The 230,686-nt window shown below is 39.4% G+C and carries 194 protein-coding genes and 8 tRNA genes (1 of these 202 cut by a window edge); 60 read left to right on the top strand and 142 right to left on the bottom strand.

The features are described from left to right. The 3 genes from A7967_RS04285 to A7967_RS04275 form a co-directional block, all read right to left on the bottom strand. A protein-coding gene (locus A7967_RS04285) for a S41 family peptidase (RefSeq protein WP_054204612.1) crosses the window boundary here: on the bottom strand, positions 1-154 show its start. 1,211 nt of this gene lie to the left of the window's left edge; only the first 154 of its 1,365 coding nucleotides appear in the window; the start codon lies at positions 152-154; its stop codon lies beyond the left edge, outside the window. A gap of 556 nt (positions 155-710) precedes the next feature. Further along, a complete protein-coding gene (locus A7967_RS23695) occupies positions 711-944 on the bottom strand; it encodes an IS1/IS1595 family N-terminal zinc-binding domain-containing protein (RefSeq protein ID WP_054204613.1) in 234 nt (77 codons plus the stop codon). 445 nt (positions 945-1,389) lie between these two features. Then, a complete protein-coding gene (locus A7967_RS04275) occupies positions 1,390-1,890 on the bottom strand; it encodes a GNAT family N-acetyltransferase (protein ID WP_054204614.1) in 501 nt (166 codons plus the stop codon). Between the two features lie 84 nt (positions 1,891-1,974). On the opposite strand from A7967_RS04275, the gene A7967_RS04270 reads away from it, so the two are divergent. Next, positions 1,975-2,169, top strand: coding sequence for a CBS domain-containing protein (locus tag A7967_RS04270; RefSeq protein ID WP_054204615.1), 195 nt, complete (start codon positions 1,975-1,977; stop codon positions 2,167-2,169). Between the two features lie 296 nt (positions 2,170-2,465). Next, positions 2,466-3,983 carry a hemolysin gene (locus A7967_RS04265; protein WP_054204616.1) on the top strand — a complete coding sequence of 506 codons (1,518 nt, stop codon included), beginning with the start codon at positions 2,466-2,468 and terminating at the stop codon, positions 3,981-3,983. An 84-nt stretch (positions 3,984-4,067) separates the two neighbouring features. On the opposite strand, the gene htpX is transcribed toward A7967_RS04265, so the two are convergent. The 5 genes from htpX to bioB form a co-directional block, all read right to left on the bottom strand. Then, positions 4,068-4,931: a protease HtpX gene (gene htpX, locus A7967_RS04260; RefSeq protein ID WP_054204617.1), complete on the bottom strand. Its 864-nt coding sequence runs from the start codon at positions 4,929-4,931 to the stop codon at positions 4,068-4,070. 445 nt (positions 4,932-5,376) lie between these two features. Beyond that, positions 5,377-6,060, bottom strand: a complete 684-nt coding sequence (bioD, locus tag A7967_RS04255; protein ID WP_054204618.1) for a dethiobiotin synthase — start codon at positions 6,058-6,060, stop codon at positions 5,377-5,379. Beyond that, positions 6,057-6,860, bottom strand: coding sequence for a methyltransferase domain-containing protein (locus tag A7967_RS04250; RefSeq protein WP_064435402.1), 804 nt, complete (start codon positions 6,858-6,860; stop codon positions 6,057-6,059). The genes bioD and A7967_RS04250 overlap by 4 nt, the downstream gene beginning before the upstream one ends. Continuing rightward, positions 6,857-7,999, bottom strand: coding sequence for an 8-amino-7-oxononanoate synthase (locus tag A7967_RS04245; RefSeq protein ID WP_054204619.1), 1,143 nt, complete (start codon positions 7,997-7,999; stop codon positions 6,857-6,859). Before A7967_RS04245 ends, A7967_RS04250 begins: the two co-directional genes overlap by 4 nt. Beyond that, the gene (gene bioB / locus A7967_RS04240; protein ID WP_054204620.1) at positions 7,999-9,039 is read right to left on the bottom strand and encodes a biotin synthase BioB; all 1,041 of its coding nucleotides are present in this window, start codon (positions 9,037-9,039) and stop codon (positions 7,999-8,001) included. The genes A7967_RS04245 and bioB overlap by 1 nt, the downstream gene beginning before the upstream one ends. 95 nt (positions 9,040-9,134) lie before the next feature. Between bioB and bioA the strand changes: the two genes are divergently transcribed. After that, positions 9,135-10,424, top strand: coding sequence for an adenosylmethionine--8-amino-7-oxononanoate transaminase (gene bioA / locus A7967_RS04235; RefSeq protein ID WP_054204621.1), 1,290 nt, complete (start codon positions 9,135-9,137; stop codon positions 10,422-10,424). Positions 10,425-10,500: 76 nt separating this feature from the next. On the opposite strand, the gene A7967_RS04230 is transcribed toward bioA, so the two are convergent. Then, positions 10,501-10,935, bottom strand: a complete 435-nt coding sequence (locus A7967_RS04230; RefSeq protein WP_054204622.1) for an AAA family ATPase — start codon at positions 10,933-10,935, stop codon at positions 10,501-10,503. 288 nt (positions 10,936-11,223) lie between these two features. Between A7967_RS04230 and asnS the strand changes: the two genes are divergently transcribed. Then, positions 11,224-12,621 (top strand): asparagine--tRNA ligase, encoded by a 1,398-nt coding sequence (asnS, locus tag A7967_RS04225; RefSeq protein ID WP_054204623.1) that lies wholly within the window; start codon positions 11,224-11,226, stop codon positions 12,619-12,621. 131 nt (positions 12,622-12,752) lie between these two features. Next, the gene (locus tag A7967_RS04220) at positions 12,753-13,682 is read left to right on the top strand and encodes a substrate-binding domain-containing protein (protein WP_054204624.1); all 930 of its coding nucleotides are present in this window, start codon (positions 12,753-12,755) and stop codon (positions 13,680-13,682) included. Positions 13,683-13,754: 72 nt separating this feature from the next. Here the strand turns inward: A7967_RS04220 and A7967_RS04215 are convergent, their stop codons facing one another. The 5 genes from A7967_RS04215 to A7967_RS04195 form a co-directional block, all read right to left on the bottom strand. Next, positions 13,755-15,311, bottom strand: a complete 1,557-nt coding sequence (locus A7967_RS04215; protein WP_054204625.1) for a SulP family inorganic anion transporter — start codon at positions 15,309-15,311, stop codon at positions 13,755-13,757. Between the two features lie 305 nt (positions 15,312-15,616). Then, positions 15,617-16,075 (bottom strand): Lrp/AsnC family transcriptional regulator, encoded by a 459-nt coding sequence (locus tag A7967_RS04210; protein ID WP_016707271.1) that lies wholly within the window; start codon positions 16,073-16,075, stop codon positions 15,617-15,619. 88 nt (positions 16,076-16,163) lie between these two features. Next, complete coding sequence (locus A7967_RS04205; protein ID WP_054204626.1) at positions 16,164-16,805, bottom strand: MBL fold metallo-hydrolase; 642 nt, start codon at positions 16,803-16,805, stop codon at positions 16,164-16,166. Between the two features lie 3 nt (positions 16,806-16,808). Further along, positions 16,809-18,614 (bottom strand): M14 family metallopeptidase, encoded by a 1,806-nt coding sequence (locus tag A7967_RS04200; RefSeq protein ID WP_054204627.1) that lies wholly within the window; start codon positions 18,612-18,614, stop codon positions 16,809-16,811. 184 nt (positions 18,615-18,798) lie between these two features. Then, positions 18,799-20,697 (bottom strand): beta-ketoacyl synthase, encoded by a 1,899-nt coding sequence (locus A7967_RS04195; protein ID WP_054204628.1) that lies wholly within the window; start codon positions 20,695-20,697, stop codon positions 18,799-18,801. Between the two features lie 126 nt (positions 20,698-20,823). On the opposite strand from A7967_RS04195, the gene A7967_RS04190 reads away from it, so the two are divergent. Beyond that, entirely contained in the window at positions 20,824-21,834 is a 1,011-nt protein-coding gene (locus tag A7967_RS04190) for a GlxA family transcriptional regulator (RefSeq protein ID WP_054204629.1), read from the top strand. A gap of 55 nt (positions 21,835-21,889) precedes the next feature. After that, positions 21,890-22,681 carry an alpha/beta fold hydrolase gene (locus tag A7967_RS04185; protein ID WP_054204630.1) on the top strand — a complete coding sequence of 264 codons (792 nt, stop codon included), beginning with the start codon at positions 21,890-21,892 and terminating at the stop codon, positions 22,679-22,681. A 24-nt stretch (positions 22,682-22,705) separates the two neighbouring features. Here the strand turns inward: A7967_RS04185 and A7967_RS04180 are convergent, their stop codons facing one another. From A7967_RS04180 to A7967_RS04160, 5 genes are all read right to left on the bottom strand, one after another. After that, positions 22,706-23,221, bottom strand: coding sequence for an MgtC/SapB family protein (locus A7967_RS04180; RefSeq protein ID WP_054204631.1), 516 nt, complete (start codon positions 23,219-23,221; stop codon positions 22,706-22,708). 16 nt (positions 23,222-23,237) lie between these two features. Continuing rightward, positions 23,238-24,365, bottom strand: a complete 1,128-nt coding sequence (locus A7967_RS04175; protein ID WP_054204632.1) for a GNAT family N-acetyltransferase/peptidase C39 family protein — start codon at positions 24,363-24,365, stop codon at positions 23,238-23,240. After that, positions 24,365-25,759, bottom strand: coding sequence for a RimK family ATP-grasp domain-containing protein (locus A7967_RS04170; RefSeq protein WP_054204633.1), 1,395 nt, complete (start codon positions 25,757-25,759; stop codon positions 24,365-24,367). The genes A7967_RS04175 and A7967_RS04170 overlap by 1 nt, the downstream gene beginning before the upstream one ends. A gap of 408 nt (positions 25,760-26,167) precedes the next feature. After that, positions 26,168-27,094 carry an electron transfer flavoprotein subunit alpha/FixB family protein gene (locus A7967_RS04165; protein WP_054204634.1) on the bottom strand — a complete coding sequence of 309 codons (927 nt, stop codon included), beginning with the start codon at positions 27,092-27,094 and terminating at the stop codon, positions 26,168-26,170. After that, a complete protein-coding gene (locus A7967_RS04160) occupies positions 27,095-27,844 on the bottom strand; it encodes an electron transfer flavoprotein subunit beta/FixA family protein (RefSeq protein WP_054204635.1) in 750 nt (249 codons plus the stop codon). A gap of 195 nt (positions 27,845-28,039) precedes the next feature. On the opposite strand from A7967_RS04160, the gene A7967_RS04155 reads away from it, so the two are divergent. The 6 genes from A7967_RS04155 to A7967_RS04130 all read left to right on the top strand — a co-directional run bounded on the left by A7967_RS04155 (position 28,040) and on the right by A7967_RS04130 (position 34,699). After that, entirely contained in the window at positions 28,040-29,686 is a 1,647-nt protein-coding gene (locus A7967_RS04155; protein WP_064435401.1) for an electron transfer flavoprotein-ubiquinone oxidoreductase, read from the top strand. Between the two features lie 100 nt (positions 29,687-29,786). Beyond that, a complete protein-coding gene (locus A7967_RS04150) occupies positions 29,787-30,260 on the top strand; it encodes an acyl-CoA thioesterase (protein ID WP_054204637.1) in 474 nt (157 codons plus the stop codon). A 211-nt stretch (positions 30,261-30,471) separates the two neighbouring features. Further along, positions 30,472-31,044 (top strand): outer membrane beta-barrel protein, encoded by a 573-nt coding sequence (locus A7967_RS04145; RefSeq protein WP_054204638.1) that lies wholly within the window; start codon positions 30,472-30,474, stop codon positions 31,042-31,044. Positions 31,045-31,141: 97 nt separating this feature from the next. Then, a complete protein-coding gene (tsaA, locus tag A7967_RS04140) occupies positions 31,142-31,846 on the top strand; it encodes a tRNA (N6-threonylcarbamoyladenosine(37)-N6)-methyltransferase TrmO (protein ID WP_054204639.1) in 705 nt (234 codons plus the stop codon). A gap of 90 nt (positions 31,847-31,936) precedes the next feature. Continuing rightward, entirely contained in the window at positions 31,937-33,661 is a 1,725-nt protein-coding gene (locus A7967_RS04135; RefSeq protein ID WP_054204640.1) for a proline--tRNA ligase, read from the top strand. 207 nt (positions 33,662-33,868) lie between these two features. Further along, positions 33,869-34,699 (top strand): UDP-2,3-diacylglucosamine diphosphatase, encoded by an 831-nt coding sequence (locus A7967_RS04130; protein ID WP_054204641.1) that lies wholly within the window; start codon positions 33,869-33,871, stop codon positions 34,697-34,699. On the opposite strand, the gene A7967_RS04125 is transcribed toward A7967_RS04130, so the two are convergent. The 9 genes from A7967_RS04125 to A7967_RS04085 form a co-directional block, all read right to left on the bottom strand. Beyond that, positions 34,696-37,755, bottom strand: coding sequence for an ATP-binding protein (locus A7967_RS04125; protein ID WP_054204642.1), 3,060 nt, complete (start codon positions 37,753-37,755; stop codon positions 34,696-34,698). The genes A7967_RS04130 and A7967_RS04125 overlap by 4 nt on opposite strands. A gap of 282 nt (positions 37,756-38,037) precedes the next feature. Then, positions 38,038-38,814, bottom strand: a complete 777-nt coding sequence (locus tag A7967_RS04120) for a hypothetical protein (protein WP_054204643.1) — start codon at positions 38,812-38,814, stop codon at positions 38,038-38,040. 550 nt (positions 38,815-39,364) lie between these two features. Continuing rightward, positions 39,365-40,543 carry a hypothetical protein gene (locus A7967_RS04115; RefSeq protein WP_157756401.1) on the bottom strand — a complete coding sequence of 393 codons (1,179 nt, stop codon included), beginning with the start codon at positions 40,541-40,543 and terminating at the stop codon, positions 39,365-39,367. A gap of 81 nt (positions 40,544-40,624) precedes the next feature. Beyond that, a complete protein-coding gene (locus tag A7967_RS04110; RefSeq protein ID WP_064435399.1) occupies positions 40,625-41,062 on the bottom strand; it encodes a hypothetical protein in 438 nt (145 codons plus the stop codon). Continuing rightward, on the bottom strand, positions 41,059-41,478 hold the full coding sequence (locus A7967_RS04105; RefSeq protein WP_064435398.1) for a hypothetical protein: 420 nt from the start codon (positions 41,476-41,478) through the stop codon (positions 41,059-41,061). The genes A7967_RS04110 and A7967_RS04105 overlap by 4 nt, the downstream gene beginning before the upstream one ends. A 15-nt stretch (positions 41,479-41,493) precedes the next feature. After that, entirely contained in the window at positions 41,494-43,494 is a 2,001-nt protein-coding gene (locus tag A7967_RS04100; protein WP_054204647.1) for a hypothetical protein, read from the bottom strand. A 192-nt stretch (positions 43,495-43,686) separates the two neighbouring features. After that, positions 43,687-44,895 carry an ABC transporter permease gene (locus A7967_RS04095; RefSeq protein ID WP_054204648.1) on the bottom strand — a complete coding sequence of 403 codons (1,209 nt, stop codon included), beginning with the start codon at positions 44,893-44,895 and terminating at the stop codon, positions 43,687-43,689. After that, the gene (locus A7967_RS04090) at positions 44,888-45,676 is read right to left on the bottom strand and encodes an ABC transporter ATP-binding protein (RefSeq protein WP_054204649.1); all 789 of its coding nucleotides are present in this window, start codon (positions 45,674-45,676) and stop codon (positions 44,888-44,890) included. Before A7967_RS04090 ends, A7967_RS04095 begins: the two co-directional genes overlap by 8 nt. Beyond that, positions 45,673-46,482: a DUF3025 domain-containing protein gene (locus tag A7967_RS04085; RefSeq protein ID WP_054204650.1), complete on the bottom strand. Its 810-nt coding sequence runs from the start codon at positions 46,480-46,482 to the stop codon at positions 45,673-45,675. The genes A7967_RS04090 and A7967_RS04085 overlap by 4 nt, the downstream gene beginning before the upstream one ends. Positions 46,483-46,590: 108 nt before the next feature. On the opposite strand from A7967_RS04085, the gene A7967_RS04080 reads away from it, so the two are divergent. Together A7967_RS04080 and A7967_RS04075 are read left to right on the top strand one after the other, a co-directional pair. Next, positions 46,591-48,216, top strand: coding sequence for a M28 family metallopeptidase (locus A7967_RS04080; RefSeq protein ID WP_054204651.1), 1,626 nt, complete (start codon positions 46,591-46,593; stop codon positions 48,214-48,216). A gap of 69 nt (positions 48,217-48,285) precedes the next feature. Continuing rightward, positions 48,286-49,452 (top strand): putative manganese transporter, encoded by a 1,167-nt coding sequence (locus tag A7967_RS04075; protein WP_054204652.1) that lies wholly within the window; start codon positions 48,286-48,288, stop codon positions 49,450-49,452. Positions 49,453-49,609: 157 nt separating this feature from the next. Here the strand turns inward: A7967_RS04075 and A7967_RS04070 are convergent, their stop codons facing one another. The 6 genes from A7967_RS04070 to seqA form a co-directional block, all read right to left on the bottom strand. Continuing rightward, positions 49,610-51,193, bottom strand: coding sequence for a dihydrolipoyllysine-residue acetyltransferase (locus A7967_RS04070; RefSeq protein ID WP_054204653.1), 1,584 nt, complete (start codon positions 51,191-51,193; stop codon positions 49,610-49,612). Between the two features lie 8 nt (positions 51,194-51,201). Next, positions 51,202-52,179, bottom strand: a complete 978-nt coding sequence (locus A7967_RS04065) for an alpha-ketoacid dehydrogenase subunit beta (RefSeq protein WP_054204654.1) — start codon at positions 52,177-52,179, stop codon at positions 51,202-51,204. Then, positions 52,179-53,393 carry a thiamine pyrophosphate-dependent dehydrogenase E1 component subunit alpha gene (locus tag A7967_RS04060; protein ID WP_054204655.1) on the bottom strand — a complete coding sequence of 405 codons (1,215 nt, stop codon included), beginning with the start codon at positions 53,391-53,393 and terminating at the stop codon, positions 52,179-52,181. The genes A7967_RS04065 and A7967_RS04060 overlap by 1 nt, the downstream gene beginning before the upstream one ends. A gap of 262 nt (positions 53,394-53,655) precedes the next feature. After that, the gene (gene astE, locus A7967_RS04055; RefSeq protein WP_054453049.1) at positions 53,656-54,708 is read right to left on the bottom strand and encodes a succinylglutamate desuccinylase; all 1,053 of its coding nucleotides are present in this window, start codon (positions 54,706-54,708) and stop codon (positions 53,656-53,658) included. Positions 54,709-54,965: 257 nt separating this feature from the next. Next, on the bottom strand, positions 54,966-56,603 hold the full coding sequence (pgm, locus tag A7967_RS04050; protein ID WP_054204657.1) for a phosphoglucomutase (alpha-D-glucose-1,6-bisphosphate-dependent): 1,638 nt from the start codon (positions 56,601-56,603) through the stop codon (positions 54,966-54,968). A gap of 11 nt (positions 56,604-56,614) precedes the next feature. Continuing rightward, on the bottom strand, positions 56,615-57,214 hold the full coding sequence (gene seqA, locus A7967_RS04045; RefSeq protein WP_054204658.1) for a replication initiation negative regulator SeqA: 600 nt from the start codon (positions 57,212-57,214) through the stop codon (positions 56,615-56,617). A 129-nt stretch (positions 57,215-57,343) separates the two neighbouring features. Between seqA and A7967_RS04040 the strand changes: the two genes are divergently transcribed. The 5 genes from A7967_RS04040 to fur all read left to right on the top strand — a co-directional run bounded on the left by A7967_RS04040 (position 57,344) and on the right by fur (position 59,878). Next, positions 57,344-58,111, top strand: coding sequence for an alpha/beta fold hydrolase (locus A7967_RS04040; protein ID WP_054204659.1), 768 nt, complete (start codon positions 57,344-57,346; stop codon positions 58,109-58,111). Between the two features lie 96 nt (positions 58,112-58,207). Then, positions 58,208-58,429, top strand: a complete 222-nt coding sequence (locus A7967_RS04035; RefSeq protein ID WP_054204660.1) for a DUF2788 domain-containing protein — start codon at positions 58,208-58,210, stop codon at positions 58,427-58,429. Positions 58,430-58,431: 2 nt separating this feature from the next. Next, a complete protein-coding gene (gene ybfE / locus A7967_RS04030) occupies positions 58,432-58,710 on the top strand; it encodes a LexA regulated protein (RefSeq protein ID WP_054204661.1) in 279 nt (92 codons plus the stop codon). 14 nt (positions 58,711-58,724) lie between these two features. Then, positions 58,725-59,252, top strand: a complete 528-nt coding sequence (gene fldA, locus A7967_RS04025; protein ID WP_054204662.1) for a flavodoxin FldA — start codon at positions 58,725-58,727, stop codon at positions 59,250-59,252. Between the two features lie 185 nt (positions 59,253-59,437). Continuing rightward, positions 59,438-59,878, top strand: a complete 441-nt coding sequence (fur, locus tag A7967_RS04020) for a ferric iron uptake transcriptional regulator (protein ID WP_054204663.1) — start codon at positions 59,438-59,440, stop codon at positions 59,876-59,878. Positions 59,879-59,950: 72 nt separating this feature from the next. Here the strand turns inward: fur and glnS are convergent, their stop codons facing one another. Continuing rightward, entirely contained in the window at positions 59,951-61,615 is a 1,665-nt protein-coding gene (gene glnS, locus A7967_RS04015; protein ID WP_064435397.1) for a glutamine--tRNA ligase, read from the bottom strand. Between the two features lie 250 nt (positions 61,616-61,865). On the opposite strand from glnS, the gene A7967_RS04010 reads away from it, so the two are divergent. Next, positions 61,866-62,936, top strand: a complete 1,071-nt coding sequence (locus tag A7967_RS04010; protein WP_054204665.1) for a DUF3083 family protein — start codon at positions 61,866-61,868, stop codon at positions 62,934-62,936. A 412-nt stretch (positions 62,937-63,348) separates the two neighbouring features. On the opposite strand, the gene A7967_RS04005 is transcribed toward A7967_RS04010, so the two are convergent. The 6 genes from A7967_RS04005 to glk form a co-directional block, all read right to left on the bottom strand. Continuing rightward, positions 63,349-64,473 carry a sterol desaturase family protein gene (locus A7967_RS04005; protein WP_054204666.1) on the bottom strand — a complete coding sequence of 375 codons (1,125 nt, stop codon included), beginning with the start codon at positions 64,471-64,473 and terminating at the stop codon, positions 63,349-63,351. 117 nt (positions 64,474-64,590) lie between these two features. Then, positions 64,591-65,595, bottom strand: a complete 1,005-nt coding sequence (gene gap, locus A7967_RS04000; protein ID WP_054204667.1) for a type I glyceraldehyde-3-phosphate dehydrogenase — start codon at positions 65,593-65,595, stop codon at positions 64,591-64,593. A gap of 17 nt (positions 65,596-65,612) precedes the next feature. Continuing rightward, positions 65,613-66,233 (bottom strand): bifunctional 4-hydroxy-2-oxoglutarate aldolase/2-dehydro-3-deoxy-phosphogluconate aldolase, encoded by a 621-nt coding sequence (locus tag A7967_RS03995; protein ID WP_054204668.1) that lies wholly within the window; start codon positions 66,231-66,233, stop codon positions 65,613-65,615. 32 nt (positions 66,234-66,265) lie between these two features. Continuing rightward, positions 66,266-68,116, bottom strand: a complete 1,851-nt coding sequence (gene edd, locus A7967_RS03990; RefSeq protein ID WP_054204669.1) for a phosphogluconate dehydratase — start codon at positions 68,114-68,116, stop codon at positions 66,266-66,268. A gap of 548 nt (positions 68,117-68,664) precedes the next feature. Then, a complete protein-coding gene (locus tag A7967_RS03985) occupies positions 68,665-69,678 on the bottom strand; it encodes a LacI family DNA-binding transcriptional regulator (RefSeq protein WP_054204670.1) in 1,014 nt (337 codons plus the stop codon). Between the two features lie 35 nt (positions 69,679-69,713). Continuing rightward, a complete protein-coding gene (gene glk / locus A7967_RS03980) occupies positions 69,714-70,712 on the bottom strand; it encodes a glucokinase (RefSeq protein ID WP_054204671.1) in 999 nt (332 codons plus the stop codon). Between the two features lie 329 nt (positions 70,713-71,041). Here glk and A7967_RS03975 point away from each other — a divergent pair, with 329 nt between their 5' ends. Further along, positions 71,042-72,061 carry a LacI family DNA-binding transcriptional regulator gene (locus tag A7967_RS03975; RefSeq protein WP_054204672.1) on the top strand — a complete coding sequence of 340 codons (1,020 nt, stop codon included), beginning with the start codon at positions 71,042-71,044 and terminating at the stop codon, positions 72,059-72,061. 556 nt (positions 72,062-72,617) lie between these two features. Here the strand turns inward: A7967_RS03975 and serS are convergent. From serS to lrp, 6 genes are all read right to left on the bottom strand, one after another. Beyond that, positions 72,618-73,916 (bottom strand): serine--tRNA ligase, encoded by a 1,299-nt coding sequence (serS, locus tag A7967_RS03970; protein WP_054204673.1) that lies wholly within the window; start codon positions 73,914-73,916, stop codon positions 72,618-72,620. 9 nt (positions 73,917-73,925) lie between these two features. After that, complete coding sequence (crcB, locus tag A7967_RS03965) at positions 73,926-74,312, bottom strand: fluoride efflux transporter CrcB (RefSeq protein WP_082355595.1); 387 nt, start codon at positions 74,310-74,312, stop codon at positions 73,926-73,928. After that, entirely contained in the window at positions 74,299-75,642 is a 1,344-nt protein-coding gene (locus A7967_RS03960) for a replication-associated recombination protein A (RefSeq protein WP_054204674.1), read from the bottom strand. The genes crcB and A7967_RS03960 overlap by 14 nt, the downstream gene beginning before the upstream one ends. Before the next feature lie 6 nt (positions 75,643-75,648). Beyond that, positions 75,649-76,305 (bottom strand): outer membrane lipoprotein periplasmic chaperone LolA, encoded by a 657-nt coding sequence (gene lolA, locus A7967_RS03955; RefSeq protein ID WP_054204675.1) that lies wholly within the window; start codon positions 76,303-76,305, stop codon positions 75,649-75,651. After that, positions 76,306-78,792: a DNA translocase FtsK gene (locus tag A7967_RS03950; RefSeq protein WP_054204676.1), complete on the bottom strand. Its 2,487-nt coding sequence runs from the start codon at positions 78,790-78,792 to the stop codon at positions 76,306-76,308. A 187-nt stretch (positions 78,793-78,979) separates the two neighbouring features. Continuing rightward, on the bottom strand, positions 78,980-79,459 hold the full coding sequence (gene lrp / locus A7967_RS03945; RefSeq protein ID WP_054204677.1) for a leucine-responsive transcriptional regulator Lrp: 480 nt from the start codon (positions 79,457-79,459) through the stop codon (positions 78,980-78,982). 140 nt (positions 79,460-79,599) lie between these two features. On the opposite strand from lrp, the gene ald reads away from it, so the two are divergent. Beyond that, positions 79,600-80,721, top strand: coding sequence for an alanine dehydrogenase (gene ald, locus A7967_RS03940; protein WP_054204678.1), 1,122 nt, complete (start codon positions 79,600-79,602; stop codon positions 80,719-80,721). 74 nt (positions 80,722-80,795) lie between these two features. On the opposite strand, the gene pssA is transcribed toward ald, so the two are convergent. Next, entirely contained in the window at positions 80,796-82,121 is a 1,326-nt protein-coding gene (gene pssA, locus A7967_RS03935) for a CDP-diacylglycerol--serine O-phosphatidyltransferase (RefSeq protein ID WP_054204679.1), read from the bottom strand. 287 nt (positions 82,122-82,408) lie between these two features. Between pssA and trxB the strand changes: the two genes are divergently transcribed. From trxB to infA, 4 genes are all read left to right on the top strand, one after another. Then, the gene (gene trxB, locus A7967_RS03930) at positions 82,409-83,359 is read left to right on the top strand and encodes a thioredoxin-disulfide reductase (protein ID WP_054204680.1); all 951 of its coding nucleotides are present in this window, start codon (positions 82,409-82,411) and stop codon (positions 83,357-83,359) included. A gap of 130 nt (positions 83,360-83,489) precedes the next feature. Continuing rightward, the gene (gene aat / locus A7967_RS03925) at positions 83,490-84,206 is read left to right on the top strand and encodes a leucyl/phenylalanyl-tRNA--protein transferase (RefSeq protein ID WP_054204681.1); all 717 of its coding nucleotides are present in this window, start codon (positions 83,490-83,492) and stop codon (positions 84,204-84,206) included. Continuing rightward, the gene (locus A7967_RS03920) at positions 84,199-84,903 is read left to right on the top strand and encodes an arginyltransferase (protein WP_054204682.1); all 705 of its coding nucleotides are present in this window, start codon (positions 84,199-84,201) and stop codon (positions 84,901-84,903) included. Before aat ends, A7967_RS03920 begins: the two co-directional genes overlap by 8 nt. Before the next feature lie 90 nt (positions 84,904-84,993). Beyond that, positions 84,994-85,212: a translation initiation factor IF-1 gene (infA, locus tag A7967_RS03915; RefSeq protein ID WP_002962494.1), complete on the top strand. Its 219-nt coding sequence runs from the start codon at positions 84,994-84,996 to the stop codon at positions 85,210-85,212. A gap of 182 nt (positions 85,213-85,394) precedes the next feature. On the opposite strand, the gene clpA is transcribed toward infA, so the two are convergent. Beyond that, positions 85,395-87,659: an ATP-dependent Clp protease ATP-binding subunit ClpA gene (clpA, locus tag A7967_RS03910; protein WP_064435396.1), complete on the bottom strand. Its 2,265-nt coding sequence runs from the start codon at positions 87,657-87,659 to the stop codon at positions 85,395-85,397. A gap of 68 nt (positions 87,660-87,727) precedes the next feature. Further along, positions 87,728-88,036 (bottom strand): ATP-dependent Clp protease adapter ClpS, encoded by a 309-nt coding sequence (gene clpS / locus A7967_RS03905; RefSeq protein ID WP_170173927.1) that lies wholly within the window; start codon positions 88,034-88,036, stop codon positions 87,728-87,730. A gap of 208 nt (positions 88,037-88,244) precedes the next feature. On the opposite strand from clpS, the gene cspD reads away from it, so the two are divergent. Then, positions 88,245-88,460, top strand: coding sequence for a cold shock domain-containing protein CspD (gene cspD / locus A7967_RS03900; protein WP_054204685.1), 216 nt, complete (start codon positions 88,245-88,247; stop codon positions 88,458-88,460). A gap of 479 nt (positions 88,461-88,939) precedes the next feature. Continuing rightward, a complete protein-coding gene (locus A7967_RS03895) occupies positions 88,940-91,162 on the top strand; it encodes an NADP-dependent isocitrate dehydrogenase (protein ID WP_054204686.1) in 2,223 nt (740 codons plus the stop codon). A gap of 399 nt (positions 91,163-91,561) precedes the next feature. On the opposite strand, the gene A7967_RS03890 is transcribed toward A7967_RS03895, so the two are convergent. The 4 genes from A7967_RS03890 to A7967_RS03875 all read right to left on the bottom strand — a co-directional run bounded on the left by A7967_RS03890 (position 91,562) and on the right by A7967_RS03875 (position 95,156). Beyond that, the gene (locus A7967_RS03890) at positions 91,562-93,175 is read right to left on the bottom strand and encodes an ABC-F family ATPase (protein ID WP_054204687.1); all 1,614 of its coding nucleotides are present in this window, start codon (positions 93,173-93,175) and stop codon (positions 91,562-91,564) included. Between the two features lie 229 nt (positions 93,176-93,404). Then, the gene (locus A7967_RS03885; protein ID WP_054204688.1) at positions 93,405-93,968 is read right to left on the bottom strand and encodes a DUF922 domain-containing Zn-dependent protease; all 564 of its coding nucleotides are present in this window, start codon (positions 93,966-93,968) and stop codon (positions 93,405-93,407) included. 99 nt (positions 93,969-94,067) lie between these two features. Next, complete coding sequence (locus A7967_RS03880; RefSeq protein WP_054204689.1) at positions 94,068-94,421, bottom strand: 2OG-Fe(II) oxygenase family protein; 354 nt, start codon at positions 94,419-94,421, stop codon at positions 94,068-94,070. A 312-nt stretch (positions 94,422-94,733) separates the two neighbouring features. Continuing rightward, positions 94,734-95,156 carry an MAPEG family protein gene (locus A7967_RS03875; RefSeq protein WP_054204690.1) on the bottom strand — a complete coding sequence of 141 codons (423 nt, stop codon included), beginning with the start codon at positions 95,154-95,156 and terminating at the stop codon, positions 94,734-94,736. A gap of 1,080 nt (positions 95,157-96,236) precedes the next feature. Here A7967_RS03875 and A7967_RS03865 point away from each other — a divergent pair. Beyond that, positions 96,237-97,286, top strand: coding sequence for a DUF21 domain-containing protein (locus A7967_RS03865; RefSeq protein ID WP_064435395.1), 1,050 nt, complete (start codon positions 96,237-96,239; stop codon positions 97,284-97,286). 71 nt (positions 97,287-97,357) lie between these two features. On the opposite strand, the gene nhaD is transcribed toward A7967_RS03865, so the two are convergent. The 3 genes from nhaD to A7967_RS03850 all read right to left on the bottom strand — a co-directional run bounded on the left by nhaD (position 97,358) and on the right by A7967_RS03850 (position 102,380). Beyond that, positions 97,358-98,764 (bottom strand): sodium:proton antiporter NhaD, encoded by a 1,407-nt coding sequence (gene nhaD, locus A7967_RS03860; RefSeq protein ID WP_231659005.1) that lies wholly within the window; start codon positions 98,762-98,764, stop codon positions 97,358-97,360. A gap of 683 nt (positions 98,765-99,447) precedes the next feature. Beyond that, positions 99,448-100,128, bottom strand: a complete 681-nt coding sequence (locus A7967_RS03855; RefSeq protein WP_054204694.1) for an HvfX family Cu-binding RiPP maturation protein — start codon at positions 100,126-100,128, stop codon at positions 99,448-99,450. A gap of 290 nt (positions 100,129-100,418) precedes the next feature. Beyond that, a complete protein-coding gene (locus A7967_RS03850; RefSeq protein WP_054204695.1) occupies positions 100,419-102,380 on the bottom strand; it encodes an oxidoreductase in 1,962 nt (653 codons plus the stop codon). Between the two features lie 218 nt (positions 102,381-102,598). Between A7967_RS03850 and sppA the strand changes: the two genes are divergently transcribed. Both sppA and ansA read left to right on the top strand, forming a co-directional pair. Beyond that, positions 102,599-104,464, top strand: coding sequence for a signal peptide peptidase SppA (sppA, locus tag A7967_RS03845; RefSeq protein ID WP_054204696.1), 1,866 nt, complete (start codon positions 102,599-102,601; stop codon positions 104,462-104,464). A 305-nt stretch (positions 104,465-104,769) separates the two neighbouring features. Continuing rightward, positions 104,770-105,780 (top strand): asparaginase, encoded by a 1,011-nt coding sequence (gene ansA / locus A7967_RS03840; protein ID WP_054204697.1) that lies wholly within the window; start codon positions 104,770-104,772, stop codon positions 105,778-105,780. Positions 105,781-105,844: 64 nt separating this feature from the next. On the opposite strand, the gene gnd is transcribed toward ansA, so the two are convergent. Continuing rightward, on the bottom strand, positions 105,845-107,218 hold the full coding sequence (gnd, locus tag A7967_RS03835) for an NADP-dependent phosphogluconate dehydrogenase (protein ID WP_054204698.1): 1,374 nt from the start codon (positions 107,216-107,218) through the stop codon (positions 105,845-105,847). 392 nt (positions 107,219-107,610) lie between these two features. Between gnd and pyk the strand changes: the two genes are divergently transcribed. Then, the gene (gene pyk, locus A7967_RS03830; protein WP_054204699.1) at positions 107,611-109,047 is read left to right on the top strand and encodes a pyruvate kinase; all 1,437 of its coding nucleotides are present in this window, start codon (positions 107,611-107,613) and stop codon (positions 109,045-109,047) included. Between the two features lie 116 nt (positions 109,048-109,163). Here the strand turns inward: pyk and A7967_RS03825 are convergent, their stop codons facing one another. From A7967_RS03825 to thrS, 6 genes are all read right to left on the bottom strand, one after another. Further along, complete coding sequence (locus tag A7967_RS03825; RefSeq protein WP_054204700.1) at positions 109,164-109,988, bottom strand: LytR/AlgR family response regulator transcription factor; 825 nt, start codon at positions 109,986-109,988, stop codon at positions 109,164-109,166. Beyond that, positions 109,975-111,057, bottom strand: coding sequence for a sensor histidine kinase (locus tag A7967_RS03820; protein ID WP_054204701.1), 1,083 nt, complete (start codon positions 111,055-111,057; stop codon positions 109,975-109,977). The genes A7967_RS03825 and A7967_RS03820 overlap by 14 nt, the downstream gene beginning before the upstream one ends. A gap of 182 nt (positions 111,058-111,239) precedes the next feature. After that, entirely contained in the window at positions 111,240-111,602 is a 363-nt protein-coding gene (gene rplT, locus A7967_RS03815; protein ID WP_004587841.1) for a 50S ribosomal protein L20, read from the bottom strand. Between the two features lie 15 nt (positions 111,603-111,617). Next, the gene (gene rpmI, locus A7967_RS03810) at positions 111,618-111,818 is read right to left on the bottom strand and encodes a 50S ribosomal protein L35 (RefSeq protein WP_002960713.1); all 201 of its coding nucleotides are present in this window, start codon (positions 111,816-111,818) and stop codon (positions 111,618-111,620) included. Between the two features lie 208 nt (positions 111,819-112,026). Then, on the bottom strand, positions 112,027-112,590 hold the full coding sequence (gene infC / locus A7967_RS03805) for a translation initiation factor IF-3 (RefSeq protein ID WP_082355596.1): 564 nt from the start codon (positions 112,588-112,590) through the stop codon (positions 112,027-112,029). A gap of 59 nt (positions 112,591-112,649) precedes the next feature. Next, on the bottom strand, positions 112,650-114,560 hold the full coding sequence (thrS, locus tag A7967_RS03800) for a threonine--tRNA ligase (protein ID WP_054204702.1): 1,911 nt from the start codon (positions 114,558-114,560) through the stop codon (positions 112,650-112,652). 258 nt (positions 114,561-114,818) lie between these two features. Between thrS and A7967_RS03795 the strand changes: the two genes are divergently transcribed. The 3 genes from A7967_RS03795 to A7967_RS03785 all read left to right on the top strand — a co-directional run bounded on the left by A7967_RS03795 (position 114,819) and on the right by A7967_RS03785 (position 118,329). After that, on the top strand, positions 114,819-115,832 hold the full coding sequence (locus A7967_RS03795; RefSeq protein ID WP_054204703.1) for an endonuclease/exonuclease/phosphatase family protein: 1,014 nt from the start codon (positions 114,819-114,821) through the stop codon (positions 115,830-115,832). Positions 115,833-115,896: 64 nt separating this feature from the next. Beyond that, positions 115,897-116,343, top strand: coding sequence for a DUF3010 family protein (locus tag A7967_RS03790; RefSeq protein ID WP_054204704.1), 447 nt, complete (start codon positions 115,897-115,899; stop codon positions 116,341-116,343). Positions 116,344-116,640: 297 nt separating this feature from the next. Then, positions 116,641-118,329: an AMP-binding protein gene (locus tag A7967_RS03785; protein WP_419761253.1), complete on the top strand. Its 1,689-nt coding sequence runs from the start codon at positions 116,641-116,643 to the stop codon at positions 118,327-118,329. A gap of 63 nt (positions 118,330-118,392) precedes the next feature. Here the strand turns inward: A7967_RS03785 and hflX are convergent, their stop codons facing one another. From hflX to sdhC, 11 genes are all read right to left on the bottom strand, one after another. Continuing rightward, positions 118,393-119,742 carry a GTPase HflX gene (hflX, locus tag A7967_RS03780; protein ID WP_054204803.1) on the bottom strand — a complete coding sequence of 450 codons (1,350 nt, stop codon included), beginning with the start codon at positions 119,740-119,742 and terminating at the stop codon, positions 118,393-118,395. 200 nt (positions 119,743-119,942) lie between these two features. Next, positions 119,943-121,340 (bottom strand): M28 family peptidase, encoded by a 1,398-nt coding sequence (locus A7967_RS03775; RefSeq protein WP_054204706.1) that lies wholly within the window; start codon positions 121,338-121,340, stop codon positions 119,943-119,945. Between the two features lie 196 nt (positions 121,341-121,536). Next, positions 121,537-123,480 (bottom strand): GGDEF domain-containing protein, encoded by a 1,944-nt coding sequence (locus A7967_RS03770; protein ID WP_054204707.1) that lies wholly within the window; start codon positions 123,478-123,480, stop codon positions 121,537-121,539. 145 nt (positions 123,481-123,625) lie between these two features. Next, on the bottom strand, positions 123,626-124,498 hold the full coding sequence (gene sucD, locus A7967_RS03765; protein WP_054204708.1) for a succinate--CoA ligase subunit alpha: 873 nt from the start codon (positions 124,496-124,498) through the stop codon (positions 123,626-123,628). After that, a complete protein-coding gene (gene sucC, locus A7967_RS03760; protein ID WP_007375754.1) occupies positions 124,498-125,664 on the bottom strand; it encodes an ADP-forming succinate--CoA ligase subunit beta in 1,167 nt (388 codons plus the stop codon). Before sucC ends, sucD begins: the two co-directional genes overlap by 1 nt. Positions 125,665-125,841: 177 nt before the next feature. Then, a complete protein-coding gene (gene odhB / locus A7967_RS03755) occupies positions 125,842-127,362 on the bottom strand; it encodes a 2-oxoglutarate dehydrogenase complex dihydrolipoyllysine-residue succinyltransferase (protein WP_054204709.1) in 1,521 nt (506 codons plus the stop codon). A 3-nt stretch (positions 127,363-127,365) separates the two neighbouring features. Then, entirely contained in the window at positions 127,366-130,185 is a 2,820-nt protein-coding gene (locus A7967_RS03750) for a 2-oxoglutarate dehydrogenase E1 component (RefSeq protein WP_054204710.1), read from the bottom strand. A gap of 88 nt (positions 130,186-130,273) precedes the next feature. Continuing rightward, complete coding sequence (locus A7967_RS03745; RefSeq protein WP_054204711.1) at positions 130,274-130,990, bottom strand: succinate dehydrogenase iron-sulfur subunit; 717 nt, start codon at positions 130,988-130,990, stop codon at positions 130,274-130,276. A gap of 10 nt (positions 130,991-131,000) precedes the next feature. Continuing rightward, positions 131,001-132,773, bottom strand: a complete 1,773-nt coding sequence (sdhA, locus tag A7967_RS03740) for a succinate dehydrogenase flavoprotein subunit (protein WP_054204712.1) — start codon at positions 132,771-132,773, stop codon at positions 131,001-131,003. Then, positions 132,774-133,121: a succinate dehydrogenase, hydrophobic membrane anchor protein gene (gene sdhD / locus A7967_RS03735; RefSeq protein WP_054204713.1), complete on the bottom strand. Its 348-nt coding sequence runs from the start codon at positions 133,119-133,121 to the stop codon at positions 132,774-132,776. Further along, positions 133,112-133,489 carry a succinate dehydrogenase, cytochrome b556 subunit gene (gene sdhC, locus A7967_RS03730; RefSeq protein WP_082355599.1) on the bottom strand — a complete coding sequence of 126 codons (378 nt, stop codon included), beginning with the start codon at positions 133,487-133,489 and terminating at the stop codon, positions 133,112-133,114. The genes sdhD and sdhC overlap by 10 nt, the downstream gene beginning before the upstream one ends. Positions 133,490-133,901: 412 nt before the next feature. On the opposite strand from sdhC, the gene A7967_RS03725 reads away from it, so the two are divergent. From A7967_RS03725 to A7967_RS03715, 3 genes are all read left to right on the top strand, one after another. Then, the gene (locus A7967_RS03725) at positions 133,902-135,188 is read left to right on the top strand and encodes a citrate synthase (protein ID WP_054204714.1); all 1,287 of its coding nucleotides are present in this window, start codon (positions 133,902-133,904) and stop codon (positions 135,186-135,188) included. A gap of 123 nt (positions 135,189-135,311) precedes the next feature. Then, positions 135,312-136,526 carry a SufS family cysteine desulfurase gene (locus A7967_RS03720; protein WP_054204715.1) on the top strand — a complete coding sequence of 405 codons (1,215 nt, stop codon included), beginning with the start codon at positions 135,312-135,314 and terminating at the stop codon, positions 136,524-136,526. 13 nt (positions 136,527-136,539) lie between these two features. Further along, on the top strand, positions 136,540-136,950 hold the full coding sequence (locus A7967_RS03715) for a SufE family protein (protein ID WP_054204716.1): 411 nt from the start codon (positions 136,540-136,542) through the stop codon (positions 136,948-136,950). Between the two features lie 2 nt (positions 136,951-136,952). Here the strand turns inward: A7967_RS03715 and tcdA are convergent, their stop codons facing one another. From tcdA to A7967_RS03680, 7 genes are read right to left on the bottom strand one after another with little or no spacing between them, the layout of a single operon-like run. After that, a complete protein-coding gene (gene tcdA, locus A7967_RS03710; RefSeq protein ID WP_054204717.1) occupies positions 136,953-137,753 on the bottom strand; it encodes a tRNA cyclic N6-threonylcarbamoyladenosine(37) synthase TcdA in 801 nt (266 codons plus the stop codon). After that, positions 137,754-138,431 (bottom strand): TIGR01621 family pseudouridine synthase, encoded by a 678-nt coding sequence (locus A7967_RS03705; RefSeq protein ID WP_054204718.1) that lies wholly within the window; start codon positions 138,429-138,431, stop codon positions 137,754-137,756. Continuing rightward, the gene (gene kdsB, locus A7967_RS03700; protein WP_054204719.1) at positions 138,424-139,197 is read right to left on the bottom strand and encodes a 3-deoxy-manno-octulosonate cytidylyltransferase; all 774 of its coding nucleotides are present in this window, start codon (positions 139,195-139,197) and stop codon (positions 138,424-138,426) included. The genes A7967_RS03705 and kdsB overlap by 8 nt, the downstream gene beginning before the upstream one ends. After that, the gene (locus A7967_RS03695) at positions 139,185-139,382 is read right to left on the bottom strand and encodes a Trm112 family protein (RefSeq protein WP_064435394.1); all 198 of its coding nucleotides are present in this window, start codon (positions 139,380-139,382) and stop codon (positions 139,185-139,187) included. Before A7967_RS03695 ends, kdsB begins: the two co-directional genes overlap by 13 nt. Then, on the bottom strand, positions 139,372-140,352 hold the full coding sequence (gene lpxK / locus A7967_RS03690; RefSeq protein WP_054204721.1) for a tetraacyldisaccharide 4'-kinase: 981 nt from the start codon (positions 140,350-140,352) through the stop codon (positions 139,372-139,374). Before lpxK ends, A7967_RS03695 begins: the two co-directional genes overlap by 11 nt. Continuing rightward, positions 140,349-142,094, bottom strand: a complete 1,746-nt coding sequence (gene msbA, locus A7967_RS03685) for a lipid A export permease/ATP-binding protein MsbA (RefSeq protein WP_064435393.1) — start codon at positions 142,092-142,094, stop codon at positions 140,349-140,351. Before msbA ends, lpxK begins: the two co-directional genes overlap by 4 nt. Positions 142,095-142,152: 58 nt before the next feature. Further along, positions 142,153-144,381 (bottom strand): DNA internalization-related competence protein ComEC/Rec2, encoded by a 2,229-nt coding sequence (locus A7967_RS03680; RefSeq protein WP_054453070.1) that lies wholly within the window; start codon positions 144,379-144,381, stop codon positions 142,153-142,155. 21 nt (positions 144,382-144,402) lie between these two features. On the opposite strand from A7967_RS03680, the gene A7967_RS03675 reads away from it, so the two are divergent. Beyond that, a complete protein-coding gene (locus tag A7967_RS03675) occupies positions 144,403-144,909 on the top strand; it encodes a DUF2062 domain-containing protein (RefSeq protein ID WP_054204724.1) in 507 nt (168 codons plus the stop codon). Positions 144,910-145,082: 173 nt separating this feature from the next. On the opposite strand, the gene A7967_RS03670 is transcribed toward A7967_RS03675, so the two are convergent. The 24 genes from A7967_RS03670 to A7967_RS03555 form a co-directional block, all read right to left on the bottom strand. Continuing rightward, positions 145,083-146,828, bottom strand: coding sequence for a DUF3466 family protein (locus tag A7967_RS03670; RefSeq protein ID WP_054453072.1), 1,746 nt, complete (start codon positions 146,826-146,828; stop codon positions 145,083-145,085). A gap of 11 nt (positions 146,829-146,839) precedes the next feature. Then, positions 146,840-148,759, bottom strand: coding sequence for an ATP-binding cassette ATPase Uup (gene uup / locus A7967_RS03665; protein WP_064435391.1), 1,920 nt, complete (start codon positions 148,757-148,759; stop codon positions 146,840-146,842). 15 nt (positions 148,760-148,774) lie between these two features. After that, complete coding sequence (locus tag A7967_RS03660) at positions 148,775-149,011, bottom strand: glutaredoxin family protein (RefSeq protein WP_054204727.1); 237 nt, start codon at positions 149,009-149,011, stop codon at positions 148,775-148,777. After that, a complete protein-coding gene (gene rlmKL, locus A7967_RS03655; RefSeq protein ID WP_054204728.1) occupies positions 149,004-151,121 on the bottom strand; it encodes a bifunctional 23S rRNA (guanine(2069)-N(7))-methyltransferase RlmK/23S rRNA (guanine(2445)-N(2))-methyltransferase RlmL in 2,118 nt (705 codons plus the stop codon). The genes A7967_RS03660 and rlmKL overlap by 8 nt, the downstream gene beginning before the upstream one ends. 90 nt (positions 151,122-151,211) lie before the next feature. Continuing rightward, positions 151,212-151,742 (bottom strand): cell division protein ZapC domain-containing protein, encoded by a 531-nt coding sequence (locus A7967_RS03650; protein ID WP_054204729.1) that lies wholly within the window; start codon positions 151,740-151,742, stop codon positions 151,212-151,214. A gap of 120 nt (positions 151,743-151,862) precedes the next feature. Beyond that, the gene (gene pyrD, locus A7967_RS03645) at positions 151,863-152,873 is read right to left on the bottom strand and encodes a quinone-dependent dihydroorotate dehydrogenase (RefSeq protein WP_054204730.1); all 1,011 of its coding nucleotides are present in this window, start codon (positions 152,871-152,873) and stop codon (positions 151,863-151,865) included. A gap of 113 nt (positions 152,874-152,986) precedes the next feature. Next, positions 152,987-157,828, bottom strand: a complete 4,842-nt coding sequence (locus A7967_RS03640; RefSeq protein ID WP_054204731.1) for an NAD-glutamate dehydrogenase — start codon at positions 157,826-157,828, stop codon at positions 152,987-152,989. Between the two features lie 212 nt (positions 157,829-158,040). Next, positions 158,041-160,362 (bottom strand): efflux RND transporter permease subunit, encoded by a 2,322-nt coding sequence (locus A7967_RS03635; RefSeq protein WP_054204732.1) that lies wholly within the window; start codon positions 160,360-160,362, stop codon positions 158,041-158,043. Next, a complete protein-coding gene (locus tag A7967_RS03630; protein ID WP_054204733.1) occupies positions 160,362-161,363 on the bottom strand; it encodes a WD40/YVTN/BNR-like repeat-containing protein in 1,002 nt (333 codons plus the stop codon). The genes A7967_RS03635 and A7967_RS03630 overlap by 1 nt, the downstream gene beginning before the upstream one ends. Positions 161,364-161,492: 129 nt before the next feature. Next, positions 161,493-162,857, bottom strand: coding sequence for a DUF1329 domain-containing protein (locus A7967_RS03625; protein ID WP_054204734.1), 1,365 nt, complete (start codon positions 162,855-162,857; stop codon positions 161,493-161,495). Positions 162,858-162,867: 10 nt separating this feature from the next. Further along, on the bottom strand, positions 162,868-164,982 hold the full coding sequence (locus A7967_RS03620; protein ID WP_054204735.1) for a DUF1302 domain-containing protein: 2,115 nt from the start codon (positions 164,980-164,982) through the stop codon (positions 162,868-162,870). 246 nt (positions 164,983-165,228) lie between these two features. Then, the gene (locus A7967_RS03615; RefSeq protein WP_054204736.1) at positions 165,229-165,450 is read right to left on the bottom strand and encodes a DUF2835 family protein; all 222 of its coding nucleotides are present in this window, start codon (positions 165,448-165,450) and stop codon (positions 165,229-165,231) included. A gap of 3 nt (positions 165,451-165,453) precedes the next feature. After that, positions 165,454-168,048 carry an aminopeptidase N gene (gene pepN / locus A7967_RS03610; RefSeq protein ID WP_054204737.1) on the bottom strand — a complete coding sequence of 865 codons (2,595 nt, stop codon included), beginning with the start codon at positions 168,046-168,048 and terminating at the stop codon, positions 165,454-165,456. 45 nt (positions 168,049-168,093) lie between these two features. Next, positions 168,094-169,557, bottom strand: a complete 1,464-nt coding sequence (nhaC, locus tag A7967_RS03605) for a Na+/H+ antiporter NhaC (protein WP_170173938.1) — start codon at positions 169,555-169,557, stop codon at positions 168,094-168,096. Positions 169,558-169,739: 182 nt separating this feature from the next. Beyond that, entirely contained in the window at positions 169,740-171,773 is a 2,034-nt protein-coding gene (prc, locus tag A7967_RS03600) for a carboxy terminal-processing peptidase (RefSeq protein ID WP_054204739.1), read from the bottom strand. Positions 171,774-171,799: 26 nt separating this feature from the next. Beyond that, on the bottom strand, positions 171,800-172,450 hold the full coding sequence (gene proQ / locus A7967_RS03595) for an RNA chaperone ProQ (protein ID WP_054204740.1): 651 nt from the start codon (positions 172,448-172,450) through the stop codon (positions 171,800-171,802). Positions 172,451-172,465: 15 nt separating this feature from the next. After that, a complete protein-coding gene (locus A7967_RS03590) occupies positions 172,466-172,744 on the bottom strand; it encodes a hypothetical protein (RefSeq protein ID WP_054204741.1) in 279 nt (92 codons plus the stop codon). Then, on the bottom strand, positions 172,741-173,202 hold the full coding sequence (msrC, locus tag A7967_RS03585; RefSeq protein WP_054204742.1) for a free L-methionine (R)-S-oxide reductase MsrC: 462 nt from the start codon (positions 173,200-173,202) through the stop codon (positions 172,741-172,743). Before msrC ends, A7967_RS03590 begins: the two co-directional genes overlap by 4 nt. A 125-nt stretch (positions 173,203-173,327) precedes the next feature. Further along, on the bottom strand, positions 173,328-173,723 hold the full coding sequence (locus A7967_RS03580; RefSeq protein WP_054204743.1) for a hypothetical protein: 396 nt from the start codon (positions 173,721-173,723) through the stop codon (positions 173,328-173,330). Positions 173,724-173,964: 241 nt separating this feature from the next. Further along, a complete protein-coding gene (locus A7967_RS03575; protein ID WP_231659007.1) occupies positions 173,965-174,216 on the bottom strand; it encodes a hypothetical protein in 252 nt (83 codons plus the stop codon). Then, entirely contained in the window at positions 174,206-175,036 is an 831-nt protein-coding gene (locus tag A7967_RS03570; protein ID WP_054204745.1) for a CPBP family intramembrane glutamic endopeptidase, read from the bottom strand. Before A7967_RS03570 ends, A7967_RS03575 begins: the two co-directional genes overlap by 11 nt. 81 nt (positions 175,037-175,117) lie before the next feature. Beyond that, positions 175,118-176,023, bottom strand: coding sequence for a LytTR family DNA-binding domain-containing protein (locus tag A7967_RS03565; protein WP_054204746.1), 906 nt, complete (start codon positions 176,021-176,023; stop codon positions 175,118-175,120). 167 nt (positions 176,024-176,190) lie between these two features. Further along, positions 176,191-176,281: transfer RNA gene (locus A7967_RS03560), tRNA-Ser, on the bottom strand. 52 nt (positions 176,282-176,333) lie between these two features. After that, positions 176,334-176,424, bottom strand: a tRNA-Ser gene (locus tag A7967_RS03555). Positions 176,425-176,676: 252 nt separating this feature from the next. Here A7967_RS03555 and A7967_RS03550 point away from each other — a divergent pair. From A7967_RS03550 to A7967_RS03525, 6 genes are read left to right on the top strand one after another with little or no spacing between them, the layout of a single operon-like run. Then, positions 176,677-177,342 (top strand): Bax inhibitor-1/YccA family protein, encoded by a 666-nt coding sequence (locus A7967_RS03550; protein ID WP_054204747.1) that lies wholly within the window; start codon positions 176,677-176,679, stop codon positions 177,340-177,342. A gap of 55 nt (positions 177,343-177,397) precedes the next feature. Continuing rightward, positions 177,398-177,751: a sulfurtransferase complex subunit TusD gene (gene tusD / locus A7967_RS03545; protein ID WP_054204748.1), complete on the top strand. Its 354-nt coding sequence runs from the start codon at positions 177,398-177,400 to the stop codon at positions 177,749-177,751. Next, the gene (gene tusC, locus A7967_RS03540) at positions 177,748-178,104 is read left to right on the top strand and encodes a sulfurtransferase complex subunit TusC (protein ID WP_054204749.1); all 357 of its coding nucleotides are present in this window, start codon (positions 177,748-177,750) and stop codon (positions 178,102-178,104) included. Before tusD ends, tusC begins: the two co-directional genes overlap by 4 nt. Continuing rightward, positions 178,101-178,367: a DsrH/TusB family sulfur relay protein gene (locus A7967_RS03535; RefSeq protein ID WP_054204750.1), complete on the top strand. Its 267-nt coding sequence runs from the start codon at positions 178,101-178,103 to the stop codon at positions 178,365-178,367. The genes tusC and A7967_RS03535 overlap by 4 nt, the downstream gene beginning before the upstream one ends. Before the next feature lie 3 nt (positions 178,368-178,370). Beyond that, a complete protein-coding gene (locus A7967_RS03530) occupies positions 178,371-178,700 on the top strand; it encodes a TusE/DsrC/DsvC family sulfur relay protein (RefSeq protein ID WP_054204751.1) in 330 nt (109 codons plus the stop codon). 2 nt (positions 178,701-178,702) lie between these two features. Next, on the top strand, positions 178,703-179,365 hold the full coding sequence (locus A7967_RS03525; RefSeq protein ID WP_054204752.1) for a pseudouridine synthase: 663 nt from the start codon (positions 178,703-178,705) through the stop codon (positions 179,363-179,365). A 42-nt stretch (positions 179,366-179,407) separates the two neighbouring features. Here A7967_RS03525 and A7967_RS03520 read toward each other — a convergent pair whose 3' ends face one another. Next, positions 179,408-180,676, bottom strand: coding sequence for a sensor domain-containing diguanylate cyclase (locus tag A7967_RS03520; protein ID WP_054204753.1), 1,269 nt, complete (start codon positions 180,674-180,676; stop codon positions 179,408-179,410). A 554-nt stretch (positions 180,677-181,230) separates the two neighbouring features. Between A7967_RS03520 and mnmA the strand changes: the two genes are divergently transcribed. The 5 genes from mnmA to A7967_RS03495 all read left to right on the top strand — a co-directional run bounded on the left by mnmA (position 181,231) and on the right by A7967_RS03495 (position 186,084). Continuing rightward, positions 181,231-182,331 carry a tRNA 2-thiouridine(34) synthase MnmA gene (mnmA, locus tag A7967_RS03515; RefSeq protein ID WP_054204754.1) on the top strand — a complete coding sequence of 367 codons (1,101 nt, stop codon included), beginning with the start codon at positions 181,231-181,233 and terminating at the stop codon, positions 182,329-182,331. Beyond that, entirely contained in the window at positions 182,331-182,933 is a 603-nt protein-coding gene (gene hflD / locus A7967_RS03510; protein ID WP_054204755.1) for a high frequency lysogenization protein HflD, read from the top strand. Before mnmA ends, hflD begins: the two co-directional genes overlap by 1 nt. Before the next feature lie 32 nt (positions 182,934-182,965). Further along, a complete protein-coding gene (gene purB, locus A7967_RS03505; RefSeq protein WP_054204756.1) occupies positions 182,966-184,336 on the top strand; it encodes an adenylosuccinate lyase in 1,371 nt (456 codons plus the stop codon). Between the two features lie 131 nt (positions 184,337-184,467). Continuing rightward, a complete protein-coding gene (locus A7967_RS03500) occupies positions 184,468-185,613 on the top strand; it encodes a ribosomal protein uL16 3-hydroxylase (protein WP_054204757.1) in 1,146 nt (381 codons plus the stop codon). A 12-nt stretch (positions 185,614-185,625) separates the two neighbouring features. Further along, positions 185,626-186,084, top strand: coding sequence for a GNAT family N-acetyltransferase (locus A7967_RS03495; RefSeq protein WP_054204758.1), 459 nt, complete (start codon positions 185,626-185,628; stop codon positions 186,082-186,084). Between the two features lie 75 nt (positions 186,085-186,159). Here the strand turns inward: A7967_RS03495 and A7967_RS03490 are convergent, their stop codons facing one another. Next, complete coding sequence (locus A7967_RS03490) at positions 186,160-186,600, bottom strand: DUF4826 family protein (RefSeq protein WP_054204759.1); 441 nt, start codon at positions 186,598-186,600, stop codon at positions 186,160-186,162. Positions 186,601-186,862: 262 nt separating this feature from the next. Between A7967_RS03490 and A7967_RS03485 the strand changes: the two genes are divergently transcribed. Next, complete coding sequence (locus A7967_RS03485) at positions 186,863-187,822, top strand: HEAT repeat domain-containing protein (protein ID WP_054204760.1); 960 nt, start codon at positions 186,863-186,865, stop codon at positions 187,820-187,822. 41 nt (positions 187,823-187,863) lie between these two features. On the opposite strand, the gene A7967_RS03480 is transcribed toward A7967_RS03485, so the two are convergent. The 4 genes from A7967_RS03480 to A7967_RS03465 form a co-directional block, all read right to left on the bottom strand. After that, entirely contained in the window at positions 187,864-188,655 is a 792-nt protein-coding gene (locus tag A7967_RS03480) for an SDR family oxidoreductase (protein WP_054204761.1), read from the bottom strand. Positions 188,656-188,692: 37 nt separating this feature from the next. After that, positions 188,693-189,196: an Mpo1 family 2-hydroxy fatty acid dioxygenase gene (locus tag A7967_RS03475; protein WP_054204762.1), complete on the bottom strand. Its 504-nt coding sequence runs from the start codon at positions 189,194-189,196 to the stop codon at positions 188,693-188,695. Positions 189,197-189,284: 88 nt separating this feature from the next. Beyond that, a complete protein-coding gene (locus A7967_RS03470; protein ID WP_054204763.1) occupies positions 189,285-189,704 on the bottom strand; it encodes a hypothetical protein in 420 nt (139 codons plus the stop codon). A 64-nt stretch (positions 189,705-189,768) separates the two neighbouring features. Then, positions 189,769-190,446, bottom strand: a complete 678-nt coding sequence (locus tag A7967_RS03465) for a Crp/Fnr family transcriptional regulator (RefSeq protein ID WP_054204764.1) — start codon at positions 190,444-190,446, stop codon at positions 189,769-189,771. A 51-nt stretch (positions 190,447-190,497) separates the two neighbouring features. Here A7967_RS03465 and A7967_RS03460 point away from each other — a divergent pair, with 51 nt between their 5' ends. Together A7967_RS03460 and A7967_RS03455 are read left to right on the top strand one after the other, a co-directional pair. Continuing rightward, a complete protein-coding gene (locus A7967_RS03460; RefSeq protein ID WP_054204765.1) occupies positions 190,498-191,832 on the top strand; it encodes an amidohydrolase in 1,335 nt (444 codons plus the stop codon). A gap of 53 nt (positions 191,833-191,885) precedes the next feature. Next, positions 191,886-192,512, top strand: a complete 627-nt coding sequence (locus A7967_RS03455) for a trimeric intracellular cation channel family protein (RefSeq protein ID WP_054204766.1) — start codon at positions 191,886-191,888, stop codon at positions 192,510-192,512. Between the two features lie 571 nt (positions 192,513-193,083). Here the strand turns inward: A7967_RS03455 and A7967_RS22185 are convergent. The 11 genes from A7967_RS22185 to A7967_RS03400 all read right to left on the bottom strand — a co-directional run bounded on the left by A7967_RS22185 (position 193,084) and on the right by A7967_RS03400 (position 211,961). Continuing rightward, positions 193,084-193,359 carry a GNAT family N-acetyltransferase gene (locus A7967_RS22185; protein WP_231659010.1) on the bottom strand — a complete coding sequence of 92 codons (276 nt, stop codon included), beginning with the start codon at positions 193,357-193,359 and terminating at the stop codon, positions 193,084-193,086. Between the two features lie 281 nt (positions 193,360-193,640). Continuing rightward, positions 193,641-194,198 carry a GNAT family N-acetyltransferase gene (locus tag A7967_RS03445; RefSeq protein ID WP_064435390.1) on the bottom strand — a complete coding sequence of 186 codons (558 nt, stop codon included), beginning with the start codon at positions 194,196-194,198 and terminating at the stop codon, positions 193,641-193,643. Between the two features lie 140 nt (positions 194,199-194,338). Further along, positions 194,339-194,677 carry a hypothetical protein gene (locus A7967_RS03440; RefSeq protein WP_054204769.1) on the bottom strand — a complete coding sequence of 113 codons (339 nt, stop codon included), beginning with the start codon at positions 194,675-194,677 and terminating at the stop codon, positions 194,339-194,341. A 149-nt stretch (positions 194,678-194,826) separates the two neighbouring features. After that, positions 194,827-196,779 (bottom strand): exodeoxyribonuclease V subunit alpha, encoded by a 1,953-nt coding sequence (gene recD / locus A7967_RS03435; protein ID WP_054204770.1) that lies wholly within the window; start codon positions 196,777-196,779, stop codon positions 194,827-194,829. Next, the gene (gene recB, locus A7967_RS03430) at positions 196,776-200,405 is read right to left on the bottom strand and encodes an exodeoxyribonuclease V subunit beta (RefSeq protein ID WP_054204771.1); all 3,630 of its coding nucleotides are present in this window, start codon (positions 200,403-200,405) and stop codon (positions 196,776-196,778) included. The genes recD and recB overlap by 4 nt, the downstream gene beginning before the upstream one ends. Beyond that, complete coding sequence (gene recC, locus A7967_RS03425; protein WP_054204772.1) at positions 200,392-203,718, bottom strand: exodeoxyribonuclease V subunit gamma; 3,327 nt, start codon at positions 203,716-203,718, stop codon at positions 200,392-200,394. Before recC ends, recB begins: the two co-directional genes overlap by 14 nt. Before the next feature lie 145 nt (positions 203,719-203,863). After that, positions 203,864-204,898: an alkaline phosphatase D family protein gene (locus A7967_RS03420; protein WP_419761254.1), complete on the bottom strand. Its 1,035-nt coding sequence runs from the start codon at positions 204,896-204,898 to the stop codon at positions 203,864-203,866. A gap of 38 nt (positions 204,899-204,936) precedes the next feature. Beyond that, the gene (locus A7967_RS03415) at positions 204,937-206,064 is read right to left on the bottom strand and encodes an alkaline phosphatase family protein (RefSeq protein WP_099458963.1); all 1,128 of its coding nucleotides are present in this window, start codon (positions 206,062-206,064) and stop codon (positions 204,937-204,939) included. A 59-nt stretch (positions 206,065-206,123) separates the two neighbouring features. After that, on the bottom strand, positions 206,124-208,493 hold the full coding sequence (locus A7967_RS03410) for a TonB-dependent receptor domain-containing protein (RefSeq protein WP_054204774.1): 2,370 nt from the start codon (positions 208,491-208,493) through the stop codon (positions 206,124-206,126). A 265-nt stretch (positions 208,494-208,758) separates the two neighbouring features. Then, positions 208,759-210,786 carry an EAL domain-containing protein gene (locus tag A7967_RS03405; protein ID WP_054204775.1) on the bottom strand — a complete coding sequence of 676 codons (2,028 nt, stop codon included), beginning with the start codon at positions 210,784-210,786 and terminating at the stop codon, positions 208,759-208,761. A 131-nt stretch (positions 210,787-210,917) separates the two neighbouring features. After that, positions 210,918-211,961 carry an alkene reductase gene (locus A7967_RS03400; RefSeq protein WP_054204776.1) on the bottom strand — a complete coding sequence of 348 codons (1,044 nt, stop codon included), beginning with the start codon at positions 211,959-211,961 and terminating at the stop codon, positions 210,918-210,920. 124 nt (positions 211,962-212,085) lie between these two features. Between A7967_RS03400 and A7967_RS03395 the strand changes: the two genes are divergently transcribed. The 3 genes from A7967_RS03395 (at position 212,086) to A7967_RS03385 (ending at position 213,551) form a co-directional block, all read left to right on the top strand. After that, positions 212,086-212,664: a TetR/AcrR family transcriptional regulator gene (locus A7967_RS03395; RefSeq protein ID WP_054204777.1), complete on the top strand. Its 579-nt coding sequence runs from the start codon at positions 212,086-212,088 to the stop codon at positions 212,662-212,664. A 79-nt stretch (positions 212,665-212,743) separates the two neighbouring features. Further along, positions 212,744-213,139: a DUF2750 domain-containing protein gene (locus A7967_RS03390; RefSeq protein ID WP_054204778.1), complete on the top strand. Its 396-nt coding sequence runs from the start codon at positions 212,744-212,746 to the stop codon at positions 213,137-213,139. Positions 213,140-213,278: 139 nt separating this feature from the next. Next, entirely contained in the window at positions 213,279-213,551 is a 273-nt protein-coding gene (locus A7967_RS03385) for a GGDEF domain-containing protein (protein WP_054204779.1), read from the top strand. 200 nt (positions 213,552-213,751) lie between these two features. Here the strand turns inward: A7967_RS03385 and A7967_RS03380 are convergent. From A7967_RS03380 to A7967_RS03300, 17 genes are all read right to left on the bottom strand, one after another. Continuing rightward, positions 213,752-213,841 (bottom strand) — tRNA-Ser (locus tag A7967_RS03380). A gap of 148 nt (positions 213,842-213,989) precedes the next feature. Next, on the bottom strand, positions 213,990-215,030 hold the full coding sequence (nadA, locus tag A7967_RS03375; protein WP_054204780.1) for a quinolinate synthase NadA: 1,041 nt from the start codon (positions 215,028-215,030) through the stop codon (positions 213,990-213,992). Between the two features lie 210 nt (positions 215,031-215,240). Next, positions 215,241-215,316: transfer RNA gene (locus A7967_RS03370), tRNA-Lys, on the bottom strand. 91 nt (positions 215,317-215,407) lie between these two features. After that, positions 215,408-215,483, bottom strand: a tRNA-Lys gene (locus tag A7967_RS03365). A gap of 91 nt (positions 215,484-215,574) precedes the next feature. After that, positions 215,575-215,650, bottom strand: a tRNA-Lys gene (locus A7967_RS03360). An 82-nt stretch (positions 215,651-215,732) separates the two neighbouring features. After that, positions 215,733-215,808: transfer RNA gene (locus A7967_RS03355), tRNA-Lys, on the bottom strand. 168 nt (positions 215,809-215,976) lie between these two features. After that, on the bottom strand, positions 215,977-216,729 hold the full coding sequence (ybgF, locus tag A7967_RS03350) for a tol-pal system protein YbgF (protein ID WP_054204781.1): 753 nt from the start codon (positions 216,727-216,729) through the stop codon (positions 215,977-215,979). Positions 216,730-216,742: 13 nt separating this feature from the next. Next, a complete protein-coding gene (pal, locus tag A7967_RS03345; protein ID WP_054204782.1) occupies positions 216,743-217,285 on the bottom strand; it encodes a peptidoglycan-associated lipoprotein Pal in 543 nt (180 codons plus the stop codon). A 35-nt stretch (positions 217,286-217,320) separates the two neighbouring features. Continuing rightward, complete coding sequence (tolB, locus tag A7967_RS03340) at positions 217,321-218,679, bottom strand: Tol-Pal system beta propeller repeat protein TolB (RefSeq protein WP_054204783.1); 1,359 nt, start codon at positions 218,677-218,679, stop codon at positions 217,321-217,323. A gap of 9 nt (positions 218,680-218,688) precedes the next feature. After that, on the bottom strand, positions 218,689-219,615 hold the full coding sequence (gene tolA / locus A7967_RS03335; RefSeq protein ID WP_054204784.1) for a cell envelope integrity protein TolA: 927 nt from the start codon (positions 219,613-219,615) through the stop codon (positions 218,689-218,691). Position 219,616: 1 nt separating this feature from the next. Next, complete coding sequence (gene tolR / locus A7967_RS03330) at positions 219,617-220,051, bottom strand: protein TolR (RefSeq protein ID WP_054204785.1); 435 nt, start codon at positions 220,049-220,051, stop codon at positions 219,617-219,619. Further along, the gene (tolQ, locus tag A7967_RS03325; RefSeq protein WP_054204786.1) at positions 220,038-220,742 is read right to left on the bottom strand and encodes a protein TolQ; all 705 of its coding nucleotides are present in this window, start codon (positions 220,740-220,742) and stop codon (positions 220,038-220,040) included. The genes tolR and tolQ overlap by 14 nt, the downstream gene beginning before the upstream one ends. A 1,259-nt stretch (positions 220,743-222,001) precedes the next feature. Then, positions 222,002-223,009, bottom strand: a complete 1,008-nt coding sequence (ruvB, locus tag A7967_RS03320) for a Holliday junction branch migration DNA helicase RuvB (RefSeq protein WP_054204787.1) — start codon at positions 223,007-223,009, stop codon at positions 222,002-222,004. Positions 223,010-223,016: 7 nt separating this feature from the next. Beyond that, a complete protein-coding gene (ruvA, locus tag A7967_RS03315; RefSeq protein WP_054204788.1) occupies positions 223,017-223,634 on the bottom strand; it encodes a Holliday junction branch migration protein RuvA in 618 nt (205 codons plus the stop codon). 2 nt (positions 223,635-223,636) lie between these two features. After that, complete coding sequence (ruvC, locus tag A7967_RS03310) at positions 223,637-224,161, bottom strand: crossover junction endodeoxyribonuclease RuvC (RefSeq protein WP_054204806.1); 525 nt, start codon at positions 224,159-224,161, stop codon at positions 223,637-223,639. Positions 224,162-224,294: 133 nt separating this feature from the next. After that, positions 224,295-226,796: an ABC transporter permease gene (locus A7967_RS03305; RefSeq protein ID WP_054204789.1), complete on the bottom strand. Its 2,502-nt coding sequence runs from the start codon at positions 226,794-226,796 to the stop codon at positions 224,295-224,297. Further along, the gene (locus A7967_RS03300; protein WP_054204790.1) at positions 226,786-227,499 is read right to left on the bottom strand and encodes an ABC transporter ATP-binding protein; all 714 of its coding nucleotides are present in this window, start codon (positions 227,497-227,499) and stop codon (positions 226,786-226,788) included. The genes A7967_RS03305 and A7967_RS03300 overlap by 11 nt, the downstream gene beginning before the upstream one ends. Between A7967_RS03300 and A7967_RS03295 the strand changes: the two genes are divergently transcribed. The 3 genes from A7967_RS03295 (at position 227,500) to A7967_RS22960 (ending at position 228,749) form a co-directional block, all read left to right on the top strand. Beyond that, positions 227,500-228,120, top strand: coding sequence for an arylesterase (locus A7967_RS03295; protein ID WP_054204791.1), 621 nt, complete (start codon positions 227,500-227,502; stop codon positions 228,118-228,120). Between the two features lie 100 nt (positions 228,121-228,220). Then, positions 228,221-228,297: transfer RNA gene (locus A7967_RS03290), tRNA-Pro, on the top strand. Between the two features lie 296 nt (positions 228,298-228,593). After that, positions 228,594-228,749, top strand: a complete 156-nt coding sequence (locus tag A7967_RS22960; protein WP_157601482.1) for a hypothetical protein — start codon at positions 228,594-228,596, stop codon at positions 228,747-228,749. Here the strand turns inward: A7967_RS22960 and A7967_RS03285 are convergent. After that, entirely contained in the window at positions 228,742-229,371 is a 630-nt protein-coding gene (locus A7967_RS03285) for a Fic/DOC family protein (RefSeq protein WP_231659008.1), read from the bottom strand. The genes A7967_RS22960 and A7967_RS03285 overlap by 8 nt on opposite strands. A gap of 39 nt (positions 229,372-229,410) precedes the next feature. Then, complete coding sequence (locus A7967_RS03280; RefSeq protein ID WP_054204792.1) at positions 229,411-230,040, bottom strand: ankyrin repeat domain-containing protein; 630 nt, start codon at positions 230,038-230,040, stop codon at positions 229,411-229,413. Between the last annotated feature and the right edge of the window lie 646 nt (positions 230,041-230,686).

Genomic DNA, 230,686 nt, shown 5'->3' with positions numbered 1-230,686 from the left:
CGTAGACAAGTGGTTTCACATGATTCGTTAAATCAAACACATATCCATACCCTTCAGTTTTCCAAATGGCAGTTGCCGAAGAATGAAAACTACTCATAATTGTAGTCATTAAAAATAACAAACCAATGAGCAGTTGTTTAACTAAATAATCCATATCAATCTCTCATATTTACAGTGCTAAAACACAGCGCACCATCCAGTTGTTTAGTGTTTGAATATGGTATATACCATCTATACCGCTATAAGTCGTTAATGGTCAAGCGCGAAAGGCAGGTTGCCATCTGTACTCAATGCACTCTCAAGTGTTAATGCCTGCGCTAGAAATTTCTCTAACTCTTCTCTTGAGTTTCTTTTAATACGCAATGCGTAACTGCACCGTTGCGATCTAATGCAAGAAAAACGGGCACTTTGGTTATGTCATGGCTTATAAACCCCACGTTTGCGAGCTGGTCTATCCAATTGGCGTTTACCCTTGACCGACTCATTTATAAAGGTTTCATCGGCTTCAATAATCCCATGAAACTCTGAAGGCTTGCCTTGGTTTAGATAATAACTGATGCCGCCAACGCCAAGCAGTTTTTACATTAATACCTAGGGCGTGTTGACCTTTGTGGATTGAAATTTGTTCAATCTAGGGGCGATTTAATCGCGGCGCGAGGTTTGTAACCTAGCGGGCTAAGTAAAAACCGAGCAACAAAGAGTCAATCGCCCTAGTTCACTTGCAGCTTCTTTGACTGAATATTGATGCCATTCTTGACCGTAAACCAAATGCCTTTTATCTTGTTCTTCATGCTAAATAGTGGCGTACCTGAAAGTGAATTAAACGTCCGAGTGCAGGCTTTGTATTTGTATCGCTTTAGACCTCGCGCTGTTGTTCCGTATTTTGTGAATTCGTGACTACCACAATGGGCGCATTCAGCTTCATCATGCACAATTGCCAACATTATTCGAAAAATCATCTCCTCTACATGCTGTCGAAGTCGTTTTAATTCAGTGCCTTTACATACAGCTTAAAGTTGGTTATGCATAATCAAATAAATCGTAAAGACAAGCATGTTTAATACTTAACCAAAGTTTTGAAGGCCTATTTACTTTATATATTAGAAAACTTTATACAAAGCGGACCTTATTACTCTTGAGAAGCTCAGTTTTAATTTTTTATATTTATAATTTAATAAGTTAGATAAATGCGTCACAAAATTATAGCCATGTCAGCATGCCCAACTAAAGTGCCCTATTCTGACAGCAAGCATTTTTATTGAGCCACCAGCTGTATGATGTGTTCTCAAGCTAACCAAGCTATCCGCTTACAATAAAAACGAATACTGTATATAAAAACAGTGCCACGTATATTAACTGATTCAACGGTACTGTTAATCAAATGAAGCATTAAATAATGGTGCGCATCCACACGGTATTTTCTTTAAGTTCAAAACCAAGCTTTGAGAGTAGTTTTATACACGCTATATTGTGCGGTGATACATTAGCTTGAAAGGTCTGTATTTGATGTGTAAAAGCTGGGAAGCCCGTCTCCAACATTCTTTTAGTAATCAGTAGTTCAAGTATTTCAAGCATATAGCCACACTGCCAATAGTGCGGGGCTAATTCAAAACCCAGCCACGCAGAGTCACCATTAATATCATAAATACCCACACTGCCTATAAATGCATTTGTTGTACTTTCAATAATGGCAAGCCTTACTACTTTTTGTTCGTAAAAGCCGCTGATGTCATCTTGGATCATTTGTTTTACGTCACTTCGGCTTAATGGCAAATCATAGTCGTTGAATTCTCCAACCCGTCTATCTGATAATATTGACCAAAGCGAATGACCATCTTTGTGATTTAGTAATCTCAATGAAACTCTAGGCAGTTGTAATGTACTAAACATAATTAAAAGTGTTACTTATGGCTTTATAGCTGCCTATTATTACCTTAAGATACTTAGCTAACAAGTTTAAAGGTATAACGTATTATGAGTAAAGATTTTGAAGTGATCCAACCAACTACTACCGTTTACTGCCCAACGAGAGGCGAAGGCTGGACGTTAACGGGGATCACGAGTATTGAAGAATTCACATCTGTGATGTTTAATGGTGTTAGACATACACTTCCCGCCCGTGAAATAATTGAGAGTTTGTTACCTAACCAACAAGCTAGAGAATCTTAACAATTACCAACCAAGGACCATTAATAGAACCAAAAACAATACTTTATTCTAATTTATTTATCCCTACTTACCAGCATTTTGTGTATAAATTATTTCTAAAAGCTCATTTTTGTTGATTTAGTAGTCATTGACTAGGATACTAAAGTTAGTTTTTGAGGTTAATAATGGATGCGCTAGGCTTATAGGAAACAAGCAATACACATTTGGTATTAGGGAAAGACAGCTATAAACCAAATTGTAATTACCTCAAATTTACTGTAGCTGTGTTTATGGAATAAAGTTTAAGGTCTATTATTATGAAATCATCGTTAAAAATTGCTTCTTTATCAATTGCTATTTTATCTTCTTTGCAAGTTGCGCATGCAAATCAATGTTCAGGTCAACTTTATGGGATTAATGCAGGTCGTGGTGACACGGCAATTGTATTTAAACTAGATGAGTTTACACAGCAAGCTCAAGCCCACTCTCGTGCAAAGTATAGCTCTTCAGCTTTAGCACATGTCACAGATTCTAATCGTTTGTACTATATTTCAGCACCTCGCCCTACAGGCTATAAAGTTGAAGTAGACCATCTTGACTTTAACTCAACAGAATTAAAGTCTTTACCTATCAGTGGTAGCAAGTTTAAATATGTAAAACTTGCTTATGTTGATTTAAATACCAATGAACATGTTGAAGTGGGTAAAACTAACAACATGTATCGTTTAACGTATGATCAACAAAATAACCGACTAATTGGTTCATATAAAAATAAACTTTATGCGATCTCTCCTGATACAGCCGAGACCACTGAGCTAGGTGAAATCTCAGGCCTTGAAAATGCGAAAGGCATTTGGCGTGGTGATATGGTTTACAAAAATGGCGAGTTAATTCTAGTTACTAGTAGTAGCCTATATAAAGTTGATGTTGAGTCACTTTCAGCAACTAAATTGTCAGATCACAAGCTAACAACTGTAACCGGTGCTAGTTTAAATCAGCAAGGTGATATCCTTTTAAGCCGTACGTTGTTAACGGACTTAGGCCACTCTAATAAATCACAAATATATAAAGTTAATGAGAATACTGGTAACACTTGCCATGTTGCAGATTTCCCTGTTCGTATTAATGATTTAGCAACGAACCTTAATGAGTCGGTTGCGTGTTATGAAGCGCCTATTTGTACTGTTTCAGATATTCCAACTTTTACATTAGTCGCAATAGCAGACACTGTTGATGAAGGTAACACGTTATCTTATCAATTAGAGCTAAGTAACAGTTATGAAGAAGATATAGAAATTTATATCTCTACCACGCCTGATACAGCCACATCATCAGATTATAATTATCCTGATCAATTAATTACGGTTCCAGCTGGTGAAACGCGTGTCACTATCAGTATTCCTACATCTGAGAACGATGATTTTAGTGAGACAAAAACATTTACCGTTAATGCCGTAGCAGAACAAAATGCGACCGGCTCTAGCTCAGTAACAGCTTCAATATTGAATAATGATGAACAATGTGTTCCTGAAAACTTTACTCGCATCAATTATAGTTTTGTGTCTGAAAGTGCAGGATACGATAATGATTGGGGTGTAAAAGTTAATAATCAGTACATAAAACTACTTGACGAACGTGGTGCAGCTGGTTACTACGATGTTGCAGCAAGCGCCTCAATTACGTATGTACTTGCAGTCAATGGTAATGCAAGTAAACTAAAAACAGCTTATAAAACGCATGGCACTAAGCAGTACTGGGAAGACCAAAACGATAATGACTTTAACGACTTTGTCGTCAACGTTACTACACAGCCAATTCAAAAAGGGTGTAATTAAACACTTAAAGCCTTCGCTTAAAGTAATAAATTACCCCACAAATAAGCCAGCATTGCTGGCTTATTTGTTTTTAATAACATTTAGTTATTTACGTAAAGCATCTATTCGCTCATCCAATGGTGGATGTGATGAGAATAATTCTGCAACACCTTTACCACTGGCAATACCGAACGCCATCATTGATCCTTCTAATTGTGATGGGTGATTCTGTTTTAAACGCTCAAGCGCAGAGCGCATTTTATCGGCACCGACTAACTTAGCAGCTCCCGTGTCTGCAGCAAACTCACGCCTACGACTGTAATAAGCCACAACAATACTCGCCAGCACACCAAATATCATTTGGAAAATTATGTCGAATAAGAAGTAAGTCCAGCTACTGCCGCTCTCTTCTTTATCGCTATTTATAAAGTTATCAACAATACCTGCGAGTACTTTAGCAATAAAAATGACAAAGGTATTTACCACGCCTTGTATCAGCGTCAACGTAACCATATCACCATTTGCTATGTGTGATACCTCATGTGCTAGTACAGCTTCGGCTTGATCTTGGCTCATGTGCTGCAATAAACCAGAACTCACAGCAACCAATGAATTATTTTTACTCGGGCCCGTTGCAAATGCATTCATTTCAGGACTGTCGTAGATCGCTACCTCAGGCATTTTAATACCTGCTTTGTGTGCTTGTTCAGCAACTGTTTGCATTAACCAATGCTCAGTTTCATTACGCGGTTGTTCAATAACATACGCGCCGGTCGATCTTTTCGCCATCCATTTGGACATAAGCAATGAAATAAACGATCCACCAAAACCAAACACAGCAGCAATCATTAGTATACCGCCTAAACTTCGGTTACTAATGCCAAACACACTCATTAAAATAGACAATACAATGCCTAAAACCAGCATGATTGCTAAATTAGTTAGTAAAAACAAAAAAACACGTTTCATAATATCCTCAGTGTAACAACAATTGTATTAAGTAACGGTTGTATCTCTTTTAGAGATAAATTTGAAACCGCTACTTAATAAAATTACATATCACTGAACAGACTATCGTAAGGACACTATAGGATATGGTCGCTATTGTGTGACAAACTATGTCATAAAAGCAAGTGATTTACTCAAGTCATATCAAGGTACAGGATTCAACGTTTCATAGGAGCTTAAGATCAAGGCTATACTTCGCGATAATGGCAGTCCCTTTTAGGAATAATAACGTATAGAGTAAGTGCCTGTGAAACGCCCTGCTGGTTGGTTGGAAAGCGATTTAAACTAAGTTACTTTTATAAAAGACTGATTTTAATAAGGGAATAACTATTGTCTGTAATCAATCCCTTGCCTAAATCGCTGTTAACTCCAGCTGAAAACCACAGTTTGATGTGACTTGGTATACCTATGGTTTAATTGATAAAACTTCAAGGAGAGATTTATAAATTTGTAATTTAGGCGGGTTGTCAGCATAAGGGCTTATAGCAAGTAGTGGAAATGGCAAACGCAGTTTCAACGAATCTATATTAGCTTGGTATTCATTCATAGCAGGATCAATCTGATTAGCTATCCAACCCACACAATTTATACCCAACATTTTAAAATGTGCCGCTGTTAATAATGCATGATTTAAGCAACCTAATTTCATCCCCACAACAAGAATCACCGGCAACTGCTCTTTGCAAACCCAATTATATAAATAATCAGTATCATTTATTGGTAATGCCCAGCCACCAGCGCCTTCGGTTAGAATATAATCACATTCTAACTCACTTAACTTTGCGTAAGCTTGGCTAATACCCTCAACAGTAATAGTTGCATCCACTTTAGCAGCGGCAATATGTGGCGCTATGGGCGGTGCAAAAGTAAAAGGGTTTATTAGATCATACTTGGCACTGACAGTGGCACTTTCCATTAAGGCAAGCGCGTCATCATTAACCAATTCATCAAAGGCTATTTCAGCACCAGCTGCGAGCGGCTTAAAACCCAATGCACGCTTTTTATGTTGAGCTAATAACTTTAATAATAAACAACTAACATGCGTTTTACCGGCATCTGTATCGGTACCTGTGATAAAAAATTGTTTCATATTTTTTTAAGTTCCATAATCGCTACTTGATAACTAACAATTGCGCGCTCATTTACTAATGGGAAAGCGGCACACACTTGCTGTAAGCGGTGCTTAGTCATCAAACCTTTACGTTTTTGTTGGCTAAGTTGGTTAGTTGCCCCAATAGCTTTTAAAGAGCGCAGTGCTGCCATGGGAGATTCATAACTATCTTGGTAGCAGGTTTGGTTTAAACTGCTGATATCAAGCTTAGCAGCGCTAATATACTGCTGTAATTGAACAAGTGTATGAAATTTATTTACATGACTTTGCGAGTCAACTTTATTAAAAGCTGTTTTGATCTCAGCCAGTGATCCATCGACAACACAACTTAGGTATATTACCCCACCTGGCTTTAAAACCCGATACAACTCTTTTAATAAATGGGGTAAATTTTGCGACCATTGCACGGCAAAATTACTAAATATACAGTCAACACTTTTATCTAATAAAGGAAGTGCATCCATATCGGCACAAATAGCCATCCTAGCCTGACTATGTTTTAACATATCAAAACTTAAATCAAACGCGATTGTAGTGCCAAATAGAGCCTGTAAACGCGCAGTATTCACACCGGGTCCTGCACCTAAGTCTAAACATATCCCTGTAGCGTGTGATTTAACCTTAGCAAATAAATCATCTGCGCTGCGTTTTTGCACATTGGCGTGCTCAGCATAACCTGCAACAGCACGGGAGAATTTAGTCGCAGTTATCTGCTTTATATGCCGAGCGCTAACATCATTATCACTCTCTGTGTTACATAGTTGCTCTACAGCCATCATAAAATAGCCTTAAGTTCACTCACTAATCGGTTAATATCATCATGAGTATGTGCAGCACTTAAAGTTATTCGCAAACGCGCAGTGTTAAAAGGAACGGTTGGTGGGCGAATTGCAGTCAACCAAATGCCCTTTTCTTTTAATTTATTGGCAGCTTCTAAGGTTTGCTCTGCACACCCTAGCACTATCGGTTGAATCGCAGACATTGATGGCATAACGGCTATTTTATGTGCCAATGCTTGTTTCTTAAAATGGTCTATATTATCAGCTAGTCGATTGCGTCTTAGAGCACCAACGTCACCTACAATCTGCTTAATACGTTGGCGTGTTAAATTAGTAATTAATGGCGATAGTCCCGTAGAGTAAATGTAATCGCGATTAAACTGCTGCATATAATCAACAAGCTCTTTACTTGCTAAAACACACGCCCCGCTGCTGGCCAGTGCTTTGCCAAATGTAATAACGAGCAAATCAGGTTTTATTGTTTCACAGGTCCCTAATCCTTGATTACCAAATACACCAAAACCATGCGCATCATCAATCATAAGCCATGCATTATGTTGCTTAGCTAATTCCTTTAATTTAGCTAATGGCGCCTGATCGCCATCCATAGAGAACACACCTTCACTAATAATGAGCTTATGCTTAGCTGATGATTTTTCTAATCGCGATTGCAGGTGCTGCATGTCATTATGATTAAAACGGATCATCGCCGCTTGGCTATGTAATCCGCCATCAATTAAACTGGCATGATTGAGTTTATCGTGGAAGGTCGCACTTTCTTGTGCTGTTTTCTTATCGTGAAATAACGCTTTTAACACACTATTGTTTGCGCTAAAGCCACTATTGAATAACATAGCCGCTTCAAAACCCATTAGCTCACACAAATACGTTTCAAGTTGGTGCTGCTCAATACCGTAACCTGTAACAAGCGGAGAACTATTACTCCCTAAGGCAATACCTGTGTCATGCTGGATAACATCAGCGGCAAACCCTAGGTAGTCATTACTGGCAAAGTTTAAGTATTGCTGTGTATTAACAGTGATTTCTCTGCCTGTGGAATGGCTTATTAATTGGCGCTGGCGCGATAGCGCATCGTCAGCGCGTTGCTGAAGATGCGTTTTTATGTATGAAAAAGGCATTAGGCTTCGTAAAACATCTCAGAGGTTGCTTTATCAGCAACAGCCGATGACAACGATGCTTCATACGCTTCATCTGAATAGTCATGGCGCTTTTCAGGATTCATACCTAATTTTCTAATTAAGTTCATATCGGCATCCGCCTCAGGGTTTTCTGTGGTAAGTAATTTATCGCCATAAAAAATTGAATTTGCGCCAGCAAAGAAACACATTGATTGCATTTGCTCATTCATTGCGTTTCGCCCAGCAGATAAACGTACATAACTCAGTGGCATCATGATACGCGCCGTTGCGATAGTACGAATAAATTCGAAATGATCTAAATCGTCCACATTTTCAAGCGGTGTGCCTTTTACTTTAACAAGCATATTGATAGGGACACTTTCTGGTTGTTGCGGTAGATTAGCTAGTTGCATAAGTAAACCAAATCGATCAGCAGCTTGCTCACCCATACCAACGATACCACCAGAACATACTTTCATACCCGCATCTCTTACATTACCTATGGTATCTAGGCGGTCTTGGAATGTACGTGTAGTAATGATTTGCTCATAATATTCAGGAGAGGTGTCTAAGTTATGGTTATAATAATCAAGTCCTGCGTCACGCAACGCATGGGCTTTATCATTATCAAGCATACCTAATGTCATACAGGTCTCAAGACCCAACTCTTTTACTTCTTTTACCATTTGAGAGATATATGGCATGTCTCTGTCTTTTGGATCTGACCATGCAGCCCCCATGCAAAAGCGCGTTGCACCTTTTTCTTTTGCTAAGCGAGCTTGCTCTACTACCTTTTCAACTTCAATAAGGCGTTCTCGTTCTAAGTCAGTTTTATAATGACCTGATTGAGGACAGTACTTACAATCTTCTGGACACGCACCCGTTTTAATAGATAACAAAGTCGAAATTTGCACTTCATTTGGATTAAAGTTTGCACGATGAACTGATGCGGCTTTAAATAATAAATCATTAAACGGCATTTCGAATAAGGCTTTTACTTCTTTATGTGTCCAATCGTGGCGAACTGGTGCAAGCTCCATAACTCTCTCTTTTTATTTTTAATGACGGTGATATTGGCTTAGTCTACTTCTTGACGTAACATTGTCAACGAACCCCAGCAAGCAGAAGTTTACAAATGAGCAATAAACAACCGATCGATCTCGATTTTGATCGCCACCATATATGGCATCCTTATACATCTATGGTTAACCCACTTCCCGTTTACCCTGTTAGTCATACACTCGGGAATAAAATTCACCTACAAACAGGTGAAGCTCTTATTGATGGGATGGCTTCATGGTGGAGTGCTATCCATGGTTATGGGCATCCCAACCTCACCAAGGCAGTCGTAAATCAAGTGAACACTATGAGTCATGTCATGTTTGGCGGTATTACACACCAGCCAGCCGTTGAGTTATGTAAAAAACTCGTTGCGATCACCCCTTCTAATTTACAAAAAGTATTTTTAGCAGACAGCGGATCTGTGTGTGTTGAAGTAGCAATAAAAATGGCGCTGCAGTACTGGTTAAGTCAAGGCATTACAACAAAGCAAAAACTCATGACGCCTTATAAGGGTTACCATGGAGATACTTTTGCAGCAATGAGCGTGTGTGACCCGGTGAACTCAATGCATTCCCTATACAGCGGCTTTTTACCTGAGCATATATTTGTGCCTGCTCCGCAAAGTAAATTTGACCAGCCTTTTGATGAATCTGAAGCCACACTACTTACTGAGTATTTTAAAAATCATCATCACCAAGTAGCCGCTTTTATTATTGAACCTATTGTACAAAATGCCGGCGGCATGAATTTCTATCATCCACACTATTTAAAAACGGTGCGCCAGCTATGTAATCAATACGATGTATTGCTGATTTGCGATGAAATAGCCACTGGATTTGGCCGTACGGGCAAACTCTTTGCTGTAGAACATGCGGATATTGAACCCGATATTATGTGTATTGGCAAAGCGCTAACAGGCGGGATGATGACTCTCTCGGCAACGTTAACTACAGATAAAATTGCCATTGGCATTAGCAATGGTGAAGCTGGCGTACTAATGCACGGCCCTACATTCATGGGTAACCCACTTGCGTGTTCTGTCGCATGTGCCAGCATTGATCTGCTAATGAATCAAGATTGGAAAAAACGCATAACACAATTAAACAACGCGCTGAGCCAACTAAAGTGCTGCCTTACTCTTGAAGGTGTCGTTAATGTTAGAACGTTAGGCGCTATCGGTGTTGTGGAGTTAGACAGAAGTGTTGATGTAGCAAAAATACAAGCGTATTTTATTAAACAAGGTGTTTGGATAAGACCATTTGGTAAGCTTATCTACCTAATGCCGCCATATATAACAAGCGATGATGATATTAGCACATTAATAACTGCCATTTACAACGCGATTAACGACGGCCATTACTAAACTAACATAAACGCGAAATTACATGTAAAGGAAGCTCACATTACGTCAGCTTCCTTTACATTAGGACCGACTGTTCCTACCATTCAAACATATATGCCATTTTACTGATCATTTTTAAAGGTACATTATGGCCATTACGTTTTGCATATAGATGCTGCAATGACTTATCTTTCACTTCACCAACAATCACTTCTTTTACTTGATACCCTAACGCGATTGCAGCTTGATTATATGCAATAAATTCCCACTTCTTAATATTTGTGTTATCCACGATCACAAGCGGAATTGACTGAGCTAATGCATTAATAAATCGCGCTAAATTTAAATTATGAAATTGCGACTGTTTGAATTTATCAAATTGGTACTCTCCTCGCTCATTATAAAAGTAATCATCTGTTGAACAAATTAAGTACTGACTTTGGTCACCAGCAACTAATTCGTCCGCGAGGTTTTGAGCATAATAAGACTTACCACACCCTGGTAATCCACGTAAAATAAAGACTTGTTTCATAATACCTATAATATTTGGCAAGTTAATTTAAACACCTTGAGTGGATATAATGCCATAAAAGACGTATTGATCGCAGTGTAATTCTGTTTTTTATTGCTATTACGTTTGCTTTTTATGACTAAAAATCACACATTTGGCTATAAAGCATAAAAAAACGATAAAAAAATGAAAAGAATAAGCAAAGAGTTGCTCACACATGTTTTTTTATTTTACATTCAAAGGTAAGATACACCGTTCAAGTGCGATGCAGCACATATAATGTAGGCAACTTATATCATTGGAGTGAAGATGAGCCACTTAGCGATTTCAGAGCTATTAAAAGGCAAGGTTGCGGTAGACAGCCAAGTAACAATTAAAGGCTGGATCCGTACACGCCGCGATTCAAAAGCAGGAATTTCATTTTTAGCCGTTCATGACGGTTCATGTTTTGATCCTATTCAGGCGGTAGTACCTAATTCACTTAATAATTATGATGAAGTTACCAACCTAACAGCGGGTTGCTCTGTATCAGTTACAGGTGTTTTAGTACAATCGGCTGGCCAAGGTCAATCATTTGAAATTCAAGCAAATAGCGTACAAGTATTAGGTTGGGTAGAAAACCCAGATTCATACCCAATGTCAGCAAAACGCCACAGTATTGAATACTTACGTGAGCACGCTCACCTTCGCCCACGAACTAACATGATTGGTGCAGTAACACGTGTTCGTAACTGTTTAGCACAAGCTATTCACCGCTTCTACCATGAACAAGGCTTTTATTGGATCAGTACTCCTATTATAACAGCAAGTGACTGTGAAGGCGCTGGCGAAATGTTCCGTGTATCAACGCTTGATATGCAAAACTTACCGCGTACTGATAAAGGCGATATTGATTACAGTGAAGACTTCTTCGGTAAAGAAGCATTTCTTACTGTATCAGGTCAGTTAAATGGTGAGACTTACGCATCGGCTATGTCAAAAATCTATACTTTTGGCCCAACGTTCCGTGCGGAGAACTCAAATACTTCACGCCACCTAGCTGAGTTTTGGATGGTAGAGCCTGAAGTTGCCTTTGCTGATCTTGAAGATATCGCAAAACTTGCTGAAAACATGCTTAAATATGTATTCAAAGCGGTACTTGAAGAACGTCGTGATGACATGGAGTTTTTTGCTCAACGTGTTGAGAAAACAGCTATATCTCGTTTAGAAGAGTTTGTAGAAAAAGATTTTGCCCAAGTTGATTACACCGACGCAGTCGAAATTCTTAAAAACTGTGGCAAGAAATTTGAATACGCTGTTGAATGGGGTGTAGATTTACAATCTGAGCATGAGCGTTACTTAGCTGAAGAGCACTTTAAAGCGCCAGTGGTAATCAAAAACTACCCACGTGATATTAAAGCGTTCTACATGCGTCAAAATGAAGACGGCAAAACAGTAGCAGCTATGGACGTAGTTGCACCAGGTATTGGCGAAATCATTGGTGGCTCACAACGTGAAGAACGCCTTGATGTACTCGATGCGCGCTTAGAAGAAATGGGCTTAAACAAAGAAGACTACAGCTGGTATCGTGACCTACGTAAATATGGTTCAGTGCCACACTCTGGTTTTGGTCTGGGTTTCGAACGTTTAGTGGCTTATGTAACAGGTATGGGCAACGTACGTGATGTAATCGCCTTCCCTCGTACAAAAGGCAGCGCAACTTACTAAACTAAGTAACTAAGTAACTAAGTAACTAAGTAACTAATAAAAACCAACCTTTGTGTTGGTTTTTTTGTAAATTTAAAATACTTTTTTTAAATTTCAACTATAGTTATAAAAAACAATAACCTGATATATATATGATTAAACACCTATTGCTTGTCACTAATTTATTCTTTTGTGTTGCCGCCTCATCAACACAACTTTCAAACCTTGATACCCAACAGCCTCAAACAATTTTAGTTGCAGGTTCAACCTCTGTAGTACAAATGTTAGAGCTTGTTCAAGCTGACTTTAACAATACTGAACAGAGTGTAATGCAGTTACGAGGGATGGGCAGTGATAAAGGTATACAAGCCATTGGTGAGAACTTAGTAGATATAGGCGCATCTTCTCGCTATATGACCAAAGCAGAGCAAGAACGTTGGCCTAATTTAAAACAAACTGTTTTGGCCCAAGACGCTTTAGTTTTTTTTACCAATATTGAAAATCCAATAAAAAACCTATCCACTGAACAACTCAGTGATATTTATCGCGGTAAATATACCCTTTGGAGCCAGGTGAGTGGTAAAAACACTGCAAAGTCAGAGCAAGATAACCAAATACACTTATTCAGCAAAGGTATTCAACACGGTACATTTGATGTGTTTTTGGAATTTTTAAACCTTGATTACATGAAATCAGCACAACCGGACGCCATTAAATTTAAATCAGCAGGAAATAGAGGGCTCTTTTCCAAACAAGACGTGGCTTTATACAATGAATTTAATCAGGCGTTAGGAATTGTACAACGCATACCAAATGCAATCGCGTTTGATTCCTTTGGTGCAGTATCACAACTTAAAAACTCAAAGCTAATCGATAAGATTAGAATACTAAGTATTAATGATGTCAGCCCAACGCAAGAGACCGTTAAAACTAGCCATTATAACTTTGTAAGACCATTAGTTTTAATTGTAAATACGCAGTCTGCTGAGTCAGTTAAAAAAGGTAAATTAATATCTTACTTTCTAAAGACAAAAGATATCAGAGAATTACTAACTAGCCATCATTATATAATGGTTGATTGATATTATTTATGCGGATAGTAAAAAGCGAAAGCATTTATGCTTTCGCTTTTTTAATCCATATGAGAAGCGTGCTTATGCAAGTTTATCCGACACAACTTTGTAAGTTGGATCTTCTATCACATTAACCTCAACTAAATCACGTGCCTTATGAAGCAACTGTGTACAGTCAGGGCTTAAATGACGTAAGTGAAGTTGCTTACCTGCTTTAGTGTATTTATCAGCTAAAGCATCTATTGCTTCTATCGCACTATGATCAGCAACACGACTGTACTTAAACTCTATAATAACGTCTTTAGGATCGTTTTTAATATCGAATAATTCAGAAAACTGTTTCACTGATCCGAAGAATAAAGGTCCGTGTAATTCATATACTTTAGCACCCTCTTCATCTATATAGTTTGTAGTAAAGATATGTTTAGCATGTTGCCATGCAAATACTAAGGCCGATACAATCACACCTACGCATACTGCAATCGCTAAATCTGTAATAACTGTCACACCCGATACTAAAACAATCACAAAGGCATCTGACTTTGGTACGCGTTTCATCATTTTGAAACTCGCCCATTCAAACGTGCCTAATACAACCATAAACATTACACCCACAAGAGCAGCGAGTGGGACCATCTCAATTAAGCCTGCAGCAAAAATAATGAAACCTAGCAACATTAATGCAGCGGTAATACCTGATAAACGCGAACGGCCACCTGAATTAATATTGATCATTGATTGGCCAATCATTGCACACCCGCCCATTGCACCAAAGAAACCACACGTTACATTTGCAGCGCCTTGACCAATACACTCTTTATTACTGTGCCCGCGCGTTTCTGTAATTTCATCAATTAGGCTAAGCGTTAGTAATGATTCAATCAAACCAATTGCAGCTAAAATTAATGCATAAGGTAAAATGATTTTAAGGGTTTCAAACGTAAATGGAACCATTGGAATATGAAACTCAGGTAAGCCACCAGCAATTGTTGCTGCGCTATCACCCGTCATATCTTTGAGGAAATCAAGTACAGTGCGTGCTTCTAAATCTAAGCCCATTACCAATGCTGTTACCGTCACAATTGCCACAAGCGTAGACGGTACTGCCGTCGTTAATTTTGGTAGAAAGTGAATAATAGCCATTGTTAAAGCAACTAACCCTAACATGATCATCATCGGCGAGCCTGTCATCCATTGCATACCACCTTGACCATCTGGCACTTTAAACTGACCAAGTTGAGCGAGGAAAATTACAATTGCAAGTCCGTTCACAAAGCCGAGCATAACAGGGTGCGGTACCATACGAATAAACTTACCAAGCTTAAAGACCCCGGCTAATATTTGCAGTATCCCCATGAGCAGAACAGTGGCAAAGAGATATTCAACACCATGATCCATCACTAAACTTACCATTACTACGGCAAGTGCACCGGTTGCACCTGAGATCATTCCCGGACGTCCACCAAAAATAGCAGTAATCAAACCAACTATAAATGCTGCGTACAAACCAACTAAAGGTTCTACATTTGCAACAAAAGCAAACGCAACAGCTTCAGGGACGAGCGCAAGCGCAACCGTGATACCTGACAGTATGTCGTTTTTAGCAGAGCTTGGCGCCTTGCTGAGTAAGTTAAACATTGAATTCCTCTTGGGTGTGTGGGATCAAAAAAAGCGCTGAATTCTAACAAATTAAGTACAGGTTAACAATGTATACCCAAACAACATCCGGTGCGCGTTTCTGTTATGGGTTTAATAGAGGCTTACACTGCACATTGTTCCTTTTTTAAAAGGGAATAGCATTAATGCAAAGTAATTTAAAGATAATAAACAACGATGATACAGCTAAAGTTTGAATCGTTACGCTGCTTTAGTATAGTAGTATAAATTGTAGAAACAGGTTAAAAAAGAGTAATGATAATCTATTTAACCTGTTAAACATGGTATTAAAGAGGCAGTGACGTGCTGCGTTTAACGCATGTCATAGTCACATTAGAGTGAACTTCTTGAACAAATTCTAGATTTAATAAATTATCACGTACAAACTGCTCATACCCTTCAATTCCTTTTGAAATAATGCGCAACATAAAGTCCATTGTACCTGCCATACTGTAACACTCAGTTACTTCATCATAGCTCAAAATTAATCTTTCAAATTCAGCTAAATTTGTACGGCCATGATTTGATAAGCGTACATGAGCGTAAACTAGCATGTCAAAGCCAAGTTTTTTCTCGTCGAGTAAGGCAACTTTTCCTTTGATATAACCATCTTGCTCAAGTTTAGCAATACGGCGCCAACAAGGCGATTGAGACAAACCTACTTTATCAGCAATGTCAGCTGTAGAAAGACTGGCATCTTGCTGTAATAGTGCCAAAATTTGGCGATCAACATGATTTAAAGACATAATAATTCTTTTTTATATTACTAATTGGTTAAATTATACATTGCTTTATTTAATCCGTCTTGTATTTTTATGCATTTTTTATGCGTTATTAACCAAATTTACCGCTTATAAATGGATTTGATATGCGCTCCGTCACTACTTTAGTGTCCGGTCCATGCCCAGATAAAATACGTGTTTCTTCTGGCAAGGTTAAAATATGTTTTTTAATCGACTCGAGTAGTTGCTGCGCATCCCCTTTAGGAAAGTCAGTGCGCCCTACTGAGCCTTTAAAAATAACATCCCCCACAAATACAACGCCATGCGTCGGTTCGTAAAACACTATATGTCCAGGAGTATGGCCTGGGCAGTGGCGTATTTCAAAACGCAGCTCACCGACAGAAAATATATCACCACCTGATAACCAATGTGTTGGCGTAAATGGCGTTATCGGTTTAAAGCTAAACATCTGAGCTTGCATTGGTAATGCGTCAAACCAAAATAACTCATCCTTGTGCGGCCCTACAATATCAATACTAAAATGATCGGCCAGTATTTTTGCTGCGCCAACATGATCAAGATGACCATGGGTTAACAAAATACAATCTGGAGTTAAATCATATTTAGCAAGCTCAGTAATGATTTTATCTGCATCTCCACCAGGGTCTACAACCGTTGCTTTACGTGTTTTTTTGCAAATAACAATACGGCAATTTTGTGCAAACGCTGTTACTGGTAACGTAATAATTTCCATGACTTAATTCTTTACTTCTGGTTGAGCATTAAATGCCATTAAGATTGGGTATTTCAAATATGCTTGATCATAAAATGGGGTTTTTTCATATAACCAATTCAATCGAGCTTGAGCATTGTTTGCAAAATTTGAATCTTCCCTAATTTTTTTATCGAATTCAAGTGCCAACGCAGGTTTGTCTTTTAACATTTGGCGTGCATAGGGGGCTAATGCGTAATTTTCCATGTATTCAGTACGTTGAAAAATCGTATTAAACTCCCCCCATGCGAAAAATGAGTCTGGTGCTGCTGGGTGAAGCAAATGTGCAACTAATTCACCTAGGGGTTGCGCTGTAACAACTTTAAACCAACCCGTTAAGTTTTGGGGAGCAGCTGTTTGAATGTCAAACTTCGCATTGACTCTAAAGCGTCCTTCAAATGGTGCTTTATCAAATTCATGTTCAGTGACTACTGCAACCTTTAAGTCATCTACACCTTGTGAAGCTGTCGTTATTTTTTCAACTAAAACACCCTGCAATTTCAATTTTTCAATTATATTTGGGTATGCCGCAGGTATATAAAATGCAGCAGGCACTGTAATTGTCTTAGTAACTTCTTTTTGCCAATAGATAGGTAAATCTGTGTATGCTTGCTTTTCACCTAAATATTTAACTTCCATTTGACCACTGAGGGTACTTTTGCTGCGAGCGTATTTTATGCCTTTGAATTCAATCGAATTGGCTTTTTTTGCATACCCGCGTTGCACTATAAGCTGACTAGGAACAAATTCGTGCTCTTTTTGTACAGCAGCTGCTAATTGCTGATGATGCTGTGCTAACGCAGATATTGCACCATCTAAAAACACATATGTACCAAGTACGCGTTGTTTGTAAGGTTTCAGCGAATGATTTTCAACAAGTATCGTCGGTAACGATCTTAAATCTCCCCACCCATTTGAATAGCGTGGTGTTGCTACCCATCCTGCTAACCCTTTTTTAAACTCGCGTTTATCCATTACAAATACAAGTGGGCCAGGTATATGACCCGACTCTTGTAATTTAGTATCAATTACAGGCTTGAAGTATTGGTTAAGTGCATCTGAAACGCTCGGGGACTCACTTGCAAAAACAGGATTGTAACCGTAGGTTACATCGTACTGGTAATCTGCCCCATCAGTGACATGAACGTCAATGTATAAGTCAGGAGAAAATTGATTAATCATATTCATAACCCCTCTTACTTCCGGGGTATCTAGTTTTGTATAATCTCGATTTAAATTAAGGTTGTTTGCATTGGTTCTAAAGCCCATTTTTACAGGCCCACGTTGATTAATACGATTAAACTGGCTACTGCGCTCGTGGCCATCCACATTTAAAATCGGAATAAAGAGTATATTCACTTGGCTTAAAATATCACGACGTTTACCAGTCGCTATATCGCGTAATAACATAAATGTTGCGTCTTTACCGTCAATTTCACCCGCATGAATACCAGCTTGAATAAAGATGGTCGGTTTATTGGTATGCGATAATTGCGAGGCAGAAAACTCGCCGGTTTCACTTGCTATGATCATTTTGATAGCGCGGCCACTTGCACTGTGAGCAATGGTTTGCACTTTAAACTGAGTTGGATTAGCTGCGACAAGACGATCTACAAATTCCATCGTTAACTGATAATTTGGTGATTCTAAACCTTCGCTCAGCTCAAAGTCGGTTGTTAAAGGACCTTTTTGTTGCAGTAGTGCCAAACTTTGCCCTTGCCATGGTAATAACGGTGGCAAATGGCTATCTAATGTAATACTGGCACTTAATAATAATAAACTGGCAATCATAGGTCTCTCTAACTTTAGCCTTTTAAGTGCTTGAAATTATAACAAGGATACAGAGCAGGTCGCGTAAACTGCGGTAGTTCAACAAAAAAATACAGCCAATGACAATTACAGCTTTTAACACGCTCCTATTTTAAACAATAAAAAAGGCGCTATAAAAGCGCCTTGCCATTCAAGAGTTATGTGCTTAAAACATATCTTGATAAGGATTCGTCTTACTAAATTTAATGGCTTTTTCAAAGCCTGGAATATTCATTTGCGTATCAGAAATGACAATGTCATTTTCTTCAATCATGCCATCTCCAAAGCGATAAATAAGCGCATACTGACCTAAATCAGCTTGTTGCTGGTAATCAGCTTGAGCTGCTTTAACTGCTTTATTACTTTGTGCGTATTTATTCATAACTGCACTGCCATGGCGCTTAGCAAGCATATTTATTGTTACTTTAGGTGAAAGTACCGTGGCAGTTGCATTATTTCCGCCAAAACCTTTTGAGTTAATAAAGGCAATATCCATATCATCACATTGATAATGCGCTGTACGGATATCTAAGTGTTGGCTATGGACGTCATCAGCTACTTTATCTATCGTGGTAATACCCGGCATAATATTGTGTGTAAATACACCTAGCGCCATTGCTAACTGATCGCCACTCGCGGGGGCTAATGTATGACCAACAAACGCTTTAGGCGCTGACACTTTCCAATTATCTATTGCAAATGTTTGTGCCACTCGGTGATAAATAAGTGACTCTGTTACGCGGTTTTGAGGTGTACTTGAGCCATGCGCTAAAATAAAGCTTCGCTGTTGAACAGCGTCAATACCTAAAATATTAGCAGCCAATGCAACCGATTTAGCCATCGTAATGTAATTACCTGGACCTGGGGCTGTAATTGATTTTTTAACACCATCCGCATTAACAAATACATCGGCAACAGATCCCATGATCTGAGCGCCAAGCTCTAATGCAAGTGCATCATCCATCAAAATAACAACTTGCGCGCCTTCACCAATTGTAAAACCACAGTTTTCGCCAAAAGGCCGACTTGTACGACGATGATCCACCGTATCAGTTCCATCTAAACGTTTTAAGCCCTCTTCGTTAGCGAGCGCCCCCATATTACCAAAGCCTTCGATCATCTCAGGTGTAATTGCACACTCAACGCTGGCAACGACTGCAACACGAGTACGCCCCGCTTGAATATCATTTACTGCCGCACGTAAATTGTACAAAAATGTAGCGCATGCACCTGATGTAGTAAATGTAGTGCCTACATTTCCAGTTACATAAGCATTAATAAAGTCCGTAGACATAGTATTTAAACCAAGTGCAAGCTGCTTAGTGCTTACTCTCTCGCCCTGCTGGCGAGAACGAATTAAACCACCAAAACCTTCATCATTAACTTGCCCAGCAATTGACGCTGAATATGTGCCGATTTTATCGGGTTCAACACTGTTCATAATAGATTGCCAATCTAAACCCGTTGACTTAATTGCATCGGTTGCAGCAAAAATTGTCGCTTGCAGCCCGCGCGGTTGGTAACGACTATTGTACATAGTAGATGGATCAAAACCGGTAGGTAACTGACCCGCTGCTTTTATTGGATTATCACGGGTGCTGTCATGTTTAATCGCAACTTCTGCACTGATCGTTATTTTTACTTTTTTATCTTCTAAATCTTCAATAAGCCAGCTAGCAGGTATAGGCTGCGGTAAATCGCGACGGCGCGTTTCAAATACAATGTTTTGTTCATCACTGGCTGTGAAGGTCATTTTTTGCTGCCACGGTGTGGCATCAACATCAAAGTGATTCTTTTCAATCTTTCGGATCAAAGTGCCTGCAATCACTCGCTCGCCAAATAACGACTCAATATCATTTTGGCTAACAACCTTACCAGACTCATCTTTTAATTCACCTTCTTGCATTGAAACAAGATTCATTAAAGTTGCTAAGCCTAAAAATGTTTCTTGGCGAGCATTTGCACTCAAGCTGTCTAACACGATACGACGATAGCCTTGATGAAATGAAGTACGGCCTGCGGCGTTAATTCCGCCCATGCCGACAATAACGGATAATGCTGTCATAATTTGCCTTGAGAAAACGTGTTATCGGGTATGTATACAGTTTAGATGGATTTAACATTCCAGATTGTGCTTAAATAGCCAAATAACCAGTCTAACAGGCCAGCGATCACTGGTCGGAGCAATTAAATGGACACAAACAAAACACAATCGTCATTACAGATCAGTATTTTGGTTTACCAGCATTTATTGATCACTAGTTTAACCTTACCAATAGAGATGCTAAGAGCAGGCGAAGCCTTTGCAAAAAGCCATCTTCAATCAATCCCTTTTCGACCATTAACCATTAATTTAATTGCTGAGAATACACAGCCAATCAAAAATCGTAGCGGGTTAGCTATTTTACCAGATGATACGCACCTTACTGCGCCTCACAGTGACTTAATAATTGTGCCAGGAATTTGGCGAAACCCCCGCCCTGTAGTCCGCGCAAATAACCAGCTAGTTAAATGGCTTGGGGCGAGTTGGCAAAATGGCAGTTCGATTATTGGAGTGGGCACGGGCAATTGTCTTATCGCCGAAGCTGAACTATTAAATGGTCACCCTGCAACAACACATTGGCATTATGCTGAACAATTTAAGCGAGATTATCCATTAGTGTTGCTTAAACCTGATTTTTTTATCACTCAGTCGGAGCGTTTATATTGTGTTGCGAGCTTAAATGCACTCGCGGATGTAATCGTACATGTTATAAGCCAGTATTATGGGCAAGCAGCCGCACAACATGTTGAGCGCAATTTTTCTCATGAAATACGTAAGCCATATGAAGAGCAAAGATATTTAGAGGGTGCCGTTGATAGACATCCAGATGAATTAATTGCACAAATTCAATTTTGGTTAAAAAACAACGTGTCCACTGAGCAAAGTTTAAACGATGTTGCACAACTATTTGGTTTAAGTTACCGTACTTTTACACGTCGTTTTCGAAGTGCGACCAATCAAAGTCCAATAGAGTATTGGCAGCAATTGCGAGTTCAAACGGCTAAAGAGTTGCTTGCTTGCTCTAACTTATCAATTCAAGAAGTGGCTCTTGAGGTGGGATATAATGATCAAGGGCATTTAACCCGCGTATTTAAAAAAGTACTCTCGCAAACACCAAGTGAGTATCGAAAAGTCGTTAGAAGAAAATTATTTGGCTAATCTATTAATTAAATGCATTATAATATTGTATGTATTACCGTCATAAAGGACAGTCATGATCCATCAAGGAACAGGGGAAACTATCGTATTACTGCATGGCGCGACATCATCTTGCAATACATGGAAACACGTTGTGCCTTTATTAAGCCCTTCAAACGAAGTCTTCGCATTCACTGCACTTGGCCATCGAGGCGGTAATAAAGCCACTAGCAGTATAGAAATTAGCGACATAATAGATGACTTTGAGCGATTGTTAGATAAGTACAACATCGATAAACCCCATATCACCGGCAACTCTATGGGTGGGTGGGCCGCTATCGAGCTCGCTAAAAGAGGACGAGCCGCAAGCGTGTGTGCCATATCTCCAGCAGGTTTTTGGAACACGCCACAACATGGACAACATCTTGCGCTTAAAAAATTAAAGCGCCTGGCATTTATTGCTAAAATCACACAACCACTGTTACCTTTACTAGCGAAGTCATCTTTAATAAGAATGTTGGCATTAAAAGACGTTGCAAAATATGGAAACAAGCTCAGTGGATGTGAATTTACTGCCATGGTAGAAGATATGCTGTACTGCGAAGTTAAAAGCTCACTTTTTAATACAAAACAGTCGCTTAATTTTACCAAGCCACTGCCTTGTCCTTGTACTTTGGTATGGCCTGAATGTGATCTCTTATTTCCACCGAATATAAACGCTGTGATAGCTAAAGAGCGCCTCCCCGACGCTCGCTCTCTGATTTTAAAAGACATTGGCCATGTACCAATGATTGATGACCCCCTATTAATTGCTACAACAATTTTAAAAAGCATTGAATATGGTAAGGCTTTTGAACTTAACGAATAGCGCTTTTAATTACTTATAAGCCACTTAATCGTGGCTTTTTTCTTCCTCTTTATTACGCCTGTAATAGCGCTTGGAATAAATTTTAACATGTCGGTGTACGCCTTTACTCAAGCTTTTAAATTGCGCTTCAAGCACATCAACACCATATAAAATGCCCACCACCAGGACTGAGAGCTTAATCGCAGGTGCCAGACTGTGCGTTGCTATCATCACGCCTATTGAGGCCAGAACCCAGATAGTCGCTGCTGATGTTACGCCAACAACAGCCCCGTCTTTTGCTAGCATAACGCCAGCACCTAAAAACCCAATGCCAGTAATTATTTGCCCAACCACCCGTGAATGATCTATTACATCGCCCTGTAAATTAAAGGCAGTCGCTAAAAACAAGTAAGTACCCAAGGTAATTAACGCAGAGGTACGAATACCCACAGGTTTTCCTCTTAGTTGACGCTCGGCACCTATAATTGCGCCGCAAAATGCGGCTGTCCCAATAGCAGACCATGAATAAGGCGCCACATCAACAAGCTCGTATAATGTCACTCGCTTTCCTTATAAATTATTTACCCTTAATTCGGGCTGATAAATTAACTGCAACAGCAGTACGTAATCGACTTGTTCCAAAGGCGGCCATACTCGAAAAATCAGCACGCGATACAGGCACATGCTGGCAATCTAGTGCGCGTTGTTTATCGTTTTCACAAAATGGATCATGAACATATAAGCAGTGATCATCAAGATGAGTGATACACACCCAATGCGGTGATTTTTTACCATCAAAACGATAAGTACTGATCAACACTAAGACACTGAAACCACGTTCTACCCACTGCTCTATATGACTTAAATCTACATCACTGTAGTTAATACTTAACTCATGCTGCGAAATTTGCTCAACAAACTGCTGATGGACAGCACGTAGCACTGTTTTTTTAGTCTCACTGCGTACACCATCAACAAATAAGGCATCCTCAGTGTTAAGCATTATTTCCACATCGTAACCGCGTTTATCGGCAGCTAAAGCTAAGCCTAACGGATGACACCCACCATGTCCTGAGGTCATAAATATAGTGGTTGCTTCTCGCCAAATAGCTAACTCAGCGCCTTGATCAAGCACTTGCTTTTGATTCACACTGCCCATAGCCATTAACAAGGCAGATGGCCCACATGTAAACTCTGTCGTTTGCTGATACCAAGGCGTTAAACGTGCAAACTGTAATTCGTCAGTTTGACGAATGTTTTTTTGCATCCGTAGCGCATCACTATGATCATCGTAATAATCACTGTATTGGCCAAATACTCGATAACCTAGCTTTTCATAAAGGCCAATTGCTTGGGTATTATTTACTGCAACTTCTAAGCGCATATACAGTCGTCCACGCTGTGCTGTTGCCTGCTCAAGTGCCTTTAATAATTGCTTTGCAATGCCTTTACCTTGTGCGTGTGGCGTAACTGCAAGCGAATATAACCGCGCCAGCCGCGTTCCCTTATGACACCACACTAAACCATAACCGAGTAATTGCTGCTGACACTGTGCAACGAGTAAGATGCCGTGTTTAGCCGATATCCAACGCTTTAAACTCCGTGCACTTAACCTATCTTGGTTAAAGCTTTGTTGTTCTATTTCAAGTAACGCGTTTAAATCTAAGTCAGTGGCAGCACGAACTGCCACATCATATTGAGTCATTAACCGCGGCCTCTTGCTTCAAGTCTCTGTTTAAATTCATCCATGATGATCATATAAAGTTCATCCCCTAAATAGGCATCTTCTACTTTATGATCAATACTTGGATTGTCGTTTACTTCAAGCACATAAGCACGGCCTTGATGCTCTTTTACATCTACACCATATAAGCCTTTACCAACCGTTTTACACGCTTTTAAAGCGGCGTCTAATACTGCTTTTGGTAACTCAAAAGTTGGCAGTGTTTCAAACCCACCCGAGAAAAACCGTTTTGCATCATGGTTATAAATTTGCCAATGATTACGCGCCATTAAATAGCGACAGGCATAAATAGCGCGTCCATTTAATACGCCCACTCGCCAATCGTATTCTGTGTACATATACTCTTGTGCAAGCACTAATGCGCTAAATTCAAAAAGTTCCGTTAGCTTAACTTTCAGCTCAGTTTGATCAGCAACTTTATAAACACCTTTCGAAAATGACCCTTCTGGCATTTTCAGTACTAACGGGTAAGTAAATGTCGCTTCTAATTGTGTAATTGTTTCGTCTGTTTGATCAGCCACTACCATGGTTTTTAAACTTGGTACTTTTTGATAGTTAAACGCATCATGTAAATATACCTTATTACAACAACGCAAAATCGAATCTGCATCATCAATCACTACGAGCCCTAAACTTTGCGCTTTACTTGCAAGACGGTAAGTTGGGTGATCAATCGCGGTCGTTTGACGAATAAATAGCGCATCAAACTGTGCAATGTTATCAATCTCTTCAAAGCTTAGCGCTTGTGCATGAATACCATGCTTAGCGGCTGCTTTTATAAAGCGCGCAATGGCGTCTTTATCACTTGGCGGCACTTTTTCGTTGTGATCAACCAAAATTGCCATATCCCAACGGTAGCGTTTCTGCGTATCACTAATACGCCACTGCGTTTGTGTAAATTCGTTTAGCTTGGCGACAAACTCTTGGTGCAGCTCACTATTAAGTGACGCTAAAGAACCTTGTTGTAATAACCCTGCGTGATCAACAAATAAGATCGGTGCTGGGTATTGTTTAAATACCGCTTTTGCCGCTTTACTTTGCAGTTCATTTACAGCATTACCAAAATAGAACGTACCGTCAATTTGGCCTAAATTAAGCATTAAAGCTTGGCCACTTCGTAAGGCATTGATGGTTTTCACACTCGGTAATACTTGATGTTTACGGGCCTCTGCAAGTAATGAACAATAATAGCCTTTGCTCAAGTATTGGCTCGAATCACACAAGTTAATAATGCGTGTTTTTGGCTCATTAAGCTTTGGGTAGTCACGTAAATAGGTATTGAAGGTAATTACGTTTTCAAATGAGTGAGCAAGGGTTTGCTCGTTGTTATCAACCACGATTAAGGTTTTAAACACGACTTTTCCTAAAAATAAGTCAAAATAAAGTAAATGCGTATATACCCAAGCCACCTCTAGAGGCAGACAAAGCGTTGCACAGGGTTGGTTTAGGTATACGCTTAAATAGAAACACCCATACTGCTAAGTGAGGGTTATAAATAACACGCTAACTTAACAGGATGGGTGCTTTAGCCTAAGCTACGAGTGATTTATAAAGGTTTTTTAACTTTCTGACCAACGAGTTATTTTTAGCGTTAGGATAAGTAAAATTAATCAATAAAAAAATGAAGTGTGATGTATGGTTTTTGAGCTGAAAAGCAATGAAAAGATATTTTAAAATGTGTTTTGAGGTGAATTCAGGTAAGCAAAATAAAAAAGCTGTGCGAGCATGAAAATAGTCACAACAGCTTTTAACAATCAGAGTTATTATAGCGCGCTTTCTAGCTCTGGTAGCACATCAAATAAATCAGCAACTAGGCCGTAATCTGCCACTTGGAAAATCGGTGCATCTGGATCTTTATTGATTGCAACAATCACTTTTGAATCTTTCATGCCTGCTAAGTGCTGAATTGCGCCGCTGATACCCACTGCAATATATAAGTTAGGCGCAACAATTTTACCCGTTTGACCTACTTGCATATCATTGGGTACAAAGCCCGCGTCAACCGCAGCACGCGATGCGCCAATAGCAGCACCAAGCTTATCAGCAATACCATGTAGTAATGAGAAGTTCTCACCGTTTTGCATGCCACGCCCACCTGATATAACCACTTGCGCAGCCGTTAACTCTGGACGTTCAGATTCGGTTTGTTCAACACTAACAAAAGAGCTCAATTGACTGCTAAATACCGCGTCAATAGCCGTAATATCGGCAGCTGTTTGCTCGCCTTGTAAATCAAAGCTGCTCGCACGAACCGTAATCACTTTTTTACTATCTAATGATTTAACTGTCGCAATTGCATTACCTGCATAAATTGGGCGTTTAAATGTGTCGCCATCAACTACGTCAATGATTTCTGAAATTTGCGCTACATCTAATAAGGCAGCAACACGTGGCATAAAGTTTTTACCCGTTGTTGTTGCACTCGCTACAAGGTGTGAATACTCCGGTGCAAGTGATAGCACTAGATCAGCGATATTTTCTGCTAATTGATGAGCATATTCACTGTTATCAGCAACTAATACGCCGTTTACACCCGCAATGCTGGCAACCTCTTCACTCATCGGTGCTAAATTTTCACCCGCGATGAGTACATCAACAGCAAAACCAAGCTTTAAGGCCGCATTAATCGTTTTTGACGTTTCAGGCTTTAAAACACCATTGTCATGATCCGCAATAACTAATGTTTTCATTTAAATCACCTTCGCTTGTGTTTTTAATAAATCAACTAACTGAGCAACGTCGTCAACAATGATGCCACCACTTCGCTTTGCTGGTTCATGTACTTCAACAACGCTAATACGCGGTGTTAAATCTACACCTAAGCTATCAGCTGCAATGACATCTAGCGGCTTACGTTTTGCTTTCATAATATTCGGTAATGAAGCATAACGAGGTTCATTAAGGCGTAAATCAGTCGTCACTACAGCGGGTAATTTAAGTGCGACAGTTTGCAAACCACCATCGACCTCACGGGTTACATTTACTGTGCCATTGGCTACATCTACATTAGATGCAAAAGTACCCTGCCCGCGCCCTGTTAACGCAGCAAGCATTTGTCCTGTTTGATTGTTATCTGAATCAATAGACTGTTTACCTAAAATAACCAGCTCTGGTGCTTCTTGCTCAACAATTTTAGCTAATAATTTAGCCACATGCAGAGATTCTAATTTTTCATCCGTTTCAATATGAATCGCTTTATCAGCTCCTAAAGCAAGCGCTGTACGTAATTGCTCTTGCGATGCTTTAGCACCAATTGTAACTGCAACAACCTCGGTTGCTATACCCGCTTCTTTTAAACGAATTGCTTCTTCAATTGCTATTTCACAAAATGGGTTCATCGCCATTTTTACATTAGTAAGATCAACGTCGCTATTATCTGCTTTGACACGTGCTTTCACGTTGTAGTCAATCACTCTTTTTATTGGTACGAGAACTTTCATAGGAACTCCATTTTAATTTAAACCTACAAGGTAACGTGTACGTCAACCTATTTATTTTATGAATTCAGACTACTTCCTGTTGACGTAAACGTCAACCTAAAATAACCTTAAACTATTCCTAACCTGTAACGTTTCATTTGCAAGTATGAAATTGCCATCGTAAAGGCACAGGTCCGTCACACAAAAGAGGTTAATATGGTCGAACGCGAAACCATGGAATTTGATGTCGTTATTGTCGGCGCTGGGCCTGCTGGCTTAGCTACCGCAATCCGATTAGCGCAACAAGCACAAGAAAAACAACAAGAGTGTACGATTTGCGTAGTTGAAAAAGGCTCAGAAGTGGGTGCCCATATTTTATCTGGTGCAATATTTGAGACCACTGCATTAGATGAGTTGCTGCCTAATTGGCAAGACCTTGACGCTCCCGTTACAACTAAAGTAACCAATGATGAGATTTATTGGTTTAATAATGACAATAAAGCAACTGCCATCCCTCATTTTGCGACCCCAAAAAGTTTTCATAACACGGGTAACTATATTGTCTCTATGGGCAATGTGTGTCGTTGGCTCGCTGAACAAGCTGAGAACTTAGGAGTGGAGGTTTTTCCAGGGTTTAGCGCTCATTCATTAATAATAGAAGACGATACTGTAAAAGGTATTGTTACTGGCGATATGGGACTTGATAAAGACGGCAACGAAAAAGATGGTTTTATGCCGGGTATGGAGCTTCGTGCAAAGTACACTGTATTTGCCGAGGGCTGCCGTGGCCATTTAGGTAAACAATTAATCAATCAATTTGCCCTTGATGCCGATGCATCACCACAACATTATGGTTTGGGCTTTAAAGAAATTTGGCAAATAGATCCTGCCAAACACAAGCAAGGTAACGTTGTTCACGGAACTGGTTGGCCGCTCGCTGGGGATACGAATGGCGGTGCATTTATGTACCACAGTGAAAACAACCAAGTTGTAGTGGGGCTGATTGTTGATTTAAATTATTCAAATCCACATTTAAGCCCGTTTGATGAATTTCAACGTATGAAACATCATCCTGTTTTTAAAGATATTCTCCAAGGTGGTGAGCGAATTTCTTATGGTGCTCGCGCAATTGCTAAGGGTGGCCTGCATTCTTTACCTAAAATGCATTTCCCTGGTGGTTTACTTGTTGGCTGTGATGCTGGCACCTTAAACTTTGCAAAAATCAAAGGTAATCATACTGCAATGAAATCAGGCATGATTGCAGCTGAGGTTATTTTTAAAGCCTTGTGTAACGCACAGGCGCACTCTGATCTTACTGAGTATGCACAAGCCTTTAAGCAAAGCTGGGCCTATAAAGAGTTGTACCAATCTCGCAACTTTGGTCCTGCAATGCATAAACTCGGTAAGTTTATAGGAGGAGCTTATAACACCCTTGATCAAAATATGTTTGGTGGCGGCTTACCGTTTACTTTTAAAGATAACACACCAGATCACTGCACATTAGTTGATAAAAACCAAGCAGATAAAATTGACTACCCAAAACCTGATGCTGTACTTAGCTTTGATAAGTTGTCATCTGTGTTTTTATCAAACACTAACCATGAAGAATCTCAGCCGTGTCATTTACAACTAAAAAACAGCGCCATCCCTATTGACGTAAACCTTGTAAAATTTGACGAACCAGCACAGCGCTATTGTCCTGCGGGGGTTTATGAAGTACAACAGGTTAACGGTAAAGATGAGTTTGTGATCAATTCACAAAATTGTGTGCATTGTAAAACCTGCGATATTAAAGATCCAAGCCAAAATATTACATGGGTAACCCCTGAAGGTGCTGGTGGGCCAAACTACCCCAATATGTAAATTATTTTAAATTTTGAACTAATCCTAAATTGCAGGGGGCTTCGGCCCCTTTTTTGCGCTATGCTCAATAATAACCGTCTAATAGTAAAGAGTAATATGTATGCCGTCGTCAAATGTAGTGTTTCGTTTTTTAGCTGAGCCCACCGATGTTAACTTTGGAGGAAAAGTCCACGGTGGTGTTGTCATGAAATGGATTGACCAAGCTGGGTATGCATGTGCCGCTGGTTGGAGTGGCCACTACTGCGTTACGGTGTCAGTGGCTGGTGTTAAATTTCGCCGCCCTATTCTTGTTGGTCAAATAGTTGAGGTAGAAGCTAAAATCGCTCATACGGGTAAAACAAGCATGCAAATCTTTATACAAGTGCGATGTGGTGATCCCAAAACACAAAATATGGTTGAAACAAATCACTGTGTTATTAGTTTCGTAGCCATGGATGAAACTGGCTATCCTGTTAATGTGCCAGAATACGTGGCAGTGAGTAGCGAAGAGAAACAACTTGAAAACTACGCAATAAAAATGAAAGAAATCGCCATTGAAACTGAGACCTTACTACACAAATGTGAGCCAGAATAATCACTAAGTAAAGTTTACATATCGCCATGAAAAGCTTTCCATGGCGAAACTGAACACATGAATAAAAACACACCAACCTGCTGATAGATTAGACAAAAACACCATTTTTAGCTTTTAATTTAGCCAACTTCAAGCTGGCATAATCAATGCAGTTATAAAAGAGACAAGTAACCACGGGTTATTTATTTTTATTTTATAAAGGAGCTATTTAATGATTAAAACACTTTCTCTTTCAGCACTTGCTTTAGCAACTCTTGGCTTTAACTCTGCAGCGCAGGCTGATGTTAACGAGATGGACTCACCACGTATTTATACTGGTATCGGCTACGGTCAATATTCTTTTCAATTTGAAGATTCAGAAAACGACATTGATTTTGACGATGACTCACAAATGCTCAAAGGCTACATTGGTACCCAATTTAATAAATATTTAAGTCTCGAACTTGCTTATCAAAATTTTGATGAAGTAAGTGACATAGACAGCTATGCCGAAGTAGATGGTATATCTCTCGCCGGACGCTTAGCAGCGCCAATTACTGAGAGCTTTTCAGTTTATGCTAAAGGCGGTTGGTTAGAGTGGGACGCAGAAGTAACCAGCGATATCCCTGCCCTTGGCGAAATTTCTGCTGAGCAAAGTGGAGGTGATGTATTTTACGGTGCGGGTTTAGAGTACGCATTTACAAGCAACGTGCAAGTTCGCTTAGAGTATGAACGCTATAAATTAGAAGACGATATTGATACTGATATGGATGTCGCGTCTGTTTCAGTGCAATACATGTTCTAACATTTTTTTATAAACTCCCCTTGTTTAAGGCAGCTTCAGGCTGCCTTTTTTAGTATGAACAGGTAGAATGGCGTATCTTCAACAGTCATTGAGTTTCATGAACGATTTTCAACTAACGGCCATTGGCCATATACAATCTCCCTATAAACAGAAGTTTGCTATTCCTCGCCAACCTCGTTTAGTGCCACAAGCCAAAGCAAAGCTTGTGTTTGCTGCTGATTTTAACCGCGAGGAGTTTGTTCGTGGCTTAGATGAGTTTAGCCATATTTGGTTACTCTTTCGTTTTCATGAAACCGCTGATAAAGGTTACTCTGCGATGGTTAGACCGCCACGCTTAGGAGGCAATGAGCGTAAAGGTGTGTTTGCAACACGTGCGACCTTTAGACCCAATGCCATTGGTATGAGCGCAGTAAAGCTCGAAGGCATTGAATATAAAAATGGTCAATTATGCTTATTGTTAGCGGGCATTGATTTACTTGATGGCACACCAATTTTAGATATAAAACCTTATTTACCCTATTCTGATGCTATGGTCGATGCAACCGCAGGCTTTGCTGATACTCGCCCAGAAACGCAAATGACCGTTGAATTTAGCTCATCAGTACTCGAGTTTATCAAACAGCAGACCGACTACCCTGATTTACACGACTTTATCAATAATGTCCTTAAGCAAGACCCTCGCCCTGCTTACAAAAAACAAAAAGAGGGTGAACAAAGTTATGGGATGACCTTGTATGATTTTAATATCCGTTGGCAGGTTAACGGCGAACATAACTACGTCACTAGCATAGAAAAAAACTAGAAAAACACACTTAGCGCTTTAGTGTAAAAGCAACCACTGCTAAACTGAGTGCCTTATTGAAATAATAATTTTATAACTATCGGAATAAACATGCGTACCAGTCAATATATTCTCGCAACACTTAAAGAAACGCCTTCAGATGCTGAAATTGTATCGCATCAATTAATGTTAAGAGCGGGTATGATCCGTCGCGTCGCGTCGGGCCTATATACTTGGTTACCCTCTGGTTTACGCGTGTTACGTAAAGTAGAAAACATCGTGCGCGAAGAAATGGATAAAGCAGGCGCTATCGAAATGCTAATGCCTGTAATTCAGCCTGCTGATTTATGGGAAGAATCGGGTCGTTGGGATCAGTTTGGCCCAGAGTTAGTCCGCTTTACAGATCGCCATAATCGAACGTTTGCATTAGGCCCAACTCACGAAGAAGTGATCACTGATTTTGTTCGTAAAGAGATCAACTCTTACAAGCAACTACCTATCACTTTGTATCAAGTACAAACAAAAGTACGTGATGAACGTCGCCCTCGCTTTGGTGTAATGCGCGCACGTGAATTCACCATGAAAGACGCATACTCGTTCCACTTAAGTGATGAATGTTTAGATGCAACTTACCAAGCGATGCACAAAGCATACTGTAATATTTTTGAACGCTTAAACCTAGATTACCGCCCAGTTATTGCTGACACGGGGTCGATTGGTGGTAGTGTATCGCATGAGTTTCATGTATTGGCTGAGTCTGGTGAAGATGCGATTGCATTTAGTGATGCCAGTGACTACGCTGCGAACATTGAAAAAGCAGAAGCACTCGCACCAAGTGAAGCTCGCCCTGCACCGAGCAAAGAATTAAAAGCATTCCCTACGCCAGATGCAAAAACTATTGATGAGCTTAAAAAGCATTACGGTGTAAAACCACATCGTGGTGTTAAAACGCTGATTGTATATGGCGCACCAAATGAAGAAGGCCAACGAGGCTTGGTTGCTTTAGTTGTGCGAGGTGATCATGATCTTAATGAACTTAAAGCAGAGAAACACCCATTAGTCGATGCGCCTCTCGAGATGGCAAAAGAAGCTGATATTATTGCCGCTGTAGGTGCAAAACCTGGTTCTTTAGGACCTGTAGGTTTATCTATGCCAATTATTATTGACCGCACAGCCAATGTGATGGCTGACTTTGTTGCAGGCGCTAATAAAGACGACGAGCATTACAGTGGCATAAACTGGGATCGCGATGTAACAGATTACCTAGTTGCTGACTTACGTAACATTGTTGAAGGTGACGCCAGCCCTTGTGGTCAAGGTAACTTACAAATCAAGCGCGGCATTGAAGTTGGTCATATCTTCCAACTTGGGACTAAGTACTCAGAAGCAATGAAAGCCGGTGTATTAAGCGAAACAGGTAAAAACCAAATAATGACCATGGGTTGTTACGGTATTGGCGTGTCTCGTATCGTCGCTGCTGCTATTGAGCAAAATAATGACCAATACGGTATTATTTGGCCTCAGCCTATTGCGCCATTTGACATTGCTATTGTGCCAATGAATATGCACAAATCTCATCGTATTCCTGATATTGCTAATAATCTTTATGAAGGGTTAAAAGCAGCAGGGTTAGAAGTGTTATTTGATGATCGTAAAGAACGCCCTGGTGTGATGTTCAACGATATGGAATTATTGGGTGTGCCTTTCACATTGGTTATTGGCGAACGTAACCTTGATGAAAACAAAGTAGAACTTAAAAATCGCCGTACTGGCGAAAAGCTAATGATTGATATTGATACCGCTGTAGAAGCAATTAAAACTGCGATGAACGTTTAATTTAACGTCAATCTAGTTGAATATAAAAGCCGCTTTATGCGGCTTTTTTGTTCCCTGCTTTTTATCATCACACTACTTTTTTCATTGTAAGCATGTGCTCTGTTATGCTGAGCTCGATACTAAGTGTCATAGATGTTTCGTTAAACTGTCGTGTTAACGTCATCAAAGTTACCTAACGTAGTTATTATTACACTATCAATAACGACTATGACTAATAACAACACAAGTGATAAACAATACTTTCCCGCAGTATGGATCTCAGATGTACACCTGGGCTATAAAGATTGCAGAGCTGATTACCTACTCGATTTTTTAAACAGCATTGAATGCGATACCCTCTATTTAGTAGGCGACATAATTGATCTTTGGTCTATGAAGCGCAACTTTTATTGGCACTCAAGCCATTACCAAGTTTTAACATGCATTCAAGAAAAAGCATCTCAAGGCACGCGTGTTATCTATATTCCCGGCAATCATGATGAAACATTCAGGCAATATATAAACAACAGCTTATTCGGTATTGAAGTACACCAGCAATATATTCATACCACAAAAGCTAATAAGCGCTTTTTGCTTGTCCATGGTGATGATTTTGACTCTGCCACTCGCTACAACAAGCTAATAAGTATTGCAGGTGATGCGGGTTATGATTTTTTACTTTTTTTAAATCGCTGGACGAACCGTATTCGCCGGCTGTTTGGTCAGAACTACTGGTCACTTGCAGCGTGGATAAAAGCCCGCGTTCATAAAGCACGAGAAGCAATAGAAGCTTTTGAAAATGCAGCTATTCATGAAGCGAAAAAACAAGGTGTTGATGGAATTATTTGTGGTCATATCCATCACCCTGAAATTAAAGTAGTTGATGGGATTGTGTATTGCAACGATGGCGATTGGATAGAAAGCTGCACAGCACTGGTAGAGCAAGCATGTGGAAGGATTGAACTGCTACATTGGAGTGATACCAAAAAAGTGCTTAACTCAGCAGATGAATCATCACACAGCCGAGTTAAAAATAAGGAGCAAAAATCGGCTGCTTAATTAAGCAGCCACATCGCTAACTTGTTTTTCAAGGTTTTTGGTTTAATAGGCTTAGTAATGTAATCATTCATACCCGCTGAAATACACCGTTCCCTATCCCCTGCCATTGCACTGGCTGTCATAGCAATAATCGGGATATGGCGATAGACAATGCCGGCTTTATTATTTCGGATCTCACTTGTCGTATCATAACCATTAAGATTAGGCATTTGACAATCCATTAAAATAACATCAAATGGCTGTTGTTGGTGCGCTTGTAATGCTTCGAGTGCTTCCACACCATCGCTTGCACACGTAATACTGACCTGGGTTCGTTTTAAAATGGCTTTAGCAACTTCGATATTGATCATATTATCATCCACCAGCAAGACTTTGTATCGAGAGAGATCAACATGAACCTCGCCTTCTGAATCAGCTTTCTGGGAAGGAAGTAAAAAGCTATTACTTGCACCAAATATACTTGCCAGCTTATAGCTAAACTGATCTTGTGTTAGCGGCTTATTAAGCATGTGGCAGTTTTCAGGAAAGCTCGCTTTATCAGCCTTACTTAATAATAAATCACGCAAAATTAACATATACTTTTTATTTTGCTGTTCGCATAAAGCGATTAATTTATCGAGCAGTGGGTGCTCGTTATCAATCACCATGAGGTCGACATTGAACGTATCGTACTCTTCTAGATAATCAAAACGTTGTATGTTATTTAAATCAACTTTACAGTTTTTGACAAGTAAATTGGTAATATTTTGAAACACACTCTCTTTTGCAATTAACACGCCTACTTGAATATCTGCGGCTAATTCAATAGGGGTATTTAATTTTTTCTCGGGTGCAACATGAAGATCTACATAGGCAGTAAAGCAGCTGCCTTTGCCTTTTTTACTGGTTACACTTATATCTCCGCCCATTAGTTGCGCTAGTTTTTTACAAATCGATAAACCAAGCCCTGTACCACCAAAGTGTCGAGTAGTACTTGTATCTTCTTGAGTAAATACATCAAATAATTTATCTATATTTTCTTGCGCAATACCTATGCCAGTATCCTGAATAGAAAAACTCATACGTAGTTTATCTTCAGTTAGGTATTTACAATCAAGTGTTAAACTTACTTCGCCTTGGTGGGTAAATTTAAAAGCATTATTTAATAAATTGATCAAAATTTGTTTTAAACGATGGCTATCCCCAACAAGCATTCGATCCATGACTTTATCGGTATTTAATAACACTTCGAGCCCTTTTCTCTGGCCCTGTATCGCCATTGAAGTGATCATATCACTGCAAACAGTAATCACATCAAAGCTATGATTATCAATATCAAGCTTACCCGCTTCAATCTTAGAAAAATCAAGAATGTCGTTTATAAGTGTCATTAATGAATTAGCACTACTATTTGCAAAGCTTAAATACTGTAGCTGCACGTCACTTAATGGGTCTTCTTTAAGCATTTCTAGCATCCCCAACACACCATTCATTGGCGTGCGGATCTCATGGGAAATATTCGCCACAAAATCACTTTTAGCTTGGCTGGCTGCAAGCGCTTCTTCTATCGCACTTTCAAGCTCCACTGTACGCTGTGATACTTTTAACTCTAGTGTCTCGTTTAATAATTCAAGCTCGCTCTGAGTTTGCTTCAAAGAATTAATATTTCTCAAAATCGCCGCTATTTGATTTCGCTGAGTGAACACATCAAAAACACAGGTTAAAGTAACAGAATAAAAGTGCCGGATGTTATCAGTATCTATATATACAGCTTCAAATGGTGGTTTTGCTCCTTCGTTGATAGTTTCACTTAAACTGTGCTTATCTTTATTTTTTAATTCAAATAACTGCGTAAAATTCGTTTCATTTAATAGTAAATCAAAGCTTTGCAACGCTGTTTTATTTGCATTACTGATCACACCATTTTCTTCTACAGTGACGATTGAATCTAGTGAGTTCTCAATGATTTTATTATTCTGTTCTTTCAATGAGTGAATTTCTAACTTACGGTTAATGTAACGTTGATAAAACAAGACCATAAACAATAATACTGAAAACAGTGAAAAAACCACTAAAATGAAACTCTCACGCCTATTTGCAATTTCTTTTAGTAATACCGAAGTGTCAATTGACACTACAAGCTCTAAAGGCAACATGCTAATATCGTTACTATCAAATGCAATGCGTTGCTTGAGGTAATACTGATTTGGTAAACCACTCATAGCCAAAGTATCTTGCATACTGATATCTTGGCTTTCATTGAAAACAGTTGACCATGTTATATCTTGACCAAATTCAAACCCAAATGTCAGATCTGACTGCGGGTGCGATAAAAACTGATTTTGATTGTTTAAAAGATAGATATCTACCCCATCAGGAAGACTAAAAATCAAACTATCAAAGAGTTCTTCTGCAAAGTAATTTGTAACAAGTACTGCAAAAACAAACCCTTCCTTATTAAACACAGGTTTAGCTACCCTATAAGTACTTACATAGGGAACTTGGATCTCTCCGTTTTCTCGGTTGTAGTCAATGGGTGATATATAAACAGAGTTTTGATCTAACATACTGGCTTTAAGCATATAATCTCGCTGGCCCTTATGCTGTAATTGCTCACCTTCTATACGTCTTATAACACCATCTAAATCTCTGTCTACTCTTACAACCTCTTGGCCATCATTGGCTAAAGTTATGTACCTTGCCTGTAATAAATACTCGTCTGTATTCATAAAACCACTGAAAATCCCAGCCAGACGTGTCTGCCATACTTCAATGGGTGTATTTAGAAGCGGATCTATAAAATTATTATCTGTTGCTCTACTAATACCTGAAATGGGCGGTGTGGCATTTAAAAAACGAATAGACGTAACACTACTTTTTAACTGTCTTTTTAAAGATAAGCTTTTTGTACTCAATTCTTGATTGAGGTTAGTTTGAGCTGTGCGGTAAACATCTTGTCTAACTTTAAGCTCGAATATATATAAAGCAGAGATCGCGATAATGCTAAAGACGAGCAGCGCTAATAAAGATATTTTATTGCTGCGAAAAAGATGACTAATTGAAGATTGGAAGTGCATTAATATTGCCATATAGCTTTTCAAATACAGGTTATAGTATAGAGCAAGTAGAATATGAATTTGTTAAATTTTTTAAAATTTGTACTATTTAAGAGAATAAAGAGTAAATTACTTAATATCATACCAACATCAAAATCCCACGTTCCTAAATAAACGTTTTTATGATCCGACATGTAGCTTGTTTCGATTTGACTCTGAATTTTACAGTCTCTAAAAATTGTGGTTCACAAAAACCGATAAGTGAACCGAGATCACTACAGCCGCACTACCATTGGCAATTTATTATTTGAAGCGCTGTGATAAGCTTTCTAAAAATTGGATTGCAGAATGAGTCATATCTGCCTGAATAATCCCTGCTTTGATTTGCAGTTCACTCTCATCAATAAATTTAGAATCAACAGACTTTAGGTTTATATCATAGTCATATGTTTTTATTTGGACAGGAAGAACAGCATGTTGATAACTCACTCTGCGAATAACTTCAGAAAGTGGCTGCTCTAGAATAGCAACAAAGGCTTGGCCAAATTTGCGATCTTCTTTGGCTCTTGAAAGTAACCAGTCATATTGTTTTTGACTCATATACTTATTAGGCAGCTCAAGGTACTGAATTTCATGATCAACATCACCTTCAAACTTTCCAACTAATTTATTGTTTCCTACTTTTTCATAACGTATAAATTCACTTTCATCATTGATAGGATCAATACTCATTTCAAATATCTGTTCTGCCGATATATTAGTGATTTGTGCAGCCATTTCTTTGCGTGCATCTTCTGCTCTTTGGTTAGTAACATTGTAGTCAAGTAAGTAAGCTCGCTGGGTTTTATGCTCAATAACATATTGACCTTTCCACTTTACAGTCATCTCAGTAAGCTTTTCATCTTTTAGCTGGTAATCGGTGCGTAAGTAGGTGTCGTTAACCTTGATTGTAATATCAGCAAAATGCTCGCCGCCCTTAATCACTTCGTATTTTATTGTTAAGTTATTGCTATTAGCTATCGTTTGACTGCTTATCAACAAGAAGAAAAAAATAGCGACTAGTTTAATATTTTTTTGCACCTTAACGTATATCCTTATTTATTAATTGCTTATTTTATATTCTAATTTTAATTGAAACACACTAAAATTAATTTTTCAGTAAATTATCCATATACCACTTGCCATCTTTTAAGCCAAAACGGCATTTGTTATAAACTTTGCGCTGATCTTTAAACCTTTTATCATTGGCATCAAATTTATAATATATAAATGCTTGCTCTGTATATCCCCACTTTTTATACGTTTCTTTAACAACGCTATACTCAGTATTTTCAGAGTAGTTAACAAGCTTTGATTCAACAAGACGAAAGTTTTTATGCCATCGTACTCTTTTGCGTAGTATTTTTTATGTGCCCTATCAACATGTTTGGTGATCGCTTTATCTGCATTGGGATATGATCAACAGGTGTAAAAAGTTGCTTACTTAAATAACTGTTCATCTTTATTTTTTACTATTTCTACTGCTTTAAGGCAGTTTTCTTTTGGGATTGTTAAATCAATCTCTGCGTGGCATGTAAAGCTTGCTAATAGCGACAGTGGCAATAAGTATTTATTAATTATCCTTAAAATATTACGAATTAAAAGAGCTTATAAGGTTTGGTAAATTACTCGCATTGATAATTACTATCACGATAAATAAGCCGACCATCAAGCCAATGTGCCGCTTAAATGGGTAAACCATTTCGCTTGTTCTATCTAATGAAACTGGGTATTGGTATTTTAGTAACGAATATACGAGGACCTCACTATCAACACTCCAGTGAGAAAGTGCTATGCTCTGCCCTTTTGTGGTATTAAAAACAAGCGATATTAAGTGTGACCTTTTTGTAGTTCTGCCAATAGAGTCATCAATTGTGTCGTAATTGTAATTCCATTTAGCCTCGATGCTGATAATATCCTGTTTAGTTAATGTGCGCGGTTTTTTGTCGGTAAATAGTAACGCCGGCAGATAAAGCTCATCGCTATTTATTTTAATATCAATAAAAGGAGATGTTTTTACTAAATAATAGTTATGGCAAATAAATGCTCGTGCAAGCCAATAACTAAAATACGTTATCACCAAAAAAGCCATTGCAGGCTTCCAGTTTTGTGACGAAAAGGCAATAAATACGGTAAGCAAAGTAAAGCAAGCTACGGTGAGATAGACCGATTTTTTCTTACTATCAGGAAGTGGCAGCGCACACCTTAGAATAGAAATATTATTTTTAGCTTCAGCATTACCTAAAATAGTATTTTGCGGGAATATTTTTGAAAATTTGCTCACCGTTGCTGAGTTTGTTTTTTCAGCCTCAGCCTCTTCACGTTTATCTGTATAAACGCGCTCAACAGTTGACAGTTTACTCACTACTAACTGCGCTTGCTTGGCTTGTTTAAAACACCTAAACGTGTAAGTGCTCAATTTGCCTTCTGCTGAAGTGTAATTAATATCAATCACGCTAATGGCTTTATTATCTTGGCATGAAATTGTTTTAATCTTGCTAGTATCAATGGTGTGATGACTATACGTGAAGATTTTTTTCTTAAAAAAATAAGCCCCCAACTTTACATCTATTTGATTATTGTGCTCATCAAATTTTAATCGATGTTGAAACATCAAAAGTGCAATAATTAATAAAACATCAAGCCCATCACCTGTATCAACAATCAAGCCTTGACTTAAAACACCTAGTACAAGCCCTGCTACAGTTAGCCAAATTAGCAACCATTTAATCGTTTCTAATAGTGATTTTAATATAATTGAATTAGCCAAAATTCCCTCTTTAAATAAAAAGAGCATGCTTAGGTACATACTCTCATAACATATAAATACTTAAGGTATTCGAAAAGCCAATTAGCTAGACGCAATAATAATTATCCAACCGTCTTCTTTGGTATATTTAAAGCCACAACCATCCGACACTAAGTTCTTTTCACCATATTTAGCCTCAATTTTAACTTGAGCAAAAAGAGGTTTTGTCTCTGTTGATAGTTTTTGAGATAAAACCTCGAATTCAGGGCTTGTTACATACTTTTGAAATTTTTCTGCCTTTTTACTCAAGTATGCGATAGCGCGTTTTTTTTCGTCCTCAGTATCTTTGAAATGCTTTGGTACAAAAGACATCAAGGTATCAATGTCTTTATCAGCTTTTGCTTTTCTAAACTCTTCGCATTTTTTAATAAATAATGGATCTTGATTATCCTTAGCAGGAAAATTCACATTTGATTCATCTGCAAAAGCTGATGTGCTTAAAAACATAATGCTAGAAAAGGCTATTAATTGTGATTTCATTTTAAATCCTTTGTGAACGGAACTAATAAGGGGGACGTTGTGTAAACATTAAGCTTTTCCTCATCTACACTGATTGCTGTGGCATCCATAGTAAAATTAAAACCACCATCAGCCTCTTCCCAGGTAAAGCTACTAACGTCAGGTGCTTGAGCAAATAACTTTCGTTCATTATTAAAACAAGAAACTCCCTGTAGCATTTTTTGTTGATCTTCTACATTCCAAAAGTCATTATCTGGTTTAGAAAGGTATAGATAGCAACCACGCTCTAGACCTTCAACACTCACTTTATAATTCAACAGTCCAATATCGGGCTTTAGTTCGACAGAACCTTCAATAACACCATTAACTGAGTGTGAGTCTACACACCCTTGCAAAGCTAATGAGCTGAGCAATACACATATTGTTTTTTTTAACATAGCGTTCCTTATGTACTATGGATTATTTTTGCGTTCATTTTTTAGCTTTTTATAAAGATCATCTGCCACTGCTGTGGCTTTACCAATAATGCTATAGGACTCATCTTTTAAAAATGCATCAATTGACTCTTGCCGTAATTTTTTTTCATACCAGTATTTAAACTCTTTATATGATGCTAAATTACTTATTTTATTTTTTAACTGCTGCACATCCTCAACTTTGTTTTGATATGCAAAAGCACGTAAAACAAAAGATTTAAGTGTACTATCAACACTAAGTTCTATTTGGCTATCATCGGCTATGTAGCTTTGGAATAAACAAATGCCATCTTTGTAATAGAGTGAGATATAATCAGTAGTTGAGCTTATTTTTATCTGTTTGTTATTAAACGCATTGATATCGTTAAACTCTGTGTCTAAATTATCTACATAAAAAGGCCCCTTAATATGTAAGTAATCGGGCATTACAACCTTTAGCGATATAACGTGTTCTTTTTTGATACTTGAATAGTTACTTTCACCATATACATTTTGTAAGCTAAACCAGCCTGTACCAACATCACTAGGCACAATAAAACTAGCATTAGTATCATCTATATAATCCAACTTTATTGTTGGGCCATCCGCAAAAACTAATGCAGTACCACTTTCTAAATTTGTACCAGTTATTAATACTTTATCGCCTTCGACTACATTTTTAGTCGGAATGCCTGTAATAACTGGTGTTTTTGGATGCAGTAATGTGGCATCAATACTGTTGGTTTTATAGCCATCTATAGCAATAAAAAATGTAATGGGTTCTCCGCCCAACGCTACCTTTGGATAATTAGGTATAACAAGTTCAATTTTATTATCTGATGTAATTGTCATTGGTAAATTAACGACTGGCTGTTTGTTATCCCCTTTTAAAATTATCAAATGTGCCGCATTACCTTTTAGGTTTTCTGTGTTTAAATTAGCAGGATAAAAAGGCCTAACTTTGTTAATGAATACTACCTGTTCACTATGAGAGTATGCTGCAGAGCTAATGGCTGGGGTATTTGATGGGTATAAGTTATTTATACCAATTAGTTTTTCTAGTGGCTGAGTGTCATTTTCATCAAACAAAAAGTCGCCATCGTCGTCAGTATCTAAAAAATTTGGGATGCCATCACCATCAAAGTCATAACGGATAAACTCAACTAAGTTTACTTCTTCTGAATCTAAAACTGCATTATTGTCACTATCTAGGTCTATAAAGGCAGGCTTTTTATCGTTATCTAAATCGTAGGTTTGTTCTATAGCATCATTAATGCCATCATCATCACTGTCTAAATCAAGCCAGTTTGGAGTACCATCACTGTCGGCATCATGACTAAAGGTAAAGTTAGCTGTATAAATATGGTACTCATTTCCATCGGGTATTTTATCATCATCGGTATGTTGCCCAAGGTGATTCATTCCCAAAGCAAGCTCTTTGTTTGTGGGAACTGCGTCTTTATCTATATCAATAAACGCATGTACCTTATATGTAAAGCTATCTGCACCTAAGTTGTTTCTATCAGTAATACTTAAATTATATTCACCCGCTTGCTTAGGCGAGAAGGTAATAACCTGACCGACTTTACCAACGTGTTCAATGTTTGTTGGTATAGAAGAAATAACATCGCCATTATTATTAATAATCGTTAAAGACGGTGTAAAACGTGAATCATCTTTAAAAAGTATAAACGTCACTGATAAGTCTTCAAATAGCATTGAGCTGGGGATATTAAATTTAAAATCATCTATATCTACATTTTTAGCAATAACCCCCGCCGCTTTAAAAGGTATATTCCCAACTGGGTTTGCTTGGCCAACGTTATTATTAAACTCTTGTTCTTGAACAACCATAATTGTGGTTTTACCGGCATCAAACGGATAGTCATCCTGCTCATCAGGTACGCCATCACCGTCTTCATCTTTATTTTGCCACGTACCTATATGGGTGGTTGGCTGAATGCTTTTTGCATGTGAAGTTGTTGTATAGGTTAGCATGCAAAAAGCACAGCTAACGCTCAATAGCGAGAGGTAGAATAGGGGTATTTTCAAGAATCCATCCTTGTGGTTAATCCATAGCTCAGCTTATGAACTTAAACGATTTAATGACTTAATACAATAGCTTCAAAGAAATGGCTTAAGAAACAAAAAAGCATCACGTAAGTGATGCTTTTTATAATGAGTAACACACTACCTAAATAGTACATCTTCTCGGTTAAACCATTTAACACAAAATGCCAGTAACGCACCTGCAATAAGTGCGGTTGCTAAAAATATTAGCCCTACAAATGTGTAATCAACTGTGCCTTTAATTATATCTTTAATGGCTAGCGCAACGTTTGTTACTGGGATAAACGCGGTTTTAGCGGTCAATTCCATATTCGGCATTATTGAAATAATGATAGGGAAGAATACACCCATGCTTAATGGAGCCATGTAGTTTTGGGCTTCTTTAAACGTACGCGCATAAATTGAGATAGCTAACGCTAAAGAAGAGAATATGGCAGCCAGGGGAAGTAATAACACAAAAATCATCAGTAAATCGGTTACTGCTAACGTACTAAAAGCCGTTTTAATAAATTCTAAGTCGGCGAACGCCAATGCAACTGCAACCCACCCGCCCATACTGACGACGGTAATTGTGGTTGATGCAATAGATGTAGTCAGTAATGTGATAAATTTACCGAGTACCAGCTCTGTGCGTGTTATGGGTGTAAGCAACAATGTTTCAAGTGTGCCGCGTTCTTTTTCACCGGCACCTAAATCTATTGCTGGATAAGTAGCCCCCATTAATACTAATGGAATAAGTAGGTAAGGTAAAAAGCCACCAATTTTTTCTCCTAAGTTTTCGCGCTTATCGGCTGTATCTACTTTAACAACTTCAATTGGGTTAAGAATAGATTTGTGCGTAGACTCTTCTATCCCAAAACTTTTTAGCTTATCAGCTTGCAGTACGTCGCTGTATTCTTGAGCAAGTTCTTTAACCCGTTTAAATAAAAAATTTATTGATTTTGCATCGTTAAATACAACTTGCCATTTGCTTTGCTCACCGCCATCGAGCGTTTTTACAGCATTACTTGGCAAGTAAATTCCCATATCTATATCGCCGGCTGTAACACCTGCTTTAAGATCTTCTATTGTATTAAAGGCTTTACTGCCTTTATAGAGTTCAAAGCTTTTGTGGTAAAACACTTTGTCGGTAAATTCTTGTGCATATTCGCCATTAATAATTACGTATGTATTAACTTTTTGGTCCGCTTCAAGTGCGGCTTGCGAACTAATAAAAGCCATAACTGCAAAAATTATTGGGAAAATAAGTACTGGCAGTGCCACAACAAACATAAGGGTTTTTTTGTCGCGAAGGAGCTCTTTCAATTCCTTTTTATATACTTCAAACATTATGCTTCTCCGTTAATATGTTCATAAACGCTTGGTTTAGCTCTTCACTATTACCTGCCTGTTTAAATTCTTCAACAGTGCCATCAAAGCAGCTGATCCCTTCGTTGATCACTGCAACTCGATCGCACAGTAACGCAACTTCATCTAAATGATGGGTTGAGAATATAACCGGTGTGCCTTGTGCTTTGAGCCCTTTGATAAATTCGATCACAGTTTGTGTGGTCATAATATCTAACCCCGTTGTCGGCTCATCGAGCACCACAACCGCTGGCTGATGAACGACTGCACGGGCAATATTTGCTTTTTGTTTCATACCTGTTGATAGGTTTTCTGCGCGTTTATCAATAAAGCTATGCATATCAAGTAGGTCGAATAATTCATCGCAGCGCGTTTTAATCGCGGCTTTATTCATACCATGTAGTTTTGCAAAGTATTCTATATTCTCTTTTACCGTTAAGCGTCCATATAAACCTGTACTACCCGATAGGAACCCAATGGATTTACGCCCAAATAAAGGCTTTTTAACAATATCTTCGCCAGCGATGTAAATGGTGCCTTCATCTGGTTTTAATGCTGTCGAAATCATGCGTAATGTAGTTGTTTTTCCCGCACCATTGGGGCCCAGTAAACCAAGCACTTCACCTTTAGCGCACTGAAAACTGACATCACGAACTGAATGAAAATAATCTTTATCTTCACGCGGATCTACTTTTTCTAATTTATTTTTTTTATGATCTTTCGTCAGCTTAAATTTCTTTTTAAGCCCAGTTACTTCTATCATATTCGTGTCCTTCGTTTAGGTCTAAAGTAATCCGTATTACTATAAAATTCTAAGTTATTATTATCATACCAACCAGGCACCCCTAACAGAGGCAATGGCGATAGCAGGCTGTTGTCCCTTAAACAGTTGTCAACACTAATCATCTCATAAAGCATTTGATCTATAAACTGATACTGCTGTGCTAAATCTTTACAAAATATGTCAGCTGGTACTTTTACAAATAACGCTTTACCCGTTAAGCCAATATAGGGTTTTGTGAGCATTTCATAATTAGCGTGCCCAAAAATATAGGGGAAAATTGTTTTTCCCCATAGCTCGCGTTGCTCAAAAAATGCCGTAGTCCATTGATGATTTTTGAGTAATTTAGGCCACGAATCATCACTTACAGCGAGTACAACGCCACACTCATCAAATAGAGTTAACGCGTTGCGATGCTTAGTTCGCTGCTTTGTACCGTGTTGAGTTATTTCTTCAATATGACGCTGGTTGATCAGTGACTTAGTTTTAGGAAATAAGCACCATATTAGACCGCCAAATAAATCATGCCAGTTTTGTTGTCGTGTAGGTACTTGCCCTGTATCGAAGATTATTTGTTCGTAATAACGTTCTTCTTCACTAAAACATGCATCATCAACAAAGGTAATTGCTTGTTGATTGGCATTTTTAGCATCAAGAAACGATGTAAACCACGTACATTGAGGCCAGTCAGGTAAATTACTTACAGCAAATAATGTATTTAGATGATTAAATGCTCCACTTTCAAGACTTGCACTATGCCATTGTTCATAAGGGGTAAATCGTTTCATGAGTACCTTTAGCTTTACAGTTATTATGAGGTGAGTTTACCGCAAAAACTGGTTCTCTTTAACAGAAGTTCTTATACTAGACTCACTTAAAACAAAAAAAGAGCGACTATGAAACGTTATTTTTCTCTTACACTTCTAGCAACTGCTGTACTTGCAGGATGTGCAACAACAAGTCTTACCTCTGATGATGTTACTAAAGGCTATAACTCGATTAATGATGTGCAATTAGCCGAGCATATTAAAGTATTAGCATCTGATGAGTTTGGTGGACGCGCTCCATCGTCAAAAGGTGAAGAGCTAACGCTTGCATACCTCACTGAACAATTTACAAAGTTGGGTTATAAGCCGGGTAACGGTAATAGCTTTTTACAAGAAGTGCCTTTAGTCTCTCTTGAAGCTGACTCAAACATGGTTTTAAGTATTGGCGGTAAAGACTATCAATATAAAAAAGACATGGTAATGGGCAGTAGCCGCATTAGTCAAAGCCAAGCTATTAAAGATTCCGAACTTGTGTTTGTGGGTTATGGTGTAAATGCGCCTGAATACAACTGGAATGATTACGCGGGCATTGATGTTAAAGGTAAGACCGTGGTTATGCTAGTAAACGATCCGGGCTTTGCGACTAAAGATCCTACTCTTTTTACTGGCGATGCAATGACCTACTATGGCCGTTGGACTTACAAATACGAAGAAGCGAGTCGCCAAGGGGCTGCTGGTGCAATCATTATCCATGAAACAGCGCCAGCTTCATACCCGTGGTCTGTTGTTGAAAATTCTTGGAGTGGCGAGCAGTTTGGTTTTCAAAAAGAAAACAACAATATGGACAGAGTTGCTGTAGAAGGCTGGGTGACAACTGATGTTGCTAAAGAGCTATTTAATAAAGCGGGTCTAGACTTTAACACTGTCAAAAGCAATGCAGCTAAAGGTGCTTACAACGTAGATATGGGTGATTTAACCGCTTCGGTTGCGATTAAAAACACGATTAAAAAATCTATTTCGTATAACTTTATTGCGACGTTACCTGGCAGTGAACTGGCGGATGAACATATTATTTATTCAGCGCATTGGGATCACTTAGGCACAGATAAAAACCGTAAAGGCGATCAAATATATAACGGTGCTCACGATAATGCCACGGGTACTGGTGGTATGATTGAAGTAGCTGAAGCATTTGCAACTTTACCTGTTAACCCTAAGCGCTCTATGACCTTTTTAGCCGTTACAGCAGAAGAGCAAGGTTTACTTGGTTCAAAATACTATGCAGCAAACCCAGTTATCCCTGCAGATAAAACAGTTGCAAATATCAACATGGATAGCCTAAATTTACTTGGTAAAGTAAAAGATATCAGCGTGGTTGGTATTGGTAAGTCGCAAATGGACACGTTGCTTGCTACAGCTGCTAAAGCACAAAATAGAACCGTATCTGGTGATCCTAAACCGTCATCAGGTGGTTACTATCGCTCTGATCATTTTGCTTTTGCTAATATGGGTGTACCTGCAATGTATGCCGGTGGCGGAAGCGAAGCATTTGATGAAGAAACGGCTAATTATCGCAAGCGTATGAGCTTAGTACTAAGAGGTTGCTACCATCAACCTTGCGACAGATACCGTGATGAGTGGAATTTATCTGGCGCAGTGCAAGACTTACAGTTATTTTATCAAGTAGGTTTTGATATTTCACAGCAAAGCGAATGGCCAACATGGAATGAAAATTCAGAATTTCAAAGAAAATAATGTAAATGATATTGATTTTCATTTAATTTAAATCTAAAGTGCAACCTATACAGTTTTTAGGTTGCACTTATGTTCTCTCACACACTACCAAAAATCGCTCTGCCCGCGACACTTTTTGTTAATAACAAACGTTTATTATTGCCGTTTTTATTATTATGTTGCTTAGCTTATCCCCCTATTAGAGATATTACATTAGCCTCAATGAGCGATGCTTTTTTTCAGGTTAGTGTATTTGTTGCCGCCACATTATTTATTTACTATTACGCCATTGATCGGCTTCCACAGTTAGAGTTGGGCTATTTGAGCCAAAAATCTCCTTTACTCGAGGTAAGCTTTGCATCATTTTTAGGAGCCTTACCCGGCTGCGGTGGGGCCATTATTGTTGTAACGCAATTCACTAAAGGGCAAGCCAGCTTTGGCTCTGTTGTGGCAGTGCTCACCGCAACCATGGGTGACGCTGCGTTTTTACTCTTAGCAACAAAACCCATCGAAGGTCTACTTATTATGGCTATCGGCCTTAGCGTTGGCGTTATTAGTGGGTCTTTAGTGAATGCTTTTCATGACAAAGATTATCTTCGTCCAGAAAAAAATGACTTTTGCGATGACTGCTTAAACAGTCCTAGTAGAGCAATTATTTTCAGTAAGTCGGTATGGCAAATAATTCTTATACCCAGCGTGATCATTGCTGTATTAATAGCGTTAAATACAGACTTTAACGCTATTAATAACACCCTTGCAGATTCAATCACTGTATTTGGTGCTGTAATGGCGTTACTTGCTGTTACTACTTGGGCATTATCTTCAAAAGGGCAAAGCTATCAAGAGATCACGTCTGAGGAGGAAACAATCAACCCGCCGTCTAAATTATATAAAGTGCTTCAAGATACCCACTTTGTAACAGCTTGGGTTGTCGCATCATTTATGCTATTTGAACTTTTAGTGACCTTTGCAGGGGTTGATCTTAAAGCATGGTTTACCCACTATGCTTACTTAGCTCCTTTAATAGCTGTAGCAATTGGCTTTTTACCAGGCTGTGGGCCACAAATCGTGGTAACGACACTTTATATACAAGGTATTATTCCTTTTAGTGCGTTAGCGGCTAATGCAATCTCTAATGACGGTGATGCCCTATTCCCTGCAATAGCGATGGCACCGCGTGCGGCATTAGTTGCAACAGCTTATTCAGCAATACCAGCGATGTTTGTTGGGTATGGTCTATATTTTTATGGGGTTTAAAATCGTTGATACACAGGCAGATAAACAAGAAAATTTAGCCTAATGTGTTTATTAACAATTGTTCCTGCATCAATAGAGCCGTAGACAAGCGTTTTATTGGCAATAAAAAAGCTCAGCAATTGCTGAGCTTTTATTTGAACGTATCAAAGTAATGTAATTAACTCATTGCCATCATCATTTTAGCTGGGCTTTCTAAATATGATTTCCATAGGTTATTAAATCGTGCGATTGTCCCGCCATCAATTACTCTATGATCGCCAGACCAGCTTACTTGCATGATTGCTGCGGATATCACCTGCCCTTGTCCATCAAAACGTGGTAAGTGCTGTAATTTACCTAATGCAACAATGGCGACTTCTGGTTTATTAATAATCGGTGTTGCAATTGTGCCCCCAAGCGCACCAATATTAGAAATGCTAATCGTGCCACCTTTGAGATCATCCGGACTAACACGCCCTTCTCGGGCTGAATCTGTTAAGCGAGACACCTCATTAGCAACCTCAACAATACTTTTACTTTGGCATTGTTTAATATTTGGTACCAGTAAACCAATTTTTGAGTCCACAGCCATACCAATATTGTGATCGTCAAAATAGGTGAGTTCAGTGCAATCATCATTTACTTTAGAGTTTAAAACCGGAAACTCTTTCATTGCCAATGATAAAGCTTTAATGAAAAACGGCATCATAGTCAGCTTAACGCCTTGCTGCTTATACTGCTCTTTGAGATCGCTGCGCAGTGCGATTAAATTTGTTAAGTCAATTTCATCGCAAAAAGTAAAGTGCGGGATAGTTGTAACAGAGGCAACCATCTGCTTCGCCATTGCCGCTTTAATGCCTTTAATTGGTTCAACGCGAGAACCACCTGTGCCATTTGCTGGGTTTTTACTCGTACTCTTATCAGCTGCGGGTTGTAACGGTGACGTATCAATACTATTTGGTACTTCACTTTTGATAAATTGCGCTATATCTTCTTTATAAATACGGCCATTTTTACCGCTGCCTGGCACTGTTGTTAAGTCAACATCAAGTTCACGAGCTTTACGACGCACTGCTGGAGAAGCCACCGCTTTTTTATTAATTACTGGTGCAGAAACTACTTTATTTTCTGATTCAATCGGCTTTTGTTCAACGGCTTTTGTTTGTGCTTTTACTAAAGCGTCATTTATATCAACAACGTTTGCTTGCGTACCTGCAATCGACATTTGAAATAACGGGCTGTGCACTTGTGCCACATCACCTTTGGCATAAAATAATTTAACAACGGTACCTGTGTATTTAGCCGGAATTTGGACTAATGCTTTATCTGTCATTACATCACACACAGCCTGATCTTCTTCTATCTTATCCCCTTCACTTACCAGCCATTCAACAATTTCACATTCAACAATACCTTCACCAATATCGGGGAGAATAAAGTCTTCAAGTTGTTCATCGCTTGTAACGGCAGGTGTGTCGGCTTCAACATTAACGGCTGATTCAACCACCGGTAAAGGAATATCACCCGCCACATCCATCGCAAAAAGTGGCGCATGCACAAGTGCAATATCGCCTTTGGCGTAATATAGTTTGCTGATCACACCATCATGAACCGCTGGAATTTGAACTAATGCTTTATCAGTCATCACATCACAGATTGGTTGATCTTCAGCCACAGTGTCACCTTCAGCAACAAGCCATTCAACCACTTCACATTCAACTATGCCTTCACCGATATCCGGTAAAATAAAATCTTTTGCCATGATAACTCCTAAAATTCGACCGATTGCTTGATTGCAGCAAGTACTTTCAACGCATCCGGCACATACTCTTTTTCAAGCGCTAATGGATACGGTGTATCTAAGCCGCACACACGTAAGATGGGTGATTCTAAATGTAAGAAACATTCTTGCTGAATTGTTGCCGCTATTTCAGCACCAAAGCCATTCGTGATTGGCGCTTCATGGCTGACCACTAAGCGGCCTGTTTTAGTAACAGACTCAGCAATCGTTTCCATATCCCACGGCAAAATACTACGTAAATCAATCACCTCACAGCTGATCCCTTGTTCACTTGCTCGTTTAGCTGCATCTTCGATGATTTCCATCTGTGCACCCCAAGCAAGCAGTGTTACATCAGTACCTTGCGTGACCACTTCTGCTTTACCCAGTTCAATGCTGTAATCTTCTTCTGGCACCTCACCCGTTGACGCCCGATATAAACGCTTAGGCTCAAAGAAAATAACCGGGTTATCATCTTTAATCGATGCTCGTAGTAACCCTTTGGCTTGATAAGGGTTACGAGGAACCACTATTTTAAGGCCTGGCGTGTGTGCAAAATACGCCTCTGGTGATTGTGAATGATATAACCCTCCCGCAATACCACCGCCGTAAGGAGTACGAATCGTTAAGTTACCAACGTCGAATTCATTACCACTGCGATAACGAAACTTTGCGGATTCATTTACAATTTGGTCAAACGCAGGAAAGATATAATCTGCAAACTGAATTTCGGCCAGTGCTGGTGCACCAAATGCAGCGAGACCATTGGCAAACCCCATGATCCCCTGCTCTGTTAGTGGTGTGTTGAAGACTCGGTGTGAACCATATTTTTCTTGTAATCCCGAGGTCGCACGAAACACACCGCCAAAATACCCTACATCTTCACCAAAAATACATGCTTGAGGATGTTCGGCCATTGTAATATCAAGGGCTGAATTAATTGCATGTAACATATTCATTTTAGGCATTATTTAATTCTCCCTGCAGTGACTGGGTAGGCATCTGGGTGTTGCTTAATATGCGTTTTCAATTGTTCATACTGGCGTTGTAACGAAGGAATTGGCGTATCATATACATCTGAGACAAGCTCTTCTAAAGCGGGTTTAGCAACCACTTCAGCACGCTTTAATGCCGCAAGAATATCTTCTCGTATTTGCTCTTTGGCTTTGGTGTCTTCCTCATCATTAAGCCAATTTTTCTTAATGAGCCATTTACGAAAGCGCTCAATTGGGCAAGATTGAAAGTTTGCTTCTTCATCTTTAGAGCGATAACCACTAGGATCATCTGATGTAGAGTGCGCACCTAAGCGATAAGCAATTGATTCTATCAATACAGGCTCACCTGTTTTAGTGGCAATTTCGCGTGCTTTTTTGGTTGCCGCATAAACAGCTAAAGCATCAGCGCCATCAACACGAATGGTCTTAATACCGTAACCTACACCGCGAGATGCAATACCATCACCTTTAAATTGTTCATCCGCAGGCGTCGAAATCGCATAGCCGTTATTTCGAGCAAAAAATATCACAGGAGATTTATGTACTGCAGCCATATTTAAGCCGGCATGAAAATCACCTTCGGATGCAGCACCTTCACCAAAATAGCAGATAGTGACATTATCAATTGTGCTATTTAACTCACCCGTTTTTGCATCGATATGTTTGATTTTTTGTCCGTATGCATAACCCGTTGCTTGCGGTATTTGGGTACCCAACGGTGATGAGATAGTCATATAATTGAGGGCGTTTGAACCATAATGGATAGGCATTTGACGTCCTTTACCTAAATCCAATTCATTTGAAAACATTTGATTCATAAACTGGTCAAGTGTAAAACCACGATAATGCAATGCCGCTTGTTCACGGTATTGCGCCATGATCATATCGTCTTGGTCCAGTGCCGCCGCCGATGCAGTGACGGCTGCTTCTTCACCCAAGCATTGCATATAAAAACTAACGCGGCCTTGACGTTGAGCTGCTTGCATTCGTTCATCTAATGCACGAATAAAACGCATAGTTTCATATAATCGCAGCGCCGTACTTTCATCAATATCAGGTGCGGTAGCCCCTGTGTGAATATCGCCGTCCTCATTTAAGATGCTTACGGTCGGAATATTCAGCGCATGACCATCAATAAATGCAAGATCATGACTAATATTCACCGATACGTTATTTGGATTACTCATAACCTACCTTCTTTTGTTGTCGAAAACAGTGCAAGTCACTTGTTATTATTGGATGTGACCTACAGGATAAACTTTGCAGAAACTGCACTGTATTTAAATTAAAGCTACCGACACCTTACGTTAACGTAAAGCGTTATTCAACTAATCATAGACGAAACAAAGTTAATTGGCGAGAGTTGGGCTGGAAAGTTAACTATACATTCAAATTAAAAATTTAAAATCATATAGTTAACTCTTTATTTTGGTTGGTTAATACAATTTATTAAATAATATTATCTGTGTTTTTTAATGGTATTACGGTTAACAATGCACGCTGACCAAGGGCTACATCAGCATTTGGAAATATAATTGCCTCACCATCGACTTCAGCGTAATAACAGGTCTGACCATCGGTTGCGAGTAATTCACCTTTAGCAAAACCAGTAAAATTCTCGGCGTCATCGGAAAATGGAAACGAAAATACGTGTTCGGTCCGATTAATTGAACGATGAACTGAAAACAGTTCAAAATCACTTGCATCAAATTCTTTATAAATCACTTCTTTTTGGCTAATTAATGCAGTGAGTGTTTGCTTTGTTTTTTCAAAGCGACTCATATCATTTTCGCCAAAAGGCTTGACCTGCCCAAGTTCAACTGTAAACGAATCAGCGCCATGCACAAAAGATGAATAATAGCTAAAGGTCGTCGCGGCTGATTTCATCATAAGGACTGTATTTACACCGCAGCTAAGCAAAAATTGTAATTGCGCTTTCTTCCATGGTTTGCCATGTAAAAAAGGATAGACTGCAAACTTATCGTTTTTTGAGCCACGTATTGCCGTGTGTAAGTCATAATGGCATCGCTGACTTACTTGCGAGCCACGATAATAAAAATCACTGACGTATTGTTCAAGTTTCGCAGCTCTGACACGCTCATTATTCATTGGTACACCTTCAACTGTATGATGACCATTAAATAAACGGTTAAGGTTTTCACCTATAAAGCGTTTGCCAATATTGATTGATTGCGGGTTACCAAAAATAAACAAAGCGCGTTGTGCTAATTGCAAATCGCCGCTAATGATCCGCTTAATTAATTCATCGCAGATTTCAATTGGCGCGGTTTCGTTGCCATGGATTGCACTCGAAAGTACCACATCTTTCGTAGTGATGCCTTTTGGTTGGAACTCTATAACCCCCGTATCATGCACCGTTACTGCTGTACCGTTATCCAACGTAAAAGTACTGGCATCTAAGTGCCATTCATTGTTACGACTGAGCGTTAAAAAATCACCATTTTGTTTTAATTCATTTAAGTAACTTAAATTGGCTGACATACTTTTAAAGCCTTTATTTTATTGTGTGAATGAGAAACAAAAACGGCTGATTAAATCAGCCGTTTTAATAATGTATTATACCCAAGCCACCTCAATATATGAGGTTCAGTTGGACGTTTCACAGACGTTCCTTTCATTGTTGTTACTTATCAAAAGGACTATCAAAAGGGACAGCCATTATTGCAAAGTAACGTATTGATAATAAACGCCTGTGAAAACGCCAAGCTCTGCATCTTGAGACGGTTTGGGTATATCAGTTAGCTAATCACTGAATCAACCAGCTTTTTAGCTTCCTTTTCAAGTAATGCTAAATGCTCTTCACCCTTGAATGATTCAAGGTAGATTTTATAAATATCTTCCGTGCCTGACGGTCGAGCAGCAAACCAACCATTTTCTGTCACCACTTTTAAACCACCAATTGCAGCATTGTTACCTGGGGCATGGGTTAGTTTTTGTAAAATAGGCTCACCCGCAAGTGTATCTGCGGTGACGTCTTTTGCACTGAGCGCTTTAAGTCGATCTTTTTGCGCTGTACTTGCTGGTGCATCAATACGTTTATATAAAGGAGCCCCAAACTCTTGCTCAAGTTCTTTGTAACGTGTAGAGGGTGTTTTGCCTGTCACAGCTAAAATTTCAGCCGCTAATAAGCCCATAATAAAACCGTCTTTATCGGTATTCCATACTGAACCATCAAAACGTAGGAACGACGCCCCTGCACTTTCTTCACCACCGAATGCTAAAGTACCAGTACTTAGGCCTTCTACAAACCATTTAAAACCAACGGGTACTTCTTGCACCTGACGGTTATTACGAGCAACGACACGGTCAATCATAGCGCTTGATACAAGTGTTTTACCAATTTGAACTTCTTTAGACCACTTACGATGATTTAATAAATAGTCGATCGCTACAGCTAAAAAGTGATTCGGGTTCATTAAACCATCAGGGGTTACAATACCGTGACGGTCATAATCAGGGTCATTACCAATGCTAAGATCAAAGTCATCTTTGAGTGCAATTAGGTTTGCCATTGCGTAAGGCGACGAACAATCCATACGAATTTTGCCATCTTTATCAAGTGGCATAAACGCAAAACGTGGATCAACGTTGTCATTTACAACCGTTAGGTCTAAATTGAATTTCTCAGCAATCACGGGCCAAAAATTAATACCCGAGCCGCCAAGTGGATCAATACCTATTTTAATTTTTGCTTTTGATATCGCTTCTACATCAACCACATTGATTAAATCATCGATATAAGGCGTCATTAAATCTTGATATTTAATAAAACCAGAACGTGCAGCCTTAGCAAACGGAAAAAGCTCTACTTCAACTAAATCTTCTAATAAAAGTTGATTAGCTCTGTCTTCAATCCATTTGGTTACATCGGTATCCGCAGGACCGCCATTGGGTGGGTTGTATTTAAAGCCGCCATCTTCTGGTGGGTTATGCGAAGGCGTAACAACAATCCCATCTGCTAATTCATTAGGGTGTAATTTGTTATGACACACAACTGCATGGCTGATAACTGGCGTTGGTGTAAAATCGTCATTCTCTTGTGTAATAACTTGCACTTCATTAGCAACTAATACTTCAATAGCTGAGTTATAAGCTGCTTCACTTAAAGCGTGTGTATCTTTACCTAAGAAAAGTGGACCAAAAATATTGTTCTGTTTGCGATAATCACAAATCGCTTGTGTAATGGCGAGAATATGAGATTCATTAAACTTCACATCATATGAACAGCCACGGTGTCCAGATGTACCAAAAGCAACACAATGCTCAGGGTTTTGTTCTAAATCAGGCTCATTTAAATAATAAGCTGATACTAATTTTGGTACGTTCACTAAATCAGATTGTGTTGCAGGTTTCCCGGCACCGGAATGAATCGCCATTACATGTCCTTTTATAGGTAGTCTCGAATTTTTTCGGCTTGTTCAGCACTGTAACCTAAGCCAAGTGCCACTTCGTGTAACATCATTTTTTTACGTGTTGTATTTGAATTAGTCATTACCCAATATTCACTGTCAGTGATATTTTTTGGATTCATACTACTTCCACTGTTAACGAGCGCTTCTTTACTGGTTGCAAAATAAACGCGATCACGCCCTTGTACATCCAGAACGGCTGAAAAATTAGCCTTATGCGTTCGATGCAAAGCAGACAAAATAAATAGAAAACGTCCAACAACACCTTTTTGCATCGCTAACTCTTCTTTATTTAGAATATTAAAAACATTAGCGTTTTGCTGAGTCATTTGTGTGACAGTCGCACTGCTTTGTGTTTTTTTAAGCGCTTGTAGATCACTTTTATCTGCTTGTGATTCGTTGTTAGTTGATTGTTTTGTGGGAGCAACTGATAGTTCCGGCTCACTATTCGCCGTTGAGACTGTTTCACCGTTGAGGTTTAATAAACGACGTAAAATAGTGGATGCGCTTTCACCAATGCTCTGCGTATTGCTCGCAATGTATTGATATAACTCGTCGTCTATGTCAATTTTTTTCATGTTCTTCCTGTCGTTACGGGTCACATTTTTTCATTCCAATGCATTATACCCAAACCTGATTTAATTCTCTATGTTTTGCAATTTGTTATTTCACTAGGCAAACTACGCGCTCTTTTATTGGAGAATGTCATGCTATTAAATTATAAACAATCTGGACACGGGCCTGATGTCGTTTTGATTCATGGGCTATTTGGTTCGCTCGAAAACTTAAATGTGATAGCCAATGCATTAAGTGATAACTTCACAGTAACGAATATTGACTTGCGCAATCACGGACGATCACCCCATAGTGAAGTCATGGATTACCCTAGCATGGCAAACGATGTTTTACGATTGATGACCCATTTAAATATTAATACAACTCACCTCGTTGGCCACTCTATGGGCGGTAAAGTAGCAATGCAAATCGCATTAAGTACCCCCTGCGTGGTCAATAAACTCGTTGTGCTTGATATTGCCCCCGTGGCTTACCAAAGCCGCCATGATGATATTTTCACTGCGTTAAACACTGTAGCAACACATCAAATCACCGACAGAAAACACGCCGACCAAATCATGCAAGCGTTTATCCCTGAGCTGGGTGTTAGGCAATTTTTACTGAAAAGTTTAGCTAAAAATGAATCGGGTCAATACCAGTGGCGCTTTAATTTACCAACATTGAGTCAAAAATATAGTAATATTCTAACAGATTTAGAAGATAATGATTCTTGTTTATGCGATACTTTATTTATTAAAGGTAATGACTCTGACTATATATTGCCGCAATACCGAGCTGCCATAACAGCACGATTTAAAAATGCTAAAGCAAAAATCATTCATGGCGCGGGGCATTGGTTGCATGCACAAAAACCACATGCGGTTAATAAATCAATTACTGATTTTTTAATGGTTAATTAAGTTAAAATTTAATCACGTAATTTTGGCTGCAGCTACTAAATTATTGGTTTTTTTTATGCTATAGTACGCGCCGTTTAATTTAAAGGTTATACGTTGATGGTCAGTCAGTTAATTAACGAATTTGATACCCTAGGGTTGTATTTTGGCTTAGCCGGTGTGTTCTTTTTTATCGGTATGGCTATTCAAGATGTACTAAAAAAAGGTAATGTACCTAAGTTTGGTCGTTATGTAGTGTGGCTTGTACTCTTTTTAGGTTGTTCAGGGTTTATTGCAAAAGGACTTATTCAAGTTTTTTGGCAAGGTGCGGGTGTTGGTTAAGCATGGCAAAGTCAGAGACTGATAGAACAACGCTCGATTTATTTGAATACGAGAAACGTCCAGGTAGGCCTAAAACGAATCCCCTTCCAAGGGAAATGCAGTTAAAGGTTAATAAACGTAATCAAATAAAAAGAGACAAAGCACGCGGTTTAAAGCGTGTAGAATTTAAAGTTTCGTCACAGCTGTATCAAGCATTAAGTGATATGGCCGATGCACAAAATATTAGCCGTAGTGCGCTGATTGAAACAATTTTACAAGAAAGATTGGCTATTGATAGATAAAAGGTTTTAAATCCATGGCAAGTGTAGGTATTTTTTTCGGAAGTGATACAGGTAACACAGAACACGTAGCTAAAATGATCCAAAAAGAATTGGGTAAAAAATTAGTTGCTGTGCACGACATTGCTAAAAGCTCAAAAGAAGAGATCGCAGAATTTGACTTAATCTTATTTGGCATCCCGACTTGGTATTACGGTGAAGCGCAATGTGACTGGGATGATTTTTTTCCTGAGCTAGAAGAAGTTGATTTTGATGGCAAGCTAGTTGCTATTTTTGGTTGTGGAGACCAAGAAGATTATGCAGAATACTTCCTCGATGCCATGGGTATGATCAATGATATTGTGTCTGAGCGTGGCGCAATTGTTGTTGGACATTGGCCAACTGAGGGCTACGACTTTGAAGCATCTAAAGGCATGGCTGACGACAAGCACTTTGTTGGCTTAGGTATTGATGAAGATCGTCAACCTGAACTAACAGAACAACGCGTTAAAGCGTGGTCTGCACAAATTTTTGAAGAGATGTGTTTAAGCGAACTTGCTGACTAATAGCAACCACTAGACGCTGACCTATTAAATTTCTATATTTTGGTTAGCGTTTAAGCTTTTAGGAACGTTTCTTTGAATTGTTCTTTGCACTTCATCGCATAGCGCGTTATCCTATTTATTGCTAATGTGTCGTGCACATCTTTATAAGATGTCTAGTATAACCAAATAAAATTGAGACAGATTTAATGACTGATCACAACTTGGAATTAAAAAAAGCCGGTTTAAAAGTTACTTTACCGCGTATTAAAATTTTAGAGATTTTACAATCTCCAGATAACCAACACATCAGCGCTGAAGATGTTTACAAAATTCTTTTGGACTTAGGTGAAGAAATTGGTTTAGCGACTGTATACCGCGTACTTAACCAATTTGATGACGCTGGTATTGTTTCACGCCACCATTTTGAAGGCGGAAAGTCAGTATTTGAACTTTCGGGTAGCACACACCACGACCACCTTGTTTGTTTAAAATGCGGTAAAGTAATTGAGTTTGAAGATGAGATGATTGAACGTCGTCAGCTTGAAATATCAGAAGAAAATGGTATCAAGCTTACTAACCATTCTCTTTACCTTTACGGTGAGTGTACAGACACTGCAGCCTGTAAAGCGTTCTCTGATAACCAATAATTTTATCGGTTAAATAAAAAAACCTGCTCATTGGCAGGTTTTTTTATTTCTGATGCTAAATCGCGAGCAGAATTACTTCTGCTCTGTTTTAGTCCACGAATCACGAAGGCCAACGGTTTGGTTAAAAACGATGCTCTTTGATTTTGTATCTCGACTAAAATAACCTGTTCGCTCAAACTGGAACCCTTGTGCAGGTTCTGCATTTGCAAGCGATGGTTCTAATTTTGCATTAGGCAATACAATAAGTGAATCAGGATTTAATGTTGTAGCAAAATCCTCTGCCGCTGCAGGGTTTGGTACATTAAATAAACGATCATACAAACGTACTTCAGCCGTTAATGCTTCACTTGCTGATACCCAATGAATAACACCTTTAACCTTACGGCCATCACTTGGGTTTTTACCAAGTGTTTCAGGGTCATAACTACAGAAAATCGTTGTAACTTCACCATTTTCATTTTTTTCAACACGTTCTGCTTTAATCACATATGCACCGCGTAAACGGACTTCTTTATCAAGCACTAAGCGCTTAAACTTGTTGTTCGCTTCTTCACGGAAATCTTCACGCTCAATATAAATTTCACGTGTGAACGGCACATCGCGACGTCCCATCTCTTCATTATTAGGATGATTTGCAACAGATAATGTTTCAACCGTATCCGATGCGTAATTTTCAATAACAACTTTAATTGGATCAAGTACAGCCATTGCACGTGGTGCATTTTCATTAAGATCTTCACGGATACAGGCCTCTAACATGCCCATTTCAATCATGTTTTCTTGTTTAGTTACACCTATACGCGTACAAAACTCTCGGATTGAACCCGCCGTATAACCACGTCGACGAAGACCTGCAATTGTTGGCATACGAGGGTCATCCCAACCTTCAACATGGCCATTGACGACTAAGTCATTAAGCTTACGCTTAGACATAATCGTGTATTCAAGGTTTAATCGAGAGAATTCAATCTGTTGTGGATGACATTCAAGGCTAATATTGTCTAAAACCCAGTCATACAAACGACGATTATCTTGGAACTCAAGCGTACATAACGAATGTGTAATACCTTCTAACGCATCAGAAATACAATGCGTAAAGTCGTACATTGGATAAATACACCACTTATCCGCTGTTTGGTGATGATGTGCAAAACGAACACGATAAATAATCGGATCACGCAAAACCATGAACGAGCTGGCCATGTCAATTTTGGCACGCAGTACACACTCACCTTCTTTAAATTCACCTGCACGCATTTTTTCAAATAACGCAAGATTCTCTTGTGGTGATGTATCGCGTGTTGGGCTATTTTTACCTGCCTCCTTTAACGTTCCGCGATATTCGCGTGCTTGCTCTGGTGATAAAAAGCAAACATACGCTAAGCCTTTCTCAATCAACTCAACCGCATACCCGTACAATGCGTCAAAGTAATTTGATGAGTAATTAATTTCACCATCCCAGGTAAACCCTAACCACTTTACGTCTTCTTGAATAGAATGTACGTAGTTAATGTCTTCTTTTTCTGGATTAGTATCATCAAAACGTAAGTTACATTTACCGCTGTAATCTTGCGCTATACCAAAATTTAAACAAATTGACTTAGCATGACCAATGTGTAAAAAACCATTTGGCTCCGGTGGAAAACGTGTATGCGTAGATGCGTGTTTTCCTGATGCTAAATCGTCATTAATTCGGGTTCTAATAAAATTACTTGGGCGATTCTCTATTTCCGCCATAGGAGTATAATCCTCTGAATATTGCGTGGTGACAAAACTACTGCATTATTACAAAAACAAACCTTAACATACAGCAATAAGTAGGCGTGTTTACTACATATTGTGGCGTTAATAAGAAATACAAGGTTCTAAAGGCACCCTGTGCATAATTATATCCCTCAATACGATTTTTTTTGTTCCAGCGCAATAAAATAGTCATTCAATTACGCTACTGTAGCGTAATTAAAGCATACTTTATTAGGGAAAATTAATGGCTTCACTTTCACAAAACCGCGTCTATATTCCAACGACTGCAAGGGCTAACCAATATATTCTTGCTGAATTTAAACCAAGTGATAATTTTTATGCGCGCTTTACACATACCGAACAGTGCTATGAACGTTTAACCCGCCAACTATTTGCCTTGTGTGATGAATATGAATTACACAATGTACACTTGATTGCTAATGATAAACTACCCGTCGTCAGGTTTCATGAAGAGGCTTACTATTTACAAACAAAAAAACAAATTTTGTTTTTTTACAACCCCCGCTATCACGAAGCCCATAAATGCTTTAACAATAGCGAAATACCGAGCAAAAAGATTAGGTTTCTATTTTTAGCAACCGGTGATGAGCTGCGATCAAATGCAGCTATATTCCACACCAAAGTAAAAAAAGTATTAAATACACTGCAAAATACATTGCTTGAAGGGGAAGCCCAAATCAAAGTGCGCGACCACCAGCATTTAACATACGATTTATTTGCCAAAGCAAAAGGTTCTAAAGAAAGTTACGGTTATAAACTACGAGGCTTGCACCAGCGCTATCAAAGCCGTCACTGCTCGCTGCCAAGCAAACATAACGAAATGACCTACGCAACATTTGCGATACCCATTACCCGCACTATAAAAACTCAATTTCAGCACTTATTAAATAAGCCAACGCTAAATGAATTTTATCAGCAGTTTTATGATGCATTTATTAAAGAATGTACGGCTAAAAATTTAAACCTTGTATCAATGATTGCCAATGGGACCACTCCAATCGTTAGAAACAGTAAAATTGATACTAATGACGGTAACTCAGAACTGCAAAAACTCAGCTTTGCAACAGGTGACGATATTGAACAATACAGCCACTACTGGCAATCAGACAAGTTAGTTGAGACCATGCATTTTGTGATTGTTGCAAGCGAAAATGATGAGCAAGGTATTGGCCATGGTCGTTTTATGAATCATGTCGAAAGTGTTATTCGAGCAATGGTAGAACCCTTAGCAATAAATAAAGAACGCCAAGATATTACCGTACGTTTTTTCCAACACATTAGTTACTTTGAATAATTGTAATAGTCACTCTACATAAAACTAAATACAAAAAGTGCGTGATCCCCGCACTTTTTTAATATGGTTTTAGCTATTGAATTATATGAACCACTTCTAATTTTAAGCTTTACTATACCCAAGCCACCTCAAAATGCGAGTTTCAGTTGGAGTTAAAAGCGATTTAGACAAGGCATTGATTGCAAATAATGGTTGCTCCCTTGTTAAAATCAATAACGCAGTATAAATCGTTTTTAAACCAACCCGTTGGGCGTTTCACAGGGGCTTACTTTCTACGTTGTTACTTCTTTAAAGGGACGACCATTATTGCAAAGTAACGCCTTAATATTAAGCCCCTGTGGAACGCTGAATTTTGCATCTTGAGGTGGCTTGGGTATTTATTTGTTGGTTTAAGGACATCAAAGGGGTACGACTATTTTTGTTTTTTAAATGGAAATAGCTGCTGCTTTAACATGCCATTAGGTACATAATCGCCAACTACTCCATAAGCCTTTGGCCATTCATTTTGCCCCTTAACAGCTGTACCAAACACATAATCTAAAAATGAAAAGTGGGCAGCATAATTGCGGTCAATCGCAGCTTTATCTGAAGCATGATGCCAATGATGAAACTGTGGGGTAACAACTAAATATTTCAACCAGCCAAATTTAACCTGTACATTCGCATGATTAAATACAGCCTGAAAGCCAACTATAATCACATAAAGACTGATCACCTGTTGTGAAAAGCCTAATACAAAAATAGGCGTCAGTACTAAACTGCGCGTTACTAATATCTCTAATATATGCTGACGAGAACCGGCTAGCCAATCCATTTCTTTTGCACTGTGATGAATACCATGAAAACGCCATAAAAAAGGCACTTCGTGATAAGCACGATGCACAAAATACTGCATTAGATCAGCAACTAATATAATTAGTACCACTTGCAATATAAACGGTAATTGATCGATATAATTTTGTAATGTAGTCGAAACAGCCCAGCCAAAGCCATAATGGACAAAGTGATTAGTAACCAATAATACAAAACCAATAATAAGGTGATTTACAAAAAAGTGATTTAAGTCGCCCCGCCATTCACTACGTAATATTTTTTGTTCTTTACGATGCGGAAATAATTTTTCAATAAGAATGAAAATCAAAGTAGAACCAAGTAAATCTAAAATAAACCAATCGAGTCCAATATAGGGCGTGTTATCAGAAAAATTAGTGACTTCTACATTAGGGCCACCAAATGCAATTGCCAAAATAACAAATAACCATGCAGTTGCACCTAAGCGTTTATTTTTATTGCGGATAAAGTTGAGTAGCCCCAAACTCCCAGCTAATAAAAGTGCGCCAAACATTAATTGCCGTAAGAATTCTACGCTGTAGTTTTGTCGCAATTCTGGCGTTGTTAAATATTCAGGGAAATGAAAAGCCAGCACACCTAAGCATGAAAGCATCGCTAAAAAACACGCGATGTAACCACTAATATTACCTTCACCAATTTGCAGGTGATTAGTACGAAAAAGATAGGCTTTTAGAGTATTGATCATCAGTAATTCCTTTTATAACTAACGCAAGAATACCATATTATTCCCTAATGCCAGATACAAAAAAGCCGCGATATTCGCGGCTTTGTTGGATAAAGCTAAACTATTAAAGAGTACTTATTACAAGTACTGACCTAGCGCTTTAACTTGGTCTAACATGCGGTTTGAGAAACCCCATTCGTTATCATACCAAGCCATAACTTTAACTAATTTGCCATTAGCTTTAGTTTGCGTTGCATCAAAGATAGACGACGCTGGGTTATGGTTAAAGTCGATAGAAACAAGCGGTAGCTCGTTGTATTGTAAAATATCTTTCATTGAACCAACAGAAGCGGCTTTCATTATTTCGTTGATTTCTTCAGTTGTTGTATCGCGCTTAGTAATAAACGTAAAATCAACGACTGATACATTGATTGTTGGTACACGTACTGACATACCGTCAAGTTTACCAGCAAGTTCTGGTAATACTAAACCAACGGCTGCTGCTGCACCTGTTTTAGTCGGGATCATAGATTGTGTTGCACTACGAGCACGGTATAAATCAGGGTGGTACACGTCAGATAAGTTTTGATCATTTGTATAAGCATGAATTGTCGTCATGCTACCTTGCTCGATACCTACTGTATCGTTAATTGCTTTTGCAATTGGCGCTAAACAGTTAGTCGTACACGATGCATTTGAAATGATGTTGCTATCAGCGTTAATTACGTCGCTATTTACACCGTGAACTACCGTTGCGTCTAAGTTAGTACCAGGCGCTGAAACAATTACTTTTTTCGCACCGGCTGTAATATGCTTTGCTGCATCTTCACGCTTAGTGAAAAAACCCGTGCATTCTAAAACGATATCAACGTTTAGTGCTTTCCACGGTAAGTTAGCTGGGTCACGCTCTTGCGTTAAAGTGATAACGTCATCACCAATCAGCATTGTGTTATCTGCAAGCGTAACTTTATGAGAGAATTGGCCATGCACTGAATCATATTGCGTTAAATGTGCATTAACATTAGCGGGTGCCAAATCGTTAATTGCGACAATTTTAATTTCGTTATTTTGTGCAGACTCATACAGTGCACGTAAAACATTGCGACCGATACGGCCATAGCCATTAATTGCTACATTAATCATTTAAAATTCCCCTTTAATTATTTAATTTCACTTGCTTGGCGAGCAAGCGCTTCAATGGCTTGCCAGTCTTTATTTTCAATTAGTTTTTTATCTAGCATCCACGTACCACCCACACAAATTACATTGCTTAGCGCTAAATACTTAGGTGCTGTTGTAAGGCTAATTCCGCCAGTTGGACAAAATGTAACGTGTGGCAATGGACCGCCAATTGATTTGAGCATGGCAGTACCGCCCGCAGCTTCTGCTGGGAAGAACTTTAAAAACTTAAAACCATGGCTTGCTAATTTCATTACTTCACTTGGCGTTGCGGCGCCCGGTAAAAATGGAATGTCTGATTCTTTCGCAAGTGCAAGTAACTCATCATTTACACCAGGGCTCACCATAAAGTCAGCGCCTGCGGCAACTGATGCATCAAAGCTTGCTTTGTCAACCACGGTGCCTGTACCAACATAAGCCTCTGGTACTTCGGCTTTCATAAGCTTTACAGCTTCAGCAGCAATAGGCGTACGTAAAGTAATTTCAAGAGCTTTTAAGCCACCGTTATAAAGTGCACGAGCTAGTGGTGCCGCATCTTCTAATTTTTCGATTACCACTACTGGCACTACGGGTGCCGATGCTAATATTTTTTCTATACTCATTGTTTGATCCTCATACCCAGTCTGGCGAATTATTATTCTATTCCAAAGGCGCTAGCGCCTAAGTCTGCGCTACTTACAATGTTTCTAAATCCGGTGAACAATTCACGACCTGTACCAAATGTTAAGCTTGCTTCACTTAGTTGTAGTTCTCGTTTTTCTAATTCTTCATCGCTTACATGTACTTTTAATATACCCGCTGGTGCATCGAGAGTGATTAAATCGCCTTCGTGAATCTTAGCAATAATGCCTCCTTCAACAGCCTCTGGCGCCAAGTGAATTGCAGCAGGAACTTTACCTGAAGCACCTGACATTCGGCCATCTGTAACAATCGCTACTTTGTAACCTTCATCTTGCAAGGTTGCCATTACCGGCGTTAACTTGTGCAGCTCTGGCATGCCTTTCGCTTTCGGGCCTTGCTCTTTTAGAACAGCAATAAAATCTTGGTTTAACTCACCGCGTGAGTACGCTTCTTGTAAGGCACTTTGTGATGCAAATACTTTTGCCGGCGCGGTTACAACTTGATGCTCTACAGCTACTGCAGATACTTTAATCACCGCTTTACCTAAGTTGCCAGTAAGTAGCTGTAAGCCACCTTGCTTGCTAAAAGGATTATTAACTGGGCGCAATACGTCTTCGTCTAGTGAGTTTTCTGGACACGGTATCCACTTCACTTTACTTGGACCTGTTGCACTACTCATAATTAAGTTGTGATCAGTGTCTAAACGCGGCTCTTGCGTATACGCTTCAAGTCCTTCACCGACAATCGTTTTCACATCATTGTGTAAAAACCCTGCGCTAACAAGTTCTCTCATAAGGAAACCCATGCCGCCCGCTGCTTGGAAATGATTTACATCAGCAGAACCATTTGGATAAATACGCGTTAACAATGGTACAACTTCTGATAAATCAGACATGTCTTTCCATGTCAATTCAACACCCGCTGCTTTTGCAATAGCTACTAAGTGGATCGCGTGATTGGTAGAGCCGCCCGTTGAAAGCAAGCCAACTAGACCATTAATAATGGTCTTTTCAGTCACTACATCTGCTAAACAATTAGCATCTTTGCTTTGAATTAATTGTTTGAGCATGGTTTCTACTGCATTACCGGTTAAACCATCGCGCAGCTCAGTGTATGGGTTGATAAATGAGCTACCTGGAAGGTGCAGGCCCATAATCTCCATTAACATTTGATTACTGTTAGCAGTACCGTAGAACGTACAAGTCCCCGCACTGTGGTATGACGCGCTTTCGGCTTCTAATAGTTCTTCACGGCTAACTAGACCTTGTGCAAATTTTTGGCGAATTCGTGCTTTTTCTTTATTTGGAATACCTGACTGCATCGGCCCTGCAGGCATAAAGTACACTGGTAAATGGCCAAACGATAAAGCGCCAATCAATAAACCGGGGACAATTTTGTCACATACACCTAGGCAAAATACGCCATCAAACACATCGTGAGATAATGAAATCGCGGTAGACATCGCTATTACATCACGTGAAAAAAGCGATAACTCCATGCCATCACGACCTTGAGTTACACCATCACACATAGCTGGTACGCCACCGGCAACTTGTGCCGTTGCATCGTACTTTGTTGCAATGCTTTTAATTAAATCTGGATAATCTTTATATGGAACATGCGCAGACAACATATCATTGTATGAATTGATAATTGCTAAATTTGGCTGTTCATCAGCTTTTAAGCGCGCTTTATCATCGCTACTACATGCAGCAATTACATGGGCTATATTGCCACAACCTAAACCAGAACGGACTCTTGTTTGTTTTTTTGCATGGTTTATACGTGCTATATAGGCTTGGCGAGTAGCTTTACTGCGTTCAATAACGCGTTCGGTGACTTCTTGAATACGAGGATGCAACATAAAAAATTCGACCCATCTCTATGGTTAGAGGATAAAGGCTCAGTGGCAAGGGCATACTCCACGAATGTACTTGCACTGAGCATCTTTGATTTACCCGTTCAAAGGTATAACGTTGTCAGGTTGTCTCTCACAATCAACCTGACACCGGTGTCACTGTATTAACGCATGACTATGACACCGGTGTCAACCTTATCCCTTAAATTTAGTTTAATTATTTAACATGACCAAATAATGACCGTGAAAAATACATATCCAAGCCACCTCAATATGCAGAACTCGCATCTTGAGGTGGCTTGGGTATGTGTATGGATTAATTTTGAACAACAAATGAAATGAAACACATTACTATTAGATTAAGTGGCATGTTTGCAGACTAACAGTTCTATCAAAAAGCGAATCGATACCGTAGCGTCATATACTACAGAGCAGCAATGAGGGGGGTGTTAACAAAAAATCAATTTAGCCACTTTCAATAAAGTACTTTTGTGAACTAAATAAAAAAGCGCCCGATCAAGCGTCACTCATGCTCGGGCAACTGTGAAAAGTGGTTATTTAACGTGTGCTGTAGATTCTCGGGTGATCAAACGTGCTTCTAGAGTGATCTGGTATGCATTCTCTTGTGGTTCACCAATATGCTCAATTAATTTAGTCACTGCTTGCTTAGTCATTTCTTCCACAGGCTGCGCTATTGTGGTCAATCCTGGCCATATATGCCGCGCAATGGGGGCGTTATCAAACCCTGCAATCGAAATGTCGTCTGGCACTTTTAATTGACGTTGCGTTGCTAATTTGAGTACAGCTGCAGCCATGTAATCATTAGAAGCAAAGACAGCTGTTGGTCTTGGGGTTGAATCTAAAATGCTACGAGCACTGTCAACGCCTGAGTGATAACTAAAGTTACCTTCTTCAACCAAACGTTCATTAAACGTAATATCATGCGTGCTAAGCGCCCTTAAGTATCCTTTAAAACGCTGCTCTGTCGCACTGTGATCTGGGTGACCTTTAATAAACGCGATTGCCTTATGCCCGAGTTTAATTAAATGTTCAGTGATCTCAAACGCACCTTGCTCATCGTTGCTGCGTACAGAAATTGAATCATCATCAAGCACCGCTGATGCTACCCGTGCATACGGGATATTTTTACTTTTAAGAAAATCAACTAACACTTGAAAGTCTGAAAACGGCGGGGTTAACACTAAACCATCAAGTCGCGATGACTGCAGTAACTGCTCTATATTATTTATCAATGCATCACCACGTAAATCACATGGGTGGATCAGTAAATTATAGTTGTTCTCTTTACATGCAGCTAATGCACCGGTTTGTACTCGCGTGATATAACTTTTACTTGGGTTATCGTAAATACAACCAATTATAAAACTGCGATTTTGTGCCAAGCCACGGGCAATTGGATTTGGTGTGTAATCTAGCTCTTTAAACACTTTAAGAACTTTTTCACGGGTTGCATCACTTACATTTGGCTCATTATTTAAAACACGAGATACCGTTTTTTTAGATACACCAGCATAACTTGCAACACTATTTATTGTAACTTTCTTCATCCAGACTTCCCAATAACATCCCTATTTGCGATGTATTATGATTGCCCATTAGTGTGCAAACAGGCTGCGGCACCAATAAGTGGAATATTATCTTGAGTGACTAATGTCACCGGTATTTGACTCACATACTGTGACATGATGCCTTTAGCTGCAAAACGCTCAACAAAACGACTAGCTAATAAACGGGCTTGCATACGAGGCAAAATACCACCACCGATAAACACACCACCAAGCGCGCCAAATGTTAATGCCAAGTCACCTGCTACACTTCCAACCCAATCGCAAAACTGATCCAGTGTTGCCTCGCACACTGCACACTCTCCAGTAGTTGCAAGTTCACTAATTTGAGCTGCGGTTAAGTTTTTGGCATCCACGCCTTTTACAGCCGCCATTGCTTGATATAAATGACTAATACCAGGGCCTGAAAATACTGTCTCTATCGATACATGCGCTAACTGCTTGCGTAACTCAATGATCAATTGAGTATCTAGGTCATTCACTGATGCAAGCGTAATATGCCCAGCTTCACAACTAAGTACTGCACTACCTTGCCCTGAGCGAACTAAACATGCTGCGCCAAAGCCCGTACCAGGTCCCATTACTGCAATATTCGCATCAGTATCTGCTTGCCCTGGTTTAACTGCAATATTTTGTTGAGGATCTAAATAAGGAGCTGCATAAGCAAAAGCGGCAAAGTCGTTGATCACTTCAAGTTGTGTAAATTCAAATGCTGTTTTAACTTGCTCAACACTAAAGTGCCAACCTAAATTAGTTAAGTGTACTTGGCCTGTTTTGATTGGACCTGCGACAGCTAAACAAGCGCGAATTGGTTTAATATGGCTAACTTGAGATAGGTAATGCGTTAATGCATCTTCTAAAGAGCCAAAGTCCGCACTCGCAAAGGTAATATTATACTCAACAACAAATTGTTTTTTTTGTAGGTTAAAAGCTGTTATTAGAGCAAAACGAGCATTAGTGCCACCAATATCGGCCACTAAGATAGGATCGAATTTTGAACTAGGCTTGGAGTCCATCGTGTTTTTCCTTTGTCTAAGCAGTTTATAGACTTAACGATAATCATGCTTATTGTTGTTATTTCAATGGCCTAGCCATTGCTATGAGATATACTTTGAGCTATCACCTCAAAGTGTTTATCCTTGTATTAAAAAATGCTGCCCAATAAATGGGCAGCCAATACGTTTTGACAACAAAATGATAAAACGCCAACATTATGACACCGGTGTCAGGCTTGAATCAATAAAAATTTTAGATAACTGATAAATAGCTTGAAAAAATCAACAAATAAACGAGAATGGCACGAATTATTTGCAGTTTATTTACTTATAGCAATTAGGTTGTGTGTATGAAAGGTAAAGCTACATCGTTTGATATTGCCCATTATGCGGGGGTTTCACAATCGACAGTGTCTCGCGCACTTCGCAATAGTCCATTAGTAAACGAAGAGACTCGTCGCCGAGTTCATGACATTGCAAAACAGCTCAATTACAAAGTAGATAAAAACGCCAGCAACTTACGCACTCAGCAAAGTAGTACCCTCGCATTATTATTGTTTGAAGACCCAACTGCCGATGGATCTCAAATCAATCCGTTCTTTTTAGCCATGCTAGGCAGTATTACCCGCGCATGCGCAACTGAAGGTTACGACTTACTTGTGTCGTTTCAATCCACCAGCGCTGATTGGCAGGCAGACTATGAAGATAGCCATCGTGCTGATGGCATCATATTATTAGGGTATGGAGATTACATTGACTACCAAGCAAAATTTAGTAGCTTAATTGAGCAAAATACTAAATTCGTGTGTTGGGGAGCAAGTGTTGATAACCGTTCCGATCTGACTGTGAGCTGTGATAACTATGGTGGAGGAGAACTTGCAGCCACCCATTTACTCAAAGCAAGCCGAAAGGACTGTGCATTTATCGGTGATGCATCAGAGCATAGCCCTGAATTCTTTGCTCGCTATCAAGGATTTAAAGATGAATTTAATCGCCATGGTATATCACTAAGCGAGCGTAAAATGGCAAACGCCATATCAACCGAAGAGTCAGGTTATCACGCCACACGCTCACTAATCGCTAACAACATCCACTTTAATTCTCTGTTTGCCGCTAGTGACTTAATCGCCATAGGTGCGATTAGAGCGTTAAAGGAAGCTGGTATAAAGGTACCTGAAGATGTTCATGTTGTCGGTTTTGATAATATAGCGGTTGCAAGTTATGTAAACCCACCACTAACAACGGTACAACAAGATACAACGCTTGCGGGGCAAATGTTAGTTGGTAATTTATTAAAGTTAATTCGTGGCGAAGTGGTTGAAAACACCCTACTCCCACCGTCATTGATTATACGCGGCTCAAGCTTTTAAGTATTAAACGAATCCGCAGAGCACTCTAAATTGTACAATACAGCATATAGATACGTTCGCGGGTTCTAAATCTTCGAGTAGCTATTTGTGTTACTTGGGGTGTAACTGACCCCACCCTTTGCCAACAATGAAATTACCACCGAGTGTTTTACTTACAGTTATAAACCCACTTTATAATAAGGTGCGATCTAAACAGTTAGTGTCACCCTCGAACTCCTGCGATAAATTATCTTGGTAAACTGTAAATGATTACTGGATTCAACTAGATCACTAAAACCAACGAGCAATTTGAAAAAGTAGATACACCCTATTCGAATTTGACATTTCGCCCTAGAAAAGGGTTGCTCTTTAAATCGGACGTTATAACACAAACTACCAAAAATCACGGCTGAGGCCTGTTCTTACGTCATAAATTTATCGCTGAGTTAATATTCAAACTCGCTTGCAACTTTTCTCTTTAATTTTTCAGTTTTAATCTCGAACTAAAAACAAAAAAACCGCGGTTCATTACAAACAGCGGCTTTTTTGAAAAGCTTAAAACTTACAGGTCTAATGCTTATTTAATAACTTCAAGACCATTCATATATGGACGAAGTACTTCTGGCACGACTACTGAACCATCAGCTTGTTGATAGTTTTCTAAAATAGCAACTAGGGTACGTCCTACTGCTAGGCCTGAGCCATTGAGTGTATGCAGTAATTCTGGTTTTTTCTCTCCAGCACGGCGAAAACGTGCTTGCATACGGCGAGCTTGGAAATCAACCATGTTTGAACAAGATGAAATTTCGCGGTATGTATTTTGTGCTGGTAACCATACCTCTAAATCGTACGTCTTTGCTGAGCCAAAGCCCATATCACCCATACATAAAATCACTTTTCGGTACGGCAGCTCTAACGCTTGTAAAATTTGCTCTGCGTGACCTGTTAGATCTTCAAGGGCTTGCATTGAGTCTTCAGGCTTTACAAGTTGTACTAGCTCAACTTTATCAAACTGATGTTGACGAATAAGTCCACGGGTATCGCGGCCATAGCTGCCCGCTTCACTTCTAAAACACGGTGTGTGTGCTGTTAAACGAATTGGTAAATCTTTCTCGTCGTAGATTTCGTCACGTGCACTGTTTGTAAGTGGTACTTCAGCTGTTGGTATTAAACTAAAGCCTTCTTGTTCTTCGCCGTCATCGTTTACAAGACCTTTAGTGTGGAATAGATCTTCAGCAAACTTTGGTAGCTGCCCTGTACCAAATAAACTCTCACGGTTTACTAAATATGGCACGTACATTTCTGTGTAACCATTTTTGTCAGTATGCGTGTCCAACATAAATTGTACCAGTGCACGGTGCATACGGGCTGTTGCGCCACGCATAACAGTAAAGCGAGAACCGGTAATTTTAACACCCATTTCAAAATCTAGACCGTTTAGGTCTTGACCTAAGTCAACGTGATCTTTTACTTCAAAATCATACGCTTTAGGCTGGCCCCACGTTAAGATTTCAACGTTATCTGATTCATCAGCCCCTGCTGGTACTGACTCATCTGGCAAGTTAGGAATTGCTAAAGAAATATCTTTAAGCTGCTCTAATATAACATCTTGCTCAGCTTTAACGCTGTCAAGTTGCGCGCCTAAATCGCTTACTGCATCGAGTAATGGTTGTGCGTCTTCGCCTTTTGCTTTTGCTTGGCCAATTGCTTTGGAACGACTGTTACGCTCACTTTGCAACTCTTGTGTTTTTACTTGTAATGTTTTGCGTTTTTCTTCAAGTGCGCTGACAGTTGCTGTATCAAGCTCATAACCACGTGCTGCAAGGCGCGCCGCTGTTTGTTCGATATCTTGACGTAATAATTTAGAATCTAACATGTTAGTTTTTTAACCTTTTTGCATTACTAGCTGAAGGCCCAGCCAAGCCATAAAAATACACACCACCACATTTAAGGTGATATTGAGGGCCATTTTTAAAAAGTGACCTTGTTGCAGTAGCAACAACGAATCCATTGAGAATGTAGAAAAGGTGGTCAATGCACCTAAAAAACCAATTCCGATTAGGGTTTTGGCGGGGCTAACGGTGATAATTTCGCGCTCTATCAAACCGTATAATACGCCCATTAACAATGAACCAAGAATATTAACCGTCAACGTGCCAAAAGGGAATCCCCTACCGAGCAGTTTTAGCATGGTTTCACTAATAAAAAACCGTAAACAAGCACCACTTGCGCCACCAAGCGCGATCATCATGTATAACTTAAGGCTTGTCATAACGTTTTAAATCGCTTTGTTGGTCACGTTGTTTTAAGTAATCAAGTTTTTGTTTAATTTTTTGCTCTAATCCACGATCGGTTGGAAAGTAATATTGGGTGTCGGCTATTGGCTCTGGTAAGTACTTTTCACCCGCTGCATAAGCACCTTCTTCATTATGTGCATAACGATACTCTGCGCCATAACCTAAGTCTTTCATTAAATTTGTGGGGGCATTACGTAAATGCTCTGGAACAGGGTAACTAGGCTCATTTTGCGCATCCCGCTTTGCTTGCTTAAAAGCGTCGTACACTGCGTTGCTTTTAGGCGCACTGGCTAAATAAATGGTTGCTTGTGCGATAGCGCGCTCCCCCTCACTGGGACCCACTCGTTGAAATATATCCCATGCATTGAGCGCAACTTCCATAGCTCTTGGGTCAGCATTGCCTATGTCTTCGGTAGCAATAGCCAGTAAACGCCTTGCAACATACAGCGGATCACCGCCTCCAGCCAAAATGCGGCAATACCAATACAGTGCGCCATCTGGCGAGCTGCCACGCACTGACTTATGAAACGCCGAGATCAAATCGTAAAATTCATCACCGCCTTTGTCATATTTTGCCAAATGCGTTGGTAATACTTGGCTTAATACATGTTCATCAACTAAGTATTGGCCATTTTGTTCGACTGTTAAATCGATTGCTTGTTCAAGTAAATTAAGTACTTTACGGGCATCGCCGTCACTTGCTTGGCATAATGCGCTCTTAGCATTATCAGCAAGAATAATGGTTTTAGTGCTTAACTCGTCGTCGTTTTTTAATGCCCGCTCAATTACTAAATTCAAATCTGCGTCTTGCAGAGATTTAAGTACATACACACGCGCTCGCGATAAAATCGCGTTATTTAGTGCAAACGATGGGTTTTCGGTGGTTGCACCTACAAAAATAAATGTGCCGTCTTCTATATGCGGTAAAAAGGCATCTTGTTGAGATTTATTAAAGCGGTGCACTTCGTCTACAAACAATAAAGTGCGTTGCCCGCGCCCTTCAAGGTTATTTTTAGCTTCGCTCACAGCATCACGAATATCTTTAATACCCGCAGTCACCGCCGACATTTGGATCAGTGCGGCATCAGCATGATTGGCAATAATTTGTGCCAGTGTGGTTTTACCCACCCCAGGCGGACCCCATAAAATTAAGCTGTGACAACGCCCCGCCAATATTGCTTGGTATAAAGGTTTATCGTGGCTTAATAAGTGTTGCTGACCAATATATTGTTCTAAACTAGTCGGGCGCATACGCGCCGCGAGTGGGCGCACATCGGGGGCGAAATTAAAACCTAAATTGCTCACCTGTGACTACTCGCCTTGGCTTTGGTCGTCAATTTCAACGCCATCTGGAATTGTGAACTCAAATAATGATGTTGTTAGGCTCTCATTTACTTTGGCATCGCTAAACGTAAATGTTGATGATTGCCCTGAGCTATCTTTGACTAATAACGACGCTAAGCCACTCTCGTTCCCTGAAAATACAATATCAAGTTGCTCAACTTGGCTTTCAACGCCTTTGTTGGGCGTAACGCTAAACCCTTTATCAGTGCTTGCTACATGGTATTTTTGCCATTGCGCAGGATCTTTAGAAGTCAGCAAAACAAACGGCGTTGAATCAATCAAGCTATGTGTTTTCATTATCGTGACTTGCTCAGCAAAGCTGTCAAAGTAATAGGTTTTATCACCGTTTGAAACGAACAAGGTGTCATCCGGGCTTGCTTGCTGCCAGCGGATCATCATTGGCTGTTGTAAGGCAATATTACCTTTACCTTGCATAATTGACTCGCCTTGCGCATCGTTTACTTGCTGAATAAATTGCGCTTGAAAACTCTTTAAGCCAGCAAGTTTTGCCTGTAATGCTTGGCTGTCACTTGTAAACGTCTCGCCTGCTAGGCTTTGGGCTGTAAAGAATGACGCTGATAAAAAACAGCTTACAGCTAATGCTAAAGATTTAATTTTTTTCATTTAATTTGCTCCACCGTTGGGCACTAATACATCACGGGCACCGTTATGACCTGGTGCACTCACAATACCCGAAGTTTCCATTTGCTCTACTAAACGTGCTGCGCGATTATACCCTACGCGTAGTTTGCGTTGTACACTTGAGACAGACACTTTACCTGTTTCAATAACAAATGAGACTGCTTCATCATAAAGCGGATCTGATTCTTCATCCGCATTTTCACTGGCTTCACCTGGAAGTAAAATATCTTCTGTGGCATCACCATTTAAAATTTCATCTATATAGTTTGGTTTAGCACGCGCTTTCCAATCATTTACCACGGCATGAACTTCGTGATCATCAACAAATGCACCATGCACACGTATCGGTACACTTGTCCCTGGTGGTAAATAAAGCATGTCACCCATACCAAGTAAGTTTTCAGCGCCTTGTTGATCTAAAATGGTGCGCGAGTCTATTTTACTTGAAACCTGAAACGCCATACGAGTTGGTATATTGGCTTTAATCAAACCTGTTATAACATCTACCGATGGCCGCTGCGTTGCAAGTATCAAATGTATACCTGCAGCACGGGCCTTTTGTGCAATACGCGCGATCAGCTCTTCAACTTTTTTACCAACAATCATCATCATGTCGGCAAATTCATCAATAACCACGACTATACTTGGTAATTTACCTAACTCGTCAGGCCCCTCTTTCATGCCATCGGTGTCTTTAAATAATGGATCTAAAATTGGATGACCTGCTTCTTTGGCATCCATTACTTTTTGGTTATACCCTTTTAAGTTACGAACACCTAACGCTGACATTAACTTATAGCGACGCTCCATTTCACCTACACACCAACGCAGTGCATTGGCAGCTTCTTTCATATCAGTGACTACTTCACATAGTAAGTGTGGGATACCTTCGTACACAGAAAGTTCCAACATTTTTGGATCGATCATAATCATACGCACATCATCGGGGCCAGATTTATACAGTAAGCTTAATATCATGACATTAACGCCCACTGACTTACCAGAACCTGTTGTACCTGCCACTAATAAATGTGGCATTTTTCCTAGGTCTGCACAGATCGGCTCACCGGCAATATCTTTACCTAGCACCATGGTAAGGGGTGACGGGTTTTGCTCAAATTTTGGCGCGTCGATCACTTCTGATAGACGAACTATTTCACGGTGTTTGTTTGGTAATTCAATCCCTACATATGTTTTACCGGGGATCACTTCAACTACTCGGACACTCACAGCAGAAAGCGAACGGGCTAAATCTTTTGCAAGACCTGTAATTTTTGATACTTTAATGCCTGGTGCTAAATCCAGCTCAAAACGCGTTACAACAGGTCCAGGGTACACTGCGACAACCGTCGCTTGTACGTTAAAATCAAGTAACTTGGTTTCAACTAAACGCGATACAGCTTCAAGCTCCTCCGGTGATATCGGGTTTTTAGCTTTATCTGGGCGGTCTAATAAATCAAGCGTTGGTAGCGGTGTGCTTGGTGGTTTTTCTTCTAATAACTGCTCAAATTTTTCTTTTGCTGTCGGTGGCGGCTGATACGTACTTTTTGGCTTAGGCATTGGCCTTGCTGGAGACACCACCGTGGTAACTGGTTTTTCAGGTTCAGCAACGTAGCTTTGATCCAGTGCATTTAATGCAGCAGCCGTGTCCATCGGCTCATCGTCAATGGCACTAAAGTTGATTTCTTGGTCTAAAATATCGTCTAAATCATCAAACGGGCTATGCTGTGGTGTGGTCTCAATTTGATCAGCTGTAAAACGCTTTGCTTTTGTCGCACTCGTTGGCGCAGGCTCTGTAAACGTGATTTTATCTTGGTCGTTAAGATCGCCTTCAATTGAAGGTTCATTAATCGGTTTTTCTTCAATCGCTACGCGTTCACGGTGTAACCAGCCTTTAAGCTGCGAAGTAATCACACGGTATATACGGACAACCCAATCACCTAAGAAATCAACAAACTGCACCCACGATACACCAGTTAATAATGTTAACCCTGCAAAAAAGAAGCACAGTAGTAAGATAGACGTGCCAGTGAAATTAAATGCGGGCATCATCGCAGTTGCAATCACATCGCCTATTACACCGCCTGACGAAAAGTTATAAATATCATCAAAATTGATACTACTAATTGCGGTCGCTGAGGTTATAAATAGCGCAAAACCAATTACACGCAAAGCAAGTGTTGTATAGTCTAGCTGAAAAATTTTATGCGGTTGCTTAAATAGTAAATAGCCAAATACTTGAATGGCCGCAGGCACAAAGTAGGCTAGCCAGCCAAAGGTGAGTAATAAAATATCTGCAATCCATGCACCAGCTGCGCCAGTGACATTTCTGACTTCGCTAAAGCTGGTTTGTGACCACGCAGGATCGGCAGGATCAAAGCTTATCAGCGCACACAAAATAAATACTGCGGCAAAGGTGCTGATTATTAACCCTGTTTCTAATAGTCTTTGTACACCGTTTAGGCGCATAATTCCCTAATCCTTATTATCTTTGCATTTTTACTTAGCAGTGAAATACCTTAGCAGGAAATGCTTTTCGTTGCACTTTATCTTAACTATGATGGACTGATAATGAACGTGTTTTTATAAATTATGAATACCTTGGGCAAACCCGTTATTTGCCATTTATTATATCATCTATAAACCCGTACAAAACTTAGGCTATATATGGGCGAATAATCACCCCTTGCTCGCCTTTTACTTCTTCCATCACCACATAAGTGCGACTTTCACTAACGTTAGGAAGCTTTAGCAAAATATCACCTAAAACACCACGGTACTCAGACATATCGTTAACACGAGTTTTGAGTAAAAAGTCAAAATTACCAGATACCAAATGACATTCGATTATTTCGTCATGTTTTTTTACCGCAGCACTAAACTCATCAAATACATCTGGCGATGTCTTTGTGATCGTCACTTCAACGTATACAGATAAGCCTTGACCTAGCTTAGCTGGGTCAACTACCGCTTTATAACCTACAATATAACCTTCGCGTTCGAGCTTTTTTACTCTTTCCAGACAAGGGGTAGCACTTAAACCAACACGCTTAGCTAATTCCACGTTGGAGATACGGCCATCGTGCTGTAATTCCATTAAAATCTTACGATCTATTCGATCTAATAATTGATGCATATTACCAACTAGTTTTTTATTCTGTTTATTATTAATATTTAGATTATATCACTAGCCTCACACTAAAAAAAGGTGAGACACACTGGCTTGTCATGAATATAATAGTGGAAAATTTCATTCCGTTCAAACAAGGCAATATTATGATTATCGGTGTACCTAAAGAAATAAAAAACCATGAATACCGTGTAGGTATGGTCCCTGCTAGTGTTCGTGAGTTAGTAAACCACGGCCACCAAGTTTTTGTTGAAACTAATGCTGGTATGGGCATTGGCTTCACTAACGAAGATTACACGCTAGCTGGTGCAGAAATTCTAGCAACAGCAGCTGAAGTTTTCGCAACAGCAGAGATGATTATAAAAGTAAAAGAGCCACAAGCTGTTGAACGTGCGATGCTACGTGAAGACCAAATTCTTTTCACTTATCTGCACCTTGCACCTGATCTTCCACAAACAGAAGACCTAGTAAAGAGTAAAGCAATTTGTATTGCATACGAAACGGTTACTGATTCACGTGGTGGCCTACCTCTTCTTGCGCCTATGAGCGAAGTTGCTGGTCGTATGTCAATTCAAGCAGGCGCACAAGCCCTTGAAAAATCAAACCACGGCCGCGGCATGCTACTTGGTGGTGTACCGGGCGTTGAGCCAGCTAAAGTTGTTGTTATTGGCGGCGGTATGGTTGGTCGTAGCGCAGCGCAAATGGCAGTAGGCCTAGGTGCTGAAGTTGTCGTACTTGATCGTAACATCGATGTACTTCGTGCTCTTGATGCACAGTTTGGTAATAAAGTTAAAGCTATTTACTCAACGGCTGATGCACTTGAAAAACACGTACTTGAGGCTGATCTTGTTATTGGTGGTGTACTTATCCCAGGTGCTGCTGCGCCTAAACTAGTTACTGCTGAGCACATTAAAGCGATGAAGCCTGGTTCTGCTATTGTAGACGTTGCAATCGACCAAGGTGGTTGTATCGCAACATCTAAAGCAACTACGCATGCTGATCCTACATTCATCGTTGATGACGTTGTTCACTACTGTGTTGCTAATATGCCTGGTGCTGTTCCGCGCACATCTACATTTGCACTTAACAATGCAACATTGCCTTTCATCATTAACCTTGCAAATAAAGGTTACAAAAAGGCATTATTAGATGACGCTAACTTCCTTAAAGGTCTTAACGTGATCAAAGGTCAAGTTACTTACAAAGAAGTAGCTGAAGCATTCAACATGGAATACGTTGATCCACGTACAGCTGTTGAAAACGCATAATTAACGCACGTTAATTAGTAAAAAAGCAGCGAATTCGCTGCTTTTTTTATGTCTAAATTTTGCTTTAATTCGCTTTATATAAATCGCTTGATAATAAAATCAACCTTTACACGCTTTGCTTGGCCAAGTATTTTTTTAACTGCTGGCGGGTAGTCGTCCATAGTCTCTAAATCTTCAGCACCGGATAAACGGCGGCAGTGTTTTAATATTTCAGCTCTTTCATTATCAATTGCTGGCATTAAACTTTGCTCTGGATCATCTAATAAAATACCGTTTTCAATGTCTAAACCCCATGCACGCGGGTTTAAATTGTGACCACTGAGTAAATGGTACTTTTGATCAGAGCAAATGCCTTTTAAATGAAACGAGTTGCTTTCGTGTTGCCACAAGTAAACATTTAAATTTCCATTCGTTATATGGCGTTGTTGCGACTTTAAAAATTTATGCAAAATCGTTTCATACAAATACGGTAAAGCACCTATTTTACTAAATGCCTCACTTGGGGGCGTATAAAAATCATTGGCGGTTTTGTCACCCACCACAATTGTTATTTGCTTACCTTGTTTAAGTAAACGCCTTAACGAGCGCATTAACGGTGCTGGAAAGTTAAAATAAGGCGTGTAAAGAACAAGCTCTTTTTCAGTCGTATCAAATAACGACTTTATCGCGCGATTTAATTCGTTATTTCGTCGGCCTAACCCTAAAAATAAGCGTACACCTAATGGTTGTTCGTTATTTTCAGGTCCATGTGCATATGTTGCTTGTTTAAGTGCCCGCATTAATTGCTTTTGCACTACTTTAATGTCGTTAAACTTAGTTAATGGACGCACATCAATACGCGGTACAGCCTCAGAACTTAATAATTCTTGCTCTATAAAATCGACCACAGCATTACATAACGCAAATTGATTAATCAAAAAGTAACGATCAAGCCGATAACGTTCTTCAAATTGTAAATAAACGTTATTTAGACTTGCGCCGCTATATAACAACGTATCATCAATCACAAAACCCTTTAAATGCAGTACCCCAAATAGCTCTTTAGCTTTGACTGGTACGCCATAAATTTGTACTTTTGATTGATATTTTTCTTGGTATTCACAATATAAACTTGCGTTACCATCCGATTTAGCCGCGCCAATCAAACCACGTTGAGCACGATGAAAATCCACCAGCACCTTTATTTCTAATACTGGGTTTGCTAATGAAGCGTGGTGCAATGCTTCTAAAATTTCTCGCCCAGCTTCATCATCCTGTAAATAAAGCGCGGTAATATAGATCCGTGTTTTCGCGTTTGCGATCAGATCCAGAAGATTCGAACGATATTCTTGTGCATTGGTTAAGACGTTAACGTCTTTTGAAGTCAACCCAAACGCGGGTTTTTCCTGCCAAAATAACATAGATGCCTATTCACTTAGGTCACGCCAAAACAGCGCAACAAATCAAAATTAGTTAAAACATATCAAAAAAATACAGCGTGGTCATGAATTAACGATGCTTGTTAGGGTAATAATAGATTAATAGTGTACATATCGTACAGAACAGCTATTTTTCACAATCTTAGTACACAATATTTGACAGCTTTGCGATTTATAAAAAAAAATAATCATCGCTTTTATTTACTTCCCCCTTGTTTCTCTTAAAATCGAGCGCATTAATACGCTATTAAACGTTTAGGATAAAAAACATGAGTGAAGCAAAACATTGTAAGTTACTAATTTTAGGATCTGGCCCTGCAGGTTACACCGCAGCCGTTTACGCAGCGCGCGCAAATTTAAACCCTGTATTAATCACAGGCATGCAACAAGGTGGTCAACTTACAACGACAACTGAAGTAGAAAACTGGCCAGGTGATGCTCATGGTTTAACAGGTCCGGCATTAATGGATCGCATGAAAGAACACGCTGAACGTTTTGAAACTGAAATTGTATTTGACCATATTAATAAAGTCGATGTATCTAAGCGCCCGTTTACACTTACTGGTGACCAAGGTACGTACACATGTGACGCGCTAATCATTGCTACAGGCGCATCAGCGAAATACTTAGGCCTAGAGTCTGAAACTAACTTCCAAGGCCGTGGCGTCTCTGCCTGCGCAACATGTGATGGCTTTTTCTATAAAGGTCAAAAAGTTGCGGTTGTAGGCGGTGGTAATACGGCTGTTGAAGAAGCGCTTTACTTGTCAAACATCGCAGACGAAGTTCATGTTATTCATCGCCGTGATAGCTTTCGCAGTGAAAAAATATTAGCTGATCGTCTTGCTGAAAAAGCAGCGAACGGCAACGTGGTATTACATTACAATCGCACACTTGATGAAGTATTAGGCGATCAAATGGGCGTAACTGGCATTCGTATTAAAGATGCGCAATCTGACGCAACTGAAGAACTCGATTTAGCAGGCGTATTTATCGCCATTGGCCATAAACCTAATACTGATATGTTTGTAGGCCAGTTAGAAATGAAGGACGGCTACTTAGTTGTTGAATCAGGTCTTAACGGTAATGCAACGCAAACAAGCGTACCTGGTGTATTTGCTGCAGGTGATGTCTCTGATCACATTTACCGTCAAGCAATTACCTCAGCGGGTACTGGCTGTATGGCTGCATTAGATGCTGAGCGCTTCTTAGATAATCTATAAATATTGGTTTGTATTCTTAAATGCAAGTATTAAGGGCTGATATTTCAGCCCTTTTTTATATTCCCCCTTTGTAATTTTAATCTTGCAGGTTACACTTTTTAATTCGTCTTATTTTTTATTTACTGATGTTATGACTAAACAGCTTTATCAACTCTCCAATAGCCACTTTGAGTTTCCTAACCCAACACATGCACTTGATGATCCCGATGGCTTACTGGCTGTGGGTGGTTGTTTATCTATAGAGCGATTGAAAAATGCATACATACACGGCATTTTCCCATGGTTTAGCGAGTATGAACCTATAATGTGGTGGTCACCAAGTATGCGCGGCATTATTGAGCTGAATGAGTTTCATGTTAGCCGCAGTTTACGGAAACACCTGAAAAAACACCCAGTAAAAGTAACCATTAATACCGCTTTTAATGATGTTATTGAAGCATGTCAACAACAGCGCCAAGATGTTGAAGGAACATGGATCACAAGTGAAATGATCAATGCTTACCAGCAAGCACACCTAGCTGGTGTTGCCCACAGCCTTGAAATATGGATAGATGATGAACTTGTTGGTGGCTTATACGGAATGATGCAAAACGGCGTGTTTTGTGGGGAATCTATGTTTCATCATCAAACTAACTGTTCTAAATTAGCGATGTGGGCTTTAGTGAATTGGCTTAAGCGCCACAACGCACATTTCATTGATTGCCAACTAGAAAACCCTTACTTGCTATCATTGGGGCAAAAAGTCCTACCGCGAAGCGAATTTTTAACTAAACTTAAACAAGCCAGCAGTTTTAAAATACCACCAACGATGTGGCAAGCGCAGGAGCTTATAGCTATTTATGACTGACCATTTACCGGCTCGTTTAGGTTTGAGCCAACAATTTGATTGTAGCTACCTTACTGATAAGCAAGAGCAATTATTAGTGATCCTCGAACCTAGCTGCTACAGCAGTGAAAAATTTGAAGCATTATTAGCACTTGGCTTTCGGCGAAGTGGTGACCAAATTTACCGTCCACACTGCCCTGTTTGCAGTGCGTGTAAGTCAGTAAGAGTATTAGCTCAACAGTTTTCACCGACAAAATCACAAAAACGTAAACTTAATAAGGCAAAAAATCAATTTACAGTGACGTATTCACAACAAGAACGCCTTGAATATTACCCACTTTACAGCAAATATATCACGCAGCGTCATCAAGAGGGTTCAATGTACCCTCCTGAACAATCACAATATCAAAGTTTCTTATTTTGCCAATGGTTACCTATTACGTTTATTGAATTATGGCACCAAGAAAAACTTATCGCTGTGGCCGTAACTGATTGTATGAACAACGCCATTTCAGCTATTTATACTTTTTTTGACCCCGATTTTGAGCATTTTAGTTTAGGCACATTAATGATTTTAGAGCAGATAAAGTTTGCTCAACTACACAATAAAGATTTTGTCTACTTAGGTTACCAAATTGATGAATGCGCTAAAATGCGTTACAAAACTCAATTTTTACCTGCACAAAATAGGGTTGCAGATGAGTGGCTGACTATTTAATTTGCAAAAATAGCTACTGTGGCTTTACTTATTGGAGTATTTTCGGCAGAATCTGCATCGTTTAACTATTAAAGAGGTGTTACGCTAAACATGGCGAAAGAAGACGTAATCGAAATGCAAGGGACGGTCCTTGATACTTTACCAAATACAATGTTCCGAGTTGAGCTTGAAAATGGTCACGTAGTTGTGGCTCATATTTCAGGTAAAATGCGTAAAAACTATATTCGTATTTTAACCGGCGATAAAGTTACTGTAGAAATGACCCCATACGATTTATCGAAAGGTCGCATCGTATTCCGTGCTCGCTAAGTTAGTGCGTTAACGAAATATCAAGTTTTTAGCTAAGTTGTCTAAGTAACTTAGTTACTTACTACATTAGCTTGAAGCGTTTATTAAATGTAATTGAATGCAAGTTGCTGACCATTACATTTAATAAACAAAAAGCCCAGCATTTGCTGGGCTTTTTGTTATCTGCGTTATTACAAACGCTTTTATGCAGGGGTTAAATTCGTTTCATAATCAAAACGAAGTTTTTTATCTTTAAGCGATACTTTCACTGTTCCACCATCAATAAGTGCACCAAATAAAATTTCATTGGCTAGTGGCTTTTTAAGCTGCTCTTGGATCACCCGTCCCATTGGGCGTGCACCCATTGCTTTGTCATAACCTTTATCTGCAAGCCATTCACGCGCTTTAGAAGTAAGCTCAAGGTTAACTGATTTTTTATCCAGTTGTGCTTGAAGCTCAACAATAAATTTATCAACAACCAGTAAGGTTACATCACGGTCTAAATGATTAAACCAAATAATGTTATCTAAACGGTTTCTAAACTCCGGTGAAAATACTTTATTAATTTCGCTCATCGCGTCATGCGAATGATCTTGATCAGTAAAACCAATTGATTTACGCACTGTTTCTTGTACGCCCGCATTAGTGGTCATAACAACAACAACGTTTCTAAAGTCAGCCTTACGTCCATTGTTGTCAGTTAAAGTGCCATGATCCATTACTTGCAACAGAATGTTGTAAATATCAGAATGCGCTTTTTCAATTTCATCAAGCAATACAACTGAGTGTGGATTTTTGATAACAGCTTCGGTTAGTAAGCCACCTTGTTCAAAACCAACATACCCTGGCGGTGCTCCGATCAAACGACTCACGGCATGGCGCTCAACATACTCTGACATATCAAATCGAATAAACTCAACACCCATGCACTTTGCAAGTTGCTTAGTCACTTCTGTTTTACCAACACCCGTCGGGCCTGCAAACAAGAATGAGCCTACCGGTTTATCTTCGCTTGATAAGCCAGAACGAGATAACCGAATTGCCGACGTTAATGCATCAATTGATTGATCTTGTCCAAATACTAACATCTTCAGGTTACGGTCAAGATTTTTTAACGTCTCTTTGTCACTTGATGACACACTTTGTTGTGGAATACGCGCCATTTTGGCAACAATCAATTCTATATCGGCAACACCAATGGTCTTCTTACGTTTAGAGATTGGCTGTAAACGCTGACTCGCGCCCGCTTCATCAATAACATCAATCGCTTTATCTGGTAAATGACGCTCATTAATATATTTAGCACTAAGCTCAGCTGCTGCCTTTAACGCTTTTTGCGTATAGCGAATACCATGGTGCTCTTCATAACGCTCTTTTAGACCATTTAGAATTTTAGTCGTGTCTGCCACGCTTGGTTCAAGTACATCAATTTTTTGGAAACGACGCACTAAAGCACGATCTTTTTCAAAGATATTTTTATACTCGTTATATGTAGTCGACCCCATACAACGTAACTTGCCACTCGAAAGCAGCGGTTTAAGTAGGTTAGATGCGTCCATAACGCCACCAGAGGCTGCGCCGGCACCAATGATGGTATGAATCTCATCTATAAATAAAATCGCGCTAGGCTTTGCTTGAAGCTCTTTTAGTAATGCTTTGAAGCGTTTTTCAAAATCGCCTCGATATTTAGTCCCTGCAAGTAAAGCGCCCATATCTAATGAATATACAACGGCATCTGCAATGACCTCCGGCACTTGTTCATTAACAATCCGATAAGCTAAGCCTTCAGCAATGGCTGTTTTACCAACGCCTGCTTCACCTACGAGTAGCGGATTGTTCTTTTTACGACGACATAAAACTTGAACCGTACGTTCAACCTCACTATCGCGCCCTACAAGCGGATCAATATTCCCTTCACGGGCTTGCACATTTAAATTAGTCGTAAAATTATCTAATTTACTTGGTTCTTCACCTTGTGCACCTTGCACCTCTTCATGAATATCGTCTGACTCTTCACCACCTATTTCATCATCTGATTTAGCTATACCATGTGAAATAAAGTTAACAATATCTAACCGTGAAATATCGCTTTTCTTCAGTAAATAAACCGCTTGGCTTTCTTGCTCAGAAAAAATAGCAACTAATACATTTACGCCTGTTACTTCATTTTTTCCTGATGATTGCACATGAAACACAGCTCGTTGTAAAACACGCTGAAAGCCAAGTGTTGGCTGAGTCTCACGCTCATCTTCCAGATCTGGAATAACGGGTGTTGTTTCATCAATAAATTCTGATAACTCTGTTTTTAGTGCAGCCATATCCACTGCGCATGCGATTAATGCCTCGCCTGCAGAGGGATTATCGATCAGCGCAAGCAATAAATGCTCCACTGTCATGAATTCATGGCGGCGTGTACGCGCTTCACGAAACGCCGCGTTTAAAGTTAGTTCTAAGTCTTTGTTTAGCATTGGCAACCCCTTACTGAGATAAATAAATATACCGTTGTGATGGGTATTCTGATCACCCTACCTTGGTATTATTCCTGCTCACAACTACATAGCAGTGGATGCTCGTTATCACGTGCGTAACGATTAACTTGGTCAACTTTGGAATACGCTACATCGGCTGTATAAACACCGCAAATAGCGCGACCATTCTGATGAACCTGAAGCATCACATCTGTTGCTCTATCGCTATCCATATTAAAAAACGTCGTAAGTACTTCTATTACAAAGTCCATTGGCGTGTAATCATCATTATTTAAAATGACTTTATACTTTCGCGGTGGTTGCAATTTTTGCTTTTCACTATCGCGAACAGTATCTAAAACATCCGAATCTTTCATGCCACTCATAATTAAATATAGTCTTGTCTTTGGAACTCAAGCAAACTTGAATTAAAAATAAATTAAATGTTAAAAAATAGTTTAAAACACTTGACTGATCGGCGAAATAAACTACAGTCAATTGTAGATTGATTAAACCTTAGTCAGTCTATCAAACTATACGGTTTAGAATAACTAAATTAGTCAACTTATAGAAGGATGTAGAAGTATGGCTTGTGGTAAAGTCAAATGGTTCAACAACGCCAAAGGTTTTGGTTTCATCGTGGAAGACGGCTGCGAGAATGACATATTCGCCCATTACTCAACGATTGTAATGGACGGTTATAAAACGCTTAAAGCTGGTCAAGATGTAACATTCGAATTGCAGCAAGGCCCAAAAGGCATGCATGCAACTAATATCGCTCCTAACGAAGAGTTAGTGTAGCTGTATAAATATTCGACTAAAGCGAGCGTTCTGTAAAGATCCTCGCTTAATCCTCCCTACAATTTTTTTCATCAAACGTGTTTTAATGTAAAAATAACCCGATATAGTTAGAAATTAAACGTTCTTAATGAACAAAAACTGCCCTTCCTCTTGAAATTCTTTTTTAATAACCCCATGTCCTATTTGTTATTAGCCCTTTTGTGCCAAGCTTGTTACACTCTTTGTGCTTAAAAACGGCCTTACATAGCTCTTTAAGTGGCAATACCTATGCTAATGGATCATTTAATTGGCTACAAAATTACAGTAAATTTAATACAGTTCGTCAGGTGTGGTTATTTATCACGTCCATTGCATAGTGCAAAGGACTTACAGTATTAACACCTAACAGACTGACTATTGCTCAATCGTGCTTGCATGATAGCGATGGTATTCTTTGCATTGTTGAATATGGCTTTTATGCCTACTATCTAGGAATGATGATGACATCAAAAATTATCTACACTAAAACAGACGAAGCTCCGGCACTAGCAACTTACTCGCTGCTGCCGATCATCCAAGCTTATACTAATGCCGCTGGCGTTGAAGTTGAAACACGTGACATCTCTTTAGCTGGTCGTGTTATTGCTAACTTCCCTGAGTATTTAACGCAAGAACAACGCATTGGCGATGCACTTGCTGAATTAGGTGAGCTTGCTAAAACACCTGAAGCTAACATCATCAAACTGCCTAATATCAGTGCTTCTGTTCCACAATTACGTTCTGTTATCAAAGAACTACAAGAAAAAGGTTATGCACTTCCAGATTACCCTGCTGAACCTAAAACAGACGAAGAAAAAGCAATTCAAGCTACATACGACAAAATCAAAGGTAGCGCAGTAAACCCTGTATTACGTGAAGGTAACTCTGACCGTCGTGCGCCTGGTTCTGTAAAAGAATATGCACGTAATAATCCTCATTCAATGGGCGCATGGAGCAAAGATTCAGCTTCTTATGTAGCTAGTATGAGTGAAGGCGACTTTTTTGGTTCTGAGCAATCAGTAACAGTTGATGCTGCAACAGATGTACGTATTGAACATGTTGCTGCAAATGGTGATGTATCTGTACTTAAGGCAAGCACACCGCTACTAGCTGGCGAAGTAATTGACGCATCTTCAATTAGTGTTGCTAAATTACAAGCATTCTTAGCTGCAGAAATTGAAGTAGCGAAAGAAAAAGGCATCTTGTTTTCATTACATATGAAAGCAACCATGATGAAAGTGTCTGATCCAATCATCTTTGGCCACGCAGTAAAAGTATTCTATAAAGATGTTTTTGCAAAGCACGGTGCTTTATTTGCTGAGCTAGGTGTTGATGTAAACAATGGCCTGGGTGATGTTTACGCTAAAATTCAAACTTTAGATGATGCAAAACGCACTGAAATCGAAGCTGATATTGACGCTGTTTATGCAACTCGCCCTGCAATTGCAATGGTTGATTCTGATCGTGGCATCACTAACCTTCACGTACCAAGTGATGTGATCATCGATGCATCTATGCCTGCAGCTATCCGTTCAAGCGGCCAAATGTGGAATAACGAAGGTAAATTACAAGATACTAGCTTTGTAATTCCTGATCGTTGTTATTCAAGTGTATATCAAGCAACGATTGATTTTTGTAAAGAGCATGGCGCATTTGATCCTACCACTATGGGTAGCGTACCAAACGTAGGCCTAATGGCCCAAAAAGCGGAAGAGTATGGTTCACACGACAAAACGTTTGAAGCACCTGCAAACGGTGTCATTCGTGTTGTAGATACAAATGGCACAACTTTACTTGAGCACAGTGTTGAGCAAGGCGATATCTGGCGCATGTGTCAGGTTAAAGATGCACCAATCCAAGATTGGGTTAAGTTAGCGGTTAACCGCGCACGTGCTACGGGTAACCCTGCAATTTTCTGGCTTGATGAAAACCGTGCACACGATGCGCAAATCATCAAAAAAGTAAATGCATATTTACCAAACCATGATACTTCTGGCCTTGATATCCAAATTTTAGCGCCACTTGAAGCTACGTTATTCTCTCTTGCACGTATTAAAGACGGCCTAGACACTATTTCAGTAACGGGTAACGTACTACGCGATTACCTTACTGATTTATTCCCAATTCTAGAGCTTGGTACAAGCGCTAAAATGCTGTCAATCGTGCCTCTTATGAATGGCGGCGGTTTATTTGAAACTGGCGCGGGTGGTTCTGCACCTAAGCACGTACAACAGTTCGAAAAAGAAAACCACTTACGTTGGGATTCTTTGGGTGAATTTTTAGCACTTGCCGCATCACTTGAGCACCTGAGCACTACAACGGGTAACAACAAAGCACAAGTACTTGCTGATACGCTTGATAAAGCAACAGGAACTTTCCTTGCTGAAAATAAATCGCCTTCGCGTAAAGTGAAAGAAATTGATAACCGTGGTTCTCATTTCTTCTTATCTTTATTCTGGGCGCAAGAGCTTGCTAAGCAAGACGACGACAGTGAACTTAAAGCACAGTTTACTCAAATCGCCAGCGATTTAGAAAGCAATAAAGAGCAAATCATTAATGAACTTAATGACGCACAAGGTCCGGCAGTAAACATCGGTGGTTATTTCCAACCAAATGATGCTGCAGCATTCGAAGCAATGCGTCCAAGCACTACATTTAACGATATATTAGCTAAATTAATATAAGTATCGGTTAAAATTAAAAAAGGCGTTCACTGTTAAAGTGAGCGCCTTTTTTGTGCCTAATACAAAGATCCATCTTTTTCAATACCGACTCAAATTATTCCAATTCTCTTAATTATGAGATCTATTTTGTGGCAAAAAAACCTTGTCGATAACAAGGCAAAAATATCGTCATTTAGTTGTTCTAAATAAGAAATTTTTAACGCCGTTAGCGTCAGGTTTGATACCTCAAAATGACTTAGTATTATTGCGGATTGAAATTAACTTCAGTAAAGTTTAGCACCAAACTCACCAATGAGTTCATGCAACGTAAGAGACCCTAGACATAGAAGCACCAGTCAGTATTAATTAATAGCTGACTGGCACTGAATTTGAATTCAAGATTGGTTTCCTAGCAAAATATCACTTTACAGCTTGGATCTTCGCTTGTTCTTGCTGACTCGCCATGAATTCATTAAATGTACCGTGGAAATTCACAACTTCTTTATCACGAATATCGATAATACGAGTCGCCAATGACGATACAAACTCACGGTCATGGCTTACAAAAATCAATGTGCCTTCGAAGCCTTTTAATGCATTGTTTAGCGCTTCAATAGCTTCCATATCCATGTGGTTGGTTGGCTCATCCATTATCAACACATTTACGTCTTGCATCATTAGTTTGCCAAATAATAAACGGTTTTTCTCACCACCCGAACAGTTTTTAGCTTTCTTGTTAGAATCATCAGCAGTAAACAACAACCGCCCTAACATGCCGCGTACCATTAAGTCATTATGTTTGGCCGTACGCCATTGTGACATCCAATCAAATAAAGTTAAGTCATTATCAAAGTCTTTACTGCTATCTTGAGGGCAATAGCCTACAGATGCGTTTTCTGACCATTTAACCACGCCATGATTCGCTTCAAGCTCCCCCACTAAACAGCGAATGAAGGTTGATTTACCAACACCGTTTTCGCCGATGATGGCTAGTTTAGAACCAGCTTCTAAAATTAGCTCACCATTTTCAAACAGTACTTCGCCATCAAAACCATGACCAAAATCTTCTAAAATCAATGCTTGGCGGTGCATCTTTTTACCTTCATCAAAATACAGTGAAGGTGCCATGCGGCTAGATGATTTCACTTCATCTAAGCTAATTTTATCCATACGCTTTGCACGTGAACTCGCTTGTTTAGCTTTTGATGCGTTGGCACCAAAACGATTTACGAAATCTTGTAGCTCTTCAATCTCAGATTGCTTTTTGGCATTACCAGCGAGTAACTGATCACGAATAAGTGTTGATGCTTCAATGAATTTCTCATAGTTACCAGGGTAAATACGCAGTTCACCGTAATCAATATCGGCCATATGAGTACATACTGCATTTAAAAAATAACGGTCATGAGAAATAATAATCATGGTACATTTACGTTGGTTAAGTTCATGCTCTAACCAGCTGATTGTGTGGATGTCCAAGTTATTGGTTGGCTCATCCAGTAATAATATATCTGGATTTGCAAATAAAGCCTGCGCTAATAACACACGTAATTTCCAGCCAGGGGCGACTTGTGACATTAGACCAAAATGAAACTCTTCTTCTATACCTGCTTTTAATAAAATGTCACCTGCACGACTTTCCGCGCTGTAACCATCCATCTCTGCAAAAATACTTTCAAGCTCAGCAACTTTCATACCATCGGCTTCACTCATTTCGGGCAATGAATAAATACGGTCACGTTCTTGTTTAATTTCCCACAGTGCAACGTCACCCATGATCACGGTATCAACCACTGAGTATTGCTCAAAAGCAAACTGATCTTGGCTCAAGTTACCTACTTTCAGACCTGGTCCAATTGACACATTACCTGATGTTGGAGCTAATGAACCATTTAGGATTTTCATAAAGGTCGACTTACCGCACCCATTTGCGCCAATTAGGCCATAACGATTGCCGTTACTAAATTTAGCAGAGATGTTTTCAAATAATGGTTCAGCACCAAACTGCATGGTGATATTAGCGGTAGAGATCAAGATGAATTTCCTAAGCACGTACTGTAGAGCACGCTATTTTTTATTTCAAAAAAAGCAGCCCTGACAATAGTCGGTGCGATTATACGGTATAAAGAGGACGCGAATTATACAGACGGCTAGCCCCACCTGTCGAGCACTGTCTGGGTTTGTATGCATTTTATTACGTTACTTTACGCTTATCTCGTAATTTACAGGGAAAGTACTCGTGGGTTTGCCCATAAAACCTCGTTTATAAATGCGAATGAAGCCACGCACCTTGGGTTTCACCGTGGTTTGTTTTTACATCATACGCAGCACTTGCTTTATTCAATTGTTCCACAATCTTATACGCTACAGTATTAGCATCATCAGATAAGGTCTTACAATCACGCTGAGGGCGCATGCTTTTTAGCGCATCCTCTATTTTTGAAGCAAAAGTAATAGCTAACTCACCGTGACCTTGTTCATGCAGAAGTAGCTTTGAATACCACGGTGCCCATACTGTGTTTACTTGCTGGCTATCAGAATCGAGTTCTGGCATTGTGTATTTAAGTTGTAATATTGTTTTTACACGCACTAACCGGCATCGCTTCGCTGTTTTTTCCCAATTAAAGCGCCACCGTATGTCAAAACGTGTATAACCATGAAAAACCTTCCCGTTTTCTCTTATTGGCGATGCATGATTAACCGACTCAAGCAGTTTTTCTTTACTTGAGACTTTGACTTTATAGTAAGTCGTATCTTGTTCTATTACCTGTTCAGCTATTACTATAGGTGTAAATAAAAAGATTAAACTCAATATTATCAATCTCATACTACTATTTCCTTGTTAAATTTTTTAGCAAAAGAGATTGCTCAGGTTTTAATCTATCGGCATAGTTCAATTCTTTGCGATTCAAGTAACTTAAAATTATCAACGGGTTTTCACCCAGCCTATGCTTAACAAGTACCTGTTCCCTTTTACTATTTTAGATACTTGATGCTCCGATACATCAGGTCGAAAAAACTTGATTCGTTTAGTTTCAAATAGTGGTTTTTTACAAATAAAGTCTCCGCCTTGCTCTGCATTTTTTAAAATAATATTTAATCTATAGTGCCTACCACATTTAACTTTATCCGTATGAGGGGCTATCTCACTACCTTGTGGAAATTTAAGTAAGTAGGTATCAAACTTAATTGGCCACAACGCACCACATAGTAACATTTTGTCATAACCTGATTGCTGTCTACCGCGCTCCCATCTAAATAACCTGTTTAAAATAGACATATTCAACCCCCTTTATTATTTATTGCTGGGAAATTTCATAATACCAATTGTAGAACTAGTAATTTATCATAACGATAAGAAAATGATTACGTTTTAACTAAAGTGGGTATAACACTGCTTGCAGGCTTTAGTCATTGAATAATATAACTTGCCTGTTCTTGTGATGATGCTGACAATAAAAACTCGCTATTGATAAGCTCTTGGCCCTGCGTCTTGTAAAAAATAATTAATTCTGTGTTTCCCATGAATGAACCAAAAAGTAAAAGGAGCCAAACGGGCTCCTCTTAATCAAACTATGCTTTCACTAAAGTCTTAATAAGCAACTAAACGTAAGCCCAATAGAGCCAACATAACCAAATTGGCTCCCACTGCGGCTAAGAAGAAGTAACTACGTGGGCTGGGATTCTTTTCTGTTGCAATGCTATAGTAAAATACCATATGTAAAATACGGGCTACAACGTACACCCAAATACACATTGCAAAGATGGCACTGTGATACCCAATAATAAAAGAAAAAAGCACCGTCCCTAAAAATAAAGGGCTATTTTCAAGCGTGTTATGAAATGTACGATGCGCTCTAAAAATGAAGCTTTCGTGGCTTAGGGTATCATCAATTTTCCCTGGTATCGCATTTGGCTTGCTTGCTTTACTAAACGTTGCAATAGCCCATTGGATAAACAACATAATCAAATAGAGATAAAGCGCATAATAAGCCGATAAGGTAAGTTCAGTCATCAATATTCCTTTTTAGTCTTTGTACTTTAAGTAAAGCAAAACACAAGCCAATTATAACTGCATGATTTTAAATGCATTATATTTTTACGGCGCAATTTTTTGTAAATCTGAGTTGATACTTTATAAAAGCTACATGGTTAACCTTAAATACATACCCAAGCCACCTCAAGATGCAGTTTCAGTTGGAATTAAAAGCGATTTAGACAAGGCATTGATTGCAAATAATGGTTGTTCCCTTGTTAAAATCATTCCCTTATTAAAGTAACGCAGTATAAATCGCTTTTAAACCAACCCGTTGGGCGTTCCACAGGCGCTTACTCTCATCGTTGTTACTTCTTAAAAGGGACTGCCATTATTGCAAAGTAACGCCTTGATATTAAACACCTGTGAAACGCTGAAGTCTGTATCTTGAGGTGGTTTGGGTATATAGCCTATACTTTTGAAAATTTAGTAATTATTTTATATTTTAAATCATTACGTTAGTCAGTTTTTTAAGCCGTGTTTAAGCTAATTATTTATATTTCACATTTATACTTTCTGTAATAGCATCAGCAAAAACTATAACTGGCCCCTTTATCAATCATGCTAGGGCGTGTTGACCTTTCGTGATTGATTTTGCAGCAGTCTATTTGGTATTTAGGCAAGCCAGCGCCTATGCTGTGTGGTTGCTCCCCATAAATAGGCGATAACGCAGTATAAATGCCAAATATGCGCTGCCCAAAGGGTTTTTCCTAGGGGCGATTAACTCTTTGTTGCATACACGGACGTAGATAAGGGGCGTGAGCAGGACGCGGAAGCTTTGCTCGATTTTTACTTATTCTCACATGGATGTGAGCCAGTAGAATAACGCAGGAGCAGTTATCGAGCCCGCTAGGTTACAAACCTTGCGCCGCGATTAAATCGCCCCTAGATTGAGCAAATTTCAATCCACAAAGGTCAACACGCCCTACCTAGTACCCATAAAATTTTAATAAACAGCCTAAACCTCACCGTTAGTTATAAAAATGCCTGATAATGTGATGGTTTGTGTTACTTTTATTGTTTGTGGTACATGCCACTAACACATTAGGAACTCATTTTATGGATCTTTTTCTTTGGCTTGGTATCGTTTTTTGCATTTCGCAATCAGCCATATTTTCAGGTCTAAATTTAGCTTTTTTCTCTTTGAGTCGTTTACAACTCGAAGTAGAGTCAACAAAAGGTAATAAAGATGCGAAAAAAATACTCGCATTGAGAGGTGACTCAAACTTCCTTTTAACCACTATTTTATGGGGTAATGTGGGTATCAATGTTTTATTGACCCTATTATCTGATTCTGCTTTAGCAGGTATCAGCGCCTTTTTATTCTCCACAATTGCAATCACCATTATTGGTGAAATTATTCCCCAAGCCTATTTTTCAAGAAACGCACTAAAAATGGGAAGTTTATTGTCCCCGATAATCCGCTTTTATCAAATATTGTTTTATCCCGTAGCAAAGCCAACGGCTATTATATTAGATCTATGGCTAGGTAAAGAAGGCATTACCTACCTCGCTGAAAGCGAACTAAGCAGTATTATCAGAAAACACATTGAAGCCGAAGGTACCGATATCAATCATGTCGAAGGGATTGGCGCACTTAACTTCTTTAAACTAGATACCATAACCGTTGCTGATGAAGGCGAGTTAATTGATCCTGATTCAATTATCGCGCTAAAAACAAAAATGGATTTACCGATTATTCCCGACATCACAAATTCAGCAGAAGATCCCTTTTTAAAAAGTATTAATAAATCGGGTCATCGTTGGGTGGTAATCACCAATTTAGATGATGAACCTTTGCTGGTAGTGGATGCTGATGGCTTATTAAGAGCTGCCTTGTTTGAGTTTGATAGCTTTGACGCGTATCGTTTTTGTCACCGCCCTATTATTATTACTGATGATAAAACCAGTTTAAGTGACGCTGTGATAAAAATGAAAATGAGTCAATCGGTGGATAAAGCATTCGATGGTGCTATTGATCAAGATGTGTTGCTTGTTTGGGGAACTACAAACCGTATCATAACTGGCGCTGATATTTACGGCCGACTACTAAAGGGCATGCAGCCTCCTGAACTATTATTACCCGCACAAAAACCAAACGTACAATAAACATAAATAAGCGAGCAGACTACTTATAGGCACTGGTTTTAATCAGTGCCTATAAGAGGTTTAACTACCACTTAAAAAAGTGATGCATTCAACCAAAGATGTACCATGATACTTGCGCCATAACCTAAAGCGATAACAGGTGTCCACTTTAAGTGCCCAAAAAATGTATAGTAACCGCGCGCTTGCCCCATTAAAGCAACCCCCGCCGCAGAGCCTATCGACAATAAACTACCACCTACACCTGCTGTAAGAGTGATCAAAAGCCACTGCCCGTGTGACATATCAGGCTCCATAGATAGTACCGCAAACATCACAGGTATATTATCAATGACTGCCGAGATAACACCAAGAAACACATTAGCTGTTGTTGTAGACCAGCTACCATATAGCATTTCAGACATTAGATTTAAGTAGCCTAGAAAGCCTAAACCACCTACACACATTACAATTCCGTAAAAGAACAATAAAGTATCCCACTCGGCACGTGACACTTTACTAAACACATCAAATGGTACAACACTGCCAAGTTTGGCTAACCTGTCTTTATCACCTAGCTGCTCCGCATGCGCTTTTTTGCGAGCAAGAGAACCAGGTAATGTCATTCTTAAAAAGTAACCAAAAAACTGTAAATACCCTAATCCCATCATCATGCCAAGCACTGGAGGCAAATGTAAAAAACTATGACACGCAACGGCTGTAGCTATTGTTAATAAGAATAAAACCAAAATTCTAACTGCACCACGCTTAAGCTCAACTTCTTCGTACTTCGCGGTGGGTTGCTTATCAGCAACATAAAAGCTCATTATTGCCGCAGGGACAAGGTAGTTCACTAACGAGGGTAAAAATAAGACTAAAAATTCATTAAAATGGACTAACCCAGCCTGCCAGACCATTAACGTGGTTATATCGCCAAACGGGCTAAATGCCCCACCCGCATTGGCTGCAATCACAATATTTATACAGCTGAGGTTAATAAATGGTTTATCACCTTCAGCCACTTTCATTACTACCGCGCACATTAGTAACGCCGTTGTCAGGTTATCTGCAATCGGTGATATAAAGAACGCTAGAAATCCGGTGATCCAAAATAAATTTTTATAATTAAATCCTTTACGTATCATCCAAGAGCGTAAAGCGTCGAACACACCTCGTTCTTCCAGTGCGTTGATATACGTCATCGCCACCAGTAAAAATAGCATTAGCTCAGCAAACTCAAGTAAGTTGTGTCTAAATGCGACTTCCGTAATACCAGGGATATCATGGTTTACATAGTATGCGCCAATCAATATCCAGATTAATCCCGCTGCAACGAGTACTGGTTTAGATTTTCTTAAATGTAGTTTTTCTTCGAGCATAACCACTGCATAAGCAATACAAAATATAATAATGCAAAGTAACCCAATATTAGATGTTGTTAGGTCTAATTGCCCGTCTGCCGCCCACGCAGGGGAGCAAAATAACAATAAAACCACACTCAAAAGGTTAAATCCTCGTAACAAAGTATTCACGTAACACGTCCTGTTTTAATTTCAAAAGCTATTTTTTTAATACGCATTGATCAATTCATATATTTTTATTTATCATTCTTATGATTGATCAATTGTTATAAAAAAGTTGAAATAAGGTATCACAATAAAATGGCGTGGCAATTATACTCAAGTCTAAATTTGCATTAATAACAGCGATATTACTGAGCGCAACGGTGGGTAGAACAAGTGGGGATAAACATTAAATTAAACATTAATGATAGCTCTCTAATACATAAAAATTTCCTCTCGCGCTATTTTATAGACTCACTAATAAATCAATAATTATGAGGCTCTGCAAACTTAGAAGAATATACTATACGTATAATATATACCGAGGTGAGTGTCGTTGGAATTAAAGCTATTTAGACAAGGCATTGATTGCAGAGAATGGTTATTCCTTTATTAAAATCAATAACGCAGTATAAATTTTTTTAAACCAAGCTCTTGGGCGTTTCACAGGGACTTACTCTCTGCGTTGTTACTTCTTAAAATGGACAGCCATTTTTTCAAAGTAACATTTTGATATTAAGCCCTTGTAAAACGCTGAATTCTGCACCTTGAGCTGGTTTGGATATACAACGCGCAACCTATTCAATTCTAGTTATACCCAGCCACGACTATGCTAATCTAGTTTATTCAATTCTTTTTCGTAACCAATAATCAAGGCTTACAAAACGCCCACCCCCCGTAAAAAATAAGCTTAATAGCATGGCAAAATAGATCGCAGAAAATTCGATGCCATTATTTAAAATTGATGGTTTGCCTTTTTCATATAAATAATCAGGAAAGCCATGCTCTTCGACTAATCCACGAATTTTTTCAATACGATCTTTCACTTCAAGAGAGTTATCTAAGCTTTCTTTAGCACCGGGAATAGCTAACCAATCAAGCACTTGTGCCGCACTTGTCTCCGGGTTTGTTGGCGCAATAGCAAACCAGCCGTTATGCCAATGCACACTCGTTGCTGCAACAACCATGGTAAACATCAGTGGAATAGCAACTAAACGTGTTAATAAACCAACTAACAAAAGCCATCCACCCAAGAACTCACTCCAACCGGCTAAAAATGCGAGCAAATCTGGAAATGGCAAGCCTAAACCCCAGTCAGGATTACCAAACCATGCGACGACATCGGGTGAAGCTAAAAATAATTCAAAAAAACCTGACGTATCACCACTAATTGCAAGTTTGTTATACCCAGCAATGATCATCACAGGCGCAAGAATAAGCCTAAAAAGTAATGCAGGAGCGCCATCTAAAACGGCAAGTTTAGTAAAGATAGAGTGGTATAAAGATATGATTTTATTTTTCATTTCAGTCCTTCTCAAAACGTTTAAGTTAGTTATAGTCTATAAATCACTTAGACCGCCATGAGCAGTTGCTTATTTCAACCAACAACCAGAAAAATATAAATTAACATTCAAGTGCAATAAGGTGTGCGTATGTGGGGTTTAATTCTACAACAATGCGAATATTTAAGCTTTAAATGAGCTAATAATCACATATAAATACTGAACGTTTCTAAGTGCCAATCTTTAGGGGCGATTAAATCGCCCCTAAGAGTAAAACTTTAACCTTGAAAGATTAACGGCTTATAATTGAGTTATATTTCTCGTGCTACTTGTAATGCCTCATAAATAGCTCGTTTTGCGTCAATTGCAGATGCTAATTTTGCTCCGCCGATAACATGTACCTTTGGGTTATCAAGTAATTGAGACATTAATTCATTATTAGAAACTTGCCCGATACACGCAATAACGGTATCGACAGGTAACACTTGATCTTGCCCTGCCACTGTAATTTTAAGACCTCGGTCATCAAAATGATGATATTGGCAATCAGCAATTTGTTTTACACCATGCTGCTTTGCAACTTGTCGGTGTATCCAACCTGTTGTTTTACCAAGATCGCTACCAAAGCGCCCTGCACTTCGTTTTAACATAAATAATTGTCGGTTATCTTTATGAGGATTTGGCTCACATTCAATACCCCACTGTGATTTAAAATCAGCAATGCTTTGATCTTTATGTTCACTTAAAAACGCAACCATATCAAAACCTATCCCACCTGCGCCTAAAATCGCAATAGAGTTACCGAGCTCAACTTCACCACGAATAACTTCATCGTATGAAAATACACGTTTATTGTCTGCACAGGTAAAATTTGCCTCACGAGGGCGAACGCCTGTTGCAAATACAACCTCATCATATTGCTCAAGCATATCATCAGCAAAAGCTGTATTTAACGTTATTGTGACTTTTAGGCGCTCAAGTTCATTGATGAAATAACGTAGAGTATGATTAAAATCCTCTTTACCTGGAATTCGCATGGCTAAATTAAATTGCCCGCCCATATCTGTCTTTTTATCAATCAGCGTAACCGTATGGCCTTTTTGTGCTAAATAGCAACTTGCCGATAAACCAGCGGGCCCTGCGCCAACAACTAAAACATTTTTTGATTTTGATGTGGCTTCTAATGGGTAATCAAGTTCAAATCCCGCTTGCGGATTCACCAAGCATGTCGCTCGTTTACCCTTAAATACGTGGTCTAAACAGCCTTGGTTACAGCCAATGCAAATATTAATGTGTTTACTTTGCTGTGCTTGGTATTTATTAAAAAATTCAGGATCAGCCAGTAATGGCCGCGCCATCGAAATTAAGTCAGCATCACCTGCGTTTAGTATTTCATTCGCAATATCCGGCGTGTTTATACGATTAACAGCAATCACTGGAACACTGACAACTTCTTTTAATCGTTTTGACGCTTCTTTAAAAGCACCTGGCGGCACCATACTCGCAATTGTTGGCACTCGCGCTTCATGCCAGCCAATACCTGTATTAAATATATCGACCCCAGCTTGCTCTAATGCTTTGGCTTGAGTCGTTACTTCATCAGGTGTTGACCCATTAGGGATCAAATCCATCACTGATAAACGAAAAATGATTAAAAATTCTTTATTTACTTTTGCCCGTACTGCTTTGACTATCTCTAATGCTAAGCGCATACGATTTTCTAAATTGCCACCGTATTCATCTGTGCGTTTATTGGTATGCGGAGCCATAAATTCATTGATCAAATAGCCTTCAGACCCCATCACTTCAACGCCATCGTAGCCAGCCTTTTGTGCTAAATAGGCAGAATGGGCAAAGTCTTTTATGGTTTTTTTAATCGAACTGAGCGACATTGCTTTTGGCTGATACGGATTAATAGGTGCTTTAATTGCGCTCGGTGCTTGATTAAATGGATGATATGCATAACGACCAGCATGTAATAATTGTAAGCAAATCTTACCGCCATGCTGATGTACAACATCGGTGTATGCGCGGTGCTTAAACACATCATAGTAGCTGTTAAAAGATGACGATATAGGCGTTAATTTACCACGTAAATTAGGGCTGTACCCACCTGTGATCAACATTGCCGTGCCACCTTTGGCACGCGCTTCATAAAACGCACTTAGGCGTTTTCGGTTATGCCACCCCTCTTCAAGGCCCGTATGCATTGAGCCCATTACCAAGCGGTTACGTAATTGTGTGTGTTTTAATTGTAATTGTTGTTCTAACATCCTCTGCCCCAATCAACTGGTCTAACCTCTATACATTAGCGAATTTTGCTTGATTGGCAAGTAATAAGCAACAAAAGTGATAAATTATGTAACATTTTCGCATAAACAAGGTTAAAAAATCATTCGTAAATACTTAGTTACGATTTAACAGTTAAATAAATTTTTATTCTGGGCTAATATGGAGTCAGATATAAGCTGTACCAAATTAAGGATCTATTTTGATTGCAAAGATGTTTAAAGGACTGTGGGCAGGAATTAACTTTTCACGCCGCTTAGTTCTCAATTTTTTATTTGTGCTAATTGTTATTCTTTTCATTGTGTCAATTGCCAGTGATGGAGATGAAATTAAAGTAGCAGATACATCTGTACTTAGGCTCAACCTCAATGGTCCAATCGTAGAAGAAAAAATCTACGTGGATCCAATTGGAGCGGCTATCAATGACGCCACAATGAGTAAGGATGAGCCAGCTGAAATTTTACTTGATGACATAATAGAAGTAATTGATCAAGCAACTGAAGATAAACGTATTTCGGTTATTTTGTTAGATTTACAAAAAATGCCAAATGCGCATTTAAATAAATTAAAGCAAATAACCCAAGCGTTAGAGCGTTTCAAAGCTGCGGATAAAAAAGTCATTGCCACTGGTTATTATTATTCACAAGCGCAATACTATTTAGCTGCTCATGCTAATGAAGTATCGATGCACCCTTATGGCGGCGTCGAAATTCAAGGTTTTGGTATGTACCCGCTGTATTTTAAAGAGGCCTTGGAAAAACTCGGTATCACTCAGCATATATTCCGTGTTGGGACATTCAAATCAGCTGTTGAGCCGTTTATCCGTAATGATATGTCAGATGCAGCCAAAGAAGCCAACAGCGTGTGGTTAAGTGCATTGTGGAAAGAATACAAACAAGATGTGGCCGCTGCTCGTCCGTTTGATGAAACAAATTTTGATGAAACAATGGATGTGTTCCTTGCAAAAATGCAAGCTGTTAATGGTGATTCAGGTAAATATGCGCTTGAGCATCAATGGGTAGATTCATTAAAAACTAATCAGCAAGTTCGTCAAGAACTTATCGCGTTAGTCGGTACTGAAGAAACAGGCAAGACCTTTAATCAAGTATCATTTAAAGAATATTTATCATTAATTAAACCTCCCATTACATTTGATAACCCAATGACAGAGAAAGTAGCTGTTGTTATTGCACGCGGCACTATTTCTGATGGTGAACGTAAAGCCGGTGAAATTGGTGGTGATTCAACCGCAGCCTTACTTCGTAAAGCGCGTTTAGATGAAAAAGTGAAAGCGGTTGTGCTACGAATTGATTCAGGTGGCGGTAGTATGTTTGCCTCTGAAGTTATTCGTGCCGAAGTGCTCGCACTAAAAGCAGCAGGTAAGCCTGTGATCGCTTCAATGAGCTCAGTTGCAGCGTCTGGTGGTTATTGGATTGCTTCTGCGGCCAATGAAATTTGGGCTGCGCCTAGCACCATCACTGGTTCAATTGGTGTATTCGGTAACTTTATGACATTTGAAAATACCATGGCTAAATTAGGTGTTTACTCGGATGGTGTAGCTACAACGGAAATGGCGGGTTTATCAATCGCACGCCCACTTAATGCAAAAATGGCACAAGTAATTCAATTAAGTGTTGAAGATGCTTATCAACGCTTTTTAGAGGTGGTTGGTGAAGCGCGTAACATGACCCCAGAGCAAGTAGATAATATTGCTCAAGGCCGCGTTTGGATTGCAAGCCAGGCACAAGAACTTGGTTTAATCGATAAACTAGGTAATAAACAAGATGCAATTAAAGCGGCGGCAGAACTCGCTAAGCTTGACTTTTATGAAGTTAAAACTATTAAGCATAGTCTGTCTGCTGAAGAGCAACTAATGCAAGATATTTTTGGAAATGCATCTATCAAATCACTGATTGGCTCACAAAGTACATTGCAAAATGCCTTATCAAATAAAGCATCAATCACTGGTTTAGTTAAGCAATTAACTGCTGAAGTTGAAAGCTTACAGGATTATAACGATCCGCAAGGTATTTATGCTCGTTGTTTAGTGTGTAATATTTCACAATAATGCGAGTTTCAGTTGGAATTAAAAGCGATTTAGACAAGGCATTGATTGCAAAGAATGGTTATTCCCTTGTTAAAATCAATAACGCGGTATAAATCGCTTTTAAACCAACCCGTTGGGCGTTTCACAGGTACTTACTCTCATCGTTGTTACTTCTTAAAAGGGACTGCCATTCTTGCAAAGTAACGCCTTGATATTAAGCACCTGTGAAACGCTGAATTCTGCATCTTGAGGTAGTTTAGGTATATAAGCTGTAATCGCAGCCACTAACCGTTATACTAAGCCCAGTTTTTTTACTGGGCTTTTTTATGAAACGTAAACGTATTTATATCGCATACACTGGCGGTACGATTGGGATGAAAAAATCGAGCCGAGGCTATATTCCCGCTGAAGGTTTTTTAACGCAAACCGTAGAAAACAATGCTGAATTTAATCGTGATGAAATGCCCCTATTCGATATTCACGAGTATTGCCCACTAATCGACTCTTCAGATATGTCCCCTGCTCATTGGCAATTAATTGCTGACGATATTAAAAGCAAATACCAAGATTACGATGGCTTTGTGGTGCTTCATGGTACCGATACCATGGCGTATACTGCATCAGCATTGTCGTTTATGTTTGAGAACTTAACAAAACCTGTCATCGTTACTGGCTCACAGATTCCGCTCTCGCAACTGCGATCTGATGGCCAAGTAAATTTACTCAATGCCATGTATTTAGCGGCTAATTACCCTATCGCAGAAGTAAGTCTCTTTTTTAATAATCAACTATTTCGTGGTAATCGCGCCACTAAGGCACACGCTGACGGATTTGATGCGTTTGCATCCCCTAACCTTGATCCATTGGCATTATCCGGTATTAACATTCAATTACTAAAGGGACAGCTGAGCCCTTACGTTGAGAACGAACTTCAAATAACTAAAATAACACCACAGCCTATTGGGGTTTTATATTTATATCCTGGGATCAGCCACGCTGTTGTAAAAAGCTTAGTAAATGATAATATTAAAGCTTTAGTGTTATTAAGCTTTGGTGTTGGTAATGCGCCACAAGATCCAGATTTTCTAGAAATACTTTCCAGCGCCAGTAAACGAGGTATGGTTATCGTCAATCTTACTCAATGTTTAAAAGGCCATGTTAATATGGGTGGTTACGCAACAGGTAACGCATTACTCAATATTGGTGTGATCAGCGGTTACGATATGACATTAGAAGCATGCTTAACGAAACTACATTACCTACTTAGTCAAAAACTAGAAGTAGAAACTATTCGTCATTTAATGCAAGATAATTTACGTGGTGAATTAAGCCGGTAACAAATAGCTTTCTAAACGAAAAAGGCACGCTATTTAGCGCGCCTTTTTCGTACTTAAACAGCAATTAACGTACTTTCGCGTCAATCTCTACTAAATCAGTTAAATGGCACACTTCACCGCTGTGGGTTTTAATACCATGCTCACCAAAATAATCTCGTTGAGCTTGCACTAAGTGACCATTACTTGGTGTAGTAAGCGTCGCAAAATACGTTTGTGTAGAGCTCAGTACCGGAAATGCTAATCCTGTCATCATTGCTTGTCCACAGATCTTACGCAGTGCTAACGACTCTTTTTCTAGTGTATCGATAAACTCAACACCTTCGGCAATATTATCTAAATAATCTGCACGAATGATACAACCAGCACGCCATGTTTGTAATGTTTTAGACAGGTCGACTTTCCACTGATGCGCACGCGATGCACCCTTGATAAGCGCAAGACCTTGACGATATGCTAATAAACTAGCAAACAAAAAAGCATCTTTAAGTTCGTCTAAATCTAATTCAACATGTGTGGTTGATTTAGCAGCATAGGCCATTTCTTTTGCGGCGTGTGTATCACCTGTGTTTGTTAAATGACGTGCTTGAACTGCTGCAACCAACGAAGGAACCGCAATGCCTAGCTCTAACGCATTCTGTGCCGTCCACAAGCCTGTGCCTTTTGCGCCAACTTTATTATCAATTAAATCAACTAATGCTTCATCTGCATTTGTTTCAAGCGATAAAATATGGCTTGAGATAGATAATAAGTAACTATTAAGTGACCCTTCAGACCATTGATTAAAGATCTCAGCTACTTCGTGCGGACTGCGTTTAGTGCCTAAACGTAGTAATTGATACATTTCTGCAATTAACTGCATTAGTGCATATTCAATACCGTTATGCACCATTTTGACAAAATGGCCACTAGCAGATTGACCTACACGGGCAAAACACGACTCACCCTTGTAACTTGCTGCTACTTTTTCAAACCATGGCTCGACACGCTCCCAGCCACCTTCTGAACCACTTGCCATCATCGCAGGACCATGGCGAGCACCTTCTGCCCCGCCAGAAATTCCCATCGTTGCAAATTCAAATTTGTTTTGATATTTCAGCTTCCGAGTGATGCCGTCTTTATAATTACTATTACCGCAATCAACGATAATATCGTCACAATCAACGCCCGCTTCAACTAGTTCACTGCAAACTTTATCAACTAACTCACCCGCTGGCACTAATAACAAAATTGAGCGAGGTGGCGTTAACCGTTTAACCATATCACCTAAATCAGAGACAATGTGCAAACGATCTGCCATGCCTTGTAATTTAGCACAGCTTAGTAATTCTTCGCCCGCATCCGGGTTTTTATCATAAGCTACTAGTGTCATTCCTTGCTCAATCAAATTGAGAGCAAGATTTTTACCCATAACGCCTAACCCGACTAATGCAACTTGCATTTAGTGTCCTCCTCGGTAACAACTATTGGTTAGAAAATGAAAATAATACCGCGCGCATTATACCCAAGCAGCTTAAAATTGCGAACTTAGACATTAGATACAACGCCGAGCGCAAAACAAATGCGCACATTGCGGGGATTATATCAAACAACCGTGGTTGCAGGGTGATAATTTCACGGTTGGGATTTCATTATTCGTGCATTGACGGAACCTGACACCGGTGTCATAATGTCGTCATATTAATTTTGTATAAATAATGACAGCAAAAGAATAACTAATTACTATTCTTCCCTGTTATTCAAACTGTATATTTCATTGCGCTAAAGCCTATGAATATAAATAATGAAAATAACCGTCAACCTGCTTACATCGTAAGCTCACAGGAGAATTTGATGCTTAGACGCACAAAAATAGTCGCGACCCTTGGACCTGCAACCGATCGAGATAACAACTTAGAAAAAATAATTCGTGCCGGTGCAAACGTAGTGCGCTTAAACTTCTCACACGGTATTGCACAAGATCATAAAGATCGCGCTCAAGCTGTACGTGATATTGCCAAAAAATTGGGTAAGCACATTGCTATTTTAGCTGACTTACAAGGCCCTAAAATTCGTGTATCAACGTTTAAAGAAGGCAAAGTAAGTTTGACTGTTGGTGCTAAATTCATTCTTGATGCAAAAATGGAAAAAGGCCTAGGCGATATTAATGGCGTAGGTATTGATTATAAAGAATTACCACAAGATGTTGCCCCTGGTGATTTACTCCTTTTAAATGACGGTTTAATTCAATTAACAGTCGTAAGTGTTGAAGGCCATTTAGTACATACCACAGTTGCTGTCGGTGGTGTGTTATCAAATAATAAAGGTATCAACCGTTTAGGGGGTGGTTTAACAGCACCCGCTTTTACTGAAAAAGATAAAGAAGATTTATTAACAGCTGCTGAAATTAACGTTGATTACATCGCAGTATCATTCCCACGCAGTGGCGATGATATGCGTTATGTACGTTCACTTGCTGAAGCTGCGGGTTCTAATGCACAGCTTTTAGCAAAAATTGAACGTGCTGAAGCGGTTGAAACTGTTGAAGCTGTTGATGATATTATTCTCGCTTCAGACGCTGTGATGGTTGCCCGTGGTGACCTAGGTGTTGAAATTGGCGATGCTGCTTTAATGGGTAAGCAAAAACTAATTATCCGCCGCGCTCGCTCACTAAATCGTACTGTGATCACTGCAACGCAAATGATGGAATCGATGATCGATAACCCAATGCCAACTCGTGCAGAAGTCATGGATGTTGCTAATGCTGTACTTGATGGTACTGACGCAGTAATGCTGTCAGCTGAAACTGCTGCTGGCGATTACCCTGAAGAAACCGTAGCAACTATGGCACGTGTTTGTTTAGGTGCTGAATCACAAAAAGAAACACACGTTTCTAAACATCGTTTAGATAGCCGTTTCTCTTCAAACGCTGAGTCAATCGCTTTATCTGCAATGTACGCAGCAAACCATTTAGATTCAGTAAAAGCAATCGTTACATTAACTGAGTCAGGTAGCACAGCTAAACTAATGTCTCGTATTAGCTCTGGTTTACCTATTTTCTCATTATCTCGTCATGCAAGTACGCTAGGTCAGACAGCGCTTTACCGTGGTGTTTACCCGGTGTTCTTTGATTCGACTAAATGTGAAAAAGATAATATGGTAAAAGATGCACTTAGCACCTTAGTTGCTGCTGGTTCATTGCAATCAGGCGACACCGTTATCATCACTCATGGTGATACGATGGAGACTATTGGCGCAACCAATACGATGAAAATAGTTACTGTTGCTTAGTTAAATCTTAGTCCTACAAAAACGCGAGCTTTTGCTCGCGTTTTTACGTTAAGGCTCTTAGTTAAGGCACAGCGTATAAAATACTCAACTCAATCCCCAAATTCTGGGTAATAAATTTAACTAGCTAAAGCTGCCTTGACTTTATCGCGGTAGCTACGGCTTACTTTTAACTCTTGCCCATTATCAAGTACAAGTAAATACTCACCACTTACTTGCGTTACTAATTTATTAATTTGTTTTGTATTTACAATGGCACTACGATGAACGCGCACAAATAATTGTGGATCGAGTTCTTGTTCTAGTTCTTTCATCGTTTTACGTAGAATATGCGTTTGCCCATCTTGGCAATGCAAACACATATAATCGCCAGCTGCATCCACCCATTGAATTGTCGCCACAGGCACACGGATTATTTCCCCTTGTTCCTTCACGGCTAAAGACTCTGGATAGCGACGATCTGTTAACGTATCTCCCGTCGCCAGCTTTTTCAAAATCTCTTCACAATTATTACCCGTAATTCCAGCAACAAAACTCGCCAATTTCTTTTTATGTGCGTTGTCTTGTTGCGTCTTCAAGTAAGTATGCACTTTTTCTACCGCCTGTTTTAGTCTGTTGTCATCGACTGGTTTAAGAATATAATCTAAAGCATGAATTTCAAATGCCTTGACTGCGAACTGATCAAATGCGGTTACAAATACAATAGCAGGTAACGCCCTTACGCTACTGCTTAATGTTCTAGCAACTTCAAAGCCATTCATACCTGGCATTTGGATATCTAAAAAAACTAAATCTATATTCCCTGCAAGACATGCATCAATTGCCTCTTGGCCCGAGCTACACAACTTTATCACTTCGATATCGTCAAAGTCTTCTAATCTCACCGCTAATCCTCTACGAGCTAACGGTTCATCATCTACAATCAGGGTTTTAATCTTGCTCATTTTTCACAGCCTTTTCAAACGGAACACGCAGATTTACTTTCAATCCACTTGGCGTATTATGTGATAATACAAACGAATAGTTATTTTCATACAAAGTCTTTAGGCGATCTTTGGTGTTTGCCACCCCTACCCCTTGTGCATTAACTAATTGACCATTAACTAGCTCAGTGCCAGGGCCATTATCACCTACTTCCAACAATAGTTCATTAGCAAATACCTGTGCTTTGATATCAATCACTCCACCTTGCGCTAAATGAGCTATCGCGTATTTAATCGCATTCTCTATTATAGGTTGTAATATCAAACTAGGGACTAATGCTTGCTTTGCTTCATCACTTACTTGCACATTGAGCTTTAAACGTTCATCAAAACGAACTCGTTCTATCTCAAGGTACAACATAAGTGCATGCAACTCTTGCTCTAATGGCACTTTCTTAATTGGATCAGTATTAAGTGTATAACGCAAAAAGTCACTTAACTTAGACACCATTAAATTGGCATCTTTATTCTCTTTTACCAATATTAAGGTTGAGATAGCATTCAAGGTATTAAATAAAAAGTGAGGGTTAAGCTGGTATCGCAGCATTTTTAATTGCGCTTCATGGGCCATCGTCGTAGCCTTTAATGCTTTTTGACGCTCACTTTGCAATAACTGATAATACTTTATACCAAAGTACAAACCACTCCAGCACAATACAATATAGACTGAGTCTAAGCCTTGCTGAAAATAATAAAACCATTCTGAAGGACGATAACCATGTCGATATATTTCCCACAGATTAAACTTTTGTACAACTGCCCATAAAGTGCCTGTTACGTAGGAAGCACTAAATACAACAAGCATGAGCACCCAAGGGGATGCATTCCATGCTTTGCGATACATATAACGCAGTGGCACAGTCATTAAGCAACCCGCATATGCATTGAGTACAATGACGAATACGTAGATGTCGCGCATTTCAAAGACTTTTGAGCCAATATAATTTACTAGTGCATAACCAATCCAGCCCGCGATCTGTAATACCCAGAAAAAACGTTGGCGGTTGTCGACTAATGATTGCCAATTCAAAATAGTTAATTACCTCATTAATTTATAATTATTATATAGCGTTAGCTAGGATGGGATCACTACCAACTATCTCGCTTTTCACGAGCCTTACCGCAAAGATATCTACAGATGATTTGAGCATACTTTATTTTAGCCACAAAAAAAGGAGCCATAGGCTCCCTTTTAGTACTTATTTAAAAAGCTTAAGCTGCCGCTAGGCCTTCTTTTGCTTTTTCAACAAGCGCTGCGAATGCAACTTGATCATAAACAGCGATATCTGCAAGGATCTTACGATCGATTTCTACAGATGTCTTTTTAAGACCATTGATAAAACGGCTGTAAGACAGACCATTTTGACGTGAAGCAGCATTGATACGTGCAATCCATAATTGACGGAAAGTACGTTTCTTCGCACGACGGTCACGGTAAGCGTATTGACCCGCTTTAGTAACAGCCTGAAAAGCTACGCGGTAAACACGTGAACGTGCTCCGTAGTAACCTTTTGCTTGTTTTAAAACTTTTTTGTGACGTGCACGTGCGACAACGCCGCGTTTAACTCTTGCCATTTCTAAAAACCCCTATTAAGCGAACGGTAACATACGTGAAACTAGACCATGGTCATTTTTATGAACCATCATCTTAGGACGTAGGTGTAGTTTACGCTTAGAAGTTTTCTTAGTCAGAATATGACGAAGATGCGCTTGTTTACGCTTGAAACCGCCAGAAGCAGTCTTTTTGAAGCGCTTAGCTGCGCCGCTGTGACTTTTTAGCTTATAAGCCATTGCAATAACTCCAAATGTATTGCTTTAAAATTAGTAAGCAGGCGTGAGATATATTTCTATAGCTCCACTTTTAGGCCTAACTTACTGCCATGTTCCGGTGAAAACCCAGCATAAATGCCGCAGTTTTACTTTAATACCGGTTAACTCAGGTGAATATTTACATATTACTTGCAGACCTGAGCTAAATTCGGTGCATATCTTAGCGCGTTTATTGCTTTTTAGCAACAGGTGCCATCATCATAACCATTTGGCGACCTTCAACACGATTTGGGAAAGACTCAACAACTGCAAGTTCTTCTAAATCGGCTTTGATACGGTTTAGTAATTCTATACCAATTTCTTGGTGGGCCATTTCACGACCACGGAAGCGGATGGTAATTTTAGCTTTATCGCCACCTTCTAAGAACTTACGTAAGTTGCGAAGCTTAACCTGATAATCGCCTTCATCCGTTCCCGGACGGAATTTGATTTCTTTTATCTGGATCTGCTTTTGCTTCTTTTTCTGCTCTTTCAGTTCTTTGCTTTTTTCAAAGATGAACTTACCGTAGTCCATGATTCTACAAACAGGCGGCTCTGCATTAGGGCTAATCTCAACAAGATCAACACCCGCGGCATCAGCCATTGTTTGCGCGTCTTTTAATGACTGAATTCCAGCTTGTTCGCCTTCAATGTCAATTAAGCGAACTTCTTGAGCTGTAATTTCTTCGTTAATACGATTTTTTTGGGCTGTTTGTTGCCCTTTCTTGCCGCCTCTAATAGTACGTTCCTCCAAGAATATCAAATAATAAGCGTGTAGTTAGCTGTTTTGTAAATGCCCTACACGCTGGATTTTTATAGTCGATTTTTAATTTCTTCGCTAATTTTAGCGACAAATTCATCAACATTAAATTTGCCCAGATCTTCACCTGTGCGGGTACGCACCGCTACTTCTTGTTGTTCAACTTCTTTATCGCCAACAACAAGTAAGTAAGGAATACGTTTTAATGTATGTTCACGGATTTTAAAGCCAATCTTCTCATTTCTCAAGTCAGCAGTGGCTCTAATTCCAATTTTATTTAATTTTTGTACAACTTCTTGCACATAACCAGCTTGTTTATCTGTGATATTCATAATCACAACTTGCTTAGGCGCAAGCCACGTTGGGAATAAGCCCGCGTACTCTTCTGTTAAGATACCGATAAAGCGTTCGATAGAACCTAAAATAGCACGGTGAATCATAACAGGCGTACGGCGTTCGTTATTTTCAGCAACATAAGTTGCTCCTAAACGCCCCGGTAATGCAAAATCTAGTTGCACTGTACCACACTGCCACGCTCTGTCTAAGCAATCGTACAAAGTAAATTCAATTTTAGGACCATAAAAGGCACCTTCGCCCGGTAGGTAATCAAATTCAATGTCATTTGCTTTAAGTGCGTCAGCTAATGCAAGCTCAGCTTTGTCCCACATTTCGTCATCACCAATACGCTGTTCAGGGCGTGTTGACAACTTAACAACAATTTTTTCAAAACCAAACGTTTCGTATGTGTCGTACACCATTTTAATACATGACGATACTTCGTCCATGATTTGTTCTTCAGTACAGAACACATGGGCATCATCTTGTGTAAAGCCACGCACACGCATTAAACCGTGTAGTGCACCTGATGGTTCATTACGGTGACAACAACCAAACTCAGCCATACGCAGTGGTAAATCACGGTATGATTTTAAGCCTTGATTAAATATTTGTACGTGACCTGGGCAGTTCATTGGTTTAATAGCGTATTCACGCTTCTCAGACTCAGTGGTGAACATTGCATCTGAATATTTATCCCAGTGACCTGATTTTTCCCACAATGAACGGTCCATCATCATTGGACCTTTTACTTCTTCATATTGGTATTTACGTAATTTTTCACGTACAAACTCTTCTAACTCACGGTAAATGCTCCAACCATCGTTGTGCCAAAATACCATGCCTGGCGCTTCTTCTTGCCAATGCCATAAATCAAGTGCTTTACCAATACGACGGTGATCACGTTTTTCAGCTTCTTCAAGGCGTTTTAAATAAGCTTTAAGCTGTTTTTTGTCGCCCCAAGCGGTGCCATAAATACGCTGTAGCATTTTATTATCTGAATCACCACGCCAGTAAGCACCGGCTACTTTCATGATTTTGAAATTTTGGCAAAATTTCATGTTTGGTACGTGTGGACCACGACACATATCAACATATTCTTCATGCTGGTATAAACCAGGACGATCATCTTTACTGATGTTTTCGTCAAGAATCTCAATTTTATATGTTTCGCCGCGCGCTTCAAATACATCGCGCGCTTCTTGCCAGCTTACGGTGTTCTTAACCACATCGTAGTTTGTTTTAGCTAGTTGTAACATGCGTTTTTCAATGGCTTCTAAATCATCTTGAGATAACGATTGCTCCATATCGATATCATAGTAAAAACCATTATCAATTGTTGGACCAATAGCCATTTTCGCATCAGGAAACAACTGCTTAACCGCATGACCAATTAAGTGGGCACATGAATGACGAATAATCTCAAGGCCGTCGTCATCTTTTACGGTAATGATTTCAAGACGAGAATCTTCACTAATTAAATCACATGCATCAACGCGCGTACCATTAACTCGACCAGCGATAGTCGCTTTGGCTAGACCTGGTCCGATATCATTCGCTACGTCAAGAGTACTTACTGGGTTTTCGAAACTACGCTGACTGCCGTCAGGAAGAGTAATAACTGGCATTATAAATCCTTGCTACAGTGGTGACGCCTACAATGCATCACATGTATTTATTAAATTAAAATGAATGACTCTACAACGCTTTTACGAATAAGCATTGTTAAATTCAGCGTTAAACGCTAATGCACTTGTTGAGTCTTACCAAGTACAATTAGTTATTGTCGCGTTTGAAGCAGTTAAATACAAGTATTTAGCCAGACAAATTGACAAATAACCCTCGCATTTCATACTTACATAGAATTTTAGCTGTTGGACTACTTAATGACTGCGCCAAACCGTATATGCTTTGCCACGCTTAATTTACTTAATTTTGCGGTACCTCCTTATTCATTTTATCAATTGCATGAACGCTATAATGCAACTCAATGGCAACAAAAACTGCAGTTTATTACTGGTTTTTTACAGCAAAGCCAAGCGACTATCGTCGCATTTCAGGAAGTCTTTAGTCCAAATGCATTGCAAACACTTTGTAAAGACCAAGGCTATGATCATTTCGCTACTGTGGCAGCACCACGAAGCGATAATCTTTATCCACAAGTCTTATTTAACCCTGTCGTTGCAATTGCTTCAAAAATTCCTTTTACGCAATGTATCGAATTAACCCCTTGTCCTGAATTACTTGAATATTTAAATAACCAAAATGAATTTAAATTTAATAGAACACCTATCAAGTGCAGCTTTAGTATTCCTAAATTTGGTGACTTGACCTGCTATGTAGTGCACTTTAAATCACAACGGGTGCATTCAATGGCGCATATTTTGAATATTCATAATCAAGAAGATCCGTTACTTAATGTATTGCAGCAAACAGTAGGTATGATGCAATCGCAAATTTCTCGCTCTTTAGAAGCGTCTATTGTTTACTATGATGCACTTAAAACACAACGAGAAAAAAACTGCGCCACAATTGTTATGGGTGATTTTAACGATAGCATTCACAGCCCCGCATTGTCATTTATGACCACAGGATTCCCCCCGTTGCAAAGTAATTCGTGTTTAAAGATCGATCAACCAGTAGTTGGTTTATCAGATGCATATGAATTAAGTACTCAATGCGAAGCGGGACAAAAAAAGCCTCCCAGTCATTACTACAAAGGCCAAGGCAATGTACTTGACTATATTTTGACCTCAAGTCATTTTAATACGCACTGTGCTTTATCACGAATAAAGTCTTTAGATTATTTAAGTTTTGATTCACATCTGAACCCCCAATTGGTTGAAGAAGATATTTGTGTAAGTGATCATAGTGGGATAGCAATTGAAATAGGTTTTTAAAATGCGCTGTTTTTAAGACGTTTAATTGATATAATATGATTAAACTAGTTATTAGAGAATGACAATGAGAACATGTGGTGTAGAAATTACCGGTAGTGACGTACTACTGTGTATTTTAACTAAAGATAACGATGTATTTGATATACGTGATATCCGCCAAACTCGCTTTACTTTAGGCAATGGTAACGACACTGAAGTTATGCGTAAATTTCAGTTCGATTTTGCAAAATTAATGCAAGATTACCAAATTGACTCTGTGGCAATTCGTCAACGTGCCCCTAAGGGTAAATTTGCAGGTAGTGCAAATGGCTTCAAAATGGAAACGGCTATCCAATTGATCAAAGAATTAGATGTCTATTTATTCAGCACAACTGAAGTCAAAGAACAGTTAAAGCGAAATCCAATCCCTATCGATTTTGCAGAAACGGGACTTAAAAAATATCAAGAAAATGCGTTTGTGAATGCATACGTACACTTGATGAAAAAAACATATCGTAGTGAAGAGCTTTAATTTTTCAAAGTAGCGCTTTATTGATTATAATTGCTTGATCTGAAGCCAAATAAATTAACCTACGACACAACGCCAATGTGTGCTGTTATTCAGCATATCTCATTGGCGTTTTTTATTGCCCTGTTTTTTGCTCTAAGCTCATCCCCCCTGCTACATTGGTCTTAGAACCCTTTCATTTGTCGACAATTTATGCTTTTCTTGTTTTTGTATACTCACACAACATGACATGGAGACCGCACAATGCAAGTAAATGACAACAATACACCTGTAAAAAATGCGAAAAATAAAGTCAATGATATGAATGACTTGGTAATTAGCCAGTACCGAGGATCGCAAACCCCTGATTTGATAGAGAGTACGATAGGTAATTACTTCGACAGTATTGTCGACAATAACCCCGAACATCTTGCAATTGTAGTTCATCACCAAAACATTCGATTAAGTTATAGAGAATATCAACAAAAAATTAATCAATTGGCCATGGGTCTACTATCGATAGGTGTAAAGCCGGGTGATAGAGTTGGGATATGGTCTCCAAATAACTTAGAGTGGTGCTTAACCCAATTTGCGACAGCTAAAATTGGGGCCATTATGGTATGTATTAATCCTGCATATCGTCCAAACGAGTTACAATTTGCGCTTAATACGGTTGAATGCTCAACACTCATCACTGCATCTTGTTTCAAAGCGAGTAATTACCTTGCTATGCTAAATGAATTGCTTCCAGAGCTCGAACATACTGAGCCAGGTATGCTCAATGCAAAAAACCTCCCCTATCTAAAAAACATTATTCGGATTGGTAATGAAGCAGCCCCAGGAATGTTTAGTTTTAACCAAATAATGAATATGCCAACTGATGCGCAAAAATTAGCGCTTGTCACGCTCGCAGCAACTTTAAAACCAGAGCAAGATATCAATATTCAGTTTACATCTGGTACAACAGGCAGTCCAAAAGGTGCAACGCTGTCTCATAAAAACATTTTAAATAATGGTTTTCTAATGGCCAATGCCATGCGTTTAACAGCAGATGACAAGCTATGTATCCCGGTGCCTTTATACCATTGCTTTGGTATGGTGTTAGGTAATCTGGTATGTATTAGTAAAGGCGCTACAGCGGTATTTCCTGCTGAATCATTCGATCCAACAATAACCCTCGAAGTAGTAGAAAAAGAGCGATGTACTGCCTTGCATGGCGTGCCTACAATGTTTATTGCTGAACTTGAACTTAAGGACTTTTCCCGTTTTGATTTATCTAGTTTACGCACCGGAATAATGGCAGGCTCGACTTGCCCAGAGCAAGTGATGCGCAAAGTACAGTCACTCATGCATATGAATGAGGTTGTGATTGGATATGGGCAAACAGAATGTAGCCCGATTAATAATGTAACTGAAATAGACTCGTCAATTGAGAAACAAGTAACGACTGTAGGGCGTGCCTTAGCGCATACAGAAGTAAAAATAATAGATGAAGTCGGAAAACTGCAAAAAATAGGATTACCAGGGGAAATATGTAGTCGCGGAGCAGGAATTATGCGTTGTTATTGGAATGATCAGGAAAAAACAGCTGCAACTATCGATCAAGACGGTTGGCTGCACTCTGGCGATTTAGGTGTTATGGATACGCAAGGGTTTGTCACTATTGTTGGGCGCATTAAAGATATGATTATTCGCGGTGGCGAGAATATTTACCCTCGAGAAATTGAAGAGGTGATCTATACCTATCCTGGTATTCAAGATGCTGCAATATTTGGTATAACAGATGAAAAATATGGTGAAGAAGTGTGTGCGTGGATCCAACCAAAAGAGGATGCTGTACTTGATGAGCAAGCGATTCGTGTGTTTTTAAAAGACAAGCTAGCCTACTTTAAAATGCCACGACATATCCGTTTTGTAGAAAACTACCCTATGACTGTAACAGGTAAACTGCAAAAATTTAAAATGCGAGAACAAATGCAAGCAGAACTCAGCGACAAAGCTTTCTCTTAGCTTCACCACGCTAAATACAACAAAGCACAGCCAATCAGCTGTGCTTTTTAAATATTGAATTTGTTATAAATTCAGCATTCTCTTTTTTAAACGTTCTAAATCAATCGCGCTCGAGCGCACCGTTAATTTGATATGGCTGTATTCATATTCTTCTTTAACAACACTCATACTGGATCGAATTTCGCCCACGATACCTTTGGCGGTATACGGTATAACAACCTCTTCTTCAATCATGTCCTCTTGAGCAATATCAATAATGTACTTATGCAGTTTGCTGATATCATCTGGGTTACGCGTAGATGTCATCATCGCATCAGGAAATTCATCCATTAGCGATTGCTGTTGCTCAATACTTAATTGATCTGACTTATTCAGTACCAGTAACTTTTTACTGCCTTCCACTCCAACTTCAGCCAGAACTTTATGCACTACATCAAGCTGTGAGCGAAATGAAGGATCAGATGCATCAACGACATATAACAATAATGACGCATCATGCGCTTCTGCTAATGTTGAATGAAATGAAGCAACTAAATCATGAGGTAATTTTTTAATAAAACCGACCGTATCTGAAACAAGTATACGAGGCTGTGTAATTGGATACAGCGCCCGAACAGTGGTATCTAACGTTGCAAAGAGTTTGTTTTCGCCCTCCACATCACTGCCTGTAATTGCACGCATCATGGATGACTTGCCAGCATTGGTGTAACCAATTAAAGCCACTGAGAATAGCTCAGATCGCTGCGTTCGCCTGTCCATCATTACATCTTGAACACTTACCAATTCGCGCTTTAGTTCTGCTAACTGATCACGTACCTTACGACGATTTAACTCAAGCGTGGTTTCACCAGCACCTTTGCCCATTTGTCGTTCTTTATCACCTGTTGATGTTTCACGAAGTCGTGGTGCTACATAATTAAGACGAGCAATTTCCACTTGTAATTTTGCTGTTTTAGTACGCGCATGACGACTAAATATTTCAATAATTATGCCAGTGCGATCAAATACTTCTACACCTAATTGGTTCTCAACATTACGTAGTTGGGAAGGGGTTAAATCACAGTCAAATACCACTACGTCAGCGCACGCAAAATCAAGTTCATCTGATGGAATTTCTGACGATATTTCAGTTAAAGGAACTTCATCGAGTAAATCATCTGCTAGTTCGTCTTCAACCATTCCTTTATTACCGGTGAGGTGTGCTATTTCTGCTAGTTTACCTGAGCCAAGTACATTAACTTTTTGCGTAGAACTTTGCTTTTGTGATTGTGTGCCCACTACTTTAAATCCTAAAGTAGTCACCAAACGAGCAAGTTCTGCAAGTGATTCAGTTGCTTCGTCACCTTTAAACTGCGGTGTACTAATAGAAATGAGTAACGCATTAGGAAGTGATGGTTTTGCAGTTAGTTGCATAATTTTTTGTGTTAATGCACCCAATAAGTGCAAACCTATTTTTCATTCGAAAGTAGCTTGATCCTACGCTGTTATAGCCTCGCTTTATAGGGTTATAGTTCATTAATGACGTTAATATTTAAAACTAGCGCGTGTTGACCTTTGTGGATTGAAATTTGTTCAATCCACAAAGGTCAACACTGCCTAGGGTAAAGCTATTATCAGTTATTTACGTGTTCAAATGCCCCCACATCTCCTGGAAATACAACAGGTGATTCAAGACCCTCTTTATTTACTGTGGCTACACCAAAGTAATAATTGTCGATCACTACATTAGTGAGTGTCGCTTCACTTACATCGCCTACATAACGGCTAAACTGCCACTGAGGTTCACTAGTGTAACGCCAATAAATACGGTAGCCAGTCGTCGTTTTATCCTGATTTTTTTGCCATTTTAAAGTGGTGCTCGCCTGTACAGCTCCAGATATAGTAACTGCTTTTGGTGGCGCTGGTGCCCATGCCATAGATGCCAAACTTACAGCATTTAATGCCGTTAATTTGGCCGTGTAATCAAAATCAACACCCTTTATTGTATCACCATAAACAACACCCTCTTCAGTACGTAAATCTTGATGTTGATGATTATAGTTTTCGTTGGTTTCCATAACTCTCACTGCGGCGTAGCCCATGTCATTAAATGGTCTATGATGCCCACCTCGGCCAAAGCGGTCGAGTCGATACACTAATAGAGTATCTAGGTTAGGGATATAGCGATCGGCTATTGTGTCGATATAACGCGCTAAGTTACGACTTGCAGAATCTACCTCACCTCCAGTAAAGCGGCGTTTATGTGCTTGCTCTTTGGTTTCGATAACCCGCGTGCCTTCTGAGAAAATTCGGGCTGTTGTATTATCTGTTACACCATTAATACCCGTAATATTACCTATCATATCGTTGTTTAGTACACCGTGAATTTGCCACCTTTGTTTGTTTGCATATTCAGCTAAAATTTTACCACCAAACAAACCTTGCTCTTCCCCTGAAAGCGTAGCATAGACAATTGAGCCATTAAACTTATACTGTGATAGAACACGAGCCGACTCAAGGACACCTGCAACTCCCGATGCATTATCATTCGCCCCCGGTGAATCACTAGTAAAATCCATTACATCACTAACCCGTGAATCTATATCACCCGACATCACTACCATACGATTGGGCTCTGACGTGCCGCGTTGTATTGCAATAATATTTACGACCTCAACAGGTGTGGGGATCCGCTTTTCACCTGAGATCGTCTCTTTTACTTCTATAACCTGCAAACAACCACCACATTGCTTTGATATTTTTTCAAACTCAGCTTTGATCCATCGTCGTGCGGCCCCAATACCTCGAGTGCTTGAGCGAGTATCAGATAATGTATGGCGAGTACCAAAATTAACCAAACTCTGAATATCATTTTCAATACGCTTGGCAGAAACAGCATCAGCAATACGGTGTAGTTTTTCCTGATCTTGATAGTTAAGCTGCTCGCTCAATGCTGATGTAGTTATAAATAAGGAGCTCAACGCCAATGTATAATTTAAAATCGTTACTTTGCTAGTCATTCGATTAAACATAATCCGTACTCATTTTTATTGTAATAAATACTACAGTACGTGAGCTAATTCATTGTGCAAATAGTTTTGAGATAAACGACGACTTAAGTCGGGCAATAGTAAAAATTGATTGAGTAATGAAAATGATAAATTAAAGGGGTGGTAAAATACGAAAGTAAGCAGTAAGCAAGCAATCCCCGACGTTAAGCCGTATTTGTTAGCTGCATACTTTGTCTCTTCCTGTATTTTTTGCTTTGTACAAATTTGTATCCGCTACTTTTAATAACGTATTAAGTGCCATCCCTGATTGCCTTTGTGCAACTCCAGCACTACTGGTTAATGTGATATTTTTATCTGTTAAATTTAAAGATTTTAAACAAGTGCATAAATTAGCTATAAACTCATGAGCTGCCTCTAAATCAAAATCGGGCATAACGACTATAAACTCTTCACCGCCAAAACGTGCAAATTTACATGCTGTATTCTCTAATTGAGTCTGCAATAAAGTGGTAAACCCTATTAACGCTTGATCACCAATATCATGGCCATGGTTATCATTAACTTGTTTAAAGTGATCGATATCTAAAATGGCGACAGAAAAAAAGCGCTCTTTATCTATGAGCTGCTGAACAATAAAATCGAGTATATAGCGCCGATTACACGCACCCGTTAATGGATCTGTATTTGCACGCTGTTGGCTTTTTACATAAGCGCGGTGCTGATTAAATCCAAAAATAGACATACTCACAATAACTAATAAACCAATAACCAAGTAAGCCGTGTTTAGTTGCCCCTCTTTTGCCAATTTATCTAATGCGATTTGCTGATTTTTTAGTTTTTCTTCTGCTAGCTGTAATTTAATTTCTTGTTGGGTTGATTCAAATTTAGAGCGCGCTTCTTGCTCTAATTTTTGTTGCGTGGTTTCTTTTGCTTCATCACTAAGTTTTATATAAAACCAGAGTGATTTTGACGATTCTTCAAAACGCTCAAGCTGTTCGTAACTCTGCGCTTTGAGTGCTAAAGTTTGTCGCATATAACGGTTATTTAGTGGTCGCTCATAATTCGCTAGTAACTTATCTGACTCATGTAGATACTCTAGCGCTTGCTCTGGCTGCTCTAGTGCTAAAAACACACGCGCAAAATTATTATTCAAAGCAATAATATGAGCAGGGTTAATAATCACTTTATAAACGTAATTTTTAGCAAGATACAACAACTGTAACGCTTGCGTATAATCTTTTTGCTTTAATGCAACACGCGCCTTACCAGCCGGAGCCCAAAATAAATAACGTGGTGCTTTTACACTTGCCGAAAGTGTGATCATTTTTTCATAGCACGCAGACGCCAAATCCAGCTGTTCTGCACGGGAGTAAGTTATGCATAATGTATAAAGGATTGGTAAACCATTGACAATATCCCCGTTATTTGTTGCAAGCTCAGCGGCTATTTCAGCGTACTGTATTCCTTGCTCAAATAGCGACATAGTTGAATAGTATGCTGCGAGACTGTCATAAATATACAACATTGTTGTTGTGGACATTTTTGCAGTTTTTGCTTCAATATAAGCATTTTCAATAATCTCTATTGATTTAGGGTATTCCTCTTGCCATAGTAAAAGTACACCTTCAATAGAGATAGCCCTGACGATCATTTCATAATCATTTGCTTTTGCAAAGGCCTCTTGAGATAGCTTAATTTGCCTAAGCCCTTGTGGTAACTGCCCTTGCTCTAGAGAAAAAATACTGCGATATAAGAGCCAGTAACCATGGATCCAATTATCCGTTTTTGGCAGCTGTTGATATGCGAGTTCAAATGTATCTTTAGAGAGATCGATATCCCCCTGAAAAAGATAAAGGCGAGCAAGCAATGTATTATTATAGGCGTGCTGCGTATCAGGTAAGCTTTTATCATCTTGTGATAAAATTAAACGTTTAATTGCTTCATTAGGGTGTGCCATCGCTGTTTTTTCTACAGACAAAAAATCAATATGCTGGGAACCCATAGCAAATAAAAACGGAGTGAATACTACGCAAACACAAAAAAATGAAAAATGAATTATTCGCATTACTGCTTTTTTCTTAGAATTATTAATAAACAGTTGGCTATTATAACGCCAGTTTAAATTAATGCTAGCGTACCTAATAAGTACAGTTTTATTCATTTACTCTGCTTATTTATCAAAGTAAGGTAGGTGCTAAGCAAGTAGTTGATTATGAAGATCAAAATAAAAATATTAACGTTAATATTTTTACATTAAAAAAGGCCCGCGATAAAAGCGAGCCTTTTTAAAAGAAATTAACTGGTTATTACCAACCCGTTTTTTCTTTCAATGCTTTACCGATATCAGCAAGTGAACGTACAGTTTTTACGCCCGCAGCTTCTAATGCAGCAAATTTCTCATCAGCAGTACCTTTACCGCCTGCGATGATCGCGCCAGCGTGACCCATACGCTTACCTTCTGGTGCAGTAACACCAGCAATGTAAGATACAACAGGTTTAGTTACGTTAGCTTTGATGTACTCTGCAGCTTCTTCTTCTGCAGTACCACCAATTTCACCAATCATTACGATTGCTTCAGTTTGTGGATCTTTTTCGAACATTTCTAAAACGTCGATAAAGTTAGTACCTGGAATTGGATCACCACCAATACCAACACACGTAGACTGACCAAAACCAGCATCAGTAGTTTGTTTAACTGCTTCGTACGTTAAAGTACCAGAGCGAGAAACGATACCTACTTTACCAGGCTTGTGGATGTGACCAGGCATGATACCAATCTTAGTTTCGCCAGGAGTGATAACACCTGGGCAGTTAGGACCGATCATACGAGTACCTGTTTGATCTAGTTTAACTTTAACGTCAACCATATCAAGTGTAGGGATACCTTCAGTGATACAAACAATCAGCTCAATGCCAGCATCGATAGCTTCTAAGATTGCATCTTTACAAAAAGGCGCTGGTACATAGATAACTGACGCAGTTGCGCCTGTTTCTTGTACTGCATCACGAACTGTGTTGAATACTGGAAGACCAAGGTGCGTTTGACCGCCTTTACCAGGGCTTACACCACCAACCATTTGAGTACCGTACTCAAGTGCTTGCTCAGAATGGAAAGTACCCTGACCACCTGTGAAACCTTGACAGATAACTTTTGTATCTTTATTGATTAATACAGACATTATTTGCCCTCCGCAGCAGCAACTACTTTTTCAGCAGCGTCTGTTAGTGATTCAGCAGCGATGATATTAAGGTCAGATTTAGCCAGAACTTCACGACCAAGTTCAGCATTAGTACCTTCTAAACGTACAACTACTGGAACGTTTACGCCCACTTCTTTAACTGCGCCAATGATGCCTTCAGCGATCATGTCACAACGAACGATACCACCAAAGATGTTTACTAAAACAGCTTTAACATTATCATCAGAAAGAATGATTTTGAATGCTTCAGAAACACGCTCTTTAGTCGCGCCGCCACCAACATCTAGGAAGTTAGCCGGTTTGCCACCGTGTAGGTTTACGATGTCCATAGTACCCATCGCAAGTCCCGCACCGTTAACCATACAACCAACGTTACCATCAAGGGCTACGTAGTTAAGCTCAAAACTTGCTGCATGTGCTTCACGTGCATCTTCTTGAGATGGATCGTGGAACTCACGGATTTTAGGTTGACGGTAAAGTGCATTACCATCGATACCGATTTTTCCGTCAAGACAGTGAAGATTACCTTCGTCTGTGATTACTAACGGGTTGATTTCAAGTAATGCGAAATCAAAATCAGTGAACATTTTACCAAGACCCATGAAGATCTTAACGAACTGTTTCATCTGCACTGGGTTAAGACCCAATTTGAAACCTAATTCGCGGGCTTGATAAGCTTGAGGACCTACTAACGGATCGATCTCAGCTTTGTGGATAAGCTCTGGTGTTTCTTCAGCAACAGTTTCAATTTCAACACCGCCTTCAGTAGACGCCATGAAAACAACTTTGCGAGATGCACGGTCAACAACTGCACCAAGGTACAATTCGTTGGCGATATCTGTACAGCTTTCTACTAAAATCTTAGCAACTGGCTGACCTTTCTCGTCTGTTTGGTAAGTAACTAGGTTTTTACCTAACCAGTTAGCTGCAAACGCTTTTACTTCGTCGATAGTTTTAACTAGCTTTACACCGCCAGCTTTACCACGTCCACCTGCGTGAACCTGAGTTTTAACAACCCACATATCACCGCCGATTTTCTCAGCAGCTGCTGCAGCTTCTTCAGGTGTGTCGCATGCGAAACCCTGAGAAACTGGTAAACCATATTCGGCAAAAAGTTGTTTTGCCTGATACTCATGCAAATTCATGATGCTTTATCCAATTTTTTATACTAAAAGAGCTGACTATTTTTATAAACAGACAGCTATCCCAAATTGCGCACCTAGTATAGATCCCAAGGCTTAACATGAAAACCCCAGTACGACCAAAGGCGCAAAAAAAAAGCTGTGAATGTTCATTCACAGCTCATATTTCATACAACTAGATTAAACATCTAGCAATAAGCGTGTTGGATCTTCAAGTAACTCTTTAATAGTTACTAAGAAACCAACAGATTCTTTACCATCAATGATACGGTGGTCATAAGAAAGTGCTAAATACATCATAGGAAGTATTTCAACTTTACCATTTACAGCCATTGGACGGTCTTGGATTTTATGCATACCCAAAATTGACGACTGTGGCAAATTAATGATAGGTGTAGATAGTAATGAACCAAATACGCCCCCATTAGTAATAGTGAAGTTACCACCTGTCATATCAGCAAGCGTTAACTTACCATCACGACCTTTAAGGGCTAGTTCACGAATACCTTTTTCAATTTCGGCAACCGATAGCTTGTCACAATCTTTAAGTACTGGTGTCACTAAACCACGAGGTGTAGATACTGCAATACTGATATCAAAATAGTTATGATAAACGATATCGTCACCGTCAATCGATGCATTTACATCAGGGAAGCGCTTAAGTGCTTCAGTCACTGCTTTCACATAGAAAGACATAAAACCTAAGCGAATACCGTGACGCTTTTCAAACACTTCTTGATACTGCTTACGAAGGCTCATGATTGGTTCCATGTTTACTTCGTTAAATGTTGTTAGCATTGCAGTTGAATTTTTAGCTTCAAGAAGGCGTGTTGCGATCGTTTTACGTAAACGCGTCATAGGCACACGTTTTTGTGTACGATCGCCCATAGGTGCAACTGGAGCAGAAACCTCTGCTTTTTTGGCCGCTGGTGCTGGTGCTTTTAAGAAAGTATCAACATCTTCTTTCGTTACACGGCCATTTTTGCCTGTGCCTTTAATTTTAGCAGCGTCTAGGCCTTTTTCAGCAATTAAACGACGTACAGATGGTGTTAACACATCTGAGCTATCGCTTGCTTCTGCAGCTGGTGCAGCATCAGATTTTGCAGCAGGAGCGGCAGCTACACCACCGGCTTGCACTTTACCGATAACTTGTTCACCAAGTACAGTATCGCCTTCTGCATGAATAATCTCACCCATGATGCCATCTTCTTGAGCAACAACTTCAAGAACAACTTTATCTGTTTCGATATCAACCAAGTTTTGATCGCGAGAAACTGCGTCACCTGGTTGAACATGCCAAGTAGCTACTGTCGCGTCTGCGACTGATTCTGGAAGTACAGGTACTTTAATGTCCACTTCTTTACCTTCTGAGGCTGGTGCTGATGGCGCCACTGGCGCATTGTCTTGTTTATCAGAAGCAGGTGCTGCTTCACTCTTCGCGTCTTCGCTAGGCGCTGCTGCATCAGCATCACCAATTAGACCGATTACTTGGTCACCAAGTACGGTAGCACCTTCTTCTTGCGAAATCTCAGTGATCACACCGTCATGCGGTGCAACAACTTCTAAAACCACTTTATCTGTTTCAATGTCTACTAAGTTTTGGTCGCGAGATACTTTGTCGCCAACACTTACATGCCATGTAGCAACGGAAGCATCAGCAACCGACTCAGGAAGAACAGGAACTTTAATTTCTGTGCTCATTGCTTATCCTTTATTTTCAATAGTAAGCGCGTCTGCGACTAGCGCTTGTTGTTCTTTTGTATGCACTGACATATAACCACATGCTGGAGAAGCTGATGCTTTACGGCCAGCATATTTAAGCTTCGCACCTTGTGGGATTGCCTCTACAAAGTGATGTTGTGAACAATACCAAGCACCTTGGTTTTGTGGCTCTTCTTGACACCAAACAAAATCAGATACATGCTGATAACGGGCCATAATGGCTTCCATTTCATCATGTGGGAATGGGTATAACTGTTCAACACGCACAATAGCTACGTTATCAAGTTCAAGTTTACGACGTTCTTGTAGTAGCTCGTAATATACTTTACCGCTACAAAATACAACACGTTCAACTTTAGCCGCGTCAATATCATCGATTTCATCAATCATATTGTGGAATACACCTTCTGACAACTCCTCTAACGTGGACGTTGCAAGTGGGTGACGCAGTAAAGATTTTGGTGTCATTACAATCAATGGACGACGAAGTGGTCTTACTGACTGACGACGCAGCATTGCATATACTTGCGCTGGTGTAGAAGGTACACATACTTGCATGTTGTGATCGGCACATAATTGTAAGAAACGCTCTAAACGTGCCGAACTATGTTCTGGACCTTGACCTTCATAACCATGCGGTAACAAAATTGTAAGACCACATAGGCGGCCCCATTTTTGCTCACCAGAGCTTAAGAATTGGTCAAATACAACTTGCGCGCCATTGGCGAAGTCACCAAACTGAGCTTCCCAAATAACTAATGATGTAGGCTCAGCTGTTGCATAACCATACTCAAAGGCAACAACAGCTTCTTCAGAAAGAACTGAATCGAATACTTGGAAAGTGCCTTGATCTTTACTGATGTTTTGCAGTGGTAAATAGGTAGAACCATCTGTTTGGTTATGAACAACCGCATGGCGGTGGAAGAACGTACCACGCCCTGAATCTTGCCCAGTCATGCGAATATCTGTGCCTTCAGATGCAATCGTTGCATAAGCAAGTGTTTCTGCCATACCCCAATCGAGTGGTTTTTCACCTGTTGCCATTAATTTACGATCATCATAAATCTTTTTAACACGTGATTGCGCTTTATGCCCTTCAGGGTAGCTAGCGACAATTGTACCAAGTTCTTTAAGTTTTTCTATTGATACGCTTGCATCGTATTCTACATTCCATTCATGGCCTACATATTTTGCCCAATCAGAAGAATGTGATGTTTCTTTTTGAATCTCTTCAACAACACAGTGACCGTCATCTAAGCTATTACGGTAATCGTCAGCTAATGCTTTAATTTCACTTTCAGTGAATGACCCTTCCGCTGTTAGTTGATCTGCATAGATTAAACGTGGTACTGGGTGTTTTTTAATTTTTTGGTACATGATCGGTTGAGTCGCATTCGGCTCATCCGCTTCATTATGGCCATGGCGGCGATAACAAACTAAGTCGATGACTACATCACGTTTAAATTGATTTCTGAAATCAAGCGCGATTTGAGTTACAAATGCAACGGCTTCAGGATCATCAGAGTTAACGTGGAAAATCGGTGACTGGACCATTTTTGCGATGTCGGTACAGTAATCTGTAGAACGAACATCGTCTTGTTTACTTGTAGTAAATCCAACTTGGTTATTGACTACAATACGAATACTACCACCACAACTAAACGCATTTGTTTGCGATAAGTTAAAGGTTTCTTGTACAACGCCTTGCCCTGCAATTGCAGAATCACCATGAATGGTAATTGGTAACGCTTTTGAACCGCTCTCACTGTTTAAACGATCTAAACGTGCACGAACTGAACCCATTACAACTGGGTTTACAATTTCAAGGTGAGATGGATTAAAAGCAAGCGCCATATGAACATTGCCACCTTTGGTAGCAAAATCAGACGAATAACCCATATGGTACTTAACATCACCCGAGCTCAGTGTTTCTTTATGTTTACCAGCAAACTCATCGAATAACTCTGATGGGTTTTTACCTAAAACATTAATAAGCACATTTAGACGACCGCGATGAGCCATACCAATGACAGCTTCTTGTTGACCGCTTTCGCCCGCTCGATGAATCAATTCTTTTAGCATCGGTACTAATGCATCACCACCTTCAAGTGAGAAGCGTTTTGCACCAGGGAACTTAGCCCCTAAATACTTTTCCAGACCATCAGCTGCGGTTAACCCTTTTAGGATACGCAACTTTTCATCTTTACTGAAAGTCGGACGCGACTGCACTGATTCCAAACGTTGTTGTAACCAGCGTTTTTCTTCAGTGGATGTGATGTGCATATACTCAGCGCCAACAGAGCCACAATATGTGGTCATCAGAGCTTGATATAACTCACCTAAAGGCATGGTATCGCGGCCAACGGCAAACGATCCCACGTTAAATTCGCGGTCAAAATCAGCTTTAGATAGGTCGTGGTATTCAAGTTCTAAGTCTCGAACGCGTTCACGCTGCCATATCCCTAATGGGTCTAGGTTAGCATTTTGGTGACCGCGGAAACGAAAAGCATTAATTAGCTGGAGTACTTTAACCTGTTTAAGGTCTCCACCATTGCTTTGTGTTACCACTACTTCTCTATGCTTGTTTTTAGCAAGCGCCGCAAATTGTGCACGAACTTCTGAATGCTTAACGTCAACATCCACACCATCTACTTTTGGTAATTGTTCGAACACTTCTCGCCATTCTTCTGGCACAGAAGTCGCATCATCTAAATACGCTTCATAAAGCTCTTCAACATAAGCAACGTTTCCGCCGTTTAAATGTGAAGATTCTAGCCATGCCTTCATCACACCTTCGTGCATTTATAAGCCCTTTTCTTTAGCGCAGAAATTAATTGTTATATAACAAGATGGCTAACTTACATCAGCCACCTTACTTTTTACAATACTTTTAAACCGAACGGTTCAATAGCATTGACTTGATTTGTCCAATTGCCTTAGTAGGATTAAGACCTTTAGGACAAACGCTAACACAGTTCATGATACTGTGACAACGGAATACGCTGAACGCATCGTCTAAGTCAGCTAAACGTTCTTCTGTTGCCGTATCGCGGCTATCAGCCAAGAAACGGTAAGCATGAAGAAGGCCAGCAGGACCTATGAACTTGTCTGGATTCCACCAGAACGAAGGACACGATGTTGAACAACATGCACACAGAATACATTCGTAAAGACCATCTAACTTATCACGTTCTTCGATCGTTTGAAGACGTTCACCCGCCGCTGGCGTGTCATTAATTAGATATGGTTTTACTTTTTCGTATTGAGTGTAGAACTGACTCATGTCAATAACAAGGTCACGTACCACAGGTAAGCCTGGTAATGGACGAACTACGATTTTACCTTTGCCATTTTTTTGCAGCGTAGATAAAGGTGTAATACATGCTAGACCATTTTTACCATTCATGTTGACACCGTCAGAACCACACACGCCTTCACGGCATGAACGACGAAATGATAAGGTTGGATCTTGCTCTTTTAATAATAAAAGTGCGTCCAATACCATCATGTCGTGGCCTTCTTCCGTTTGCAAAGTATACTCTTGCATACGTGGGGCGTTATCAACATCTGGATTGTAACGATAAACAGAAAATTGTACTTGTGCCATCGTCTCGCTCCTAGTAGGTACGTGCTTTAGGTGGAAATGCTTCGCGCAGTTTAGGCGCATAGTTTACATCACGCTTGCTCATTTCATCCGTTACCGGATTGAAAACTGAGTGACATAACCAGTTTTCGTCATCACGATCTGGGTAGTCAAAGCGAGAATGCGCACCACGGCTTTCTGTGCGGAAGTTTGCAGCAACTGCTGTTGAGTATGCTGTTTCCATCATGTTATCTAATTCAAGACATTCGATACGTGCAGTATTGAAATCTGATGATTTATCATCAAGACGCGCATGTTGCAAACGTTCACGAATTTCTTTAAGTTCTTGCAGACCCGCAGCCATAGACTCACCTTCACGGAATACCGAGAAGTTAAGTTGCATACATTGTTGTAGGTCTTTCTTGATTTGAACTGGATCTTCACCTTGACCAACAGCTGAGTTTTCCCAACGGTTGAAGCGAGCAAGAGCCGCATCTAAATCTGATTCTGACGCATCTTTTGATACTTCAACATCATTTAAGTATGTGCCAAGGAAGTTACCCGCTGCACGACCAAAAACAACTAAATCAAGTAATGAGTTACCACCTAAGCGGTTTGCACCGTGTACAGATACACAGGCAATTTCACCTACTGCAAATAATCCTTCAACTACTTTTTCGTTGCCTTGGGCGTCGATTTGTAGCGCTTGACCATTTACGTTAGTTGGAACACCACCCATCATATAATGACACGTAGGGATTACTGGAATTGGTTCTTTAGCAGGATCAACGTGTGCAAATGTTTTCGCAAGGTCACAAACACCTGGAAGGCGTAAATTAAGCGTTTCTTCACCAAGGTGATCAAGCTTAAGTTTAATGTGTGGACCCCAAGGACCATCACAACCACGCCCCTCACGAATTTCCGTCATCATTGAACGCGCAACTACGTCGCGTGACGCTAAATCTTTTGCGTTCGGTGCATAACGCTCCATGAAGCGCTCGCCATCTTTATTTAAAAGATAACCACCTTCGCCACGACAACCTTCAGTAACAAGTGTACCCGCGCCAGCAATGCCAGTAGGGTGGAATTGCCACATCTCCATGTCTTGCATTGAGATGCCAGCACGTGTTGCCATACCAACACCGTCACCAGTGTTGATGTGTGCATTAGTTGTTGATGCAAAAATACGACCCGCACCACCCGTTGCTAATACAACCGCTTTTGACTTGAAGTAAACAACTTCACCTGTCTCAATATCAATCGCAGTACAACCAACAACATTACCATCGTCGTTTTTAACTAAATCTAATGCATACCACTCTGAGAATACATTGGTTTTATTTTTAACGTTTTGTTGGTAAAGAAGGTGTAGTAGCGCATGACCTGTACGGTCAGCTGCAGCTGCTGTACGTGCGGCTTGCTCACCACCAAAGTTTTTCGATTGACCACCGAAAGGACGTTGGTAAACACGGCCATTTTCAAAACGAGAAAATGGTAGACCCATGTTTTCTAATTCAGTAATGGCTTCAGGTCCTGTTTTACACATATATTCGATAGCGTCTTGATCGCCGATAAAATCGGAACCTTTAACAGTATCGTACATGTGCCATTCCCAGTTATCTTCATGTGAGTTACCCAACGCAACCGTAATACCACCTTGTGCGGACACAGTGTGCGAACGGGTTGGGAAAACTTTAGAGATAAGTGCACAGGTTTTACCTGATTCAGTGATTGCAAGTGCTGCGCGCATACCCGCACCACCTGCGCCAATCACGACGGCATCAAATTCACGAACAGAATATTTCACTTAAACACCCCATAAAACAATTAGACCAATAGCTACGTACGCCGCGGCCATAAGGTTTAATACAAACCCTAAAGCAGCACGCAACTTTGCGCATTTAACATAGTCTGTTAGTACTTGCCAAAGGCCAATACGGGTGTGAACCATAATGCAAACCAGGGTAATTAGCGTAAACCCTTTCATTGCTAGGTTTGAAAACAGGCCTTGCCATGCTTCGTAAGTGACTTCTGGCGACGCTAAAAAATAGCCAATAATAAAAATCGCATACGCGGTAATTACGAGTGCCGTGGTACGTAAAGATACGAAATCTTGTACGCCATCACGCTTAAGAGTTGCTTGATTTAACACCATATCCACACCCCTGCTAATACGGAAGCCACAACGCCAAGTGCCATAGCAATTTTAGCGCTGAGGTTACCTGATTCAAGTTCTTCCCAATGTCCCATATCCATAATGATATGACGAATACCGCCGATAAGGTGATACGCCAATACAGAAATGGTGCCCCAAGCTATGAATTTGGCAATGAATCCGCTAAACAGACCCTTGACGAATTCAAAACCTTCAGCTGAAGAAAGAGACTCTGACCAAGCCCAAATGACAAACGTTAAAGCAAAAAATAATGCAACACCGGTGACGCGGTGAAATATTGATGCTTTAGCCGTTGCCGGCATAGATATAGTTGTTAGATCTAGATTTACAGGTCTTTGCTTTTTCACAGTTACTTGCCCATCTTGCCCACTTAGGAGCTCATCTACTTGTTTTTCTAAACCCACCAAAAATGAATTTTTCTGATGGAACTATCTAAATAAACTTTATTAACACAAGAAAAGTTCACATTTTTGCAAAAATCACATGTAAAAATAACGTTTACCTACAGACAATACGGTATAAAACCTTCGATAGTATATATAGCCAACGGTCTTTTTACAATTCTTGTTTAATTAGAGATATTTGCGAATTAGCCAATGGTATAATATTTAATCCTCTCAGAATATTTATTATACATTTGTGCATAATGTTTATAAAAATTGACTTTAACCCCCTCTTTCACGTTAAAATGAAAAGAATGTGCTTAAACAAATTCAGAACATAACAATCAGAGTTGTTATCTTAATAGGAGATAAATAGATGGCGGATAAAAAAGCCACAGTCCATATTGATGGTCTAGATCCAATCGAACTTCCAATTTACAAAGGTACTGCAGGTCAAGATGTAATCGATGTACGCACGTTAGGTGCACACGGTCATTTCACATATGATCCAGGTTTCATGTCGACTGGTTCTTGCGAATCTTCAATTACTTATATTGATGGCGGCAAAGGTATCTTGCTTCACCGTGGTTACCCAATTGAGCAATTAGCTGAAGACTCAGATTATGTTGAGTTATGTTACTTACTATTGAACGGTGAGTTACCATCTAAAGAGCAATACACTGAATTTGCAAAAGAAATCACTCATAGCACTATGCTTGATGAAAAAATTGCAAACTTCTTTCAGGGTTTCCGCTTTGATGCTCACCCAATGGCTATGCTGTGTGGTGTTGTTGGTGCATTATCATCTTTTTATCATGAAGACCTTGATATTACGGATGCGACACAACGTAAAACAAGTGCTGTTAAACTTATTGCTAAGCTACCAACAATTGCTGCAATGGCTTACAAATACAACGTTGGCCAACCGTTCGTGTACCCACGTAACGACTTAAGCTATGCTGAAAACTTCTTACATATGATGTTCTCTGTCCCTGCTGAAGAATACAACGTGAGTCCTGTTGTTGCTAAAGCAATGGACAAAATCTTCATGCTTCACGCTGATCATGAACAAAACGCTTCAACGTCAACAGTACGCCTAGCTGGCTCATCTGGTGCTAACCCATATGCGTGTATCGCAGCAGGTATTGCATCTCTTTGGGGCCCTGCACATGGCGGCGCTAACGAAGCATGTTTAAACATGTTAGAAGAAATTGGTTCAGTTGACCGCATCGATGAATACGTCGCTAAAGCGAAAGATAAAGCGGACCCTTTCCGCCTTATGGGCTTTGGACACCGTGTTTACAAAAACTTCGATCCACGCGCAACAGTAATGCGTCAAACGTGTCATGAAGTACTTGCAGAGCTTAATATTCAAGATCCATTGCTTGATATTGCAATGAAACTTGAGCAAATTGCACTTGAAGACCCGTACTTTGTAGAGAAGAAACTTTACCCTAACGTAGATTTCTACTCAGGTATTATCTTAAAAGCAATTGGTATTCCAACAAGTATGTTCACTGTGATCTTCGCAATGGCACGTACAGTTGGTTGGATCACTCACTGGGATGAGATGCTATCTCAGCCTGGTCATAAGATCAGCCGCCCACGTCAGCTATATACGGGTTACACACACCGTGACTACGTATCAACTGATAAGCGTTAATAATTAAATTATCGAAAAAAGGTCGCTTTAGCGGCCTTTTTTGTTGCTGATTTTTACTATTAACAGTTGAGAATTATCTTAAAGCCATTACAATTCCAGCAACTTTTACTGTTTGGTTTTTTTATGTTTGCTGTTGAAAAAATTCGTGCTGATTTCCCACTCTTAACACAAAAAATAAACGACCAACCTCTTGTTTACCTTGATTCTGCTGCAACATCACAAAAACCCCAATCAGTTATTGCTGCGACAGAGCTTTTTTACACACAGCAGAATGCAAATGTTCATAGAGGTCGTCATTCACTCAGTGAACAAGCAACAACAGCCTACGAAAAAGCGCGTGATAAAGTTGCCCAATATTTTAATGTGCAAAGCCGTGAAATTGTTTGGACTAAAGGTGCTACTGAGGCATTAAACCTAATTGCTTGTGGATTAACTGAACAACTTGATAAAAATTCAAGTATCGTTATTACCCCACTTGAACACCATGCAAACATCGTCCCTTGGCAACAATTAGCACTTAAAACTGGTGCTAAATTACATATATTACCGCTTGAAGCGGATGCAACATTCAATATGTCAGCCTGTATTGAATTTTTAAAACAAATAAAACCAACCGTGCTTGCGCTCACTCATGCATCAAATGCATTGGGAAATATAACAAACCTAAGCCCACTGCTTAGTACTGTAAAAGGTTTTAATACCATCACTATCGTCGATGGTGCTCAAGGCGCGATGCACCTACAGCCTGATTTAAATATACTCGATTGTGACTTTTATGTGTTCTCTGCACACAAAATGCTTGGTCCAACTGGCGTGGGTGGCCTGTATGGTAAGTATGAGCGTTTAAACGCCTTACTGCCTTATCAAACGGGTGGAGAAATGATTGAAACGGTGAGCCTTTTCAACAGCACGTTTCGCGATGCACCTGCCAAGTTTGAAGCAGGCACACCAAATATTGCAGGTGTAATCGGGTTTTCTGCCGCATTAGATTATCTTTCTGAACTTGATAAGAATGCAGCCTACGACTATGAACAAGGGCTATTTAACTATGCGGTTAATAAATTAAACGAAATCGATGGCATCACAATTTACAGTAATTTAGAACATAATATTGGTACCATTTGTTTTAATTACAAAGACGAACACCCATTCGATATTGCGACATTACTTGATGGATTTGGTGTTGCCGTTCGTAGCGGCCACCATTGTACCCAACCTTTAATGGTACATCTGGGTATCAACGGCAGTGTACGGGCAAGTTTTTGTTTTTATAATACTCACCAAGATATAGATATTTTCATTAATGCTCTGCACGAATGCATCGCTTTATTAGATTAAAAGTAGATAAGCAATGAATAAAACGTTTAAAGAAATAGCACAAACCCTGAAAAATGCACCCGGCTGGCAACAAAAGTACCGTGAGATTATGTTACTAGGGAAACTATTACCGTCTATGCCTGACATTTTAAAAACACACGATGCACTTGTACCTGGTTGTGAGAGCAAAGTATGGTTGTATTTAGACTTTGACCTTGAAGAGAGCTGCATCGTACTTGTCGGTGATTCTGATACTCGGATCGTCAAAGGCTTATTAGCACTCATTTTGTCACTATATAATGGTTTAACACCTACGCAGATTCTATCAATTAATGCTTTTGAAGAGTTTGAGAAGCTTGGTTTGATTAGCCATTTAAGCCCATCTAGAGGGAATGGTGTTAAAGCCATTGTCGAGCGAATTCAAACAATGGCTGCACAAAAGTAGCTTTAAACTTGAACTAATCGTTGCTTTTTATCTAAATACTTACGAATTGCTTTGGCTGCAACAAAAAAGCCAAAGCTTCCTGTGATCATCGTCGCAGAGCCAAAGCCATTATTGCAATCCATATTCATGGAGCCATCAGCATTTTGTTTTGCATGGCAAACACTGCCATCACTGCCTGGATACACAAGTTGCTCTGTTGAATAAACACAATCGATATTAAACTTGCGTTTTGGATTGCTACTAAAGTTGTACTGTTTACGTAAAATATAGCGTACTTTAGCTAGCAGCGGATCTTGTGTTGACTTAGCAACATCACCAAACGTAATTTGACCAGGGTCAGTTTGCCCACCGGCGCCACCAGTAGTAATAATCGGCAACTTATTACGTTTACAGTGGGCAATTAATGCGGCCTTTTCTTTCACTGCATCAATGCAATCAATGACATAGTCAAAATTTTGAATATGTTCACGAATATTATCCAAAGTAATAAAATCATCGATAACAGTAATTTCGCATTCCGGGTTAATCAGTTGACACCGTTCTTTCATTGCATCAACTTTTGCTTCACCAATAGTTCCCGTTAATGCATGTATTTGCCGGTTAACGTTCGTCGCGCAAATATCATCAAGGTCTATTAACGTTAGTTTACCAACACCCGTTCTAACTAATGCTTCAGCAGCCCAGCTACCTACGCCACCAATACCAATCACACAAAAGTGTGCATTTTGTAGCCATTCAAATTGTTGTTGCCCGTATAAGCGCTTTATACCGCCAAAGCGAATATCTATTACAGAGTCTGTCATTTACCAATCCAATTGCCATGGCTGCTGCCATGAATGAAAGTTTTCGTGTTTAGTAATTTGTGCAAATTGAGTATTGCTATTAGGTTCACAAATAAAACGATATAGCTCGTTATCCCAAAGAAAGCACAGTGCATAAGCATGCAAATATGTACGTTCAGCAATCGTGCCACCGTAAAGCGCATCACCTAAGATAGGCGCTGATATGCTTTTTAGAGCAACCCTTAATTGATGAGTTTTACCTGAGTAAGGTTTTAAAATAAAGCCGCGTAAATTAGCCGCAACACTCATCGAATAAAAACGAGTAATAGCCGGGTTTTCTGTTGTATTTAAAAGTTTATAGCTGCTACGGCGAGATTTGGCCATATCACCCTTTACCCAGCCTTGTTTTTTCTTAGGCTTTGCATCTGACAATGCCAAATAATATTTGTCTACTTCATGAGCAGTGAATTGCCGAGTAAACTCAGCTGCGGCCTCACTACTGCGCGCCAAAATAATTAAGCCAGATGTAACTTTATCTAAACGATGTACTGCATACAGTTTTTCATTTAACTGCTGCTGTGCAATCACAACAAATCCGGGCCCCTCTTCACTATGAAAATTAAGCCCTGCTGGTTTTTCTATGACATAAAAGTCATTATGCTGCGCATGAACATGCAATGGGGTATGTTGTTTATCCACAATGTGTGTTGCTTCGTAAATAATTTACTACACGCGTTAAGTCTTCAGGTGTGTCAACACCTGCATGCGGTGCTATTTGTGCTTGCTCAATTTTTATTTGATGCCCATGGTAAAGCACCCGTAACTGCTCTAACGACTCAAATTGCTCAAGCGGCGAAGGTGTCAGTTTGATGTACTCTTTGATAAACCCAGCGCGATAAGCATAAATCCCCACATGACGCTGGTAATTTGCAGTATTAATTAAGTCATGGTTTGCTCTATCCATCATATTTGCACGATCAAATGGTATACTTGAACGTGAAAAATACAAGGCATTTTTATTAACATCACTGACTACTTTAACCGCATTGGGATTAAATACATCCTCTATATCATCAATCGCAACACTGAGCGTGGCCATAGGTGCTATTGAATCAGCCAGTAGTGCAGCTACTTGTGTCACATTTTCGGGGGCTAAAAGCGGCTCATCACCTTGCACATTTACAACGATTGTATCATCTGGCAATGCCAATAAATCCATCACTTCTGCAAGGCGTTCTGTACCTGAGTGATGATCTTCTCGTGTGATAAGCACATCAGATGTAAAAGCTTTTACTGCATCAAATACTTTTTGATGATCGGTGGCAATAATTACTTTGCTGGCACCCGAAGCGATCGCTTTTTCGTACACATGTTGAATCATCGGCTTTCCACAAATATCAGCAAGTGGCTTGCCTGGTAGTCGAGTAGATGCAAAACGCGCCGGTATTACGACTACGAATTCCACTTGTCTACCTCGTCTTGGCTTAATTCACGCGCTTCGTTTTCAAGTAATACTGGGATGTCATCAACGATTGGGTAAGCAAGTTTTGCCGCTGTACTTACCAATTCATTATTTTCTTTATCTAAGCGCAACTTTCCTTTGCCTACAGGGCAAGCAATTATTTCAAGTAATTTTGTATCAAAGGCCATCGAGGATCCCTTTTTCTTTAAGTAATAAATTTAGTTTGTTAATTACCGCAGTTGATGGTTTGGCATCAACAGGTAAAAAGTACCATGTTGGTTTTGCAAAAGTGTGGCATTTTACCGCATCTTTTTCCGTCATAAAAACGGCTTCTTCGTTATATTTTTCAAAATCAGTCACCGAATATGCATAGTGATCACGATAATGTGCTGTTGATAGTAACTCTATACCTTGGGCTGTTAAGGTGCGTTCAAATCGTTTAGGGTTACCTATCGCGCTGACTGCATGCCCTTTTAGTAATGGTTGCTGTGCTTGTTTCCCGTTTGCTACAAGTAATAATGGCGACGCTTGAAGTTGATAATTAAATTCATGCTCTCCTCCATTTTCAATCACTAAATCAACCGCGTTTAAACGTTTTTGTGTTTCTCTCAATGGCCCCGCGGGCATTAATAAACCATTACCAAAACGTCGCTCGCTGTCTACAATACAACATTCAATACTGCGCGCCATTTTATAATGCTGCATGCCATCATCAGAGATGATAACGTCTAATTTATTTTGCGCGCAGAGCATTTTAATATTCTGTGTACGATCAGGTCCAACGACCACTGGACACCCTAATCGACGCTGGATAAGAACGGGTTCATCACCCGCTTGCTCACACGTAACCGTTTTATCAACATTCAGCGGATAAGAATCTGATTTCCCTCCATAACCACGACTTAAAACACCAACTTTTAAGCCTTTTTGTTGTAAATGCTGAACAAGCCAAATTACAAAAGGGGTTTTACCATTGCCGCCAACGCTAATATTGCCAACAACAATAACGGGCACTGCCCCTTGATATGATTTAAGCACACCTAATTTATAACAAAGTGTCCGCAAAGATGAAATAAGCCAAAATAAACCACTTAAAGGCAATAACAATAATGTTATTAAGCTAAATTTTTTATACCAACTTTGTTCAATTTTACTCACCAGTGTTCACCAAACTGCATTTTACATAAAGCAGCATAGGTACCATCTTTTGCAAGTAAAGACGGATGATCTCCACTTTCAATCACTTTCCCGTTATCAATTACATATATTCTGTCACTGTGTTCAATCGTTGATAAGCGATGGGCAATCACGATGGATGTTTTATTTTTCATTAACACATCTAATGCTTGCTGAATCAATTTCTCTGATTCAGTATCCAGTGCTGATGTCGCCTCATCTAAGATAAGAATCGGGGCATCTTTTAATATCGCACGCGCTATGGCAATGCGTTGGCGTTGTCCACCTGAAAGCATCACACCATTCTCACCTACCATCGTATTTAAACCATCAGGCAAGTCTTTTACAAATTCCCAAACATGCGCTTGTTTTGCAACAGCAAGTAGTTCGTCCTCAGCCAATTCGCGTGAAATACCATAGCTAATATTATTCGCTATGGTATCGTTGAATAACACAACTTGCTGTGATACCAATGCAAACTGTTTACGCAAGTCAGCCAATTTGTAATCACAAAGCGCTACACCATCTAAGAGTATTTCACTCGGCTGTTGTAAATCGTAATACCGTGGTAAAAGGTTAGAGATAGTCGACTTACCAGAACCAGAACGCCCAACTAACGCGATCCTCTCACCTGCTTTTATTGTTAAAGACAAATCATGTAATACAGCTTCATCTTTGGTCGGATACTTAAATGTTACATTTTTGACTTCAATTAACCCATGTACTTTATCTACAGTAACTGTCCCTGTGTCCTTCTCAATATCTTGATCCAGTACTAAAAAGATACTTTGCGCCGCAGAAATGCCACGTTGTAAGTCACTATTAACATTAGCTAGTTGTTTTAATGGCCGTAAAAGCATCATCATTGAAGATATCAACACCATAAAATCACCAGACGTAATGGCGTCAATCATTGATGGCATTGACACTATCCATAAAATAACAGCCATTGCACTGGCCGCTAAAATTTGGATAACTGATACACTTACAGCTTTAGTCGCATCCATTTTAATGCGTTGTTGGCGATTATGATTATTAACTTTGGCAAACTGCGCTATTTCTTGTTGTTGGCCACCAAAACCATGAATAACTTTATGACCGCTTAGCATTTGTTCTGAGCTACGGGTAACTTGTCCCATTGCGGATTGAATATTCTTAGAGATATGGCGAAAGCGTTTTGAAACTACAGATACAATAATCGCAACCAAAGGAATAATAACTAAAAAGATTAAAGACAATTTCCAACTGGTATTAAACATCACGGCCAATAAAAACACCACAAAGGCACCTTCACGCACAACGACTAACAATGCTTTTGTTATTGCTTGTTGGACTTGTTCGGTATCAAAGGTAATTTTTGAGATCAAATCGCCCGTTGAATTTTGATCATGAAATGACACAGGTAAATGGAGAATATGTTCAAACAATTGCTGACGTAATGAACGTACGACCTGAGAGCCTACATAGCTCAAGCAATAAGATGACATATAATTAAAAACCCCTCGTCCGATAACGAGTGCAATAACTACAAAAGGTGCGTATTTTAAAACATCGCTATTTCGCTCATTAAGCCCCTGATCAATAAAAGGTTTCATCAATTGAATAAATAAAGCATCCATCGCTGAATAGCCGATCATGCCTACCACGGCTAAGATTGCAACGCTTTTATAATCACCCACATACGTCAATAAACGCTTATAAATTTGTGATGTAGTTTGATCCATAACACTCTCTAATTCATAGTCTATGGGTATTGTAGCCTCCAGCAACATAAAACTAAACTCAATCTTTTAGAAACCAATAACTTTCATCCCTTGCAACGCGAACACGGTAACTATTTTGATAAAAAAGGATCTGTACTTGACCTTGCGTACCTGTAACATGTTGCTTTATTTGTTTGTTACTATAGCGCTCAACAACCTCAAAATGAGGAAGTTGCCACTGCCCCTTATATGCACTGGAATGAATAACAACGTCGGGCGACACCGCGTCGATAAATTCTTCACTTGAAGAGGTATTGCTCCCGTGATGAGGACTTAATAACACAGTACTTTTTAGATCTAAATTTTCAGATAACAGTTCATTCTCACGCGCTATTGAAATATCGCCAGGTAATAACACACTAAAATTGCCATCACTAATTTGAATGACGCAAGAGTTATCATTATCTGAGCTAAAATTTCCTTTATTCTCAATGACATTAATTTTTAAACTATGAAAATCATAACTACCAGCAAGACATATTTGCTCCACTCCTTCTGGTTGTAATAAATTAAACGTATCCGCGTAACCGTGTTTTAACCAGTGATTTAGTCCTCCGGCATGATCCTTATCCATATGACTAATAACTGTATGCTCAACCTCAATATCATTATTTTTTAGATAAGGAATTAACGTGCTTTCTATTCGACTGAATTGATTAAAATATATAGGGCCTAGATCATACATAAAACCTTTATTCTGTATCGTTATTAGTGCCATGGTGCCATGCCCTACATCGAATATATCTACTTGCCAACGAGCCCTAGCTTGTAATAATTCATCAACTAACACCAGACAAAAAGGGAATAGCCCAATAATAAAATACCGCGGGAATAGGTAAATAATTGTGGCGCTTACGTAGCAGCCTAATACTATTGCGAGTTTTGGTTTTGTCGTGTCATACCAGCGGTAATCTACAGGGATAGCTAAAAGTAGTTGATACATTTCAAACAATAAAAAATCAAATAGCGCTATAAGCTCACGTACTTCTACAAAAAAACTTAGCAAGCTAATAAAAACCAAGCAAGGCATAATAACGATACTAAGCAGTGGTATAGCTATTAAATTTACTGCTAAGCCAATAAAGCTTACTCCACCAAAGTAATGCAAGGATAGCGGTAACAAGCCGATTGTTAATGCTAACTGTATAATAACTAGCATTTTAATTGTTGTAAAAAAGTTAGCTGGAAAACGTGTTCTTACAGTAAATATTAAGAAGATAATAGCCACTGCTACGAATGAAAAATATATCCCAGGACTCAATAAGCTAAATGGATCAATTACAAGCACACACACTAACGCAAACAAAATACTCCGCCATTTTAATGTTTGCTTAGAGCAATAATAAACAAGTAAATAACAACCTAGCATTATTAATGCACGCGTAGCTGAGACTAAAAAATCACTTAAATAAACATAACAAAATGCTAAACTAAACCCACCAAAGCTATAGATCACTGATAAATTAAGTTTTTGACTAAATAACTTTATAAAACACGATACGAATATTTTGCTAACAAAAAAGCCAATACTGAAAATTAAACCTATATGTAAACCTGAAATAGCAAGTAAATGACTCAATCCAAACTGCTGTAATTCATTTTTTTGCTCGAACGACATTAAACTTCTTTCCCCAGTCAATAGTGCATAGTAAAGCCAATTAAGTTGAGTCACTTGGTAAGTTTGCTTAATAAAATCACGGTAGCTTTGTCGTAATGTTGCCTTAGGCCGCCGCGTAATTTGAATATCACTGCCTATCTGCTTTGCTTTATAAAATAAACGCTGGCTAAAAGCATGCTGCTCTTTATCAAAAACATCAAAATTTTTCTGGCTACGGTATTGAACCAATTTAAGCTTAGTGGTGATGCTATCTCCAATAGATAGCAATTCATCTACCTTTAAACTCACTAACGCCAGGGGGGGCTTAATTTTTGATACGTTTTTCTCGTGAATTGATTCAATTTCAACTTTTAAATAATACGCATCACGTCTTGAAATTACCTCTACAACTTTAAATGTACTTAGTAGCGATTGATTTTCGTGCAACTGTTCCGCGTTAATTGAATAAAAGCTATAAAAATGTACCCAAACACATAAAATTGAGCAAATAAAACCTAACAATACAGGTAAAAACGGCTTAAAATACAAGCTCGCAATTGTTAAAGATGAAGCGAAGAGAATAAACACAAGGGTCTGATAATAAAAAACGGTTATTAAACAACCTACAACAAACCCAATGCTTAACCACACAGATGTAAATGGTTGCTTTAAATGGCTAAAAAAACGATCCAACGGTTTTTACCCGATCACAATACAGTTAAACATCACAAATTTTTAAAAATTTTTGGTCGTTTATTGCATGATGCTAATTTGTGGCATTTAAATCGACGCTCTGCACGAGGTGCATTTGCAGTTGGCTTATTTTTCGCATTCATCCCTGTTCCTTTTCAAATGGTTTTGGCTGCAGCGTTAGCCATTCCTTTACGTGTAAACCTACCGATTTCTGTTGCCGTAGTCTGGATCACTAATCCTTTAACCATGCCGCCTATTTTCTACTGTTCTTATTTAGTCGGAGCAATTGCTTTAGGGCATCCTGAGCAACATTTTGCATTCGAACCAACTTGGCAGTGGTTTATTGAGAGTTTGACGACCATAGGTCCTGCCTTTTTAGTTGGTTCTATTATTTGTGCCAGTATGGCGGCAATACTCGGCTATTTTGGTGTTGATTTACTATGGCGTCGCTCTGTACGTAAAGCTTGGTTGAATCGCCATAAATAAACTCATCTATAAATAATAGTTCACACACTATTATTAACATTCAATTTTTGGTTCATTTAAATCCTGTTAATTGAATAATAATGAAGTATAGAACAAAAAAGCCCTCCTTATAAAAAGGAGGGCTTTTTTGTTTAAATCACTCTGTGATAATTACTTATCACATAAGATTTCTCTTAACGAAATACGCGGCGTAAACCCACTAATGGTAACAATAATAATGTATACCAAGGGAAACTTGCAGATTGGCGCTCGTAAGTCTCGGTTGCAGGATCAGAACAACTTTCAACTTCACCATTAATTGGAGTCAATTTAATGGGAACAGGTACACTTTCGTATTCAATGTCCCCGTTAGTATCTCTGACAACGCCACCTAGTGAATCAGTTTTTTCAACTGTTTTTGTTGCAACACCGAAAATTTCATTATCATTATTGATAACTCGTGCTTCAGAAACAGTGTATTTATACCTTGTTTCACCATCAAGTTCATAGCAAGGTAATAAGTCATTCAAATTAGTAATTTTATCATCACCAATTTTATATAAAAAGCCTTCACGACGGCGATTTGATGTATTATATACATCCGTTTCACCTTCGCCTACAATATAGCCGTTATCATTTATACTATTAGCGAATGAGCTTGAGCTACTAAAGTAGTCCGTAGGGAACACTGTGCTGTTGCTCGCTATATCATGATAGAAAAGTTTGTAACGTTGTGCACCATCAATTTGTTTTGATGCATAGCCTACAATAATATTATTTTCACTAATAGCAGATGCTTGACCCTCCACCCAACCATCTTCTTGGTTGACTATCTCAGTTACCTTACCATCTTTATAATACGCAGGTAATGATATAATAGTACTCGCTCGATCATAATAACGAACACTAGAATAACCTACAGCAATATCTTTTCCATTTACTGCTATGGCATTACTGCTATATGCAAAGCTCTCACTTTCGTCATCTTCTGGTGTAAACCCTAAACCTAGCTCTTGCGTTTTTGTGATATTAAGATTGTCATCTAAAGTCCACATAACAGCACGTTTATCAAACAACCCGCCACTTCTCTGATGGGTTATATTTAAACGCTCTATGCATACGGATACAAGCTCATCTTTACCATCACAACTATCGTCAATATTTTTTTGACGATCTGCAGGTATCCCTGTAGAAACTTGCCCGACAACTACATAGCCTGAATTAGTTTTAACAATATCGTTAGCGGTACTAATACCGCCATGTTCTGAAAACTCTGGTATTAGCGGAACTTCTGCGCCTGAAGGCGATAAAATGATACCTCGTGATATAAAGTCACGAACGAACTGTGTTTCTTCCTCTGTTTCACCGTCGGCAGTGAATGTTGTTTTGTCATAAGGCGCCGTACCCCAACCGACAGATACTCCATCTTCTGAAACAGCGTTATAAAGATTATTTACAGAACGAGTTAGGCCATCGTAATCAACAGATGAAATGTCAAATAACACTTGCTCTTGCGCACTGCTATTTAGATAGTTAATACCAACAAAGCGACCTATTTTTTGATAATCAGGGTTATTAGCTTGTGATGCAAGAAATGAAAGCATAAAAGCATGGGCGTCAGGGTTAAGCGCAGCTGCATTTTCATTTTTTATTTCATCAAGCGTAAACGTTATTTCTTTGTTAATTTTTTCATAATTAGTCTTAAGATTGCTATATGCCGTCTTGATTAAATCAAGTTCAAAATTTATATAGCTAACATCAATTGGGAAATTATACAAATTTTCTGCAAGCCCTATGATATGACCGCTATTGCTGACATCGCTGATATAATTTTTTTTAGCTCCATCATACGACTCTAATTCCGTTAGTTTATACGTTGCACTGAGTGCCGATGTGCTAATCGTCGCTAAAATACTGGCAGCGAGTAATTTATATTTCATTTTAGTCCTTACTACTGATTCTTTAAATCTTCAAGTTCTTCCCAGCGCTCCAAAGCGGCTTCGAGGTCAGACTCAAGTTGTGCTAAATGGTTCAATTGTTTCGTCGTTTCACTGGCGTCTTGCTTAAAAAAATCACCATCATTGACAACAATTTGCTGAGCTTCAAGCGCTTTTTCTATTTCTTCCAGCTTACTAGGTAACTGTTCCAATTCAAGTTTTAATTTGTAAGATAATTTATTACTTTTGTTATCATTTTTTACCACAGGTGTAACAGGCGCTACTTCTACCTTTTTAATAACAGGTTGCGTATTTTTTTTCTGCTCATCAGCTAAATAATTAACATAAGCTTCATAGTCGCTATAACCACCAACGATATCGGTAATAACGCCATTCCCCTCAAATGCCCACACACTCGAACAGGTATTATCAATAAACTCTCTGTCATGACTTACAATTAAAACAGTACCTTGATATTGATTAATAATATCTTCTAATAATTCAAGTGTTTCAATATCCAAGTCATTGGTTGGCTCATCGAGCACTAAAATATTTGAAGGTTTTAAAAATAACTTGGCTAATAATAAGCGATTTTTCTCACCACCTGATAGCGCTTTAACTGGAGTACGAGCACGTGCCGGTGGGAATAAGAAATCTTGTAAATAGCCAAGTACATGACGTGAACGACCATTCATCATCACTTCTTGCTTACCTTCGGCGACGTTATCTTGCACTGTCGCCTCTTCATCAAGCTTTTGACGGTATTGATCAAAATAGGCAAACTCTAAATTAACACCTTGTTTAACAATACCTCCGTCCGCTTCTATATCACCAAATAGCAGTTTTAATAAGGTAGTCTTACCAATACCATTTGGCCCTACAAGTCCAATACGGTCACCACGCATTACTAGTGTTGAGAAATCATTAGCAATTACTTTGTCTTTATTGAACGCATGATTTAGGTGCTTAGCTTCAAATACCAATTTGCCTGATCTGTCAGCCGTTTCAATATTGAAATCAGTTTTACCAACTTGATCAACACGTTGCTTACGTTCATTACGTAATTGCTTTAACTCTCGAACGCGTCCTTCATTACGTGTTCGACGTGCTTTAACGCCTTGACGGATCCACGTTTCTTCTTCAGCTAAACGTTTATCAAATAATGCGTTTTGTGTTTCTTCAACTTTTAAATCGTGCGCCTTTTGTTCTAAATAGGTCGCGTAATCACCTGGGTAAGAAATTAATTTACCACGGTCTAAATCTAAAATACGTGTTGCAACTGCGCGAATAAAAGCACGGTCATGAGAAATAAAGACAATTCCGCCTTTAAACTCTTTTAAAAATTGCTCGAGCCACATGACACTTTCCATATCTAAATGGTTGGTAGGCTCATCGAGTAATAATAAATCAGGCTCACTTACAAGTGCACGTGCAAGGGCGACTTTGCGTAACCAACCACCTGAAAGTGATTCAAGTTTTGCATCAGGAGAAAGCTCTAACTGTGTAAGCACTAATTGAATACGGCTATCAAAGCGCCAACCATCTGCGGCTTCCAATTGATTTGATAAACGCTCAAGTTTATTTAGCAACTTGTCTGTACAGTCAGTTTGTAACTCAGTACTAACATGGTGAAAATCAATTAATAAATTGGCAATTTCAGGCATCCCTTGAGCAACATAATCAAACACCGAGCCACTGGCTCCTTTTGGTGGATCTTGCTCTAAACGAGATATTTTGATACTACCTAACTGATTTATTTCACCATCATCTAAAATCACTTGGCCATCAAGCACTTTTAAAAGCGTTGATTTACCAGCACCATTACGGCCAACAACACACACTCGTTCGCCAGTTTCAATGACAGCGTCTGCATTATCTAAAAGTGGATGCGTGCCATATGCGAGTTGAGCTTTAGAAATTCTAATTAAATCCATACTATCTGTTTACTCTTATTCTGTTTGCGTAAAAAACTGACGCACATCTTGCGCAGTAAAAGGCCAAAAAAATTGTTGGCCTCGTTCGCTTTCTAAAACCGGTATGCTGGTCTGATATTTTGAAATTAGCGTTTCATCGCTCATAATATCAATTAGCTGTAATGAATCATCATCTAGCAACGGCGTAAGCAAAGCATGTGCTTGCTCACATAAATGGCAGCCATCTGTATGATATAAAATCCATTTAGCCATGGGTAATCAACCAGCTATTATGTATTCTTTTATTGCGTTTAAAGTCAGGTGAAATCGTTTTCTCAGAAATATTAACCGCTTTTAATCCTAAGCCAATTAAACCGACTTCATCCATTGTAAAGCCACGCATATTGTTCGAGAAAATCAACGTCCCTGATGGACTGAGGATTTTTTTAACCCATGTCAGTAATTTAATATGATCATTTTGTACATCAAAGGCATCTTTCATACGTTTTGAATTGGAAAATGTAGGGGGATCTAAAAATATCAAATCATATTGACTGGTTGCATGCTCTAACCATTTCAAGCAATCAGCTTGCTCAAAGCGGTATCGCGTATTACTGATATTATTTAAATCAAAGTTATCTTGGCCCCATTTTAAATAGGTTTTCGATAAATCCACAGTCGTAATTGCTTTAGCTCCACCTAATGCCGCATGTACAGAAGCTGTACCTGTATAAGCAAATAAATTCAAGAAGCGCTTATCTTTTGAATTTTCTTGAATATAACGTCGTGCTAAACGATGATCTAAAAACAGCCCCGTATCTAAGTAATCAAATAAATTAACTTTAAACTTAGCACCAAATTCTTCGATAACTTGAGTACGATTTTGCTTTGCCATTGGCGTGTATTGTTCTTCGCCTTTTTGCTTTTTACGGACTTTTACGGCAATGTTTCCTGGCGCAATATTAAGCTGCTGTGCGGTCAATGAAATAACGTCTTGAAGACGCTTATGTGCCGTCACATCGTCAATTTCTTTCGGTGCAGCGTATTCAAATATGACTGCTGAATCACCATAAATATCAACGGCAACATTGTATTCAGGGATATCAGCGTCGTACACGCGATATGCGTGTATATCATTTTGTTTAAGCCAATTTTTTAAACCTTGCTTATTCTTTTTAACGCGGTTAGCAAACGACATTGAACCTTCAAAGTTCAATGCTGGTTTATCTTCCGTTGTTAAGCTTACTTGCTTATCGTCAAGTTGATATAAGTTAAGTACCACATCAAGCGGGCCATTTTTAAATTTATAGCGTTTGAGTTTTACTAACTTGAGTAGTTTAAATAAACTCTCATCCATACCTAATAACGCAAGTTTCCAATGATTAAAGTGTTTTTTAAATCCAGTCCCTAAACCACTATGTAAACTAACTAACTCAGCCATAGAGCCGATACGTTCACCATACGGTAAATTTGAAATGACCACACCCGGCAATTTTGCCACTGAGGTCAACTTGGTCGCATCGCTTTGTTTAAACTTGATCACATCGCCTAAATCAGCTCTACGGGCATTATCCACCGCTTTGCTAAGTACGTTAGAATCATTATCATGACCAATAAGCCATAGTTTAGGATCGGTAATTTGCGAGGTAAGTTGTTCTTTTAATTCTCTGTATTTAGCAACACGAAAGCTTGGTAAGCGCTCAAAAGCAAAACCTTCTCGGAATAAACCCGGAGCCTCATTGCGTGCCATACCTGCAGCTTCAATTAGAATAGTACCAGCACCACAACATGGATCAAATAACGGCTGTTGAACATTTTCAAGCCAACCACTGCGTTTAATCAGTGCGGCTGCTAAATGTTCTTTTATCGGTGCCTTGCCTTGGCCTTCACGATAACCACGCTCAGATAAACGAGGACCTGAATAATCAATATACATCGCCACGCCTTGGCGCGATAGCCGTGCAACAACACGCACATTGGCATTTTGTTTATCTACATTTGGGCGCTGTTCGAAAAGGTCATTAAAATAATCCACAATAGCGTCTTTAATCACAAGCCCTGAGAACTGGGTATTTTTCAATGAATCATTTGTTCCATTGAAATCAACAGCAAATGTTTGTGTAGGGCCGAACCATTCTTGCCAAGGTTGCGAACGAGCAAAATTGTAAAGACTCTCTTTGTCATCTACGCCTTCTTTCTCTTCGATCAACATCAGAACACGCGTTGCAAAGCGGCTCATTAAACAAACTTTTTGTGCTAATGTAGTGTCGGCGTCAAAACGCACAGAACCCACTGTTTGCTTGGTGACAGTTGCACCAATTTCAGTAAGTTCATCAACCAATAAATTTTCGATTCCGATCGAAGTAAGCGCGATAAATTGCAAAGTAATAACCCTTAATAGCTAATTGCGCAGGATTATACCATAGGTTGACTGACAAACACGTGATAATGGGAGGAACTGCAAAAAATATGCTTAGGCAGTTTTACTATTTTGGGCGTGGTTATAAATTGGAAAAACACGGTTATTGAGCACTCGAATAGCTTCAAATTGGTTAAGGCTTAGATTTTCATCTAATTTAAAACACTCTGACAAACTAATGCATAAAGATGCTTCTTTACAATGATCAACGATCAAAAACTCACCACTTTGAGCTGCCGACTGTAGCTTTATAACAGCTTCAACACTCGGTTCTGCTCCGGTGTAAGTTTCAAAAAACCAACTTTTTGCAAGCATTGGCTTTAAATAAAATTTTGCTGCGGTTGCATTGAGTGCAATTTGACATAGCTTTGCTGGTTGCCAAATATTAAAACCATCAAGATATTGATATACTTGCTGATAAAATGCGGCATCTTCTAAACTAAAATTAGGTTGAGTAAGTACAGAATCAGTCAATTGACGGAGTTTAAAAGGCGTGCACAGCTGCATATCTTGGTCTAAATCAACCAATAAACGGTTCCGTACTTGACAAGCAACCCACTGCCATTGCTTTGATGCTTGTAACATGCTCTCCTTTAGCTCCCAGGAATTAATTACACGAATAATGAAGTATAGCGGCTTTTGATCATTTACACTATGTTTGCTTAGAACATTTAATGAACGATCAAAAGCTTAGATAACGGATCCTTATAAGTCGTTAAGGATCGTTTTAACTAATTGCGGACCTTTATAAATAAATCCAGTGTAAACCTGTAATAAATCGGCACCCGCCTCTAACTTTTCTTTCGCGCTTGGCGCATCATCAATACCACCAACACCTATAATTGGTAACGCTCCACCTGTTAGTCGCTTTAGTTCCTTCACGACATGAGTTGAACGTGCCCGCACTGGTTGGCCTGATAATCCACCCGCTTCATCAGCATATTGCTGTCCATGGACAGAAGCTCGCTCTAATGTAGTGTTCGTCGCTATTACACCATCTATTTTATTATTCAGTAAAGACTCACTTACTTGCCTAATTTGAACCTCATCAAGGTCAGGGGCAATTTTAACCAACATAGGAACTTGTTTACCGTGCTTTGCGATTAAATCGAGCTGTTCATTCTTTAGGCTTTGCAATAAATCATCAAGTGCTGCACCATACTGTAAATCACGAAGTCCCGGCGTATTTGGCGACGATATATTAACGGTAATGTATGAGGCATACTCAAATACCTTACGCATGCAATGTATGTAGTCATCTTTACCCTGCTCATTTGGTGTGTCTTTATTTTTACCAATGTTGATACCTAAAATACCGTCGTATTTTGCAGCTTTAACATTAGCAACGAGATTATCAACACCTTTATTGTTAAAGCCCATGCGGTTAATAATTGCATTAGATTGTGGCAAACGGAAAATACGTGGTTTGTCATTCCCGACTTGTGGGCGTGGGGTAACCGTACCAACTTCCAAAAAACCAAAGCCCATTTGCGCAAATGCATCAATACACTGCGCATCTTTATCTAGCCCAGCAGCAAGCCCAACAGGGTTTTTAAATTGTAAACCTAGAAACTCAACAGGATGATCTGTCACCGATTGCGACCATGCAGCACTAAATGGGGTATTGCTAAAGCGACGTAAATTATGAAGTGCGAATTCATGGGCCCATTCCGCATCACGGGTGAACATAAAACGGCGAGCTAGATCGTAAAACATAAAAGAATCCTCTATATAAAAAAATACCCCAGACTAGGCTGAGGTATTGTATAACAAATTTAACTATTAACTCATTATTTTCACGTAAGAAAAATATAAGTTAAGCTAATTGTTTATTTTCCTGATGTATCGCAATTATGACTAAGTAACATAAGTTCGCGAAGTGCAACAGAAAACTTAGCAAAGTCGTGACTTTGTGATGTTTTAAATTCTGCAAGCATTTGCTTCCAACGTTGCAGTAATTGCTCTTGCGTGTCCATCCACTGATCTATTTGACCATCAACATCCTTATTGTCACCTTCAAAGCCATTTAACACAACTTCAGCAAGTGTACGTTGTTGCCAATCAAGCTCTTCTCGATATGATGCACGAGCAAGTGCTTGCCAATGATTTGCAACTGGTTGATTTGTAATTTGATCAAGGAACCAATGTAAGCCCATACGCGCACCAAGCTTAAAGTACGTGTTAGACACCATATCAATGCTTCGCCCTGAGTTATTTGCCACTTCAGCTAAATCCATAATTGAGAATAAGCTTGAAAGCGCGACAATACGATCAGCAAGTGCAACTGGCACACCATTATCAACCAGCTTTTCTGCTGATTTGGCTAAACGTTCAGCTTCTTTATCAACCATGTAGGTATTTAAGTTAGTACTTAAATCTGCAAATGTTGGTGTGAAGAATTCAATTGCTTGCTCAATCGTTTGGGCTTTATTGCGATGACGTAAGAACCAACGTGTTGTGCGACGAACTGTTCGGCGTAATTGATATAGCATTTCCGTTTGAACAGCAGCCGGTACTTTGTTATCAAGTTCCACTATCGATGACCATGTATCACGCATCTGGAAAACTTCCGTTGCGATTGAATAGCACAACGCAATTTCAGATTCAGTTGCTCCAGTCTCTTCATGCATACGGACCATGAAATTAAGACCCATATCATTTACGATATTATTAGCTAGTTTGGTCGCAATAATTTCTTTACGCAGTGGGTGATTATCCATCGCACCGTTAAATTTTTCACGTAATGGTAATGGGAATGACTTCACCAATAACTGACGATAATACGGATTCTCTGTAATGTCATCAGTAACTAATGACTCTTTAAGAACCATTTTTGCGTACGATACCAACACAGATAACTCTGGACGAGTCAAATCTTTACCCGCGGCAGCACGTTCAGCCAATTCTTCATCACTTGGAATAAATTCAATGGCACGATTTAGCTTACCATCTTTTTCAAGCGCATGAATAAAGCGTATTTTTTCTTTAAGCGTTGATGAACCCTTAGATTGAGTAATTGACAGCGTATGCGTTTGACGATAACAATCTTTCAACACCAATTCAGAAACTTCATCAGTCATTGAGTACAGCAGTTCATCACGTTGTTTACGTGTTAAATCACCTGACGTTACCAACCCATTAAGAAGGATTTTAATGTTCACTTCATTATCTGAACATGCAACCCCACCCACATTATCGATAAAGTCAGTATTAACGCGACCGCCTTTAGCCCCGAATTCAATACGGCCTAACTGCGTAGCACCTAAGTTACCACCTTCGCCAAGTACTTTCGCACCAAGCATTGCACCATTAATGCGCAATGCATCGTTAGCACGATCGCCTACATCTGCATCACTTTCTTTACTGCTCTTAATGTAAGTACCGATGCCACCATTCCACAGTAGATCAAATTCCATCATCAAGACTGCTTTGATCAATTCATTTGGTGTCATGCTGGCTTTTTTAGTACCCAACATTTTTTTCATCTCTGGGCTTAGTGTGATTGATTTCGCTGCGCGAGAGAAAACACCACCACCAGCTGAGATTAATTCTTTATTGTAATCTTCCCATGAAGAGCGTGGTAAATTAAATAAACGCTCACGTTCAGGGTATGATGTTGCTGAATCCGGCGTTGGATCAATAAAGATATGCAAGTGGTTAAATGCTACTTGTAAACGAATATGTTTAGATAACAGCATACCGTTACCGAATACATCTCCCGCCATATCCCCTATTGCCACTACAGTGAAATCAGTTGTCTGGCAGTCAATATCCATTTCACGGAAATGACGTTTAACTGATTCCCACGCACCTTTTGCTGTAATGCCCATCTTCTTATGGTCATAACCTACTGAACCACCTGAAGCAAATGCATCGCCCAGCCAGAAGTTATATTCGTTTGCAATTCCATTAGCAATATCAGAGAACGTCGCAGTACCTTTATCGGCTGCAACTACTAAGTAAGCATCATCTTCATCATGGCGAACAACATTTTGCGGTGGGACAATCTCACCCTGAACAATGTTATCGGTAATGTCTAATAAACCACGAATAAAGATTTTGTAACACTCTTGGCCTTCTTTAAAGAATGCATCACGCTCAGCTGGCAATTGCTTACACACAAAGCCACCTTTAGAGCCTACAGGGACGATTACTGTATTCTTTACTTGTTGCGCTTTTACTAAACCAAGGACTTCTGTTCTGAAATCTTCGCGACGGTCAGACCAACGTAATCCTCCACGAGCAACTTTACCGCCACGTAAGTGAACACCTTCAACACGAGGTGAGTAAACGAATATTTCAAATGCCGGTAATGGTAATGGCATATCTGGGATCAAACTTGGTTTAACTTTAAACGATACATACGATTTAAATTGACCAGTCTCATCTTTTTGGAAGTAGTTAGTACGCAGTGTTGCAATGATCATATCAACATATAAACGAATAATACGGTCATCATCTAAATTAGCGACGTTTTCAAGTTCTAAATATACTTGAGCAATTAATTTATCAAGTGTTTTAACACTCGCAGGGCTTTTTACAGAAAACTTTTTAGCGAATAGATTAACTATTTGCGTAGCAATATGTGGGTAGTTCGCAAGCGTACTTTCGATATAGCTTTGTGAGAAAGTAACACCGACTTGACGCATATATTTTGCATACGCACGTAATATTGATGCTTCACGCCCTGTTAATCCACCCATTAATACAAGCCTGTTAAAGCCATCATTTTCTAAACGATTATTCCAAACACTTGTTAATGCAGCGCGAAAACGTGCCGATATTTTATCGAAATCAGCAATCCCTTTGCTATCAAGTAGCATTGAAAAGTCCATGATCCAGTTGATACGACCATCGCTGGTTTTAACTGAATAAGGTGTTTCACCAATTACGCGCAAGCCAAAATTTTCAAGCATTGGCATTACATCTGACAAATGGATTGGCTCATCTTTATGGAATAAGCTCAAACGTACAATATTGCTATTTGCTTCTTCTTGTGGACGATAAAACTGCATTTCCAGCTTATTATCATCGTTCAATAATTCAAGTTTCTCAATATCAACAACTGCAGCACTTGGTAATACTTCATCTTTATATGAACGCGCGAATGCATTAGCATATTTACGATTTAAATCGTTACCACGCGCTTCACCAGCCGATTCTAATAGCGCTGATTGTAATTTATCTTCCCAAGTACGAGCTGCTTCTATTAAATTATTTTCAATGTCTTTCACGTTATATTCTATATTGTTGTCAGTCACACGTACGGTATAATGAGTACGCGCCAGTGTTGACTCAGAGAAGAAAGTAGTAAATTCGACTTTATCGTCAGAATTAAATGCATTACCTAAAATACCTTGAGTTTCGCGACGTAACGCTGTGTTATAACGCTCTCGAGGAACATAAACCATACAAGAGAAAAAGCGACCATAAGCATCTTTACGAACAAATAAGCGACACATATCACGTTCTTGCACTTGTAAAACACCCATTGCAACTTCAAGTAACTCGCCTTCTCGGGCTTGAACAAGTTCATCGCGTGGATACGTTTCAAGAATATTCAAAACTGCTTTATAAGCATGCGTACCTTTTGCAAAATCACACATATCCATAATACGCGTTATTTTACTTTTAAGGACTGGAACATCAGTAGCACTGTTGTTATAAAAGCTTGATGAGAACAAACCAATAAAACGATCTTCACCTATCACATTTCCTTGCTCATCAAAACGCTTAATACCAACATAATCAATATAAGCTGGACGATGAACACGCGACACGGAGTTCGTTTTAGTTAAAATAAGTAAGTTAGTGCTACGCGCTTCTTGGCGAGCAACTTCTGGTAACTCTGAAAGTAAACGTGAATGCTCTTCGGTTGAATTTTTCATCAAACCAAGACTACTTTCCATTATTCCTTTTAATTGATAATCACCTTGAACAGGAGATAAATCATACTGACGATAACCCATTAACGTGAAGTTATCTTTTACCAACCAGTCTAAAAACTCGACTGTCTCTGCTACTTCATTTGCATTTTTATTATGGTGACGTTTTGGTAAATCTTTACTGACTGCAATTAGTTTTTCACGGATCGGCTGCCAATCTTCTACCGCTGTCGATACATCCGTTAATACAGACTCAAGCTCTTTTTTAAACGAGTCAATCACTGTCGAATCTGTTTGGCGATCAATTTCAATAAAAAACACTGTTTTTGTTGAACTAGATTCTTGCTCTGCTTTTAAATTAGACAAAGCTGATATTTTAGTGTTTTTATCGCGTTGAATTTTAAGTGGGCTATGTAGTAGCAAGTGAGATGCGATGTTTTCGCGGGTCATCGCCATACGTACGGAATCAACTAAAAATGGCATATCTTTAGCGATAATTTCGACGATTGTATGCGATGACTGCCAGCCATCTTTTGCTACTTCAGGATTGAAGACGCGAATAACCGCATCATCAGAGGTATTTTTTTCCAGCGAGTTCCATAGGCTAAGTGCAGCGCCATATAAGTCACTATCATTGCGATGTGCCAAATCTTCTTTAGACATATTGCTGTACAAGGATTTGGCGAATTTCTCAACGAGTAACACATTATCAGCGTGAACTTTTTTCTGGATCAGCTTACAGACATTATCTAAGATAACCGAGGCTTGCCCTTCATTTCGTGTCATTACATGTTCCTTAAATCTATACCATCTAAATTAGATGGGAAATTTGTACAGCAATTTAATTGTGTGGAGTCAGGCAAATTCTAACCCTTTTAAAATTAATAAACAGCCCTTTCGATGAAAACATTTTAAGCATTTCAGCTATTTGGTCATCTATTCACAAATTATAGATATAAATGGCCATTACTGACCATTTAGAAGCACAATTATTCACATTATTTTTTCTGGTCAGTCCAGAGTAAACTACCTATTGCAGGTAAAAGCAGTACTGCACCTAGCATATTGACCAAAAACATAAAGGTTAACAAAATTCCCATATCCACCTGAAACTTCAAATCAGAGAAAATCCATGTGCTCACACCAATTGCAAGTGTAATACCTGTAAATAAAACAGCGCTGCCACGTTCAACTAGTGCATTTCGATACGCAATAGGTAACGCAACCCCCTGCTTTAATTGGCCCATCATCGAGGACAAAATATAAATTCCGTAATCAACACCTATACCCACTCCTAACGCGATCACAGGCAATGTTGAAACGGTCAACCCTATTTCTAATTGCACCATTAGGGCTTGTGCAAGGGTTGATACAATATATAACGGAAGTACAACAGCAATAGTAGCTTTAACACTTTTAAAACTTATCAAGCATAAAATGATAACTGCGCCATAAACATAAAGCATCATAGGCAATTGAGCAGCTGAAACCGACTCATTCGTTGCCGCCATTACACCAACTGGCCCAGATGCCAATTTGAATTGTAAGGTATCTGTTTGCTCCTCAATGGCAAACTGCTTCACACTTGCAATTACATTATCAATAGTCTCTGCTTTATGGTCATCTAAAAAGATGATTACAGGCATGACAGAGCAATCCCCGTTTAATAACCCAGTACTGGTTTCAACACGAGCCGTAGACTGGACTAAGCTAGCCGTATTGCGAGGCAATGTTTGCCATTTAAGATTACCTTCGTTGTAACCTGCATTAACTGATTGAGCGACTGAACTCAAGCTTACAGCTGACTGGACACCTGCCAGATTTTCAACTTTATACTGAAAGCGACTAATACGCTCCATCACATCATGCTCTGTACACGCTGCTGGATAGGCCTCAACTAACACTTTTAATATGTCAGACGAAATAGTGTATTTATCCGATATTAAGAAGGTGTCTTGGTTGTAACGTGCATCTTGATGAAGCGAAGGTGCACCTGCATGTAAATCGCCAATACGCATTTTATCTGCTTGCCAGTAACCCAATGCAAATAATACCAAGGTAAATACAATAATAAGCTTAGCCCACTTTGGATCTGTCGCTTTTACTAAAACCTCACGAATTGAGTCAAGTATGTTTGGTTTATTTGTATTACCTTTTTGAATTTTAACTGAGTTTTCAAAATGCATATAGGATGCCCAAACAGGCAGTAAGATTAAATTAGTGAAAATAATGACTGCAACACCTAAACTTGCTGTTATAGCTAACTCGCGGATAATACCAATATCAATAGTGAGAAGCGTTAAAAAGCCAACAGTATCTGAAAGCAGTGCAATCCCACCAGGAACTAACAAGGAGCGAAAACTTGATTGACAACATAAACGTGTGCTCGCACCTTCGAGTACCTTTTTACCAATCGCATTAATCATTTGCACGCCATGACTAACACCAATAGCGAAAACCAAAAATGGTACTAAAATAGACATTGGATCAAGACCAAAACCAAGGCTAGATAAAATCCCTAATTGCCAAATCACCGCAATAATTGAACATGCAATCGGAAGTATTGTGAGCTTTAAGCTACCACAAAATAACCAAACCATGATGAAAGTAAAGGCGATTGCGATTGCAAAGAATAAAACAACACCTTTCGCACCTTCAGCAATATCGCCAGCCATTTTAGCAAAGCCAATTATATGAATGCTGACAGTTTCAGTGCTTAGCGGTTGACGAATTTCAGTTTCTAATTTTTGAGCGAATGCCAGGGTATCCAATTTTTCTTGAGTTTGCGGATCAGTTTCCAATAGTTGAGCACTCACCATTGCACATGAGTAATCGGATGCGATCATACGACCTACAACTTTAGCCTTCTCAATATTTTCTTTTACAACTGCCAGCCCACGCTCATCTGCTTTGAAATTTGCAGGGATAATTGGCCCCCCTGCAAAACCATCTTCAACAACTTCAACAAAACGAGCACTTGGTGAAAAAATTGAGTTTACTAGAGGTCGATTAATTCCCGGTATAAAATAAAGCTGATCATGCACTGCTTTTAACTGCGTAAAAAATTCAGGGTTAAATATATTACCGCTATCATCACATACAGAAATTAAAATACTATTTGCTCCACCAAACTGTTTTTCATGTTTGGTATACACTTTCATATAGTCGTGATTAAGCGGTATATTTTTATTAAATGAGGCATCTAATTGGATGTTAGTCGCTTTGAAAGCTAAAAAGCACGTTATCAAAATAAAGCTGATAAGCATAACCAAACGGTGACGAAAAACGGCCTTCTCTAAAAAATCTAAAATACTGTGCATTACGGAGTTATCCTCTTCACTTTAATACCATTTTCTGAGGCCATAACTAATTGTTGCTCAAAAATCACTGCATCTAAAATGGCTTTACCATCCGGCAATTGTTCTACTTGTAACTGGCTGTCTTTATAATGAAAAATGACACCACTATTAGCCAATAGCAACCAGTTACCCTTATCATCATGGATAATACTATTAACTGTAGCCGTTTTAATATTTTCGATAGGTTGCCACATTACATCCCCATGACGGCTAAATATATTGCCACGCAATCCTGCAACTAACTCTTCGTTTTGTTCATTAATGCCATAAGCAAAGAAAGACCCTGGATAAATTTCATCATCGCGTTGCCAAGTTTGACCATTATCAAGGCTATGAGCAAGTAAACCCATCTCCCCTACTAAAACAAGCTTTTCATTAGTGGCAACAATACGATTAAAATGCGGTAAAATTGAAGCGGTTTCAGCTTCATAAGCCTGTGGATCCGATTCTTTTAGATCATTCAAGTAATCACGATCATCTTCAAATAATAATGTATCTAAAAAGCGTTTCTGCCATTGCTTTCCGCCATCATGTGTTTCATAAAACATGCCATAGGCGCCTACAGCAAAACCATGCTGCGCATCTTTAAACAATATATCGAGGCATGGTTTATCTAATGTCGCATTACTATATTGAAGCTGCCAATCATTACCCCCATTATCTGTATTTATAATGGTCGCATCATGCCCACAAGCCCAACCATTTTGAGTATCGACAAAATTGACCGCAGTGAGTAAGACTTGTGTTGGTACGTTAGCCTGCTCCCAATTTTTGGCGTCTGGACTCGTTATGACTGTTCCGTGTTTACCAACAGCGACTAATTGATCACCATTGAACTCAATATCTGTAAGGAGCGTTTTATCAGCTTTAATTGCACTAATAGCGTAAAGCGGATCAGCCGCTAATGAATGGGCAGTAAAACAAGCGAGGGAACTAAAACCTGCAAAAAGCAAATACTTCATAAATTTAAATCGCCTTGAGGAGACTGTGTTTGTCTAATAAAACTAGCAATTGGGTGTTCTAGTACTTGTCACGAAGACAAACGCGATTTGATAGAAAAGGCACCTAACCGATATTAGGTGCCTGTTTTATTAACGGCCTTCGCGGCGTAAAGCGTTTGATGTAAATTCGTTGTCATTAAACGATTGTGAGAAATCATACATTTTCTCTTGGTTGTCTAAACCAATCGCTAAATAACGACGTGAATTTAAATCATGGTATACGTCAAGCGTACTCCAATTTGTAAGTGCATCATAGTAATTGATACCATGCGCCATTGCTACACGATACATTTGATCACGATTATCGTAAATATCAGTTACATGTACTTGCCAGCTATCTTCATCAATATAAAACACACGCTTTTTATAAGTGTGGCGTGTATCAGCTTTCAAATTTGCTTCAACAACCCATACTCTGTGTTTTTCATAACGAACATGTTCAGGATTAATATGACCAGCCATCAAAATATCATCATATTCTAACTTATCACTGTGAAGCTTATAGCTATTATAGGGAATATATAGCTCTTGCTTACCTTTCAATGTCCATGTGTAACGATTTGGTGAACCGTTAAACATATCAAAATCATCAGTTGTGCGTAAGCTATCAGCTGCGGTTCCTGGTGCATCATAGGCTACATTTGGCGCACGACGAACACGACGTTGGCCTGTATTATAAGTCCATGCTTGACGTGGCGTTAATATTTGGTCCATCGTTTCATGTACTAGTAACGCAGTCCCCGCTAAACGGGCTGGCTGAGTAACCTTTTGCTTAAACTTAAACAAAATATTTGACTCTTGCAGCTCTGCCGGCGTCGCTTTTGGATCTGAATACTTAACTAATAGCTGTTCGTCAAAGCCAACCATGTTGTAAGAGCCTGAGGCTGTTGGTGCTGCTTGACCACCAAAGCGTTCTACCGACATACCGCGATAACGTAAAAGATGATTCCAAATGGCTTCTAAGCCTGTTTTTGGAATTGGAAAAGGAATACCAATCGCAGTATTTTTAATCCCATTCCCATCTTCAATTAACTCAGCAACAGGCGCGTACTGTTTCGTTGCATCATAAACAAATTGCGGGTTCGACGCACTGCGATGAGTTTTGTAAATGTTCATTTTAAACGTATCTGGATACGCTTCAAAAAGTGCAACTTGGCCAGGACTTAGGTTTTCTTTGTATTTCGCGATGTTCGATTTATCAATCGTGAAAAGTACTTTATCATCAGCAAAAGGGTCTGGATGGTGCATACCAGGCGTATAACCTGCAGGTGCTTTGGTAATACCACCCGTCCAAGCTGGGATTGAACCATCAGCATTGCCAGCTTTTTCAGCGCCCAATGGTGTTAGATCTGCACCTAAACGCGCGACTTCTTCATTTGTCATTTTAGCGACTGCAGCAGTAGTTGAAAATAAACTACATAGTGCAAACGCAATGAGGGTAGGTTTTTTTATCATCATGATACCCTTAAATTGAATATTTAATATTGAAAGAAACAAAATCGCGATCAGAGAAAGTATTTGTTTGACCACCACCCCAGAAGGAGTTGTAGCTGAAATCAAACGACCACGCATTTTGGTAGTTAAAGTTGGCAGTAACACCTAATGACTTACGGTCTTCAATAAACAAGAACATAGGATCTGGTGTAATACCATTTACATCGTGAGAAAACACAATGCGCGGTGAAAAGTTAACGCCTTTGAAGAAGTTATAGTAATCACCCTTTGCAATTAAACGATAACCCCAAGCAGATGCGGTCGGAAATGAGTTAGTTTCGGGGCCATTTGATAATCCCAAGTGTAAAGTCGAATAATCATCAGCATTAGGACCAGAAATAACACCACTTCGACCAGTACCCGAAACATTTAAACGTAATTCATTATAATCAGGTAAATCGTTTATACGCACGCCACCTATTTCACCTACAACAGCCCAACTATCAGCGCCTAAAGAAGGACCAAATAAATGTGTTGCTGTAAATTGAAGTTGCGCTGTATTACGTAAAATATAGCCTGCAGCGACTTGACCTGGTGCAACCGCACTACTAACAATAGTTCCATCAGCAAGTGTTGTTTTTGCATTGCCTGGCACCTGAGATATACGTTCTAAATCAGGTCTTAAACCTGCTGCAGCTAACTGTTCAGGCATACCGGCATAAAGCAGCTCTACATCATCAATTTGCAATGGTTCGTCTTGACGAAATGCAAATTCACCAGCAAATGCGGTTTCACCAAGCGACGTATTAAAGCTTAAACCATATAGTTTAATATCTTCAGGGTATTCTAAAATACCTTGAGTAAATGCATTAAGTTGAGTGATGTTATCTTCCGTGATCTCTGATGACAATATCATCGCAATATCTTGGCCGATTGCTGGCGCTGAGAAGTTAGATACTTTACCAGAAATTAAAGGGCGGCGGCTGTGGTAATTTATATGATAAAGCGCAACCTCGGTATCATTCAGTTCAGGTAAAAACATCCCTAAACGAAGACCATATTGCCCACCGTTATCTGGTTCAATTTTACCCGCACTGCCTTTTCCTTTAAGTGCAACTTTTGTAGGGTAAGCCATATACATTTGGCTCATCATAGCCTGACCTTGTGCACTCGTTGGGTCAACACCTTGAGAGCTTACAATATCGTCTAGATTATTTAAACTTTGAGTCAAAAATGCCAAGTCAATATCAGGATTCGCAGTGAATCCTAACTGGACATTCTGCTGATAGCCATTTTCTGATGCAAAATCATTTGTTGAAAAATAACTACCTGCAGCAGGTAAACGTGTTTCATGCCAGTCATATTGGTAAAAAGCTTCAAGATTAATATTATCAGTGATCCCCAGTGAAGCCCATAACATTCCTACCGGAATAAACGCTTCTTTTAGCTCCGCACCGGGTGCTTTCAAGCGATCGATATCGACAGGGTTAACATTGATACCATGGGAGATTAATGTACTTTCACCCCAGTTAACTACTTGTTGACCTAAACGAATAGACAATGGGTTATTGCCGTCATTCAAGTCGAAATCTGCCCAAACAAAAGCATCAAGTAAGCGTATATCAGCACACACTTGCTTTTTAGTATCTGCGTCATCGCATGGATCAGCTGCTTTACCCGAAGTTGGGTTCTTATAAGCTCGCTCACCATCCATAAGTTCAAAATCATAAAAATACATAAAGCGTGTAAACAAGCCAAAGTTATCTTTATTTATAGAAAGGTCATGCGTACCCTTGAGCAATTTAGAAAACGAATCACCGCTATCGAAATTTAAGTCCCCCGCATCACCATTGTTCGAATATGCGCCTGGCTGAGCCCAGACATCTTGCCCAGAATAAACAGTGTTCCCAACTGAAGGGTTATAACCCGTCCAATCGAAAGCTGGATTATTACTTTTACCGATCAAAGAAAAATCGCGGTCTTCTACGCGAATACTTTGGCCATAAGAAAAGTTTGAATCAAACGTTACATCAAAACCGCCAACTTCAAAGTTGGCAGCGTGTGCTACGCCCGTTGATAAACCTAAAGTTGCAGCAGCTAGGCCCATAACGATTTTATTTTTAACAAATAGCGATCTTCTTATCATTGTGTGTTCCCCCTTTCGCGGGTCATTTTGTGATCAAGTTATTGTTTTTAGTGTAGTCGTAACGATAGAAGCGAAATAAAGAAATTACAAATAGAACGCGTTCAATCGGTCATAATTTTTCAGTTTAGTTGGCGTTTACGCAATGGTAAGACGTCCTACCAGATAATTTATACACGTAAATTAACAATAGGACAAATTGATTTAACAAAAATATAATATAAACCAAATAATTTTTTTTTATCCATCTTAGCCAATGCGCTCTAAACGTATAAATTTATGTTCAACTGTTAATAAAAGTCTAAACCGCCCTCTCACTCCTAAAGAAGAAATAAACGGGCGTAAATGATGGGCAGCAAAACGTACTTTTTTACCGCCATCTTCTTGTACTTGCACCGAGGTATACTTACCTTCGTAATAATCCATACATTGTATATAGGTAAGGTTTAATAAAAAGTAATATTCGATCATAATTTATTGCAGTGCTTTATCTACTTTTTCAAATAAATCATCACTTAAATCATCAAGTAAAGCCAAACGTTGTAACTGTGCTTTCATTGCACTTGAACGCTGTTCATCATAACGACGCCAAGACATAAATGGCGTCAACATACGAGAGGCATTTTGCGGATTAATAGCATTGAGTTTAATCAATAAATCGCCTAGTAATTGATAACCTAAACCATCTTTTCTATGAAATTGTGCGGTATTGAAGTGACTAAAGCTACCAACTAATGCCCGCACACGATTCGGATTTGAAAAATCAAAACATGGGTGTTCATAAAGGTTTTTTATTTTATCAATCGCATCATCGCCACATTGCATTGCTTGCAAAGCAAACCACTTATCCATCACTAGCACATCATGGCGCCAATGGCTGTCAAATTGCTCTAGTAACTCTACTGATAATGGATTATCTGCTTTTACAACAGCGCTTAGAGCTGCTAATACATTTGTCATGTTCGATGAAGCCGCTGCGTTATTAAGCAGATTTGCGATGGCTGGATCAGTAATTTTAGCCAAGTAATGCAAGCATATACTTTTTAATGCGCGTGTCGCAACAGCTGAAGCACTCACGGTACCGTCGTCTATTAAGCTTGCATAACAATCAAGAAACTCATTACATAGATGCTCTGCTATTTGTCGTTCAAATTGCTCTGTGATACTGATAATTGTATCTACAGGGATCACATCAAACTCTGCCGCTAGGGTATCAAAGCTAGGGAGCTTAAGTAATTCAGCAGTCAATGCAAGATCACCATCACGCTTGCCTAATAGGTTCTGTAATGCCGTTATAATAGGTACACTGAGCGTGTTATCTGCTGGGTTTGAAATAGCTTCTTTAACGGCCGATATAAACAGTTGCTGCTGCGCATCCCAACGCGAAAAATCACTGCGTGCGAACTGCATAATATGCAGTAGTTCTGTTTCTGTATTGTACTTTTCAACAATACAAGGTGCTGAAAAATCTTCCAGTAAGACTGCAACTGGCTTTGCAGTTAAACCATCAAAACTAAAGCATTGCTGTTTGCTTGTGACATTTAATACATGGCTGACTGGTTTCCCTTGGAAACCTAAAGTAATTGACTCCCCCTGCGGATCAAGTAATTCTATTGCAAATGGAATATGCAGTTCTGTATTATTGGGTTGATTTAGAGGTGCGAGTTGTTCAATATTTAATGTAAAAACACCTAGTTCTTCATTATAATCTTGCTTAACAACCAAACGCGGTGTGCCTGCTTGGCTATACCAGCGCTTAAACTGTTTTAAATCAATATTTGAAGCATCGCTCATCGCTGCAACAAAGTCATCACAGGTCACCGCTTGTCCATCGTGGCGCTCAAAATAAAGAGTCATCCCTTGTTGGAATTTTTCTTCTCCCAGTAATGTATGCATCATACGGATCACTTCAGCTCCTTTATCGTATACCGTTACCGTGTAGAAATTATTCATTTCAATCACTTGTTCTGGACGAATTGGGTGAGCCATAGGGCCTGCATCTTCACTAAACTGGTGTGTACGCATTACTTTCACAGCATCAATACGATTAAGTGCACGAGAACCTAAGTCACTGCTAAATTCTTGATCACGAAATACTGTTAAGCCTTCTTTTAAAGACAATTGAAACCAATCACGACAGGTCACGCGATTCCCTGTCCAGTTATGAAAATATTCGTGGCCAACAATTGACTCTATCGTGTGATAATCTTTATCCGTGGCGGTTTCTTGGTTTGCTAAAACGCATTTAGAATTAAAGATGTTTAAGCCTTTATTCTCCATTGCCCCCATATTGAAAAAATCAACGGCAACAATCATATAAATATCTAAATCATATTCAAGATTAAAACGCTCTTCATCCCACTGCATTGATTTTTTAAGTGATGTCATTGCATGTGGCGTTTTTGGTAAATTACCCTTATCAACAAATAATGCTAAATCAATACTGCGACCGCTATGCGTTACAAAGGTATCTTCTAAAACATCAAAATCACCTGCAACGAGTGCAAATAAATAGCTTGGTTTTTTAAATGGGTCTTGCCATTTAGCAAAGTGGCGACCATTATCTAGTTCACCTTCATCTAATTTATTACCATTAGATAATAAATGAGTGAACTGAGTGTCTGCAATAATCGTCACATCAAAACTAGCAAGTACATCAGGGCGATCAAGGTAGTAAGTTATTTTTCTAAAACCTTGTGCTTCACATTGCGTACAATAGGCACCACCTGAAAGATATAAACCTTCTAAAGATGTGTTTGTCTGCGGCGATATCTCGTTCACTATACCTAAACGGCATTGCGACGGTAAGTTGCTAATGATTAGCTGCTCATCCGCTTCGCGAAAATCAGTATAAGCGTGCCCATCAACAGTTACTGAAAGTAGTGTTAGGTCTATACCATCTAAAACTAAATCGTCGTTTTCTGCTGTTAATCTTTTAAGGGTCAGCAGTGAGCTAACTTGAGTTTTTAAAGGCGCTAGATCAAACGTTAAATCTATATGTTCAACGCTAAAAACAGGGGCTTGGTAATCTTTAAGATAGTGTGCTTGTGGTTTTTTTGACGCGGTCATAATGAACCTCCAAAAAGGCTCCTCTTTATCAGAGGAGCATAGAATTTATGCCTGTTGTTTTGGTTTAATACGTAATATTTTGATGCCTAAATAGGCATACACAACAGCTAAAAATGGATTAATAAGATTAAAGAATGCATAAAGCGCATAATCAAACGGATTGATCAATAACACACTTTGCATATATGCCCCACAGGTATTCCAAGGAATAAGCGGGCTTGTAATTGTTCCACCATCTTCTAATGTACGAGATAAATTAACAGGCTTTAATCCACGTTTTTCGTACTCTTCTTTAAACATACGTCCTGGTACAACAATAGCAATATACTGATCTGCAGCAATAACATTTGTACCGATACACGTCGCAATCGTTGCTGTAATAAGTGAGCCTGTGCTTTTTGCTATTTTTAGAATACTTTTAACAAATATATCAAGTAGTCCTGTTTTTTCCATGATGGCACCAAACATGAGCGCAGTCATAATTAACCAAGTAGTTGTTAGCATGCCTGACATCCCCCCGCCACTTAGTAATGAATCCATCTTTTCATCGCCGGTTAAAATACTAAAACCATCAAAAAAAGTAGTCCAAACTAATTTGAAGTAACCTACTAACTGACCTTGTGAGCCATCAATTTGGTTTGCGATTAAGTCAGATTGGAAAATCATCGCCCATACAGCACCAATTACAGCACCAATAGAGATAGCAGGAAATGCAGGCATTTTCCTAATTGCTAAAACGAGTAAAACAATCAAAGGCACAAGCATTTCTAAGCCAATATTAAAATTTTGTTCAAGTATTCGCGTTATTTCATCAATACGCCCTGCTTCACTTGAGGCTGTTGCATTAAAGCCCATAAAAATAAAAATAACTAACGCAATTATAAAGCTAGGGACTGTGGTCCATAACATATGGTGAATATGTTCAAATAAATCAGCACCAACAACCGCTGGGGCTAAATTGGTCGTTTCTGAAAGCGGACTTAATTTATCACCAAAATAAGCACCAGAAATAACAGCGCCTGCTGTAACTGTTTGTTCAAGCCCTAAACCAGTAGCAACACCTAATAATGCAACACCTATGGTCGCAGCTGTTGTCCACGAGCTACCAATGCTCATCGCAACAATGCCACAAATCAAGCAACTCGCAGCATAAAACCAACTCGGGTTGATTACTTGCAAACCATAATAGATTAACGTTGGAACAGTGCCTGACAACAACCACGTACCGATTAACGCACCTACCATTAATAAAATTAAAATAGCGCCGAGGGAGAGTGTGATCCCTTCAATCATCGCCTGCTCTAGTTTTTTCCACGTGTAGCCATTTTTAAGGCCTATAAGTGCAGCTGTAAAAGTAGCAAATAGCAGAGCAATTTGATTAGGGCCTGATGACGAGCTATCGCCAAATAAATACACTGCAGCACCTAATAAACATATCAATACTGAAATTGGGATTAAGGCATCAAAAAAGCTAGCCTGAGCAATAGGTTTTTCTTCTTGTGACTTCAAAATAGAGACTCCTACACGTATTTAAGTACGTGTTTAATTATTATTTTTAGCGCGGACAGATTATCTAGCGAAACTAGGACGCTTAGGTTTATCAGCGTTTAATCATCAATTATAGCAATATCAGACGCTTTAGGTAGCAAAAAAGGCGCTAAAGCGCCTTTTTTATTAGTTAATAAAACCATTTACTTTTTAGCTAAGCGGCCAAATTTAATATAATCTTGTGTAATTAATGCTGCTTCTTCCAAGAAAGGGTCTAAATCGTCTAAAACGTCTGGTATATCATCTAAGTTCTCAACAGGTTTTACACCTAGGCGAACAAGACGTTCATTAGTACGTGCTAATGCCCGCGCTTCACCTTCATCTTTTTCTTTAATACGCTTTGCTTCAACAAGCGAAATTGTTTTACGATCTTTCTCTTCTTTGTAGCGTGTAATATCTTGGTAAACGTAGTTAAATTCAGGTTCCGTTTTTATACGATCAGCATGAGCCTTACTTAAGTAAGTTATCGCCGGTTGCAAATTATCAACCGAATTATATCTCGCTCTAATGATGCTATCCCACGGGAGTGCATTATCTTCTTGGCTCTCCCCCCACTCAGCAGGATCTATAGCTGATGGAAATGATATATCAGGAATGACACCTTTATGCTGTGTACTTCCACCATTTATGCGATAAAACTTAGCAATTGTATACTGCACACTACCAAGTGGATTTTCATATAAATCATAGGCTCTGCCTAAGCCTTTATGCTGTTGTACAGTCCCTTTGCCAAACGTTTGTTCACCGATGACCACTGCACGACCATAATCTTGCATTGCGGCAGCAAAAATCTCTGAGGCAGAAGCACTATAGCGATCAACCAATACCGTTAACGGGCCATTATAAAACGTAACACCGTCACGATCTTTTTGTTCTTCTATTCTATTATTTAATGTATGGATCTGGACTACAGGGCCTTGATCAAAAAACAAACCAGATAATTGTGTGGCCTCATACAAAGAACCACCGCCATTTTGGCGTAAGTCAATAATTATGCCATCAACTTTTGCTTCTTTTAATTTAGCAAGCTCAACTTTTACGTCTTTAGAGAGGTTATTATAAAATCCCGGGATTTCAATAACGCCTATTTTACTTGTTAAGTCTGAGTATTTTGCTTCGAATACCTCTGATTTAGCCGCTCGGTCTTCCAAACGAATTTTGTCTCGGATGATTTCAACCACTTTAGGCGTGCCATGTGCGTCCGCGCCTTTTAAGTACTGTAGTCTTACTTTTGTCCCTTTTGGACCTTTTATCAAATCAACTACGTCATCTAAACGCCAGCCAATTATATCAACAAATTCTTCGCCATCTTGGGCAACACCAATTACACGGTCATCAGCTTTAATTTGTTCAGATTTATCTGCAGGCCCACCTGGGACTAAACTGCGAATAACGGTATAGTCTTCGTCATAACTCAGCACCGCACCTATGCCCTCAAGTTCAAGGTCCATATCCATCTTAAACTGTTCGGCTCTGCGTGGAGATAAATAAGATGTATGCGCTTCTATGCTGCGTGCAAACGAGTTCATAACAATCTGAAATGCATCTTCACTGTTAGTTTGAACTAATCGTTTTTGTGCATTGTGGTAACGCTTTGTCAATACCTCTTTAATTCCGGTCCAATCTTTACCCGTCATTTTTAAACGTAGAGCGTCATACTTCACACGTTCACGCCAAAGCTCATCAAGCTCAGCTTGAGTTTTGGCCCACTCGCTTTCTTCACGGTCAAAGAAATATTCATCTTCTTTATCGAAGGTCATTTCTTTTTCAAGCAAACTTAACGAGTAATCATAACGCTCAAAACGACGCTTCATACTTAAGTTAAAAATATCAAACGTGAAATCGAGTTTACCTGTTGGCAATGCGCTATCAAATTGGTTGCGGTATTGCTCAAAAGATGCAATATCCGCAGCCAAAAAGACGCTTTTATTAAAATCAAGGGATTCAATATAACGATCAAACACTTTGCTAGAAAGTGCGTCATCAAACCGAATTGGCTTGTAATGTGCACGAGTAAATAAGTTTGTCACCCGTTTGCTAGCCGTACTATGCTGACTTTCCTGCTTAAGTATCGGTAAGTCTTTGACTGATAAAACATCCGCTATATCAGCTGAGGCAAATAATGAACCCGAATATAGGGCCGCGACTAACGGAATGAGCGTAAACTTCTGACTCATACACAACTCCTTAATTTATATACAGCTTAAATAATGTACAGGCTGTCTGCTTTGGTTTTAACTTGCATACCTGTTACCAACTCAACATGAACGTCTTCTTTGTTCACTTCAGTGATAATTGCATTAACAAGGGCTTGGCCAAGTTTAACTTTAACTTTGTTATTAACCTTGACCTCACTCGCTGGCAAAGGTTCAATTTTACCAGAACGTTTAGCCGGCGCAGCTTTCGCTGGGGTACTATTAACCTTAGCGTTTTTATCACCTGTTTTGGCGAATTGACCCGGTTTCTTTTTGTAAGATTTTGTGTCTGAATCATTTCGAGGGCGTTGTGACTTCTTACGTTTAGCCATTTTCGCTCGACTTTCTTCAAGCGATTTTTGCGCATGATCGATATGTTCTTGTTCAACTTTTTCACCTTGATTACCATCAAGGTCAATGCGGAACTCAGACTTAGTAACGGCTTCTAAATAGCGCCAGTTTGAAGTGTACTTTCTAAGTGCTTGACGCACCTGAGTTTTACTAACCTTCTCTGACCCTTCAATACGCTCAGCAATATCTTTAAAGATACCGACTTTAAGCGGTTTGATACCGTCCTTTTGTTTAAAACATTGTGGGAATTCTTGATATAAAAATTCCAACACTTCATTAATATCTTTTAGCTTGTTTGTGGTTTCCATTTTAGAACCTATTTTTCACATCTTTTCATCAAGGGACGAATCGACGTAGTGTGTTACCCAGTCGACCAGCTCTTCAAAGTCGGCTTCAATTACAGCCATATCACCTCGAAGGTGTTCCCAAATACCATTAATTATTTCATCGATTAATTCACTATCGGTCTCATCAGGAAGTCGTTCCCATGCAATGTGAATTAAATCATTTAGCGTTTCAGCTACATGCTCTTCATCCCCTTCCCAATCACCAACATCGGCAATGGCAAACAGATAATCCTGTACATTTACTAAGTCTTTCATGCAATCGTTGCCTCAAAACACGCAACTAATGCTTCTAAGCCTTGTTTATCATCAGCATCAAACCGGGCAATACTTGGACTGTCGATATCTAATACAGCAAATAATTCACCATTTTTATGGATCGGTATTACTATTTCAGAATTAGACGCTGCATCGCAGGCTATATGGCCTGAAAATGCATGTACATCTTCAACAAGTTGTGTTTGTGCAGTTGCAGCGGCAGTTCCACACACACCTTTCCCAACGGGAATACGGATACATGCAGGGTTACCTTGAAACGGGCCAAGTACCAACTCCGACGGAGAATCCATTAGATAAAAGCCCGCCCAATTCACATCATTTAATGAAGTAAATAACAACGCGCTAATATTTGCCATATTGGCAATAACATTAGACTCTCCAGCAATTAGTGATTCAGTTTGTTTAACTAATGACTGGTAAAATTCTTGCTTTTGCATACCAAACTACTTCTTATCAAACATACAGTAGTTAAAGGTACTCTTTGTGGCCAATAATTGAAACCTTTTCAGGGCAAAAAAAAGTAATTTGCCCTAATTTTCAGCACGCTTGGTTAATATTTCTGCTATTGCGTGGATTGTTGTTTTGCAGCGCCTTGTCGTAGCCCGTATAAAAATAAACCTGCCGCCAATGCTGACATTGCTGTATTAACTAAGAACACCATGCCACCGGTGGCACTGAGTAAGAAGCTAAAAATTGCCCCCCCCAACAAACCTAATGTCAAAACACCCGAGTAGTTAACTTTGGCATACTTAAACATCAGTAAATATCCCGGAACAACAAATGCAGCCATCGTTAAACCAACGATATGAGCATTGGCTATCGCGCTCATTAATAACTGAATAAATGTAGTGATAGGATCCGCGTTTAATGTTAAGCCATAATAAACGCCTAAAATGCTACCAATAATCACAGGCGATAGTAGTGATAAGCCAACACTTTTTGCAAGTTGATGTTTCATAAAACGTCCTTAAAGTCAGACCTTGATAAATACTAAGGATGCATCATGTTGTACCACTTCGAAATAGAGACAATGGTCGTAATTTGTGATGATAAATAATAATAGAGGAAAGTTTCCGCGCACAACTCATCCCCCCCCCCTTGTCTACATCTGTGTAGACAAGGGGAATGAACTAATCGCCCTAAGCAGTTTCCCTTCAGGCAGAGCATTTTAAATCTCGAAAGATAACCGGCCTGAAAAGTTATAGCTGCTCGATCTCTCTTGATAAATCAACATTACTATTTGTTACTATTTTTTCAAGTACAATGATTCTTTCAATTAGAACCGCTAATTTATTTTGCATTGTTAAGACAGCTTCTGCTCTATTTGCTTGCTGTAATAAAACCAACTCTTTTTGAACTGTTGTTTTATAAGCAAAATAATGCTTAATAATTACTAGCAAGATTAGAGGGGAACTAAAGACCATAGTAACTAAAAATAATTCAAGCATCATTAAGTCCATAAGTGGGCGTTTTAATAGACAAAGACGAACTATTTGGTTGGTTTTTAAATAATGAAGAAAGTGTTACTTCTCGCTTTTTACCACCTTTAATAAGTACGTTGATGTATACGATACTCAAAATAATGGCGGTCGCTTTAAATAAATTACCTTTTAAATCACCGGCTGCCCCACCAGACATACTAAATATGCCGTAAGCCGCATTCATCAAAATATGCATCCATAGCGGGAACCAAATACGATAACCGCATTCGCAATATAGCCACGCAAACCATGTGCCTGCAATTGTTGTAATAGTAACAGCCATAAGAGCTGAAATAACATCATGCCCTTGATAAATATGGCCCAAACCAAAGATTATGGAACTAATGAGTGCTGCTGGGATAAATCCCCAACGACAAAAACGAAATAATATACCGAACAATGCAGCCCTAAAAATTACTTCTTCAAAAAAGCCAGCATATATTGAACCTGTAACAACCCCTGATATAGAAATATTTAGCTCACTACTTAAAAAAGCATAGCCTATTACCATAGGTGTACAGCAAGCCAGTGCTGCTAATAAATAGCGTTGAGAGTCTTTTATATTTAGACCTAATAATTCATACCAGCGAATCGACTTAAATAACACTGTTGCTATCAGTAAGAATGGTCCATAGATAAACAAGTATTTAGCTGGAAATAATAAAAGATCTGTGTGTTGATCTAGCTCTGATAAAATAGGTATCCAACTTTTACCCCAAAAATATTTCATCCCGTAATGACAGAATATAAACGTAATTACTAGTAACAGTGCTTTTATTTGATACTTCATATGACCTTCTTAAGTGAAATTTTAAATTCAACTCAAGCATGTCAATCACTCATTAAAAAGTCGATAAATTAGGGCTGTAGTTCATTCTCTGGTACTAATTGCAATGTTTTGGGGCCGTTTACATGCTTTAGGGGCCAACAACAAGGCTTGTTTAATTGCATCAACATAAGTTCTCGAAACTGGTACTGCGATATCAGATGACAGCATAGTTAGTTGTAAGCCACCCGCATTACCTTTACTGGCCATCACTAACTCTAAATTCACGGCATAAGAACGATGACAACGATATATAAATATATTTTCAGGGAGTTGCTTTAATAAACCAGTTAACGTGACGCGCAGCAATGTATGGCAAAGACCCTCGTTTTCTTTAATAGCAAGTTCACAATAATTATCAGCCGACTTAATAAATATTATATCCGCGGGTGCAACAGTCAGCCGATCACTTTTATTGTCACCAATAAGTGTAATTAAGCGAGGGGGTGTAACGTCACTTCCTTCTAACACATTACAAACGCTCTGATTGCTAGAAGCCTTCTCAGTAGTATCTGTAGTTAATACGGTCTGTTTTGCATGGCGATTCACCAACAGCATAAAACTAATTGGCAGCAAGCCAATCGCTAACGTATAGCCAATAAAAAGTAATTGATTTTGCCAATGCCAACGTCCCAAGACTGCGACAACAAAGTATCCATGATTAAAAACAGCCGTAATTAGAACGTATACAGCGGGGATCATAATCAATAGCAGTGTGCTGTTGAGAGTGAGCCGAGTTAACGATATCTCAATAGCGCCTGCCAGTAAGAGAGCGCAAAATGTCACTAAACCATAGCCAGATAAACGAAGTAACTTGTAAGGCGTCGTATCATTAGTTGTGCCAAAGGGCTGAAACACAAATAGAACAAATAAGGTTACCAAGGAAAATAGCATTGCTCTATAAACAAGTAACTTTCTTGAAGCTAAGTCATCTTGAAGCCACAACATCATATTTTATATACCTTTAGCAATAACCAATAATAAGAAAATATCATAATTCCACAAGAAACTAACAGCCTAACTTCAATTTATTGAAGCCAATTATTTTAACTTTTCGGCCCGACCAACAAATTTTAAGCACAAAAAAGCCCGCTAATTTAGCGGGCTTTTTTGTTATATGGTGGAGAGATAGGGATTTGAACCCTAGAGGGGCTATAAACCCCTGCCGGTTTTCAAGACCGGTGCATTCGGCCACTCTGCCATCTCTCCAAACTCTTTATAAATTACAAGTAAAAGTGTACTCGTAATTATTTTAATTAGGTGGTGGAGAGATAGGGATTTGAACCCTAGAGGGGCTATAAACCCCTGCCGGTTTTCAAGACCGGTGCATTCGACCACTCTGCCATCTCTCCGCACGGCCTGAATAATAGAGAAGCCCATCGCTTTTGTGAAGCTTTTTTTTCAAAAAAACGTTTAAGTGCCTAAAAAACAATTGATTTGTGCGTAAATAAACCAAGGCAGAACAAAAACCGTGCAAACAGGAACTTTTATATTATTTAATTGGTCTATTGAACTACAAAGGTTTGCCCAAATATAGAAGACTTGGTAATCTAACTTTAGTTAATTATCGTATCTATACTGGTTTCACACAAAGGAGCTCTACAATGGCATTTAATCACTCGTACAATACCGCTAAACCGGTTATGTCGACCATTGAAACAAACAAAGTGCTTAAAAACACTTACTTTCTACTGGCAATGACATTAGCATTTAGTGCTGTGACGGCTGGTATTTCAATGGCATTACAACTTCCCTACTTTATGGGAATCGTTTTTACACTTATTTCATTTGGTTTATTATTTGTTGTAAACAAAAAAGCTGACAGTGCATCTGGTGTTGCATGGGTGTTTGCTTTTACAGGCTTGATGGGCGCAGGCCTCGGTCCTTTATTGAACCATTACGCAGCCATGCCAAATGGCCCTATGCTAATTATGCAAGCGTTAGGTTCAACTGCCCTGATATTTTTTGGTTTATCTGCGTATGCACTTAACACTAAAAAAGATTTTTCGTTTATGGGCGGTTTTTTAACAGTAGGCCTAATCGTGGTTATCGTTGCGAGCATTGTTAACATCTTCATCGGGAGTTCTTTGATGTTTATGGTAGTAAATGCTGCAGTTGTGCTAATCATGTCAGGTTTTATTTTGTTTGATACCAGCCGTATCATCAATGGTGGTGAAACAAATTATATCCGCGCAACAGTCTCTCTTTACTTAAGCGTATATAACTTATTTACATCGCTACTTGCGCTACTTGGCGTAAATAATGACTAATTAAATAGTTCTGTTAAAATAGCCCCTCTTTAGGGGCTTTTTTATTGGATTAGTTTTGGCACGATTTGTACTTTCTATTCACTGCGCACCATCAGATCATGATACAACACAACGTTTGGTTAAATTTGCTCATGCATGCTTAGCACAAGGTCATACAATAGACGCTATTTTTTTGTACCAGCAAGGTGTATTCCATGCCAGTCAACATTTAAACCTTGCATCAGATGAGTTAGCTATTAGTGCCCTTTGGCAAACACTGTATGAAAAGAAAATAAACTTAATGTTATGTGTCACTGCTGCCGAAAAACGGGGTCTTGATATTACAAAAAAAGGTATATTTTCAATCGCTGGGTTAGCCGAGTTTGCAATGCTCGCAAGTGATGCTGACAAATGGGTGCAATTTAAATGATCAATGTACTTGTACTAAGCCAGCATAGTCCTTTTGATGATATGCATATTCGCGATGCCCTTGATATGACCTTAATTTTTGCAGCTATAGAGCAAAATATTAGTTGGCTGTTTACAGGCCCCGCTGTACTTGCATTGAAAAAAGGTCAACACACTGATCCCCTCGGGCTCAAAAATTATTTTAAAAGCATAAAAACACTCGAAATTTACGATGTTGAAAACATTTACGTATGTGAAAAATCATTGGTCGATTTTAACCTTGCTAAAAGTGACTTACTCATTAACGTCAACGTATTAGACTTTGCAGCGCAAAGTAAATTAATAGCTACTCAACATCAGGTCGTCAATTTATGAGTACATTGCATATATTTTCAAAACCAATCAGTTACTATGCCACAGAGCGTTTAGCTAATTTAATACAAGAGCATGACAGCGTATTGCTCGTTGGTGACGCATGCTATTCAACATATTTATACCGCCAGTTTTCATCTGATTTATTATTTTTAGCCGAAGATGCTCTTGCCCGTGGTTTAACAATAAATGAATCTGATAATGCCCTTAATTATGCAGATTTTGTTGCTCTTACCTTATCAACTTCACAATCAATTACGTGGTGATCCATGCTCGAATTTAATAAACAACTTATTGAAACAGATAAACAGGGCTATTTGCTCAACCACGAACAGTGGAGCACAGAGCTTGCCCCAACGCTTGCAGAACAAGAAAATATTGAGTTGACACCGCAACATTGGGAAGTAATAAATTTTGTCCGTGATTTTTATCTTGAATACAATACGAGTCCAGCGATCAGAATGCTGGTAAAAGCAATGGCTAAAGCGCTCGGAGAAGACAAAGGAAATAGTATTTACTTATACACATTATTCCCAAAGGGACCTGCCAAACAAGCGACAAAAATAGCTGGGTTGCCTAAACCTGCAAGGTGCATATAATTATGAGCCAAAACAATAAACCACAAACAAGCCGACGCAGCAGTGGACGTAGCTATAGCCGCAGTACCCTTATCTCTAAAAAAGGTAGTAGTGCCACAAAGCGTGAAATCAAACCAGCAATTGATCCAAGCGAGCGTAAGGTTGTTTTATTTAATAAACCTTTTGATGTACTTTGCCAATTTACAGATGACGATAATAGACAAACCTTAGCAAGCTTTATTCCTATTAAAGATGTTTACGCTGCAGGGAGACTCGATAGAGACAGCGAAGGCTTATTACTACTAACAAATTGTGGAAAGCTACAAAACACACTTACGGCCCCAAATAAAAAAACCAGTAAGACTTATTGGGTGCAAGTCGAAGGCCAACCAAGTAATGACGCGATACGCGCACTGTGCCAAGGTGTCGAACTAAAAGATGGGATGACACTCCCTGCTAAAATTGAGAAAATAGATACCCCAGATTTATGGCCAAGAACCCCAGCCGTAAGAGAGCGTAAAAACATCCCAACCAGCTGGCTTAGTATCACCTTAACCGAAGGTAGAAATCGTCAGGTTCGTCGTATGACTGCACACATTGGCCACCCAACTCTGCGTTTGATTCGTTACCGTATTGGTGATTACTGCCTCGATAACATTGGAACGGGTGATTACAAATTACTGTAAAACTAGCAAGTCAAGCGAGCTTACTTCAGCTCATTTTTGACACTATTGATTTACTACAATACAATCTCGACCATGTTCTTTTGCTTTGTACAATGCTTTATCCGCACCATCTAAAAGTTGAATATGGTCACATTGATTATACCGTGTATTAATACCTAAACTTAATGTCACTTTATTTGTAAAACAATGATCATATATTATTGTTAGTTCAGAGATAGCATGTTGGATTTTTTGAGCTACGTTACATGCCCCAGCAGCACTTGTTTGTGGCAGAAGAACTACAAATTCCTCTCCACCAAAACGCGCAACAAAGTCTTCAGGACGACTAACCGCAGTAGATATACATTGGGCTACTTTAAGTAAACATTCATCACCAATTAGGTGCCCATAACTATCATTAAATTGTTTAAAATTATCAATATCAATTAAAATTAATGACAAAGGACTGTTTGTTTTAATACTTAAATTGAATTCTTGAATTAATTTTTCATCGAAGCGACGTCTATTCGCTATTTGTGTCAACGAATCTAAAAATGCCATGTCTCTTAAAATATCTTCAGCTTCCATGCGTTGTGTTGCATCTTTAAAAATAGCTAAAAACTCATTATCAATATAAATACCCGAAATTTCCATCGTAATCAAGCGACCATCTTTACACGTAACCTGATAATGTTGTGGCTCTATATCTGTTTTATGCTCAACTGCATACTCAACTGCAGTGTTCCATGTTTGTAAAACCCACGATCGGTAAGCTGGATCTGGGTAGGCCTTTAACCACCAAGTATCCATATTTGGTATATCTTTAATTGTATATCCAAATACGTCCACAAACCTTTGATTTAACCTAATAATATCACCCGTGACAGTGCTGACATTACACAAGGGTATTGGCACTTGGGTAAATAAATTAGCATAATGACTTAACTCATGCTGACGCATAGGTTGGGTATTCCCTTGCGTTAAATGTGTGATATTTTGTACCGTTACAGGGCTATTTGTAATAACCTTTGCTTGCATTGAGTAAACAAAAGACCATTCTAACCACCAGTTTGCAAGTGCCGCACTCAAAGCTTTATTTCGTGTTTGTTGGGCAGTGAATTTATTGTCTAATGAAATAAAAAATACAGGTAGCTCTTCAAGTAAAGAGCCGTCTTGAGTTGATTGATTATATAATGCTTCAAATAGTGTAAACGCCTCAGTTCTGAGATCGCTATTCGTATTTTTGACCATGTGATCAATTTCATCGTTTGCAAAGACTGCAAAACGGTCTATCAATGAGATTAATGAATGAGTATATAAGACATAATCCATATGTATTGCCCAATACTTTATCGTTCGTTACGAACAAATAAAACTAAAATGACACGTGAATGATTTTAAAAAAACACATTCAGCGTGAAGAAATAAATAACGATTTTGAGTTAATCACTCAATTATTGCATTTTACAGTATAAAATACGTTACCCTGATATTATCACTAAGGTCTAGTATTTTATTAAAATAGTATCTAATTAAAATAATACATCCGGATTACTTTATTCTAATAACAACTTTAGACCCAGTAAAGCAATCCAGCCTAATTATTTACTATTAACTTGTAAAGTACATTACAAACCACCTTCCTTTATATAACTCTTTCTGTAACAAGTTAAATATGGGTACTGCGCGATTGTCAGAGCACCCCCTATTCCTCAGTAATCGCTAGACAAAACTCATTTTTTGGGTGGCTTGGCTGTCTATTTACATGCTATAATCGCGGCCTTTCATAGTCTGTGTGGTTAATCAGAGCCTCTATTCTTTATCTCTGTAATGCACATATGCGCTAGTAGTTTAAATGACAGCAACCTGTATAAGCGAAATTACCCATGAGCGAAAATAGTCACATTAAAGTCATCGTTGGCATGTCCGGCGGTGTTGATTCTTCTGTATCAGCTTATTTATTAAAACAACAAGGCTATAAAGTTGAAGGCCTGTTTATGAAGAACTGGGAAGAAGACGATAATGATGAATATTGCGCCGCCGCAGACGATTTAAAAGACGCACAAGCGGTCTGTGATAAATTGGGCATTGAATTGCACACCGTTAATTTTGCTGCAGAGTATTGGGATAACGTGTTTGAGTATTTCCTTGCTGAGTATAAAGCAGGCCGTACACCGAATCCTGATATCATGTGTAATAAAGAAATCAAATTCAAAGCCTTTTTAGAATTTGCAGCAACCGCTCTCGGTGCTGACTTTATTGCAACAGGTCATTATGTCCGTCGTGAATTACGCGATGATAAATATGTAATGTGTCGTGGCCTCGATGATAACAAAGATCAAAGCTATTTCTTATACACATTAAGTCATGAGCATATTGCGCAAACGCTTTTCCCTGTGGGTGATATTGCCAAACCAGAAGTGCGCCGTATTGCTGAAGAACAAGATTTAATTACCCACGATAAAAAAGACAGCACCGGTATTTGCTTTATTGGCGAACGTAAGTTTAAAGATTTCTTACAAAAATTTTTACCTGCACAACCAGGTGTTATCGAAGACACTGACGGTAACAATGTAGGTGAACACGAAGGCTTGATGTATCACACATTAGGACAACGCAAAGGTTTGCTCATTGGCGGAATGAAAGAAGGCTCAGGCGAACCATGGTATGTGGTTGATAAAGATCTAGAGCGTAATGTACTCATTGTTGGCCAAGGTAAAGACCACCCTCGTCTATACAGCAATGGTTTAAATGCCAACCAGCTACATTGGGTTGATCGTATTGGGCCAAAAGGCACGACTCGTTGTACAGTAAAAACTCGCTACCGCCAAGAAGACTTAAGCTGTACGCTATTAGTTGGTGATGATGGCCTAGCTCGCGTATTATTTGATGAGCCACAAAAAGCGGTAACGCCAGGTCAATCAGCCGTATTTTATGCCAACGAGATTTGTTTAGGCGGCGGTATTATAGACTCGGTGATAAAATAATGAATGAACACCAAGTCATGGCATTAGCAGCCATGTGCCAAGTTGCTAAACAAGTTCAAAAAATAGCGCAGTTCGGTAGTAGCAACGATTATGAATTAGAAAAGCTATTTACAAGTATTGTACAAACGTCGCCTGATTCACCCAGTGATGTATACCAAGGCACTGAAAATTTAAGAGATGGCTATAAAAGTTTACTTGACCAGCTCAGTGCGGGTGAAAAAAAAGATGTTGAAATCGTCAAATACGTTGGCGGTTTAATGCAATTAGAGCGTGCTTTAAGCGCAAAACCAAGTAGCTTAGCAGAGCTTGGGAAAAGCATAGATGATATCAAGCGTCGTCTTGATCATTTTTCAGTGACTGATGACACTGTTGTTGCTGCCCTTGCAGATATTTATTCAAAGGTGCTTAGCCCCCTAGGGCACCGAATACAGGTTTATGGCAAACCTGACTTACTAAAACAGCAATTAATACAACACAAAATACGTGCCTTATTATTAGCAGGTATTCGCAGTGCTGTATTATGGCGACAAATGGGCGGAAAACGCCGTCATTTTTTCTTTTCGAAAAAAAGCATTATCGCCATTGCTAAAAACCATATTTAATTATCGTTCAAAACTAAAATTTAGGAGTTATTATGGAGCTTTCAGCGTTAACAGCTATCTCTCCGGTGGATGGTCGCTACGGCAGCAAAACCACTGAACTACGCAGTATTTTCAGCGAATTTGGCTTGATCAAGTACCGTGTAACAGTAGAAGTTCGTTGGTTACAAGCCCTTGCTGCAGCAAGCGAAATCAAAGAAGTACCGGCATTTAGCGACGAAGCAAATGCTTTACTTAACGCGATTGTTGATAACTTCAGTGAAGCAGACGCACAGCGTGTAAAAGACATCGAAAGTACCACAAACCACGATGTTAAAGCAGTTGAATACTTATTAAAAGAAAAAGTAGCTGACAACGCAGAGCTACATGCCATTAATGAATTTATTCATTTTGCATGTACATCAGAAGACATCAATAACCTATCTCATGGTTTAATGCTAACTGAAGCGCGTAACGAAGTATTACTTCCTTATTGCGATAAGTTACTTAACGCAATTAAAGAAAAAGCGATTGAGTATAAAGCTGTACCAATGATGACTCGTACTCACGGTCAACCAGCTACACCTTCAACTATGGGTAAAGAGTTTGCAAACGTTTATATGCGCTTAAAGCGTCAACGTGATCAAATTGCACAAGTTGAAATGCTAGGTAAAATCAATGGCGCAGTAGGTAACTACAACGCTCACCTAAGTGCTTACCCTGATTACGATTGGCACAATCACGCAGAGCAATTTGTAACGAGCCTTGGTTTAACATTCAACCCGTTTACTACGCAAATTGAACCGCATGACTACATTGCTGAGCTGTTTGATGCTATTGCACGCTTTAACACAATTTTATTAGACTTCGATCGTGATGCATGGGGCTACATTGCCCTTAACCACTTCAAGCAAAAAACCATTGCCGGTGAAATTGGTTCATCAACCATGCCGCATAAAGTTAACCCAATTGATTTTGAAAACTCAGAAGGTAACTTAGGTTTAGCTAATGCTATTTTCTCACACCTTGCACAAAAGCTACCTGTTTCTCGCTGGCAGCGTGATCTTACTGACTCTACAGTACTACGTAATTTAGGCGTTGGTATGGGTTATGCACTAATTGCATACCAATCAACGCTTAAAGGTGTCAGCAAGTTAGAAGTAAACGAACAACGTTTACTTGACGAATTAGACCAAAACTGGGAATTGCTAGCAGAACCAATTCAAACAGTAATGCGTAAGTACGGCATTGAAAAACCATATGAAAAGCTAAAAGATTTAACCCGTGGTAAACGTGTAAATCAAGAAATCATGGCTGATTTTATCGATGGTTTAGACTTACCAGATGAAGCTAAAGTAGAAATGAAAAAGCTAACGCCAGCTAACTACATTGGCCGTGCTGTCGAGTTTATCGACAACCTAGTTTAAGCTTTCTGCAACAACTAATTTTAATGTACCCAACCGCTCGATGGAGAATTCGCATCTTGAGGTGGTTTGGGTATAGACTACTAAGCGAAAGGCCCTAGCCTTTCGCTTTTTTCATTTTTAACGGGCGCAGCATGTATCAACTAACTATAAATGGCTTAACTGAGCAACAATTTCTAACTCAATATTGGCAAAAAAAACCGCTCTTGATCAAACAAGGTTTTGCAGACTTTGTTGATCCACTTGATGCCAACGAACTTGCTGGCCTTGCTATGGAAGAGAGTATTGAATCGCGGATAATCACAAATCATAATAATGATTGGCAAGCACACCACGGTCCATTTGAAGATTTTGAATTACTTACAGAGCAAAACTCGACCCTATTAGTACAAGCAGTTGACCACTGGCACCCAACAGCTTCACAACTACTCGAACCGTTTCGATTTATTCCAAATTGGCGAATAGATGATTTGATGATCAGTTTTTCAACGCCTAATGGTGGTGTAGGCCCACATTTAGATCAGTACGACGTATTTATTATTCAAGGTGAAGGCAAGCGTCACTGGCGAGTGGGTATGCCAGATAGTAACCTAAAACAATTTGCACAAAATAAAAGTTTATTACAAGTTGAACAATTTCCTGCGATTATTGATTGTATTCTCGAGCCCGGCGACATTTTATACATTCCACCAGGGTGCCCACATGAGGGTTACGCAGTAGAAAATGCCCTAAACTATTCAATCGGTTTTCGCGCACCAAATCAGCGTGATTTATTATCAAACTTTGCCGATCATATTATTGATAAAGAAGCTGGAAATAGTCGTTATCAAGACCCCGCAATAAAACTGCGCGATTCTAAAGGTGAGATCCAAGCAACAGAAGCCGATAACATTAAGTTATTAATGCAAGCAATGCTTGATGATGACGATTTATTTACTTCTTGGCTAGGTACAACACTGAGTCAACCTAAGCACGAGATGGATTTAATGCCACCAGAAGATTTATTTAATAGCGAACAAGTAACTGCACTATTAGAAGATAATGAACTGTTTTTTGAACGCTTAGGCGGCACCCGCGCGTTATATCAAGTTTTTGATAATGAAATACTTCTCAGCGTCAACGGTGAAAATTACTCGCTTCCATTAAATGATTTAACAGCAGTTAAACTACTCACTGACCACACCATGGTGACAGCAGTGCAACTGAATAGTTCAAAAAATAGTTTAGTTTTTATACAAACCTTTACTACACTATTAAATGAGGGTATTTGGTTTTGTTAGGAGTAGGTTTCTATGAGCTATCATATCAACAAGGTAGAATGGGATAAAGGCAAGGACTTATTACAACATATAAGAGAGCGGGTATTTGTATGTGAATTACATATACCCAAACACATCGAGTTTGATAGTCTCGACCGGTCTGCTTATCACATACTTGTTACAGATGATGCGCAAACACCCGTCGCAACAGGGCGATTATGCAAAGACGGCTTAATTGGCCGTATAGCCGTGTTACCAGAGCATCGTAATCGTTCAGTATATAAATCTTTACTTACCTATATTGTCAATCTCGCACAGCAGCAAGGCTGCGAACGAGTAAGCATTAATTGTATTTTAAATGAAGTAGAACGTTTTAAACGTAATGGCTTTGAACAACAAGGCCATGTTTTTATGGAAGCAGGAATACCTAGGCAGCGAATGCAGTGCCCTATAAATCTATTTGATACTAAGCCATTTACTTTAGTACATTAATTAATACGAGTTATTTTATTGCCACTAGCTTAAAATAACTCGTATGCTTCTAGGGAATATTGGGTTTATATTTTACTATTTTGGCTCGTTAACCCACAGCTCTTCTTTTTCGTACATTTCATAGAGTCCATGCGCACGGTTTACTAACAAATTAGCAAAGTCGACGGACGTTTTATCATTTCCTGCTGTTTCTAAAAGCTGGTCCGCTTTTAACTGCCATTGAAACGAAAAATATCTTAAAGCGTCGCGTGCATTTTCTGCAGCCGATGCCAACGCATGATCTGTAGGTAAGCGACCCGTGATCACCCAATAATTTTTACCATCTTGAGCCTTAAATTTCCACAATGCACACAATGGCGCAATAAAGCGGCTTTCTTTCTCAAACAAACTTTTTGGCATTACGCCTTTTTCAGCTAAATGCTTTTGTGCATTTTGAAAACACGTTCGCTGCCACTGAATATTCTCTTGCTGTGCTTGTTCTTCTGGCGTTAAGTCTTTTACTTGTTTTTGTTCCATAACATTTAATTCTCTTTTACAACTTGATGACACTTTAATTCTATATAATTATCGGCGCAAGTAGAAACGATCAATTTCCTTTGCTATTTAGTGTCAAATTAATATCGTATCGCGCTATTAATTCGAATTCTTACTAAAAATTTTAGTGAATACTGTTCCAGCCTCATTTCTATTCGCTAAATCACAGATTGCATTTTATTCCGTTTAAATTAATAATACTGCTCCCCAAGCGGGAACATCATAACTATAAAATGGAATATGTATGAAAAATATAATTAAAACAACACTTCTAGCCACTACTTTCGCCGCTATTCAAGGCTGTGCTCCAAGCAGTTATAAAATTACTGCACCTGTAACATCAACCAATCAGTATCAAGTTGATAATGTAACTACACATAACCTTAATTTCTCAGATAAAAGAGACACAAGCACAACACCATTTAATCACGGTGTGCTAAAAGCTGATTTAATCCTCGACAACCAACCTCTTGTTCCCGTTGAGTTTTTACAAAAAAATGTGCTTCTTGAGCTACAGGCCCGTGGGTTACCTGCAAGTGTATTAGATACAAGCGACACTGAAATCCGTATCAATAAATTAAATATGCGCAATCATAGAACCAATGCGTATACGCCTTTTATTACTTTTACTATGCTCAGTGCAGATATTATTACACCTGAAAATACCCAGCGTGTTGCTGTGTATGTAAAACGCGGTAAAGTGCCAGTGTGGAGCTTTGACGAGATTATTGAGCCTACTTTAAATCAGCCTATGGATGTTTTAGTCAAGGAGCTATCAGCTAAAATTAACCGAGCACTATACAAGCAACAACTATCGAATGCTGATGTACAAACTCTTATTAGTAAAATTAAAGCTAACTTAGATAAAGATATTACTTACCTTGATGTTTATCAATTAGGCTTCTCAAATAACCCAACCGCTATTGATTATCTTGTTGAACTAACTAAACATGATGGTGAATATATACGTTTAGCTGCTATCTCATCACTAGGTAACATGCAATCAGTTGCACATTTTCAATTACTAAAAGACCTCTATGAAAACAGTAAAACTTGGTCTGACCGTGCTATGGCATTAAAAGCAATTGGCGATTTAAATACAGATCAAAGTCGCTCTTTTTTAGCTGAAGCTCAAGCTGGTCTTAATAAGAAAAATAGCAAAGAGACTCTTTGGACAACTGAATTAATTAATTTATACCTATAAGAATATAGGTTATACGAGTAAACAATGTGTTTACTCGTCTTTTATCGGTAGTTCTTTTTCGCTGTCATACGGTTAAAAAAGCCTGGAAAGAAACGCTTAATGGTTGGAGCCCAGCCACTGATCCCCTCTCCAACAACGACTTCATCTTTACGTTTGGCTATGGCACTAATCATCTGCTTTACCGCAGCGGTTACATCCATGCCATTTTCAATTGACTCTTCTGCTTTATTTTGTGCAACTCCATACTCATTAAGTGAGTTATGAGCAATCGCGGTTTTTATCGAGCCCGGGCAAATCGTCAAGCAATGAATATTTTTATCGGCAACTTCTGCTCGCAGGCAATCCATAAACCCAACAACTGCGTATTTAGAGCCTGAGTAACCCGTTCTAAATTTAGAGCCTACTTTACCCGCCACACTACTTATCGACACTACAGAGCCGCTACCTTGAACAACCATACTTGGTAACACCGCTTTTGTAAGCGCAATTAAACCAAAGTAATTAACTTCCATAAGTTGGCGATACACGGCAAAGTCATTTTCTAAAAATAAACTACGCTGCGATACACCACCATTATTAATTAAAATGTCAACTTTACCAATATCAGCCATGTTAGTTGTTACATATTCAAGTACCTGCTCAGGCTGTGATAAATCAAGTGGGATCACTTTATGCTGCCCTGGCGGTAATTGATCACAAAGTTGCTTGAGCTTATCGGTACTTCTTGCTGATAAAATTATATTAGCGCCTAAGTTTGCAAATTGTATTGCTAATTCTTTACCAATTCCTGATGATGCACCGGTGATCCACACAGTCTTATTATGAAAGTTCATATTCTACCTATGATTTTAATTATTATGGTTTTGATTATTAAGGTTTTGTAGGACCCGCTATATCGCTGATCTGCTGCTCTAGCTCTTGGTATAATCCAAGTAGAAAAAGTGCTTCAACTAACACAAATAACGGTCCGATTATCAATCCAATTAAATCATCAACAAAAGCCGGTTTTTTGCCTTCATAATAATGGCCAATAAACTGTAGTACCCAGCCAAATACAAAAGTACCGATACTCATAATCAGCCAACTATTTAAACTGAGGCTCGCAATGGGCACTGCTGCAATAGTCATTAGTATTAGAATAGCCGCCATTATCAAACCCAATGACACACTCAGCGTTAAGTAATAAATCACACTCGCCAATACAAAAATATCGGCACCACTAATAACATACTCAGCAAAAGGTAGCTGAATACGCGCTAATAAGCACAGTACCGCAAAAATAATTAATGGGATCCCAAAAAAATGTGTAATTACATTTCGTCTTGAACGATGATACAAGCCGTAGTTACCTAATTGCTGTTGAAGTGTTTTCATTCTGCTGCTCTATAAAAATGCCTTACTCATAACTTTAGCACCTTACATGACGCAACAATGTCTGCTACCCGACATTTTAAAATTCCTTTTACACAAATGCGCTTATAATTTTCCCTTTATCGTGATCCGGTGTCTTAGATTGTAGCTCACGGCCCTTTTGGTACTCTTGTTCAAGCATCGTTTGAAGCGCTTCCATTTTTTTAGCTAAATCTTTGCTATCACCGCCTTGCTCTTGAATTTGCTCAGCCAATTTTTCAATGGCCGCTTTGAGCTCATCAATTTTTTCTTTATCGACCCCTAAACGTTGATAAATAAGGGTCTCTTTTGCTTCATCTAAAAATTTTTTTTCATAGGATGGATTTTTAAGCCGGCTTGCCGCATCAGGTTGGCTAGTATTTGCCACCTCAGGCAAAGTCGTTGCCGCTTTAGGATGGGCAATAGTTTTTACTTGAACGGGTGCACTATATGGCTCTGTGCGGTACTGATTATTAAAAGTAAGTGAGGTCATTATTTCAAATCCATTGAGTGTATGCATTTACGAAGCAAGTTTAACGCCAACAGACTTAAAGGGATTAATGCGCTAGTAAAGCCAACTCTTTCTTATTAAGGATTTCAATACGCTGATAGTGCAACGAAATAAGCTTTTTTTCGCTTAATATTTGTAGTATTTGATTAATTGTTTGACGTGTTAGATAGGTCATATCTGCTAGTTGTTGCTGCGATAACATAATCGTTGCTTTATTGCTGCTTAAAGGCACTGCTACGGCCATCATAGCAAGACGTTTACATACTTTTTGCTGTGCAGTTAATAGCGCATGATCTTCGAGTGAACTAAACAATAGCCGTATTTTTTGTGATAGCAATATACCAAAATCATGCCAGTAAATCGGGTTTAGTGCTAACAATTGGATCAGTGCGCGATGTGGTATATGCAGCAATCTAACCTGTGTTTGTGCATATACATCATGCGTACGTAGTCCGCCATCAAATAGAGCAACTTCACCAAACCAAATAGCAGGATCGATAAAACTAAGCACCGCCTCCTTACCTTCACCATTAACGCCACTAACTCGCATAACTCCGGCAAGTACCGCATATAAGCCACTATTAGCCTCACCTCGGTGAAAAAGCGCATCAGCTGCATTTAATTCAATTATTTTTGCTGACGATAATAAAGCGAGTTGCAATTCATTTGATCGACTACTAAACCAGCCCCCTTGATTGATTATCGCACGATCCTGTTCATTCATTGCACTTTGCTCTACATTGGTGTTAATCAACAAATAATAAAAGGGATTGTCATGTTACACAAAATTATTTACAGCAGTTTATTGCTATGTGCTTTATCCTCGCCATGTTTGGCTGCCGATCTTAATGATGTTATAAACAAAAAACTAAAAAAAGCCAACCACAGTGTTAGCGAAAAAGTCATCACTTGGCGCCGTCATTTACATCAATACCCAGAGCTTAGTAATCGGGAATTTGAAACCGCAAAATACATAACTAAGCACTTAAAATCACTCGGTCTTGAAGTACAAACAGGCGTTGCTCACACCGGTGTCGTCGCCAAATTAAAAGGTGGCAAAAAAGGTCCTTTAGTCGCATTGCGCGCTGATATGGATGCCCTACCAGTCACTGAATTGGTAGACTTACCCTTTGCATCTACTCAAACCTCAACTTACCGTGGTAATAAAGTGGGTGTAATGCACGCCTGTGGTCATGATAACCATGTCGCCATTTTAATGGCCGTAGCCGAGTCACTCGTTAAAATTCAAGATGCGTTAGCCGGTGATGTACTTTTTATATTTCAGCCAGCTGAAGAAGGCGCTCCTGAAGGTGAAGAAGGTGGCGCAGAGCTGATGTTGAAAGAAGGTTTATTTAAGCTAAAACCAGCTGCTGTCTTTGGCTTGCATGTAACCAGTTCACTTAACACAGGTAAAATTGGCTTTCGTGAAGGCCCCCTTATGGCCAGTGAAGATTCATTCACAATTAACGTACAAGGTCGCCAAACTCATGGTTCTCGTCCGTGGAATGGGGTAGATCCGATTGTAACGTCATCACAAATCATTATGGCCACCCAAACTATTTCATCTCGCCAAGTGGATGTTACAAAAGCGCCGTCGGTGATCTCGTTTGGTGCAATTAACGGTGGCGTCCGTTCAAACATCATTCCTGATAGTGTTGAACTCATTGGTACTATACGTACTTTTGACCAAACGATGCGAGCCGATATTAAAAAACGTTTAGTGAAAACCGCTGAGCTTGTTGCTGAATCAGCAGGCGCTAAAGCTGATGTGCATATTAACCACGGCTATCCGGTTACAGTTAATGATGTTCAACTTACCCAACTAATGACCCCAACACTTGAAAAAGTAGCTGGTGCAGACAATATTATTACAACGGATTTAATTACAGGAGCCGAAGATTTTAGTTATTACGCCTTAGAGACCCCTGGATTGTTTTTCTTTTTAGGTGTAACGCCACAAGGTAAAAATGCAAAAAGCGCAGCGAGTAACCATTCACCACAATTTTATGCCGACGAAAAAGCCCTGCAATTAGGGGTAAATGCAATGACGAACTTGGTTGTGGATTTTTTTGCAAAAACGCATGACGTTACGCATATTCAGGAAGAATAAATTTTTACTCCGTTAGTATCTCGCACTATTAATAAATGAAAAAGAGACACATAGTGACATCAGACTACTTTCATTTTTTAAGTTTAATTGGGGTCGCCTTTTTCGCAATCTCTGGGACATTAATGGGTCATGAAAAAAACATTGGTGGCTTTGGGGTGGTTGTGGTTGGTTCCGTTACCGCACTTGGCGGTGGTACACTTCGTGATGTGCTATTAAACCAACCCGTTTTTTGGATAACACAACCAGATTATTTATACGCTACATATGGTGCAATTTTTATTGCTGTTATATTTATTCGCCACTTACCTGACGTATCGAATTATTATATGCTCCTCGTCGACGCAATCGGCATGGCTATATTCAACATTGTCGGTATTGAAAAATCTCTTCTTGAAGGCACAACCATGTTAGTCGCCATTACTATGGGTATGACCACTGGCATATTTGGCGGCTTAATGCGTGATGTTATTTGCCGAGAAGTCCCCTTGGTTATGCGCGATGAGCTTTACTCAACCGCCTGTTTTTGTGGTGGTTTGACCTACGCCGGATTCTTTTTACTCAATGTATCTTATATATGGTGTATTGTGGGCTCATTATTCATCACCGTGTTTTTAAGGCTAGGTGCTCTGCATTGGGGTTGGCAACCTAATATATTTAGAAAAAGGACGCCCAGAAAATAATTTGCAAGACTATCAAAATGCATGGACTATCTGTAAGTCGGGATTTATTCCAATGAATGTTTAAATGATAAATTCACTCTATTTTGGCTACCTTTATTAGGGTATGCTGACCTTTCAAGGTTGAATTTGCAGCAGCCTGTTTGATACTGTCTCGCGCTGCGATTAAATCGCCCCGCGGTTGAACGAATTTTAATCCGCAAAGGTCAACAGACCCTAAACTCAGGCTTCAATAATTCATAGCATTTTAAGTCATGATATTCATTCTTCCAGTAGCCACTTGCCCTACGGATACCTTCCTCTTTAAAGCCAAGCTTTTTTAATACAGATTCTGACGCACCATTACCAAACAAATACCCAAACCACCTCAAGATACAGAATTCAGCGTTTCACAGGGGCTTAATATCAAGGCGTTATTTTGTAAGAATGGCCATCCCTTTTAAGAAGTAACAACACAGAGGGTAAGTCCCTGTGAAACGCCCAAAGGGTTGGTTTAAAAGTGATTTATTCTGCGTTATTGATTTTAACAATAGAACCACTATTACTTGCAATCAATGCCTTGTCTAAATCGCTTTTAATTCCAACTGAAACTCGCATCTTGAGGTGGTTTGGGTATAGTCTCGGCTTGAACCCTATAAAGTTCACCAAATGGTAGCTGATCAGAAAAGGCCGAATCAATAATCTTGTGCAAGGCTTGCGTAGTATAGCCATAACCCCAATGCTTGGAAGATAACTCGTAGCCTATCCCCGCATTTTTCATCTTTTGATTCCATGAATTAAAGCCGCAAGTACCAATTAACTTTCCGGTATCTTTTCTGTGAATGCCCCAACGAATACCCACACCTTCAATAAAGCGATTGTTGAAGAATTCAATTAATTTTAAGGATTGCTCTAGGGCGTGTTGACCTTTCGTGATTGATTTTGCAGCAGTATGTTTGGTATTTAGGCAAGGCAGCGCCTATGTAGTGTGGTTGTTCCCCATAAATAGGCGATAACGCAGTATAAATGCCAAACATGCGCTGCCCTCTGGGTTCTTTCTAGGGACAATCAACTCTTTGTTGCTCGGTTTTTACTTAGCCCACTAGGTTACAAACCTCGCCCCGCGGTTGAACGAATTTTAATCCGCAAAGGTCAACTGACCCTAAACTCAGGCTTCAATAATCCATAGCATTTTAAGTCATGATATTCATTCTTCCAGTAGCCACTTGCCCTACGGATACCTTCCTCTTTAAAGCCAAGCTTTTTTAATACAGATTCTGACGCACCATTACCAAGCATAGTCTCGGCTTGAACTCTATAAAGTTCACCAAATGGTAGCTGATCAGAAAAGGCCGAATCAATAATCTTGTGCAAGGCTTGCGTAGCATAGCCATAACCCCAATGCTTGGAAGATAACTCGTAGCCTATCCCCGCATTTTTCATCTTTTGGTTCCATGAATTAAAGCCGCAAGTACCAATTAACTTTCCGGTATCTTTTCTGCGAATGCCCCAACGAATACCCACACCTTCAATAAAGCGATTGTTGAAGAATTCAATTAATTTTAAGGATTGCCCTAGTGAATCATAAGTGTCTATATCGTAGAACTTAGTGACGCTTTTATCTGAAAAAATATCTAATAAACCCTGACTATCATCCCCTGACAGCTGAGTAAGCATTAAACGAGATGTTTCTAACTCTGGGAAGTTCATCTTATACCCTCTATGAAATATAACGAGCCAGCATCTACAGGCTATGCTGTGCTATAGGTCCGGATTTATCCCGAAAGTTTTTAAGCTAAAGCTTAACCTGCAAGGTCAACTTAACATCAATGCAAATTCTGAATTTGTTCCTATTTTATTGGCTTCGAGCATCTTTTAACTTTAAGAAAACCAATAATATAAATGACCATATAAAAAGCATACATACCAAGCTTCTCCCCCCACGTAGCGTGTGAAAACGAACCGAATAAACGAATGTAATCATTAATAATTAACATCCCAACACACACTACTATGGCGGTCGTTTTGAAGTAAAAATCACCAGTGCGCTTAATTGTTGCTATTGAGGTAACTAACATCACCAGAGATAGGTAAAAAGCGAATAATGACATTGCCCCTGGTACAAAACTTGGTGCCAAAGCAAGAATTGCAATAACTATTGAAAACCAGCCTAAAATTTTGATAAGCACATACTCCTTTAAAAATAACTTAAAAATGATAAATTCACCGGATAATAAGCATTCTAGCAAGCCCTTTAACTCAATAAATTAAACATCGCACAATCACAGCTAAAGCAGGTTCTTAAGCTATCAATTCAACGCGAGCCAAATTTACCGCTTTACTTTAACCGCTCATACAACCCTGATGCCCGACTCACTGATTTAGCCATGGCTTTGAGCAGTACTTTTTTGTCGGCCACCAGCTCGAAGGTGTTTTTAGCGCGGGTGATGCCGGTATAAACTAGTTGACGGTTAATACCCGCTGTGGCTTGGTTCTCTGGCGGCAGGACCATGGCGGTGTAAGCAAACTCAGATCCTTGTGATTTATGAATCGTCATTACATATACTTTATCGTGGGCTGGGAGTCTGGCAGGTGAAAATGCGCGTTGATTTCCTTGCTCATCAATAAATACCGCTTTGAGTTGCTCACTTTCATCCAAAAGTAAAATACCAATATCGCCGTTAAATAGCTTAAGTTGGTAGTCATTTTGCGCAATCATAATGGGCATACCCACGTAATGCCGTTGATTTGGGTGTACATTGATCAGCCCTTGGAGATGTAGTTGCTTTTCAATACGCTGATTTAATGTATTAACACCATAATCGCCCTCGCGCACTGCGGCTAAAAGCTGATAACTTGCAAATGCTTTATGGATCTCGACAGGGCTTGCCTGCTCTTTTATCAGCGTAAGGTAATGAGCGTATTTACTGGCAGCGCTTTGTACTAGCTTTTCAACAGGTTTACTGACTATGTCATAATCTAAAATCACATCATTAAACTGGCCACTATTAATCTCCTGTTCTACATACTTAAGCTTACCGCTGTTATTGGTATTAACAGCCAAAGCCAACTGACCAATGCCACTTTGCGCTGTAAAACGATAGCTGTGCTGTAAAAATGCAATGCAATCGGCCAATTTAAATTCACTCTTGCCACCAGTTAATTGTGGTTCGTTATCAAAACACACATTATTTAATTCAGCGCAGCGCGCTTGTGAGTAGTTTGGTGTTTGACCAAGCACTAAACCTTGGCATAAATCGCTCATAACACTGCCGGTATCAACGGAGGCTAACTGATCTTTGTCACCTAGTAAAATTAAGCGCGCGTGATTTGGTAAGGCTTCAATTAACTTTGCCATTAGCGATAAATCAACCATCGACGCTTCATCAATGATCAACACATCTAAGTGCAAAGGGTTTTTCCTATTATGCCTAAATTTATTCGTAAAAGGTTTTACGCCGAGCAAACGGTGAATTGTTTGCGCGCTTTCAGGGATAAGCGGCTCAACAGCTGCGGGGATCACATCTTTAAGCTGCTGTTTTGCACCTAAAATTGATTCGCTCAATCGTGCGGCGGCTTTACCTGTAGGCGCCACCAGCTTAATACTCAGCGGCGCACTTTGGTAAAGCGATTGTAAAATTGCCAGTAGCTTGGTGACTGTGGTGGTTTTACCTGTACCAGGACCGCCGGTGATCACACTAAAGCCTTTGGTAGCGGCCATTGCACAGGCCACTTTTTGCCAATCGAGTCCCTCTTTGGGTGCTGATTGTATAGGAAAGTAATCACTGAGTAGCCGAGTAAGCGACTGATTATCAATATCAATTTCACGTTCACTCAGTGTTAGCAAACGTGAGGCTAAGGTGTGTTCATACCCTGCTAAACGCGAAAAATATAGCCGCTGCTGAAGTAATTTCAGTGGTTTATCATCGCCGACACTTTGATGATTTTGCAGGCACTGTAAAGCAGATTCTGTAGTGAAGTCGTCACTAAATGGGCTGACTCGATCAGGGATTGTTCCCGCTAGTTTGGTAAAGTCACTTTGGCGTAAATTAAATGGGTTTCGCCAGTCAATACCTGTTAGATCTAGGCAGCTGTGCTGACTTTGCCCAGATAAGCACAATAACAAAATAAGATAATACGCATCTGTTTTACCCTGCTCTTGTATCGCATCACACAGTAAATCTGCCAGTTTTATATCGACCATACGAATACGATTTTCATCTAATAAGTAATCAAGTAGGGGGACTGTTTGCACCTCAGCGCTTGAACGTTCAGTAGTCAGTTGACTCATAGCTGCTCTCCTTCACTGGCGACTTGATTATTCACATTAGCTTGTAACGTACCTTGACTGAAAAGCCCATCAAGAATAAGTACTTGCTCGGTTGTAAGCTTTTTAAAATACACGCCTTTGCCGTCACTCATGCCTCGCAAGAAGGTGTAATATACGCCGCCTAAATGCGTTTCAATCGAATAATTGGCAATACGCTGTTTGAGGAGTCGATGCAATGCCACCGTGTATATTAAGTACTGTAAATGGTATTGGTGGCTCCTCATCGCTTGCTCAAGCGAGTCTTGCTCATAATCACTGGGTTCACTGCCTAAGTAATTTGATTTGTAATCTAAAATATAATACTGCTCGTTATGGCAAAAAATTAAATCGACAAAGCCTTTGAGTAACCCTTTTACATGATAAAAATCAAGCCTGCTTTGGGTAAAACCAAAGTGCTTAATGAGGACCTCGTTTAAACTTTTTGCACTTAAACTACTAAGCGGTAAGTTAAACTCCATTTCTACAAGGCATTGGTTTGGTGACAACGTGCTTAAACTTAACCCAGTGTTGTTAAGCGGGCAATTTAACGCATTGAGTATCCATTGTTCAGTGGTATGTTGCCACTGCTCGCTAATATGGTATTTATCTAAGCTGCGCGCGACTACTTGCGCTAAATCTTGCTCATCATTTAACGGGTGCTGCTCTGGGCTAGTAAAATCAATTTGCTCAAAAATTTCATGTAAACAACTACCTGGTTTTGCCCCTTTAGGAAAACTATACGGTGATTGAATCTCAGTTTGCGCATCAAGTAGCTGCGATGCAAAGTCGTCTGTTTCATGATCTTCATCACTGCGCCCTGGGGCAATGTGGTCGCTATGCTTTTTAAAACTCAATGCACTAAAGCTGGTTGCTCGCCAATCACGCTCTATGGTTGCACGAACATGGTTTACTTCAAGTGTTTGCCCTTCAAGCTCGCTTGATAAAAGCGTCAGTGTGCCCTGTGTTTGTAGTTCTTCACTGGTAAATTGCGCATAGTGCATCGCGCTATTTTGTTCGCAAAACTCATTTAAATGTGTCCGCCACACTAAACTGCTCGTTATATCAAGCCCGGCAAATAGTACATGCCCTAATGAGCTACTTTGAATGGCCAAACGACTGCTTTGCCCTTGCCCTAAGTTGTACATACCAATTGCACAATAATGAACAGCGCGTGTTAATGCCACATATAACAAGCGTAAATCTTCCGCTAGGCGCTCTTTTTCAGCTTCTTGTAACGCATCGTCATTTTTACTTAAATCATAAATGAGTTGACCCTCTTTATGATAAAGCGCGTCTTTTGTTTCGCGGTAACCGCTTGCAAAAGGCATAAAGACCAGTGGATATTCAAGCCCTTTTGACGCATGCATAGTGACTATTTTTACTAAATTAGCGTCGCTTTCAAGACGAACTTGAACCGCTTCACCGTCTTGTTGACTCACCTTTTGTGCAAACCAGCGCAATAAACGCAATGTCCCTTCAAGCTCAATTTGTTTTTGCTGAAGTATTTCGCCTAAGTGGCGAAAGTCGGTAAGCCAGCGTTCAACGTTATACCCTAAGCCTTGCCATTTGGCGCTGAGCTGATTATGCGTTAACAACCGTTCAAGCATCGCCATCGCGCCTTGTTTGTGCCAAATAAGACTCAATTGCGCAAAAAAGTTTAAGTGCTCTTGCCATTGCGCTTCATCATCAGCCAATGCATAAATATCGTTATAACTTAGGCAAAATAGCGGTCCTGCTAACACGCCTCGCAGAAGTGACTCATCATACTGGCCATGTAACGCTGATAAAAAGTTAAGTAAATGATGGCTTAATTCTTGGCTAAACACACTTTCACGGGATAAGTACACGCTAGCAATTTTGGCATCACTTAGTGCTTTTTTCATTATTTGTGCTTCAACACGGTCACGCACCAAAATACAAATATCAGCGGCTGTAATTGGCGTTTTACCTATGCATGCGCGCCCTTCTTGCGCCTGCGTTAGTAGCAACACTATTTTATTTGCAAAATGCGCCGCTAGGTGATGTTGCCCAACCCCTTTGTTAGTCGGTTTATTTTTTTCATCGGCAGCGGTGTCTACAAATACACTAAACTCAAATGCTGTCGCTGGTTGTCCATCAATTAAAAATGATTTTTCGGCTTTCTTACCTTGTGCATCAACACGGTTAAACGGGATCGCGTCATTATAAATAAAGCTATTATCGTATTTACTAAATAAACGATTAACACTTTCGACCACATCGTGGCTAGAACGGTAATTTGTACCTAACGTAAATTGCTGATGTGCATCAACAGCGTGTTTTGCGCCTATGTAAGTAAAAATATCTGCGCCCCTAAAGCCATAAATAGCTTGTTTAGGGTCGCCAATCATCGCAAATGTGGTATTTTCCTGCGCATAAATATGGCTAAAAATACCATACTGAATTGGATCCGTATCTTGAAACTCATCAATCATTGCTACAGGGAACAACTGGGCAATTTTTTGTGCCAGTACGTCGCCCTGCTCTGTATTTAGAGCGCCATGCAAATTTGTTAGTAAATCATCAGGGGTAATAACGCTTTGCTCTTGCTTACGTTTAACAATGGCTTTTTTAACCCAACTTGCTGCATGTTGAACAATTGCAATGGCAAGTCCTGAGTTAACCGTGTTATTGAGCGCCGCTAATTGATCAAATTGGATCAATAACGGGTGGGAAAACAAAGGCTGATTTTTTTTATAATTACTTACATCACTTAAATTATCTGTACTCCACACCTCAAATGAGTATTTGCTTGTACCAAATTCAAAAAATTCGTCATCACCAATACAAAATGCTTCAAGTGCGGCTAGGCTACCTTTTCGAGCGGGGGTTTTTGAGCCACTTAAACCAGAGCTTTTAACAGCATTTATAAATTCACTTTCAAGGCATGCTTTTTTAAAGCTAGGCACTTTTGCTAAATAGTGTTCGCGGGCTTGCCACACATCATCCAATTTTATTTGCGGGGTGATCTGCGCATTGCCTTTATTAAGCAAACTTGCGACTTGACTAAATAACGATTCAGGTGCGGCAAATATGTCTAAAATGGCATCCGTTTTTTCTTTATTGAGTGGATATACAAAAGCACGCCAAAAATCTTTAATAGTTTCAAGTAATATGTCGCGTTCATCTAAAATAAACTCTAGGTTAAAAGCAACCCCCGATTCAAACGCATGTTGTTTTAACATACGCTGACAAAAACCATGAATGGTAAATATGGCAGCCTCATCCATTGATTTAGCCGCAGCGTCAAGTAAATCAAAAGCACGGTGTTTATCGTCTATTACGGCTATAACACCGTTAATCAACATGTCATCGGTGTGTTGTCCAAGTAATGCATCGCGGGCGGCGATAATGCGTGAACGTACTCGGTCTTTTATTTCTTGGGTGGCGGCATCAGTAAACGTTACTACTAATATTTGCTCAACACTTAAAGGCGTATTTAATGCAGATTGCGGGTCATCCGCGATTTGCATTCCTAATAAATAGCGTAAATATAAACCTGTGATTGTGTAGGTTTTACCAGTACCAGCACTGGCTTCAATCAAGCTTTGTCCGGCAAGTGGCATTGTGAGTGGGTTAAGCGCTTGCATAATCACTCTCCTTTACGTGTGCAAATAATGGGGCGAGTAATTTATCGCTCCAAAGTATAAATTCATCTTGGCAATCAGTGAGTGACTGCGTGGTTAAGCGAATGTAAGGGTTTTCGCCCTCGCCGCGCCCTATGTATTGTGGGCTAAACTTACTGATTGCTTTGTTAATATCGCCGCCTGTTTTTACGTATTCATAACCACTGACCGGAAAAAACGCCACGGGCTCTTTACGCAGTGCGCTATACAAGCTAAACCACTCTTGCAATAATTGGTAAGCGTCGGCTTTATCTATAGGTGCAAAGCTAATTTGTTTATCAAGCCCCAATAAAAGGGTTTCAACACCTTGATCCATACACTGTGCTACAAGATGATAAATAAAGCCTTTTATTAAGTCTTTGGCTTTAATACTGGCACTGCGATAAAACACCTGTTTTTGCTGATAAACATGATTGAGCCACCCTTGTAACTGAGTCGCTGTATTGCCATTATTTAGAATGAGCGCGACTTCAATAGGTTCGTTATTTCCGCCTTTAATGTGCTCTTTAACCTGTCCTGCAAGTGCGTCAACACGATGCTGCATGCTTTCAAAAATTAGCTCCCCCACATTTGCTTGCGGTAATTCACCGCGTTGCAATATTTGCTGACGGCACAGGGGTTGTTCAAAGATCGCGGCTTCGAGTATTTCATCTAAATAAAAGTACCGTCTTAACGCATCTAAACTAAACGGTTCTTCGTCTTTGGCAACTTCGTTAAATTGCGGTAAACGCAGGCCTAAGCTTTGTTGGTAAAAACTCTCTTGGGCGTTACAAACACTGCGAATAAACGCGTCCAGTTCAAGCACATCAGGCGGGCTAATATCAAGCGCTGTAACGGGCTGTGGCGCAATTGCTTGGGCTGGTAGCCATACAGGATTATAGCTGTGATTTGACAGTACACTCTTGCCTGCATTTTCATCACCAACAGCATTCACTTGATAATACTGACTATTAAATGGCTGTAAATGCTGTTTGCTGATCAAGCACTCGGGCAATGTGTGTGCTGAGGGTTCGTCAAATTCAAAACTACGGCCTATGTACTCTAACAGCTCGCTGACCAAGGTTGATGGCATACGTGGTTGGTTATCAAAACACGAACGACCAATATAGCTCATATATAAATTATCGCGGGCGCTCAGTAACGCTTCTAAAAACAGGTAGCGATCATCCAATTTACGTGATCGGTCACCTTTTTGCTTTTTAGAGTAAGGTACTAAATCAAAACCAATCGGTTGCACTGACCGCGGGTAGTCGGCGTCATTTAACCCTAACATGCACACCACTTTAAAAGGCACAGCCCGCATCGGCATTAATGTACAAAAGTTTACTTGGCCTACTAAAAACCGCTGGCCTACGCCTTTTTCTTGTATGCCTTGCTTAATTAAGTAGCTCACTATCCGCTGCGAAACATTGTTCGTGTAATCACCATTTTCATGGTGCTTTTGCAATGACTCAAGAACACTTTGTAACACCAGTAAATCCCAGCTGTCGTCACTTTCACTTTCGTAAATACTCGCAAGCAATTCATTAAGAATATGGGCTTTGTTGGTTAATGTATCATCAGGGGTAAGTAATACTTTAAAACGCTGAAGTACATCAATAAAGTGCACTAATTTATTAAGTGTATCCAGCGCCATGCCTTCGACTTCATCAGCACTGTATATTCCATTAAATGGGCACTGTTCATCTCGCTGCGCAATACCCAGTAATAAGCGATTTAGGCCATGTTGCCAGGTATTTAAATCAATAGCTGGCAAGTCAAAGCTGTGTTTGTGCTGCGCATCAATCCCCCATTTCACTCCTACTCGCTCAAGCCAATATTGAATTTGCTCATACTCATGCGGCTCGACAGCGAACTTTTCAGCTATTTGAGTTACTTGTAATAAATCTAGAATATCTGACACGCCAAAGCGCGAAAACGGTAAATTAGCTAAACTGGCAAATGAACTGAGTACGGGTTTTTCTTGCTCTATGGCTAAATCGGCAAGCGCATATGGAATAAATCGGCTACCTTGTGCGCCACCAAATACAGCTTCAATGTAGGGGCTATAAGTGCCTACATCAGGCATCATTACAATGATATCTTTTGGTGTCAGCGCAGGGTTTTGACTAAATAAATTAAGCAGATAATCGTGCAGTCGCTCAACTTCTCTGAGCGGGGTGTGACAATCACTCAATGTTATACTGGTGTCGCTGGTGCTAACGGGCAACTTACCTTCGTTGTTTATAAACCACGCTTTATTATCAGTGAGCGATTCACCTTTAAATGCGAGCTGGTAAATTTCACTTTGTACTTGCCCAAGTAAGGTGTTGTCAAATACGTCTATAAAGCCATCTATCCAACGGGCATCGCGTTGAATGAGTTGCTCAAAATAATCGCGACCCAGCTTTCCCCACGATGAAAGCAAGGGGTTGCCGATAAAATAATAATCTTCATCTGGTTGGGTATGCTTTTTTTGCTGTGCTTCGAGCAGGGGCATTTTTGCATATTTAGCTGCAATTTTTGCCGCCGTTTTTTCATCAATAATATCGCCCCAGTAATGCTCACTGGGATTAAAGAAGAATAAAAAAACCTCGGTTTTTTTACTCAATGCATCAAACACGTCGAGCTGTGAACTGGCAATTGCAGAAATACCAAATAAGCTAATCCGCTTTGGTAATAAACGGCTGTCCATTTTTTCAAGCGCGGCTAGTAACTGTCCCTGCATATTCGCACGATGAAATTGGCTTTGATCAAGCGCTTTGCTTTGCGCAACAATTTTTCGCCACAGATCAGGCTGCCACGGCGCAATACCGACATCAACATCGTCAAGCTCATCTTTACCACTATCCCATGTGGCAATCCAGTGCGGTCGATACATTAAGTATTGGTCATACACATCGGCTATTTTTTCGCATAAGGCAAAGGTTTTTTGACCATCCATGTCACCTTCTAAATAGGTTTTGAGCGGTAAATATAATGGCTCATCTATGCAATTAGGTAAAATGGCAAACAGCTTCCACGCAAGGTTTGGCTTATTAAAAGCCGACTCTTTTGGTACATTAGGCAATAATTGCTGATACAACTGCCAAATAAAACTCGACGGCAGCGGAAAGTCTACCTGTGCCGCCACTCCTAAACTTTCGCTTAAGCCAATTTTAAGCCACTGCGACATACCCGGCGATTGCACCAACACCACTTCTTTATCGAATGGGCTTTGTAATGGGTTAACGCTTAAAAGGTGATGAAACTGCGCTTGGAGTGCTTCCATACGATTAGATTGAATAATATTTAGCATTGCGACACTGTCCTTGCTTGAGATAAAAACAGTGTAAGATATTTTCAATTACAGGGGTAGCCATTGTCGCAAATTGGCATTAATAAATCAGGTGGTTAGCTTTAAATTTAAACGCACAGAGCATTGTCGCACTGTGCGAACTTACTTATTTATAAGGGCTAATACTCGACAATGAAAATTGACTTTGCATTATCACTTTGCCCTCAATACCTTTTAAGCTCAGCGAAATAACGGGATCAGCTTTTAGCCAATCAATACTTAAATCGCCGTAATTTACTTCGTGTGTATAATCCCCAACGCGGTGTTTATTTGGGCTCACATCTTTCCATTTTTCTGTTAACCCTGAGCTGGTCATTTCAGTTAACGGGTAATCTAGTTGCTCGGTATATTGAGATATCTCTCCCCAGTGGGTGTCGCCACTGATGATGATCACACCATTTACTTTATGCTTTTTAATCAACGTAAATAAACGCGCGCGGTCGTTTGGAAAATTAGCCCATGACTCCCACCCTGTAAAATCAGGTAAAAGCTGCAAACTTGAGGCTATTATTTTTATCTTCGCGGGCTTTATTAGCTCCTTCTCAAGCCATTGCCATTGTGTTTCGCCAAGCATAGATGCATTTTTAACTGTCGAAGGACTGTAAGGTCCTTGATTGGCTAATTTACGCTTTGTGTAATATTCAAGTTCACTAACATGGTTTAACGCATCACGGTTCCAACGTAAATCTGGCATGATAACCTGAATTGTTTGATCCCCTGCGCCGTACATATACGATGTATAAATCCCGTCAGGGCGTGTTCGGCGTTTTGAACCTGCTGGCTCTTGCCAAAAATCAAGCATGATTTGACGAGATGCTTCTTTGTGCGGGTATTCTTTACCTGCATCATTTTGCCCGTAATCATGATCGTCCCACATGGCTATTATCGGCGTTTTAGCTGTTAAGGTTTTAAACCCTGATTTTGCGCCTAATCGCTGGTATTTATCGGCTAATACTGTCATGTCGTTAGTATCACCATAAATGTTATCACCTAAAAAAATAAACAGATCTCCCTCTTCTTTATTAATAGCATCAAAAATAGGAATGTCTTTGTCTTGATGCCCACACGAACCAAACAATATTTTTTGTGGTGTGTTTTGCATTACTAGCTTTGCCGTATTACTCAATACTGTAAAACTCATAAATACACTCAGCAACACAACCGCCTTAGCTAGTTGCTTCATTTTAATACCTCATCAATTGCATCTGCCATAGTTGGGTTTATACGATACGGGTTTTGGCCAAGCACTTTTAAAATTGTGGCTGCTATTTGTTTTTGCTTAAGCTGCGTTGTGGTTTTTAATAACCCTTGGCGTTTAATATCTGGGCCTATGGCTGCAAGCCAAATGTGTTCTGAACCAACAATTCCTTCAGGAAATGCTTTTTTACCTTGCTCAGATTGCGCCATTGCTTGTTTTGAACTGTGATGTTGCCAATCATTAGCGTTACTGCCACGACCATGATCTGTGGTAATAATAAGCGTTGTATTGTTTTGATAGCCTGGGGTTGACTGAATGGTTTGCCATAAATCCTGTATAAACGCATCACTTTGCTTTGCAGATTTTAGATAGTGATCATAATGACCATCGTGCGCAAAATCATCCGTTTCACCTAAACTAATCACCAATAGTTTTGGTTTTTTAGCCAGCATGTAGGCTTTAGCAAAACGATACGTAAAGCTATCTAATCGTACATTGTGCCATGGACTTGGGATCTCTTTTTGTAACGCATTTAATAGGGCTGCGTCAGCAAATAAATCATCGTCAATTGGCATAAACCCAGCATTAACATAAACACCACTGCGCTTTGCATTGACAATAAACGGAAATACATCCCAGCTACCAAATAAGGCCGTTTTGTTTTTATATTTAGGTTGGTGATGTAATAACTCTAAAATTGTTTTATTAGGATTGACAACTTTATCGTTACTGTTGATCTCTTCGTCAACACTCCCAGTTAGAATTTCGTTATACCCAGGGTATGAAAAATACCATGGGTTAGCGACCGACATCCTCGAGCCATTATTTCTATCACCGATGATCACCCCTTGTTTAGCAACCTGCTGGGTAATGAATGGCATTAACAATTTTTGGCGAATGCGGGGCTCTTTGTGCCAAAACATTTTATTTAATTGCTCTGGGTTTTTAACAAAATCAGTATTGTTGATGAGCTTTTCATCTGCGCCATTAAACACTTCTTGCCAGCGCACACCATCAAGCGTTACCAGCACGACATTATCACTGGCGTAGATCCCCTTACTGACAACAACGCATGCAATGAACAAATACAGCGATATGATACGTTTCATATTATTCCTTATAGAAAAACCCATCATTGATGGGTTTCTTATTATCTTGAATTTAGGTATTAAAATGTTGCTGTAAATGTCAGCGCTGCAGTTCGCGGTGCGCCAATAAAGTACGTAGAGCCATTACCTGTACCACCAGATAAATACTGTTTATCAGTCACGTTAGTCACAGCAAAAGCAATATCTATCGATTTAAATGGCCCTGCATTAACGTCTGCCGCATAGCCTGCATTGATATCTAGTACTGTGTAACCATCAACGTTGTTACGAGCACGAGTTTGCTCATTTAAAAATGCACCTAAGCGTTCCCCTGTGTACTTAGCTGATATACCAAAACGAAAATCCCCACTGTAGTAGTCTGTAGAGATTACAAACATATCACTTGGCGAATCAATTACATCGTCCCCTTTTTTAAAGCTTGGCGACACATCATTACCATCTTCATCTTTAAGGATCACCCCGTTTGCATCATAAGCACTTGGATCATGCGATGCGTATTCTGAGCTATTACTAGTGTAAGAGGTATAAATGTTCCACTCATTTGTCAGCATATAGCTTGCAGATAACTCAACACCTTGTGAGTCAATGCCGCCAACATTAATGTATGAGCCATTCGTCCCTACTGTGTAATCGATGCCATCACTACCGCTACCAGGTGCTATAAAAGTAATACGATTATCAAATGCGATTGAATAAGCCGTTGCAGTTAAACTTAAGCGATCCGCGTTGTAACGCACACCAAAATCAATATTCTCGGCCGTCTCTGGTTTGATTTCATTTAGCGTTGAACCATCACGTTCAAGTACACCGTCTTTAATTGCCGAGAAATTCTCACTAAAACTTGCAAATAACTCTGTGCTATTGTTTAGTTGATACAATGCGCCGGCACTAAATAATACATCTGAATCGCTGTTTATTTTATCTGATCGTACTGCTTCAAAATGATCATACTTCTGCAGTTCGACTAAATATTGTTTGGCACCAATATTAAATGTGAAATCACCCACCGTCATTGCGTCTTGGATGTACCACTTGAAAGTATCTGTTTCAAAAGTATTTTTATACTGAGTCCAATAAGGTGTGCTATCAAAATGATGATAAATACGCGCGTCAATCACTTTATGCCAATCACGCGATTCATCACGATCAGTTTGCTCAAGCCATATACCGGCTTCAATATCGTGCATACCCAAAGTCAACTTGTAATCAGCAGTAAGACCTAAACGGTCTTTATTGTAATGAGTGTGTCGATATGACATGACAGGTGTGGCCGTATCTGGATAACAAGCAGGGTTTAAACCCGTGCCTGAATCCCATGGCCAGCTTAGCGTCTCTTTGCAGTTTGCATCAGGTGTGAGTGGGTTACCTTGACTGTCTGCAAAACCGTATGACCCAGCATTTTTACCGCCTTGTGTTGTTGGCTTATCATCAGTATCAACAGGGGATGTTAAATAAGGCGGGATCCAATCACCGCGTCCCGAGTTTTTATGATAATACGGGCTAACTGTGAGTAATGACGACGGTGAAATGGCATATTCAAACTTTACATACCCTAAAGTGTTTTCACGTAATGTGCCCCAACCTTCTGCAAACATTTGATCAAAATGCGGCACACCGGTCCAATTCCACGTTAATTGATCCCAATCTGGTGTCTGTGCAAATTGCTTTAAACTCACACTGTTATAGTTTGTTTCACTTACATCGTCGTAAGATAAACGCCCTGTCACTGTCAGTGCTGAAAAGTTTGATACAAACTTTATTTCGCCGTGCTGGTTATCTTTACCACCATTGCTGCCATCACCTATCCAGCGGCTGGTATTTGTTTGTGAATAACTAGCGTAAGCTTGGGTATTATCGAACAAGGTCCCTGTGTCATGCTTTATATAAAAGCGCGTCGCATTGTGATCTCCTTGCGTATAAGCAAAAGTCGTATTGCGCTCAAGGGTTGGATCTTTACTCACAAAATTAAACGTACCGCCTAGCGCTTCTAATGACGCCGAGGCAATATCTGACGTCCCTTGGCCGACTTCTACTGTCGCTAAGTTTTCGCTATCAAGGTAACGGTTCGCTTTTGCACCACCACCATAATTAGACCCACCATTTGGAATACCATCAATCGTCATACCCAATTGTTGTTGGTTGCCGTCAATACTAAAGCCACGCATTGTGATCGTGGTTGACCAATCATCACCACCGAATGCATCGCCTTCGTTAATGCTGATCCCCGGCAAATTATCAATCACTGACAAAACGCTTGATACTGAGCTTTGCTGCTCTAGCATAGCAGGTTCAATTACATTATTGGCATAACTGGTCGGTTTTGCGACGACGGTGATCTCTTCAATCTCAGCCTCATTTGCATAACCCATTGAAGAAAAAGCTAAAGCAAGTGCCAAGCTAAGAGATGTTTTTTTAGTAAGAGTGCGCATTATTGTCCCATTTGCAATTGTTATTGTGTATGCGGGAACAGTATGGCGATGCTTGATGACAAAAAAGGGGCGTTTATCTTACGAAAAAATGAAACTAGTGTGTCTTATTTATGGCATAAATAAAGAAGGTGGGGCGTTTTGAGCTTTAATTCTTAAAACTGCTTCAATCTAGGAGCGATTGCATCGTAGCGTAAAGTTTACAATCAAGTTGCTTAAGTAAAAACCAAACACAGAGCTGAAATTCTACTTCAAAAATAAACACGCCCTATTCAATCGGCTTTGGCACAAAATGCTGAGCCTCATTTTTAGGTAATGCGGGGGCGTATAACCACCCTTGTGCCGTTTCGATCCCTAAACTTTTAACCCACGCTAACTCAGCTTCTGTTTCAATCCCTTCTGCAACAACAGAAAAGCCAAGCTTTGCAAATATCTGAGTCACTTGTTGATATAACACTCGCCCTGCGGGTTGCTCACATTGTAATAAAAATTGCCTATCTAGTTTTACATGCTTCACAGGAAGATTAGCAAGCATAGATAAGCTTGAATAACCTGTACCAAAATCATCAAGTACCGTTTCTATATTATTTTCCCTCAGCTTTTCAATATGTTCTGTTACAAGTGTTTGCTGAGTTAAGTAGCTAGATTCAACGATTTCAATTTTTAGTTGATCAGGAAAATCGATAAATAAATCACATATTTTATTGATCATAGATTTATTCGTTAATACGTCTGGATTAACGTTAATACTAATTGTTGGTTTAAACCCAACATTGCTCCATTGCATTAAATCTCGGTGGGCTTGCTCAATCACCCAACGGTCTATTATGTCTGTTTGTTTATGTGCGACTAGCGTATCTAGAAAGTAAGGCCCGGTGATCGAACCATCTCTTTTTATTAATCTTAATAATCCTTCGTAGCCATTTACATGACCTGTTTGTATATCTATTTGAGGCTGATAATAAAGCGCTAAGCGTGACTGTGATATGGTATTTAAAACGTGTGTTAAATGCGCAGAAGAAACACTACTTTGGCGTTGCTGCTCTATAAAGCGTTGCTCAGATTTAGCCGCAAAGCGTTCACTCATATTAAGTTTACTACTCAATTTATTAAACGCTAATTGGTAGTTATTTCGCTCACTGCTTAAACGTAAAAATGGGTAATAAATACATGCGTTACAGATAATTAAAAATACTTGTAAAATAGGCGCAACCAAATCTGTACCGACCATACTGCCATTGATTATAGTGGGTGTCATCCAGCTAATACTGACATCTTGGTAACCCACCGCGCCCGCTGAAATCATTGCATAGCTAACCACAAAGTTAAAACAAGGGACTAAAATAAACGGGATCAGTAACAATGGATTTAAAAAAATTGGTAGCGCAAATAAAATTATTTCGCAAAAATTAAACAATGAAAAAGGGAGTGATATGCGCGCTATATTCTTTTCATGACTCCCCTTGGCCAAAAAGAACGAGGCAACAATTAATCCTATAAAACCTCCAGTGCCACCAATCAACACAAAAGTATCGTAAAAGGTTTGTGCCGACAAGCCTGGGAAAATATCTTTGCTAATAAATGTTTGTTCAAACATCATAGAATACACATTGTCACCATGCACACCGAAGAACCAAAAGCCATGTATTATAAGCATTCGGTTAAATAGTTGTAACGCCACACTACTTTGGCTATCCACTGGGACTAAATATACTACGACGTAATGCACAACGCTTTCTATGATTGGGAGGATCAAAAATAATGCGAAAAAAGCAAATGCAAAAGGTAAAATAAGTAACAGTTTTTCTTTTAAAAACTCACTCAGTAGTGGTAAATCAAAAAATGACATAGGTATAAACCTACGCCCTAGCATCAACAAATAACTGCTTAATGAAGGAACCAACACCGCATAAGCTGAGGCACCTGTACCATCTACCGTAAAAATACCATCTGAAAAAATTAAAAAATCACTATGAATGGAAAATGTGACCAGTCCTAATATACTACCAACAACGGCGCTGTTACCTAGGTTTTTAGAAAGATGGTAACCAACAGAAATAACAACCATAACAGGGAATAAGGTTAAAATAACGAGAGAGCTTTGCTGTACCGTCTTGTAGATAAAGTCGGCTGATGTTATGAACGAAAAATTTACCGCAACATTAAGCACTAAAATGGCTAATGCAGAACACACAAAATATGGGAGCAACGCAATAAACGCTTCGCGCAATGATAATATATAGCGTGAATGAGCAAACTGCGTAAATACGCCATTAATGTGCTTTATAGCCAACAATTTACGTTCTCTAAACTGGTTATTAAAGAGAGTATAAAGTATTTAATAAAAAAAAGGCGAATGATTGATTTCACACGTGTAAAATCATCATTTTGTATTAAGGTAGCGTAACCTTCGTTACGCCAAAATGTTTATATTAGTTCTGCTAGCATTGCATCATCATATGCAACCAACTCTTTACCTTGAGAAATCCTACTGACGTAGTCTGGATTAGCTATAAACGGACGCCCGATTGCGATGAGATCAAATCTATTTTCTTCAATCGCATCTTTTGCACTCTCGAAGCTATAGCTACCAACACCAACCAATGTGCCACTATAATTAGCTCTAAGGTACTCAGATGTTGTCATATCTTCAAGACTTGCAAAACGCATGCTATCGTCGAAAATACCACCATGTAAATAAGCTAACTGGCGCGTGTTTAATTGCGCTAACAAATAATCAAATACTGCTTTATCGCGATTATCTTCACTCATATTAAAGTAAGCTCCCGGCGATAAACGTAATGCCGTTTTATCTGTCCCTATAGCACTTATAACTGCATCAACAACGTCAAGCGCAAAACGCGACATATTCTCTGGTGTTTGACCGTATTCGTCTTCACGCTCATTGGCCGCATAATGTAAAAACTGATCAATCAAATAACCATTCGCACCATGTATCTCTACACCGTCAAATCCAGCTTCAACTGCATTTTCAGCGGCCTTTGCATAATCTGCTATCAATGATTGAATATCTTCAGCCGTCGCTGCTTTTGGAGTTTGATACGTCAGTTCACGCATTCGTGGTACAGACCCTTCAATACCAATTGCAGATGGGGCTAGCACTTCTCCATCAAAAAAATGCGGATGTGCCACACGGCCAACATGCCAAAGCTGAGCAAAAATTTTACCGCCATTTGTATGCACAGCATCAGTTACTTTTTGCCAACCTTGAATTTGTTCACTTGTAAATAACCCCGGTGTATTTGGGTAGCCTTGTGCGTCAGGGCGAATAATAGTCGCCTCGCTGATAATCAAACCAGCTTCGGCACGGCGTGCGTAATATTCAACCATAGCTTGAGTTGGTACTAAGTTTTCATCTGCCATACAACGCGTTAGTGGCGCCATTAATATACGGTTTTTTAATTCTATTGTGCTGTTTAGTTTAAACGGAAGCAGTAATTCAGTCGTCATTATTGTTAATCCTTATCTTGAGTGTACATTCAAGATAAGGGCGTGCACATAAATATTCAACCCTTTTTTGAATATTTGTTCAAGATTAAGTAAACTATGCTCATTAATAGTAAATGAGAGTGCCATGAGAGTCGCCGAATTTGACCGCGAATTTGTATTGCGTCAAGCCATGCTTGCATTTATGCAATTTGGCTATGCCAAAACCAGTATGCAAAAGTTAACCCAGGTAACATTACTGCATCCGGGCTCATTGTATGCTGCGTTTGGTAATAAAAAAGGCATTTTTTTAGCTGCAATTGAACAATACCAAACCGATCGTAACGAACAATTTACCGCGCTTTTTTGCCCTACCCAACCGGTATTACCCAATTTAAGATGCTATATAGACTCTATCGTCAGCGAATGTATCACTGGCGATGCCATGAAAGTTTGCTTGCTCACTAAAAGCATTAGCGAAGTTGAAGGTCAAGATGCACAAATTAATGAGGTACTTAGTGCCAATTTAAATGCTTATGAAAATGCCCTTACCCAGCAATTTTCTCGTGCAAAAAGTCAAAATGAGATCCAAAATGTGCGAAGCGCTCAACAACTTGCACGTTTTTTTGCAATGAGTTTATACGGATTAAGAACTTATGCTTTAACTAATCGCGATGCCGATGCATTAGCATTACTTGCAGATGATATTTTCAATGCCATTAAATAAAATGTTGACTGATCGACACGTTGTCATATTAGTCAATATACTTAATACATAACCAAGCCAATCAAAAGTGAATTTATATATGAATGATGCAACCGCCGCTGCAAATGAAAAGTTCGAGTTGACCCTGAATCTAGGAGCAAAAAAACGACTGGCGTTTATGTTTGAAACCGTTCAAGAATACAAGCAAATATGGATTTTAAACGACGACGATGGCTGCGTAATGTTAGCAAATGAAGACGATGATTGCGTACCAGTTTGGCCGGAACGTATTTATGCTGAAGCTTGGGCAACAGGCGAATGGGAAAACTGTACAGCTAAAGCTATTAATCTGCAAGATTGGCGTACTCGTTGGACACCGGGCCTTGAAGAAGATGATTTGTTGATTGCCGTATTCCCAACGGAAGACGATGACGGCACCATCTTATTCCCTGATGAGTTTGACTCACAGCTAAAAGCACCTAAAAAACGTTATTAATCTCTTAACGTTATAAACATAAGCGGCAACAAGCCGCTTTGTACGATTAATTTATACTACTGCTTTTCAATTAATGACAGTTCAATAAACCTCTTCGTAAAGCCTTTACACAATAATTACACTCAAAACACTTTCTAGTATGGATAAAGTAGCTCGTTGGGGAGGAGAAGAGTTTTTGATATTCTTACCTGAAACGAATAAACAGCAAGCTAGCCACTTAGCTGAAAAACTTCGTTTGGCAATAAGTGATATTAAGCTTACTCATAAAACACACACGCTCACTGTAACAGTCTCTTTAGGTGTGTCTGAATATCAGCACCAAAGCGACTATAAGGATCTCGTTAAGCAAGCCGATCTCGCTCTTTATAAGGCTAAAGAATCTGGACGTAATCAAGTTATCTGTATTGATTAGTTTTAAATTCCTACAGCCTATAATTACGGTAGAAATTTATCCTAAACGCTTTTAAAGCCTACAGGATAAATTTAGCACCGAATGAGTGTTTAAACTCACTAGCTTGACCCTAAAGCCAGTAAGTTGTAACTCATATTTACCACGAAAGCATTTAAACTGGCACAAAAAAGGACGCCATGAGGCGTCCTAATATTGAATAATGGCGGAGGAAGAGGGATTCGAACCCTCGTTAGGGATAAACCTAAACACACTTTCCAGGCGTGCGCCTTCAGCCACTCAGCCATCCCTCCGCAGGTTACCATTTGGTAACGCGGCGTAATAGTATGAAATAGCGTCCAGTGGTGCAAGGTGTTTTTCTTATTTGTGCTTTAACTGCCTAGTAAACAAACAAAAAGGCCGCTAATAGTGATATCAGCGGCCTTTTCCGTTTAACTTAGCTTAACGTTGTAGTGAAGCTGAGAAGTCGAGCATACGATTAAGCGACTTAAGTGCGCCCTCACGTAGCTGCATATCTACAAATACTTCTTTACCTGTTGCATCTAGTAATGCTTCCTCAATCGCTTTAAGGCCGTTCATTGCCATCCATGGGCAATGTGCACAACTTTTACAGGTTGCGCCCTCACCTGCTGTTGGTGCGGCTACAAATTCTTTATCTGGGCATAACTGCTGCATTTTATAAAAAATACCGCGGTCTGTTGCAACAATGAACTTTTTATTATCCATTGTTTGTGCTGCTTTTATCAGCTGACTCGTTGAGCCAACAGCATCTGCTAGGTCTACAATTTCGGACGGTGATTCTGGGTGAACTAATACGCCTGCATCAGGATAAAGCGCTTTCATGTCTTTTAGTGCTTTGGTTTTGAACTCATCATGAACAATACATGCGCCATTCCACATGATCATATCTGCGCCAGTATTCTTTTGAATATACGCACCTAGGTGTTTATCTGGGCCCCAAATAATTTTCTCACCCATTTCATCAAGGTGTTCAACAATCTCAAGTGCACACGATGAGGTAACAATCCAATCTGCACGTGCTTTAACAGCAGTAGAGGTATTTGCATACACAACAACTTTTCGATCAGGGTGCTGATCACAAAACGCTGAAAACTCATCAATTGGGCAACCAATGTCGAGCGAACATGTGGCAGCCAATGTTGGCATAACAACGGTTTTATTAGGTGTCAGTATTTTTGCTGTTTCCCCCATAAAGCGCACGCCCGCTACAATGATCATGTCGGCATCGTGCTTGGCGCCAAAACGCGCCATTTCTAGCGAATCAGCAACACAACCACCAGTTTCTTCAGCAAGGGCTTGAATTTCAGGATCAGTATAATAATGGGCAACCAATACCGCATTTTTATCAATCAGCAATTGTTTGATACGTGCTTTGTATTGCGCTTGCTCTTCATTATTCAATGGAGCTGGTTTAGGAGGAAAGATATAACCTTCAGGCATAATAGTTTGAGCTAAACTCATTTCTCGACCACTTAATCTACAGTGCATTTATAGAGTGAATTATACGAGAATATAAAACTAAATAACAGTGGTGCTCGGTAATACCGATTTGATTAAAGCATTTATATTTAAGAGATAGATAATTTTTGATTGAAAAGCATTTTATGTGTGAAATACAAAAATCTTGAAACGAGGCGTGGGAATAAACTTATCGCAGTAAAAATATCAGGATGGTGGGTCATGATGGATTTGAACCATCGACCAATTGATTAAAAGTCAACTGCTCTACCAACTGAGCTAATGACCCGCTCTGATATGCCTGCTTAACATTTGATGCTGTTAATCACACTGCGTAAATCCGCCGATGAGCCATGCTGTTATTCATAATGAATAAAAGATGGTGGGTCATGATGGATTTGAACCATCGACCAATTGATTAAAAGTCAACTGCTCTACCAACTGAGCTAATGACCCGCTCTGATATGCCTGCTTAACATTTGATGCTGTTAATCACACTGCGTAAATCCGCCGATGAGCCATGCTGTTATTCATAATGAATAAAAGATGGTGGGTCATGATGGATTTGAACCATCGACCAATTGATTAAAAGTCAACTGCTCTACCAACTGAGCTAATGACCCGCTCTATTGTTGCAACTTAATACAACCAAACATCAATACGTAAATCCGCCGATAAAAGACCATTCAATTAATAATAAATGAATGGTGGGTCATGATGGATTTGAACCATCGACCAATTGATTAAAAGTCAACTGCTCTACCAACTGAGCTAATGACCCGCTCTTTTTGCCGCAACTTGAGTGGTTGAACCATTCGTTTGCTGCGGGCGCTTATAATACTTATTTAAAAAATGAGTGCAACCGAAATTGTCTCTTTTTTTAAGTTTTAATGCCTAGCTGTCCAATTTTAGACCGCTTATGACAAAAAGCAGTCTAATCATAGCGATTCTACATTTTTGCAAGCCGTTCAGTGGCTAATTTTGCAGCAGTTGTACTGGGGTACTGATTGATTAAATCGTTAAAGGTTTTTAACGCTTGTTCAGCTAATCCTTGCTCTTTTAACAAAGTACCCAGTTTTAACATTGCATCTGGGCGCTTATTTGAGTTTGGAAATTCATTCACGACCACTTTAAAATGTTCAGACGCTTTAACAGGATCATTTTTTATCGTCAGTAATTGCCCTAACCAGTAATGTGCATTCGACGCATAGACTGAACTTGGGTAAGTACTTAAAAAAGTTTGAAACTCAGGGATCGCTTGATCATAACGCTTATCCTTCATTATTAACGCCACTGCACGCTCATACGCTTCATTCTCAGACAAATCTGCGCTAATGGCTTGCGATGGCACCTGTTCGGTATAAGTTTCAGCAGTGCTTTGGTTAGGCTGTGCGTATGCCTGACTAACTCGGTTCTCTATTTCTTGATAAAGCTCACGCTGGCGCTGCAAGACTTTTTCAAGTTTATAACTTTGCTCTTCAGTTATCCCACGTACTTGACTTACTTCATCTTGAAGTACATTGAGCTGTTGCTGTAACTCAACTTGTAGCAAGTTTCGTGACTGCATCATGTTCTCTAGTGCAGCAAGGCGTTTTTCTATGCTCGATTGTGAACTTGCAGCTTCTGAAACAGGAGCGGGAGCAGCCCATAACTGGGTGCTCCCGCTCAAGATCATGGCTGCCAAAATAATTTTCGGCTTCATAATGTCTCTAATCTTAGTAAACTAGTACCGCACGGCGGTTTTTAGCGAAAGCTGATTCAGTGCGTGATTTAACCATTGGTTTTTCTTCACCATAGCTCACTACTGACATTTGGCTAGCTGAAACACCTAAGCTTTGTAAGTACTTTTCTACGGCTTGTCCACGGTTTTCACCTAGTGCAATATTGTACTCTGGCGTGCCACGTTCATCAGCATGACCTTCAATTAATACTTTAACTGATGGATTTTTTACTAAAAACTCAGCATGGGCACGTAATAGCTCGCCGTATTGACCTTCAATCGTCGCTTTATCAAAATCAAAGTAAATTACTTGCTCTTGACGAAGTGCTTCGTATTTCTCACGAAGTTGCTCTTGCGCTTGTTGCTCAGGAGTCAGTGTAGTGACTTCCACAGTATCATTATTGTTATTTTGTTCAACTGTCGCTTGATTTGATTGATTTGCTGCACCTTCATCGATATCTGAAGATGAGCTACAAGCTGCTAGCGTCATGACTGGCACAGCAATAAGCAGGCCTTTGAGTATTTTATTAAGTTGCATTGAGTAGATTCCTATTTTGAGTAAACCAGCAAATATTACTGTAAATAAGGCGACCACGCGGGTGCCTTTACTTGTCCGTTTAGCACAGGTAAACGTGCTTTAAAGCGACCGTCCATTGATACGAGCGCAAGTACCTGCTTATTATTATGCAGCGTGCTGTAGATGATCATAGAGCCATTTGGTGCGATGCTCGGTGATTCATCAAGGCGTGTTCGCGTTAAAACTTGAAACGCGCCAGTAGCCAGCTCTTTTTTAGCTAGATGGTATTGCCCATTAGTACGGTTCACCATTACTAATTCTTTGCCATCTGGGGTGATTGAGCCCGCTAGGTTCATATCACCATCGAAGGTCATTCGTTGTGACCTACCTGTTTGTAAATTTAACTTATAAATCTGAGCATTACCACCCCTTTCCGAGGTAAACACAATATCTTGGCCGTTAGGATGCCACGATGGTTCAGTATCTATACTGCGATGACGAGTAAGGCGTGTTTCTTTGCCTGTTGCAAAATCCAGCATATAGACTTCAGTTGCACCGTTACGATCTTTAGACAGTACTAAAAGTAATTTTTTCCCATCAGGTGAAAACTGCGGTGCACCATTAATCCCTTTATGGCTAGTAATTAACTCACGTTTTCCCGTGTATAAATCTTGCATATATATTTGGCTTTGGCGGTTTTCAAACGTTACATAGGCAAGCTTTGTTCCATCTGGTGACCACGCTGGTGACATTAATGGTTCTTTAGAACGCAATAATACTTGTTCATTAAAACCATCATAATCAGCCACTACTAACTGATAAGGTTTCGGATCTTCATCACGAACAATTACATACGCTATTTTTGTTAAAAAAGCGCCACGTTCGCCCGTTAGTTTCTCATAAACAACATCACTAATACGATGAGCGTAACGTCTAAACCCAGTTTCAGTAATTATACTTTCGCGCGCTTCTTGAACATGATCTTGATTTTTAATCAATTTACCATTACTCATCATTTGCGTTTCACCGCCAGTAATCTGACCGCGGATCACATCAACTAACTCGTAACTCACTAAATAACGACCATCAGTTTGTTGTGCAACTTCACCAACGAGTACTGCTTCAACACCTTTATTAACCCACGCACTGTAATCAATATCAGATTCTTTACTCGGAAACTGCGGCATATTTTCTGTACTAATCGGTTTAAACTTACCACTGCGCATTAAATCTGCGGCAATCACTTCGCTGAGTTTTTGTGGGATTGGACCAACACCTTGATACTTAAACGGCACAATAGCAATTGGACGAGCGCCATCGATTCCTTCTGTAATGACTATTTCAAGTGCCCCATTTGCAACACTCGTAAAGCCCAGAACTAAAATTAAACAAACTGCTTTGAACTTAGTGAACATACCATTCCTTTAAAATTGTGGCTTAATTGTTAAGTTAATATTTTTTAATTGCTCAAAAACATCTTTATCTTTAGATACAGGAAGCGTATCTGCCATACGAATAGCTCTAAGAGCAGCTTCGCAAACCAGTTTATCCCCGCCTAAAGAGCGGACTTGAGTCACAAGACCATTAAAACCTAAACGAATATTCACACGGCATTGCTGGTTTTTCATTTTTTCATCAATTAATAAATTTTGCTGGATACGTGCCATTATTAACGCTTTAAACTTATCAACTTCGGTGCCAACCTGCTGTTGACGTACTTTATTACGAGCAGCTTGTTCTGTTGCCAGCTGCTCTTGCAACATTTGCTCTTGTAACGCTTTTTGGCGGGCCTCTTCGGCAGCTTCAGCACGTTTTTTAGCTGCTAACTCTTCACGTTTACGATCGTCTTCAGCTTTCTTTAATGCATCTTCTTCAGCTTTACGTTTTTCAGCCGCCGCTTGTGCAGCTAATTCCGATGCTTCTTTTTGCTTTTCAGCCTGCTGCGCTTTAGCACGTTCTTTTTGCTCTATCTCACGCGCTTTTTTTGCTTGAGCTTGCGCCTGTGCCGTTTCTTTCTCTTTTGCTCTTCGCTCTTGCTCTAATTTTTTTATACGACGATCTTCAGATTCACGTTGCTTGCGTGCATCGGTTGCTCTGCGCTCAAGATCTTGGATACGTTTATCTTCGGCTCGCTTTTGCTGCTCTTCTTTACGCCTTAGTTCAGCAATTTTTTGTTCAACCATTTTTTGATCAACCGTCACAGCTGCAACAGCGTTTTCGGCTTCTGGCATAGACGTGTTTAACGTTACTTCCATTACTTTGGGACTTGGCGCATGAAAGTTTGCAGTGCCTATGAGTACGCCTATTATTGCAAAGTGCAATAATACTGATTTAATTACTGAAGCACCCATATTAGCCTTTAGTCCCTTCAAATGATTCTGTCATTAAACCAACCGATGGAACGCCTGCGTTCTTTAAAAAATCCATTAATAGTAATACTTCTTGATATGACACTTTGCCTGATCCTTTAATCATCACTGGCGTGTCAGGGTTTTTCATCAGCTGTAATTTGATGACCGCAGCCACATCAAGTGCCTCCATCGGCTCTTCTGGATCAGTGCCAATACTCACGTAATATTTACCTTGGGCATCTATCGAGGCAATGATTGGCGGCGTATCTTTCGTATCAACTAAATCTGATTCTTCCATTTTAGGAAGATCAACTTTAACGCCGTGTGTAATCAAAGGTGCTGTTGCCATAAAGATGATCAACAACACTAACATAACATCAATGTATGGGACCACGTTTATCTCTGCAACAGGACGACGCTTTTTACGTTGGTACATTCGCTTTTGCCTCTATTTGTGTAGCTGCTTGACGGTGTAAAATATTCGCAAACTCTTCCATAAAATTAATGTAATTAGATTCAAGCTTTTCAACTTTATTTGCAAAACGGTTATAAGCGATAACGGCAGGGATTGCTGCAAATAAACCCATAGCAGTTGCAATCAATGCTTCTGCAATACCAGGAGCAACCATCTGTAACGTAGCTTGTTTAACTTCACCCAATGCAATAAAGGCATTCATTATTCCCCATACAGTTCCAAATAAGCCGATATACGGGCTGATAGAACCGACAGTTGCTAAAAATGATAAGCTTGATTCAAGTTTTTCTATTTCTCGTGATAAAGCAACGCGCATAGAACGATGTGTGCCTTCCATAACAATGCTTGCACTTTCGAATGTGGTTTTTTTATGGCGTGCAAACTCTTTAAAACCAGCAATAAATAATGCCTCTACGCCTGTAGAGTTACCACTGCGTGATGTGATTTCATTATAGAGCTTACTTAAATCTATACCTGACCAAAATTTTTGTTCAAAGCGCTTAGCATTTGATAGCGCATCTGAAATAGCTTTTTTGCGCTGGAAAATAACAGCCCACGACATAACTGACATAGCCACTAATGCCAACATAACCAATTGCACAAGAAAACTTGCTTCTAGAATTAAATCTAAAAAATTAAGTCCTGATCCCACTTTAAACTCCTACTTAAGGTTTCTTGTATAAATAAACATTTTATTATACGCCAGTGTATGACCAAAAACATGGCCAAAAGTTGCAACTAGTGTATCCATTCAATTCGGTACTGACAACGCTATTGCTGTGAATTAGCAACAAAAAACGTTAAAAGACAAACTGATTGTTCTTACCTCAAATGAATCAAATATTCTATTAAATTAAAAGTAAGTACATAATGATATATATTGCTGCGTATTTATTATAAAAAACATCATAAAACACACGTTTTATTCACTATAAAAGAATAACCACCCAAAACCAATTTAAAAACATGAAGCAGGATAGTTAAACTAATGTAAAGTTAATTCAAATTAAAATTAAAAAACATTTAATTCATACACTTAAAAAATAAAAAACACTATTATCGACCACTTTTCATGCAAAAACAAAAATCAAACATTAGTTTTATTAATCTGAAAATTAAATTTTTCTAGTTTGAACAAAAATAATAAAGCCGCTATTATTCTCCCATACCGAGCTAGCGCTGCAATGAATATTTCATTACACCCAGTTCTTTGCAACATGATTCTGATTTTTCGTGTTGCTCAGTTTAAAGTCATTTTGATAAAACTTGATGAATTTAAACTACTCCCTGGATTACTTCCTTCAACTTGTTGTTTGCCCGCATTTTTTGCGGGCTTTTTTTTGCCCGCAATAAAATTACTCTTAATACCTAATCATTCTAGGGCGTGTTAACCTTTCGTGATTGATTTTGCAGCAGTCTGTTTGGTATTTAGGCAAGGCAGCGCCTATGCAGTGTGGTTGTTCCCCATAAATAGGCGATAACGCAGTATAAATGCCAAACATGCGCTGCCCAAAGGGTTCTTCCTAGGGGCGATTGACTCTTTGTTGCTCGGTTTTTACTTAGCCCGCTAGGTTTCAAACCTCGCGCCGCGATTAAATCGCCCCTAGGTTGAACAAATTTCAATCCATAAAGGTAAACACGCCCTAGTAACTAAATTTTAATGCACTGAATATAATTACTTGTTTGAATTATATGGATATTAAAGTATTCCACAGCAAATATTCGCACTTCTCAGAGGGTATACAATATAGCTGGCAAACTTAACTGTAAGTGAACTTATTATTAGGAATTAAACAAATACTATGCCTGCTTCAAATCAGAGCACAGTATTTATTACTTTATATAAGATGGGATTACGGTTGGAATATGGTGTATCTTCAGGCATGCTAAAGCTACAAAAGTTGACCAATATTACTCTTTTTTAGGCTGTAAGCCAAAATGGTGATATGCATTATCTGACACAATGCGCCCTCTTGGGGTTCGTTGTATAAAACCTTGTTGAATTAAGTAAGGCTCTATTACATCTTCAATGGTTTCTCTTTCTTCACCAATGGCTGCGGCTAAATTATCCAGACCAACTGGCCCGCCCATAAACTTCTCAATAATCGCGAGTAAATATTTACGATCCATATAATCGAAGCCGCTTTTATCTACGTCAATCATATTAAGCGCGAGCTCTGCAACCTCGGCATTAACTGTACCGTCTGATTTAACTTGCGTGTAATCACGCACTCGTCGCAACAGACGATTAGCTATTCGTGGAGTACCCCGTGAACGTTTAGCTATTTCGATTGCACCATCATCGCACATTTCTAAATTTAAATAATGCGCAGAGCGCCCCACAATCGTCGACAAGTCAGCCACTGAATAAAACTCTAAACGCTGTACTATACCAAAACGATCTCTCAGCGGTGATGTTAACGATCCCGCACGAGTTGTAGCGCCTATCAAAGTAAATGCAGGTAAATCAAGCTTTATTGAGCGAGCAGCTGGGCCTTCACCTATCATTAAATCTAACTGGTAATCTTCCATCGCTGGATAGAGGATCTCTTCAACTTGTGGACTGAGGCGATGAATTTCATCAATAAACAGAACATCACCCTCTTCAAGGTTTGTAAGCAATGCCGCTAAATCGCCAGCTTTTTCAAGTACAGGCCCTGAGGTTGTTTTAATACTTACACCTAGCTCGTTGGCAACAATATTGGCTAATGTTGTTTTACCTAACCCCGGCGGGCCAAATATTAATAAATGATCAAGGGCTTCACCTCGGCTTCGTGCAGCTTCAATAAAAATTTCCATTTGCTGCTTAACATGTGGCTGACCTGTGTAGTCGGCTAAAAGTTTTGGTCTAATTGCACGATCAACAACATCTTCATTACTTTGTTCGGTGGCATCTATTAAGCGATCCGCTTCAATCATGGTTTACTCACAACATTGATTTAAGAGACTCTTTGATCAGAACCTCTGTAGACATATCTGGCTTGCTAATCGCTTTAACCGTTTTTTGTGCTTGCGCCAACTTATAGCCCAATGAAACGAGTGCAGAAATTGCATCATCAGCCGCATTATTCGCAATTAAAGCATCTGATGCGGGCTGTATTACTGCATTATCACTAAATGGCGTGAATAAGTCATTACCCCAATCTTTTAAGCGGTCTTTCATTTCAAGCACAAGGCGTTCTGCGGTTTTTTTGCCAACACCCGGTAATTTCACTAAGCTAGTTGCATCTTCATTGTTCACACAGGTTACAAATTGCTTAGCCGACATTCCTGATAAAATAGCTAAGCCTAATTTTGGTCCAACCCCATTTGCTTTAAGTAATTCACGAAATAAAGCGCGTTCAGTTTTGTTATTAAAACCAAATAATAGCTGTGCATCTTCTCTCACCACAAAATGAGTGTAAACAATTGCCGTTTCACCAATATTGGGTAAATCATAAAAACACGTCATTGGCATGTTTACCTCGTAACCTACTCCAGAGACTTCAAGTAAGATCTCAGGTGGTTGCTTCTCTACCAATATACCGTTTAATCGACCTATCATTATTATTTCCTTAGCCTTCCTCTAACGGTTTTACTGGCACTGCCCGCTAGCTTTATTAAGTTTTGATTAGAATGTGCATGACAAATAGCAATTGCCAGTGCATCCGCTGCATCGGCTTGCGGCGTACCTGGCAGCTTTAAAATATTTTTTACCATCTGTTGTACTTGTGATTTATCTGCACCACCATGGCCAACAACAGCTTGTTTAATTTGCCTTGCTGAATATTCAAATACGGGTAATTCAGCCACAGCAGCTCCGACAATAGCAGCTCCTCGGGCCTGTCCTAGTTTAAGTGCTGAATCAGGGTTATGCGCCATAAATACTTTTTCAATCGCAAACTGTTCTGGCGAAAATTGCGCTATTAATTGGCTAATACCTTGAAAGATCATTTTTAAGCGAATAGGAAATTCGTGATCCGCCAGTTTTATACATCCACTGCCTAAATAGGTAAATTTTGCACCTTGATGAGCAATGACCCCATAGCCCGTCAACCGCGAACCTGGATCAATCCCTAAAATAATAGCCAAGCTCTTGCCCAATAAATATAACTTACTAATAAAGTAATAATGCCAGAGCACTGTATAAATTACCAGTACATTGTCAATGCAAAAACCCGCAATTGCGGGTTTTTGTGTTAATACTATAAAATGAGTCGCAATATTAACCGAGCGAGCGCAGTAAACCTTGGGTATTTTTACGCATTGTTCGAGCAATCATAAAGTAGCCTAAAACAGCCACAAATGTGCCCCCTACTAAAGGACCGATGATCCAAATATGCGGGTGTAATTTACCGGCTAAATCAAACATTTCTCGTTGCACAATAAATAATGCGACATCACTCACTAGAGCCGCAACAAAGCCAGCCGCACTGCCGAGTAATAGAAACTCGTATAATGTCGCATTTTTTATTAATCGGCCTTTTGCACCTAGGGTGCGTAAAATCACTATTTCTTGCATTCGCTCCCCTAAGCTTGCTTGCACTTGCGAAATTAAAACTAGCGCCCCACAAAGCACCACAATGGCAAGTACAAAGCCAATTGCCAATGATACTTGCGAAATAGTCGATTGAATTTGTTTAACAAAACTATCAACATCAATAGCATTAACCGTTGGGTAAGTACGTAACAATTCACTAAAGTCACGTTTTTGATCCGTCTCTATACGAACTGAAGAAATATATGTCGCAGGAAAATCAGCCAATACATCCGGACTCAAAATGATAAAAAAGTTTGGCTTTAAGGTGGCCCAATTTACTTTACGAACACTCGTTATTTTTGCATCAAACGATTGTGCGCCAATTAAAAACGTTAATGTATCACCGAGTTTTACGTCTAAACGAGCCAGCATTGATTCTTCAATTGACGCTTCACCCGTCGCACTTTCAGAAAACCACTCGCCATCGATGATCTCATTTTGCGCTGGTGATTGTGTTAACCAGGTTAAATTAAGCTCTCGCCCGATACCAGAGCGCGCTTCTTCATCTTTTTTCTCATTATCTTGCAATGATACTTCACGCGCTACAAGTTCACCATTTACCGCATTAACACGCCCGCGAATAGTTGGGTAAAACTCTGATACTTGAATTTTCTTTTGCGCTAAATAGTCAGTTATTACGGGTAATTCAGACTCCGTAATATTAACTAAAAATGCATTAGGTGCGTCATTCGGTAATTGTGACTGCCAATCAGCAATCATGTCGTTTTTAAGTACCACCAAAAATAAAAGTAATTTAATCGCTAATGCAAAGCTAATAAGTTGCACTGAATTTGCATTTGCGCGCTTTTGAATTGATGCAATCGCCAACGACCAACTATTGCCTGGTCGTAAACCTAATTTACGACCGCCCCCAAAGATGACCCGTGAGACCAAAAACAACAAACCAATAAGCACCAATGTTGAAACAAACAAAATTGCAGTAATTTTTAAGTTATTACTAAATAACCACATTAATAAAAATACAGTCATTGCAGACATGGCTAAATGTACTTTACTAACAAGTAATCTATCCCCTAAATTACGACGCAACACTCGCAGCGGCGGTATATCAAATAAGTCTAACAACGGCTTAATTGAGAACATCACAGCACAAATCACGCCTGTACTAATTGCCGTTATCCAAGGTTTAATACCCGCAGCAGGTAATGTATTGTTCATAGATTTAGCTAAATAGTTCGCTGCAATATCTTGTAAACCAAAGCCTATGAGCAAGCCAATAAGCACAGATAAAGCGCACACCATTGATAAATGCAATAAGTAAATTTTGCGGATCATGTCGCGGCTACCGCCAAGGGTCTTCATCATCGCGACAGGATCGTATTGTCGCTCACAATAACGCTTAGCAGAAACTGCAATAGCCACAGCGGCTAAAATAATGCCTAATAAACCTGCTAACAATAAAAAGCTTTCAGCACGATTTAAGCTATTAGCGATAGGAGATTGACGGTCTTTTACACCATACCATTGCTGATTTTCTTTTATTTGTGGCTTAAGCCAAGCATAAAAGGCATTAATATCAGACTCTTCACCAGCGTATAATTGACGATAGAACACTCGGCTTCCAGGCTGCACAACTTGCGTTTTCTCAATGTCGGCGCTATTTAACAAAACACGGCGACTGCTTGAAAAAATATTAAAAGGTGCATCAGGTTCTTCCACTAATACTTTTTCAATTGTAAATTGCGCTGCGCCGAGTTCAACCGTGTCGCCCACTTTTACATTTAACGCGTAAAAAACAGATTCACTAAACCACACATTGCCCGCACTTGGCCCTTGATTTACAATTTCAACCTGTGCATCTAAACGAGCCTTAATTTTTAACTCACCTTTGAGCGGGTATTCAGGCGACACAGCTTTAACAGAGCTTAATTGCATTTCATCATTAGCAAACAACATGGTATCAAAATAAGTTAACTGGGCTGTTTTTAAATTCTGCGAATGTGCTTTTTCTAAATACGATTGTGGTAAAGCGTGACTGCTGGCAAGTACTCTATCCGCTGCGATAAATGCACTGCTTTTTTGCGCAATACTTTGGCCTATTCTGTCTGTAACCATAGATAAAGTAAGTACAGTCAAAACGGCTAATGCAATGGCAGCACAAATAACCGTGAGTTCACCACGGCGAAATTCACGAAAAAATAGTTTTAATGCTAATTTAGCCCACATCAGCAAGAACCTCGCTGGTATCTTTTACCAGTTTACCCGCCTCAATTTGCAAAACATACTGGCATTTCGCAGCAAGTGCCTCATCGTGAGTCACCAGTATTAGTGTTGTGCCATGTTGTTCATTAAGCTCAAAAAGTAAAGACTCAATCAATTTACCATTTTTACTGTCTAGGTTTGCTGAAGGCTCATCGGCAAATAATATTTTAGGCGTACCAATAAACGCACGGGCAATGGCTACACGCTGCTGCTCTCCGCCTGATAGTTGTGATGGGTAATGTTCTATGCGATGGCTTAACCCTACTTTTTCAAGTAAATCTAACGCTTGTTGTTTTGCATTAGCGCTGCCCGCTAACTCCGCAGGAAGCATTACATTTTCAAGGGCAGTTAAACTTTGTACAAGCATAAAAGACTGAAATACAAACCCAACTTTTTGTGCTCGCAGTGCTGCTCTTGCCTCCTCATCAAGTGTATGCAAAGCATCACCATCAAGAATTATTTCACCCTGTGTTGATTGATCAAGTCCAGCTAATAAACTAAGTAAGGTCGATTTACCTGAACCTGACGTGCCAACTACAGCAACTGAGTCACCAGACTTGACATTAAAGCTGATGTCGCTGAGGATGGGTAACTCACCTTCAAGGGTATTTACCGTTTTAGACAGTCCATTAACTTGAATAATATTTACTTGAGATAGCGCTGACATATGATGCATTCAATCCTACGTTTAATATTTGTTTTTCTAATTGTAATCAAACCACTTACAGCTGCAGCTGACAACACAATTTTAATTTTAGGTGACAGTTTAAGCGCCGCTTATGGTCTAAAACAAGAGCAAGGCTGGGTTAAATTGTTACAAGATAAGTACGACAAAGAGCAACTAAACATCCAACTTATCAATGCCAGTATCAGTGGTGAAACCACTGGCGGTGCACTAAGACGTTTAGACTCATTGTTAAATGAATTTCAGCCAAGTCACGTACTTATTGAACTTGGCGGTAACGACGGCTTACGTGGTTTTCCAATAAAAAGGCTTGAGCAAAACCTCACCCAATTGGTAAACTTAAGCAAACAAGCTGACGCCAATATAGCTATTATGGAAATACACATTCCACCTAATTACGGCCCACGTTATACCAGTCAGTTTACAGGTAGTTTTGAAAAAGTCGCCACCGCAACTGACAGCCACTTAATGGACTTTTTTGTACTCAATGTTGCAGGCGATCCAACGCTGATGCAAAACGACAATATACACCCTAACAAAACTGCACAACCTATATTACGTGACATTATGTATAAATCGATCAAAATGTGGCTAGAAAAGTAACCTTTTGCCACTATACAGCTATTAACTAAGTTCAATAAATGTTCAAACAAACAAAAGGTTATTGATTTTTTATAAAATATGGGTATATTGCATGGAAAGTCGGTATGTGGCGCAGCTTGGTAGCGCACTGTCATGGGGTGGCAGGGGTCGAGAGTTCGAATCTCTCCATACCGACCAATTAATTCCTTTCAAATGTACCTCTAAATTTAATACCTACATAATCTTCAAGCGAATCAGTAAAAAGTAATTTTTTATATATATCACGTCAACTTTTTAAAGCATTGAATCTTCTCTATTGTTTATTTTACTATGAATTTAAGTTGCTGGGCTATTTTAAACTAGGTAAAACATTTCAACTGAGGTGTATCCGAATGAAAATAAGAAAATTCTAGTTCAAGCCATCAGTAAACGTTAATTGATAACACAAGGCTCTAGATGTAGAATTAAAAGTAGATGATTGATATGAGGTGATTATGATGAGTAAAGATAAGAAAAAAATCACAAAAAATATGATTTTAAGGTCTGTTGCTAGTTCTACAGCTATTGAAACTGGCGCAACAGTAAAAACAATAGAAAAAAGGTTAAAAGCAAATAAACTTAAATATGAGTCTCTATCACTCGCTATTTAATTATATCTCTCACGAGCCTTTCAATGTGTTGGTAATCTCTGCTTACACCCGCTTGAATTGACTTAATGTAAAAATCTTTATGCTCATCCCACAAGCTATAATCAAGCGTTCCTTTGCCAGTTTTACTACACAGAAAGTCCATTAACAGACGACTTATCCTGCCGTTTCCCTCACGAAATGGATGAATTAAAATAAACTCAACATGGCTCTGAGCTAAAAATGATACAAGCTCTTCATCGGTCATTTCTGGTAAGTTATTAAATCGTGATAAATACTCATCTTCAAATACGCTAATATGCCTTTCAATTTGCAGAGGTGACATAAACTGAAATCCACCTTTGCCCATATCAACACTTCTTATTTTACCTGCCCACTCGTATACATTACCTAGCCATTGTCTGTGCCAATTAGCAACATTTTGAAAAGAAAAAACGTCATCTTCTGGCTCTGGCGTTGTAAATATTTTTTCATATAGTTTAACTAAAAGAATAGCCTCAACATCATCCATCTCTGCTGCATCAACAATCGCTAACTTGTTCGCTAAAACTAGTTTTTCAGATCCTAGTTGACAAATAGACAAACCTGAATTCGGTATTTTGTTCCCATTTAAAAAATGATGCACGGGCCAAAACTATGCCCGTACCATTTTACTCATTATTTTTTACTTGTTTTTACTAATTACTGACTTAATATTTTGTAATTCTTGACATGAGCTAGGTTGACACTCCCTTGTTTCATTGTCTTCCAATACATCCAAAACACTATACCCGTACTTATTTTCATTAACAGTATTTGCGCCATTATTCATCAACAGATTCATTGATTTGTAGTTACTTAGAATTGCGGCATAAATTAAAGGTGTATTGTCAACTCCATCCCTAACAGCAATACAAGGCTTAAATTTTAATAATATCTTTAGATGCTCTCTACGATCTGGTCCAAGTACTTCAAATATTAAACTTCGCCTTGCAGAAGCTCTATATATATTTGGGTCACCACCATTTTCAAGCAAAGCTTGAAGAAAAAAAGAATCTAAATTTACAGCTGCAAGACTAAGCACATTGCTATCAGGGCTAATTTTATAGCTTGGATTAGCTCCATTTGATAAAGCTTCTAAAAACAAATCTTTATTACTAGATTTAATAGCATCTACCAATTTCACATTTTCAAGCTCTATACTATTTTGGCTCTGAGCTACTGTAACTTTTGAAAAATCTTGATCTGCAAAACAACTAGGCAATGATAAAAATATAAAAAATGGAAAAATGTAGTTTAGTTTTAACGTCTTCATAATTAATACTTCTCCAATGCTTTAATAATTTCATTAATTCCATGTGCGCGTAACATTTCTCGTTGGTTATCACCTTGCATACTGAATGCAGGATTTATCATTATTCGATTTCCTAAAGCTCTTGGAAATAAACCTGTTTGATCTTGCCCCCATGAAACAATGTCTCTCTCAAAATAGTAGGCCATTATCCTAGATGAACTTCCATTATTTGCAAAAAAACCCATTATGCTATTTTGATGGACTCCCGCAGAATTAAAAGTTGAAGACCTTAAAGAGCAACAATAAACTTTAATTTAACAAACACTGCTGCTCCTTTAAATTTACTTTTTAAGCTAATAATTTATCTTTTATTTCTAGGTTGCTTTCATTCCATCCATTAAATGAGTTAATAGTACTCTTAAGCCTAAATTACGCGCATGAAAATTACTGCATGATTGCAGTTTTAATTCTTTATTGAAGACTTTTAACTTTATCCCAGTAGCTTTTCGCTGTTGCTGACGTTGCTACGCCGTTTTCTGTTCAAGTGTTCACAGTAACTCTCTTGTGAGGTCGTCCTACCTACTGCGCCATGAAATACGCGTGTAAATTGCGTGGTCAGTTTTAACCAATTTTCTGGGGAGATATTGACTCTTTCTAGTAAAGGTAA

This window comes from Pseudoalteromonas neustonica, assembly GCF_001653135.1.
GTDB lineage: Bacteria > Pseudomonadota > Gammaproteobacteria > Enterobacterales > Alteromonadaceae > Pseudoalteromonas > Pseudoalteromonas neustonica.
The sequence above is the reverse complement of the archived record's forward strand: the minus strand, read 5'-3'. Positions and strand labels throughout refer to the sequence as shown.

Coding starts and splice junctions, on each gene's coding strand:
- A7967_RS03670 (WP_054453072.1), bottom strand. CDS start 146,828: ATGAAATATAAATTACTCGCTGCCAGTATTTTAGCGACGATTAGCACA.
- bioB (WP_054204620.1), bottom strand. CDS start 9,039: ATGGAGCTTGCACCAGTTCGCCACGATTGGACACATAAAGAAGTAAAA.
- A7967_RS04095 (WP_054204648.1), bottom strand. CDS start 44,895: ATGTTTGAAGTATATAAAAAGGAATTGAAAGAGCTCCTTCGCGACAAA.
- pal (WP_054204782.1), bottom strand. CDS start 217,285: ATGCAACTTAATAAAATACTCAAAGGCCTGCTTATTGCTGTGCCAGTC.
- A7967_RS04010 (WP_054204665.1), top strand. CDS start 61,866: ATGGCTTCACTTTCACAAAACCGCGTCTATATTCCAACGACTGCAAGG.
- nadA (WP_054204780.1), bottom strand. CDS start 215,030: ATGAGTTTAGCTCAAACTATTATGCCTGAAGGTTATATCTTTCCTCCT.
- A7967_RS03620 (WP_054204735.1), bottom strand. CDS start 164,982: ATGATAAGAAGATCGCTATTTGTTAAAAATAAAATCGTTATGGGCCTA.
- A7967_RS03750 (WP_054204710.1), bottom strand. CDS start 130,185: ATGCACGAAGGTGTGATGAAGGCATGGCTAGAATCTTCACATTTAAAC.
- trxB (WP_054204680.1), top strand. CDS start 82,409: ATGAGTGAAGCAAAACATTGTAAGTTACTAATTTTAGGATCTGGCCCT.
- msrC (WP_054204742.1), bottom strand. CDS start 173,202: ATGCAAAAGCAAGAATTTTACCAGTCATTAGTTAAACAAACTGAATCA.
- A7967_RS03795 (WP_054204703.1), top strand. CDS start 114,819: ATGACTGCGCCAAACCGTATATGCTTTGCCACGCTTAATTTACTTAAT.
- A7967_RS03530 (WP_054204751.1), top strand. CDS start 178,371: ATGCTCGAATTTAATAAACAACTTATTGAAACAGATAAACAGGGCTAT.
- glk (WP_054204671.1), bottom strand. CDS start 70,712: ATGGACTCCAAGCCTAGTTCAAAATTCGATCCTATCTTAGTGGCCGAT.
- tolR (WP_054204785.1), bottom strand. CDS start 220,051: ATGTACCAACGTAAAAAGCGTCGTCCTGTTGCAGAGATAAACGTGGTC.
- pgm (WP_054204657.1), bottom strand. CDS start 56,603: ATGGCGATTCATTCCGGTGCCGGGAAACCTGCAACACAATCTGATTTA.
- ansA (WP_054204697.1), top strand. CDS start 104,770: ATGAAACGTAAACGTATTTATATCGCATACACTGGCGGTACGATTGGG.
- pepN (WP_054204737.1), bottom strand. CDS start 168,048: ATGACCGCGTCAAAAAAACCACAAGCACACTATCTTAAAGATTACCAA.
- A7967_RS03480 (WP_054204761.1), bottom strand. CDS start 188,655: ATGAACTTTCATAATAAGACTGTGTGGATCACCGGTGCATCATCAGGA.
- tcdA (WP_054204717.1), bottom strand. CDS start 137,753: ATGACAGACTCTGTAATAGATATTCGCTTTGGCGGTATAAAGCGCTTA.
- fur (WP_054204663.1), top strand. CDS start 59,438: ATGACTGATCACAACTTGGAATTAAAAAAAGCCGGTTTAAAAGTTACT.
- A7967_RS04165 (WP_054204634.1), bottom strand. CDS start 27,094: ATGAAAACATTAGTTATTGCGGATCATGACAATGGTGTTTTAAAGCCT.
- uup (WP_064435391.1), bottom strand. CDS start 148,759: ATGGATTTAATTAGAATTTCTAAAGCTCAACTCGCATATGGCACGCAT.
- A7967_RS04245 (WP_054204619.1), bottom strand. CDS start 7,999: ATGCCTTTTTCATACATAAAAACGCATCTTCAGCAACGCGCTGACGAT.
- A7967_RS04195 (WP_054204628.1), bottom strand. CDS start 20,697: ATGACAGCATTATCCGTTATTGTCGGCATGGGCGGAATTAACGCCGCA.
- A7967_RS04035 (WP_054204660.1), top strand. CDS start 58,208: ATGGTCAGTCAGTTAATTAACGAATTTGATACCCTAGGGTTGTATTTT.
- A7967_RS04160 (WP_054204635.1), bottom strand. CDS start 27,844: ATGAAAGTTCTCGTACCAATAAAAAGAGTGATTGACTACAACGTGAAA.
- rpmI (WP_002960713.1), bottom strand. CDS start 111,818: ATGGCTTATAAGCTAAAAAGTCACAGCGGCGCAGCTAAGCGCTTCAAA.
- A7967_RS04125 (WP_054204642.1), bottom strand. CDS start 37,755: ATGCACTTCCAATCTTCAATTAGTCATCTTTTTCGCAGCAATAAAATA.
- ybfE (WP_054204661.1), top strand. CDS start 58,432: ATGGCAAAGTCAGAGACTGATAGAACAACGCTCGATTTATTTGAATAC.
- A7967_RS03550 (WP_054204747.1), top strand. CDS start 176,677: ATGGCATTTAATCACTCGTACAATACCGCTAAACCGGTTATGTCGACC.
- lolA (WP_054204675.1), bottom strand. CDS start 76,305: ATGAAAAAAATTAAATCTTTAGCATTAGCTGTAAGCTGTTTTTTATCA.
- A7967_RS04060 (WP_054204655.1), bottom strand. CDS start 53,393: ATGAGTAATCCAAATAACGTATCGGTGAATATTAGTCATGATCTTGCA.
- A7967_RS04085 (WP_054204650.1), bottom strand. CDS start 46,482: ATGAAACGATTTACCCCTTATGAACAATGGCATAGTGCAAGTCTTGAA.
- A7967_RS03875 (WP_054204690.1), bottom strand. CDS start 95,156: ATGACTGAACTTACCTTATCGGCTTATTATGCGCTTTATCTCTATTTG.
- pssA (WP_054204679.1), bottom strand. CDS start 82,121: ATGTTATTTTGGCAGGAAAAACCCGCGTTTGGGTTGACTTCAAAAGAC.
- A7967_RS04230 (WP_054204622.1), bottom strand. CDS start 10,935: ATGAAACAAGTCTTTATTTTACGTGGATTACCAGGGTGTGGTAAGTCT.
- A7967_RS04075 (WP_054204652.1), top strand. CDS start 48,286: ATGTTCTCTCACACACTACCAAAAATCGCTCTGCCCGCGACACTTTTT.
- A7967_RS04215 (WP_054204625.1), bottom strand. CDS start 15,311: ATGTTTAACTTACTCAGCAAGGCGCCAAGCTCTGCTAAAAACGACATA.
- A7967_RS03630 (WP_054204733.1), bottom strand. CDS start 161,363: ATGAAGTATTTGCTTTTTGCAGGTTTTAGTTCCCTCGCTTGTTTTACT.
- A7967_RS03625 (WP_054204734.1), bottom strand. CDS start 162,857: ATGATAAAAAAACCTACCCTCATTGCGTTTGCACTATGTAGTTTATTT.
- A7967_RS03485 (WP_054204760.1), top strand. CDS start 186,863: ATGAAAAATATAATTAAAACAACACTTCTAGCCACTACTTTCGCCGCT.
- gnd (WP_054204698.1), bottom strand. CDS start 107,218: ATGCAAGTTGCATTAGTCGGGTTAGGCGTTATGGGTAAAAATCTTGCT.
- glnS (WP_064435397.1), bottom strand. CDS start 61,615: ATGGCGGAAATAGAGAATCGCCCAAGTAATTTTATTAGAACCCGAATT.
- A7967_RS03640 (WP_054204731.1), bottom strand. CDS start 157,828: ATGACACGAAATGAAGGGCAAGCCTCGGTTATCTTAGATAATGTCTGT.
- ybgF (WP_054204781.1), bottom strand. CDS start 216,729: ATGAAGCCGAAAATTATTTTGGCAGCCATGATCTTGAGCGGGAGCACC.
- A7967_RS03395 (WP_054204777.1), top strand. CDS start 212,086: ATGAGAGTCGCCGAATTTGACCGCGAATTTGTATTGCGTCAAGCCATG.
- A7967_RS03295 (WP_054204791.1), top strand. CDS start 227,500: ATGATGCATTCAATCCTACGTTTAATATTTGTTTTTCTAATTGTAATC.
- A7967_RS04005 (WP_054204666.1), bottom strand. CDS start 64,473: ATGATCAATACTCTAAAAGCCTATCTTTTTCGTACTAATCACCTGCAA.
- A7967_RS03950 (WP_054204676.1), bottom strand. CDS start 78,792: ATGCGCCTAAACGGTGTACAAAGACTATTAGAAACAGGGTTAATAATC.
- A7967_RS03865 (WP_064435395.1), top strand. CDS start 96,237: ATGGATCTTTTTCTTTGGCTTGGTATCGTTTTTTGCATTTCGCAATCA.
- A7967_RS04210 (WP_016707271.1), bottom strand. CDS start 16,075: ATGTCTTTAAATCATGTTGATCGCCAAATTTTGGCACTATTACAGCAA.
- crcB (WP_082355595.1), bottom strand. CDS start 74,312: ATGACAAGCCTTAAGTTATACATGATGATCGCGCTTGGTGGCGCAAGT.
- asnS (WP_054204623.1), top strand. CDS start 11,224: ATGAGCCACTTAGCGATTTCAGAGCTATTAAAAGGCAAGGTTGCGGTA.
- A7967_RS04145 (WP_054204638.1), top strand. CDS start 30,472: ATGATTAAAACACTTTCTCTTTCAGCACTTGCTTTAGCAACTCTTGGC.
- recB (WP_054204771.1), bottom strand. CDS start 200,405: ATGCAAGCGCTTAACCCACTCACAATGCCACTTGCCGGACAAAGCTTG.
- A7967_RS03920 (WP_054204682.1), top strand. CDS start 84,199: ATGACTGACCATTTACCGGCTCGTTTAGGTTTGAGCCAACAATTTGAT.
- A7967_RS03825 (WP_054204700.1), bottom strand. CDS start 109,988: ATGAGCAAGATTAAAACCCTGATTGTAGATGATGAACCGTTAGCTCGT.
- A7967_RS03495 (WP_054204758.1), top strand. CDS start 185,626: ATGAGCTATCATATCAACAAGGTAGAATGGGATAAAGGCAAGGACTTA.
- sucD (WP_054204708.1), bottom strand. CDS start 124,498: ATGTCTGTATTAATCAATAAAGATACAAAAGTTATCTGTCAAGGTTTC.
- infA (WP_002962494.1), top strand. CDS start 84,994: ATGGCGAAAGAAGACGTAATCGAAATGCAAGGGACGGTCCTTGATACT.
- A7967_RS04065 (WP_054204654.1), bottom strand. CDS start 52,179: ATGCCTAAAATGAATATGTTACATGCAATTAATTCAGCCCTTGATATT.
- A7967_RS04090 (WP_054204649.1), bottom strand. CDS start 45,676: ATGATAGAAGTAACTGGGCTTAAAAAGAAATTTAAGCTGACGAAAGAT.
- A7967_RS23695 (WP_054204613.1), bottom strand. CDS start 944: ATGTTGGCAATTGTGCATGATGAAGCTGAATGCGCCCATTGTGGTAGT.
- recC (WP_054204772.1), bottom strand. CDS start 203,718: ATGCTAAATATTATTCAATCTAATCGTATGGAAGCACTCCAAGCGCAG.
- A7967_RS03785 (WP_419761253.1), top strand. CDS start 116,641: ATGAATGACTTGGTAATTAGCCAGTACCGAGGATCGCAAACCCCTGAT.
- A7967_RS04220 (WP_054204624.1), top strand. CDS start 12,753: ATGATTAAACACCTATTGCTTGTCACTAATTTATTCTTTTGTGTTGCC.
- A7967_RS04130 (WP_054204641.1), top strand. CDS start 33,869: ATGACTAATAACAACACAAGTGATAAACAATACTTTCCCGCAGTATGG.
- A7967_RS04080 (WP_054204651.1), top strand. CDS start 46,591: ATGAAACGTTATTTTTCTCTTACACTTCTAGCAACTGCTGTACTTGCA.
- ald (WP_054204678.1), top strand. CDS start 79,600: ATGATTATCGGTGTACCTAAAGAAATAAAAAACCATGAATACCGTGTA.
- A7967_RS03650 (WP_054204729.1), bottom strand. CDS start 151,742: ATGTTACAAGCATCAAAGCAATGGCAGTGGGTTGCTTGTCAAGTACGG.
- A7967_RS04070 (WP_054204653.1), bottom strand. CDS start 51,193: ATGGCAAAAGATTTTATTTTACCGGATATCGGTGAAGGCATAGTTGAA.
- sdhD (WP_054204713.1), bottom strand. CDS start 133,121: ATGGTGTTAAATCAAGCAACTCTTAAGCGTGATGGCGTACAAGATTTC.
- A7967_RS04265 (WP_054204616.1), top strand. CDS start 2,466: ATGAAATCATCGTTAAAAATTGCTTCTTTATCAATTGCTATTTTATCT.
- A7967_RS04205 (WP_054204626.1), bottom strand. CDS start 16,805: ATGGAAATTATTACGTTACCAGTAACAGCGTTTGCACAAAATTGCCGT.
- odhB (WP_054204709.1), bottom strand. CDS start 127,362: ATGAGCACAGAAATTAAAGTTCCTGTTCTTCCTGAGTCGGTTGCTGAT.
- serS (WP_054204673.1), bottom strand. CDS start 73,916: ATGTTAGATTCTAAATTATTACGTCAAGATATCGAACAAACAGCGGCG.
- fldA (WP_054204662.1), top strand. CDS start 58,725: ATGGCAAGTGTAGGTATTTTTTTCGGAAGTGATACAGGTAACACAGAA.
- A7967_RS03590 (WP_054204741.1), bottom strand. CDS start 172,744: ATGAAAGACTTAGTAAATGTACAGGATTATCTGTTTGCCATTGCCGAT.
- htpX (WP_054204617.1), bottom strand. CDS start 4,931: ATGAAACGTGTTTTTTTGTTTTTACTAACTAATTTAGCAATCATGCTG.
- A7967_RS03880 (WP_054204689.1), bottom strand. CDS start 94,421: ATGTCTATTTTAAACAGGTTATTTAGATGGGAGCGCGGTAGACAGCAA.
- A7967_RS03565 (WP_054204746.1), bottom strand. CDS start 176,023: ATGATGTTGTGGCTTCAAGATGACTTAGCTTCAAGAAAGTTACTTGTT.
- A7967_RS03575 (WP_231659007.1), bottom strand. CDS start 174,216: ATGATGCTTGAATTATTTTTAGTTACTATGGTCTTTAGTTCCCCTCTA.
- gap (WP_054204667.1), bottom strand. CDS start 65,595: ATGATTAATGTAGCAATTAATGGCTATGGCCGTATCGGTCGCAATGTT.
- A7967_RS03415 (WP_099458963.1), bottom strand. CDS start 206,064: ATGAAACGTATCATATCGCTGTATTTGTTCATTGCATGCGTTGTTGTC.
- A7967_RS04275 (WP_054204614.1), bottom strand. CDS start 1,890: ATGTTTAGTACATTACAACTGCCTAGAGTTTCATTGAGATTACTAAAT.
- tolB (WP_054204783.1), bottom strand. CDS start 218,679: ATGTTCACTAAGTTCAAAGCAGTTTGTTTAATTTTAGTTCTGGGCTTT.
- A7967_RS03850 (WP_054204695.1), bottom strand. CDS start 102,380: ATGTTAGAACAACAATTACAATTAAAACACACACAATTACGTAACCGC.
- msbA (WP_064435393.1), bottom strand. CDS start 142,094: ATGGATCAAACTACATCACAAATTTATAAGCGTTTATTGACGTATGTG.
- tolA (WP_054204784.1), bottom strand. CDS start 219,615: ATGGGTGCTTCAGTAATTAAATCAGTATTATTGCACTTTGCAATAATA.
- A7967_RS03790 (WP_054204704.1), top strand. CDS start 115,897: ATGAGAACATGTGGTGTAGAAATTACCGGTAGTGACGTACTACTGTGT.
- A7967_RS03885 (WP_054204688.1), bottom strand. CDS start 93,968: ATGAGATTGATAATATTGAGTTTAATCTTTTTATTTACACCTATAGTA.
- A7967_RS03745 (WP_054204711.1), bottom strand. CDS start 130,990: ATGGCACAAGTACAATTTTCTGTTTATCGTTACAATCCAGATGTTGAT.
- A7967_RS04250 (WP_064435402.1), bottom strand. CDS start 6,860: ATGATGGCTGTAGAGCAACTATGTAACACAGAGAGTGATAATGATGTT.
- hflX (WP_054204803.1), bottom strand. CDS start 119,742: ATGCAACTAACTGCAAAACCATCACTTCCTAATGCGTTACTCATTTCT.
- A7967_RS04185 (WP_054204630.1), top strand. CDS start 21,890: ATGATCCATCAAGGAACAGGGGAAACTATCGTATTACTGCATGGCGCG.
- cspD (WP_054204685.1), top strand. CDS start 88,245: ATGGCTTGTGGTAAAGTCAAATGGTTCAACAACGCCAAAGGTTTTGGT.
- rplT (WP_004587841.1), bottom strand. CDS start 111,602: ATGGCAAGAGTTAAACGCGGCGTTGTCGCACGTGCACGTCACAAAAAA.
- seqA (WP_054204658.1), bottom strand. CDS start 57,214: ATGAAAAAAATTGACATAGACGACGAGTTATATCAATACATTGCGAGC.
- A7967_RS03460 (WP_054204765.1), top strand. CDS start 190,498: ATGTTACACAAAATTATTTACAGCAGTTTATTGCTATGTGCTTTATCC.
- thrS (WP_054204702.1), bottom strand. CDS start 114,560: ATGCCAGTTATTACTCTTCCTGACGGCAGTCAGCGTAGTTTCGAAAAC.
- lrp (WP_054204677.1), bottom strand. CDS start 79,459: ATGCATCAATTATTAGATCGAATAGATCGTAAGATTTTAATGGAATTA.
- purB (WP_054204756.1), top strand. CDS start 182,966: ATGGAGCTTTCAGCGTTAACAGCTATCTCTCCGGTGGATGGTCGCTAC.
- A7967_RS03305 (WP_054204789.1), bottom strand. CDS start 226,796: ATGTGGGCTAAATTAGCATTAAAACTATTTTTTCGTGAATTTCGCCGT.
- bioA (WP_054204621.1), top strand. CDS start 9,135: ATGAGCAATAAACAACCGATCGATCTCGATTTTGATCGCCACCATATA.
- A7967_RS03520 (WP_054204753.1), bottom strand. CDS start 180,676: ATGGATTATGTCTTATATACTCATTCATTAATCTCATTGATAGACCGT.
- A7967_RS03855 (WP_054204694.1), bottom strand. CDS start 100,128: ATGAAAAATAAAATCATATCTTTATACCACTCTATCTTTACTAAACTT.
- A7967_RS03300 (WP_054204790.1), bottom strand. CDS start 227,499: ATGTCAGCGCTATCTCAAGTAAATATTATTCAAGTTAATGGACTGTCT.
- A7967_RS03570 (WP_054204745.1), bottom strand. CDS start 175,036: ATGAAGTATCAAATAAAAGCACTGTTACTAGTAATTACGTTTATATTC.
- A7967_RS03995 (WP_054204668.1), bottom strand. CDS start 66,233: ATGAGTATAGAAAAAATATTAGCATCGGCACCCGTAGTGCCAGTAGTG.
- A7967_RS03895 (WP_054204686.1), top strand. CDS start 88,940: ATGACATCAAAAATTATCTACACTAAAACAGACGAAGCTCCGGCACTA.
- A7967_RS03535 (WP_054204750.1), top strand. CDS start 178,101: ATGAGTACATTGCATATATTTTCAAAACCAATCAGTTACTATGCCACA.
- A7967_RS03715 (WP_054204716.1), top strand. CDS start 136,540: ATGAATAAAACGTTTAAAGAAATAGCACAAACCCTGAAAAATGCACCC.
- tsaA (WP_054204639.1), top strand. CDS start 31,142: ATGAACGATTTTCAACTAACGGCCATTGGCCATATACAATCTCCCTAT.
- A7967_RS04135 (WP_054204640.1), top strand. CDS start 31,937: ATGCGTACCAGTCAATATATTCTCGCAACACTTAAAGAAACGCCTTCA.
- A7967_RS03695 (WP_064435394.1), bottom strand. CDS start 139,382: ATGGCCTTTGATACAAAATTACTTGAAATAATTGCTTGCCCTGTAGGC.
- aat (WP_054204681.1), top strand. CDS start 83,490: ATGACTAAACAGCTTTATCAACTCTCCAATAGCCACTTTGAGTTTCCT.
- A7967_RS04155 (WP_064435401.1), top strand. CDS start 28,040: ATGGTCGAACGCGAAACCATGGAATTTGATGTCGTTATTGTCGGCGCT.
- A7967_RS04100 (WP_054204647.1), bottom strand. CDS start 43,494: ATGCTAACCTATACAACAACTTCACATGCAAAAAGCATTCAGCCAACC.
- A7967_RS22960 (WP_157601482.1), top strand. CDS start 228,594: ATGATGAGTAAAGATAAGAAAAAAATCACAAAAAATATGATTTTAAGG.
- A7967_RS03400 (WP_054204776.1), bottom strand. CDS start 211,961: ATGACGACTGAATTACTGCTTCCGTTTAAACTAAACAGCACAATAGAA.
- A7967_RS04270 (WP_054204615.1), top strand. CDS start 1,975: ATGAGTAAAGATTTTGAAGTGATCCAACCAACTACTACCGTTTACTGC.
- A7967_RS03390 (WP_054204778.1), top strand. CDS start 212,744: ATGAATGATGCAACCGCCGCTGCAAATGAAAAGTTCGAGTTGACCCTG.
- A7967_RS04150 (WP_054204637.1), top strand. CDS start 29,787: ATGCCGTCGTCAAATGTAGTGTTTCGTTTTTTAGCTGAGCCCACCGAT.
- A7967_RS03475 (WP_054204762.1), bottom strand. CDS start 189,196: ATGAAAACACTTCAACAGCAATTAGGTAACTACGGCTTGTATCATCGT.
- A7967_RS03500 (WP_054204757.1), top strand. CDS start 184,468: ATGTATCAACTAACTATAAATGGCTTAACTGAGCAACAATTTCTAACT.
- edd (WP_054204669.1), bottom strand. CDS start 68,116: ATGTTGCATCCTCGTATTCAAGAAGTCACCGAACGCGTTATTGAACGC.
- pyk (WP_054204699.1), top strand. CDS start 107,611: ATGCTTAGACGCACAAAAATAGTCGCGACCCTTGGACCTGCAACCGAT.
- A7967_RS04190 (WP_054204629.1), top strand. CDS start 20,824: ATGGACACAAACAAAACACAATCGTCATTACAGATCAGTATTTTGGTT.
- A7967_RS03975 (WP_054204672.1), top strand. CDS start 71,042: ATGAAAGGTAAAGCTACATCGTTTGATATTGCCCATTATGCGGGGGTT.
- A7967_RS04105 (WP_064435398.1), bottom strand. CDS start 41,478: ATGTTAAAAAAAACAATATGTGTATTGCTCAGCTCATTAGCTTTGCAA.
- A7967_RS03420 (WP_419761254.1), bottom strand. CDS start 204,898: ATGAGTTTTACAGTATTGAGTAATACGGCAAAGCTAGTAATGCAAAAC.
- A7967_RS03635 (WP_054204732.1), bottom strand. CDS start 160,362: ATGCACAGTATTTTAGATTTTTTAGAGAAGGCCGTTTTTCGTCACCGT.
- sucC (WP_007375754.1), bottom strand. CDS start 125,664: ATGAATTTGCATGAGTATCAGGCAAAACAACTTTTTGCCGAATATGGT.
- ruvA (WP_054204788.1), bottom strand. CDS start 223,634: ATGATAGGTCGATTAAACGGTATATTGGTAGAGAAGCAACCACCTGAG.
- pyrD (WP_054204730.1), bottom strand. CDS start 152,873: ATGTTTTACGATCTAGCTCGCCGTTTTATGTTCACCCGTGATGCGGAA.
- A7967_RS03490 (WP_054204759.1), bottom strand. CDS start 186,600: ATGGAACAAAAACAAGTAAAAGACTTAACGCCAGAAGAACAAGCACAG.
- A7967_RS04175 (WP_054204632.1), bottom strand. CDS start 24,365: ATGACTCAATATGATGTGGCAGTTCGTGCTGCCACTGACTTAGATTTA.
- A7967_RS03465 (WP_054204764.1), bottom strand. CDS start 190,446: ATGAATGAACAGGATCGTGCGATAATCAATCAAGGGGGCTGGTTTAGT.
- astE (WP_054453049.1), bottom strand. CDS start 54,708: ATGTCAGCCAATTTAAGTTACTTAAATGAATTAAAACAAAATGGTGAT.
- clpS (WP_170173927.1), bottom strand. CDS start 88,036: ATGAAAGATTCGGATGTTTTAGATACTGTTCGCGATAGTGAAAAGCAA.
- ruvB (WP_054204787.1), bottom strand. CDS start 223,009: ATGATTGAAGCGGATCGCTTAATAGATGCCACCGAACAAAGTAATGAA.
- hflD (WP_054204755.1), top strand. CDS start 182,331: ATGAATGAACACCAAGTCATGGCATTAGCAGCCATGTGCCAAGTTGCT.
- tusC (WP_054204749.1), top strand. CDS start 177,748: ATGATCAATGTACTTGTACTAAGCCAGCATAGTCCTTTTGATGATATG.
- clpA (WP_064435396.1), bottom strand. CDS start 87,659: ATGCTAAACAAAGACTTAGAACTAACTTTAAACGCGGCGTTTCGTGAA.
- A7967_RS04200 (WP_054204627.1), bottom strand. CDS start 18,614: ATGATTGCCAGTTTATTATTATTAAGTGCCAGTATTACATTAGATAGC.
- A7967_RS03725 (WP_054204714.1), top strand. CDS start 133,902: ATGGCGGATAAAAAAGCCACAGTCCATATTGATGGTCTAGATCCAATC.
- A7967_RS04110 (WP_064435399.1), bottom strand. CDS start 41,062: ATGAAATCACAATTAATAGCCTTTTCTAGCATTATGTTTTTAAGCACA.
- A7967_RS03280 (WP_054204792.1), bottom strand. CDS start 230,040: ATGAAGACGTTAAAACTAAACTACATTTTTCCATTTTTTATATTTTTA.
- A7967_RS03660 (WP_054204727.1), bottom strand. CDS start 149,011: ATGGCTAAATGGATTTTATATCATACAGATGGCTGCCATTTATGTGAG.
- A7967_RS03410 (WP_054204774.1), bottom strand. CDS start 208,493: ATGCGCACTCTTACTAAAAAAACATCTCTTAGCTTGGCACTTGCTTTA.
- A7967_RS03770 (WP_054204707.1), bottom strand. CDS start 123,480: ATGAATAAAACTGTACTTATTAGGTACGCTAGCATTAATTTAAACTGG.
- recD (WP_054204770.1), bottom strand. CDS start 196,779: ATGAGTCAACTGACTACTGAACGTTCAAGCGCTGAGGTGCAAACAGTC.
- A7967_RS03675 (WP_054204724.1), top strand. CDS start 144,403: ATGGCTAAAAAAACGATCCAACGGTTTTTACCCGATCACAATACAGTT.
- A7967_RS03445 (WP_064435390.1), bottom strand. CDS start 194,198: ATGAACTTCCCAGAGTTAGAAACATCTCGTTTAATGCTTACTCAGCTG.
- A7967_RS03720 (WP_054204715.1), top strand. CDS start 135,312: ATGTTTGCTGTTGAAAAAATTCGTGCTGATTTCCCACTCTTAACACAA.
- mnmA (WP_054204754.1), top strand. CDS start 181,231: ATGAGCGAAAATAGTCACATTAAAGTCATCGTTGGCATGTCCGGCGGT.
- prc (WP_054204739.1), bottom strand. CDS start 171,773: ATGAGTCAGAAGTTTACGCTCATTCCGTTAGTCGCGGCCCTATATTCG.
- bioD (WP_054204618.1), bottom strand. CDS start 6,060: ATGAAACAATTTTTTATCACAGGTACCGATACAGATGCCGGTAAAACG.
- A7967_RS03615 (WP_054204736.1), bottom strand. CDS start 165,450: ATGATCGAATATTACTTTTTATTAAACCTTACCTATATACAATGTATG.
- A7967_RS03525 (WP_054204752.1), top strand. CDS start 178,703: ATGAGCCAAAACAATAAACCACAAACAAGCCGACGCAGCAGTGGACGT.
- A7967_RS03985 (WP_054204670.1), bottom strand. CDS start 69,678: ATGAAGAAAGTTACAATAAATAGTGTTGCAAGTTATGCTGGTGTATCT.
- A7967_RS03470 (WP_054204763.1), bottom strand. CDS start 189,704: ATGACCTCACTTACTTTTAATAATCAGTACCGCACAGAGCCATATAGT.
- A7967_RS04040 (WP_054204659.1), top strand. CDS start 57,344: ATGCTATTAAATTATAAACAATCTGGACACGGGCCTGATGTCGTTTTG.
- A7967_RS03385 (WP_054204779.1), top strand. CDS start 213,279: ATGGATAAAGTAGCTCGTTGGGGAGGAGAAGAGTTTTTGATATTCTTA.
- A7967_RS03580 (WP_054204743.1), bottom strand. CDS start 173,723: ATGAAACATCAACTTGCAAAAAGTGTTGGCTTATCACTACTATCGCCT.
- A7967_RS03775 (WP_054204706.1), bottom strand. CDS start 121,340: ATGTTTAATCGAATGACTAGCAAAGTAACGATTTTAAATTATACATTG.
- proQ (WP_054204740.1), bottom strand. CDS start 172,450: ATGGAAACCACAAACAAGCTAAAAGATATTAATGAAGTGTTGGAATTT.